At 55.1% G+C, this 230,686-nt stretch carries 216 protein-coding genes, 5 tRNA genes, 1 other RNA gene and 2 pseudogenes (2 of these 224 only partly in view); 137 read left to right on the forward strand and 87 right to left on the reverse strand.

The window, feature by feature from the left end; genetic code table 11:
* The 3 genes from HV157_RS18425 to HV157_RS18435 all read right to left on the reverse strand — a co-directional run.
* Positions 1-347, reverse strand: partial view of a hypothetical protein gene (locus HV157_RS18425; RefSeq protein ID WP_023293471.1) — the 5' portion only. The gene continues 241 nt to the left of window position 1, outside the view; the window shows 347 of its 588 coding nt (coding positions 1-347); the start codon lies at positions 345-347; its stop codon lies beyond the left edge, outside the window.
* A 714-nt stretch (positions 348-1,061) separates the two neighbouring features.
* A tRNA-Phe gene (locus tag HV157_RS18430) sits at positions 1,062-1,137 on the reverse strand.
* A gap of 95 nt (positions 1,138-1,232) precedes the next feature.
* On the reverse strand, positions 1,233-1,946 hold the full coding sequence (locus tag HV157_RS18435) for a DUF554 domain-containing protein (RefSeq protein WP_025203244.1): 714 nt from the start codon (positions 1,944-1,946) through the stop codon (positions 1,233-1,235).
* A 255-nt stretch (positions 1,947-2,201) separates the two neighbouring features.
* Between HV157_RS18435 and HV157_RS18440 the strand changes: the two genes are divergently transcribed.
* Positions 2,202-4,337, forward strand: coding sequence for an ornithine decarboxylase (locus HV157_RS18440; RefSeq protein ID WP_073396398.1), 2,136 nt, complete (start codon positions 2,202-2,204; stop codon positions 4,335-4,337).
* Positions 4,338-4,387: 50 nt separating this feature from the next.
* On the opposite strand, the gene HV157_RS18445 is transcribed toward HV157_RS18440, so the two are convergent.
* Both HV157_RS18445 and HV157_RS18450 read right to left on the reverse strand, forming a co-directional pair.
* On the reverse strand, positions 4,388-5,080 hold the full coding sequence (locus HV157_RS18445; RefSeq protein WP_014171591.1) for a response regulator: 693 nt from the start codon (positions 5,078-5,080) through the stop codon (positions 4,388-4,390).
* Positions 5,070-6,695: a sensor histidine kinase gene (locus HV157_RS18450; RefSeq protein WP_025203246.1), complete on the reverse strand. Its 1,626-nt coding sequence runs from the start codon at positions 6,693-6,695 to the stop codon at positions 5,070-5,072. Before HV157_RS18450 ends, HV157_RS18445 begins: the two co-directional genes overlap by 11 nt.
* A gap of 345 nt (positions 6,696-7,040) precedes the next feature.
* Here HV157_RS18450 and HV157_RS18455 point away from each other — a divergent pair, with 345 nt between their 5' ends.
* From HV157_RS18455 to citG, 8 genes are read left to right on the forward strand one after another with little or no spacing between them, the layout of a single operon-like run.
* Positions 7,041-8,402, forward strand: a complete 1,362-nt coding sequence (locus HV157_RS18455) for a 2-hydroxycarboxylate transporter family protein (RefSeq protein WP_014171589.1) — start codon at positions 7,041-7,043, stop codon at positions 8,400-8,402.
* A gap of 17 nt (positions 8,403-8,419) precedes the next feature.
* The gene (locus tag HV157_RS18460; protein ID WP_014171588.1) at positions 8,420-9,283 is read left to right on the forward strand and encodes a fumarylacetoacetate hydrolase family protein; all 864 of its coding nucleotides are present in this window, start codon (positions 8,420-8,422) and stop codon (positions 9,281-9,283) included.
* A gap of 10 nt (positions 9,284-9,293) precedes the next feature.
* Positions 9,294-10,319, forward strand: a complete 1,026-nt coding sequence (gene citC, locus HV157_RS18465; RefSeq protein ID WP_014171587.1) for a [citrate (pro-3S)-lyase] ligase — start codon at positions 9,294-9,296, stop codon at positions 10,317-10,319.
* 16 nt (positions 10,320-10,335) lie between these two features.
* On the forward strand, positions 10,336-10,629 hold the full coding sequence (gene citD / locus HV157_RS18470) for a citrate lyase acyl carrier protein (protein ID WP_020883681.1): 294 nt from the start codon (positions 10,336-10,338) through the stop codon (positions 10,627-10,629).
* Positions 10,626-11,501, forward strand: coding sequence for a citrate (pro-3S)-lyase subunit beta (citE, locus tag HV157_RS18475; RefSeq protein ID WP_014171585.1), 876 nt, complete (start codon positions 10,626-10,628; stop codon positions 11,499-11,501). Before citD ends, citE begins: the two co-directional genes overlap by 4 nt.
* A gap of 10 nt (positions 11,502-11,511) precedes the next feature.
* Positions 11,512-13,029: a citrate lyase subunit alpha gene (citF, locus tag HV157_RS18480; protein ID WP_047356733.1), complete on the forward strand. Its 1,518-nt coding sequence runs from the start codon at positions 11,512-11,514 to the stop codon at positions 13,027-13,029.
* Between the two features lie 2 nt (positions 13,030-13,031).
* Positions 13,032-13,571 carry a citrate lyase holo-[acyl-carrier protein] synthase gene (gene citX / locus HV157_RS18485; protein WP_182268809.1) on the forward strand — a complete coding sequence of 180 codons (540 nt, stop codon included), beginning with the start codon at positions 13,032-13,034 and terminating at the stop codon, positions 13,569-13,571.
* Positions 13,549-14,358 (forward strand): triphosphoribosyl-dephospho-CoA synthase CitG, encoded by an 810-nt coding sequence (citG, locus tag HV157_RS18490; protein WP_182268810.1) that lies wholly within the window; start codon positions 13,549-13,551, stop codon positions 14,356-14,358. Before citX ends, citG begins: the two co-directional genes overlap by 23 nt.
* A gap of 18 nt (positions 14,359-14,376) precedes the next feature.
* On the opposite strand, the gene HV157_RS18495 is transcribed toward citG, so the two are convergent.
* The 4 genes from HV157_RS18495 to mutY all read right to left on the reverse strand — a co-directional run bounded on the left by HV157_RS18495 (position 14,377) and on the right by mutY (position 18,362).
* The gene (locus HV157_RS18495) at positions 14,377-15,633 is read right to left on the reverse strand and encodes a nucleoside permease (protein WP_020883685.1); all 1,257 of its coding nucleotides are present in this window, start codon (positions 15,631-15,633) and stop codon (positions 14,377-14,379) included.
* A gap of 244 nt (positions 15,634-15,877) precedes the next feature.
* Entirely contained in the window at positions 15,878-16,954 is a 1,077-nt protein-coding gene (gene mltC, locus HV157_RS18500) for a membrane-bound lytic murein transglycosylase MltC (protein WP_025203253.1), read from the reverse strand.
* A gap of 56 nt (positions 16,955-17,010) precedes the next feature.
* Entirely contained in the window at positions 17,011-17,283 is a 273-nt protein-coding gene (locus HV157_RS18505) for an oxidative damage protection protein (protein ID WP_013098674.1), read from the reverse strand.
* Positions 17,284-17,309: 26 nt separating this feature from the next.
* Positions 17,310-18,362: an A/G-specific adenine glycosylase gene (gene mutY, locus HV157_RS18510; protein WP_169809773.1), complete on the reverse strand. Its 1,053-nt coding sequence runs from the start codon at positions 18,360-18,362 to the stop codon at positions 17,310-17,312.
* Positions 18,363-18,506: 144 nt separating this feature from the next.
* On the opposite strand from mutY, the gene trmB reads away from it, so the two are divergent.
* From trmB to HV157_RS18525, 3 genes are read left to right on the forward strand one after another with little or no spacing between them, the layout of a single operon-like run.
* Complete coding sequence (trmB, locus tag HV157_RS18515; protein WP_020883687.1) at positions 18,507-19,226, forward strand: tRNA (guanosine(46)-N7)-methyltransferase TrmB; 720 nt, start codon at positions 18,507-18,509, stop codon at positions 19,224-19,226.
* Positions 19,226-19,552, forward strand: a complete 327-nt coding sequence (locus HV157_RS18520; protein WP_020883688.1) for a YggL family protein — start codon at positions 19,226-19,228, stop codon at positions 19,550-19,552. Before trmB ends, HV157_RS18520 begins: the two co-directional genes overlap by 1 nt.
* Before the next feature lie 56 nt (positions 19,553-19,608).
* Positions 19,609-20,325, forward strand: a complete 717-nt coding sequence (locus tag HV157_RS18525) for a DUF2884 domain-containing protein (protein WP_020883689.1) — start codon at positions 19,609-19,611, stop codon at positions 20,323-20,325.
* Positions 20,326-20,386: 61 nt separating this feature from the next.
* Here HV157_RS18525 and HV157_RS18530 read toward each other — a convergent pair whose 3' ends face one another.
* From HV157_RS18530 to HV157_RS18555, 6 genes are all read right to left on the reverse strand, one after another.
* Positions 20,387-20,749 (reverse strand): DUF559 domain-containing protein, encoded by a 363-nt coding sequence (locus HV157_RS18530; RefSeq protein WP_182268811.1) that lies wholly within the window; start codon positions 20,747-20,749, stop codon positions 20,387-20,389.
* A 63-nt stretch (positions 20,750-20,812) separates the two neighbouring features.
* Positions 20,813-21,955, reverse strand: a complete 1,143-nt coding sequence (hemW, locus tag HV157_RS18535) for a radical SAM family heme chaperone HemW (protein ID WP_014171573.1) — start codon at positions 21,953-21,955, stop codon at positions 20,813-20,815.
* Positions 21,948-22,541, reverse strand: a complete 594-nt coding sequence (locus HV157_RS18540) for an XTP/dITP diphosphatase (protein ID WP_020883692.1) — start codon at positions 22,539-22,541, stop codon at positions 21,948-21,950. The genes hemW and HV157_RS18540 overlap by 8 nt, the downstream gene beginning before the upstream one ends.
* A gap of 3 nt (positions 22,542-22,544) precedes the next feature.
* Positions 22,545-22,841, reverse strand: coding sequence for a DUF167 family protein YggU (gene yggU / locus HV157_RS18545; protein WP_014885193.1), 297 nt, complete (start codon positions 22,839-22,841; stop codon positions 22,545-22,547).
* On the reverse strand, positions 22,838-23,404 hold the full coding sequence (locus HV157_RS18550) for a YggT family protein (RefSeq protein WP_014171570.1): 567 nt from the start codon (positions 23,402-23,404) through the stop codon (positions 22,838-22,840). The genes yggU and HV157_RS18550 overlap by 4 nt, the downstream gene beginning before the upstream one ends.
* A gap of 21 nt (positions 23,405-23,425) precedes the next feature.
* Positions 23,426-24,127, reverse strand: coding sequence for a YggS family pyridoxal phosphate-dependent enzyme (locus HV157_RS18555; RefSeq protein ID WP_020883693.1), 702 nt, complete (start codon positions 24,125-24,127; stop codon positions 23,426-23,428).
* 17 nt (positions 24,128-24,144) lie between these two features.
* Here HV157_RS18555 and HV157_RS18560 point away from each other — a divergent pair, with 17 nt between their 5' ends.
* Positions 24,145-25,170, forward strand: coding sequence for a type IV pilus twitching motility protein PilT (locus tag HV157_RS18560; RefSeq protein WP_182268812.1), 1,026 nt, complete (start codon positions 24,145-24,147; stop codon positions 25,168-25,170).
* On the opposite strand, the gene ruvX is transcribed toward HV157_RS18560, so the two are convergent.
* The 9 genes from ruvX to HV157_RS18605 all read right to left on the reverse strand — a co-directional run bounded on the left by ruvX (position 25,136) and on the right by HV157_RS18605 (position 32,577).
* Positions 25,136-25,552, reverse strand: coding sequence for a Holliday junction resolvase RuvX (gene ruvX, locus HV157_RS18565; RefSeq protein ID WP_014171567.1), 417 nt, complete (start codon positions 25,550-25,552; stop codon positions 25,136-25,138). The genes HV157_RS18560 and ruvX overlap by 35 nt on opposite strands.
* On the reverse strand, positions 25,552-26,112 hold the full coding sequence (locus HV157_RS18570) for a YqgE/AlgH family protein (RefSeq protein WP_182268813.1): 561 nt from the start codon (positions 26,110-26,112) through the stop codon (positions 25,552-25,554). Before HV157_RS18570 ends, ruvX begins: the two co-directional genes overlap by 1 nt.
* Before the next feature lie 86 nt (positions 26,113-26,198).
* Complete coding sequence (gshB, locus tag HV157_RS18575; protein WP_020883696.1) at positions 26,199-27,146, reverse strand: glutathione synthase; 948 nt, start codon at positions 27,144-27,146, stop codon at positions 26,199-26,201.
* A 39-nt stretch (positions 27,147-27,185) separates the two neighbouring features.
* Positions 27,186-27,917, reverse strand: a complete 732-nt coding sequence (gene rsmE, locus HV157_RS18580; protein WP_020883697.1) for a 16S rRNA (uracil(1498)-N(3))-methyltransferase — start codon at positions 27,915-27,917, stop codon at positions 27,186-27,188.
* 52 nt (positions 27,918-27,969) lie between these two features.
* Entirely contained in the window at positions 27,970-28,677 is a 708-nt protein-coding gene (gene endA / locus HV157_RS18585) for a deoxyribonuclease I (protein ID WP_073396422.1), read from the reverse strand.
* Positions 28,678-28,771: 94 nt separating this feature from the next.
* On the reverse strand, positions 28,772-29,269 hold the full coding sequence (locus HV157_RS18590) for a SprT family zinc-dependent metalloprotease (protein ID WP_182268814.1): 498 nt from the start codon (positions 29,267-29,269) through the stop codon (positions 28,772-28,774).
* A gap of 58 nt (positions 29,270-29,327) precedes the next feature.
* Positions 29,328-30,725 (reverse strand): galactose/proton symporter, encoded by a 1,398-nt coding sequence (gene galP / locus HV157_RS18595; RefSeq protein ID WP_014171560.1) that lies wholly within the window; start codon positions 30,723-30,725, stop codon positions 29,328-29,330.
* 367 nt (positions 30,726-31,092) lie between these two features.
* Complete coding sequence (gene metK / locus HV157_RS18600) at positions 31,093-32,247, reverse strand: methionine adenosyltransferase (protein ID WP_014171559.1); 1,155 nt, start codon at positions 32,245-32,247, stop codon at positions 31,093-31,095.
* Positions 32,248-32,394: 147 nt separating this feature from the next.
* Positions 32,395-32,577 carry a hypothetical protein gene (locus HV157_RS18605; protein WP_025203262.1) on the reverse strand — a complete coding sequence of 61 codons (183 nt, stop codon included), beginning with the start codon at positions 32,575-32,577 and terminating at the stop codon, positions 32,395-32,397.
* Between the two features lie 332 nt (positions 32,578-32,909).
* Between HV157_RS18605 and yqgB the strand changes: the two genes are divergently transcribed.
* The 3 genes from yqgB to speB all read left to right on the forward strand — a co-directional run bounded on the left by yqgB (position 32,910) and on the right by speB (position 36,156).
* Positions 32,910-33,041, forward strand: a complete 132-nt coding sequence (gene yqgB, locus HV157_RS18615) for an acid stress response protein YqgB (RefSeq protein WP_071605459.1) — start codon at positions 32,910-32,912, stop codon at positions 33,039-33,041.
* 8 nt (positions 33,042-33,049) lie between these two features.
* The gene (gene speA / locus HV157_RS18620) at positions 33,050-35,026 is read left to right on the forward strand and encodes a biosynthetic arginine decarboxylase (RefSeq protein WP_020883700.1); all 1,977 of its coding nucleotides are present in this window, start codon (positions 33,050-33,052) and stop codon (positions 35,024-35,026) included.
* A 209-nt stretch (positions 35,027-35,235) separates the two neighbouring features.
* Positions 35,236-36,156: an agmatinase gene (gene speB, locus HV157_RS18625; RefSeq protein WP_014071686.1), complete on the forward strand. Its 921-nt coding sequence runs from the start codon at positions 35,236-35,238 to the stop codon at positions 36,154-36,156.
* Between the two features lie 3 nt (positions 36,157-36,159).
* Here speB and HV157_RS18630 read toward each other — a convergent pair whose 3' ends face one another.
* Positions 36,160-37,371, reverse strand: coding sequence for an MFS transporter (locus tag HV157_RS18630; protein ID WP_025203263.1), 1,212 nt, complete (start codon positions 37,369-37,371; stop codon positions 36,160-36,162).
* Positions 37,372-37,788: 417 nt separating this feature from the next.
* Here HV157_RS18630 and HV157_RS18635 point away from each other — a divergent pair, with 417 nt between their 5' ends.
* From HV157_RS18635 to HV157_RS18700, 14 genes are all read left to right on the forward strand, one after another.
* Complete coding sequence (locus tag HV157_RS18635) at positions 37,789-38,112, forward strand: non-heme iron oxygenase ferredoxin subunit (protein ID WP_013098654.1); 324 nt, start codon at positions 37,789-37,791, stop codon at positions 38,110-38,112.
* Positions 38,109-38,417 (forward strand): recombinase-like helix-turn-helix domain-containing protein, encoded by a 309-nt coding sequence (locus HV157_RS18640; protein ID WP_182268815.1) that lies wholly within the window; start codon positions 38,109-38,111, stop codon positions 38,415-38,417. Before HV157_RS18635 ends, HV157_RS18640 begins: the two co-directional genes overlap by 4 nt.
* A 10-nt stretch (positions 38,418-38,427) precedes the next feature.
* Entirely contained in the window at positions 38,428-39,450 is a 1,023-nt protein-coding gene (locus HV157_RS18645) for an aromatic ring-hydroxylating dioxygenase subunit alpha (protein WP_020883703.1), read from the forward strand.
* Positions 39,450-40,199: an SDR family oxidoreductase gene (locus HV157_RS18650; protein ID WP_182268816.1), complete on the forward strand. Its 750-nt coding sequence runs from the start codon at positions 39,450-39,452 to the stop codon at positions 40,197-40,199. Before HV157_RS18645 ends, HV157_RS18650 begins: the two co-directional genes overlap by 1 nt.
* 12 nt (positions 40,200-40,211) lie before the next feature.
* On the forward strand, positions 40,212-41,000 hold the full coding sequence (locus tag HV157_RS18655) for an IclR family transcriptional regulator (protein WP_020883705.1): 789 nt from the start codon (positions 40,212-40,214) through the stop codon (positions 40,998-41,000).
* 78 nt (positions 41,001-41,078) lie between these two features.
* Positions 41,079-42,005 carry a VOC family protein gene (locus tag HV157_RS18660; protein ID WP_040018853.1) on the forward strand — a complete coding sequence of 309 codons (927 nt, stop codon included), beginning with the start codon at positions 41,079-41,081 and terminating at the stop codon, positions 42,003-42,005.
* Positions 42,002-43,189: an FAD-dependent oxidoreductase gene (locus HV157_RS18665; RefSeq protein WP_182268817.1), complete on the forward strand. Its 1,188-nt coding sequence runs from the start codon at positions 42,002-42,004 to the stop codon at positions 43,187-43,189. The genes HV157_RS18660 and HV157_RS18665 overlap by 4 nt, the downstream gene beginning before the upstream one ends.
* 25 nt (positions 43,190-43,214) lie before the next feature.
* Positions 43,215-44,471: an MFS transporter gene (locus HV157_RS18670; protein WP_025203265.1), complete on the forward strand. Its 1,257-nt coding sequence runs from the start codon at positions 43,215-43,217 to the stop codon at positions 44,469-44,471.
* Positions 44,472-44,481: 10 nt separating this feature from the next.
* Positions 44,482-45,012, forward strand: coding sequence for a cupin domain-containing protein (locus HV157_RS18675; RefSeq protein WP_014171547.1), 531 nt, complete (start codon positions 44,482-44,484; stop codon positions 45,010-45,012).
* A 9-nt stretch (positions 45,013-45,021) separates the two neighbouring features.
* A complete protein-coding gene (locus HV157_RS18680; RefSeq protein WP_025203266.1) occupies positions 45,022-45,792 on the forward strand; it encodes an alpha/beta hydrolase in 771 nt (256 codons plus the stop codon).
* Positions 45,776-46,570: an SDR family oxidoreductase gene (locus tag HV157_RS18685; RefSeq protein ID WP_182268819.1), complete on the forward strand. Its 795-nt coding sequence runs from the start codon at positions 45,776-45,778 to the stop codon at positions 46,568-46,570. The genes HV157_RS18680 and HV157_RS18685 overlap by 17 nt, the downstream gene beginning before the upstream one ends.
* Positions 46,571-46,579: 9 nt before the next feature.
* The gene (locus HV157_RS18690; protein ID WP_182268820.1) at positions 46,580-47,350 is read left to right on the forward strand and encodes an aspartate dehydrogenase; all 771 of its coding nucleotides are present in this window, start codon (positions 46,580-46,582) and stop codon (positions 47,348-47,350) included.
* A gap of 9 nt (positions 47,351-47,359) precedes the next feature.
* A complete protein-coding gene (locus HV157_RS18695) occupies positions 47,360-48,829 on the forward strand; it encodes an aldehyde dehydrogenase (RefSeq protein WP_121339810.1) in 1,470 nt (489 codons plus the stop codon).
* A 13-nt stretch (positions 48,830-48,842) separates the two neighbouring features.
* Positions 48,843-50,483, forward strand: coding sequence for a thiamine pyrophosphate-binding protein (locus tag HV157_RS18700; RefSeq protein ID WP_182268821.1), 1,641 nt, complete (start codon positions 48,843-48,845; stop codon positions 50,481-50,483).
* Between the two features lie 59 nt (positions 50,484-50,542).
* Here HV157_RS18700 and HV157_RS18705 read toward each other — a convergent pair whose 3' ends face one another.
* Both HV157_RS18705 and HV157_RS18710 read right to left on the reverse strand, forming a co-directional pair.
* Positions 50,543-51,811: an OprD family outer membrane porin gene (locus HV157_RS18705; protein ID WP_020883713.1), complete on the reverse strand. Its 1,269-nt coding sequence runs from the start codon at positions 51,809-51,811 to the stop codon at positions 50,543-50,545.
* A 220-nt stretch (positions 51,812-52,031) separates the two neighbouring features.
* A complete protein-coding gene (locus HV157_RS18710; protein WP_020883714.1) occupies positions 52,032-52,790 on the reverse strand; it encodes a M48 family metallopeptidase in 759 nt (252 codons plus the stop codon).
* Positions 52,791-53,062: 272 nt separating this feature from the next.
* Between HV157_RS18710 and tkt the strand changes: the two genes are divergently transcribed.
* From tkt to HV157_RS18745, 7 genes are all read left to right on the forward strand, one after another.
* Positions 53,063-55,054: a transketolase gene (tkt, locus tag HV157_RS18715; RefSeq protein WP_020883715.1), complete on the forward strand. Its 1,992-nt coding sequence runs from the start codon at positions 53,063-53,065 to the stop codon at positions 55,052-55,054.
* A gap of 382 nt (positions 55,055-55,436) precedes the next feature.
* A complete protein-coding gene (epd, locus tag HV157_RS18720) occupies positions 55,437-56,456 on the forward strand; it encodes an erythrose-4-phosphate dehydrogenase (protein ID WP_014171537.1) in 1,020 nt (339 codons plus the stop codon).
* Positions 56,457-56,505: 49 nt separating this feature from the next.
* Entirely contained in the window at positions 56,506-57,669 is a 1,164-nt protein-coding gene (pgk, locus tag HV157_RS18725) for a phosphoglycerate kinase (RefSeq protein WP_014171536.1), read from the forward strand.
* Between the two features lie 91 nt (positions 57,670-57,760).
* On the forward strand, positions 57,761-58,840 hold the full coding sequence (gene fbaA, locus HV157_RS18730; RefSeq protein ID WP_014171535.1) for a class II fructose-bisphosphate aldolase: 1,080 nt from the start codon (positions 57,761-57,763) through the stop codon (positions 58,838-58,840).
* Positions 58,841-59,026: 186 nt separating this feature from the next.
* The gene (mscS, locus tag HV157_RS18735) at positions 59,027-59,881 is read left to right on the forward strand and encodes a small-conductance mechanosensitive channel MscS (RefSeq protein WP_014171534.1); all 855 of its coding nucleotides are present in this window, start codon (positions 59,027-59,029) and stop codon (positions 59,879-59,881) included.
* Between the two features lie 146 nt (positions 59,882-60,027).
* Entirely contained in the window at positions 60,028-60,663 is a 636-nt protein-coding gene (argO, locus tag HV157_RS18740; protein WP_014171533.1) for an arginine exporter ArgO, read from the forward strand.
* A gap of 91 nt (positions 60,664-60,754) precedes the next feature.
* Positions 60,755-61,495: an oxidative stress defense protein gene (locus HV157_RS18745; protein WP_182268822.1), complete on the forward strand. Its 741-nt coding sequence runs from the start codon at positions 60,755-60,757 to the stop codon at positions 61,493-61,495.
* 47 nt (positions 61,496-61,542) lie between these two features.
* On the opposite strand, the gene argP is transcribed toward HV157_RS18745, so the two are convergent.
* Positions 61,543-62,436 carry a DNA-binding transcriptional regulator ArgP gene (gene argP / locus HV157_RS18750; protein ID WP_008499727.1) on the reverse strand — a complete coding sequence of 298 codons (894 nt, stop codon included), beginning with the start codon at positions 62,434-62,436 and terminating at the stop codon, positions 61,543-61,545.
* A 127-nt stretch (positions 62,437-62,563) separates the two neighbouring features.
* Here argP and rpiA point away from each other — a divergent pair, with 127 nt between their 5' ends.
* Complete coding sequence (rpiA, locus tag HV157_RS18755; protein WP_014171530.1) at positions 62,564-63,223, forward strand: ribose-5-phosphate isomerase RpiA; 660 nt, start codon at positions 62,564-62,566, stop codon at positions 63,221-63,223.
* A 272-nt stretch (positions 63,224-63,495) separates the two neighbouring features.
* On the forward strand, positions 63,496-64,728 hold the full coding sequence (gene serA / locus HV157_RS18760) for a phosphoglycerate dehydrogenase (RefSeq protein WP_014171529.1): 1,233 nt from the start codon (positions 63,496-63,498) through the stop codon (positions 64,726-64,728).
* A gap of 45 nt (positions 64,729-64,773) precedes the next feature.
* Here serA and HV157_RS18765 read toward each other — a convergent pair whose 3' ends face one another.
* From HV157_RS18765 to zapA, 3 genes are all read right to left on the reverse strand, one after another.
* Positions 64,774-65,370, reverse strand: a complete 597-nt coding sequence (locus tag HV157_RS18765; protein ID WP_182268823.1) for a 5-formyltetrahydrofolate cyclo-ligase — start codon at positions 65,368-65,370, stop codon at positions 64,774-64,776.
* A 25-nt stretch (positions 65,371-65,395) separates the two neighbouring features.
* Positions 65,396-65,579: non-coding RNA, 6S RNA (gene ssrS / locus HV157_RS18770), on the reverse strand.
* Positions 65,580-65,620: 41 nt separating this feature from the next.
* On the reverse strand, positions 65,621-65,950 hold the full coding sequence (gene zapA, locus HV157_RS18775; RefSeq protein WP_006811891.1) for a cell division protein ZapA: 330 nt from the start codon (positions 65,948-65,950) through the stop codon (positions 65,621-65,623).
* 168 nt (positions 65,951-66,118) lie between these two features.
* On the opposite strand from zapA, the gene HV157_RS18780 reads away from it, so the two are divergent.
* From HV157_RS18780 to HV157_RS18815, 8 genes are all read left to right on the forward strand, one after another.
* Positions 66,119-66,697, forward strand: a complete 579-nt coding sequence (locus HV157_RS18780; protein ID WP_025203274.1) for a YecA family protein — start codon at positions 66,119-66,121, stop codon at positions 66,695-66,697.
* 31 nt (positions 66,698-66,728) lie between these two features.
* On the forward strand, positions 66,729-68,042 hold the full coding sequence (gene pepP, locus HV157_RS18785) for a Xaa-Pro aminopeptidase (RefSeq protein WP_182378594.1): 1,314 nt from the start codon (positions 66,729-66,731) through the stop codon (positions 68,040-68,042).
* Complete coding sequence (gene ubiH, locus HV157_RS18790; RefSeq protein WP_049023380.1) at positions 68,039-69,217, forward strand: 2-octaprenyl-6-methoxyphenyl hydroxylase; 1,179 nt, start codon at positions 68,039-68,041, stop codon at positions 69,215-69,217. The genes pepP and ubiH overlap by 4 nt, the downstream gene beginning before the upstream one ends.
* A 12-nt stretch (positions 69,218-69,229) precedes the next feature.
* The gene (gene ubiI / locus HV157_RS18795) at positions 69,230-70,432 is read left to right on the forward strand and encodes an FAD-dependent 2-octaprenylphenol hydroxylase (protein WP_182268824.1); all 1,203 of its coding nucleotides are present in this window, start codon (positions 69,230-69,232) and stop codon (positions 70,430-70,432) included.
* A gap of 430 nt (positions 70,433-70,862) precedes the next feature.
* Entirely contained in the window at positions 70,863-71,957 is a 1,095-nt protein-coding gene (gene gcvT / locus HV157_RS18800) for a glycine cleavage system aminomethyltransferase GcvT (RefSeq protein WP_020883724.1), read from the forward strand.
* 23 nt (positions 71,958-71,980) lie between these two features.
* Positions 71,981-72,370 carry a glycine cleavage system protein GcvH gene (gcvH, locus tag HV157_RS18805; RefSeq protein WP_014171522.1) on the forward strand — a complete coding sequence of 130 codons (390 nt, stop codon included), beginning with the start codon at positions 71,981-71,983 and terminating at the stop codon, positions 72,368-72,370.
* Between the two features lie 125 nt (positions 72,371-72,495).
* On the forward strand, positions 72,496-75,369 hold the full coding sequence (gene gcvP / locus HV157_RS18810; RefSeq protein ID WP_020883726.1) for an aminomethyl-transferring glycine dehydrogenase: 2,874 nt from the start codon (positions 72,496-72,498) through the stop codon (positions 75,367-75,369).
* Positions 75,370-75,443: 74 nt separating this feature from the next.
* Positions 75,444-76,187 carry an SDR family oxidoreductase gene (locus HV157_RS18815; RefSeq protein ID WP_025203278.1) on the forward strand — a complete coding sequence of 248 codons (744 nt, stop codon included), beginning with the start codon at positions 75,444-75,446 and terminating at the stop codon, positions 76,185-76,187.
* 36 nt (positions 76,188-76,223) lie between these two features.
* Here the strand turns inward: HV157_RS18815 and bglA are convergent, their stop codons facing one another.
* Together bglA and HV157_RS18825 are read right to left on the reverse strand one after the other, a co-directional pair.
* A complete protein-coding gene (gene bglA / locus HV157_RS18820; protein WP_025203279.1) occupies positions 76,224-77,657 on the reverse strand; it encodes a 6-phospho-beta-glucosidase BglA in 1,434 nt (477 codons plus the stop codon).
* Between the two features lie 116 nt (positions 77,658-77,773).
* Positions 77,774-78,505 carry a MurR/RpiR family transcriptional regulator gene (locus tag HV157_RS18825; RefSeq protein ID WP_020883729.1) on the reverse strand — a complete coding sequence of 244 codons (732 nt, stop codon included), beginning with the start codon at positions 78,503-78,505 and terminating at the stop codon, positions 77,774-77,776.
* A 266-nt stretch (positions 78,506-78,771) separates the two neighbouring features.
* On the opposite strand from HV157_RS18825, the gene HV157_RS18830 reads away from it, so the two are divergent.
* Entirely contained in the window at positions 78,772-79,431 is a 660-nt protein-coding gene (locus tag HV157_RS18830) for a hemolysin III family protein (protein ID WP_014171517.1), read from the forward strand.
* Positions 79,432-79,539: 108 nt separating this feature from the next.
* Here the strand turns inward: HV157_RS18830 and ygfZ are convergent, their stop codons facing one another.
* Positions 79,540-80,520 carry a tRNA-modifying protein YgfZ gene (gene ygfZ / locus HV157_RS18835; RefSeq protein WP_020883730.1) on the reverse strand — a complete coding sequence of 327 codons (981 nt, stop codon included), beginning with the start codon at positions 80,518-80,520 and terminating at the stop codon, positions 79,540-79,542.
* A 294-nt stretch (positions 80,521-80,814) separates the two neighbouring features.
* Here ygfZ and sdhE point away from each other — a divergent pair, with 294 nt between their 5' ends.
* Both sdhE and HV157_RS18845 read left to right on the forward strand, forming a co-directional pair.
* On the forward strand, positions 80,815-81,081 hold the full coding sequence (gene sdhE, locus HV157_RS18840; RefSeq protein ID WP_003863437.1) for an FAD assembly factor SdhE: 267 nt from the start codon (positions 80,815-80,817) through the stop codon (positions 81,079-81,081).
* A complete protein-coding gene (locus HV157_RS18845; protein WP_014171514.1) occupies positions 81,062-81,472 on the forward strand; it encodes a protein YgfX in 411 nt (136 codons plus the stop codon). Before sdhE ends, HV157_RS18845 begins: the two co-directional genes overlap by 20 nt.
* 6 nt (positions 81,473-81,478) lie before the next feature.
* Here HV157_RS18845 and fldB read toward each other — a convergent pair whose 3' ends face one another.
* Positions 81,479-82,000 carry a flavodoxin FldB gene (gene fldB, locus HV157_RS18850; RefSeq protein WP_014171513.1) on the reverse strand — a complete coding sequence of 174 codons (522 nt, stop codon included), beginning with the start codon at positions 81,998-82,000 and terminating at the stop codon, positions 81,479-81,481.
* Between the two features lie 101 nt (positions 82,001-82,101).
* Between fldB and xerD the strand changes: the two genes are divergently transcribed.
* The 5 genes from xerD (at position 82,102) to lysS (ending at position 88,190) form a co-directional block, all read left to right on the forward strand.
* Positions 82,102-82,998 carry a site-specific tyrosine recombinase XerD gene (gene xerD, locus HV157_RS18855; RefSeq protein ID WP_014171511.1) on the forward strand — a complete coding sequence of 299 codons (897 nt, stop codon included), beginning with the start codon at positions 82,102-82,104 and terminating at the stop codon, positions 82,996-82,998.
* A 23-nt stretch (positions 82,999-83,021) separates the two neighbouring features.
* Positions 83,022-83,735 (forward strand): bifunctional protein-disulfide isomerase/oxidoreductase DsbC, encoded by a 714-nt coding sequence (dsbC, locus tag HV157_RS18860; RefSeq protein ID WP_020883731.1) that lies wholly within the window; start codon positions 83,022-83,024, stop codon positions 83,733-83,735.
* A gap of 5 nt (positions 83,736-83,740) precedes the next feature.
* Positions 83,741-85,474: a single-stranded-DNA-specific exonuclease RecJ gene (recJ, locus tag HV157_RS18865; protein WP_113656427.1), complete on the forward strand. Its 1,734-nt coding sequence runs from the start codon at positions 83,741-83,743 to the stop codon at positions 85,472-85,474.
* 90 nt (positions 85,475-85,564) lie between these two features.
* A protein-coding gene (gene prfB / locus HV157_RS18870) for a peptide chain release factor 2 (protein WP_104440355.1) occupies positions 85,565-86,663 on the forward strand; the annotation gives its coding sequence in 2 pieces (ribosomal slippage) (positions 85,565-85,639 and positions 85,641-86,663; 1,098 coding nt in all).
* A 9-nt stretch (positions 86,664-86,672) separates the two neighbouring features.
* Positions 86,673-88,190 (forward strand): lysine--tRNA ligase, encoded by a 1,518-nt coding sequence (gene lysS, locus HV157_RS18875; protein ID WP_025203283.1) that lies wholly within the window; start codon positions 86,673-86,675, stop codon positions 88,188-88,190.
* 38 nt (positions 88,191-88,228) lie between these two features.
* Here lysS and idi read toward each other — a convergent pair whose 3' ends face one another.
* Positions 88,229-88,771 (reverse strand): isopentenyl-diphosphate Delta-isomerase, encoded by a 543-nt coding sequence (gene idi, locus HV157_RS18880; RefSeq protein WP_020883734.1) that lies wholly within the window; start codon positions 88,769-88,771, stop codon positions 88,229-88,231.
* Positions 88,772-88,796: 25 nt separating this feature from the next.
* Between idi and HV157_RS18885 the strand changes: the two genes are divergently transcribed.
* The 3 genes from HV157_RS18885 (at position 88,797) to HV157_RS18895 (ending at position 89,828) form a co-directional block, all read left to right on the forward strand.
* Positions 88,797-88,952, forward strand: coding sequence for a hypothetical protein (locus HV157_RS18885; protein WP_153852832.1), 156 nt, complete (start codon positions 88,797-88,799; stop codon positions 88,950-88,952).
* Positions 88,934-89,674, forward strand: a complete 741-nt coding sequence (gene actS / locus HV157_RS18890) for an amidase activator ActS (RefSeq protein WP_014171504.1) — start codon at positions 88,934-88,936, stop codon at positions 89,672-89,674. Before HV157_RS18885 ends, actS begins: the two co-directional genes overlap by 19 nt.
* Before the next feature lie 80 nt (positions 89,675-89,754).
* A tRNA-Gly gene (locus tag HV157_RS18895) sits at positions 89,755-89,828 on the forward strand.
* Between the two features lie 769 nt (positions 89,829-90,597).
* On the opposite strand, the gene HV157_RS26450 is transcribed toward HV157_RS18895, so the two are convergent.
* From HV157_RS26450 to HV157_RS18905, 3 genes are read right to left on the reverse strand one after another with little or no spacing between them, the layout of a single operon-like run.
* Entirely contained in the window at positions 90,598-90,861 is a 264-nt protein-coding gene (locus HV157_RS26450) for a hypothetical protein (protein WP_322415234.1), read from the reverse strand.
* Positions 90,858-91,133 (reverse strand): hypothetical protein, encoded by a 276-nt coding sequence (locus tag HV157_RS18900; RefSeq protein WP_182268825.1) that lies wholly within the window; start codon positions 91,131-91,133, stop codon positions 90,858-90,860. Before HV157_RS18900 ends, HV157_RS26450 begins: the two co-directional genes overlap by 4 nt.
* Positions 91,117-92,247 (reverse strand): PAAR domain-containing protein, encoded by a 1,131-nt coding sequence (locus HV157_RS18905; protein ID WP_182268826.1) that lies wholly within the window; start codon positions 92,245-92,247, stop codon positions 91,117-91,119. The genes HV157_RS18900 and HV157_RS18905 overlap by 17 nt, the downstream gene beginning before the upstream one ends.
* A 368-nt stretch (positions 92,248-92,615) precedes the next feature.
* Here HV157_RS18905 and HV157_RS26290 point away from each other — a divergent pair.
* A pseudogene (locus HV157_RS26290) lies at positions 92,616-92,734 on the forward strand (integrase core domain-containing protein); the annotation flags it as partial.
* A gap of 83 nt (positions 92,735-92,817) precedes the next feature.
* Here HV157_RS26290 and HV157_RS18910 read toward each other — a convergent pair.
* From HV157_RS18910 to HV157_RS18935, 6 genes are all read right to left on the reverse strand, one after another.
* Positions 92,818-93,030 carry a hypothetical protein gene (locus HV157_RS18910; protein ID WP_181216166.1) on the reverse strand — a complete coding sequence of 71 codons (213 nt, stop codon included), beginning with the start codon at positions 93,028-93,030 and terminating at the stop codon, positions 92,818-92,820.
* 69 nt (positions 93,031-93,099) lie between these two features.
* The gene (locus HV157_RS18915; RefSeq protein ID WP_025203317.1) at positions 93,100-94,059 is read right to left on the reverse strand and encodes a LacI family DNA-binding transcriptional regulator; all 960 of its coding nucleotides are present in this window, start codon (positions 94,057-94,059) and stop codon (positions 93,100-93,102) included.
* 77 nt (positions 94,060-94,136) lie between these two features.
* Entirely contained in the window at positions 94,137-95,042 is a 906-nt protein-coding gene (locus HV157_RS18920) for an ROK family protein (RefSeq protein ID WP_032678914.1), read from the reverse strand.
* A 41-nt stretch (positions 95,043-95,083) separates the two neighbouring features.
* A complete protein-coding gene (locus HV157_RS18925; protein WP_254915524.1) occupies positions 95,084-95,416 on the reverse strand; it encodes a PTS lactose/cellobiose transporter subunit IIA in 333 nt (110 codons plus the stop codon).
* Positions 95,416-96,738, reverse strand: a complete 1,323-nt coding sequence (locus tag HV157_RS18930; protein ID WP_014171498.1) for a PTS sugar transporter subunit IIC — start codon at positions 96,736-96,738, stop codon at positions 95,416-95,418. Before HV157_RS18930 ends, HV157_RS18925 begins: the two co-directional genes overlap by 1 nt.
* Positions 96,739-96,752: 14 nt before the next feature.
* Positions 96,753-97,064, reverse strand: coding sequence for a PTS sugar transporter subunit IIB (locus HV157_RS18935; RefSeq protein WP_014171497.1), 312 nt, complete (start codon positions 97,062-97,064; stop codon positions 96,753-96,755).
* Positions 97,065-97,233: 169 nt separating this feature from the next.
* Here HV157_RS18935 and HV157_RS18940 point away from each other — a divergent pair, with 169 nt between their 5' ends.
* Together HV157_RS18940 and HV157_RS18945 are read left to right on the forward strand one after the other, a co-directional pair.
* Positions 97,234-98,505, forward strand: a complete 1,272-nt coding sequence (locus tag HV157_RS18940; protein ID WP_182268827.1) for a PTS transporter subunit EIIC — start codon at positions 97,234-97,236, stop codon at positions 98,503-98,505.
* 208 nt (positions 98,506-98,713) lie between these two features.
* The gene (locus HV157_RS18945; protein ID WP_025203318.1) at positions 98,714-100,051 is read left to right on the forward strand and encodes a carbohydrate porin; all 1,338 of its coding nucleotides are present in this window, start codon (positions 98,714-98,716) and stop codon (positions 100,049-100,051) included.
* 153 nt (positions 100,052-100,204) lie between these two features.
* Here the strand turns inward: HV157_RS18945 and HV157_RS18950 are convergent, their stop codons facing one another.
* The gene (locus tag HV157_RS18950) at positions 100,205-101,356 is read right to left on the reverse strand and encodes an IS30-like element IS30 family transposase (protein ID WP_001254932.1); all 1,152 of its coding nucleotides are present in this window, start codon (positions 101,354-101,356) and stop codon (positions 100,205-100,207) included.
* A gap of 55 nt (positions 101,357-101,411) precedes the next feature.
* Here HV157_RS18950 and HV157_RS18955 point away from each other — a divergent pair, with 55 nt between their 5' ends.
* The 3 genes from HV157_RS18955 to manA are packed head-to-tail and all read left to right on the forward strand — an operon-like array spanning position 101,412 to position 106,114.
* Positions 101,412-103,481, forward strand: a complete 2,070-nt coding sequence (locus tag HV157_RS18955) for a CBM35 domain-containing protein (RefSeq protein WP_182269137.1) — start codon at positions 101,412-101,414, stop codon at positions 103,479-103,481.
* A 51-nt stretch (positions 103,482-103,532) separates the two neighbouring features.
* Positions 103,533-104,951 (forward strand): glycoside hydrolase family 1 protein, encoded by a 1,419-nt coding sequence (locus tag HV157_RS18960; RefSeq protein ID WP_032678911.1) that lies wholly within the window; start codon positions 103,533-103,535, stop codon positions 104,949-104,951.
* Entirely contained in the window at positions 104,948-106,114 is a 1,167-nt protein-coding gene (gene manA, locus HV157_RS18965; RefSeq protein WP_182268828.1) for a mannose-6-phosphate isomerase, class I, read from the forward strand. The genes HV157_RS18960 and manA overlap by 4 nt, the downstream gene beginning before the upstream one ends.
* A gap of 77 nt (positions 106,115-106,191) precedes the next feature.
* On the opposite strand, the gene HV157_RS18970 is transcribed toward manA, so the two are convergent.
* The 5 genes from HV157_RS18970 to HV157_RS18990 form a co-directional block, all read right to left on the reverse strand.
* Positions 106,192-107,262, reverse strand: coding sequence for an ABC transporter ATP-binding protein (locus HV157_RS18970; protein WP_020883751.1), 1,071 nt, complete (start codon positions 107,260-107,262; stop codon positions 106,192-106,194).
* Positions 107,255-109,024 (reverse strand): iron ABC transporter permease, encoded by a 1,770-nt coding sequence (locus HV157_RS18975; protein WP_020883752.1) that lies wholly within the window; start codon positions 109,022-109,024, stop codon positions 107,255-107,257. Before HV157_RS18975 ends, HV157_RS18970 begins: the two co-directional genes overlap by 8 nt.
* Positions 109,025-109,102: 78 nt before the next feature.
* Positions 109,103-110,191, reverse strand: a complete 1,089-nt coding sequence (locus tag HV157_RS18980; protein ID WP_020883753.1) for an ABC transporter substrate-binding protein — start codon at positions 110,189-110,191, stop codon at positions 109,103-109,105.
* A gap of 168 nt (positions 110,192-110,359) precedes the next feature.
* The gene (locus tag HV157_RS18985) at positions 110,360-111,061 is read right to left on the reverse strand and encodes a response regulator (RefSeq protein ID WP_014171487.1); all 702 of its coding nucleotides are present in this window, start codon (positions 111,059-111,061) and stop codon (positions 110,360-110,362) included.
* A gap of 3 nt (positions 111,062-111,064) precedes the next feature.
* Positions 111,065-112,702, reverse strand: a complete 1,638-nt coding sequence (locus tag HV157_RS18990) for a sensor histidine kinase (protein ID WP_182268829.1) — start codon at positions 112,700-112,702, stop codon at positions 111,065-111,067.
* A 178-nt stretch (positions 112,703-112,880) separates the two neighbouring features.
* Between HV157_RS18990 and yjdI the strand changes: the two genes are divergently transcribed.
* Positions 112,881-113,111 carry a 4Fe-4S mono-cluster protein YjdI gene (gene yjdI / locus HV157_RS18995; RefSeq protein WP_020883756.1) on the forward strand — a complete coding sequence of 77 codons (231 nt, stop codon included), beginning with the start codon at positions 112,881-112,883 and terminating at the stop codon, positions 113,109-113,111.
* A gap of 10 nt (positions 113,112-113,121) precedes the next feature.
* The gene (locus tag HV157_RS19000) at positions 113,122-113,394 is read left to right on the forward strand and encodes a GNAT family N-acetyltransferase (protein ID WP_014171484.1); all 273 of its coding nucleotides are present in this window, start codon (positions 113,122-113,124) and stop codon (positions 113,392-113,394) included.
* Between the two features lie 28 nt (positions 113,395-113,422).
* On the opposite strand, the gene HV157_RS19005 is transcribed toward HV157_RS19000, so the two are convergent.
* On the reverse strand, positions 113,423-114,034 hold the full coding sequence (locus tag HV157_RS19005; protein ID WP_032680350.1) for a LysE family translocator: 612 nt from the start codon (positions 114,032-114,034) through the stop codon (positions 113,423-113,425).
* A gap of 116 nt (positions 114,035-114,150) precedes the next feature.
* On the opposite strand from HV157_RS19005, the gene HV157_RS19010 reads away from it, so the two are divergent.
* The gene (locus tag HV157_RS19010; RefSeq protein ID WP_032670215.1) at positions 114,151-114,624 is read left to right on the forward strand and encodes an Lrp/AsnC family transcriptional regulator; all 474 of its coding nucleotides are present in this window, start codon (positions 114,151-114,153) and stop codon (positions 114,622-114,624) included.
* Positions 114,625-114,656: 32 nt separating this feature from the next.
* On the opposite strand, the gene HV157_RS19015 is transcribed toward HV157_RS19010, so the two are convergent.
* Together HV157_RS19015 and HV157_RS19020 are read right to left on the reverse strand one after the other, a co-directional pair.
* Complete coding sequence (locus HV157_RS19015) at positions 114,657-115,886, reverse strand: amino acid permease (protein ID WP_020883758.1); 1,230 nt, start codon at positions 115,884-115,886, stop codon at positions 114,657-114,659.
* A gap of 118 nt (positions 115,887-116,004) precedes the next feature.
* The gene (locus HV157_RS19020; protein ID WP_014171480.1) at positions 116,005-116,466 is read right to left on the reverse strand and encodes a multidrug/biocide efflux PACE transporter; all 462 of its coding nucleotides are present in this window, start codon (positions 116,464-116,466) and stop codon (positions 116,005-116,007) included.
* Positions 116,467-116,569: 103 nt separating this feature from the next.
* Here HV157_RS19020 and HV157_RS19025 point away from each other — a divergent pair, with 103 nt between their 5' ends.
* The 3 genes from HV157_RS19025 (at position 116,570) to HV157_RS19035 (ending at position 119,709) form a co-directional block, all read left to right on the forward strand.
* Positions 116,570-117,436 (forward strand): LysR family transcriptional regulator, encoded by an 867-nt coding sequence (locus tag HV157_RS19025; protein ID WP_025203325.1) that lies wholly within the window; start codon positions 116,570-116,572, stop codon positions 117,434-117,436.
* A 93-nt stretch (positions 117,437-117,529) separates the two neighbouring features.
* The gene (locus HV157_RS19030; RefSeq protein WP_032680352.1) at positions 117,530-118,708 is read left to right on the forward strand and encodes an acetyl-CoA C-acetyltransferase; all 1,179 of its coding nucleotides are present in this window, start codon (positions 117,530-117,532) and stop codon (positions 118,706-118,708) included.
* A gap of 317 nt (positions 118,709-119,025) precedes the next feature.
* Positions 119,026-119,709 (forward strand): porin, encoded by a 684-nt coding sequence (locus tag HV157_RS19035; protein WP_032680354.1) that lies wholly within the window; start codon positions 119,026-119,028, stop codon positions 119,707-119,709.
* A gap of 152 nt (positions 119,710-119,861) precedes the next feature.
* Here the strand turns inward: HV157_RS19035 and HV157_RS19040 are convergent, their stop codons facing one another.
* A complete protein-coding gene (locus HV157_RS19040; RefSeq protein WP_020883760.1) occupies positions 119,862-121,037 on the reverse strand; it encodes an oligogalacturonate lyase family protein in 1,176 nt (391 codons plus the stop codon).
* 298 nt (positions 121,038-121,335) lie between these two features.
* Between HV157_RS19040 and kduI the strand changes: the two genes are divergently transcribed.
* From kduI to HV157_RS19055, 3 genes are all read left to right on the forward strand, one after another.
* Entirely contained in the window at positions 121,336-122,172 is an 837-nt protein-coding gene (gene kduI, locus HV157_RS19045) for a 5-dehydro-4-deoxy-D-glucuronate isomerase (RefSeq protein WP_032680355.1), read from the forward strand.
* Positions 122,173-122,235: 63 nt separating this feature from the next.
* Positions 122,236-122,997 (forward strand): 2-dehydro-3-deoxy-D-gluconate 5-dehydrogenase KduD, encoded by a 762-nt coding sequence (gene kduD, locus HV157_RS19050; RefSeq protein WP_032680357.1) that lies wholly within the window; start codon positions 122,236-122,238, stop codon positions 122,995-122,997.
* Between the two features lie 295 nt (positions 122,998-123,292).
* A complete protein-coding gene (locus HV157_RS19055; RefSeq protein WP_223862521.1) occupies positions 123,293-124,726 on the forward strand; it encodes a sugar porter family MFS transporter in 1,434 nt (477 codons plus the stop codon).
* Positions 124,727-124,764: 38 nt separating this feature from the next.
* On the opposite strand, the gene HV157_RS19060 is transcribed toward HV157_RS19055, so the two are convergent.
* The 4 genes from HV157_RS19060 to HV157_RS19075 are packed head-to-tail and all read right to left on the reverse strand — an operon-like array spanning position 124,765 to position 128,991.
* The gene (locus HV157_RS19060; protein WP_032680360.1) at positions 124,765-126,051 is read right to left on the reverse strand and encodes an ABC transporter substrate-binding protein; all 1,287 of its coding nucleotides are present in this window, start codon (positions 126,049-126,051) and stop codon (positions 124,765-124,767) included.
* A gap of 14 nt (positions 126,052-126,065) precedes the next feature.
* Positions 126,066-127,193, reverse strand: coding sequence for an ABC transporter ATP-binding protein (locus HV157_RS19065; RefSeq protein ID WP_032680361.1), 1,128 nt, complete (start codon positions 127,191-127,193; stop codon positions 126,066-126,068).
* A gap of 12 nt (positions 127,194-127,205) precedes the next feature.
* Positions 127,206-128,108: a carbohydrate ABC transporter permease gene (locus HV157_RS19070; protein WP_025203331.1), complete on the reverse strand. Its 903-nt coding sequence runs from the start codon at positions 128,106-128,108 to the stop codon at positions 127,206-127,208.
* On the reverse strand, positions 128,101-128,991 hold the full coding sequence (locus HV157_RS19075) for a sugar ABC transporter permease (RefSeq protein ID WP_014171468.1): 891 nt from the start codon (positions 128,989-128,991) through the stop codon (positions 128,101-128,103). Before HV157_RS19075 ends, HV157_RS19070 begins: the two co-directional genes overlap by 8 nt.
* A 540-nt stretch (positions 128,992-129,531) precedes the next feature.
* On the opposite strand from HV157_RS19075, the gene wzz(fepE) reads away from it, so the two are divergent.
* Complete coding sequence (gene wzz(fepE) / locus HV157_RS19080) at positions 129,532-130,656, forward strand: LPS O-antigen length regulator Wzz(fepE) (RefSeq protein WP_182268830.1); 1,125 nt, start codon at positions 129,532-129,534, stop codon at positions 130,654-130,656.
* 41 nt (positions 130,657-130,697) lie between these two features.
* Here wzz(fepE) and HV157_RS19085 read toward each other — a convergent pair whose 3' ends face one another.
* Positions 130,698-131,021, reverse strand: a complete 324-nt coding sequence (locus HV157_RS19085; RefSeq protein ID WP_059305878.1) for a cupin domain-containing protein — start codon at positions 131,019-131,021, stop codon at positions 130,698-130,700.
* Between the two features lie 136 nt (positions 131,022-131,157).
* On the opposite strand from HV157_RS19085, the gene HV157_RS19090 reads away from it, so the two are divergent.
* On the forward strand, positions 131,158-131,850 hold the full coding sequence (locus HV157_RS19090; protein WP_059305879.1) for an aspartate/glutamate racemase: 693 nt from the start codon (positions 131,158-131,160) through the stop codon (positions 131,848-131,850).
* On the opposite strand, the gene HV157_RS19095 is transcribed toward HV157_RS19090, so the two are convergent.
* On the reverse strand, positions 131,845-132,768 hold the full coding sequence (locus HV157_RS19095) for a LysR family transcriptional regulator (RefSeq protein ID WP_014171464.1): 924 nt from the start codon (positions 132,766-132,768) through the stop codon (positions 131,845-131,847). The two genes, HV157_RS19090 and HV157_RS19095, sit on opposite strands and share 6 nt — an antisense overlap.
* 122 nt (positions 132,769-132,890) lie before the next feature.
* On the opposite strand from HV157_RS19095, the gene lysA reads away from it, so the two are divergent.
* Positions 132,891-134,153, forward strand: coding sequence for a diaminopimelate decarboxylase (gene lysA / locus HV157_RS19100; RefSeq protein ID WP_047356704.1), 1,263 nt, complete (start codon positions 132,891-132,893; stop codon positions 134,151-134,153).
* Here lysA and HV157_RS19105 read toward each other — a convergent pair.
* Positions 134,123-135,160: a LacI family DNA-binding transcriptional regulator gene (locus tag HV157_RS19105; RefSeq protein ID WP_032678896.1), complete on the reverse strand. Its 1,038-nt coding sequence runs from the start codon at positions 135,158-135,160 to the stop codon at positions 134,123-134,125. The genes lysA and HV157_RS19105 overlap by 31 nt on opposite strands.
* A gap of 300 nt (positions 135,161-135,460) precedes the next feature.
* Here HV157_RS19105 and HV157_RS19110 point away from each other — a divergent pair, with 300 nt between their 5' ends.
* From HV157_RS19110 to HV157_RS19125, 4 genes are all read left to right on the forward strand, one after another.
* A complete protein-coding gene (locus HV157_RS19110; RefSeq protein WP_020883770.1) occupies positions 135,461-136,786 on the forward strand; it encodes a PTS transporter subunit EIIC in 1,326 nt (441 codons plus the stop codon).
* Positions 136,787-136,793: 7 nt separating this feature from the next.
* Positions 136,794-138,221, forward strand: coding sequence for a glycoside hydrolase family 1 protein (locus HV157_RS19115; protein ID WP_182268831.1), 1,428 nt, complete (start codon positions 136,794-136,796; stop codon positions 138,219-138,221).
* A gap of 90 nt (positions 138,222-138,311) precedes the next feature.
* The gene (locus HV157_RS19120) at positions 138,312-139,085 is read left to right on the forward strand and encodes a GntR family transcriptional regulator (RefSeq protein ID WP_014171459.1); all 774 of its coding nucleotides are present in this window, start codon (positions 138,312-138,314) and stop codon (positions 139,083-139,085) included.
* On the forward strand, positions 139,082-139,558 hold the full coding sequence (locus tag HV157_RS19125; protein WP_025203338.1) for a GNAT family N-acetyltransferase: 477 nt from the start codon (positions 139,082-139,084) through the stop codon (positions 139,556-139,558). Before HV157_RS19120 ends, HV157_RS19125 begins: the two co-directional genes overlap by 4 nt.
* Here the strand turns inward: HV157_RS19125 and galR are convergent.
* Entirely contained in the window at positions 139,519-140,535 is a 1,017-nt protein-coding gene (gene galR, locus HV157_RS19130; RefSeq protein WP_020883772.1) for an HTH-type transcriptional regulator GalR, read from the reverse strand. The genes HV157_RS19125 and galR overlap by 40 nt on opposite strands.
* Before the next feature lie 424 nt (positions 140,536-140,959).
* Between galR and aas the strand changes: the two genes are divergently transcribed.
* Together aas and lplT are read left to right on the forward strand one after the other, a co-directional pair.
* Positions 140,960-143,119 (forward strand): bifunctional acyl-ACP--phospholipid O-acyltransferase/long-chain-fatty-acid--ACP ligase, encoded by a 2,160-nt coding sequence (aas, locus tag HV157_RS19135; protein WP_020883773.1) that lies wholly within the window; start codon positions 140,960-140,962, stop codon positions 143,117-143,119.
* A complete protein-coding gene (gene lplT / locus HV157_RS19140) occupies positions 143,112-144,305 on the forward strand; it encodes a lysophospholipid transporter LplT (protein ID WP_025203340.1) in 1,194 nt (397 codons plus the stop codon). Before aas ends, lplT begins: the two co-directional genes overlap by 8 nt.
* 77 nt (positions 144,306-144,382) lie before the next feature.
* On the opposite strand, the gene HV157_RS19145 is transcribed toward lplT, so the two are convergent.
* The 4 genes and pseudogenes from HV157_RS19145 to HV157_RS26295 all read right to left on the reverse strand — a co-directional run.
* Positions 144,383-145,423 (reverse strand): NADP(H)-dependent aldo-keto reductase, encoded by a 1,041-nt coding sequence (locus tag HV157_RS19145; RefSeq protein WP_025203341.1) that lies wholly within the window; start codon positions 145,421-145,423, stop codon positions 144,383-144,385.
* Between the two features lie 132 nt (positions 145,424-145,555).
* Positions 145,556-145,774, reverse strand: a complete 219-nt coding sequence (locus HV157_RS19150) for a YgdI/YgdR family lipoprotein (RefSeq protein ID WP_020883776.1) — start codon at positions 145,772-145,774, stop codon at positions 145,556-145,558.
* A gap of 128 nt (positions 145,775-145,902) precedes the next feature.
* On the reverse strand, positions 145,903-146,595 hold the full coding sequence (gene mutH, locus HV157_RS19155; protein ID WP_032678891.1) for a DNA mismatch repair endonuclease MutH: 693 nt from the start codon (positions 146,593-146,595) through the stop codon (positions 145,903-145,905).
* 154 nt (positions 146,596-146,749) lie between these two features.
* Positions 146,750-146,815, reverse strand: a pseudogene (locus HV157_RS26295) (hypothetical protein); the annotation flags it as partial.
* Positions 146,816-147,278: 463 nt separating this feature from the next.
* Here HV157_RS26295 and rppH point away from each other — a divergent pair.
* The 12 genes from rppH to recD all read left to right on the forward strand — a co-directional run bounded on the left by rppH (position 147,279) and on the right by recD (position 165,629).
* A complete protein-coding gene (rppH, locus tag HV157_RS19160; RefSeq protein ID WP_013098553.1) occupies positions 147,279-147,809 on the forward strand; it encodes an RNA pyrophosphohydrolase in 531 nt (176 codons plus the stop codon).
* A 12-nt stretch (positions 147,810-147,821) separates the two neighbouring features.
* Positions 147,822-150,068: a phosphoenolpyruvate--protein phosphotransferase gene (gene ptsP, locus HV157_RS19165; RefSeq protein WP_014171450.1), complete on the forward strand. Its 2,247-nt coding sequence runs from the start codon at positions 147,822-147,824 to the stop codon at positions 150,066-150,068.
* 213 nt (positions 150,069-150,281) lie between these two features.
* The gene (gene lgt, locus HV157_RS19170; RefSeq protein WP_014171449.1) at positions 150,282-151,157 is read left to right on the forward strand and encodes a prolipoprotein diacylglyceryl transferase; all 876 of its coding nucleotides are present in this window, start codon (positions 150,282-150,284) and stop codon (positions 151,155-151,157) included.
* A 6-nt stretch (positions 151,158-151,163) separates the two neighbouring features.
* Positions 151,164-151,958, forward strand: a complete 795-nt coding sequence (gene thyA, locus HV157_RS19175) for a thymidylate synthase (protein ID WP_013098550.1) — start codon at positions 151,164-151,166, stop codon at positions 151,956-151,958.
* 184 nt (positions 151,959-152,142) lie between these two features.
* Complete coding sequence (locus tag HV157_RS19180) at positions 152,143-152,607, forward strand: prepilin peptidase-dependent protein (protein ID WP_032680368.1); 465 nt, start codon at positions 152,143-152,145, stop codon at positions 152,605-152,607.
* Entirely contained in the window at positions 152,598-153,158 is a 561-nt protein-coding gene (locus HV157_RS19185; protein ID WP_025203343.1) for a prepilin peptidase-dependent protein, read from the forward strand. Before HV157_RS19180 ends, HV157_RS19185 begins: the two co-directional genes overlap by 10 nt.
* On the forward strand, positions 153,155-153,556 hold the full coding sequence (locus HV157_RS19190) for a DUF2509 family protein (RefSeq protein WP_182268832.1): 402 nt from the start codon (positions 153,155-153,157) through the stop codon (positions 153,554-153,556). The genes HV157_RS19185 and HV157_RS19190 overlap by 4 nt, the downstream gene beginning before the upstream one ends.
* Positions 153,541-153,864, forward strand: a complete 324-nt coding sequence (locus HV157_RS19195; RefSeq protein WP_014171443.1) for a prepilin-type N-terminal cleavage/methylation domain-containing protein — start codon at positions 153,541-153,543, stop codon at positions 153,862-153,864. The genes HV157_RS19190 and HV157_RS19195 overlap by 16 nt, the downstream gene beginning before the upstream one ends.
* Before the next feature lie 12 nt (positions 153,865-153,876).
* On the forward strand, positions 153,877-157,251 hold the full coding sequence (gene recC, locus HV157_RS19200) for an exodeoxyribonuclease V subunit gamma (protein WP_182268833.1): 3,375 nt from the start codon (positions 153,877-153,879) through the stop codon (positions 157,249-157,251).
* 139 nt (positions 157,252-157,390) lie between these two features.
* Positions 157,391-160,273: a pitrilysin gene (ptrA, locus tag HV157_RS19205; protein ID WP_020883783.1), complete on the forward strand. Its 2,883-nt coding sequence runs from the start codon at positions 157,391-157,393 to the stop codon at positions 160,271-160,273.
* Positions 160,270-163,812, forward strand: coding sequence for an exodeoxyribonuclease V subunit beta (gene recB / locus HV157_RS19210; RefSeq protein ID WP_182268834.1), 3,543 nt, complete (start codon positions 160,270-160,272; stop codon positions 163,810-163,812). The genes ptrA and recB overlap by 4 nt, the downstream gene beginning before the upstream one ends.
* A complete protein-coding gene (gene recD, locus HV157_RS19215; RefSeq protein ID WP_182268835.1) occupies positions 163,809-165,629 on the forward strand; it encodes an exodeoxyribonuclease V subunit alpha in 1,821 nt (606 codons plus the stop codon). Before recB ends, recD begins: the two co-directional genes overlap by 4 nt.
* A 34-nt stretch (positions 165,630-165,663) precedes the next feature.
* Here recD and argA read toward each other — a convergent pair whose 3' ends face one another.
* Positions 165,664-166,995: an amino-acid N-acetyltransferase gene (gene argA / locus HV157_RS19220; protein ID WP_020883786.1), complete on the reverse strand. Its 1,332-nt coding sequence runs from the start codon at positions 166,993-166,995 to the stop codon at positions 165,664-165,666.
* A 227-nt stretch (positions 166,996-167,222) separates the two neighbouring features.
* On the opposite strand from argA, the gene amiC reads away from it, so the two are divergent.
* A complete protein-coding gene (amiC, locus tag HV157_RS19225; protein ID WP_020883787.1) occupies positions 167,223-168,476 on the forward strand; it encodes an N-acetylmuramoyl-L-alanine amidase AmiC in 1,254 nt (417 codons plus the stop codon).
* Between the two features lie 87 nt (positions 168,477-168,563).
* Here amiC and HV157_RS19230 read toward each other — a convergent pair.
* From HV157_RS19230 to HV157_RS19240, 3 genes are all read right to left on the reverse strand, one after another.
* A tRNA-Met gene (locus HV157_RS19230) sits at positions 168,564-168,640 on the reverse strand.
* Positions 168,641-168,684: 44 nt separating this feature from the next.
* A tRNA-Met gene (locus tag HV157_RS19235) sits at positions 168,685-168,761 on the reverse strand.
* 44 nt (positions 168,762-168,805) lie between these two features.
* Positions 168,806-168,882: transfer RNA gene (locus HV157_RS19240), tRNA-Met, on the reverse strand.
* 209 nt (positions 168,883-169,091) lie between these two features.
* Between HV157_RS19240 and mltA the strand changes: the two genes are divergently transcribed.
* A complete protein-coding gene (gene mltA, locus HV157_RS19245) occupies positions 169,092-170,189 on the forward strand; it encodes a murein transglycosylase A (protein ID WP_025203349.1) in 1,098 nt (365 codons plus the stop codon).
* A gap of 76 nt (positions 170,190-170,265) precedes the next feature.
* A complete protein-coding gene (gene tcdA, locus HV157_RS19250) occupies positions 170,266-171,072 on the forward strand; it encodes a tRNA cyclic N6-threonylcarbamoyladenosine(37) synthase TcdA (protein ID WP_182268836.1) in 807 nt (268 codons plus the stop codon).
* On the opposite strand, the gene csdE is transcribed toward tcdA, so the two are convergent.
* Entirely contained in the window at positions 171,063-171,509 is a 447-nt protein-coding gene (gene csdE, locus HV157_RS19255; RefSeq protein ID WP_014171435.1) for a cysteine desulfurase sulfur acceptor subunit CsdE, read from the reverse strand. The genes tcdA and csdE overlap by 10 nt on opposite strands.
* Complete coding sequence (gene csdA / locus HV157_RS19260) at positions 171,509-172,714, reverse strand: cysteine desulfurase CsdA (protein ID WP_063925547.1); 1,206 nt, start codon at positions 172,712-172,714, stop codon at positions 171,509-171,511. Before csdA ends, csdE begins: the two co-directional genes overlap by 1 nt.
* A gap of 202 nt (positions 172,715-172,916) precedes the next feature.
* On the opposite strand from csdA, the gene HV157_RS19265 reads away from it, so the two are divergent.
* The 4 genes from HV157_RS19265 (at position 172,917) to rlmM (ending at position 175,939) form a co-directional block, all read left to right on the forward strand.
* Positions 172,917-173,144 carry a YgdI/YgdR family lipoprotein gene (locus tag HV157_RS19265; protein ID WP_003862759.1) on the forward strand — a complete coding sequence of 76 codons (228 nt, stop codon included), beginning with the start codon at positions 172,917-172,919 and terminating at the stop codon, positions 173,142-173,144.
* A 349-nt stretch (positions 173,145-173,493) separates the two neighbouring features.
* Positions 173,494-174,411, forward strand: coding sequence for a glycine cleavage system transcriptional regulator GcvA (gene gcvA, locus HV157_RS19270; protein WP_014171433.1), 918 nt, complete (start codon positions 173,494-173,496; stop codon positions 174,409-174,411).
* 39 nt (positions 174,412-174,450) lie between these two features.
* Positions 174,451-174,846 carry a DUF423 domain-containing protein gene (locus HV157_RS19275; protein WP_008499646.1) on the forward strand — a complete coding sequence of 132 codons (396 nt, stop codon included), beginning with the start codon at positions 174,451-174,453 and terminating at the stop codon, positions 174,844-174,846.
* On the forward strand, positions 174,839-175,939 hold the full coding sequence (gene rlmM / locus HV157_RS19280) for a 23S rRNA (cytidine(2498)-2'-O)-methyltransferase RlmM (RefSeq protein ID WP_025203351.1): 1,101 nt from the start codon (positions 174,839-174,841) through the stop codon (positions 175,937-175,939). The genes HV157_RS19275 and rlmM overlap by 8 nt, the downstream gene beginning before the upstream one ends.
* A 57-nt stretch (positions 175,940-175,996) precedes the next feature.
* On the opposite strand, the gene xni is transcribed toward rlmM, so the two are convergent.
* The 5 genes from xni to queF all read right to left on the reverse strand — a co-directional run bounded on the left by xni (position 175,997) and on the right by queF (position 182,431).
* Positions 175,997-176,752 (reverse strand): flap endonuclease Xni, encoded by a 756-nt coding sequence (gene xni, locus HV157_RS19285; RefSeq protein WP_014171431.1) that lies wholly within the window; start codon positions 176,750-176,752, stop codon positions 175,997-175,999.
* A 112-nt stretch (positions 176,753-176,864) separates the two neighbouring features.
* On the reverse strand, positions 176,865-178,232 hold the full coding sequence (locus HV157_RS19290) for an L-serine ammonia-lyase (RefSeq protein ID WP_020883793.1): 1,368 nt from the start codon (positions 178,230-178,232) through the stop codon (positions 176,865-176,867).
* 65 nt (positions 178,233-178,297) lie between these two features.
* Complete coding sequence (locus HV157_RS19295; RefSeq protein WP_025203352.1) at positions 178,298-179,593, reverse strand: HAAAP family serine/threonine permease; 1,296 nt, start codon at positions 179,591-179,593, stop codon at positions 178,298-178,300.
* Between the two features lie 514 nt (positions 179,594-180,107).
* Entirely contained in the window at positions 180,108-181,472 is a 1,365-nt protein-coding gene (ppnN, locus tag HV157_RS19300) for a nucleotide 5'-monophosphate nucleosidase PpnN (protein WP_014171428.1), read from the reverse strand.
* A 116-nt stretch (positions 181,473-181,588) separates the two neighbouring features.
* The gene (gene queF / locus HV157_RS19305; RefSeq protein WP_032680380.1) at positions 181,589-182,431 is read right to left on the reverse strand and encodes an NADPH-dependent 7-cyano-7-deazaguanine reductase QueF; all 843 of its coding nucleotides are present in this window, start codon (positions 182,429-182,431) and stop codon (positions 181,589-181,591) included.
* A gap of 69 nt (positions 182,432-182,500) precedes the next feature.
* Between queF and syd the strand changes: the two genes are divergently transcribed.
* From syd to HV157_RS19345, 8 genes are all read left to right on the forward strand, one after another.
* Entirely contained in the window at positions 182,501-183,046 is a 546-nt protein-coding gene (gene syd, locus HV157_RS19310) for a SecY-interacting protein (RefSeq protein ID WP_040018897.1), read from the forward strand.
* Between the two features lie 630 nt (positions 183,047-183,676).
* Positions 183,677-184,006 carry a YqcC family protein gene (locus HV157_RS19315; RefSeq protein WP_182268838.1) on the forward strand — a complete coding sequence of 110 codons (330 nt, stop codon included), beginning with the start codon at positions 183,677-183,679 and terminating at the stop codon, positions 184,004-184,006.
* On the forward strand, positions 184,003-184,788 hold the full coding sequence (truC, locus tag HV157_RS19320; RefSeq protein WP_014171422.1) for a tRNA pseudouridine(65) synthase TruC: 786 nt from the start codon (positions 184,003-184,005) through the stop codon (positions 184,786-184,788). The genes HV157_RS19315 and truC overlap by 4 nt, the downstream gene beginning before the upstream one ends.
* Positions 184,789-184,803: 15 nt before the next feature.
* Complete coding sequence (locus tag HV157_RS19325) at positions 184,804-185,253, forward strand: flavodoxin (protein WP_014171421.1); 450 nt, start codon at positions 184,804-184,806, stop codon at positions 185,251-185,253.
* A gap of 371 nt (positions 185,254-185,624) precedes the next feature.
* Complete coding sequence (locus HV157_RS19330; RefSeq protein ID WP_020883799.1) at positions 185,625-186,980, forward strand: MFS transporter; 1,356 nt, start codon at positions 185,625-185,627, stop codon at positions 186,978-186,980.
* Entirely contained in the window at positions 186,980-188,320 is a 1,341-nt protein-coding gene (locus HV157_RS19335) for an enolase C-terminal domain-like protein (RefSeq protein ID WP_025203355.1), read from the forward strand. Before HV157_RS19330 ends, HV157_RS19335 begins: the two co-directional genes overlap by 1 nt.
* A gap of 15 nt (positions 188,321-188,335) precedes the next feature.
* Positions 188,336-189,673 carry a glucarate dehydratase gene (gudD, locus tag HV157_RS19340; RefSeq protein ID WP_182268839.1) on the forward strand — a complete coding sequence of 446 codons (1,338 nt, stop codon included), beginning with the start codon at positions 188,336-188,338 and terminating at the stop codon, positions 189,671-189,673.
* Positions 189,674-189,750: 77 nt separating this feature from the next.
* Positions 189,751-190,896 (forward strand): glycerate kinase, encoded by a 1,146-nt coding sequence (locus HV157_RS19345; protein ID WP_182268840.1) that lies wholly within the window; start codon positions 189,751-189,753, stop codon positions 190,894-190,896.
* A 46-nt stretch (positions 190,897-190,942) separates the two neighbouring features.
* Here HV157_RS19345 and barA read toward each other — a convergent pair whose 3' ends face one another.
* Positions 190,943-193,702 (reverse strand): two-component sensor histidine kinase BarA, encoded by a 2,760-nt coding sequence (barA, locus tag HV157_RS19350; RefSeq protein ID WP_050737233.1) that lies wholly within the window; start codon positions 193,700-193,702, stop codon positions 190,943-190,945.
* 57 nt (positions 193,703-193,759) lie between these two features.
* Between barA and rlmD the strand changes: the two genes are divergently transcribed.
* The 5 genes from rlmD (at position 193,760) to eno (ending at position 201,444) form a co-directional block, all read left to right on the forward strand.
* A complete protein-coding gene (rlmD, locus tag HV157_RS19355; protein WP_182268841.1) occupies positions 193,760-195,058 on the forward strand; it encodes a 23S rRNA (uracil(1939)-C(5))-methyltransferase RlmD in 1,299 nt (432 codons plus the stop codon).
* A 51-nt stretch (positions 195,059-195,109) separates the two neighbouring features.
* Positions 195,110-197,341 carry a GTP diphosphokinase gene (relA, locus tag HV157_RS19360; RefSeq protein WP_014171414.1) on the forward strand — a complete coding sequence of 744 codons (2,232 nt, stop codon included), beginning with the start codon at positions 195,110-195,112 and terminating at the stop codon, positions 197,339-197,341.
* A 69-nt stretch (positions 197,342-197,410) separates the two neighbouring features.
* Positions 197,411-198,202, forward strand: coding sequence for a nucleoside triphosphate pyrophosphohydrolase (mazG, locus tag HV157_RS19365; RefSeq protein ID WP_032680388.1), 792 nt, complete (start codon positions 197,411-197,413; stop codon positions 198,200-198,202).
* Positions 198,203-198,425: 223 nt separating this feature from the next.
* The gene (gene pyrG / locus HV157_RS19370; protein WP_014171412.1) at positions 198,426-200,063 is read left to right on the forward strand and encodes a CTP synthase (glutamine hydrolyzing); all 1,638 of its coding nucleotides are present in this window, start codon (positions 198,426-198,428) and stop codon (positions 200,061-200,063) included.
* Positions 200,064-200,145: 82 nt separating this feature from the next.
* On the forward strand, positions 200,146-201,444 hold the full coding sequence (eno, locus tag HV157_RS19375) for a phosphopyruvate hydratase (protein WP_014885045.1): 1,299 nt from the start codon (positions 200,146-200,148) through the stop codon (positions 201,442-201,444).
* Positions 201,445-201,496: 52 nt separating this feature from the next.
* Here eno and HV157_RS19380 read toward each other — a convergent pair whose 3' ends face one another.
* Both HV157_RS19380 and HV157_RS19385 read right to left on the reverse strand, forming a co-directional pair.
* Positions 201,497-202,606 (reverse strand): SDR family oxidoreductase, encoded by a 1,110-nt coding sequence (locus HV157_RS19380; protein ID WP_182268842.1) that lies wholly within the window; start codon positions 202,604-202,606, stop codon positions 201,497-201,499.
* 359 nt (positions 202,607-202,965) lie between these two features.
* The gene (locus HV157_RS19385) at positions 202,966-203,790 is read right to left on the reverse strand and encodes a MurR/RpiR family transcriptional regulator (protein ID WP_020883807.1); all 825 of its coding nucleotides are present in this window, start codon (positions 203,788-203,790) and stop codon (positions 202,966-202,968) included.
* 166 nt (positions 203,791-203,956) lie between these two features.
* Here HV157_RS19385 and HV157_RS19390 point away from each other — a divergent pair, with 166 nt between their 5' ends.
* The 3 genes from HV157_RS19390 to queE are packed head-to-tail and all read left to right on the forward strand — an operon-like array spanning position 203,957 to position 206,949.
* Positions 203,957-205,516: a maltose/glucose-specific PTS transporter subunit IIC gene (locus tag HV157_RS19390; RefSeq protein ID WP_182268843.1), complete on the forward strand. Its 1,560-nt coding sequence runs from the start codon at positions 203,957-203,959 to the stop codon at positions 205,514-205,516.
* On the forward strand, positions 205,516-206,223 hold the full coding sequence (locus HV157_RS19395) for an N-acetylmannosamine-6-phosphate 2-epimerase (protein WP_150342937.1): 708 nt from the start codon (positions 205,516-205,518) through the stop codon (positions 206,221-206,223). The genes HV157_RS19390 and HV157_RS19395 overlap by 1 nt, the downstream gene beginning before the upstream one ends.
* 54 nt (positions 206,224-206,277) lie before the next feature.
* Positions 206,278-206,949, forward strand: coding sequence for a 7-carboxy-7-deazaguanine synthase QueE (queE, locus tag HV157_RS19400; protein ID WP_020883810.1), 672 nt, complete (start codon positions 206,278-206,280; stop codon positions 206,947-206,949).
* Between the two features lie 28 nt (positions 206,950-206,977).
* On the opposite strand, the gene queD is transcribed toward queE, so the two are convergent.
* Positions 206,978-207,340 carry a 6-carboxytetrahydropterin synthase QueD gene (queD, locus tag HV157_RS19405; RefSeq protein WP_014171404.1) on the reverse strand — a complete coding sequence of 121 codons (363 nt, stop codon included), beginning with the start codon at positions 207,338-207,340 and terminating at the stop codon, positions 206,978-206,980.
* Positions 207,341-207,646: 306 nt separating this feature from the next.
* Between queD and cysJ the strand changes: the two genes are divergently transcribed.
* Genes cysJ through cysH form a run of 3 tightly spaced genes read left to right on the forward strand, consistent with a single transcriptional unit; the run spans position 207,647 to position 211,914 of the window.
* Entirely contained in the window at positions 207,647-209,452 is a 1,806-nt protein-coding gene (gene cysJ, locus HV157_RS19410) for an NADPH-dependent assimilatory sulfite reductase flavoprotein subunit (protein ID WP_182268844.1), read from the forward strand.
* The gene (cysI, locus tag HV157_RS19415; protein WP_014171402.1) at positions 209,452-211,164 is read left to right on the forward strand and encodes an assimilatory sulfite reductase (NADPH) hemoprotein subunit; all 1,713 of its coding nucleotides are present in this window, start codon (positions 209,452-209,454) and stop codon (positions 211,162-211,164) included. The genes cysJ and cysI overlap by 1 nt, the downstream gene beginning before the upstream one ends.
* A 15-nt stretch (positions 211,165-211,179) precedes the next feature.
* Positions 211,180-211,914, forward strand: a complete 735-nt coding sequence (gene cysH / locus HV157_RS19420; RefSeq protein WP_014171401.1) for a phosphoadenosine phosphosulfate reductase — start codon at positions 211,180-211,182, stop codon at positions 211,912-211,914.
* A 54-nt stretch (positions 211,915-211,968) separates the two neighbouring features.
* Here cysH and HV157_RS19425 read toward each other — a convergent pair whose 3' ends face one another.
* On the reverse strand, positions 211,969-213,012 hold the full coding sequence (locus tag HV157_RS19425; RefSeq protein ID WP_063858419.1) for an aminopeptidase: 1,044 nt from the start codon (positions 213,010-213,012) through the stop codon (positions 211,969-211,971).
* 246 nt (positions 213,013-213,258) lie between these two features.
* On the opposite strand from HV157_RS19425, the gene cysG reads away from it, so the two are divergent.
* From cysG to rpoS, 13 genes are all read left to right on the forward strand, one after another.
* The gene (gene cysG, locus HV157_RS19430) at positions 213,259-214,608 is read left to right on the forward strand and encodes a siroheme synthase CysG (protein ID WP_153852664.1); all 1,350 of its coding nucleotides are present in this window, start codon (positions 213,259-213,261) and stop codon (positions 214,606-214,608) included.
* A 9-nt stretch (positions 214,609-214,617) separates the two neighbouring features.
* Positions 214,618-215,526, forward strand: a complete 909-nt coding sequence (gene cysD / locus HV157_RS19435; protein ID WP_006811770.1) for a sulfate adenylyltransferase subunit CysD — start codon at positions 214,618-214,620, stop codon at positions 215,524-215,526.
* 9 nt (positions 215,527-215,535) lie between these two features.
* Positions 215,536-216,960, forward strand: coding sequence for a sulfate adenylyltransferase subunit CysN (gene cysN / locus HV157_RS19440; protein ID WP_047356681.1), 1,425 nt, complete (start codon positions 215,536-215,538; stop codon positions 216,958-216,960).
* Positions 216,960-217,565 carry an adenylyl-sulfate kinase gene (gene cysC, locus HV157_RS19445; protein ID WP_014171397.1) on the forward strand — a complete coding sequence of 202 codons (606 nt, stop codon included), beginning with the start codon at positions 216,960-216,962 and terminating at the stop codon, positions 217,563-217,565. Before cysN ends, cysC begins: the two co-directional genes overlap by 1 nt.
* 58 nt (positions 217,566-217,623) lie before the next feature.
* Positions 217,624-217,950, forward strand: a complete 327-nt coding sequence (locus HV157_RS19450; protein ID WP_014171396.1) for a DUF3561 family protein — start codon at positions 217,624-217,626, stop codon at positions 217,948-217,950.
* 166 nt (positions 217,951-218,116) lie between these two features.
* Positions 218,117-218,428 carry a cell division protein FtsB gene (ftsB, locus tag HV157_RS19455; protein WP_008499609.1) on the forward strand — a complete coding sequence of 104 codons (312 nt, stop codon included), beginning with the start codon at positions 218,117-218,119 and terminating at the stop codon, positions 218,426-218,428.
* Positions 218,429-218,447: 19 nt separating this feature from the next.
* On the forward strand, positions 218,448-219,158 hold the full coding sequence (gene ispD, locus HV157_RS19460; protein ID WP_182268845.1) for a 2-C-methyl-D-erythritol 4-phosphate cytidylyltransferase: 711 nt from the start codon (positions 218,448-218,450) through the stop codon (positions 219,156-219,158).
* Positions 219,158-219,637 (forward strand): 2-C-methyl-D-erythritol 2,4-cyclodiphosphate synthase, encoded by a 480-nt coding sequence (ispF, locus tag HV157_RS19465; protein ID WP_032678863.1) that lies wholly within the window; start codon positions 219,158-219,160, stop codon positions 219,635-219,637. The genes ispD and ispF overlap by 1 nt, the downstream gene beginning before the upstream one ends.
* Positions 219,634-220,683 carry a tRNA pseudouridine(13) synthase TruD gene (gene truD, locus HV157_RS19470; RefSeq protein ID WP_014171393.1) on the forward strand — a complete coding sequence of 350 codons (1,050 nt, stop codon included), beginning with the start codon at positions 219,634-219,636 and terminating at the stop codon, positions 220,681-220,683. The genes ispF and truD overlap by 4 nt, the downstream gene beginning before the upstream one ends.
* Positions 220,664-221,425, forward strand: a complete 762-nt coding sequence (surE, locus tag HV157_RS19475) for a 5'/3'-nucleotidase SurE (RefSeq protein ID WP_020883819.1) — start codon at positions 220,664-220,666, stop codon at positions 221,423-221,425. The genes truD and surE overlap by 20 nt, the downstream gene beginning before the upstream one ends.
* Complete coding sequence (locus HV157_RS19480) at positions 221,419-222,045, forward strand: protein-L-isoaspartate(D-aspartate) O-methyltransferase (protein WP_020883820.1); 627 nt, start codon at positions 221,419-221,421, stop codon at positions 222,043-222,045. The genes surE and HV157_RS19480 overlap by 7 nt, the downstream gene beginning before the upstream one ends.
* Before the next feature lie 116 nt (positions 222,046-222,161).
* Positions 222,162-223,286: a murein hydrolase activator NlpD gene (gene nlpD / locus HV157_RS19485; protein WP_020883821.1), complete on the forward strand. Its 1,125-nt coding sequence runs from the start codon at positions 222,162-222,164 to the stop codon at positions 223,284-223,286.
* Positions 223,287-223,345: 59 nt separating this feature from the next.
* Complete coding sequence (gene rpoS, locus HV157_RS19490; RefSeq protein ID WP_013098493.1) at positions 223,346-224,338, forward strand: RNA polymerase sigma factor RpoS; 993 nt, start codon at positions 223,346-223,348, stop codon at positions 224,336-224,338.
* A 52-nt stretch (positions 224,339-224,390) separates the two neighbouring features.
* Here rpoS and HV157_RS19495 read toward each other — a convergent pair whose 3' ends face one another.
* Both HV157_RS19495 and HV157_RS19500 read right to left on the reverse strand, forming a co-directional pair.
* Positions 224,391-224,768 carry a DUF4440 domain-containing protein gene (locus HV157_RS19495; protein WP_014171387.1) on the reverse strand — a complete coding sequence of 126 codons (378 nt, stop codon included), beginning with the start codon at positions 224,766-224,768 and terminating at the stop codon, positions 224,391-224,393.
* Positions 224,765-225,973, reverse strand: a complete 1,209-nt coding sequence (locus HV157_RS19500) for an MFS transporter (protein ID WP_182268846.1) — start codon at positions 225,971-225,973, stop codon at positions 224,765-224,767. The genes HV157_RS19495 and HV157_RS19500 overlap by 4 nt, the downstream gene beginning before the upstream one ends.
* A 107-nt stretch (positions 225,974-226,080) precedes the next feature.
* Between HV157_RS19500 and HV157_RS19505 the strand changes: the two genes are divergently transcribed.
* Positions 226,081-226,968 (forward strand): LysR family transcriptional regulator, encoded by an 888-nt coding sequence (locus HV157_RS19505; protein WP_059306823.1) that lies wholly within the window; start codon positions 226,081-226,083, stop codon positions 226,966-226,968.
* On the opposite strand, the gene HV157_RS19510 is transcribed toward HV157_RS19505, so the two are convergent.
* Positions 226,965-227,372 carry a MarR family transcriptional regulator gene (locus HV157_RS19510; protein WP_020883824.1) on the reverse strand — a complete coding sequence of 136 codons (408 nt, stop codon included), beginning with the start codon at positions 227,370-227,372 and terminating at the stop codon, positions 226,965-226,967. The genes HV157_RS19505 and HV157_RS19510 overlap by 4 nt on opposite strands.
* Positions 227,373-227,543: 171 nt before the next feature.
* On the opposite strand from HV157_RS19510, the gene HV157_RS19515 reads away from it, so the two are divergent.
* The 3 genes from HV157_RS19515 to HV157_RS19525 are packed head-to-tail and all read left to right on the forward strand — an operon-like array spanning position 227,544 to position 229,810.
* Entirely contained in the window at positions 227,544-228,146 is a 603-nt protein-coding gene (locus HV157_RS19515) for a non-oxidative hydroxyarylic acid decarboxylases subunit B (protein ID WP_014171383.1), read from the forward strand.
* Complete coding sequence (locus HV157_RS19520) at positions 228,136-229,563, forward strand: non-oxidative hydroxyarylic acid decarboxylases subunit C (RefSeq protein WP_025203369.1); 1,428 nt, start codon at positions 228,136-228,138, stop codon at positions 229,561-229,563. The genes HV157_RS19515 and HV157_RS19520 overlap by 11 nt, the downstream gene beginning before the upstream one ends.
* Before the next feature lie 10 nt (positions 229,564-229,573).
* Entirely contained in the window at positions 229,574-229,810 is a 237-nt protein-coding gene (locus HV157_RS19525; RefSeq protein ID WP_014171381.1) for a non-oxidative hydroxyarylic acid decarboxylases subunit D, read from the forward strand.
* Between the two features lie 98 nt (positions 229,811-229,908).
* On the opposite strand, the gene mutS is transcribed toward HV157_RS19525, so the two are convergent.
* On the reverse strand, positions 229,909-230,686 hold the 3' portion of the coding sequence (gene mutS, locus HV157_RS19530) for a DNA mismatch repair protein MutS (protein ID WP_182378596.1). The gene runs 1,790 nt beyond the window's last position; 778 of the gene's 2,568 nt are visible here — the last part of the coding sequence; its start codon lies off the right edge, out of view — the gene reads right to left on this strand; the stop codon is at positions 229,909-229,911.

Here is a 230,686-nt window from a genome sequence, read left to right on the forward strand (position 1 = left end):
TGGATTTCATTACCGTTCCAGTCGATATTTAGCTCGATTTGTTTGGCAACGAACCGGTGTTTACCTCTGTTAACTGTGGGTTCATAGTCCTTACGTTGATCTTTGATGAGATCAGCCTCATAGAGGAAATCATCGTTTTTGTTGTCGGTATAATCAAAAATTACCTTAATTAAATCAATATCAACGTTTTGTTTTTTGATGAATAAACCCTGTGTTCCGCTTCCGTTCAAGTCCCGGCTAAAGTTAATGTTGAGATGGCGGCGGAGTGAGAAGAAATAGCTGTGGCCGTGCATAGCCAATGCAAGTCTGGCTATGTCATTGCAGTTGTAGGGTGTATGTGTATCCATGATGTTACCTTTAATTCATATTCGGTCGAGAGCGCCAGGAAACTATCCTAATATACCTTTTTTCTACACCAGTATTTGGATCAATTTTCATCCCTTTGGCCTGCTTCTTGTTGATTAACTCTCAGCGATGTTTGAAATAGGCCATCAGTGGTCAGAATCATTTTTTACTTCCACTTTTTGCTCAGATTTGACCCTAAGGTCTAAGTTCCAATACGTTTCGCTCAATTACTATCACCCCTGATAAATTATTCTATGATGACGTGGAGGGCGGGAGATTCAGGCAATGTTAAGAAATGAAAGGTTTAAATGCGAATATTACAGGTGGAGGAGATGGTGGATACCCCCGACTGACAAGGGGAGTTGATGGCGCTGAGTTCACCCCCTTGCCTGAAGAGGAGTCTCCCCGGTCTTCCCCCGGGGGTGATGGCAGGTAATCTGTTGTTAAATAAAGTAAATTATGAAATCCCCCATTTCCCCCGTATTCTCTGCTTCATTATGAATAATCTTAGAGAAAGGAACCGTAAAGGACCGTAGAAAGACCGTAGCTGTGAGGTGAGGGAAGGCACATCAGAGGGTGTTGAGGTGTCTAAAAGTAACGAACATCTGCGAAAATGGCGAGAAATCCAGCAAACAAATAACGTGTTGCAACGACCAGAAATCTACCGTAGCCAGAAAAGGAAAAAGCCCCGCTTTGCAGCGAGGCCCTATGAATATTGGTGCCCGGACTCGGAATCGAACCAAGGACACGGGGATTTTCAATCCCCTGCTCTACCGACTGAGCTATCCGGGCAACGGGGCGCATTAAACCTGATATGCCCTCTGCCGTCAACGAAATTTGTTGTTTTCGTAACGGACTGCACACTCTCTCACCAGTTCGCCGTAAACTTAAGCAAAAAAGTGCGTCCAGAGCGCGGATAGCGGCATTGCAATCAACAACGCGGGCAGCATATTCACCACCGCAAACATCTTTATTCCGCATATCCGCAGCCCTGTCGCCAGCAGCAGCAGGCCACCGACGGCGGTGAAGTCGGCCATCATTGCCGGCGTGGTGAGAGGAAGGATCAGTGTGGCGCAGGTAGCGAGGGCCAGCTGGATAAGCAGCATGGGCACGCAAATCGCGGCGACGGCGATGCCGAGGGTCGTGGCGAAAATGGTGGCCGTGAAGAAATCAAGAAACGCCTTCGCAATCAATATGCTGGGGTCGCCAGTCATGCCTTCCTGCATTGAACCGAAAATGCCTGTGCCGCTGGCGCAAAAAAGAATAATTATCGCGACGTAGTTCTGAATAAACGACTCGTGAGTGCCGTTTTTCGCCTTGCCCGGGTGGGCAATCAGGTTTTTGGCTTTGCTGACCGCATTGTTAATACCCTTTTCCAGATAGCAGAACTCGCCAATGAGCGCGCCGAGCAGGGTAGCAAGCACCATCACCGGCAGGTTGGCGCACTTAATCACCAGCAAAATGCCGATACCTAACGAGGCCAGGCCGAATATTGAGGGCATGGAAGAGCGAATACGCTCCGGCAACCGCTGACTTAATACGGCGCCAAGTACGCCGCCCAGCAATACGGCACCGGCATTGATAAAGGGTCCGATAACCACCGTGAACTCCTGTTAGTTAATCATGGGTATTGCAGGATTATGACACGCCAGGGGCCTGTTAAGCTTAGGTTTAGGCGGGTTAACGCATACTGATTGCTTCTTGCACCTCAAAATAAAAGGTGACATGATTGCGCGAAATTTCTCCTTCCTGTGTACGGAGCCGCCAATGATGATGTTGTCTGTCGCTGCGCGAACGCTCACCCGTATCGATATTATCTACTCCTGTCTCACCGTTCGGTGAGGGTAACTGCACTTATGAAAACCATGAAAATCGCCGTCAGCCGCGAGCTGGTCTCTACTGTGTCTACGCACCGCGAAAAGGTGACGCTGGATAACACTGATTTTACGGATGTGGCGGCAGTCGTCATTACCCCCGCGGAAAGTTGCAGCGGCGTTCTGGCATTGCTTAAACGCACGGGCTTTCAGCTTCCGGTGTTTATTTACTCGCAAGAGCCGTCAGACGTTCCTGATGGCGCAACGGCAGTGATATCAGGTAAAGCTCAGGAGTTTCTGGAACTGGAGACGGCGGCCAGCCGGTATGAAGAGAATCTGTTGCCGCCATTTTTTGACACCCTGAGCCAGTACGTGGCGATGGGCAACAGTACTTTTGCCTGTCCGGGACACCAGCACGGTGCATTTTTTAAAAAACACCCTGCGGGACGGCAGTTCTATGAATTCTTCGGTGAGAACGTATTTCGCGCCGATATGTGCAATGCCGATGTGAAACTGGGCGATCTGCTGATCCACGAAGGCTCCGCCAAGCATGCCCAGAAGTTCGCGGCAAAAGTCTTTAATGCTGATAAAACCTACTTTGTGCTGAACGGCACCTCCGCTGCAAATAAGGTGGTCACCAATGCGCTGCTGACCCGCGGTGACCTGGTGCTGTTCGATCGCAACAACCATAAGTCCAACCACCACGGTGCGCTGATCCAGGCGGGTGCCACGCCGGTTTATCTTGAAGCGGCGCGTAACCCGTTTGGTTTTATTGGCGGGATTGACGCGCAGTGCTTTGACGACGCGTACCTGCGAAATCAGATCCGTGAAGTTGCGCCGGAAAAGGCCATGGAGAAACGCCCGTTTCGTCTGGCGATCATTCAGCTTGGTACCTACGATGGCACGATCTACAACGCCCGTCAGGTGATCGACAAGATCGGCCATCTTTGTGACTACATCCTGTTTGATTCGGCCTGGGTGGGCTACGAGCAGTTTATTCCGATGATGGCGGAAACCTCTCCGCTGTTACTGGATCTGAACGAGAACGATCCGGGCATTTTCGTGACGCAGTCGGTGCATAAACAGCAGGCCGGGTTCTCGCAGACTTCGCAGATCCATAAAAAGGATAATCACATTCGCGGCCAGGCGCGTTTCTGTCCGCACAAGCGCCTCAACAATGCGTTCATGCTCCATGCCTCGACCAGTCCGTTCTATCCGCTGTTCGCGGCTCTTGATGTGAACGCGAAAATCCATGAAGGGGAGAGCGGGCGCCGGCTTTGGGCGGAGTGTGTTGAGCTGGGCATTGAGGCCCGCAAGGCGATCATTGCCAACTGCCATATGATCAAACCGTTTATTCCGCCAATGGTGGCCGGGCGTCCGTGGCAGGATCATCCCACACACGCCATCGCCAGCGAGCGCCGCTTCTTCAGCTTTGAGCCGGGGGCTAAATGGCACGGGTTTGAAGGCTATGCCAGCGAGCAGTATTTCGTCGATCCGTGCAAGCTGCTGCTGACCACGCCGGGTATTGATGCGGAAACCGGGGAATATACCGAGTTTGGCATTCCGGCGACCATTCTTGCGCACTACCTGCGTGAAAACGGCATTGTGCCGGAGAAGTGCGATCTCAACTCGATCCTCTTCCTGCTGACGCCTGCCGAAAGCAGTGAGAAGCTGGCGCAGCTGGTGGCGATGCTGGGTCAGTTTGAACAGCATATTGAAGACGATACGCCGCTTGCTGACGTCCTGCCGACCATCTACCAGAAATACCCGGTACGGTATCGCGATTACACCCTTCGCCAGCTCTGCCAGGAGATGCACGATCTCTACGTGAGCTTTGACGTGAAAGATCTGCAGAAGGCAATGTTCCGTAAAGAGAGTCTGCCAGAACGGGCGATGAATCCGCAGGATGCGAATCAGGCGTATATTCGCGGGAAGGTGGAGCTGGTGCGCATTCGTGATGCCGGCGGACGCATTGCCGCCGAGGGCGCGCTGCCCTATCCCCCTGGCGTACTGTGCGTGGTGCCGGGTGAAATCTGGGGTGGGGCGGTACAGCGTTACTTCCTGGCGCTGGAGGAGGGCATCAACCTGCTGCCAGGCTTCTCGCCGGAACTGCAGGGCGTTTACAGCGAAAAGGATCCCGATGGGATTAAGCGACTGTACGGGTATGTATTGTCATAGTCGCCGTCATCCGTAATACTGGCCCTCTCCCCTAAAGAGAGGGTCAGGGCTCACACCGCACTTCTCTTATACATCCTCCGCGGATGCCCAATCTTCCCGTACAACATCTCTACGCTCAGAAACCCCGCCTCCACGCAGTGCTCCAGATAGCGTCGGGTGGTGGTTTTACTTAATCCTGTCTCCTGCACGACCTCGTCGACGGAAAAACAGTGTGTCGCCTTGTCGTTAAACAACGCCTGCACCCGTGCCAGCGTATTCTCCTCAATGCCTTTGCTGCCGTTATCCAGACGGTAGTTTTTCGCCTGCAGCTGGTAGAGCGAGTCGACGTTCTGCTGGTCGACAATCTTCCAGACCCGCTGTTGTTCGGCAAACTGCACAAAGCGTTCAAGCGACTGGCTGAGGCGTTTCCAGGAGACCGGCTTCAGGATGTAATCAAAGGCGCCATTCCGGATGGCCTGGCTGCAGGTGTCCATGTCGCTGGCAGCAGTAATGAAAATCACCGAACAGTTGGCGCGGGTGAGCATGGGGTCATTGATCAGTGTGATCCCTTTACCGTCCGGCAGATAGTTATCCAGCAGCATAAGCTGCGGCTGTTTGCTTTCAAGCTGGACCTGGGCGGCAGCGAGAGACGAGGCGATCCCTACCAGCCTCAGGCGCGGATGTTTACCGATAAGTTCCGCGTGCAGTTGCGCCAGTTCGTTCTCGTCTTCAACAATCAATACGTCGATAAGTTCATGTTGCATAGTCGGTATCTTCCAGTTGCTGGGCGGGACGCCGGGCGGGAATAAACAGTGAGAAAATGGCGCCGCGCGGGGTGTTATCGGCAATTTCTATCGCGCCGCCAGCCTGCGTAACATAGCTTTCGATCAGATACAGGCCAATCCCGTGATCGCCGCGTGTTTTGGTGGTGATGCCGCGTTCAAATATCCTGTCACGGATCTCCGGTTTGATGCCAACGCCCTGGTCGGCCACTTCGATAATCAGCTCCTGCTCGCTCAGTTTGATCAGCACTTCGACCGGTGCATGGGGGAGCGGTGAGCGCTGCGTTGCTTCGATGGCGTTATCCAGCAGGTTGCCGATGATTGAGATCAGCTCTTCTTCAGCCAGCGACGGGAACGGCCTGTCCAGCCGGCAGGCCGGGTCAAAACTGAGTTCGACCCCTTTCTCCCGCGCGCGGGCGGCTTTACCCAGCAGCAGGCCACACAGGGTCGGGGAGCTGAAGCGGGAAGAGATAAAGTCCAGCAGCTCCTGAGCGTGTTCCGACTGCGCCTGAATATAGCCAATCGCCTCTTCATAGCGGCCCATGTGCAGCAGGCCGGACAGAGTGGTCATGCGGTTCAACTGCTCATGACGCATGATGCGCAGGTTATCGACATAGCGTTTAACCTGGCTGAGCTGGGCGCTAAGCGAGTCAATTTCATTCCGATCGCGGAAAGTGATCACCCAGCCCTGCAGCGAATCCTCAAGCATGATGCGCACCCGGCTGGCAATCACCGTGAGGGTGTTAAAACGGCAAATTTCATCATGGGTATCTTTTGCCAGCATCGTCTGCGTCGAGAAGAACGGGACAGGGTCGATAACCTGGCTAATCAGCTGCCCGCGCAGTTCACGGGCTGGCTGGCTCAGGCCAAGCAGCTTGCGCGCCGCCTGGTTGATCACCTCGATGCGCAGCTCATCATCAATGGCGATCACCCCTTCATAGATAGACTCCATCATCGCCTTTTGCTGGCGCACCAGCAGGCCGATTTCTCGTGGCTCCAGGGAGAAGATTTGCTTCTTAATACTGCGGGTAAAGAACCAGGAGAAGATAAAGAGCGCAATCAACAGCAGCACGGCGGCCAGCAGGATATTGACCACTTTGCTGACGGTAATGGTATCAAGGTAGCTGGTGAGATAACCCACCGAGACAATCCCCACCACTTGCCCCGCATCGTTGAAGATGGGCGCTTTGCTGCGCAGCGAAATACCCAACCCCCCTTTGCGGATGGTGGTGGTGCTTTTTCCCTGCAGGACCTCCTCATTGTCTCCACCGATAAGCGTCTTGCCCACTCTGTCGGCAAAGACCGAATGAAAAAGATGCAGACCTTTATTATCCCCAATCACAATAAAGCTGGCATCACTGTGAGCGGCAATTTTCTGCATAAAATCATGGATGGCTTTGATATCTTTTTGTTCAACCTCATCACGTAATGAGGGAATAAGTGCGATCTCTTCCGCCTGTATTTTGGCACGTGCGCTCATTTCCTGATAAAGCTGCTTGCCGACATCGACGTAATAATATCCGCCCAGTAACGCAAAAAGTACTGAGAAAAAGGCGACCAGCGAAATAAACAGCTTAATCTGAAACGATACTTTCATAACTATCACGCGAGGTAGCAGCAAAGATTGCCAATATATCATCTTTTTTCGCGCGGATACCCGGTTTGCCGAAAACTTGTGATCCCTTGCACAGCAGGCCCTGTAAAAGAATTTTCCGAATAGCCTATGCGCCTGAAGCCGTCTGGAGAAATGTTATTTGATTGTTCGTTTTAGAAAAGAAACCATAAAAACCACGGCAATAAATAAGGCGTAAATCACATTAAATAAAAGAAACCATTAAAACCATAGCTGCCATAAAAACTTCGCTTTTAATATGCCATTCCTCACATAAAGTAAGCCTTTGTGACTCTAAGCTGAACGCACAAAATAACTAAGGGGCTTATTATGAGCACAACTGACGATTCTTTCTCTGTTACCCACGACCCGATTGATATTCAGCGACCATCACTCAAAGAGCGCTGGTGGCATATTATGGATACGTGGAAAATCGGAATTATCCCTCTGCCACTGTTTGTCCTGGCCGGCGCGCTGATTGCCATTGATTGCCTCGGCGGCAAACTGCCCAGCGATATCGTGGTGATGGTCGCCACGCTCGCGTTCTTCGGCTTTGCCTGCGGTGAGTTTGGCAAGCGCCTGCCGATTGTCGGTAAACTCGGCGCGGCGGCGATTTGCGCCACCTTTATTCCTTCGGCACTGGTCTATTACGGCCTGCTGCCGGATGTGGTGGTGGAGTCCACCACGAAGTTCTACAAATCCACCAACATTCTGTATCTCTACATCTGCTGCATCATTGTCGGCAGCATCATGAGCATGAACCGCACCGTGCTGATTCAGGGCTTCCTGCGCATCTTCTTCCCGATGCTGTGCGGCGAAATTGTCGGCATGATTGTTGGCATGGGCGTAGGGATAGCGCTGGGCCTTGAGCCATTCCAGATCTTCTTCTTTATCATTCTGCCGATCATGGCGGGCGGTGTTGGGGAAGGGGCGATCCCGCTCTCCATCGGCTATGCCACCCTGCTGCATATGGACCAGGGCGTGGCGCTCGGTCGCGTTCTGCCTATGGTTATGCTCGGCGGTCTGACGGCAATCATCATCTCCGGCTGCCTCAATCAGCTCGGTAAACGTTACCCGCACCTGACCGGCGAAGGCCAGCTGATGCCTAACCGTGCGAATACCGATGAAACCACCGCACAGCCTGCGTTCTCCGGTAAAGCAGACGTCACCACGATCGCTTCTGGCGCACTGCTGGCCGTTCTGCTCTACATGCTGGGGATGCTCGGCCACAAGCTGATTGGCCTGCCTGCGCCGGTTGGCATGCTGTTTATGGCGGTGCTGGTCAAGCTTTGCAATGGTGCTTCTCCGCGTCTGCTGGAAGGCTCTCAGGTGGTGTATAAATTCTTCCAGACATCAGTAACTTACCCCATTCTCTTCGCCGTGGGCGTGGCCATTACCCCCTGGCATGAACTGGTCGCCGCATTCACGCTGACCAACCTGCTGGTGATTGTCAGCACCGTCTCCGCGCTGGTGGCGACCGGTTTCTTCGTGGGCAAAAAGATTGGCATGCACCCGATTGATGTCGCCATCGTCTCCTGCTGCCAGAGCGGCCAGGGCGGTACCGGTGACGTGGCGATTCTGACCGCAGGCAACCGTATGAGCCTGATGCCCTTCGCCCAGATTGCTACCCGTATCGGCGGCGCGATTAACGTCTCCATCTCTCTGCTGATACTGGGCAACTTCCTCGTTTAAGTTTTCAGGAAAGAACAATGAAACTCGCAAGCTTTTTATACCAGGGAACACGCAGCTACGGCATCGTTCAGGCCGAAGGTGTGATTGATTTAGGTCGCCGTCTCGGCGACCGCTACAGCGACCTCAAAGCGCTGCTGCAGGGCAACGGGCTGGCCGAGGCCACCCGTTATCTCAACGACGCCGTGGATGTCCCTCTGAATGCCATCACCTTCTTACCGGTGATTGAGCAGCCGGAAAAAATCCTCTGCGTGGGCATGAACTACGCCGACAAACGCAAAGAGTTTGACCAGCACAACCCGGCGCCGACGCTGTTTGTCCGCTTCCCGGATTCACAGACCGGCCACAACGAACCGGTGCTGAAGCCGCGTCACTCCAGTGAATTCGACTACGAAGGAGAGCTGGCGGTCATTATCGGCAAAGCCGGAGAGAACATCAGCCGTGATGAGGCGCTGCGCCATGTGGCGGGTTACAGCTGCTACATGGACGGCTCCGCCCGCGACTGGCAGCACACCTGGTTTACGGCGGGCAAGAACTGGCGTCAGACCGGAGCGTTTGGCCCGTGGATGGCGACGGCTGATGAGATCCCGGACCCGCACCAGCTGGCGATCCGCACCTGGCTTAACGGCCGTATGGTGCAGGAAGACAACACCAGCAGCATGATCCACAAGGTCGCGGAGCTTATCGAATACATCAGCACCTTTACCCGCCTCAGCCCGGGCGATGTGATCATCACCGGCTCCCCTGGCGGCGTCGGCAAAAAGCGCAACCCGCCGCTGTTCATGAAAGAGGGCGATCGCATTGAGGTGGAGATCGAGCATATCGGTCATCTGAGCAATGTGATCATGGAAGCGCCCGCCACCGGGCTTGCGGCAGCACACTGAGTAAAACGGCATGAACAGTCAACCCACTATTGATTTTCGCCACACCCTTGTGGCGAAACACCCGGAACGCTTAAGCCAGATCCGTTACCTGCTGGCAGACAGCGGCCTTGGCCTGGACAACGACATCACGCTGTTTGTCGAAGCCTGGTCCGGCACGCAGCTGGTGGGTTGTGCCGGGCTTGCCGCTAACGTCATCAAGTGCGTGGCGGTAAACGAGCAGCTTCGTGGGGAGAACCTCAGCGCACGGTTGCTGGCAGAGGTGGAAAATGCGGCGCTGGAGCGCGGTCATTTTCACCTCTTCCTCTGCACCCGTCCGTGCAACAAGGAGCGCTTTGGCCGCAGCGGCTTCTGGCCGATTGCCCAGAGCGGGAACAACGCGGTGCTGATGGAGAACACCCCGCAGGGGATCCAGCGCTACTGCCGCGCGCTCAAGTGTCAGCGCAAGGCCGGGAAGAAGATTGGCGCGATCGTGATGAATGCGAATCCGTTTACCCTCGGCCACCGGCATCTGGTCGAGCAGGCCGCGGGGCAGTGCGATGCGCTGCATCTGTTTGTGGTGCGCGAGGATGCCTCGTTCTTCCCGTTCAGCGCCCGGCTAGAGATGGTACGGGCGGGCGTGGCGCATCTGCCGAACGTGATTGTGCATGAAGGATCGCAGTACATCATCTCCCGCGCCACGTTTCCGGCCTACTTCCTGAAAGAGACCGGCAAAGTACAGCAGGCGTGGAGCGAAATCGATGTGCTGATCTTTCGGGACTTCATCGCCCCGGCGCTGGGTATTACGCATCGCTTTATCGGTTCGGAGCCGTTTTGCGATATCACCCGTCAATACAACCAGACGCTGCACGACCTGCTGGCCTCGCAGATTGACGTGGTGGAAATGCCGCGCATCAAGGTCACCGGCAACGCTATTTCCGCGTCGGAAGTCCGCCGCTTGCTGAAGACACAGCAGTTTTCCCGGATCCGGGAGATTGTCCCGGACTCCACCTTCGCGCACCTCGAAACGCATTACCGTGCGAGTGCGGAAGTCGCATAACTATCAGGAATTTATCATGAAAATTGTAAGGGAGGCGCTGGCCGGTACGCAGGAGTCCAGCGACCTGATGGTAAAAATTGCCCCCGCTCAGGGTGAGCTGGAAATTATCATCCACAGTGAAGTGATTAAGCAGTTTGGCGAACATATTCGCCAGGTCGTTAACGACACATTGCGCGCCATGAACGTGCACCAGGGATTAATTATTGTTGAAGACAAAGGGGCGCTGGACTGTGTGATCCGCGCCCGCCTGCAAAGCGCGCTCCTGCGCGCAGCCGATGAGCCGACACTCAACTGGGGGGCGCTGAAATGAGCAAACTCCGCCGCAGTATGCTGTTCCTGCCGGGCGCAAACGCCGCCATGCTCTCTACGGCATTTATCTACCGCCCGGACTCCATCATGTTTGACCTTGAAGACGCCGTCGCCCTGCGCGAGAAGGATACCGCGCGCATGCTGGTGTTTCATGCCCTGCAGCACCCGATGTATCAGGATATCGAAACCGTGGTGCGCATTAACCCGCTGAGCACGCCGTTTGGCTTGCTGGATCTGGAAGCCGCCGTGCGGGCAGGGGTGGACGTGATTCGATTGCCGAAAACCGACACCCCAGAGGATATCGATGAGCTGGAAGGGCATCTGGCGCGTATCGAGCGTGAATGCGGGCGCGAGCCGGGCTCGACCCGCGTCATGGCGGCTATTGAATCGGCGATTGGGGTGATTAACGCCGTGGCCATTGCCCGCAGTTCTCCGCGCTTAATCGGGATCGCGCTGGCTGCCTTTGATTATGTGATGGACATGCAGACGGAACGCGGGGATGGCACTGAGCTGTTTTATGCCCGCTGTGCCGTGCTGCACGCCGCCCGCGCCGCGGGTATCGACGCTTTCGACGTGGTGTGGTCGGACGTTAACGATGAAGCCGGCTTCCTGCGCGAGGTCGATTTGATCCGCAAGATGGGCTTTAACGGTAAATCGCTGATTAACCCACGTCAGATTGACCTGTTACATAACGCCTATGCCCCAACCCAGCAGGAAGTGGATCACGCGAAACGGGTGATTGAAGCGGCAGAAGAGGGGGAGCGTAACGGCCTGGGCGTCGTGTCGCTCAACGGCAAAATGGTCGATGCCCCTATTATTAACCACGCGCAGATGGTGCTGGAACGCGCGGCGGCCTCCGGCGTGCGTCGTTAAGGATTACACAATGAATCAGACAGAACTTCTCCATGTGAATTTCCCCCATCTGCGGGACTTAAAACCGTTTGATGCCGCCCACAGCGCAACGCCATGGCTGAACAGCCCTGACGAAAAACACACCCGTAAGCTCTGTGCTTCGGTCGAAGAGGCGGTGTTACGCAGCGGGTTACAGGACGGGATGACCGTCTCCTTCCACCATGCGTTTCGCGAAGGCGACCGGGTGATCAATACCGTCGTGGCGCTGCTTGCGCGTATGGGCTTTAAAAACCTGACGCTGGCTTCCAGCTCGCTGATGACCTGTAACGACGCGCTGATCGAACACATCGAAAGCGGCGTTATCACCCGGATTTACACCTCCGGTATGCGGGGCAAGCTGGCGGACGCTATCTCACACGGGTTGATGGCCGAGCCGGTACAAATTCACTCCCACGGCGGGCGCGTGAAGCTGTTGCAGGACGGCGAGCTGAATATTGACGTGGCGTTTCTTGGCGTGCCGTGCAGCGATGAATTTGGCAACGCCAACGGCACGCACGGGAAATCGTGCTGCGGCTCGCTTGGCTATGCAATGGTGGACGCGCATTTCGCCCGCAAGGTGGTGCTGCTGACCGAAGAACTGGTGCCGTTCCCGAATATGCCCGCCAGCCTGGTGCAGGATCAGGTGGATTACATTGTGCAGGTGGAGAGCGTGGGTGACCCGGCGAAAATCAGCGTCGGTGCAGCTCGCGTGACCAGTAATCCGCGTGAGCTGATGATTGCCCGCTACGCGGCGGATGTGATTGAACATTCAGGCTATTTCAAACCCGGTTTTTCCATGCAGACCGGCTCCGGTGCGGCGGCTACCGCCTGTACCCGCTTTATGGAGGAGAAAATGGAGCGCAGCGGCGTGAAGGCGCGCTTCGCGCTCGGGGGCATTACCGGCAGCCTGGTGGATCTGCACGAGAAAGGCCTGATCGAAAAGCTGCTCGATACCCAATGTTTCGATGGCCAGGCCGCGGCCTCGCTGGCACGAAATCCGAATCATGTGGAGATCTCCACCAACGTTTATGCCAACCCCGGCAGCAAGGCAGCAAGCTGCGACCAGCTTGATGTGGTGATCCTCAGCGCCCTGGAAATTGACGTCGATTTTAACGTCAATGTTATTACCGGCTCTGACGGCGTAATGCGTGGGGCATCCGGCGGACATTGTGATGTGGCCGCGGCGGCGAACCTGACCATCGTGGTCGCCCCCCTGCTGCGTAGCCGTATTCCAACCGTCGTGAAGCGGGTGACCACCCGGCTGACGCCCGGGGAGAGCATCGACGTGCTGGTTACCGATCACGGCATCGCGGTTAACCCGGCACGCCCGGAAATCCGCGAACGACTGCTTGCCGCAGGCCTCAACGTTGTCGATATCAACGCGCTTTTCGAGCGGGCGATATCACTGACCGGCGTACCAAAACCCATTGAGTTTACCGACAAAATCGTCGGTGTGATCCGCTACCGCGACGGCAGCGTTATCGACACCGTTCGACAGGTGAAGGAGTAATGATGACTGTAGCGACACCCGTGCGGGCGGGTGTCAGCCTGGAGGAGCTGCTGGCGGCGAAAGAGCGCCGTGCAGCACGCCAGACTGACTGGCTCACGCACTATCAACAACCGGTGATTTCTCTCACGCTCGTCACCCCCGGGGAGATCAAAGACAGCCTGCGCTATCGCAATACGATGGGCGTGGCATTGCAGATGTGCGACCAGCTGCTGTGGGAAAACCGCTGGCAGGTGCTGGACCGCCAGGTGTTGTGGCTGCCCACCGGGCCAGAAGCAATCTGGTGCGTGGCGCATCCGGCGGCGGAAATCAAAGCGCACTGTGCGGATCTGGAGCAGACTCACCCGCTCGGCAGGCTGTGGGATTTGGATGTGATCTGCCCGGCACAGGGGCATGTGGGGCGCCAGTCTTTAGGGGCACACCTCCGGCGCTGTCTGGTATGTGATGAGCCTGCCCACGCCTGTTCCCGTTCGCGTAAGCATCCTGTAGAGCAGGTGGTGGCTCGCGTGGAGAAGATGATCGATGACTGGTTTGCTCGCGACTAACCCGCAGCCATGCGATGTGCCAGGGCTCGCCGAAGAGGCGTTATGGCAGGAGCTGGCGTTGACGCCCAAGCCGGGTCTGGTGGATAAGCTCAACAACGGTGCACACCGCGATATGGACCATGCGCTGTTTACCCGCAGTATTGCGGCTATCACCCCGTGGTTTGCGCGCTTTGCAGAGCTGGGTCATACCCATGCGGATAAACCCGCGGCGGAACAAATACGGATCATTCGCCCGATGGGCATTGCCTGTGAACAGGCAATGTACGCTGCAACGTGCGGGGTGAATACGCATAAAGGCGGCATTTTTGCCCTCGGTTTGCTGTGCTTTGCCGCCGGACGTGTGGAACACGCCACGGCTGAGAGCCTCTGTAGTGAGGTGAGTCACCTCTGTCGCGGGCTGGTGGCGCGTGAGCTGGCGGCCCGCAGTGGACAGGCGACGGCAGGGGAGCGGCAGTTTCAGCAGTATGGTTTAACCGGCGCGCGGGGCGAAGCGGAAAGCGGTTTTGCTACGGTGCGTGCAGCGCTGGCGCAATGGAACGGGCACGCGCTGCATGACCTGCTGCTGCGCCTGATGGCGATGAATCAGGACAGTAACCTGGTGTCGCGCGGTGGTATGGAAGGGCTGCGCTATGTGCAGGGTTATGCGCGGGCATTACTGACGCGTGGCTGGGATCGTGATGCATTAATACAGATGGACAATGCGCTCATTAAACGGAATTTAAGCCCGGGGGGCAGTGCGGATTTATTGTCGGTAGGATGGGTGTTGGCGAAATTACCCCTCTCCTGAAAGGAGAGGGGATAATCATTAATGCGCGATAGGCTGCGCAGCGTGCGGTTCGCGTACGTGCTTGTACTTGAACAGTGCGATAAACGCGAAGAACAGTACCAACGAGTACGCGGCGAAGATAAGCCACACGGGCTGCCAGTTGGTGATGCCGTTAGTGGTGTACATCTCAACCACTTTACCGCTCACCACCCCGCCCAGAATACAGCCGAAGCCGTTGGTCATCATCAGGAACATACCCTGAGCACTGGCGCGAATTTCAGGTTTCACCTCTTTTTCCACAAACACCGAACCAGAGATGTTGAAGAAGTCGAAGGCGCAGCCGTAAACAATCATCGACAGAACCAGCAGCACGGTACCGAACGGGCTTGGGTCGCCGTAGGCAAACAGACCGAAGCGCAACATCCATGCAGCGATACTGATCAGCATGACGTTCTTGATGCCGTAGCGGCTCAGGAAGAACGGGATGGTCAGGATGAACAGCGTCTCAGAGATCTGAGAGATGGACATCATCACTGACGCATGTTCAACGATAAAGCTGCCAGAGAACAGCGGGTTATTGTCGAAGCTGTGCAGGAAGGTGTTGCCGAACATGTTGGTGATCTGCAGTTCCGCACCCAGCAGCATGGAGAAGATAAAGAAGATCGCCATGCGTTTGTTTTTAAACAGCGCAAAGGCGTCCAGACCGAGCATGGTGCTCCAGCTTTGGTTTTTCTGCTGGTTAGACACCGGAATATGCGGCAGGGTCAGGGTGAACAGCGCCAGCACCACGGAGAGTGCCGCCCCGATGTAGAGCTGCATATGGCTCAGTTCGAAGCCTGCGAAGCTCACGCCCCACATTGCCATGATAAAGCCGATGGTGCCCCAGATACGGATTGGCGGGAAATCGGTGACGATTTCCATACCGGCAGATTTCAGGCGGTAGTAGGAGATGGTGTTGATCAGGCCAAGCGTTGGCATGTAGGCCAGCGAGTTAAACAGGATCACCATGAACATCGCCCCCGGCGTGGTGACCTGGGCTGCCATAAACAGCGTCCCCGCACCCACCAGATGGCAAAGCATGTACAGCCATTTCGCACTTAACCATTTATCCGCCACGATACCCAGCAGCGTTGGCATAAAGACAGCCGCAATACCGAGCGAGCTGTAGACGGCACCGATAGACGCACCATCGAACTTGAGCGTCACAAACATATAGGAGCCGAGTGTAGTCAGCCAGCTACCCCACAGGCAGAACTGCAGAAACGACAATATTTTAAGCTGCAGCTTAAGGTTCATGTTACTTTCCTCACAAGTGAGCGGGAGATATGTTGTTATAGGAACATTCAGGGTTGTTATTTGATGCAATTCTATCAGCAGGCGAGGTTATGTTTTGTTACCTCCCGCAAAAAAATGCAATCCACATTAATTTGCAGTTTGGATTGTGATGCAAATAACATTTTCGTATGGGTGGGAGCGGGGAGGGCGCGGTCTGATGTCCTCACCTGGCCCTCTCCCACAGGAAGAGGGCAGAGTAAAGGGTTTAGCGTCGACGGTAGTTTTTTTGCGCCGTGTTCACTTTATACAGATAACGACGGGATTCCGCAGACGGGTGTCGGGTGGTGAGCGTGGAATAGACATCCCCCGGCGCCATACTGTTGATGATATTTGCCGCCTGCACTTTGTCACTCGAGAAGACGCGCAGGACGCTGCCCGCACCGCCGTTATACGCGGTGATCACCGCATAGCGACGTGATGTCGGGTTATCAATTCCACCCAGGTAGACATTGTTGAGCATCGCCAGGTAGGCGGTACCGGTATCAATGTTGCTTTGCGGATCGAACAGATAACTGCGGCTCGGCGTACCGGATTTACCCTGAGCGCGGAAGACGTCTTTACCTGCGCTGTGCTGCACGACCTGCATCAGCCCCAGCGCGTCGGAACGGCTTACCGCGTACGGGTTAAACGACGATTCGGTCTGCATGATCGCCAGGATCAGCGACTCATCCACGCCGTACTTACGCGAGGCCTGACGCACCATGCCAATGTACTTATGCGCACGTTTGTCGAGGTGGTTCGGCACGAGGTTGATGGTGACGCTGTAGATGATCTTCAGGCCGTTAGAGCGGCTTTTCAGGCGCGTCTGCAGCAGATAATCGGCAAATTTTGTGGCACGCCCTTCCCAGCGGATGGCCTGTCCGGTCTGATCGACAACCTGGCCGTACAGGAACGGTTCTTTGGAGATGGTGATGTCATCGGCGTCGGAGTAGAGATCGATTGAGCCTGGATCATCACCCATCAGCAAGGTTTTCACGATCGCCTGACGTAACCGTGCGGCAGGTTCGGTGCCTGCGATGGTTTCAACCGTGATAGTCCCCTCATCAAAGTTGATGTGGCTACGGGTCTGATAGGCGTCGGTGTACTTAACGTAGTCCTTAGGTCCGGCAATAAGAACTTCGTTAAATCCCCATATATTTTCGATGTTATGGGCAAACTGCCCCATCAAAATGTCAAAACCGTTGGTGTCCTTTATCCAGGCTTCGTTGTAATCATCGCCTTTTTTGGAAGAACAAGAGACAAGCAACGGCGCAACAAGGGCTAGCGCTAAAAATTTTTTCATCATTCCGGGAGTGCGTGTTGTGTTTGCTTGTACGGCGGAGTTGCCCCCGCACGCTGTTATTTTTCCGGCGGCGTATAGCCTTCGATGTGGACGTCTTTGCCTTCGAACAGGAAGTTCACCATCTCCTGCTCAAGCAGTTTGCGGTGCTCCGGGTTCATCATGCTGAGTTTCTTCTCGTTGATCAGCATGGTCTGTTTTTTCTGCCACTGTCCCCAGGCTTCTTTGGAAATTTCGTTATAGATGCGCTTACCCAGTTCGCCCGGATAAAGCTGGAAATCCTGGCCTTCAGCGTCACGCTGCAGGAAAGTACAAAAAATAGTTCTGGCCATACTCATTCCTCTGTTGGTGGCTGATGCTAAACCATTGCACCGGCACGTAATTGCTGTAACAGGCGCTCCACGGGAGCCGCCAGCCCGACTGATGGCGGTTGCGCTAAGTTATACCAGAGAGCCGTTCCTTCATCCATGCAGGCGGTGATTGAGGACACGGGAAGCCACATCGGTACAATATCCAGATGGAAATGGCTAAAGGTATGACGAAACGCGGTCAGCTGCGTCAGGTTATCGGCAGCGATGCCGCGCTGTTTAAGCCATTCCCGTAACAATTCTTCATCTTCAAACTGTGGGAAGCAGTATAGACCACCCCACAGGCCGCTCGGCGGCCGCTGCGCCAGAAAGACGCCATCGCCATGCTGCATCAACAGCATGTAGCCGGTGCGCTCTGGCAGCGTCTGCTTTGGCTTTTTGCCCGGATACTGCGCCCATGCGTGGTTCGCATAAGCCACGCAGAGATTATTGACCGGGCAAAGTTCGCATTTCGGTTTTGATCGCGTGCAGACCATGGCCCCCAGGTCCATCATCGCCTGGTTAAAGCGCTCCACGCCTTTTGCCGGGGTAACCGCTTCGCTGATCTCCCACAGCCGTTTTTCGACCTCTTTTTTTCCCGGCCAGCCGTCAACGGCATAGCATCGTGCGAGGACGCGCTTCACGTTGCCGTCGAGGATCGGGAAATGTTTACCTAAAGACAGGGAGAGGATTGCGCCAGCGGTTGAACGTCCGACGCCGGGCAAATCAGCCACTTCATCGAAGGTTTCCGGAAATGTGCCGTGGTGTCGGGTCGCCACCTGCTGCGCGGCTTTATGCAAATTGCGCGCACGGGCGTAGTAACCGAGACCGGTCCACAAATGCAGCACCTCGTCTAATGGCGCATTGGCCAGGTCGGTCACCGTTGGGAAACGTGCCATAAAGCGCTCGAAGTAAGGAATCACCGTGGCGACCTGCGTTTGTTGCAACATCACTTCGGAGAGCCATACTTTGTAAGGCGTTTTTTCAATTTGCCAGGGCAGGGTTTTACGCCCGTATTTGTCGTACCAGTCCAGCACCTGGGCTGAAAATTGAGAGGCTTGCATGGTCATCGATTCGCATAATCAGGGACGCCGATTGCAGCACAGCGTCAATCTGCTGTAAACCGGATCTTTCCCATGCTTGCATAGAAGCCTTAACTTTGGATAATGCCCGTTTCCCGAACATTCTCACAAGCAGACAACTCTTTTATGAAAAACGACGTCATTTCACCGGAATTTGATGAAAACGGTCGCCCGCTGCGCCGTATTCGCAGCTTTGTCCGCCGTCAGGGTCGCCTGACCAAAGGGCAGCAACATGCGCTGGACAACTACTGGCCGGTGATGGGCGTTGAGTTCAGCGAGCAGCCTCTGGACTTTACCGAGCTGTTTGGTCGCGACGCGCCGGTAACACTGGAGATTGGCTTCGGTATGGGGTCTTCACTGGTTACCATGGCCCACGCGCGCCCGGAGCAAAATTTCCTCGGTATTGAGGTGCACTCGCCAGGCGTAGGCGCATGTCTGGCAACGGCTCATGAAGAGGGCGTTGAGAACCTGCGCGTTATGTGTCACGACGCGGTTGAAGTGCTGCACAAAATGATTCCTGACAATTCTTTGACCATGGTTCAGCTCTTTTTCCCTGACCCGTGGCACAAAGCACGGCATAATAAACGCCGTATCGTTCAGGCGCCGTTTGCTGAGCTGGTAAAAAGTAAGCTGAAACTGGGCGGTGTCTTCCATATGGCGACCGACTGGGAACCTTATGCGGAACATATGCTGGAAGTCATGTCGTCTCTGGACGGGTATAAAAACCAGTCTGCAAGCAACGACTATGTACCGCGTCCGGATTCACGTCCGGTGACAAAATTTGAACAGCGTGGCCATCGTCTTGGTCACGGCGTATGGGACTTAATGTTCGAGAGGGTGAAATAATGGCAAAGAATCGTAGCCGTCGTCTGCGTAAAAAAATGCACATCGAAGAATTCCAGGAAGTGGGCTTCTCCGTTGCGTGGCGTTTCCCGGAAGGCACCAGCGTAGACCAGATCGATCAGGACGTAGATGCGTTCATTAATGAAGTGATCGAGCCAAACAAGCTGGCCTTTGATGGTAGCGGTTACCTGGCATGGGAAGGTCTGATCTGCACCCAGGAAGTCGGTAAATGCACCGAAGAACATCAGGCGCTTGTGCGCAAATGGCTTGAAGACCACAAACTGGAAGATGTCCGCGTCAGCGAACTTTTTGACGTTTGGTGGGACTAATTAAGCAGTAAGGGGCCAGCATTAGCTGGCCCATTTTGTCTGAGGGAGTGTTTAAGATGCGCAAAACGTTGCTGGCTGTTGCCTTAATGGCAACCGGATTCACCGCTCATGCGGAGTATAAATGTAGCGTCACCCCGCGTGATGACGTGGTGTTAAGCCCGCAAACCGTGCAGGTCAAAGGCGAGAACGGTCATCTGGTGATTACGCCGGACGGGAACGTCACATTTAACGGTAAACAGTACAACCTGACCCCCGCTCAGCGTGAGCAGGCGAAAGACTACCAGGCCGATTTGCGTACCGCGCTGCCGTGGATTGATGAAGGTGCCCTGACGCGCGTAGAGAAGAGCCGCGTCGCGCTGGATAAGATCATCACCAAAGAGGTGGGTGAGAGCAGTAACATGCGCACCCGCCTGACGAAGCTCGACAAACAGCTGAAAGAGCAGATGAACCGCATTATTGAGCATCGCTCCGACGGCCTGACGTTCCATTACAAGGCAATCGATCAGGTTCGTGCCGACGGTCAGCAGCTGGTGAACCAGGCAATGGGTGGCATCCTGCAGGACAGCATTAACGAGATGGGGGCTAAAGCGGTGCTGAAAGGCGGCGGTAACCCACTGCAGGGCGTGCTCGGTAGCCTGGGTGGGCTGCAGACCTCGATTCAGAACGAGTGGAAGAACCAGGAAGACGATTTCCAGCAGTTCGGCAAAGACGTCTGTAAACGCGTGGTGTCGCTGGAAGATAGCCGTAAGGCGCTCGTGGGAACGCTGAAGTAATTTCCCCTCACCCTAACCCTCTCCCCAAAGGGGCGAGGGGATGGTTTGCTCCCTTTCCCTTTTAGAGAGAGGGCCGGGGTGAGGGTTGCAGCATTTGCAGTGTTTCAAGGATCTTTTCTAACACCGCTTCTTCGTTATTACAGAGTTCGTTGTTCCAAAATCGAATGACATACCAGCCTTTCTCGTTAAGCCAGCACGTTCTTTGACGATCGTATTCCTGCTTTTCATCAAGTTGCCTGCCATCCAGTTCAATAGCCAGATGAGCCGCACAGCAGGTGAAATGCAGAATGTAGTGATCTACAGGATGTGGTCGACGAAATTTATAATTTTCGAAGCGGCGGCTGCGCAGTAGATACCAAAGCCGTCTTTCTTCTTTTGTCAGCTCCCGTCTGAGCTGTTTTGCATCAGTACGAGTAATATCCATCCCCACACTCTGCCAGCCTTTCCCTCAGCCGGCAGAATGGGGTGCAAAATCCTGAATCAGCCTTCAGGAATCTTCTGCGAGGAACAACTCAAGCAGGGAGTTTAAAAACAGTTTGCCGTGCTCGGTGATCTGCCAGTAATCCTCACACTCGGTGAGATATCCCTGCGCCAGCGCCTCGTCAATCTGCGGACGAATCGTGGCTTCCGGCAATCCAGTATAACGCGCAAACTCCGCACGTGGTGCGGGTTCCAGCAAGCGGAAGCGGTTCATAAAGAACTCAAACGGTTTATCCGCCGCCTCAACATCATGCTGACGTTCAAGGTAGCGGCCTTCCATGTAACCACGCGGATGACGCGTTTTGGCGGTACGCAGGATGCGCCCGTCAGGGAAGGTCACTTTACCGTGTGCGCCACAGCCAATCCCCAGATAATCACCAAAGCGCCAGTAGTTCAGGTTGTGCTGACACTGGTAACCCGGCTTCGCGTATGCGGAGGTTTCGTATTGCTGATACCCTGCCGCGGTCAAAAGCTGATGACCTTGCTCAAAGATATCCCACAGGGCGTCATCATCCGGCAGCACCGGCGGACGGGAACCAAACAGCGTGTTTGGCTCAATAGTCAGCTGATACCATGAGAGATGCGGTGGGTTAAGCGCGATCGCCTGACGCAGATCGTCCAGCGCTTCCTCCAGCGACTGGTCCGGCAGACCGTGCATCAAATCCAGGTTAAAGCTGCGCAGGCCTAAGCCAGTGGCCAGGTTTGCCGCGCGCTTTGCCTCTTCCGGGCCGTGAATGCGTCCCAGACGTTTCAGCTTCGGCTCGCTAAAGCTCTGGACACCGATCGAGATGCGGTTTACGCCTGCACGTTGATAATCGACAAAACGGTCGGCTTCAACGGTGCCGGGGTTGGCTTCCATTGTTATTTCAGCATCCGCGGCCAGGTTCAGGCGCGCACGCACGCCGTCCAGCAGCGTTTGCATCGCCGGGCCAGAAAGCAGGCTCGGCGTACCGCCACCAATGAAAATGGTCTTAACTTCACGTCCCTGTGCGTAAGGTACATCGGCATCCAGGTCGGCCAGCAGATGCGCAACATAGTCATCATGCGGCACTTCACCTTTCAGCGCGTGCGAGTTGAAATCGCAGTACGGGCATTTCTGCACGCACCACGGGATGTGAATATAAAGACTCAGAGGCGGCAAATTAGCCATTACGCAGTGCTTCCAGTAACAGTTTCAGGGCGCGTCCACGGTGGGAAATCGCGCTTTTCTCTTCGCGGGACAGTTCCGCAGCGGTTTTGCCCTCAGACGGGACAAAGAAAACCGGGTCGTAGCCAAAGCCACCACTGCCTGCCGCTTCACGGGTAATCACACCCGGCCAGCTGCCGTGGCAGACGACTGGTGTAGGGTCTTCGGCATGACGCAGATAGACCAGTACGCAGTGGAACTGAGCCTGGCGTTTATCATCTGGCACGTCTTTCAGCGCGACAAGCAGCTTTTCCAGATTCTGCTGGTCGGTGGCATCGATACCTGAATAGCGTGCGGAGTAGATACCCGGCGCACCGCCAAGGGCATCTACCGCCAGACCGGAGTCGTCGGCAATCGCGGGCAAACCGGCAATCTGTGCGGCATGGCGCGCTTTCAGGATCGCGTTTTCGATAAACGTCAGCCCTGTCTCTTCGGCGGAATCCACACCCAGTTCGGTCTGTGCAACGACATCCAGTCCAAAATCATTTAATAGCGAGGCCAGCTCGCGCACTTTACCGGCGTTACCGGTAGCGAGAACAACTTTCTGCATGGTTTAATCCTGCTCTGTCAGCGCCGCGACTTCCGTCGGGATAGATTGCGGGTTGAGAATTTTTACCTGTTTATGCCGCCCAAGTTCACCTTTCTCGATGATCACCTGGCTTTTGGCGACACGAAACTGTTTTGCCAGATATTTGGTCAGATGCGCATTCGCCTGGCCATCAACCGGTGGGGCAGTGATGGCGACTTTTAGCTCGTCGCCATGCAGTCCAACAATACTGTCACGGCTGGCTTTCGGCTGAATATACAGCCGTAAAACCAGCCCGTCAGCGCAGGTGCTCACTGCACTCATAGCGCCATCCACAGCCCCGGCAGCAGCATATCGCCCGTGGACTGTAACAGCTCAGCGATCCCCATATTCACGACGTACAGCAGCAGAACCAGGATCATCGGAGAGAAATCGATGCCGCCCATAGACGGAAGCAGGTTACGGATTGGACGCAGCAGCGGTTCAGCCAGCTGAATTAACGCGTACTCCACCGGGCTACGGCCCTGGCTCACCCAGCTCATGATCGCCATGACCAGCAGTACCCAGAAGATCAGCAGACCGACGGTTTTTATCAGGATCAGAACAGCGGCAATCCAGATTATCGGCTGGAAGGTGATAACCATAAACAGCACAATCGCTTTGATAACGCTCAGAATAAACGCGACCAGCAGAGAAGCACTGTCAATGGGGCCCATCGCCGGAATGACGCGACGCAGCGGTCCTACGATAGGTTGCGTGATTTTCACGACAAACTGCGAGAACGGATTGTAAAAATCACAGCGGGCCCACTGCATCCAGACGCGCAGTAACAGCGCCATCGTATACAGCTCAATGACCGTTGAAAGCAGGAAAGTCAACGTCTTCATGGCGTTCCTCAGGTTTCCTTATTATTGGGTGTAATCGCGCGCACCGAAAATTGCCGTGCCGATGCGTACCATAGTGCTGCCTGCCGCGATGGCGGCTTCCATATCATCCGACATGCCCAGAGAAAGCGTGTCTACCGTTTCATAGCGCGCTTTAAGCGCCTCAAATGCTACAGCCATTTGCTGTGCCACGGCAAACTGCCTTTCATAACTTGACTCCGGTGCCGGGATGGCCATTAACCCGCGCAGGGTTAAGCGCGGCAGTGCCGCGACGTCTGCTGCCAGCGCATCCAGTTCTTCCAGCGCTATACCGGACTTGCTGTTTTCGTCACTGATGTTGACCTGAATCAGCACATTCAGCGGCGGTAACGCTTCAGGGCGCTGGTCGTTCAGACGCGAAGCAATACGCAAACGGTCAATGGTATGGCACCAGTCGAAATGTTCAGCGACCAGACGGCTTTTGTTCGACTGCAAGGGGCCAATAAAGTGCCATTGCAGATCCGTCTTCCCCTGTTCCTGGAAGAAGCGAATTTTATCCACGCCCTCCTGCACGTAGTTTTCACCAAACGCATGCTGACCCGCCGCAATCGCATCTGCGATGGCGCTCGCAGGCTTGGTTTTACTCACTGCAAGTAACGTAATTTCTTCTGAAGCACGACCGCAACGTGTTGCTGCAGCTGAGATTTTGTCCCGGACCTGTGCCAGGTTGTGCGCAATGTCGTTCATTTTCCGAGGAGTATTGTATGGATGTGGAAGAAATTGTGGCCCTTAGTGTAAAGCATAATGTCTCCGATCTACACCTGTGCAGTGATTCACCACCGCGCTGGCGCAGAGCAGGTCGTCTTGAACCCGCGCCGTTTCCGCCTCCCGAAGTCGATACGCTATTAAAGGCGTGGCTCAACGATGAACAGCAGGGAACGTGGTGGGCGAACGGGCAGGTGGATTTTGCCGTTACCCTGGCGGGCAATCAGCGCCTGCGCGGAAGCGTGTTTAAACAGACAAGCGGCGTCTCAATGACGCTGAGGCTGTTACCCGGGGTCTGCCCGCAACTCTCCGCGTTGGGGGTGCCACGGGTTGTTCCTGAGCTGTTATCCAGTGACAACGGGCTAATTCTGGTCACCGGGGCAACCGGCAGCGGTAAGTCCACTACGCTGGCAGCGATGGTGGATTTTCTTAATCACCATACTGACGGGCATATTCTGACGCTCGAAGACCCGGTGGAGTTTCTGTACCAGAGCGAACGGTGCCTGATCCAGCAGCGCGAGATTGGCCAACACAGCCCGTCATTTGCCGACGCGCTGCGCGGGGCGTTACGCCAGGATCCTGATGTCATACTGCTGGGTGAGCTGCGCGACAGTGAAACAATCCGCCTCGCGCTGACGGCGGCGGAAACCGGACATCTGGTGCTCGCGACACTGCATACCCGCGGGGCAGCGCAGGCGATTGAGCGGCTGGTCGATACGTTTCCGGCGCAGGAGAAAGATCCGGTGCGCAATCAGCTGGCTGGCAGCCTGCGGGCAGTGCTGGCGCAAAAGCTCCTCCCCGATGCACAGGGCGGGCGCGTGGCGCTTTATGAGCTGCTGGTGAATACTCCGGCGGCGGCGAATCTCATTCGCGAAGGAAAAACGTGGCAATTGCCCGGTATTATTCAAACCGGCCAGCAGTCGGGGATGCAGAACTTTGACCAGAGCCTGGCTGAAAGACGGGCGCAGGGGCAACTCCAGGCCCCGGCGCTCAATAACCCTGTTCGAAATAGCTTTCGAGAATGATGACAGCAGACGCGGAGTCAACGCTGCCTTTGTTGAGAGCCCTGAAGCCGCCGTGTTCAAAAAGACCTGCGCGTGCTTCAACGGTGCTCAGACGCTCGTCGTGGAGCTTCACGGAGACGCCAAAGCGGCCATGGATTTTATTGGCGAACTTACGCGCTCGGGCGGTAAGCGGTTGTTCAGTGCCATCCATGTTCAGCGGTAACCCAACGATGACGTCATCCGGCTGCCACTCTTTTAGCAGGCGCTCGATGAGGTTCCAGTCCGGTGTGCCGTCACTGGCCTTCAGGGCCGTGAGCGGGCGTGCGGTACCCGTGATTCGCTGACCCACGGCGACGCCTATGCTTTTGGTGCCAAAATCGAAGGCCAGAAGTGTTCCGCTCATCAGGCATGCCCCGCTACGCCAGGCATAGTCAGGATATCAATGCCGATCAGTTTCGCGGCGTCACGCCAGCGATCGGCAATAGGGGTTTTAAACAGAATGTTCATGTCCGCAGGCGCGGTCAGCCAGGCGTTATCGAGGATCTCTTGCTCAAGCTGGCCTTTCTCCCAGGAGGAGTAGCCCAGCGCCACCAGCACTTCCGACGGCTGCTCAGCGGTACCCAGCGTTTCGAGCACGTCGCGAGAGGTCGTAATGACGGTGTTGTCAGAGATGCGAATACTGGAAGAGAAGACCGGCGGCGTATGCAGGATAAAACCGCGATCCTCTGCGAGTGGCCCGCCCAGCATCACCAGTTTATCAAGCCTGATTTCCGGCAGACGCTCTTCAGCCGAAATTTTCAGCTTGTCCAGAATCCCTTCAACCTGCAGGTTTTCCAGCGGTTTGTTGATGATAATGCCCATCGCGCCGTCTTCATTGTATTCACAAATATAAACCACGGCGCGGCGAAAAATCGGATCCTGGAGAGCAGGCATGGCAATAAGAAAGTGATGCTGTAAATTCATTGTCAGAGGTACTGTTTCCTGGTTTAAAAAGCGACAGCCCCAGTATGCGGACAAACCGGGGTGCTGTCACTAATAGTATTGAAAGGTTATTTCTGTAAACGTTTCTCGATGGCGTCCATCAGCATTCCGGTGATCGAAATTGGGAATTCCGCTTCGATTTCACGAATACAGGTTGGGCTGGTCACGTTCACTTCGGTCAGACGATCGCCGATGATATCCAGGCCGACAAAAATCAGGCCCTTGGCTTTCAGTGTCGGGCCAACGCGGCGGGCAATTTCCCAGTCGCTTTCACTTAACGGGCGCGGCTCACCGCGGCCACCGGCCGCCAGGTTACCGCGGGTTTCGCCGCCCTGCGGGATACGCGCGAGGCAATACGGCACCGGTTCACCATCCACCACCAGAACGCGTTTATCGCCATCTTTAATGGCCGGGAGGTAGTTTTGTGCCATGCAGTAACGCGTGCCCAGCTCGGTCAGCGTTTCGGCAATCACCCCAATATTCGGGTCGCTCTCCTTCACGCGGAAAATAGATGCGCCACCCATGCCGTCCAGCGGTTTCATGATGATGTCGCCGTGTTTCTGCCAGAACGCTTTCAGCTGTGCCTTGTTGCGGGTCACCAGCGTTTCAGGCGTCAGGTCAGAGAACCATGCAGTGTAGAGCTTCTCGTTACAGTCGCGCAGGCTCTGCGGTTTGTTGACGATCAGCGTTCCTTTCTCTTCCGCGCGCTCAAGGATATAGGTGCAGTAGATGTATTCGGTGTCGAACGGAGGATCTTTACGCATCAGAATGACATTGAGGTCGGCAAGGGCAATATCCTGCTCGGTGCCGAATTCATACCATTTGTCGTAATTCTGCTCGACGTTAACGATGCGGGTGCGTGCGCGGGCTTCACCGTTGATCAGGTAAAGATCGTTCATCTCCATGTAGTGGAGTTCATAGCCGCGACGCTGCGCTTCCAGCAGCATCGCGAAGCTGGAATCTTTCTTGATGTTAATGTTTGCGATGGGATCCATCACGATGCCGAGCTTGATCATTTTCATCTCCGTTAAAAGCCTGAGGGCTCAGGCTTAGCGTTAACCCAGATCGCCAAAACGCACCTGTAGCGCGGTAATGGCTGTGAGTGCCGTTGTCTCAGTACGCAGAACGCGAGGTCCCAACAGAATATCAGTAAACTGGTAACGCGCCGTCATGGCAATTTCGTCAGCGGACAAGCCGCCTTCCGGACCAATCAGCAGACGAACACGTTCAACGGGTAGCGGCAGCGTATTGATGCTGGCGCTGGCGCGTGGATGGAGATTGAGCTTCAGCCCGCTTTCCTCTTCAGCACACCAGTCCTCCAGATCCATCGCCGGGCGGATCTCCGGAATACGGTTGCGGCCACTCTGTTCACAGGCAGCAATGGCAATTTTCTGCCACTGCTGGATCTTTTTATTCAGACGTTCCGCATCCAGTTTAACGCCACAGCGCTCAGAAAAAAGTGGCGTAATGAGGCTTACACCCAGTTCAATGGATTTCTGGATGGTGAATTCCATCTTTTCTCCGCGCGACATCACCTGTCCCAGGTGTATGTGCAGCGGAGATTCACGGTCATCCACTTCGCCGCGCAATATCGTTACATGCACGCTTTTTTTATCAGCACGCGTAATTTCCGCGTCGAAAACCTGATTAGAACCATCAAACAGCTGAATAGCTTGTCCTGCTCCCATGCGCAGTACGCGACCAACATGGTTGGCGGCATCGTCAGAGAGGGCAATTTCGCGGCCGACGGTAATCAGCTCAGGGTGGTAGATGCGAGGAATGCGCATAGTCAGAAATTCCATATGTCATGCGGTGTAAGCGAATTGCCGCTAGTGTAGGTTAGCTCTTTTGCGCCTGGCAAGCCCGCTGGACGTAAGGGTTGTGATTACCCTGAACTTTCGCGATGCGCGCGTCACGCTGGCATTCCCATTCCGTCACCGGATATTGCTTGTCCCATGCGTTGAACAACTGCGTCTGCTGGCGGGAAAGGTTGAGGTCGTAACGGTCACGCATATAGAAATAGGTGCGGGCGATACTGCCGCGCGCGCGGGCCGGAGGCTCAGCGACTTTCTCTTTAAAATCAACCTTCATGCCGCACTGGCCGTACTGACCCTCTCCGCCGTTCCACTGGCTGTACATAAAGTTGCCGCGATCGCCATTCACCTCGCCAACCGCGGGTTGCAGGTTGTGCATATCGCTTTCCATCTGGCGATAGACCGGATCTTTGGCGCAATTTTTACGACCGCCATCCTGCCAGCACTGACGCTGGTGGCCAAACTGCCATGCCGGCACCACGTGTTCCCACTCGATGCGGCTGGCGCGGTTTTCATTCTTACGCACTTTATAGCCGCAGGATTCGAGATCAACGATCCCTTTTTTACCCTGCCAGTTAATCTTACAGCCGCAATAAAAATCACCGGGAACATCCGCGTTGACCTTTACGCCTGCTGCTTTTGCCTGGGAGAAACTGTTAATACCGTCGGCCAGAGCATGGCCGGAGAGTGCTGTCGCCAGAAAAGCGACCGCGAGAGAAAAATTACGGGACATCTTACACTCCGTGTCAAAACGAGCCCGCAACGTAACGAATGTTGTTCCTGTATGCAATCAGTCAGATCAGGAAAGTTCCTGAAAGTTCAGTTGGTTATTCCGCGATCAGCGGTTCACCACATTTGACGCAACGGTAGGTGGCCTCGCCGCGCACCACGCGATTATGACGGCGAACGGTAAGTTGATGCTGCTGACACTGGCAGCGGTAGGGGAAGGTATTGCGGCGTACCGACTCAAGTTCAAACTGATGGGTTCTGCGTGCCGGAACGCCCAGCACGGCTTCCATCATCCACTTCCACTCTTTGCCGTGGGGTGCCACGCGGCCAAAGTGTTTCCATACCAGCAGGTGCGCCAGCTCGTGCGGCACCACTTCCTCAATAAACGCCTGCTGATTTTCCAGCATCAGCACCGGGTTCAGACGGATCTCATAGGATTCGAGCCACGCCGTGCCCGCCGCCGTGCCACGCTGTTGGTAGACGAGTTTCGGCTCAGGGTAATTCCGGCCGAGTTTCAGGTTGGCCTGGGCGAGTTTTTCCCGCAGGCTGCGCATAACGGCTTGCTGAAGGGCGATGGGGAGACGGGGTGCTTTCATAGGGGCAGAGCATAAAGCGCGAAGCGGGGAGGTGCAAGAGGCACCTCCCGCCAGAGAATTAGTCGTGTGCGCCAATCTCGCGCAGTGGACGACCTTTCATCAGGTTACGTTCAATATGTTCCAGTGACACGTGTTTGGTTTCAGGAACCAGCCACAGCGTCAGAACAATAAAGAAGATGTTCAGGCCGGAGTAGACCCAGAAGGTGTTCGCATTGCCCAGCGTATTGAGCATGGTCAGGAACGTCGCACCGACAATCATGTTGGCAATCCAGTTGGTCGCGGTGGAGCAGGTGATACCGAAATCACGCCCTTTCAGCGGCTGGATTTCAGAGCACAGCACCCAAATCAGCGGACCGGCGCTCATCGCAAACCCGACGATAAACATCAGCAGCATCCCCACAGCGAAATACTGGGCGGTTGGAGAGTGAATCCCCACGTGCATCATCGTGCCGAGAACACCCATACCGGCGGCCATCACCAGGAAGCCCAGCGTCAGGGTCGGCTTACGGCCCCAGCGGTCCACCAGACCGATAGCAATAAAGGTCGCCAGAACGTTGGTCAGCCCAACGATGACGGTCCCCCACATCTGCTCGGTGGTATTGGTATACCCCGCCAGTTCAAAGATTTTTGGTGCGTAGTACATGATGACGTTCATCCCGGTGAACTGCTGCATCACCTGCAGGAGCACGCCCAGGAATACCGCACGACGGAAGTTACTGTTCTCTTTAAACAGCGCCCAGCCTGACTGTTTTACCTTCAGGCTCTCGCGGATCTCTTCCAGTTCGTTTTTCGCTTCCGCGCTGGTATCGCGCAGTCGCAGCAGCACGCGTTCGGCATCGACGAAACGACGCTTCGCTGCAAACCAGCGTGGGCTGTCCGGCAGGAAGAAAACGCCAATCAGCAGCAGAATGGCAGGGATAATGATCACGCCAAGCATCCAGCGCCATGCGCCGCTGTAGCTGAACGCGGTATCGGAAAGGTAAGCTCCGAGGATGCCGATAGTGATCATCAGCTGGTACATCGAAATCATACTGCCACGGATTTTCTCGGGTGCGATTTCAGAGAGATAGAGTGGGGCGGTATACGACGCCACACCCACGGCCAGACCAAGCAGCACGCGAGAAAGCAGCAATACCTCAACGTTTGGAGCCGCTGCTGAGAAGAGCGAACCGGCAACAAACAGGATTGCACCGATCATCAGGCTCTTTTTGCGGCCCAGCCTGAAAGAGAGCCAGCCGCTGCCCACGGCACCCACGGCCGCACCAAACATCATGGAACTTACTACCCACTCCTGGGTGTGAGCGCTTATCTGGAACTCTTCAGTGATAAAGGGTAACGCACCGGCAATCACGCCAATGTCCAGGCCAAAAAGTAATCCTGCCAGGGCGGCGAGGAAGCAGACGAAAAATGTCATCGCCTTATTGGACGTACGCCCCTGTTTTTTATTGTCAGGCATTATGCCCTCCAGTTGGGTTATCAGTTTTATCGATGTTAAGGGTAAGTGAGCAACCCGTATAAATATGTGAGATAAATCACATTGGTGTAATCGGTTACACTGGTGTGCAACCGTAAATAAAATTAAAGCTTTGAAAATATAGAGGTAAATTAGTTGATGTGCATCGCGTTTGAATGAATTTCAGACTTAACTGAAAGGAAATGTAACAGCATAAGACATGCGATCATGCAAAGAGATTATTCTGAAAGCGATGTATATCGGGTGGGGTGTAATCGGTTTCACGCAAAGCGCAATGTCAGGCTATCTGGCTGACAAAAGCAAAAGGCCAGCACGGGGCTGGCCTTTTTTAACATTCGCTGTCAGTTGATTATTTCAGACCGGCAGCTTCACGCAGCAGAGCGGCTTTGTCGGTTTTTTCCCATGGGAAATGTTCACGACCAAAGTGACCGTATGCAGCGGTTTCTTTGTAGATTGGGTGCAGCAGATCCAGCATCTGAATCAGACCGTATGGGCGCAGGTCGAAGAACTCGCGCACCAGCAGTGTCAGTTGCTCGGATGGCACTTTCTCGGTACCAAAGGTTTCAACCATGATGGAGGTCGGTTCAGCCACGCCGATAGCGTAGGAAACCTGAATCTCACAGCGGTCAGCCAGGCCAGCAGCAACGATGTTTTTCGCAACATAACGCGCAGCGTACGCAGCAGAACGGTCAACTTTAGACGGGTCTTTACCGGAGAAGGCACCGCCACCGTGACGCGCCATGCCGCCGTAGGTATCAACGATGATTTTACGGCCGGTCAGACCGCAGTCACCCATTGGGCCGCCGATTACAAAGCGTCCGGTTGGGTTGATGAAGTATTTGGTTGCGGAGCTCAGCCATTCAGTTGGCAGAACCGGCTTGATGATCTCTTCCATCACTGCTTCCTGCAGGGATTTCTGGTCGATCTCTTCGGAATGCTGAGTAGACAGAACGACCGCGTCAATACCGACGATTTTGCCGTCGTCGTACTGGAAGGTCACCTGGCTTTTCGCATCAGGACGCAGCCATGGCAGGGTGCCATTCTTGCGCACTTCAGCCTGACGCTGCACCAGACGGTGTGCGTAGGTCACTGGCGCTGGCATCAGCACGTCAGTTTCGTTGGTTGCATAACCAAACATCAGGCCCTGGTCGCCCGCGCCCTGTTCCAGCGGATCGGCACGGTCAACGCCCTGGTTGATGTCCGGAGACTGTTTGCCAATTGCGCTCAGTACCGCGCAAGAGTTGGCATCAAAGCCCATATCAGAATGGACATAACCGATCTCACGAACCGTGTTACGGGTGATCTCTTCGATATCCACCCATGCGCTGGTGGTGATCTCACCGCCAACCAGAACCATGCCGGTTTTGACGTAGGTTTCACACGCGACGCGCGCTTTTGGATCCTGCGTCAGGATCGCATCAAGCACCGCATCGGAGATTTGGTCAGCAATTTTATCTGGATGTCCTTCTGATACGGACTCGGACGTAAACAGGTGTTTTGCCATGTTTTATTTCACCTAAAAGGAATTTGTTTAGCTCAAGCTGCTGTGTGGAATAGCCAAAGGAGATAATTCTACCAAGGCCTGCAGGTTAATGACACTGGCAGTCTGAGTGTTAATCAGTATGGATGGATTAACATCTGGATGGCTATTTTAGGTCAGTTCTTCGCCCGATTTCCAGTTTTTTTTGACTAACCTCTCACTGAGTTGAATTCGCTGCTGGAAATTTTTCCTGACGGCGCTGGCAACCCGCGCATTTATCTTTTGCAATTTACCCCTGTTCTCGGTATAAAACGCGGCGCGCGGCTCATACCAATAAGCGCTCGATGAACTCATCGTGTCGCCACTTCCAGCCGGGTTAAGCAGTGAACTTTTAGCTTTGGCTTGTGGTCCGTTTCAGCAGGAGCGGCCGTGGAGGTGATACGAGATAATGAACCAGTGTTTTCCGCTAATTCAGCGCAGCCGTTCTGGCGCGTATTTGATTCCCGCAACCCGCATTTCTAATCTGCAAACCTGCCGATGTTATACCCATCTCGGGGCTTCTCAGGATTCCAGGGCCGGTCACGCTTTGTGAAAACTGAACAAGGGCGCTCTTGTTAAGACAAGAGTTTTCTCGTGGTTTCGCCGAACGTTGTCATAATTAAGTTCGGACACGTGTTTACAATGATATGAATATGAAACCGGTCGCACGGTCTGGTTTTCAGCATAGTCTGCTGGGAAATGGATCCGTTTATGGGTTGTTATCGCCGTATAACGCTGCGATAGTAGTCAACTGTTTTACACTTAATACAAAGAGTTGAGGTTCGCTATGTCTGACGACATGTCTTCGCTTTCGCCTTCGTCAGCGGGCGAACAGGGTGTACTACGTTCCATGCAGGAGGTTGCGATGAGCTCCCAGGAAGCCAGCAAGATGCTGCGCACTTACAATATTGCCTGGTGGGGCAATAACTACTACGACGTCAACGAACTGGGCCATATCAGCGTTTGCCCGGATCCTGACGTTCCTGAAGCGCGCGTGGATCTCGCCAAACTGGTGAAAGCACGCGAGGCGCAGGGCCAGCGTTTGCCTGCACTGTTCTGCTTCCCGCAGATCCTGCAACATCGTCTGCGTTCCATTAACGCCGCGTTTAAACGCGCGCGTGAATCTTACGGCTATAAAGGCGATTACTTCCTGGTTTACCCTATCAAGGTGAACCAGCACCGCCGCGTGATTGAATCCCTGATCCACTCCGGTGAACCGCTGGGCCTGGAAGCGGGTTCCAAAGCGGAGCTGATGGCCGTGCTGGCACATGCTGGCATGACCCGTTCGGTGATCGTCTGCAACGGTTATAAAGACCGTGAATACATTCGTCTGGCGCTGATTGGCGAAAAGATGGGCCACAAAGTCTATCTGGTTATCGAGAAGATGACAGAGATCGCTATCGTGCTGGAAGAGGCGGAGCGTCTGAACGTTATCCCGCGTCTGGGCGTGCGTGCGCGTCTGGCGTCGCAGGGTTCCGGTAAATGGCAGTCCTCAGGCGGCGAAAAATCCAAATTTGGTCTCGCGGCGACCCAGGTTCTGCAGCTAGTTGAGATTCTGCGTGAGCGTGGTCGTCTGGACAGCATTCAGCTGTTGCACTTCCACCTCGGCTCGCAGATGGCCAACATTCGCGACATCGCCACCGGCGTACGCGAATCAGCACGTTTTTACGTTGAGCTGCACAAGCTTGGCGTAAACATTCAGTGCTTCGACGTGGGCGGTGGTCTGGGCGTGGATTATGAAGGTACCCGCTCGCAGTCCGACTGTTCCGTGAACTACGGCCTGAACGAATATGCCAATAACATCATCTGGGCGATTGGCGATGCCTGTGAAGAGCACGGCCTGCCGCACCCAACTGTGATCACCGAGTCTGGTCGCGCGGTTACCGCACACCACACCGTGCTGGTATCGAACATTATCGGCGTTGAACGCAGTGAAATTTCCGAGGTAACCCCACCGGCTGAGGACGCGCCTCGTGCACTGCAAAGCATGTGGGAGACCTGGCAGGAGATGCACGAGCCGGGTACCCGCCGTTCGCTGCGCGAGTGGCTGCACGACAGCCAGATGGATCTGCATGATATTCATGTGGGGTATTCATCGGGCACGTTCAGCCTGCAGGAACGCGCATGGGCAGAGCAGCTTTATCTGAACATGTGCCACGACGTACAGCAGCAGCTGGACCCGAGCAACCGTGCTCACCGTCCGATTATTGACGAACTGCAGGAGCGCATGGCGGACAAAATGTACGTCAACTTCTCGCTGTTCCAGTCGATGCCGGATGCCTGGGGTATCGATCAGCTGTTCCCGGTTCTGCCGCTGGAAGGGCTGAACCACGCCCCGGAACGTCGTGCGGTGCTGCTGGACATCACCTGCGACTCCGACGGCGCTATCGATCATTACGTCGACGGCGACGGTATCGCGACCACGATGCCTATGCCAGAGTACGATCCGGAGAACCCGCCGATGCTGGGCTTCTTCATGGTTGGTGCCTATCAGGAGATCCTCGGCAACATGCATAACCTGTTCGGTGATACCGAAGCGGTTGACGTGTTTGTCTTCCCTGACGGCAGCGTGGAAGTTGAGCTGTCCGACGAGGGGGACACCGTGGCGGATATGCTCGAATACGTTCAGCTGGATCCGAAAAAGCTGCTGACCCAGTTCCGTGACCAGGTGAAAAATACCGGTCTGGACGATGCGCTGCAGCAGCAGTTCCTGGAAGAGTTTGAAGCGGGTCTTTACGGATACACCTATCTGGAAGACGAGTAAGTAAACCTGCCTCTCTCTGTTGGAGAGGGGCGGCGTGAGGGCAAGGGGCAGTACCCTCGCCTATACTCACTTGAACCCGTATGAATTAGCGGCGATAATTCGCCCCAATAAGCGATTTACAAATCAATCCCTTCCTCGTCGGGTTTAACGACGCGGAGGGGATTTTTTTTCATCTGTTTTTAATGTATCGACTTTAAAGAGGTCAGGACATGAGCACTTTAGGCCATCAGTACGATAACTCTCTGGTATCTAACGCGTTTGGTTTTTTACGTCTCCCGATGAACTTCCAGCCGTACGACAGTGACGCTGACTGGGTGATCACCGGCGTGCCGTTTGATATGGCCACGTCAGGCCGTGCTGGTGGCCGTCATGGTCCGGCAGCTATTCGTCAGGTCTCCACTAACCTGGCCTGGGAGCACAACCGCTTCCCGTGGAACTTCGACATGCGCGAGCGCCTGAACGTGGTTGACTGCGGTGACCTGGTGTACGCCTTTGGCGACGCGCGCGAGATGAGTGAAAAACTGCAGGCCCATGCCGAAAAACTGCTGGCTGCCGGTAAACGCATGCTCTCCTTCGGGGGTGACCACTTCGTCACGCTGCCGCTGCTGCGTGCTCACGCGAAGCACTTCGGTAAGATGGCGCTGGTGCATTTTGATGCCCATACCGACACCTACGCGAACGGCTGTGAATTCGACCATGGCACCATGTTCTTCACCGCGCCAAACGAAGGTCTGATCGATCCAAACCACTCTGTGCAGATCGGTATCCGTACCGAGTTTGATAAAGACAACGGCTTCACCGTGCTGGATGCCGGCCAGGTGAACGATCGCGGCGTGGATGACATCATCGCTCAGGTAAAACAGATTGTCGGCGATATGCCGGTTTACCTGACCTTCGATATCGACTGTCTGGATCCGGCGTTTGCCCCGGGCACCGGCACGCCGGTGATCGGCGGCCTGACCTCTGACCGCGCCATCAAACTGGTGCGCGGCCTGAAGGATCTGAACATCGTGGGTATGGACGTGGTGGAAGTGGCTCCGGCTTACGACCAGTCAGAGATCACTGCTCTGGCAGCGGCCACCCTCGCGCTGGAAATGCTCTACATCCAGGCCGCGAAAAAAGGCGAATAAGCCTTACGCCCGGATTGCTGCTGCGCGACGCATGCGCAGCAGCAACATGCCTCCTGCCAGCAGGGTGATAACCTGCGAGACGACCAGCACCGAAAAACCGGAGCTGACTGAACCCACCGATTTCATCACCATCCCCATCAGCAGCGGAATAAACGCCGCGCAAATATTCCCAATCCCGTTGATGATCCCGTAGGCACTGCCAACGGCTTCCCGCGCCGCATGATGCTGGATAACCGCCGGAATGGCCGCCCCCTGAAGTCCCCAGAAAATATTGGCAGAGAGCATAAACAGCGCCAGCCAGCCGGGCTGGTGGCTCAGCATCAGCATGACGACGGAACTCGCCGTTAAGATCCCGCCCACCACAAACAGCAGCGGTGCCTGGTCCGGGCGCATTTTGTCGAGCAGCACACCGCCCAGAAACTTTGAGCCAAGACTCAGCAGGAAGGGGATAGCCGCGAGAAAGCCGGTCGCGTGCAGGGAGAAGTGGTGTTCATCGCGCAGCCAGGCCGGAAGCCAGGCGCTGCTGCCCCAGAGATAACTCAGCGTGGCGATTTCAACCAGCAGGATCCAGCCCAGAAGCGGCGTCTGCCAGGCAAGCGTAAAGGTCTGTACAAACCCGGACGTTCGGCGCTTTTCCGAATGTTGAGGGGCCGGCAGGAAACGCCAGATTAACCCCCCACCCAGCGCCAGATTGATCGCCGCGAGGGCATAAAATGAGCCCGCCCAGCCAAGGTGTGCCATCAGCCAGGTGATCAGCGGAAAGCCTACCGCCAGCCCCAGTGAAACGCCCAGCGCGGTAACGGCGTTGGGCTTACCAATTTCCCCGGCGCTAAAGTTATCGCTGATAAAGCGTGTTTTCAGTGAAAAGAGTGGGCCTTCGGCAATGCCCAAAATCAGTCGGGCGATGAGCATGCCCATCAGCGACCCCAGCAGTGGCGAGATGGCGCAGACCACGGCCCATATCGCAATGCTGGTTAACAATCCCTGTCGGTAATGTAATTTGCTTTCGATAACTGGGGTCAATAATAAAGCGGAAAAACCATAACCCAGCAAAAAGCAGGTCATGAGCATTCCTTGTAACATTCTGTTTTCATTTAGCTGAAAATGTTCGGCAAATTCAGGGTTTAAAATCATCACCGAGATATTTACGCGGTCAACGTAGGAAATAATAATGAGCACCAGAAGTGCCACCGTGCCTTGCCATCTTGCCGTCATTTAACCCGCCTTAATCGTGCTGTCTGTTTATATTTTTTATGAACGTTATTGTCACGTAACTAAAATGATTCACCTGTGAAACTCATTGTTTTAATAAGATAAATTAAATTAAAGTTTCACAGGTGAAACGCCAGAGGTATGTGCGCATATAATTTTTAAGGAATAAAAAGAAAAGAAGTCAATCTCTATTTTAAAAAATAAAAGATCATCAAAAAAATGTATTCATTCACGCCTGAATAATGAAAATTTCATATCGCTGCATTTTTTCGTGATCGCTTGCACACTTAGCTAATTAAATCTCGTCCGATTAACAAATTCGTCACATTCGCGCTTGACGAAACATTCATCGCTTTTATATTGACCGTATTAAATAAGAAACAGAGTTTCATATATGAAACAAAAGCCTGGAGGATCGTGATGAGCTGGATAGGCGTATGTGACGCAGAACAAGTACAGGAAGATTTCCCTTTTAGCGGTAACGTCGAGGGCAAAGAGATCGGCGTTTATTTGATTGATGGCGAATATTACGCGCTGGAAGACGTATGCCCGCACGCTTACGCGCTGCTGAGTCAGGGTTTCGTCGAGGACGGTAAAGTGGAATGTCCGCTGCATGAGGCGGTTTTCGATGTCAAAACCGGCCAGTGCCTGCACGGCCCCGGCGGACGTAACCTCAATCGTTACCCGGTTCGGGTATTTGAAAACCAGATCCAGATTACCTTCGTCGAGGAGACAGTGGCATGAGCGAAAGTCTGAACTTCAACCCGGCGCTGCCGGAAAGCCGTCAGTTTACCCCTCCGGCTGAGGGCGGTAACGGCGCCATCCATAAGCCCGGTGATTACCAGAACCTGATCTGGCAGACCCGCAGCCGCGTACCGGAAAACTGGGAAATCACGCTTATCTCCACGCTGGAAGACCTTTTCGAACAGGGCGCTGAAACCGTGCCGGAACTGGTCAGCGGGCTGAACGCGGTACGTATGCACGATCAGCAGGGCGAGCCATGGAGCGATGCCAGCTTCCAGGCTTTCTTACAGGTTAACGGCTACTGAGGGCAATGCGATGACGACTACCGTACAAAACTATCTTGATAAAGGTCTGCGCGGCCTCTGGTACCCGGTGCTGGCCAGCTGGGAAGTTCAGTCTGCGCCCGTGGGGATCACTCGTCTGGGCGAACAGATTGTGGTCTGGCGCAACAAAGATGGCCAGGTGCAGGCGCTGGAAGATCGCTGTCCGCACCGTGGCGCGCGTCTGTCGATGGGCTGGAATCTGGGCGATCGTATCGCCTGCTGGTATCACGGCGTGGAAGTGGCGGGTAACGGCGAAGTGAAGGATGTGCCTGCGGTGGACAAATGTCCGCTGGTCGGCCAGCAGTGTGTGCGCAGCTACAACGTGCAGGAAGTGCACGGGGCCATCTTCCTCTGGTTTGGCGTTACCGCCGATCAGCAACCCGACGAACTGAGCTTCCCGGACGAATTGGCTGACACCGACGCCTACAGCAATTTTCTCTGCACCGCCGCGTGGAAATGCAATTACCAGTACGCACTGGAAAACGTGATGGACCCGATGCACGGCACCTATCTGCACTCTTCGTCGCACTCCATGGCGGAAGGGGATCGCAAAGCGGATATGGTTCTGCAGCCAACGAAAACCGGGTTTATCTTCGAGAAAAAAGGCCAGAGCGGCGTCAACTTCGACTGGGTTGAGCTGGGCAACAGCGGCACCTACTGGATGCGTTTGTCCATTCCTTATAAGAAGCGTTTCGGGCCGGGCGGTCACTTCTTCATTGTTGGCATGGTGGTGCCGGAAGATAACGATAACTGCCGCGTCTTCTTCTGGCGTATCCGCCGCGTGCAGGGCTGGCAGCGCGATATGTGGCGTTTCATGTACCGTAACCGTCTGGAAAAACTGCACTGGGAAGTCCTTGAGCAGGACCGCGTGGTGCTGGAGAGCATGGCCCCAGATGCACGGGAACACGAATACCTTTACCAGCATGATGTGGGCCTCTCGCGCCTGCGCCGCATGATGCAAAAAGCGGCGAAAGAGCAGTTGGCGGCGCGTGAAGCTCAGCAGGGAGCTGCCTGATGAATGGGCTGCTGAACGGGAAACGCATCGTGGTGACCGGTGCCGCGCGTGGGTTGGGCTTTCATTTCGCGAAAGCCTGCGCAGAGCAGGGCGCGGCGGTGGTGATGTGCGACATCCTTCAGGGCGAGCTGGCTGAAAGCGCGCATGGCTTAAGTGAGAAGGGCTATGCGATTGAATCACACGTTATCGATCTGGCCGATCCGCTCTCCATTTCGCGGGTGTTCAGCGCCATTGGCGAACAGGGACCGATCGACGGTCTGGTCAATAACGCGGCGATGGCGACCGGGGTCGGCGGCAAGGACATGCTTGATTACGATCCGGATCTGTGGGACCGGGTGATGAGCGTTAACGTCAAAGGCACCTGGCTGGTTACCCGGGATGCGGTACCGCTGCTGCGCGAAGGGGCAGCCATTGTCAATGTGGCTTCCGATACCGCGCTGTGGGGCGCGCCGCGTCTGATGGCCTACGTGGCCAGCAAGGGCGCCGTGATTGCCATGACCCGTTCAATGTCACGTGAGCTGGGTGAAAAACGCATTCGTATTAACGCCATCGCCCCGGGCTTAACCCGCGTCGAAGCGACGGAATATGTCCCTGCAGAGCGGCATCAGCTTTACGAAAACGGCCGGGCGCTCACCGGGGCGCAGCAGCCGGAAGACGTCACCGGCAGCGTGGTCTGGCTGTTAAGCGATCTGTCGCGGTTTATCACCGGCCAGCTGATTCCGGTCAACGGCGGTTTTGTCTTTAACTGAGGTAAAGCAAATATGGCAAGCGATCACGAAGTGAAGTACCTGGTGCCGGGGCTGGAGCGAGGCTTACAGCTGTTGCTGGCCTTTGGCGAGCAGCACCGTGAACTGACCTTTGCCGAGCTGCACAGGCTGGTCGATATGCCGAAAGCCACCGCCTACCGCGTGGTACAAACGCTGGAATACATGGGTTTTCTGGAGCGCAACACGCGAACCAATACCTTCTCGCTTGGCATGAACGTCCTGCGTCTGGGCTTTGAATACATCGCCTCACTGGATGTGGCGCAGGTCGGTCAGCCGGTCATCGAGCAGCTGCGTGACGTCAGCCAGTGCAGCAGTCATCTGGCGATCCGCGACGGGCGCGACATCATCTATATCGCCCGCGTCAGCGCCGCCGGTTCTCGCATCAATCAGGTGAGCATTGGTACCCGTTTGCCGGTGCACTGCACGTCGCTGGGTCGCATGCTGCTGACCGATATTTCGCGAGCCGATTTCGAACAGCTGTTCCCGCACGAACGTCTGCCGGGCAACACGCCGGGCCAGATCCACGACCGTGAAGCGTTGTGGCAGATGGTGCAGCAGGACAAAGCACGCGGCTATGTGATCGGCGAATCCTTCTTCCGTCATGGCATCTCCTCCATCGTTTATCCGGTGTATGACCGCAGCGGAAGGGTGGCGGCCGTGGTGAGCATTCTGGTGCCTTCGGAGGAGATCCCGCAGACCGATCGCGAGCGCCTGCAAAACGATGTCCGCATGGCGGCGGATAAAATTTCTGGCTTCTTAGGGTATTTGTCGCAGGCCAGTTAAATCAGCAGGTTAACGCCAGGCGCTTCATTGCGTCGGGCATGTTTTACGCCCAATCTGGGCCAGACGAGGCAACGAACGATGTGTATAACCGGAATTGAAAAGCTGGAATTTGGCGTCGAGAACCTGACGCACTGCGCCAAATTTATGCGTGATTTTGGCCTGACGGGCGATGCCAGCGGCCAGCGTTTTACTACCCTGAGCGGCGCGCGCGTGGAGCTTAATCCTGTCGACAGCCCTGACCTGCCGCCAGCGTTTGAAGCAGGAAATACGTTGCGCCGGATGACCTGGGCAGTCGCCACCCGGGACGATCTGGAGGCGCTGCGCCCGAAGCTTGAGAAGCAGCCCGGTTTTCGTGAGGTGGGCGACGCGCTGGAGTGCCGCGATCCGAACGGCATGACCCTGCGCGTACAGGTCAGCCATCAGGTGCCGGTGGAGCTGAACGTCGAGCCGATTAACCAGTGGGGCGATGCCCGCCGTATCGACACGCCAAGCCCGGTCTACGATCGCGCCCAGCCTATTAACGTGGGCCACGTGGTGTTCTTCGTGGAGGAACTGGCGGCGGTGGAGACGTTCTACCGTGAGGTGCTTGGGTTCCAGGTGTCTGACCGCTACATCAACCGTGCGGTGTTCCTGCGCTGTGGCGTGCGCGGCGGGCATCACAACCTGTTCCTTCTTCAGCTGCCTAACCGTAAGCGGGGTCTGAACCACGTGGCCTTTACCGTACGCGACATTCACGAGGTGATCGGCGGTGGGATAGCGATGAACAAAAACGCCTGGAGCACCTTTATTGGCCCGGGGCGTCATCCGGTCTCCTCGGCCTATTTCTGGTACGTCAACAGCCCAACCGGCGGGGCGTTTGAATACTACACCAACGATGATTACCTCACCGAAAACTGGCAGCCGCGCGAGCTGGAACATTCGCTGGTGTCGTTCACCGAGTGGGCGGTTGAGGGTGGGATTGACCACGACACTCGCCGTCAGCAGAAAAAGCCGGAGGCGGTATGACCTCGCGCATTGTCATTATTGGCGGCGGTCAGGCAGGTGGCTGGGCGGCGAAAACCCTGCGTGACGAAGGCTTCGACGGCGAGATTTGCGTCGTGGCGGAAGAGGCGTGGGATTTCTACGAACGCCCGCCGCTGTCCAAGGCTGCGTTACTGGAGCCGGACGCGCCGCTACCGCGTCTCTTTCCTGAAGCGGCGCAACAGGCATTGGACCTGACATGGTGCCGGCCGGTGCGCGCGGAATCTCTCGATCGTCACGCGAAAACGGTGCGCTTAAGCAACGGTGAATACCTTAGTTACAACATTCTTTTAATCGCTACCGGTGGTCGGGCGCGTCTGCCGGGCGATGCATGGGCTGCCCACCCGCAGGTCTATACCCTGCGCCACTGGCAGGACGCACAGCGGCTGAAGGCGCGCCTGGCAGAGAGTCAAAACCTGGCGATTATCGGCGGAGGCTGGATTGGCCTGGAGATTGCGGCCTCCGCGCGTAAATGTGGCGTCGACGTGACGCTGTTTGAGCAGCAGCCCGCGCTGTGCATGCGTTCGGTGAGTGCCGAGGTATCGCAGCAGCTGGAAACACTTCACCGCGAACAGGGCGTGGATATCCGCACCGGCTGCGGAACGCTGGAGCTTGAAGATAACAATGGTCTGCCGGTCATTCACTGTGACGGCAAGCGTGAAACCTTTGATGCCGTGGTCGTCGGGATCGGTGTTGATCTCAATCTGGAGCTGGCGCGCGATGCGGGTCTGCAGACTGAGCGCGGGATCGTGGTGGACGCTCAGGGGCGAACGTCGGATCCGTTTATTTTTGCTGCCGGTGATGTGGCCCAGCACCATCACTATGGGCTGTGCATTCAGTCGTGGGCCTTTGCCCAGAATCAGGCGGTTGCCACGGCAAAGGCGATGCTCAATCCCGATGCCCCCGGCTATGACGACGCGCCGTGGCTGTGGTCGGATCAATACCAGCACAACATTCAGATCCTCGGTATTCCGCAGGCCGGCTGCACAACCATTGCCCGGGATAATGCGCTGTTTTTCTCACTGGATGAAAACGGACGGCTGACCCAGCTGGTGGCGTTCAACGATGCGCGTACCGTCAAGCTGGCGAAGCGCTGGATGGCTGCCGGAAGGGATCTGTCCGATGTGCCGCTGGCTGACCCGACTTTTTCACTGATGTCATTGCGATAGCTAACCCGCACCCGTAGGGGGAGACATGACCACATTTGAGACTAACACCGCGCCGGTTGAGGCAAGCGGTGAGGGCACCCGCACGCCCGAAAAAGCGGTGCGCTGGGCCATCCCGCTGTCATTGCTGGCCTGCGTGCTGCTGGCATTTTTCGACAAAATCAGCATTGCGGCGCTCTTTTCCGACAGCCATTTCCAGCAGGCGATGGGCATTGATTTTGACACCACGCGCCTCGGCATTCTGATGAGCGCCTTTCTGCTGAGCTACGGCTTCTCATCGGTCTTTTTAAGCGGACTGGGGGACAAGATTGCGCCGCTTCGCCTGCTCACCGGCATGATGGTGGTGTGGTGCGTGCTGATGGTGGCTATGGGGTTTACCCATAACTACACGGTCATGATCGTCCTGCGCATTTTGCTGGGCGTGGCAGAAGGGCCGCTGTTTCCACTGGCGTTTGCCATTGTGCGGCATAACTTCCCGCAGCATCTGCAGGCGCGAGCGACCATGTTGTGGCTGCTGGGTACCCCGGTAGGCGCGGCGATTGGCTTCCCTCTTTCTATCTGGCTGCTGAATGCCTTCGGCTGGCAGAGTACCTTCTTTGTGATGGCGATGCTCACCGTGCCGGTGCTGGTGTTCGTGCGCATCGGTCTGCGCGGGATCCGTCTGGGTGCCAAACCGGCTGCGGATCGCGAATCACAGGATGAACGACGTGCCGCGCGGCGCGAGCTGTTTGTCAGCCCGCACTTCTGGATTATCTGCATCTTTAACATCGCGTTTCTCACCTACCTGTGGGGGATCAACGGCTGGCTGCCGGGCTATCTGATTAAAGGGAAAGGCATTCATCTTGAACACGCCGGCTGGCTGTCGTCGATGCCGTTTATTGCCATGCTGGCGGGCGAGGTGATTGGCGCATGGCTTTCTGACCGGGTCGATAAACGCGCGGTGGCCTGCTTTATCTCGATGGCTGGCGCGGGGTTAGGCCTGACGGCGGTCATGCATCTTGATACCCCGCTGGCCGTTATCGCGGCGATGAGCTTTAGCACCTTTATGTGGGGCACCGGTGCGCCGAACATTTTCGCACTGCTGGCGAAGGCTACCCATCCCCGGGTGAGCGCGACGGCGGGCGGTATTTTCAACGGGCTGGGAAACTTTGCAGGCGCGCTGTCGCCGGCGGTGATGGGCGCGTTGATCGCCTTCACCCACAGCATGGATTCCGGGCTGATTTTTCTGGCGGTGATGGCGGCGGTGGGCTGCGTCCTGTTACTGCCGCTGCTGAGACGTTACTGAGGAGAGTGTCATGACTGATTCAACCGTAACTGCAAAACCAGGCATTAAACCTGACCATCTGACCATGGAAGAGTGGGTCGAGTCGCGCATTGCGCGCTTTGAAGGGCGTAAATATGACTGGAACGCGCTGAAGTTCCAGGCCGATTTCGATCCTAAATATCGCCGTGCGCAGATGCGCTACATCGGTACCGGGGCGACGGGCGTGGCAAGCGATACCAATACCGTGCCGGCTGAGCACTTTACCTTCTCTACCATGGTGCTGCCGTCGAAGTGCGAGGGACCATTGCATCTGCATGACGACGTGGAAGAGGTGTTCTTCATGCTTAAAGGGCAGATCACGCTGATGATCCAGGACGGCGATCACTACACTGAAACCGTGCTGCGCGAACGCGATCTGATCTCCGTTCCGCCGGGCATCTATCGCGGTCTGTTCAATCATGGTGAAGAAGAGGCGCTGATGTGCGTGATGCTCGGCACCAACAAGCCGGAAATCCCGACCTATCCGGCCGATCACCCGCTGTCGAAAGTGAAGCGGAACTAAGGGGGCGCGATGACGGGCTTTCGTGAACAGGGAAGCGGCATCCCGCTGATGCTGCTCCACGGCATCAGCTCCGGCGCTGCCTCCTGGCATAAACAGATGGCGCTGAACGGTTTTCGCGTGCTGGCGTGGGACATGCCCGGTTATGGCGAAAGCCCGATGCTGGCAGTTGAGCGCGCCAACGCGGGGGATTACGCCGACGCGCTGGCGGCCATGCTGGATCGCGCGGGCGTCTGGCAGGTCGTTCTGGTCGGGCATTCGCTTGGGGCCCTGGTGGCAAGCGCCTTTGCGGCGAAGTATCCCGAACGCGTGCTGCATCTGGTGCTGGCCGATGCCGCGCAGGGTTACGGCCAGGCCGAGCCGGCGCAGCGCGAGCAGGTCTGGCGTAACCGGGAGCAGCAGATGGCGCTTGGGGGCGAGATCCTGGCGCAAACCCGGGCCGCTAAATTATTACGTCCGGGCGCGCGTGAGGACGATATTGCCACCGTTGCGGCGGGCATGCGCAAATTGCGCCCGGAAGGCTACCTCGCTGCCGCATGGATGCTGGCACATGACGATATTCACGGCTGGCTGAAGCGTTACGCCGGTGACTTTGAAGTCTGGTGCGGCGAGCAGGACGCCATTACCCAGCCTGAGCTGGTTCAGGGGCTGGCGCTACGTTACGGCATGCCGTTTACCGCGATTCCCCTGGCCGGGCACGCCAGCTATCTCGATAACGACGCGTTTTTTAATCAACAGCTTTTACGTATCAACGAAGAGGTGCGCGATGAATGCACAAATTGACGGGCGCGTAGCGGTAGTCACCGGCGGTTCTTCTGGCATTGGTTTTGAAACGCTGCGCTTGCTGCTGGGCGAGGGGGCAAAAGTGGCGTTCTGTGGCCGCGACCCGGACCGGCTTGCCATCGCGCATGCGTCGCTGCAAAACGAATTCCCTGATGGCGAGATTTTCTCTCACCGCTGCGACGTGCTGGACGCAGACCAGGTTCAGACCTTTGCCCAGGCCGTTAAGTCCCGCTTTGGCGGGACAGACTTGCTGATTAATAACGCCGGACAGGGGTATGTGGCGCACTTCAATGACACCCCGCGCGAGGCCTGGCTTCATGAAGCCGAACTGAAACTGTTTGGGGTGATTAACCCCGTGCAGGCTTTTCAGCCGCAGCTGGAGCAATCGGATATTGCCTCCATTACCTGCGTGAACTCGCTGCTGGCGCTGCAGCCAGAGGAACACATGATTGCCACCTCCGCAGCACGTGCCGCGCTGCTCAATATGACGCTCACGCTCTCGAAAGAGCTGGTGAGTAAGGGTATCCGCGTGAATTCCATTTTGCTTGGCATGGTGGAATCCGGTCAGTGGCGGCGTCGCTTTGAGAACCGGGCGGATAAAAGTCAGAGCTGGCCGCAGTGGACGGCGGATATTGCCCGCAAACGCGGCATTCCGATGGCGCGTCTCGGTAAGCCGCAGGAGCCTGCGCAGGCTCTGCTGTTCCTCGCGTCGCCGCTGGCTTCGTTTACCACCGGTGCGGCGCTGGACGTTTCCGGCGGCTTCTGCCGTCATCTGTAAGGACACATCATGAAAAAAATCATGTTAATCGGCTACGGTGCCATGGCGCAGGCGGTCATTGAGCGTCTGCCCGAGCAGGTTGCCATCGGCTGGATCGTGGCGCGCGAGACGCATCATGCTGCTATCCGCCAGCAGTTTGGCGATGCGGTGGTGGCACTGACCTCGCCCGCATTATGTACGGATACTCCCGATCTGGTGCTGGAATGTGCCAGCCAGCAGGCGGTAGCGCAGTACGGGGAAGCGATTTTACGCCGTGGATGGCATCTGGCGGTGATCTCCACCGGCGCGCTGGCAGACAGCGCGCTGGAACAGCGTCTGCTCAACGCAGGCGGAAAGCTGACGCTGCTCTCCGGTGCGGTGGCGGGCATTGATGGCCTGGCGGCAGCAAAAGAGGGCGGGCTTGAGAAGGTGACCTACCAGTCGCGTAAAAGCCCGGCCAGCTGGCGCGGCAGCTATGCCGAACAGCTTATCGATCTTAACGCCGTGTCCGAGGCGCAGATCTTCTTTGAAGGCAGCGCACGTGAAGCGGCACGACTGTTTCCGGCCAACGCCAACGTGGCGGCGACCGTGGCACTTGGCGGCGTGGGGATGGATGATACCCGTGTGCAACTGATGGTGGACCCGGCCACTCAACGCAATACCCACACGCTGCACGTCGAAGGGATGTTTGGCGAGTTCCATCTGGAGCTGAGCGGGCTACCGCTTGCCCGCAACCCCAAAACCTCCACCCTGGCGGCACTCAGCGCGGTTCGCGCCTGCCGTGAACTGACGCAGCGCTGAGGAGCGACGATGGACGATCTTAACATTTTCATTGGCGGCAACTGGCGGCGTGGCGGCGGTAACCTGATGCAGAGCCATTTCCCGGCAGACGGTGCGGTGAACGCCACGCTCCACGCGGCAAGCCTGGACGATCTGCAGGAGGCTATCGACGCCGGAGAGCGCGCGTGGCGCGATCCTGCCTGGCGTAACAGCCTGCCGCATACGCGTGCAAAGATCCTGCATAAGGTGGCGGATCTGATTGAGTCCCGCGTCGATGAACTGGCCCGCATGCAGAGTCGCGACAACGGTAAACCGCTGGCGGAAGCGCGAGGGTTGGTGATGAGCGCGGCAGGCACGGCGCGTTATTTTGCCGCCGCCTGCGAGCTGCTGGAAGGTGAACTGCCGACCCCACGCCAGCCTGATGTGCTTACCCTCAGCCGATATGAACCGCTCGGTGTGGTGGCGGCTATCACGCCCTGGAATTCCCCCATTGCCAGCGAAATGCAGAAAGTGGCGCCGGCCATTGCTGCCGGTAACGCGGTGGTTCTAAAACCAGCCGAAGCCACCCCGCTGATGGCGCTGGAGCTGGCGCGTATTTTTGAGCAGGCAGGCTTACCCGCCGGGCTGCTGAGCGTGCTGCCGGGCAAAGGCTCGGTGATTGGCGATGCGCTGGCGCGTCACCCGAAAGTGCGAAAAATCTCCTTTACCGGTGGCACCACCACGGGCCGTCATCTGGCGCACGTGGCGGCGGAAAAATTGATCCCGGCCTCGCTGGAACTGGGCGGTAAATCCCCGACCATCGTGCTGGAAGATGCCGACGTTGAGCTGGCTGCGCGCGGGATCTGCTACGGCATTTTCAGCTCTGCAGGTCAGGCCTGTATTGCCGGTTCGCGGCTCTTTATCCATGAGCGCCTTTACGCCCCGCTGATGGCGAGGCTGCTGGAATTAACGCGCGGCCTGCGGGTCGGGCATCCCTTTACCGACGGCACCCATGTGGGACCGCTGATTAACGACGCGCACCGCAAGAGCGTGCAGGCTTACGTTGAACTGGCAAAGCGTGAAGGGGGCCGCGTGCTGTGTGGCGGGGAGAGTCCTGCCGATCCACTGCTGGCAAACGGCAGTTACTTCCAGCCCACCATCATTGAAGGCCTGACCAACAGCGCGCGCGCCTGTCAGGAGGAGATCTTCGGCCCGGTGCTGGTGGCGATGCCCTTTAGCGATGAAGCCGCGTTGATCCGTGAGGCGAATGACTCCGTTTATGGCCTTGCCGCCGGGATCTGGACGCGGGATACCGGGCGCGCCCTGCGGCTGAGCGAGCAGCTTGAAGCGGGCACGGTGTGGATAAACACCTACAAAGTGTTTGCGATTTCGACCCCGTTCGGGGGCTTTAAAGAGAGCGGTCTGGGCCGCGAAAAGGGCATTCAGGGGCTGAAAGCCTGGATGCAGCAAAAGAGCATTTATCTGGCGACGGGTAACAGCGTCAACCACTGGTGCGACTGAGAAAGGGTGAGTAATGAGCGAAATGATAACCGTCGGCGACGCCATCGCCAGAACGCTGGAGCAGTATCAGGTTGAGGCCATCTACGGCGTCATCTCCATCCACAATTTACCCATCGCCGATGCGGTAGGGCAGCGCGGGAATATTCGCTTTGTACCCGCACGTGGCGAAGCGGGGTCGGTCACCATGGCCGATGCCCACGGCCGTTTTTCCGGGCTCGGCGTGGCGCTGACCAGTACCGGCGCCGGGGCGGGTAACGCCGTCGGCGCGCTGGTGGAAGCCATGAATGCCTGCACGCCGCTGCTGCATATCACGGGCCAGGTGGAAAAAGCCTGGCTGGATGCCGACACCGGTTTTATCCACGAAACCCGCGACCAGTTGACCTTCCTGAAGGCCAGCTCAAAACGGGCATACCGCATCAGCAACGCGAACCAGGCGATAGCGATCCTTCACAAGGCCATTCAGGAGGCGCAAACTCCGCCGTGCGGGCCGGTCTCCGTGGAGATCCCGATTGATATTCAGGGGGCGAAAATCCCCGTGTCGCTGATCACCGCTCCGGTGAAACCGACGTCGGTTTCCGCGGTTGATACGGCAGTGGTCGACACGCTGTGGGCGCAGCTTAAACAGGCCAGACAGCCGCTGCTGTGGCTGGGTGGCGGAGCGCTCGGTAGCGCTGATGCGGTAAAAAAACTGGCGGATGCGGGAGTGACGGTTATCTCCAGCACCCACGCGCGCGGCGTGCTGCCGGACAGCCATCGCGCCAGCCTGCGGGCGTTTCATAACTCGCCGTCAGTTGAGGCGTTGATCGCCCAGTGCGACTTTACGCTGGTCGCCGGCTCACGCCTGCGCAGCAACGAAACCCGCTCGTGGACGCTTGAATTACCGCATCCCCGCGTCCAGATCGATATCGACCCCGCGGCGGCGAGCCGCAACTATCTGATGGACACAACCCTTGTGGCGGACTGCGCGGCGCTGTTAACCGCGCTGGCGGCTAAAGCGCAGGGGCGGGAATGGGGCGATGCACAGTGGGATACACAGGTGCAGCAGGCGCTGGCGAAAGCCGTTGCGGGACTGCGTGAGCAGTGCGGTGCTTATGCGAAGCTCAACGACGCCATCGAGAACGCGCTGCCGCAAGATGGCCTACTGGTTCGTGATATCACCGTTTCCGGAAGCCTGTGGGGCAGCCGTTTGTTCCGCGCCAACGGACCGCTGATGAACATTCACTCGCTGGCAGGCGCCATCGGCATGGGGCTACCGATGGCGATTGGCACGGCGATTGCCAACCCGCAACGCAAAGTGGTGGGGCTGGTGGGCGATGGTGGCGTAAGCCTGAATCTGGGCGAGATGGCAACGCTGGCGCAGGAGAAGGCCAACGTGACGCTGCTGGTGATGAACGACGGCGGTTACGGCGTCATGCGCGGCATTCAGGACAAGTATTTCGGCGGGCGTCAGTATTATAACGAGCTGCATACCCCGGACTTTACGCAGCTGGCGCATGCGATGGGGTTACAGGCGTGGAGCGTCGAACGGGCGGAGGATTTTGAGGCGGTGATGACCGAAGCGCTTGCCATGCCAGGACCATCGGTAGTGGAAGTGCGGATGGGACAGATTGGCGCGCTGAAGTTTGCCGGGCCGCCGCAGAAGACGTTGTACTAAACGTGTTTACCCTCACTCGCGCCCTCTCCCTTAGGGAAAAGGGCGGGTGAGGGGCTTAATCAGAACACGTTAAACGGGTATTCCACGTACGCGCGGATCTCATCCCCGCCCACGTTATAGTCGCTGGCGTTGCTGGACACGCGCAGGACGGAGTAACGGAGTTTCAGTTTCAGATCTTTAGCCGGGCCGTCCTGCACCTGATACTGGATCTGGTTAAACCACTCATGCTCTTTACCGTTGCTGGTTTCAGAGGTCTTGATGTTGTCGCCACGCACGTAAGCTGTGGTCCAGCTCAGGCCTGGTAAACCCAGACCGCCGAAGTCCAGCGCGTAAGAAGCCTGCCAGGAGCGCTCGTCTTCGCCGTTGAAATCAGACCAGTAAGAGTTCGCCAGCCAGATGGTATTGCCGCCGTCACCTACGCCACCCTGATCGCGATAGCTGCCATAGTGATAGCCGGTGCTGCCGCTGCTCTGCTGATACGCCACCTTGAAGGTATGAATATCCCAGATGTAGCTTGCCGCCAGGCTCCAGATGCTATTGCTGCGTCCGGTATCAAGGCTGTCTGCGTAGCGCTGATCCAGGCGTGAGTTATAGCCGTTGAAATCGAGCACCAGTTGTTGCCCGGTGCTGAACGGCTGTTTGAAGTTCATTCCCAGGTACTGCTTGTTCATCACCTCTTCCACATGAGAGGCATACAGCGCACCGCTGAACTGGTCGTTGAACTGGTAGCTCGCACCGCCGAAGGAGAGGCTCTTCAGGCCGCTGTCGTGGCGGTCGTCACTTTTGCGCTGCTCATCGGTGAAGTAACCGGCGTTCACTTCCAGACCCGCGATCTCTTTTGAGGTCAGCATGGTGCCGGTAAAGCTTTCAAACAGCAGACGGGAATTGTCGGCATTAACAATCGGTAATTCCGGACGCTGGTTACCGTAGCTCAGCACGGTATTGGAAATACGCATTTTTGCTGTGGCGCCAAATTTCGCCAGATCGGATTTAGCCCGGCCATCGTCTTCCTGTTTAAAGAAGTCAATGCCGCCCGCGCCGCTCTTTCCACGACCGCCGTCCAGACGCACGCCATACTGGGCAATGCCGTCCACACCAAAGCCAACCAGCCCTTCGGTATAGCCTGATTCAAACGTGGCAACGATACCCTGACCCCATTCGGCTTTGTCCTGCTGGCCCTGATGATAATCACGGCTGATATACGCATTGCGTAAAAACAGATCTAAATGGCTGTCGTCAACAAAGCCTTTGCTGTCGGATTGCTGGCTTGCAACGGCGGGTAATGCGGCGAATAAACTTAACGCAATTAATGATAATTCTTTTTTCACGGAGGGAACGTCTCTGTCTTAATATTGTAAATTGAATTACTGCGAGCTCGATAATTACCCGAATGGTAAATGATTGCAATAATTATGTGACGAGACGTTTCAGGGCGATAAGCCAGTGTTTGCGCGGCTTAGAAAGGTACTCAAGTACTATTACCGATATGTGCGGTTAAATTAACAATTCATGCGAAATAAAAAGGAGGCAAATATGCCTCCTTTCGAATTATTTAATTCCGTCTGCGGCCATACGGTCGCGAATATGCTGTGCGCGCTCTTCTGACGCCGGGTGGTCATCAAACATAGAGCTCTGGCGACCGGCTTCCAGTTTGGCCAGTTTTTCGAAGCTGGTGGCTAAACCTGATGGATTAATGCCGCGTTTGCGCAACAGATCGTAGGAGTAGTCATCCGCTTCGGATTCCTGACGCTGCGAGAACTGAGAGTTAACCAGTTTTTCACCCACATCGCCAAGCTGCGACTGTGACAGGCTGCCGACGATACCGCCCGTAGACGCCGCCGCGGCGCGGATGGCGTTAGTGCCTAACGCAACCTGCATGCCTTTCTTCACGTGGCCAAGTGCAACGTGGCCCATTTCATGGCCGATAACCGCTTCAACTTCGTTGTCGGTCATCATATCCATCAGCCCGCTGTAAACGCGGATGCAGCCGTTCGCCATCGCGAAGGCGTTTACATCTTTGGCCATGTACACCTTATAGTTCACCGGCTGGCCGTTAATGTTATCACCCAGCGCGGAGGCTATCTTATTCAGACGCTGCGTGTAGGTACTATTGGCCGGGGCAAGCGTGGCTTTTCCGTCCATATCTTTACAGGCCTGGTCGCTCAGCGCTTTAACCTGTGCGTCGCTCAGGGAGTAGGCCTGAAAGGCTTCTGCGCCTGAGGACATCAGGCCGTTAGAATCCATATTCTGACAGCCGCTCAGCAGGAGCGTTGTACCCAGGGCCAGCACTATTGCACGCATTTTCATGATGTCGCTTCCGTACTCGTTAATCTGAATAAAATCTGAAAAGTGCACCGGCAACGAAGCCGGGGTCGGGCTAAGTATAAGGAATATCTACGGGGCCGGGCGAGCAGATTGCGCAACATGCGAGCATGATCCAGAGATTTCTTAAGCTGCAAAAGAATGCTCCATGTACATGACATGCCGCTTGGGTTACATTGTTGGCACTTTTTTCCGGCGTAGCCCAAAACGCGCTGTCGTCAAGGGCATGGCCTTTAACAGTCCGATCTGGAGTTAAAATGTCCTCACGTAAAGAGCTTGCTAATGCTATTCGTGCGCTGAGCATGGACGCAGTACAGAAAGCCAAATCTGGCCACCCGGGCGCCCCAATGGGTATGGCTGATATCGCCGAAGTCCTGTGGCGAGATTTCCTGAACCACAACCCGCAGAACCCTTCCTGGGCTGACCGCGACCGTTTCGTGCTGTCTAATGGCCACGGCTCAATGCTGATCTATAGCCTGCTGCACCTCACTGGCTACGATCTGCCAATTGAAGAGCTGAAAAACTTCCGCCAGCTGCACTCCAAAACGCCAGGTCACCCGGAAGTGGGTTACACCGCAGGTGTAGAAACCACCACCGGCCCGCTGGGTCAGGGTATTGCTAACGCGGTGGGTATGGCGATTGCCGAGAAAACCCTGGCCGCGCAGTTCAACCGTCCAGGTCATGACATTGTTGACCACTTCACCTACGCATTCATGGGCGACGGCTGCATGATGGAAGGCATTTCTCACGAAGTGTGCTCCCTGGCAGGTACCCTGAAGCTGGGCAAACTGGTTGCGTTCTATGACGACAACGGCATCTCCATCGACGGTCACGTTGAAGGCTGGTTCACTGACGACACCGCGAAGCGTTTCGAAGCTTACGGCTGGCACGTTGTGCGTGGCGTTGACGGTCACGATGCTGACTCGATTAAACGTGCAGTAGAAGAAGCGCGCGCTGTGACGGACAAGCCGTCACTGCTGATGTGCAAAACCATCATTGGTTTCGGTTCCCCGAACAAAGCGGGTACCCACGATTCCCACGGTGCGCCACTGGGCGACGCGGAAATCGCACTGACGCGCGAAGCGCTGGGCTGGAAATATCCTGCTTTCGAAATCCCATCTGAAATTTACGCGCAGTGGGATGCTAAAGAAGTGGGTCAGGCGAAAGAATCCGCATGGAACGAGAAGTTCGCTGCCTATGCGAAAGCCTTCCCACAGGAAGCGGCTGAATTTACCCGTCGTATGAAGGGTGACATGCCGTCTGACTTCGACGCCAAAGCGAACGAGTTCATTGCTAAACTGCAGGCGAACCCATCCAAAATCGCCAGCCGTAAAGCCTCTCAGAATGCGATTGAAGCGTTCGGTCCGCTGCTGCCAGAATTCCTGGGCGGCTCCGCTGACCTGGCGCCATCTAACCTGACAATCTGGTCTGGTTCTAAAGCAATCAACGAAGACACTGCCGGTAACTACATCCACTACGGTGTGCGTGAATTCGGTATGACCGCGATTGCGAACGGTATCTCCCTGCACGGTGGTTTCCTGCCGTACACCTCTACCTTCCTGATGTTTGTCGAGTACGCGCGTAACGCCGTGCGTATGGCTGCGCTGATGAAACAGCGTCAGGTGATGGTCTACACCCACGACTCCATCGGTCTGGGCGAAGATGGCCCAACTCACCAGCCGGTAGAGCAGGTGGCTTCCCTGCGCGTGACGCCAAACATGAGCACATGGCGTCCATGCGACCAGGTTGAGTCCGCCGTGGCGTGGAAATACGGTGTTGAGCGTCAGGACGGCCCAACCGCACTGATCCTCTCCCGTCAGAACCTGGCACAGCAGGAGCGTACTCCAGAGCAGCTGGCGAACATCGCCCGTGGTGGTTACGTGCTGAAAGATTGCGCGGGTCAGCCAGAGCTGATCTTCATCGCGACCGGTTCTGAAGTTGAGCTGGCTGTTGCCGCATGGGAAAAACTGTCTGCCGAAGGCGTTAAAGCGCGCGTGGTTTCCATGCCGTCTACCGATGCGTTCGACAAGCAGGATGCCGCCTACCGCGAATCCGTACTGCCTAAAGCCGTTACCGCGCGCGTGGCAGTAGAAGCGGGTATCGCTGACTACTGGTTCAAATATGTGGGCCTGAACGGCGCAATCGTCGGCATGACCACCTTTGGTGAATCTGCTCCGGCAGAGCTGCTGTTCGAAGAGTTCGGCTTCACCGTTGAAAACGTTGTCGCGAAAGCAAAAGAACTGCTGTAATTGTTTGTAGGGGAGGGGCGCGAGCCCCTGTCCGTGCTCTCGCTGAGAAGAGGGCGCAAACACCCTAAACGGTAACCTTTGGGTTACCGTTTAGTTTTTTTCACGCAATCCGCCTTATATGTCCACTATTCCTCAAACATGTAACGTTCCTGTGAATTATTCCATCCAAAATGTGACGCAAGTCATATAGCGCGCTTATTGCTCTGGACAGACATTCCTTTTATTCCCTGATTCGCTTATTCTAGCTGAAGCGTTTCAGTCGATTAAATGTTCGACAATTGACCAATCAATCGCAGTTTGTGACAGCAAGGATTCCCCTTCGGGCGTAGCTGGATTACTCTTTCAGCCACCTCAAACTCAGGGATAGCTTTGCAGGAGATCTATGACCGTACGCGTAGCGATTAATGGCTTCGGTCGCATCGGGCGTAACGTGGTTCGTGCTTTATATGAATCCGGGCGTCGGGCGGAAATAACCGTGGTGGCTATCAACGAACTGGCGGATGCTGCGGGCATGGCGCATTTGTTGAAATATGACACCAGCCACGGACGCTTTGCCTGGGATGTTCGCCAGGAAAGAGATCAGCTGTTTGTCGGCGACGATGCCATCCGCGTGCTGCATGAGAGCAGTATTGCCGGGCTACCGTGGCGTGAACTGGGTGTGGATATCGTACTTGACTGTACTGGCGTATACGGTAACCGCGAGCATGGCGAAGCGCATCTGACAGCAGGTGCGAAAAAAGTCCTGTTTTCCCATCCTGGCAGCAACGACCTCGACGCGACCGTCGTATTTGGCGTGAATCAGCATGAGCTGCAAGCCGAACACCGCATTGTTTCCAACGCCTCCTGCACCACCAACTGCATTATTCCGGTCATCAAACTGTTAGACGATGCGTATGGCATTGAATCCGGCACCGTAACCACGATTCATTCAGCGATGCACGATCAGCAGGTGATTGACGCCTATCATCCGGACTTACGACGCACGCGAGCCGCGAGCCAGTCAATCATTCCGGTGGACACAAAACTGGCGGCAGGTATCACCCGTTTTTTCCCGCAGTTTAATGATCGTTTTGAAGCAATTGCCGTACGTGTACCGACGATTAACGTCACCGCAATTGACCTGAGCGTGACGGTGAAAAAACCGGTAAAAGCCTGTGAAGTCAACCTGTTGCTGCAAAAAGCAGCACAGGGGGCATTTCATGGTATAGTTGACTATACGGAATTACCGTTGGTCTCAGTAGATTTTAACCACGACCCGCACAGCGCCATTGTCGATGGCACTCAAACGCGCGTCAGTGGCGCACACCTTATCAAGACGCTGGTCTGGTGTGATAACGAATGGGGCTTTGCTAACCGAATGCTCGACACCACGTTAGCAATGGCCGCTCAAGGTTTCAGGTAAGACGCATCGTGCGTCTGCAAAACTTTAAGAATCAACGAGAGGATTCACCATGTCTGTAATTAAGATGACCGATCTGGATCTGGCTGGTAAACGCGTTTTCATCCGTGCTGATCTGAACGTACCGGTTAAAGATGGCAAAGTGACCAGCGACGCGCGTATCCGTGCATCTCTGCCAACCATCGAACTGGCTCTGAAGCAGGGCGCTAAAGTGATGGTGACCTCCCACCTGGGTCGTCCAACTGAAGGCGAGTACAATGAAGAGTTCTCTCTGCTGCCAGTTGTTAATTACCTGAAAGACAAACTGTCGAACCCGGTTCGCCTGGTAAAAGATTACCTGGACGGCGTAGACATCGCTGCCGGTGAACTGGTTGTTCTGGAAAACGTTCGCTTCAACAAAGGCGAAAAGAAAGACGACGAAGCGCTGTCCAAAAAATACGCTGCACTGTGTGACGTATTCGTGATGGACGCCTTCGGTACTGCTCACCGTGCGCAGGCTTCAACCCACGGTATCGGTAAATTCGCAGACGTCGCGTGTGCCGGTCCTCTGCTGGCTGCTGAGCTGGACGCACTGGGTAAAGCGCTGAAAGAACCTGCTCGTCCAATGGTTGCAATCGTTGGTGGTTCTAAAGTTTCTACCAAACTGACAGTACTGGATTCCCTGTCTAAAATCGCTGACCAGCTGATCGTTGGCGGTGGTATCGCGAACACCTTCGTGGCGGCACAAGGCCATAACGTCGGTAAATCCCTGTACGAAGCGGATCTGGTTGACGAAGCAAAACGTCTGCTGACCACCTGCGATATCCCGGTTCCAACGGATGTTCGCGTCGCGACTGAGTTCTCTGAAACAGCGACTGCGACCCTGAAATCTGTTAACGACATCAAAGATGATGAGCAGATTCTGGACCTGGGCGACGTTTCTGCACAGAAACTGGCTGAAATCCTGAAAAACGCAAAAACTATCCTGTGGAATGGTCCTGTTGGCGTGTTCGAATTCCCGAACTTCCGCAAAGGTACTGAAATCGTTGCTAACGCTATAGCAGACAGCGAAGCGTTCTCTATCGCAGGCGGCGGTGATACGCTGGCAGCAATCGACCTGTTCGGTATTTCTGACAAGATCTCCTACATCTCCACTGGTGGCGGCGCATTCCTCGAGTTCGTGGAAGGCAAAGTACTGCCAGCAGTAGCAATGCTCGAAGAGCGCGCTAAGAAGTAAGCCATTCAAGGGCAGGGAAACCTGCCCAATTTTCAGCGCGCTTTATGAGCTCGCACCTTTTCTAACGGCCGAAGATACAGGACTAAGCAACATGTCTAAAATTTTTGATTTCGTAAAACCTGGCGTGATCACTGGTGATGACGTTCAGAAAGTGTTCCAGGTAGCTAAAGAAAACAACTTCGCTCTGCCAGCAGTTAACTGCGTTGGTACCGACTCCATTAACGCCGTACTGGAAGCTGCTGCAAAAGTTAAAGCACCGGTTATCGTTCAGTTCTCTAACGGTGGCGCAGCATTCATCGCTGGTAAAGGCGTGAAAACTGACGTTCCTCAGGGCGCGGCAATCCTGGGCGCAATCTCTGGTGCGCACCATGTACACCAGATGGCTGAACACTACGGTGTTCCGGTTATCCTGCACACTGACCACTGCGCGAAGAAACTGCTGCCGTGGATCGACGGTCTGCTGGACGCGGGTGAAAAACACTTCGCAGCGACCGGTAAGCCACTGTTCTCTTCTCACATGATCGACCTGTCTGAAGAGTCCCTGCACGAAAACATCGAAATCTGCTCTAAGTACCTGGCGCGCATGGCCAAAATGGACATGACCCTGGAAATCGAACTGGGTTGCACCGGTGGTGAAGAAGACGGCGTGGACAACAGCCACATGGACGCTTCTGCACTGTATACCCAGCCAGAAGACGTTGATTACGCTTACACCGAGCTGAGCAAAATCAGCCCACGCTTCACCATCGCAGCGTCCTTCGGTAACGTACACGGCGTTTACAAACCAGGTAACGTGGTTCTGACCCCAACCATCCTGCGTGATTCTCAGGAATACGTTTCTAAGAAACACAACCTGCCGCACAACAGCCTGAACTTCGTCTTCCACGGCGGTTCCGGTTCTTCTGCTCAGGAAATCAAAGACTCCGTAAGCTACGGCGTAGTGAAAATGAACATCGATACCGACACCCAGTGGGCAACATGGGACGGTATCCTGCAGTACTACAAAACGAACGAAGCTTACCTGCAGGGCCAGCTGGGCAACCCGAAAGGCGAAGACCAGCCGAACAAGAAATACTACGATCCACGTGTATGGCTGCGTGCTGCGCAGACTTCCATGGTGGCGCGTCTGGAGCAGGCTTTCAAAGAACTGAACGCGGTTGACGTTCTGTAATTTAAGCTCCTCATAGCATCAGAAGGCCCGCGAATGCGGGCCTTTTTTTATGCTTTTTCAATGGTCTGCCCGGCCCGTTTATGTGATCTGTTTGGCAAAACCGGTCCTTTTTGTTTACCCTTTACTGACCTGCCTGTCTCCATGGGGGATGGATTTTGTGTTTTGGGATAACAAAAGGAAGACTAAATGGAACAACTCGATGTTGTAGACAGCATCAATAATGCCGGTAACTGGCTGGTGCGCAACCAGGCGCTGCTGCTGAGCTATGCCGTTAACATCGTCGCGGCGATTGCCATCATCATCGTCGGGATGATCGTGGCGCGTATCGTATCAAACGCCGTAAACCGCGTGATGCTGGCGCGTCACATTGACGCCACTGTGGCTGACTTCCTCTCTGCACTGGTGCGCTACGGTATTATTGCCTTTACGCTGATTGCTGCACTGGGGCGTGTTGGCGTACAGACTGCCTCGGTGATTGCTGTTCTCGGTGCCGCCGGTCTGGCCATTGGTCTGGCGCTGCAGGGGTCGCTCTCGAACCTGGCAGCGGGTGTGTTGCTGGTAACCTTCCGTCCGTTCCGCTCTGGCGAGTACGTTGACCTGGGCGGTATTGCCGGCACCGTACTGCAGGTGCAGATTTTCTCAACCACCCTGCGAACTGTTGATGGCCGTATCGTAGTGGTACCGAACGGGAAAATCATCGCGGGCAACATCATTAACTTTTCCCGCGAGCCGGTACGTCGTAACGAGCTGATTATCAGCGTGGCGTATGATTCTGATATCGATCAGGTGAAATCGCTGATCGCCAATATCATTGCCTCCGACGATCGTATTTTGAAAGATAAAGAGCAGACCGTTCGCCTGAACGAGTTGGGGGCATCCTCCATCAACTTTGTCGTGCGCATCTGGAGCAAAAGCAGCGATCTGCAAAACGTTTACTGGGATGTTCTGGAACGTATCAAACGTGATTTTGATGCCAACGGGATCAGCTTCCCGTATCCACAGATGGACGTGAACCTTAAACGCGAGAAAGAAGCCGAGTAATCCTCTTCCTCAGCAGGCCCGGTGAGCGGCAACGCCACCGGGCCTTTTTATTAGCAATACTAATCACCAATTAATATTATCAATTTCCTCTAATAAGATTCTCGCAGTATAGTCAGCTCCCAGGACAACTTGCTGAGAATTTATTCATGTTATCTTATTATTTTCAAGGTCTTGCATTAGGTGCGGCCATGATCCTTCCCCTTGGCCCGCAGAACGCGTTCGTGATGAACCAGGGCATTCGCCGTCAGTATCATCTCATGATTGCCCTGCTGTGCGCGGTGAGCGATTTGCTGCTGATCTGCGCCGGAATCTTTGGCGGCAGTGCGCTGCTGATGCAGTCTCCCTGGCTTCTGGCGCTGGTGACCTGGGGTGGGGTAGCGTTCCTGCTGTGGTATGGGTTTGGCGCGCTGAAAACGGCAATGAGCAGCAATCTCGAACTGGCGAGCGCCGAGGTCATGAAGCAGGGCCGCTGGAAGATTATCGTCACCATGCTGGCGGTCACCTGGCTCAACCCGCACGTTTATCTGGATACCTTTGTGGTGCTGGGCAGCCTGGGTGGGCAGCTCGACGTTGAGCCAAAACGCTGGTTTGCCCTGGGTACCGTCAGCGCCTCATTCCTGTGGTTCTTCGGTCTCGCGATTCTGGCGGCATGGCTGGCCCCGCGTCTGCGTACCGCTAAAGCCCAGCGGATCATCAACACGCTGGTGGGCGTGGTGATGTGGTTTATTGCCTTTCAGCTGGCAAAAGAGGGGATTCATCATGTTCAGGAATTGCTCAACTAAGCGTTGTCTTATGGACAACTGAGCGAGAGCCGCTAAGCTTGCTGGCATGCGCCCTGTTGTTGGGCACTCTTCGCAACATGGAGGAATGACAGTGAAGTTTAAAGTGATGGCCCTGGCGGCATTAGTGAGTTTAGGTACGGTGTCGGTGCAGGCAAGTGAATTGCCTGATGGCCCGCACATCGTCACTTCAGGCACCGCAAGCGTGGATGCGGTACCCGATGTTGCAACGCTGGCAATTGAAGTGAACGTGGCCGCGAAAGATGCCGCTTCTGCCAAGAAGCAGGCTGACGATCGTGTTGCGCAATATCTCTCTTTCCTGGAGCAGAACGGTGTCGCTAAAAAAGACATCAGCTCTGCCAACCTGCGTACCCAGCCTGATTACGACTACCAGAACGGTAAAAGCATCCTGAAAGGCTACCGTGCCGTGCGCACCGTTGAAGTAACCGTGCGTCAGCTCGATAAACTGAACTCGTTGCTGGATGGCGCGCTGAAAGCGGGTCTGAACGAAATTCGTTCCGTCTCACTGGGCGTTGCGCAACCGGAAAAATACAAAGACCAGGCGCGTAAAGCCGCCATTGATGATGCAATCCATCAGGCGCAACAGCTGGCGTCCGGGTTCAACAGTAAGCTCGGTCCGGTATACAGCGTGCGTTACCACGTCTCAAATTATCAGCCAAGCCCGATGGTACGGATGATGAAGGCCGACGCGGCGCCGGTGTCTGCTCAGGAAACTTATGAGCAGCCGACGATTCAGTTCGACGATCAGGTTGATGTGGTATTCCAGCTGCAGCCGACCCAAAGTCAGCAGACTGAGCCGGCAAAAGCGCAGTAATCTGTCTTCACGATCCCCCTCTCCCGTCAGGAGAGGGGAATTGTTCCTTAATCCTGTCTCAACACCTTATGCCCATACGCCAGCAGCGCGTCGGTGACGTTGCGCATCATGCGGCTTTCTGGCGCAAAACGGTGCCAGTAGAGCATCCGGCGCTGATATAGCCCCGGCGTTAAGTCAATCAGCTCACCGCTTTTCAACTCTTTCTCTATCTGCAGGTGCGGGATCATACAGCAGGTGGTGCCCTGACGTGCGAGCTGCACAAACGCTTCAGACGAGTTCACGATATGACATGGCACGCTGCCCGGCGGCAGATCGAAGTTTTGCTGCAGGAAGGCCTGATGCATATCGTCCAGATGGTCGAACGCCACCGCAGGGGCTTTCAGCAGCGCGGCGCGGGTGACGCCGTTCGGGAAGTAGCGCTCGGCAAACGCTTTTGAGCCGACAAACAGGTAGTCCAGTGCGCCCAGCTGATCGACAAGACAGCTCGGCAGCGCCTGAGGCTGGATACTGACTGCCCCAACCACTTCACCGCGACGCAGGCGCTCCTGCGTACGGGTTTCATCTTCAACCTGCAGATTCAGGCGAATCGGGGAGTCCGCTAACACCGGCGCAAGGGCCGGCAACAGCCAGGTTGCCAGACTGTCGGCGTTCACCGCCAGCGAGAGCAGCAGCGGCGTTGAGCCGGTCTGTTCGTCGCCCAGCCACTCATCTTCGAGCAGTTCAACCTGGCGCAGCAGGGCGAGGAGCTTTTGCCCTTGCTCCGTTGGACGCGGTGGAACGGTACGTACCAGCAGAGGCTGCCCGAACATGTTTTCCAGCTGCTTGATGCGTTGTGATACGGCGGACTGAGTGATACAAAGCTTTTGCGCTGCGCGCTCAAAACCGCGTTCACGAATAACTGCATCAAGTGCCTGTAGTGTTCTGTAGTCCGGACGTTTCATTGCTCTGGCTGACTCCTTAATTTTGCTTAATCTGCACTATGACACAATTTTCCCTTCGTGGCAGACGAAATCCACCCGACGTGTTCTATAATGCGGCCTACGTTTTCACACCACAGGCTAAACGATCATGACGCAGGATGAACTGAAAAAAGCAGTAGGATGGGCCGCTCTCCAGTATGTGCAACCGGGTACCATTGTCGGTGTTGGTACGGGCTCGACGGCGGCACACTTTATCGATGCGCTGGGCACGATGAAAGGGCAGATCGAGGGCGCAGTTTCCAGCTCCGACGCTTCCACGGAAAAGCTGAAAAGCCTTGGCATCACCGTTTTCGATCTGAATGAAGTTGACCGTCTTGGCATCTACGTTGATGGCGCGGATGAAATCAACGGCCATATGCAGATGATCAAAGGCGGCGGTGCGGCGCTGACGCGTGAAAAAATCATCGCCTCCGTGGCGGATAAATTCATCTGTATCGCCGATGCGTCAAAGCAGGTTGATATCCTGGGTAAATTCCCGCTGCCGGTAGAAGTGATCCCAATGGCGCGTAGCGCTGTGGCGCGTGAACTGGTGAGACTGGGTGGACGCCCGGAATATCGTCAGGGCGTCATCACTGATAACGGCAACGTGATCCTCGACGTTCACGGTCTGGAAATTCTCGACGCCATTGCGCTGGAAAATGCCATTAACGGTATTCCAGGCGTAGTGACTGTAGGGTTATTCGCCAACCGTGGCGCGGATGTCGCGCTGATCGGCACGGCAGATGGCGTGCAAACCATCGTAAAATGATCTGATGGGGGGAGACCTCCCCCCGCTAAAAAAATTTTGAAAAGCTAAATTTGGTGACTTGTGTCACGCTTTTTACCTCTCGTTTGCCGATCCTGCCGCATTCGCAAATTTCTACAGCATTTTCCTCTGTCATTTTGCTCTGTATGACTTTTCTTCAGAGTGCCGACGCAAACGTTCATATTGCTGCAATAGTTTTTTTTGATATGTTGGCTACAGCGGATTTAAATCCAGCACAACATCAGTTCAGACAAAAACAGGGTCGGGTAAGGTAAATGGCAAAGGTATCACTGGAGAAAGACAAGATTAAATTCCTGCTGGTTGAAGGCGTGCATCAAAAAGCGCTTGATAGCCTTCGTGCAGCAGGTTACACCAACATCGAATTTCACAAAGGCGCGCTGGACACCGAAGAGCTGAAAGCGTCCATCCGTGATGCCCATTTCATTGGCCTGCGATCCCGTACCCAACTGACTGAAGACGTGATTGCCGCGGCGGAAAAGTTGGTTGCCATCGGCTGTTTCTGCATCGGTACCAACCAGGTTGACCTGAATGCCGCCGCAAAACGCGGTGTGCCTGTCTTTAACGCCCCGTTCTCCAACACCCGTTCCGTGGCGGAGTTAGTGATTGGCGAGCTGCTGCTGTTGCTGCGTGGTATTCCGGAAGCTAACGCCAAAGCGCACCGCGGCGTGTGGAACAAACTGGCTGCGGGTTCATACGAAGCCCGTGGTAAAAAACTCGGTATCATTGGCTATGGCCACATCGGTACTCAGCTGGGGATCCTGGCTGAATCCCTGGGGATGCATGTCTATTTTTATGATATCGAAAGCAAACTGCCGTTGGGCAACGCCACTCAGGTTCAACACCTCTCTGACCTGCTGAACATGAGCGACGTGGTCAGCCTGCATGTGCCGGAAAATGCGTCGACGAAAAACATGATGGGTGCTGAGGAACTGGCGCTGATGAAGCCGGGGTCACTGCTGATCAACGCCGCGCGCGGTACGGTTGTCGATATTCCGGCGCTGTGCGATGCGCTGAAGCGTAAGCATCTGGCGGGGGCGGCAATCGACGTCTTCCCGACTGAGCCTGCTACCAACAGCGATCCGTTCACCTCTCCGCTGTGCGAATTCGACAACGTGATCCTGACGCCGCACATCGGCGGCTCGACGCAGGAAGCGCAGGAAAATATCGGTCTGGAAGTCGCGGGCAAGCTGAGCAAATACTCCGACAACGGTTCTACGCTCTCTGCCGTGAACTTCCCGGAAGTGTCTCTGCCGTTGCACGGTGGCCGTCGTCTGCTGCACATCCATGAAAACCGTCCGGGCGTGCTGACTGCGATCAACCAGATCTTTGCCGAGCAGAGCGTCAACATTGCCGCGCAGTATCTGCAAACGAACTCTCAGATGGGTTACGTGGTAATTGATATTGAAGCGGACGAAGATGTAGCGGAAAAAGCGCTGCAGAGCATGAAGGCCATTCCGGGTACCATTCGCGCCCGTCTGCTGTACTGATTCTGTTTCTGTGAGCATAAAGCCGGGTCGCTACCCGGCTTTATTTTACCAGCGCCAGGTTTTGCCCGGCGTCACTACCGCAGGCAGCGGAATATCCCACTTCTCTACCGGCAAGGCTTCCACGCCCTGACAGTCATGTGCGTACCCCACAGGCTGTAAATGATACTGCTGCCAGTTTTGCAGCGTCCTGTCATAAAAACCGCCACCCATCCCTAAGCGCTGACCCTGCTCATCAAACGCCACCAGCGGCGTGATCAGCACATCCAGTTCTGATAGGGGGAGGACGTCGCGGACGTCGAGTTTTGGTTCGGTGATTTTCAGACGATTCACCACCAGTTCGCTGTGCGGATGGTAATGTAAAAACAGCAAATTTCCCCGGCTAAACGGATGCAGCACCGGCAGGTACACTCTTTTCCCGGCGCGCCACAGCTGTTCTATCAGCGGTTGAGTATTCAACTCGCCATCAAATGAGAGGAACAGGGCGACGGTACGCGCCATCACAACAGGGGGATAGGCCATCATACGGGCTGCGCCTTGCTGGGCAAACTGTGCTTGCTGTTCGGGAGTTAACGCACGACGGCGTTGACGCATGAGCTGACGGATGTCCTGGCGTGAGGAAGAGACTTCAGGGAGTTGGGTCATGGTAGTCGGTAGAAGAAAAAGAGAGGGAATCTCCGAGATGCCGCCGCAGGCTGTAACCCTTGAACCCTTGGTTCAAGGTGAATGTGTCGTCATAGTTTTAAGGCTTCTCGGACGAACCGAGCATGCTCACCAACCATGGAGCGCCACATTCTTGTGGTATGAAATATCGGCTCAGGGGACTGGCCCGCTTGCGAACATCTCAGAGAAATTTTGTCTTCACAGTTACTCTACCATAGTCAACTGAGAAGTGTTATTCAAACTTTGGTCCCGGTCTTTCGGGATTGCGACCTTGATCAAGCAATGCCTGTTCAATGGTCTGCTGGAGCATTTTAATGCGCTGCTCCATGCTTGCCGCGTAATCGCGGGTCTTCGCTTTTTCCTGAGTCAGTTCATAACTGATGTTCAACGCGGCGATGAAAACCAGCTGCTCAGTATTTGTGACTCTAGTGCGTTCTTTGAGATCTTGCAACCGCTGATTCAAATCGTCCGCAGCCTGATTCAAGGCATCCCTTTGTTCAGGCGGACAATTCACTCGCAGTGAACGGCCAAAAATCTGGAGATCGACGGGTTGTGCAGACATGCCACCTTCCTGCTGATTGACTGCGCTGCCTTCGCTTACTGCCCCGGGGGCTGCGAAGGGGCGACACTATAGCTACCCTGATGTGAAGATACAAGCCCTTTTCTGGTATCACCAGGGTCCAAAGTGGTAGCATATCATGAATATTCCTCCCAACGATGACGAATGCGCATGTCTATACAGAACGAAATGCCTGGTTACAAGGATTTAAACCAGTTACTGAACCAGCAGGGAGTCGGTTTAACCTCTGCGGAAATGCACGGTCTGATCAGTGGCATGCTGTGCGGCGGAAACAGCGACAGCTCATGGCAGCCGCTGATCCACGACCTGACGAACGAAGGGCTGGCGTTTGGTCACGAGCTGGCGGAAGCCGTGCGTAAAATGCACTCCGCGATCAGCGATTCGCTGGAAGACGATGGCTTCCTTTTTCAGCTTTATCTGCCTGAAGGCGATGACGTCAGCGTCTTCGATCGTGCCGATGCGCTCGCAGGTTGGGTTAACCACTACCTGTTGGGGCTGGGCGTCACGCAGCCGAAACTCGATAAAGTGACCGGCGAAGCGGGTGAGGCGATCGACGATCTGCGTAACATTGCGCAGTTGGGCTACGATGAAGACGAAGACCAGGAAGAGCTGGAAATGTCTCTCGAAGAGATCATCGAATACGTTCGCGTTGCAGCGTTGCTGTGCCACGACCACTTTACGCGTTCGCAGCCGACCGCACCGGAAGTCCGTAAGCCAACCTTACATTAAGAAAAATAACGCACAGGAGGGTGTCATGGTTATCTCAAATCAAGAGTATTCGCGCCGTCGTCAGGCGCTGCTGGCCAATATGCAGCCGGGCAGCGCCGCGCTGATTTTTGCTGCGCCAGAAGTGACGCGCAGCGCCGACAGCGAATACCCCTATCGCCAGAGCAGCGATTTCTGGTACTTCACCGGCTTCAACGAGCCGGAAGCGGTACTGGTGCTGATTAAGAGTAATGACACCCACAACCACAGCGTGATTTTTAACCGCGTTCGCGTTCTCACAGCCGAAATCTGGTTTGGCCGCCGCTTAGGGCAAGAGGCTGCGCCAGAGAAGCTGGGGGTGGATCGGGCACTGGCATTCAGTGAAATCAACCAGCAGCTCTATCAACTGCTGAATGGCCTGGATGTGCTTTACCACGCGCAGGGCGAGTATGCGTATGCCGATGAGATTGTCTTTACCGCTCTGGATAAGCTGCGCAAAGGTTCGAGGCAGAATCTGTCCGCGCCAGCCACCCTGACGGACTGGCGTCCGGTGGTGCATGAGATGCGTCTGTTCAAATCGCCGGAAGAGCTGGACGTGATGCGCCGCGCGGGTGAAATCAGCGCGCTGGCACACACCCGTGCCATGGAGAAATGCCGCCCGGGAATGTTTGAATACCAGCTGGAAGGGGAGATTCATCACGAATTTAACCACCACGGCGCGCGTTATCCTTCATACAACACCATTGTCGGCGGCGGTGAAAACGGCTGCATTCTGCACTACACCGAAAACGAAAGTGTGCTGCGCGACGGGGATCTGGTGTTGATTGACGCCGGATGCGAATTCCAGGGGTATGCGGGCGATATTACCCGTACGTTCCCGGTGAACGGTAAATTCACCCCCGCACAGCGCGCGGTGTATGACATCGTCCTCGAATCGCTCGAGACGGCGCTCAGGCTGTACCGTCCGGGCACGTCCATTCAGGAAGTGACCGGCGAAGTGGTGCGCATCATGATCACCGGTCTGGTGAAGCTCGGTATCCTGAAAGGTGACGTGGATACCCTGATTACCGAGAACGCGCATCGTCCGTACTTTATGCACGGCCTGAGCCACTGGCTGGGGCTGGATGTGCATGACGTGGGAGCGTACGGTGTCGATCGTTCCCGCGTGCTAGAGCCAGGCATGGTATTAACCGTTGAGCCGGGGCTGTATATCGCGCCGGATGCCGACGTGCCGGAAGCATACCGTGGGATTGGCATTCGTATCGAAGACGACATCGTCATTACCGAAACCGGCAACGAAAACCTGACCGCCAGCGTCGTGAAAAATGCTGACGATATCGAGGCGCTGATGGCAGCGGCACGCGTATGAGCGTGATTATCGTTGGCGGCGGGATGACCGGAGCCACGCTGGCACTGGCCATCTCGCATTTTACGCAGGGAAAACTGCCGGTGCATCTGGTGGAGGCCGTTGCGCCAGAGGCCTCTGATCACCCCGGTTTTGATGCCCGCGCCATTGCACTGGCGCAGGGTACCTGTCAGCAACTCTCACGCATTGGCATCTGGCAGGCGATAGCCGACTGCGCGACGGCGATTAACACCGTTCACGTCAGCGATCGCGGTCATGCCGGTTTCGTTACCCTGGATGCGCATGATTACCGTATAGATGCGCTGGGCCGGGTCGTGGAGCTGCACGACGTCGGGTTACGCCTGTTCCGCCTGCTTAAGGATGCGCCAGGCGTGACCCTGCATTGCCCGGCGCGTGTGGCCAGCTTTAGCCGCAGTGACGCGTCGGTCAACGTGGTGCTGGAAAACGGTACCGTCCTTGAAGGCCAGCTTCTGGTAGCGGCAAACGGTTCGCGCTCTTCGCTCGGCACGCAGTGCGGCGTGGAGTGGCGACAACAGCCCTACGGGCAGGTGGCCGTCATTGCTAACGTTTCGACAGCGGGCGCTCACAACGGCCGCGCTTTTGAGCGTTTCACCCAGCATGGCCCGCTGGCGATGCTGCCCATGTCCCACGATCGCAGTTCGTTGGTGTGGTGCCATCCGCAGGACAACGCGGCTGAGATACAAACCTGGTCTGACGAACGTTTTTGTACCGAGCTGCAAAAAGCCTTTGGCTGGCGGCTGGGACGTATTACCCACGCGGGAAAGCGGAGCGTATACCCGTTGTCGCTGACCACCGCCTCGCAGTCTATCTCCCATCGCATGGCGCTGGTCGGCAATGCCGCGCAGACATTGCATCCCATCGCCGGGCAGGGGTTTAACCTCGGGCTTCGCGACGTGATGAGCCTGGCAGAAACGCTTTCACAGGCGTGGAGCGAGCAAAAAGACTGTGGTGCCTGGTCGGTGCTCAGCCATTACCAGAAGCGACGCCGGGCAGATAAAGAGGCGACGATTGGTGTGACGGATGGTCTGGTGCACCTGTTTGCCAATCGCTGGGCACCCCTGGTTGCAGGCCGCAATCTTGGGCTGATGGCGATGGAATTATTCATTCCGGCACGTGACGTGCTGGCGCAGCGGACTCTTGGTTGGGTCGCGCGTTAAGGAGTTATCACCGTGCAAAATGTTGATGTCGCCATCGTTGGCGGCGGAATGGTAGGACTGACGCTGGCCTGTGGTTTACAGGGCAGCGGCCTGCGCGTTGCGGTACTGGAGCAAAACGTGCCGCAGCCTGTCGCGCAGGACGCGCCGCCGGAACTGCGCGTCTCGGCAATCAATGCGGCCAGTGAAAAGTTGCTGACGCACCTTGGCGTCTGGTCAGAGATCGTGGCGCAGCGTGCCAGCTGTTATCACGGCATGGAAGTGTGGGACAAAGACAGCTTTGGTCATATCGCGTTTGATGATGAAAGCATGGGCTACAGCCATCTGGGACACATCATCGAAAATGCCGTTATCCACCATGCTCTGTGGCAAAAGGCGCAGTCCTGCAGCGATGTCACGCTGCTGGCACCGGCGCAAATCCAGCAGGTCGCCTGGGGAGAAAACGACGCCTTTATCACCCTGCAAAGCGGTGACATGCTGACCGCGCGACTGGTTGTGGGCGCTGACGGTGCCAACTCCTGGCTGCGTAACAAGGCGGATATTCCGCTGACGTTCTGGGACTATCGCCATCATGCTCTGGTGGCAACGATTCGCACTGAAGAGCCGCACGGTGGGGTGGCGCGCCAAATCTTCCACAATGACGGCATTCTGGCATTCCTGCCGTTGAGCGATCCGCACCTGTGTTCGATTGTCTGGTCTCTGGTTCCTGATAAAGCGCAACAGATGCAGGAGGCGACTCCCGAGGCGTTTAACCAGGCGCTGTGCGTCGCGTTTGATAACCGTCTTGGGCTATGCACCCTTGAGAGCGAGCGGCTGGTGTTCCCGTTAACCGGACGCTATGCGCGTCAGTTTGCGGCGCACCGTCTGGCGCTGGTGGGTGACGCGGCGCATACGATCCATCCGCTGGCCGGGCAGGGCGTGAACCTTGGCTTTATGGACGCGGCAGAGCTGGTAGAAGAGTTGCGTCGCCTGCATCGCGAAGGCAAAGATATCGGCCAGCATCTCTATCTGCGTCGCTACGAACGCAGCCGTAAGCACAGTGCAGCGGTGATGCTGGCAGGCATGCAGGGTTTCCGTGAGCTGTTTGCCGGCGCGAATCCAGCGAAAAAACTGCTGCGCGACCTCGGCCTTAAACTTGCCGATACCCTTCCGGGCGTAAAACCTCAACTCCTTCGCCAGGCGATGGGTCTTAACGACCTGCCGGACTGGCTGCGCTAATATAGACCCCCGTCACACTTTGTTTTCCCGGCCTCTGCGCCGGGGAAATTCGCTCGTTTGAAATAATCTAATTTCACCGCATTTTTCGCATTAGAAAATCTAATCTTACTATTTTTATGCTACGGAAATTCCGCCCGTTTTTCCGCATGAAATATCACCATCTGCTAAATCCTGTTAGAGCAATGTTAATTTTATGCGGGTTTAATCGCAGTTTGCCAGTGAATAACTCTGTAAGCTTTTTCGTGTTTTTAGGTCATAAGCTAATGTGATGGCCCGTTTTACCTTATGGTTAATCGCCGGTTTCGGTGGTAAGTTCAGGTAAAAGAGAACGTTTGCGTCGGGGTCCAGAAAGCGATCGCGGCGCCGGGTTTCGTGGCACTGTTCAGGTGTGCGAAACGCAAGACAGCCCTGCTTATTCAACGAGGAAAAGATGGCTCAACAGACTCCTTTGTACGAACAACACGTGTTATGCGGCGCACGCATGGTGGACTTCCATGGCTGGATGATGCCGCTGCACTACGGCTCGCAGATTGATGAGCACCACGCGGTGCGCACCGATGCCGGTATGTTCGACGTGTCACACATGACGATTGTCGACCTGCATGGCAGCCGCACCCGGGAGTTTTTACGTTATCTGCTGGCAAACGACGTCGCCAAACTGAAGACGCCAGGCAAAGCGCTCTACACCGGCATGCTGAATGCCTCCGGCGGCGTAATTGATGACCTCATCGTCTATTACTTCTCTGAAGATTTCTTCCGCCTCGTTGTAAACTCCGCCACCCGCGAAAAAGACCTCTCCTGGATTACCCAACACGCTGAACCTTACGCCATCGATATCACCGTCCGCGATGATCTGTCGCTGATCGCCGTGCAGGGGCCGAACGCGCAGTCTAAAGCCGCCTCTCTGTTCAGCGATGAGCAGCGTAAAGCCACCGACGGCATGAAGCCGTTCTTCGGCGTACAGGCGGGCGATCTGTTTATCGCGACCACCGGCTACACCGGTGAAGCGGGCTATGAAATTGCCATGCCGAATGAGAAAGCCGCCGATTTCTGGCGTGCGCTGGTGGAAGCCGGCGTTAAGCCGGCAGGTCTGGGCGCGCGCGATACGCTGCGTCTGGAAGCCGGTATGAACCTCTACGGGCAAGAGATGGATGAAGGCGTGTCACCGCTGGCGGCCAACATGGGCTGGACCATCGCCTGGGAACCGGCTGACCGTGAGTTTATTGGCCGTGAAGCGCTGGAAATGCAGCGTGAAAAGGGCACTGAACAGCTGGTTGGCCTGGTGATGACCGAGAAAGGCGTGCTGCGCGGCGAGCTGCCGGTGCGTTTTACAGATGCTGACGGCAACCCGCGTGAAGGCGTGATCACCAGCGGTACCTTCTCCCCGACGCTGGGCTACAGTATTGCACTGGCGCGTGTTCCGGCGGGCATTGGCGAAACGGCAGTGGTGCAAATCCGCAACCGTGAAATGCCGGTCAACGTGACCAAACCGATTTTTGTTCGCGCCGGTAAGCCGGTCGCCTAATCATTTTTATCAGGAGAACTTCAATGAGCAATGTGCCAGCAGAACTGAAATACAGCAAAGAACACGAGTGGCTGCGCAAAGAGGCGGACGGCACTTACACCGTAGGGATCACCGAGCATGCGCAGGAGCTGCTGGGCGACATGGTGTTTGTTGACCTGCCTGAAGTCGGCGCATCCGTGGAAGCAGGCGATGACTGCGCCGTGGCCGAGTCCGTTAAAGCGGCTTCTGATATTTACGCCCCGGTAAGCGGTGAAATTGTTGCCGTGAACGACGCCCTGAGCGACTCCCCGGAGCTGGTGAACAGCGAGCCTTATGAAGGCGGCTGGATCTTCAAGATCAAAGCCAGCGACGAATCGCAGGTCGCCGCGCTGCTGGATGCCACCGCGTACGAAGCGCTGTTAGAAAACGAGTAAGCCTTAGCCCTCTCCCCTTTGGGGGGAGGGTAGGGTGAGGGGAACAGACGACACCCTCACCCCAGCCCTTTCCCTCCGGGAGAGGGAGAAAACACATTCACTGCACGTTTCAGGAACCATCGCTCATGACACAGACTTTAAGCCAGCTTGAAAACCGTGGCGCCTTCATTGAACGTCACATTGGGCCGGATGCTCAGCAACAGCAGGAGATGCTGAAGACAGTTGGCGCGGATTCATTAAATGCACTGATCGGCCAGATTGTGCCAAAAGACATCCAGCTTGCCACGCCGCCTCAGGTGGGTGAAGCCACCACTGAATTCGCCGCTCTGGCGGAGCTGAAGGCGATTGCCGGCCTGAACAAGCGCTATAAGTCTTACATTGGCATGGGCTACACCAACGTGCAGTTACCCCCGGTTATTCTGCGTAATATGCTGGAAAACCCGGGCTGGTACACCGCCTACACCCCGTATCAGCCAGAAGTTTCTCAGGGCCGTCTGGAAGCGCTGCTGAACTTCCAGCAGGTTACGCTGGATTTGACCGGCCTGGATATCGCGTCCGCTTCACTGCTGGATGAAGCCACCGCCGCCGCCGAAGCAATGGCAATGGCGAAGCGCGTGAGCAAACTGAAAAATGCCAACCGCTTCTTCGTGGCAGCGGACGTGCATCCGCAAACGCTTGATGTGGTTCGTACCCGTGCCGAAACCTTTGGTTTTGACGTGATTGTCGACGACGCCGACAAAGTCCTCGATCATCAGGATGTGTTTGGCGTGCTGCTGCAACAGGTCGGCACCACCGGTGACGTTCACGACTACAGCGCACTGATTGCTGAGCTGAAAGCCCGCAAAGTGGTTGTCAGCGTCGCGGCTGATTTTATGGCGCTGGTCCTGCTGACGGCTCCAGGTAAACAGGGCGCGGACATTGTTTTCGGTTCTGCACAACGCTTTGGTGTCCCGATGGGCTACGGTGGCCCACATGCGGCGTTCTTTGCCGCAAAAGATGAATTCAAACGCTCCATGCCTGGCCGTATCATCGGCGTTTCAAAAGATGCCGCCGGTAACACCGCGCTGCGCATGGCAATGCAGACTCGCGAGCAGCATATTCGTCGTGAGAAAGCGAACTCCAACATCTGTACCTCGCAGGTCCTGCTGGCCAATATCGCCAGCCTGTACGCTGTCTTCCACGGTCCGGTTGGCCTGAAACGTATTGCCAGCCGTATTCACCGTCTGGCGGATATTCTGGCCTGTGGTCTGCAGCAGAAAGGCCTGAAACTGCGCCACGCCCATTACTTTGACACGCTGTGCGTTGAAGTGGCTGACAAAGCCGCGGTGCTGGCTCGTGCTGACGCGGCAGAGATCAACCTGCGTAGCGACATCCATAACGCGGTAGGCATTACCCTGGATGAAAGCACTACCCGCGAAGATATCGTTAACCTGTTTAACGTCTTGCTGGGCGATGCGCACGGCCTGGATATTGATACGCTCGATAAAGATGTCGCGCTCGACAGCCGCTCTATCCAGGAAAGCATGCTGCGTGATGATGCGATCCTGACTCACCCGGTGTTCAATCGCTACCACAGCGAAACCGAGATGATGCGCTATATGCACTCTCTGGAGCGCAAAGACCTGGCGCTGAACCAGGCGATGATCCCGCTGGGCTCCTGCACCATGAAGCTGAACGCTGCGGCAGAGATGATCCCAATCACCTGGCCTGAATTTTCCGAGCTGCACCCGTTCTGCCCACCAGAGCAGGCGGAAGGTTACCATCTGATGATCAACCAGCTCTCCGACTGGCTGGTGAAGCTGACCGGTTACGATGCACTCTGCATGCAGCCAAACTCCGGAGCGCAGGGGGAATACGCGGGCCTGCTGGCAATTCGTCACTATCACGAAAGCCGCAATGAAGGGCATCGCGATATCTGCCTGATCCCAAGTTCTGCGCACGGCACCAATCCGGCGTCTGCCCAGATGGCGGGTATGGAAGTGGTGGTAGTGGCCTGCGACAAGAACGGCAACATTGACCTGGCCGATCTGCGTGCGAAAGCCGAGCAGGCGGGCGAAAAACTCTCCTGCATCATGGTGACCTACCCGTCCACCCACGGAGTGTACGAAGAGACCATCCGTGAAGTGTGTGAAGTGGTCCATCAGTTCGGCGGTCAGGTTTATCTCGACGGTGCGAACATGAACGCACAGGTTGGCATTACCTCTCCGGGCTTTATCGGCGCGGATGTGTCGCACCTGAACCTGCATAAAACTTTCTGTATTCCACACGGCGGTGGTGGTCCGGGTATGGGCCCAATCGGTGTGAAAGCACACCTGGCGCCGTTTGTCCCAGGCCACAGCGTAGTGCAGATTGAAGGCATGTTGACCCGTCAGGGCGCGGTCTCTGCGGCACCGTTCGGTAGCGCCTCAATCCTGCCCATCAGCTGGATGTATATCCGCATGATGGGCGCGGAAGGGCTGAAGCAGGCAAGCCAGGTGGCTATCCTCAATGCTAACTACATCGCAACGCGTCTGAAAGAAGCGTATCCGGTGCTCTACACGGGCCGTGATGGTCGCGTGGCGCACGAGTGCATCCTCGATATCCGTCCTTTGAAAGAAGAGACAGGTATCAGCGAGCTGGATATTGCTAAGCGTCTGATTGACTACGGATTCCATGCGCCAACCATGTCGTTCCCGGTGGCGGGTACGCTGATGGTTGAACCCACCGAGTCTGAAAGCAAAGTTGAGCTGGACCGCTTTATTGACGCGATGCTGGCTATCCGCACTGAAATCGACCGCGTGAAAGCCGGTGAGTGGACGCTGGCTGATAACCCGCTGGTTAACGCACCGCACACCCAGAATGAGCTGGTCTCCGGGTGGGAGCACGGTTATACCCGTGAGCAGGCGGTGTTCCCGGCTGGCATAGCAAACAAATACTGGCCGACCGTGAAACGTCTCGATGACGTCTACGGTGACCGTAATCTGTTCTGCTCTTGTGTGCCAATGAGCGAATACCAGTAATCGTTTCGCGGTTATAATGTGTACAGGCCGGGTCAGCGTTAACGCTACCCGGCTTTTTTTATAAGGAGACATAGATGGCAATTGCACTGGTCACCGGCGCCAGCCGCGGTATCGGTAAAGCCACCGCGCTGCAGCTGGCGCGCGAAGGCTACACCGTGGCGGTGAACTATCACCACAACATTAAAGCCGCGACGGATGTGATCACGATGATTACCGACGCGGGGGGCACCGCGTTTGCCGTGCGTGCAGATATCAGTGATGAAGCTCAGGTGCTGGCAATGTTCGACAGTATCGATCGTGAAGCCGGACCGCTTACCGCACTGGTGAACAACGCCGGGATCCTGTTTGAACAATCCACGATTGAACACCTCTCCGCTGAACGGATCAACCGCGTGTTAGCCACGAACGTGACCGGTTATTTCCTCTGCTGCCGCGAAGCGGTAAAACGCATGTCGTTCAGACATGGTGGTAAAGGCGGCGCGATCGTGAACGTGTCATCCGCGGCATCGCGCCTCGGTGCTCCGGGTGAATATGTGGATTACGCCGCGTCCAAAGGTGCTGTTGATTCGTTGACGACGGGATTATCGCTGGAAGTGGCAGCGCAAGGGATCCGCGTAAATTGCGTGCGTCCCGGGCTGATTTACACCGAGATCCATGCATCTGGCGGTGAGCCGGGCCGGGTGGATAGGGTCAAATCCATGCTGCCTATGCAGCGTGGCGGTCAGCCGGAAGAGGTGGCGCAGGCGATTGTCTGGCTGCTGAGCGAGAAAGCCTCGTATGTGACGGGAAGTTTTATTGAACTGGCGGGTGGGAAATAAACATCTCCTCTCCCCATCGGGGAGAGGAGAAAAGCGTTAAAGCGTCTCGCCGTTGCTGGCAATCACGTCTTTGTACCAGTTAAAGCTCTTTTTCCGCGAGCGTGACATATCGCCGGTACCGTCGTCGTGCTTGTTCACATAAATAAAGCCGTAGCGCTTGCTGTACTGGCCGGTAGTGAACGACACGCAGTCGATGCAGCCCCACGGGGTATAACCCATCAGATCCACGCCATCATACGTGACGGCTTTCATCATCTCTTCCACGTGCGCACGCAGGTAGTCGATGCGGTAGTCATCGTTGATGCTGCCGTCTTCTTCTACTTTGTCGTAGGCGCCAAAGCCGTTTTCCACGATAAACAGCGGTTTCTGATAACGCTCGTACAATTCGCACAGGGAATAGCGCAGACCCACCGGGTCAATCTGCCAGCCCCAGTCAGAGGCTTTCACATGCGGGTTCGGTACGCTGCCTTCAAAGCCTGAGATAGCATCGCCAGTACCGCCTTCCGCTTTCACGGCGTTGGTCATGTAATAGCTGAAGCCCAGATAGTCACAGGTGCCTTCACGCAGGATCTCCTCGTCACCCGCTTCCATATGGATGGTGAAGCCACGGCGTTCCCATTCATTAAGCACATAGGATGGGTAGTAACCGCGCAGCTGGACATCGGTAAAGACATAGCGTTCACGCATGGATTCCTGTGCAAACATCACGTCCTCTGGTTTACAGGAGAACGGGTAGAGCGCCACCATTGCCAGCATACAGCCGACTTTCATTTCCGGGTTAATGCGACGCGCCGCTTTCACCGCCAGCGCGCTGGCAACGAACTGGTGGTGCAGCACCTGGTACATGGTCTCTTCCGGATTGTCATGCTCGGTATAAACCACGCCTGAGCAGCAGTAGCCAAACAGCGGCGCACGCCAGTTACGCTGGTTGTTGATCTCGTTAAAGGTCATCCAGTATTTGACCTTATTTTTGTAGCGCTCAAACACCACTTCCGCGAAGCGCACAAAGAAATCCACCACGTTACGGTTGGTCCAGCCGCCGTACTCCTGCACCAGGTGGAGCGGCATTTCGAAGTGGGAGAGGGTAATGACCGGTTCAATATTGTATTTCAGCAGCTCATCGAACATGTCGTCGTAGAACTTCAGGCCTTCTTCATTCGGCTGTGTTTCATCCCCTTTCGGGAAGATACGCGTCCAGGCGATAGAGGTGCGGAAACATTTGAAGCCCATCTCAGCAAACAGCTTGATGTCTTCTTTGTAATGGCCATGGAAGTCGATAGCTTCGTGGTTAGGATAGTATTTCCCCGGCACGACTTCCTGCGTGATTTCGCGCGGCACGCCGTGCGCACCGCCCGTTAAGACATCGCAGATGCTCGGCCCTTTACCGCCTTTGTTCCAGCCGCCTTCAACCTGGTGAGCGGCCACTGCACCGCCCCATAAAAAGTCTTTTGGTAGGGTAAGTTTTTTCATCGCTGCTATTCTCAGTAAATGACATATTGCGTTCGAGTCTAGCAAAGCGGAATTAAATGTCACGATATAACAATTCGCTGAAAATGTAATTTGTCACATCGAAAAAACAGGGTGTTTTATTCTGTCAGTTTCTTCGCCAGTTTCCGGCCAAGCGATTCGAGAATATAGATGACGGGTATTTGTGTGGTGATATCGTACACGCCGCCTATCCGCATCTGAGGGACATGCCAGGAGAGGTTAAAGTCCGCGAGCTTTGCCAGGCGCGAGTGCTCGTGGCTGGTAATGGAGAGCACTTTGCAGCGATGCAGGCTAAACTGGCTGGCAAAGCGCAGGATCTCTTCGGTTTCACCGGATACCGACAGCACAATCGCCAGCGCGTTTTTAGCCATATCATTGGTGACCGGGAAATAAGGATCGTCGATGTGGTTGCTGAATTTACCGATATTCGAAAAGAAGCGTGCGCCATATTTTGCCAGCGAGCCAGACGTGCCCGCGCCGACAAATATAATACGTTCGGAAGATAAAATAATATCGACCGCCTCATCTAATAAAGCATCGAACTCTTCGTTATTAACGCCTTTAAAGAAGCTGATAATTTCACTGGCACCAAAATTTGCCTGCTGAGGTTCGTTCTGCTCTAAATAGAGCTTAAAGCGCACGCGGAATTCAGAGTAGCCTTCGCAGTTGAGTTTGCGGCAAAAGCGCAGGATAGTGGTCGTTGAGACGCCAGCCGCATCCGCCAGCTCGCGGATGGTCATGTACATGACTTTGTCACGATTTTTAATGACATAGTTGTAGACCATCATTTCCAGATTATTGAGACTGGCAATGGCGGCGTGGGTGAACATACTCACAATGGCGAAACTCTCATTCAGACATCCTTTATCCATCATAACATGCAGCAAGTCGGCAGGATCCAATTTTATGCCCTTGATTCTTAATGATTAAATTTTAATGTGAACAAATGTTAGGTGAATAGTTTGTTTATGTTCATGATTTATAGATAAAAATTATGTTTGTGAAATTATTTTAGCTAACAGGTGTTCACTGGAATCATTCTCAGTTAGCATAGACAGGTGATGAATATTCATCGTTAGTTTTCCCGGAGTTTTGTATGGTGAGCAGACCATTAATTGCACAGGGATATTCGCTGGCTGAGGAAATAGCCAACAGTATTAGCCACGGTATTGGCCTGGTTTTTGGGATTGTCGGTTTAGTGTTATTGCTGGTGCAGGCGGTGGATACGAATGCCAGCGCAATGGCCATTACCAGCTACAGTCTGTATGGCGGGAGTATGATCCTGCTGTTCCTGGCGTCGACGCTGTACCACGCTATCCCGCATCAACGGGCCAAGATCTGGCTCAAGAAATTCGACCACTGCGCTATCTATCTTCTTATTGCAGGTACCTACACGCCTTTCCTGCTGGTGGGTCTTAACTCGCCGCTGTCGCGTGGCCTGATGATTGTTATCTGGAGCCTGGCGCTGCTGGGGATCCTGTTTAAGCTGACCATTGCCCACCGGTTTAAGGTGCTGTCGCTGGTGACCTATCTCACGATGGGCTGGCTTTCGCTGATTGTGGTTTATCAACTGGCGATCAAGCTGGCGGTAGGGGGCGTGACGCTTCTGGCCGTTGGGGGCATCGTCTACTCGCTGGGCGTCATTTTCTATGTCTGCAAGCGTATCCCGTACAATCATGCTATCTGGCATGGGTTTGTGCTGGGCGGTAGCGTGTGCCACTTTTTAGCGATTTATCTCTATGTGGGGCAGGTTTAATTTCAGAACGTTGATCTTCTTGCCCCCGCCCTCTCTTCGTGAGAGTAAGCAAAAAAAACGGTAACCGTCAGGTTACCGTTTTTTATCTCGTCGCCGGGCAATGACGCCTTACTCTTCCAGCGAATACGGCAGTGGCTCAATGCTCAGCGTATTGGCATCGTCACGCACGCGGAACACGCTGTCGGCTTCCATATCGTTGTTCATGACGGCCTGAACCAGAAGGCGGCCATCATCCAGTTGAACTGCGGCTAACACCGTGCCGGTACGGCGCCAGTTCTCGCCCATCTTCAGCTCTAAATCTTCACCAGCGTCAGGCACGCGGCTGGCGTGGCCCGCCAGGGTCCACAGTGCGCGTTTGTTGGCTCCGCGGAATTTGGCGCGTGCCACCATCTCCTGGCCGGTATAGCACCCTTTCTTAAAGCTAATGCCACCCAGCGCCTGCAGGTTGGTGGCCTGAGGAATGAACTGCCCGCTGTTTGCGGCGTCAATCACCGGCAGACCAGCTTCAATGTTCAGCGCCAGCCACTGTTGGCTGTTATTAAACTGGGCTTCACCACGCAGCGCCTCGGTGACGCGTTCGGCGGTCGCGGTATCCGTGACTAACAGAAAGCGTTCCGCCGGGTGTTCAAACCACAGGATAGACGTTGCGCCTTCGCTGACGACCTGTTTCTGGGCATCCGGGAGCTCACTGAACAGATTTTTCAGCGCCGCACGGGCCTGGAAGCCTGCCACGCCCAGCAGAACGTGTTCATCATCCGCGGCGATAGTGACTTTTGAGAAGACCGCGTATTTTTTCAGCTCGGTGAGCTGCGCGTCCCGCAGGCTGCGGCGCTCAATAAAGGCAAAACCCTCCTGGCGACGGAACAGGCGCAGGTTGCTCCACATCTTCCCTTTTGGATCGCAGTGTGCGACCAGCAGATGCTGGTGTTCGTCCATCTGGCTGACGTCGGCGGTTACCTGGCCCTGCAGGTATTTTTCGCTGTCTGCACCGGTGAGTGTCGCCAGCGCCCAGTCATCAAGAGTAATAAGCGTCAGCGGCAGACGCGCAGAGGCGGCGGGCTGGCGAGGAGAAAATGGTGTAAAGGCCATAACGATATCCTGAATTGCTTAACGCTTTGATAATGCCTAATGGTAAAAGAGCCTGCTGGCATTGCAAGCGCTTTCAACAGGCCATTTGTGCCATAACCCGGTTATGCGTAGCGCCACGCAAAATAGTGTAATCCGCTGTCTTTATAGGGTTTATTGTGGAAGCGCGCTCGTGGTTCGCAATATTCCAGTAAAGAAACGGTCAAAAACACGTTACACTAGCTGGTGTCCCCGCAGAGAAATCAAGAACACTGGACGGGGTGCCGACTGTGCCAAACGTAATGCAGGAAACAGAACATGGATATTAACAACAAGGCCCGTATTCACTGGGCGTGCCGTCGCGGCATGCGTGAACTTGATATTTCCATCATGCCTTTCTTCGAATATGAGTATGACAGCTTAAGCGATGATGATAAGCGTCTGTTTGTTCGCCTGCTTGAGTCTGACGATCCTGATTTATTTAACTGGCTGATGAATCACGGCAAACCCGCCGACACCGAGTTGCAACGGATGGTGCAATTAATTCAAACACGGAATCAGGAACGTGGTCCTGTGGCAATCTGACCTTCGCGTCTCGTGGCGCTCGCAGTGGATGTCGTTGTTGCTCCACGGACTGGTCGCGGCCTTTGTGTTACTGATGCCGTGGCCGCTTAGCTATACGCCTCTGTGGCTGCTGTTGCTGTCGTTTGTGGTGTTTGACAGCGTGCGCAGCCAGCGCCGCATTCATGCCCGTCAGGGGGAGATCAAATTACTGATGGATTCCCGCCTGCGCTGGCAGGGAAAAGAGTGGGAAATTCTCGGTATGCCCTGGATGATCGCTTCCGGCATGATGCTGCGGCTACGTAGCGTGGACAGCGGGCGTCGCCAGCATCTGTGGCTGGCCGCGGACAGTATGGATAGCGCTGAGTGGCGGGACCTGCGTCGGATGTTATTACAGCAGCTGACGCAGGAGTAATTCGCGTTAGCTGAACTGTTCTGCCATTTCGCCCAGAATCTGCTCACACCAGCTTTGCAGGCGCTCATCGCTGAGATCGTACTGGTTGGTTTCATCCAGTGCCAGCCCGACAAACAGCTGCCCATCGGCAATAATCGGTTTCTTACTGGTGAACTCGTACCCTTCGGTTGGCCAGTAACCGATAAACGTGACGCCCTTCGGTGCCAGTTTGTCGTGCAGCATGCCGAGTGCGTCCAGGAACCACTCACCGTAACCCAGCTGGTCTCCCATGCCGTACATGGCAATGATTTTGCCGTCGAGGTTAAGCGTATCAAGCTGGTCCCAGATGGCTTCCCAGTCTTCCTGTATTTCGCCGAAATCCCAGGTCGGGATGCCGAGGATCAGCACGTCGTACTGCTCCATCAGCGTAAGCGCGTCATCTTTCAGGTTATGCAACGTCACCAGTTCCGGGCCAATGATGTCCCGAATTTTCTCTGCCGCCATTTCGGTGTAGCAGGTGCTGGAACCATAGAACAGACCAATATTCATCGCGTGACTATCTCAATTCTTGCTTTGACTTTGCGCGTAGTGTACCAGAAACCGGTAGCAATCAGGCATAATGGCCTGACTGCAGAATCAAAGGGGCTGATGTGGAAAAGGATCTCGCACTCATCGAACAGTTTCTCGATGCACTGTGGCTGGAGAAGAACCTGGCCGAGAATACGCTCAGTGCCTACCGGCGCGATCTCACCATGCTGGTGGAGTGGCTGGCGCACCGCGGGCTGTCGCTGGCGAACGCACAAAGCGACGACCTGCAGGCGCTGCTGGGCGAGCGGATGGAAGGGGGCTACAAGGCCACCAGTTCCGCACGTTTGCTCAGCGCAATGCGTCGGCTGTTCCAGCATCTCAACCGTGAAAAAATTCGCGAAGACGATCCCAGCGCGCTCCTGGCCTCCCCGAAACTCCCGCAGCGGCTGCCGAAAGATCTCAGCGAAGCACAAGTTGAGAGATTATTACAGTCACCCGCAGTTGACCTGCCGCTGGAGTTACGCGATAAAGCCATGCTTGAGCTATTGTATGCTACCGGTTTGCGTGTTTCTGAACTGGTCGGCCTGACGATGAGCGACATTAGCCTTCGTCAGGGCGTAGTTCGCGTAATCGGTAAAGGAAACAAGGAAAGGCTGGTGCCGCTGGGTGAAGAGGCGGTGTACTGGCTGGAAACCTATCTGGAGCACGGTCGTCCATGGTTGCTTAATGGCGCTTCAATCGACGTCTTGTTCCCCAGCCAGCGCGCACAACAGATGACGCGGCAAACGTTCTGGCATCGCATCAAACATTACGCCACACTGGCGGGTATCGACAGTGAAAAGCTTTCGCCACACGTTTTGCGTCATGCCTTTGCGACGCATCTGCTGAACCACGGCGCCGACCTGCGCGTGGTGCAGATGCTGCTGGGACATAGCGATCTTTCCACGACCCAAATTTATACCCATGTCGCGACGGAACGGCTGCGGCAGCTACACCAACAGCACCACCCACGAGCGTGAGTGCCGACGAATTAGGATCTTATATGAAAAAGTCTTTCGCGCTGTTCACCCTGCTGGCAGCCTCATTTACCGGTTTTGCCCATGCGGATGACGCCGCTATCAAACAGTCTCTGGCGAAGCTAGGCGTCACCAGCAGTGATATCCAGTCTGCACCGGTTGCCGGCATGAAAACGGTTCTGACGAACAGCGGCGTGCTGTACGTGACCGAAGACGGAAAACACATTATTCAGGGGCCAATGTACGACGTGAGCGGTGCACAGCCGGTCAACGTAACCAACCAGCTGCTGATGAAAAACCTCAACGCGCTCGAAAAAGAGATGATCGTTTATAAAGCGGCGCAGGAAAAACACGTCATTACCGTCTTCACCGACATCACCTGTGGCTACTGCCATAAGCTGCATGAAGAGATGAAAGATTACAACGCGCTGGGGATCACCGTGCGTTATCTGGCCTTCCCGCGCGCGGGCGTTGAGAGTAAGCCAGAGCAGGATATGAAAGCTATCTGGTGTGCGAAAGACCGCAACAAAGCCTTTGATGACGCGATGAATGGCAAAGGCGTGCAGCCTGCATCCTGCGACATTGATATCGCTAACCACTACGCGCTGGGTGTGCAGTTTGGCGTGAACGGTACGCCAGCGATTGTCCTGAGCAATGGCTATGTTGTTCCGGGTTATCAGGGACCTAAAGAGATGAAAGAGTTCCTCGACGCGCACCAGAAACAGTTTGGTGGTAAATAATTCGCGTGAAAGCCCCAATAAAACTGCGCCGCCGCGAGGCGGTTGAACTTGCTGATTTGCCTGACGACCTCCCGCCGCTGCTAAAGCGGCTTTACGCCAGCCGTGGCGTGCGTACCGCTGCCGACCTTGAGCGCAGCGTTAAAGGGATGTTGCCATGGCAGCAGTTAAACGGCATCGAAAAAGCCACAGAAATACTCTACAACGCGCTGTGTGAAGGTACGCGCATTGTGGTGGTGGGGGATTTTGATGCTGATGGCGCAACCAGTACCGCGCTGAGCGTGCTGAGCCTGCGCGCGCTGGGCTGCGACAACGTGACATATTTGGTGCCGAACCGGTTTGAAGATGGTTACGGCCTCAGCCCGGAAGTGGTCGATCAGGCCCATGCCCGCGGTGCACAGCTGATCCTGACCGTAGACAACGGGATCTCTTCCCATGCGGGCGTCGATCATGCGCATCAGCTGGGGATCCCGGTGCTGGTTACCGATCACCACCTGCCGGGTGAAACGCTGCCTGCCGCGGAAGCGATCATCAACCCGAACCTGCGCGACTGCGATTTCCCGTCGAAATCACTCGCAGGCGTCGGCGTGGCATTTTATCTGATGCTGGCGTTACGCACGCTGCTGCGTGATAAGGGCTGGTTCGACGCCCGCGGTATTGCCGTGCCGAACCTGGCCGAGTATCTCGACCTGGTCGCACTGGGGACCGTCGCAGACGTGGTGCCGCTCGATACCAATAACCGTATTCTGACCTGGCAGGGCTTAAGCCGCATCCGGGCGGGCAAATGCCGTCCCGGTATCAAAGCGCTGCTTGAGATTGCTAACCGCGATCCGCTCAAGCTGGCGGCAAGCGATCTGGGCTTCGCCCTGGGGCCTCGCCTGAACGCGGCCGGCAGACTGGACGACATGTCCGTTGGCGTCGCGTTGCTGCTGTGCGACAACATTGGTGAAGCGCGCGTGCTGGCTAATGAGCTGGACGCCCTGAACCAGACCCGTAAAGAAATTGAACAGGGAATGCAGGTTGAAGCGCTGACCCTGTGCGAAAAACTGGAACGCAGCGGCGATACGCTGCCGGGCGGCCTGGCGATGTATCACCCTGAGTGGCATCAGGGCGTGGTGGGCATTCTGGCTTCGCGTATTAAAGAGCGTTTCCACCGCCCGGTCATTGCGTTTGCACCGGCTGGTGATGGCACCCTCAAAGGCTCCGGGCGTTCGATTCAGGGGCTGCACATGCGCGATGCGCTGGAGCGTCTGGATACCCTCTACCCGGGTCTGATGCTCAAGTTCGGCGGTCATGCCATGGCGGCAGGTTTGTCGCTGGAAGAGGCGAAGTTCGACGAGTTCCAGCGTCTGTTCGGCGAGCTGGTCACCGACTGGATTGACCCGGCCCTGCTGCAGGGCGAAGTGGTTTCCGACGGCGAACTCACGCCGGTTGAGATGACGATGGAAGTGGCACAGATGCTCCGGGATGCAGGGCCGTGGGGGCAGATGTTCCCGGAACCCCTGTTCGATGGCCGCTTCCGTCTGCTGCAACAGCGCATTGTCGGTGAGCGTCATCTGAAAGTGATGGTCGAGCCTGTAGGCGGTGGCCCGCTGCTGGACGGTATTGCCTTTAACGTCGATACCGCTGTCTGGCCGGACAACGGCGTGCGCGAAGTTGAGCTGGCATACAAACTGGATATAAACGAGTTCCGCGGTAACCGCACCCTTCAGATCATCATCGACAATATCTGGCCAATTTAGCGGCAGTAATCTCTATAAAAAAGGGCGTGGATTCGGTACAATCCCGCTCTTATCACCGCATTTTGACAAGTCCATAAAAGAAAACAGACCATGTTTGAAATTAATCCGGTAAAAAACCGTATTCAGGACCTCACGGAGCGCTCTGACGTTCTTAGGGGGTATCTTTGACTACGATGCCAAGAAAGAGCGTCTTGAAGAAGTAAACGCCGAGCTGGAACAGCCGGACGTCTGGAACGAACCTGAACGCGCGCAGGCGCTGGGTAAAGAACGTTCCTCTCTCGAAGCTATCGTAGATACGCTGGATCAAATGGCTCAGGGGCTGGAAGATGTTTCCGGTTTACTGGAGCTGGCCGTCGAAGCTGACGACGAAGAAACCTTTAACGAAGCCGTGGCTGAACTCGACGTGCTCGAAGAGAAGCTGGCACAGCTTGAATTCCGTCGCATGTTCTCCGGTGAATACGATAACGCTGACTGCTATCTCGATATTCAGGCAGGTTCTGGCGGTACCGAAGCCCAGGACTGGGCCAGCATGCTGATGCGCATGTATCTGCGCTGGGCGGAAGCCCGCGGCTTCAAAACCGAAATCATCGAAGAGTCTGAAGGTGAAGTGGCCGGTATTAAATCTGTCACCATCAAGATTATTGGCGATTACGCCTACGGCTGGCTGCGTACCGAGACGGGGGTTCACCGCCTGGTGCGTAAGAGCCCGTTCGACTCCGGCGGCCGTCGTCACACCTCCTTCAGCTCCGCGTTTGTCTATCCGGAAGTTGACGAAGATATCGATATCGACATCAACCCGGCGGATCTGCGTATCGACGTTTACCGCGCATCCGGCGCGGGTGGTCAGCACGTTAACCGTACGGAATCTGCGGTGCGTATCACCCACATTCCAACCGGGCTGGTGACGCAATGCCAGAACGACCGTTCCCAGCATAAGAACAAAGACCAGGCCATGAAGCAGATGAAAGCGAAGCTTTATGAGCTGGAGATGCAGAAGAAAAATGCTGAGAAACAGGCGATGGAAGATAACAAATCTGACATCGGTTGGGGCAGCCAGATCCGTTCTTACGTCCTTGATGACTCCCGCATCAAAGACCTGCGTACCGGGGTTGAAACCCGTAACACGCAGGCGGTGCTGGACGGCAGCCTGGACCAATTTATCGAAGCAAGTTTGAAAGCAGGGTTATGAGGAACCAACATGTCTGAACAACAAGCACAGGGCGCTGACGCGGTAGTCGATCTTAATAACGAACTGAAAACCCGCCGCGAGAAGCTGGCAGCACTGCGCGAGCAGGGCGTGCCGTTCCCGAACGATTTTCGTCGTGACCATACCTCAGACCAACTGCACGCTGACTTCGACGGTAAAGAGAACGAAGAGCTGGAAGCGCTGAACATCGAAGTGGCCGTTGCTGGCCGCATGATGACCCGTCGTATCATGGGTAAAGCCTCCTTCGTGACGCTGCAGGACGTTGGCGGCCGTATTCAGCTGTACGTCTCCCGTGACGACCTGCCGGAAGGCATCTACAACGAGCAGTTCAAGAAGTGGGACCTGGGCGATATCCTGGGGGCGAAAGGTAAGCTGTTCAAAACCAAGACCGGTGAGCTGTCTATCCACTGCACCGAACTGCGTCTGCTGACCAAAGCCCTGCGCCCGTTGCCGGACAAATTCCATGGCCTGCAGGATCAGGAAGCGCGCTACCGTCAGCGTTACCTGGATCTCATCTCCAACGATGAATCCCGTAAGACCTTCAAGATTCGCTCTCAGATCATGGCCGGTATCCGCCAGTTCATGGTTAACCGCGACTTTATGGAAGTGGAAACCCCAATGATGCAGGTGATCCCAGGCGGTGCGTCTGCACGTCCGTTCATCACCCATCACAACGCCCTCGATCTGGACATGTACCTGCGTATCGCGCCGGAACTGTACCTGAAGCGTCTGGTCGTCGGTGGTTTTGACCGCGTGTTCGAAATCAACCGTAACTTCCGTAACGAAGGCATCTCCGTGCGTCATAACCCAGAGTTCACCATGATGGAACTCTATATGGCGTATGCGGATTATAAAGATCTGATCGAGCTGACCGAATCACTGTTCCGTACCCTGGCGCAGGACATTCTGGGCACCACTAAAGTGCCTTACGGTGAAGAAGTCTTCGACTTCGGCAAGCCGTTTGAAAAACTGACCATGCGCGAAGCGATCATGAAATACCGTCCAGAAACCAACATGGCCGATCTGGATAACTTCGACTCTGCGAAAGCGATCGCGGAAAGCATCGGTATCAACGTTGAGAAGAGCTGGGGTCTGGGCCGTATCGTGACCGAGATCTTCGAAGAAGTGGCCGAAGCGCACCTGATTCAGCCGACCTTCATCACCGAATACCCGGCAGAAGTTTCTCCGCTGGCACGTCGTAATGATGTGAACCCGGAAATCACTGACCGCTTTGAGTTCTTCATCGGTGGCCGCGAAATCGGCAACGGCTTTAGCGAGCTGAACGATGCAGAAGATCAGGCTCAGCGCTTCCAGGATCAGGTTAACGCGAAAGCGGCGGGCGATGACGAAGCGATGTTCTTCGACGAAGACTATGTGACTGCGCTGGAGCACGGTCTGCCACCAACTGCAGGTCTGGGGATTGGTATCGACCGTATGGTTATGCTGTTCACTAACAGCCACACCATCCGTGATGTGATCCTGTTCCCGGCGATGCGCCCGGTGAAGTAAGCCGTTAAGACAATAAAAAAGCCCCGAAAGGGGCTTTTTTATTGCGCCGCGAAGGCCCTGAGCGCGTCGCGGGCGACCGTCGCTTCCTGCACCATCCACGGGCTAAAGCTCCAGGGGGCAGCGTCCAGTGCGCGGAACAACGCTTCCAGCTCGACCCATTCATACTCCATCACTTCATCGTGATTAATATGCAGTTCGCTGGTGACGCGTGCTGCGAATACCGGGCAAATCTCGTTCTCCACGATCCCCGAAGGATCGGCTTCACGATAACGGAACTCAGAGGCGATGGGAGTGATATTGGCGATCTCCGCGCCAACCTCAAAGCGGCAACGGCGGATGATAGCCTGTTCCGTCTTTTCACCAGACTGAGGATGTCCGCAAACGGAGTTGGTCCAGACGCCTGGCCAGGCTTTTTTGCTTAAGGCACGTCGGGTAACCAGACACTCACCTCTGGCGTTAAAAAGCCACGATGAGAAAGCCAGGTGCAGCGGGGTGTGGGCGGTGTGCGCGGCGTACTTTTCCTGAGTGCCAATCACCATTCCCTGGTCATTTACCAAAATAACGTGTTCTTGAATACTCATTGATGCTCCAGTGCCAACGATGCGGATGGCTCAGCACCATCAGCAGCTGCATTATACTGCATTCCTCCATGCGCCGTTTGCTCTCAAGAGCGGAAAAGGGCTGACCCATATCAGTCTGGGCTGGTATCATAGTGCGCCATTCACGCTGACCGAGGATCTGTTTTGTTTGCAGGAAGCCTGACGAGAAATCCCATTACCGCCGTTTTTTGTCTGACGCTGACGCTATTACTGGCAGGCTGTTCAGGAAGCAAGTCGTCGGATATGGGCAGCTATTCCGGCGCGGTCTATACCGTTAAGCGCGGGGATACGCTGTATCGGATTTCGCGCGCAACGGGGACCAGCGTGAAGGATCTGGCGCGTCTGAATAACATCTCTCCACCCTACACCATCGAGGTGGGGCAGAAACTGAAGGTTAACGGTGGCGCGTCTTCAACGAAGAAATCCTCTAAAGGCAAAACAGCTAAAGTGACGCCGTCTTACGCGGTGCCGCAGTCCTCATGGCCTCCGGTCGGCCAGCGTTGCTGGGTCTGGCCTGCCAGCGGCAAGGTCGTGTTGCCTTACTCCTTGTCTGAGGGGGGCAATAAAGGCATTGATATCGCTGCTGCGCGCGGCACGCCAGTCTATGCATCAGGGGCAGGGAAGGTGGTCTACGTCGGCAACCAGCTGCGCGGTTACGGTAACCTGATCATGATTAAACATGGGGAAGATTACATCACTGCCTATGCCCACAACGATACGATGCTGGTGAACAACGGGCAGAATGTGAAGGCTGGGCAGAAGATTGCCACCATGGGCAGTACCGGCACGGACTCGGTGAAGTTACACTTCCAGATCCGTTATCGTGCTACAGCCATCGATCCGCAGCGTTATCTTCCGGCGCCAGGCAGTAAGCCAAAGTGCTAAGTGATTATATAATCGCCATTTAGTTGCAAAGAGGCTTGTATGAAGAGGCGTAAGGTCTATAATGCCTTACGCACCTCAAAGCGGGCGTAGTTCAATGGTAGAACGAGAGCTTCCCAAGCTCTATACGAGGGTTCGATTCCCTTCGCCCGCTCCAGAATCTACCCTTGTGGAACCGTTCGAAAAAAATCCGGTACTTTCAGCATGTTACGCAATAGTGCTTACTAACATGCTTAGGCGTTCTACCATAGTTCACTACTTTGAAACTTGTCACGAATGGTTACTCGGTGAATTGAGAGTGTAGCCAATCGTCGGCGGTGGTTTCCGCGATAGTCCAACAATGAACGCAAAGCCTCTCCTGTGGCATAGTAACATCTCATTGGCAGCAGAACGGCAACAACCTTAGCGCGGGATAAACACGCGTAAAGATGGGACTAACCTGATCGGTAAAGAATCAGGTTCTACCACGGCTTCGATCACCGGAACATAACGATCACCTGATTACCGTTGCCACTGCTGAAAACCTAATGATCTGCCTACGGCGCTTTCGTTGATGTACCCATCACGGCGCTTTATGGCTTCTATTGCCTAAAATCGAGGGAAGGGGAAAAGGCTGAAGGCTTCCAGCCTTTGGCGGTCATCTTACTTTTTTGAAGATGATCAGGATCAACACGGTAGAAATGATGTAACCGAAGAGAGAAACATCAATCAGTCTGTCGTAATACTGTTCAAAATCAGCCCCCACAGCATTACAGGCTTCAATAGTGATCGTTTTTTCGTTGAGTATGTCAGTGTATTTTCTCGTTATCCCATAATCTAATACATTGACCAAAATGGATGCTATGTAGAGGAAAGAGATCGTGATTATGCTTCCCCATCGGATGAAACATTTTGTTCTATTCGTCATCGCTACGTGGCTCTCCAAATCATCTCACCTTTTTGAAAATGAGCAGGATCAGCGGTACGCAGATAGCGAAACCAACAATAGAAGCTAACGCTGAGTCAGAGTGATTTTGCGATAGCTCCTTAACAAACCAGGTGCATTGAGAAGGCGTAAACTCCCCGCCCTGGCTCATTGTCTCTGAAAAGTTAAGCGCGAAGACCAGAGCGAAATATAGCACGATAGCGTAATAGGCTACGCAGAGCAGCGCGATACTCACCCACCTGATCCAGAACTTATTATTTATCATCTTACTTTTTTAAAGATGATCAGAATAAGAGGCACGCAGATCATAAAACCAAAAAAGGCGACATTAAAAACATCATCAGTGGCTTGCATGATCGAGTCTATCGAAGCATGGTACTCTTTTAGTGGGATTGGGCCTGAAAGCCGCATACTTTCACTCTCGCTGAATGCGGAAAAAGAGAAGGTAGATAGCACCAGTGCGATAAAGTAGCAAAGCGATACAATGACAATTCCACCCCATCGGAAAACAGTTTTGCTTCTATTCGTCATCGCCATAAGTTCCCCCTAATACACCACCTACAGTGCCGCCGGAATACGGGGACAATGAATTACCAGTGGCAGCACCTTCCGCTGCAACATGCTGAACTACACCACCGCGAGTTTCCTGGAATGGCTGCAAGTTGCCTGAATTAGGGTATTGTTCTTTGAATACTCCCGTCATCTCAACGACAAGCATTGAGGACATGTCTCCACCTTTTGTGATGAGAAATCTTTGCAGCGATACCGGAACGGTGAAATCTTCTTCGGCTTCAATAGGTAGTTGTGTCGTCGTAGATGTATAACCGTGCTCAAATACCCTTGATCCAGCAAACTTGATCCCCGCAACTGAATGTGTGGTACAGTTGCTGCTAGTAACATCATAGTCATCAATGGTACGGCCTCTCCTTCTTGTAGTTTCTGGCATTTTTGATGTTTGTATGGCTGGTTTACTGCTGTTCCATAGGTCTTCGAAGAACGTTCTTGTCTTCACCGGGTCAGCATCGTCTATGCGGAAAACACGAGCACCCATCTCATAGAGTTCAGAACGATAGTAAACCCTTGCGTCTTCATCTTGCAGGAAGTTAAGAATACCATCTCCCGTAAAGCCTCCACGATTGGTTCTGCCGTAGCGACCATAAGTGTAAAGATAGACATTGTTATTCTCGTGCACTGAAACGAAAGCATGACCTGCGTTTTTGGTTTCAGTCCAGATGTAAACGCCGTTCAATAGCGGGTTATCTTCTGGCTTGCAGGTGTCAGCAAAGCTATCAATTTTAGGATCTGCAATCGGGCCAGGGAGAACGGGAAATTCAACAATGTGAGATTGGGTGGTGTCGGCTTTCACTCGCTCTTTAGAAAATTCGTAAGTGTCGAAGATAGAGGGAATGAAACGTGATTTGCAGGGGCAGGAGCTACGGCTGTGCAGTGTTCCTGCAACCCTTTTACCATGTATTTCATCGTTTTCAAGCCCTCCCACTATGCGGAATCTACCCGCATGTTTACCACATGTCACTTTATGCCCTTCACAGGCCATGTCTTTATCGAAAAACTGATGATCGGTACATCCTTCAATAATCCGACCACCGCAAGCAGTCTTATCGCCCCTGAATAAGTAGTGGCCAATAGCCATTTATTTTTGTCCTTGTATTGGTTTGAAATCCTTAAGTGAAGTGTAGGCTTTTGGTGTTGGCGAGTAAATGAGCAGTTGTAACAAAGTGATAGGCGATTAGCAGGTATGAAATTTTGGTTAAGTTGACCTGCTCCCCATTCATTAACACATCACAATGTAAGTTATATCTGTATAAACCACGTGAGGACATCCCCTTAAAAAAGTGTTTTTTACAAACACATCACCTGTATCCTCCGCCAGACCGAACCGGGGTTTTGCATTGAAACGCTGTCTTAAGGATGCTATTTAAGACGCCATCTTCTGGAACTGATGCAAGAAGTCTGGCGGTATGGAAGTACCCGAAGTGAAGCGGGAAGCCGTGGGCGTTATGTCTGAGTGAGCACGGATTCAGCGATATTTTCATGCCCGGAAAATCATAAATGGCTTGCGGCAGGGCTATAACGAGTACAGACTTCATTTATCGCTTAATGACCAGACTCCATCTTAATTTGTCGCAGGACTGATTTTTAATCAAAAAAAATAGGGGGTAAATTCTTACCGCCTGGTAATAACTCCACCCCTTCAAAAAAATCAGGACTGTTTTGCCGCTTTACTCTGTGGGCAATCGTTGCCGCCCTGCATCACAACTTTTTCACTGCGCGAAGCATCGCCATACATGCATAACGTACCTTCATCGGTATGAATTTGCTCTTTCAGCGGCAGGGACGTTTCCTGGGCGATGGCATAGCAGGAGAGCGCCGGGAAAAGGGTGAGGGCACTTATGAACAGAAAGGTTTTCATCATCTCGCTCCAGAACAGGGATAACGTTTATTGTGTTATCACACCCTTAAGCCGGCAATCGCTGCGTACCCGCTAGCTTTTTTCCATCACCGACTGGCGAGGTGTGAGTTTACCAATCACGGGGGAGAGCTCTGACGTGCGAACAGGTCGGCCATCCACCAGGCTTTTAATGCGCTCAACGCACTGAGTGAGCAACTGATCCATTGGCCACGAGATACAGGTCAGCTGTGGATAGAGCTGGGTTGCCAGAGGCGAATCTTCCAGACTCAGCAGCGATACTTCCTGCGGAACGGAAATGCCAAATTCCCGGAACAGACGCATCGCTTCAGCGGCATAGGCATCACGTTTAACCACAATGGCGGAAAACTTGCTCAGGCTGTTGATAAGCGTCAGCAGCGCCTGTTCAACATCTTCATTCGCCGTTAACACCAGCTGGCGATTAAACGGCAAAGAGTAGTTTTGCAGGACGTTGCGATAGCCTTCCACCATCTTTTTACTGTTGTCATCGTGTTCGCTGTCAATCACCAGTGCGATATTGCGATGGCCCTTGCCCGTCATGTAACGACAGGCGCTTTCCGTCGCAAAGGCAAAGTCATATCCCTGAGGTTTCGCATCCACCACGGGACGATCGAAGGAGATAACATTCTCTGCGCTACCGGCCGCAACCGGCCCAAAGACTACGACAGCAACGCACTGGCGCTGAAGATCATCAACGGTGACAGCCTGCTCAACAGGGTCGTTTACGTACTCTACGATGAGCGTTTTATTCAACGCTTTCATGGCGCGGGAGAGCGCAGGCAGCAAACGTGCTCCGCTGCTTTCATCCTTCGCAGAGAGAACCAGACCAACGTAGCTTGATGACTGACTTGCCAGGTTTTGCGCGGCAAAGCTTGGGCGATAATTAAGCTCTTCTACGGCGCGCAGCACGGCTTCACGGCTCTCTTCGCGCACGCCGCGCGTCCCCGTCAACACGCGTGAGACGGTTGCTCGTGAGACATTGGCTAATCGTGATACATCGTCAATCGTTGGCATAGCATTTTCTGCGTGGTGGGTTTTGGTTATCTTAACATAACCCACCTTAAGAATCTTAGCGCCCCCCACAGGCGGTTTCACGTCTGCGCGGCGTGCAAACCCGGTAGCCACGCCGCGCCACGCACGCCACTGGCGTCGCCGTAACGGGCCGGGACGATACGGGTACGGCAGCTTTCCGAGAAGATGTAGGGCCTGATGGCGGCCGGAAGTTCGTCGTACAGCTGGCTGACATTTGATAACCCACCGCCCAACACAATAACCTGCGGATCAAGAATATTGATCACCGAGGCCAGACTGCGGGCAAAGGCGTCGATAAAGTGGCGCCAGTGGGCCCGCGCGGTCAGGTCTCCCTGGGCCGCCGCTTCAATGATGGCCTGCGCGCTCAGTTCGCTGGGATAACGGCGGGCAAAGCCGGTGCCAGAGATAAAGGTTTCGATACAGTTATGTTTCCCGCAATAGCAGGGCTGCGCCGGACCATCCGTCTCGGGGGCATAGCCAGGCAACGGGTTATGTCCCCATTCGCCAGCGATGGCGTTTGGCCCCTGAAGCAGACGCTTATGTACCGCCACGCCACCGCCGCATCCGGTACCGACAATTACGCCAAAGACGGTATCTGCTTCTGCGCCTGCGCCATCAACCGCTTCAGACAGCGTGAAGCAATCCGCGTCATTGGCTATCCACACGGGCTGATTGAGCTGCTGTGCTAAATCATGCTTCAGGTCGTGACCGTTGAGTACCAGGCAGTTGCAGTTTTTAATTAGCCCGCTCTGTGGGTCGATGGCCCCCGGCAGGCCAATACCGATACTGAATGGCACTTCACTTACCGCGCGCGCTTCGCCGATAAACGCTAGCAGATGGTGCATAAAGGCGTCATAACTTTTTTTTTGCGTCGGACGACGCTCACGCCAAAGGCATTCGCCCTGAGGCGAAAGCAGGATGGCTTCCATTTTTGTGCCGCCAATATCGAGTCCAAGATAGTGCATACGTTCCTCGAAAAGGAGAGGCCAGCGCCTCTCCTGAATGGTTATGCCTGACGAGTGCGGTACAGTTCGATCAGCTCCGTCACCAGTTCTTTCGCCAGAATCGAGGTCATCAAATGATCCTGAGCGTGCACCATCACCAGCGTCATTTTGGTTTTGCCTTCCCCTTCGTCAGCTTCGATCAGTTGGGTTTGCACCAGATGCGCTTCACGGGCGAAGTGCGCCGCCTCTTTCATCCGCGCGTCGGCTGAAGCAAAGTCACCTTTTTTTGCGAAGCCAAGCGCTTCGTAGCAGAGACTGCGTGACTGACCGGCATTGATAATAATGCCCATGACCTGTTCTTCTAATTCCATCAGTAACCTCTGTGTTTTTACTATCAGGCGGACTGTGCCGCTTCTTCAGATTGTTCAACCGCATTTTCATGCTCTTGTTCCAGCAGCTGCTTCTCGTACGCTTTGAGGAACGGGAAGTACATGGCCGCTGAGGTCACCATGCACAGCAGGCAGAGGATCACCGGGCTAAAGCTCCAGTTGGCCGCCCAGGATGCGCCGATAGGGGCAGGCGTTGTCCACGGTGTCATCGAGACCACGCGACTGACCAGATCGAAATCAAGGGCAAAGTAGGCGAGGGTGGCATTGACCATCGGAACCAGCACGAACGGCAGGAAAAAGAGCGGATTCATGATGATAGGGGCACCGAATAAAATCGGTTCGTTGATATTAAACATCCCCGGCACCACGCCCATACGCCCAATGGTACGCAGATGTACCGCTTTGCTGCGCAGCAACAGTAACGCCAGCGGCAGCGTAGAGCCGACCCCGCCAATCAGCAGGTAGTGATCCCAGAATCCCTGAACGTAAATGTGTGGGATCGCCTGACCGGCAGCCATTGCTGCCTGGTTAACCGACAAGTTCGCCATCCAGAATGGGTTCATAATTCCGGTGACAATCAGCGCGCCGTGGATGCCCGCAAACCACAGAACCTGGCACACCAGCACCGAGAGCAGAATGGCAGGCAGCGTATCGGAGGCGGCAACCAGCGGTTTCACCAGCGACATAATCGCTTCCGGAATAATCATGCCGAGCTGAGCCTCAATGAAGAGGTTGAGCGGGTGCAGAGTGACAACAATTGCCAGCACCGGGATCAGAATTTCGAACGAACGCGCAACGCCCGTAGGCACTTCTGGCGGCAGGCGGATGGTAATATTGTGACGCTTCAGGAAGGCATACAGCTCGGTAGAGTAGATAGCCACCAGAATGGCCGTGAAGATCCCTTGCCCGGAGAAATAGGCGGTAGAAATCTGCCCGTCTTTTAACGGCGCAGCCACCAGCAGAAATGCCATCAGCGACAGCATGCCGGCGGTAAGGGCATCCAGATCGTGATGTTTGGCCAGGCTCGCGGCGATCCCGACTGAAATGAAGATCGTCATGATCCCCATGCTGAAGTTGAACGGCAGCATCAGGGCTTCACGGTGATCCAACGAGAATTGCAGCCATGCCCGGGCGAAACCCCAGGACGTGTCGGGTGAGAAGGGCGGGAAAATAAACACCAGCATAAAGGAACCGACGATCATGAACGGCAGGGCGGTGATAAAGCCGTCACGAATCGAGGTCACATACTTCTGCTGCCCGACGGCGCCTGCCATCGGGGTAATTTTCTGTTCAATGACCTGGATAAGTTTCGCGTACAGAGAGCTCATGGGTTTTCCCTTCGTTATTTGTTATCTATCAGGGAGAGGGCGAAATCGAGAACGGCGCCCCCTTTTTGCATGCCGTAATCCATCATGTTGATAGGCTCAACACGGATCCCGTATTTATCAGCTTGTTTCTGAAGATCGCTTTGCATGTACTTCACCTGCGGTCCAAGCAGCACCACCTGATAGTGACCGACCTGCTCGGCGAATTCGGCCACGCCAAACGCTTTGATCTCCGCTTCCAGGCCACGCTTTTGCGCTTCGTCGACCATTTTTTTCACCAGCAGGCTGGTGGACATCCCGGCAGAACAACACAACATGATTTTTTTCATAACGTCTCCTTTGAACTTATGGCTGGAATATAGTCATCATGGAACAAAACGGAAAGCGCTTTCCATTGGTGGATAAGGTAATTGTGACCGCGATCACCTGAGGGAATCTTTCACTTTGTCCGGATGTGCGAGATCATCGCGGCTATTCACGAACTATTAAGGTCGAGTTATGAACATTCATTTGATGAATGTTGCTGTGGATTTGATCGAGCAACGTCTCACGCCAGCAGCCAATATAATCACCAGAAATCAACATATTACCGCGATGCGGGACGGCTTTTCCCTCGCCATGCCTTTTGTGATTGTGGGAAGCCTGATGGTGCCGCTGCTGTTTCCACCGTTCGCCATTTCAAGTGCATCGCGCCTCGGACACGTCTATCTGCTGCTGCGTCCGATGCTGTTGCCAACCTTTGAGCTGACGCTCGGACTGGTGGCGCTGATTGTCGGGTTTGGTGCCAGCGCCAGTCTGGCCAAGCAGTATCAACTGCCGGAACGGCTGTGTGGGCTCACCGGCTGCCTCTCCTTTTTGCTGTTCATTGGCTTTCGGGATAACGGTGCAACGAATATTTTTCTGGGTGGGATGGGGCTTTTCACTGCGCTCATTTCAAGCGCTTACTCTATTGAAATAATAAGGTTTTTCTACAAAAGAGGGTGGTGCATTCGTCTGCCGGAGGAGGTGCCGGTGATGACGCGAAATGGTTTCCAGCTGCTGATGCCGCTGCTGGTGATCATGCTCTCCATTAGCGTAATGAATGCCGTGATGCTGCAGACGACCGGACAAATTTTGCCGCAGCTGATTGGCGAGGCGTTACGCCCGCTTATCGTGGCATCCGATACCCTTACGGCGGTGCTTATCTCCTTGTTTCTGTGTAATCTTTTATGGTTCGTCGGTATTCATGGCGCCCTGATCATTACGGGCATCATGAACCCGTTCTGGCTCACCTATCTGTTTGAAAACCAGCGGGCCCTGGCCGCCGGGGAAGCCGTGCTGCCCCATATTTATCTGCAGGGATTCTGGGATTTTTATCTGCTGATTGGCGGTATCGGCTCTACGCTGCCGCTGGTCTTTATGGCGACGCGAAGCCGATCCCGGCAGTTGAAGAGCGTCGGGAAAATTGGCCTTCTGCCGTCGCTGTTCAACATTAACGAGCCGATATTGTTTGGTTTCCCCGTCATCATGAACCCGGTTTTTTTACTGCCCTTTGTGTTTGTACCGCTGATAAATGCCTGTATAGCTTGGTATTTAACCCAGCTGGGCGTGCTTGATAGAGCCGTCGCCATGCTGCCCTGGTCTATGCCTTCACCGCTGGGCGCAGCCTGGTCGGCGAACGGCAGCTGGAAAAATATGTGCATGTGCCTGTTCGCCTTTTTCAATGCATGGATGCTCTATCGCCCCTTCTTTAAGGTTCATGAACGCCAGTTGATGCAGCTGGAAAAATAATCCCCGCCTCCCTGCTTCTGCCCGTTCCTGATGGGCAGAAGATTATTTCGTGACATTCTTCACAAAAATTTTCTCTTTGATCTTAAATTTGTGATTCAATCCGGCAAACATGGAAAGCGCTTTCCGTTTGTGGATGTACATTTCCAGATTTGATCCTTACATTTCCCCTGCACGTTTAACCGTGAAAATAAAAATTCAAAGGGAACCTATGCAAACGTTAATGAAATCAATACCTCTGTCCTTGATTGCTCTTACTGTCATCAGCGGTTATGCCAGCGCCGATGAGAAATATGATTTCGCCCTCCATGGCTATTTACGCTCGGGTATTCTTGCCAATAGCGATGGCAACCGGGTCGATTCGGTGGGTCTGATGCCTGACGGGAAATGGCGTCTGGGTAACGAAGAAGATACCAAAATTGAGCTGATCCCGACGGTAACGCTGAAGTCGGATTCAGGCGCAGTCGCACGTATTCAGGCCAACCTGACGCACCAGACCAAATGTACCGCCGACTGGAACTGTACTGACGATGATGGCAAAGAGACCCAGTTCCGCGAAGGGTTTGCTGAATTAACGAATCTCGATTTTGCCCCGGACATGACCTTCTGGGCCGGTAAACGCTACAGCAGCTCCAACCTTTCCAGCCACCAGTTCGACTGGGAGTACATTCAGTACAACGGAACCGGGGGCGGGTTCGATAACCTGGACTTAGGCTTCGCGCGCTTTGATGCGGGTGTGTATGCCTTCTCGACCACCGACGAAGCCAAAGCTTATCCGGTAGATCTGGGGGATCAGGGCTATCCGGACGACTATTCGCTTAACCTGTGGTTTAAAAAGATCGGCGGCACCGGGCTCGACGTCGAACTTATCGGCCACCACATGAACCGCAATGAAAACCATCCTACCTCGGCTGAGAAGGGGTACGGCGTGACCGCGCTGTACAACTTTGACAGCTTCTACGGCCTGACCAACGGATACTCCCGCATCGCTTTCCAGTATGGCAAAGGCCTGGCCGCCGCGGATTCGCTGGGTAAAAACGGCTGGGGCTGGGCAAACCTTGAGGATACGCAATCCTGGCGCGTCGTGCTGGACAGCATGGCCAACCTGGGTGACGTGGAAGTATCGACCTTTGCGTTTTATCAGAAAGACAAAAACTACCGCTGGTGGACCAACGACGATGACGGCTGGGGACGTTCCATGTGGGTCGCGGGTATCCGTCCGTATCATCAGATAACCAAAAACTTCGCCATGCAATATGAGGTGGGCTACGAATATCTGGATGATAAAAACTACATGGGCGTAAACGGTAAAGGGAAAGGTGGCCTGACCAAGGTGACCATTGCGCCGACCCTGACCTTTGATTCAGGTTTCTGGAGCCGTCCGCAGCTGCGCTTCTTTGCCACCTACGCAAAATGGGATAAAGGCGTCTCGGATGCGATGGACAGAAATTACGACTGGAGCACTGGCACCCTGAGTCCGGGGGGATATTCACGTAGCGGCGATACCGATACGCTGAATTTTGGTGTGCAGGCTGAAGTCTGGTTCTGAGGAGAAAAGAGATGGCTTTCCCGATTCGAAAACTGCTTCTCGTCTCCTTACTCTCCGCGCTGGGAAGCGCGGGGGCTCTGGCGGCCGAGCAATCCCATTTTGAACACTTTATTACTCGCGATGGCGCAGCGTTAAAAGATGGCGATTGTAGATTCAATCTGTCAATGCAACACCCCTTTCAATTATCTCTTTCGGTGTTTTGAACTTCAGTGTCTTTCTCGGTCTGTTGTTTAGCTGAGCAGCAACCAGATCTAGTTCATGTTGAGTATATTGGGCAAGACATGTCTTTTTAGGAAAGTACTGCCGAATTAGCCCATTTGTGTTCTCATTTGTTCCCCGCTGCCAAGGACTCTGAGGATCGCAGAAGTAAACTTTAACGCCGGTGCTGACAGTAAATTCTAGATGTCTGGCCAGTTCCATTCCTCTGTCCCATGTCAGTGATTTTCTGAGTTCTGACGGTAAACTCAGGAATTTGTCGGTAAGAGCCTGATTTACTGAGACAGAATCTTTGCCCCTGAGTCTAAGGATGATCGTATAACGTGATTTTCGGTCTACAAGTGTGGCTATATGAGAGTTTTTTGTACCTGAGACTAAATCGCCCTCCCAATGCCCCAGAGAGCGTCTGTTATCGATATTTCGGGAACGTTCGTGAATTGGTGTTCCGTTCACTATGTTAATCGTACCTCTTTCGCCTTTGCGGGTATGACGCCTGCCATGGCGAAGGCTATGCGACCGTCGCAGATGCTGTATATTCAGGTGGTGTAGCGCTTCACGGCTACGAAAGTACAGCGTTTTATAAATTGTCTCAGGTGATATTCGCAGCGTTTTTTGACGTGGTTTTGTTCGCCTTAACCATCCTGATATTTGCTCTGGAGACCATTTCATCTCCAGCTTTTCCAGAACAAGCTTTCGCAATGGTAAATTTTGATCCAGTAAGCACGGTTTTGGCCTTTTCGCCATTCTGTTGGCTCGGTTATTAGCATCAACAGCTTTGTAATAGCGTCTGCCCCGATTACGCTGAACTTCACGTGAGATCGTCGAAGGACTGCGATTCAGCGCAGTAGCTATCGCACGAATGCTCATTTTGGCTGACAAACCAGCTCGTATCTCCTCGCGCTCAGACAGTGTCAGGTGAGCTACAGCCCGCTTACGCTCATGGGGTTTTATGCCGCCAGTATCCCTTAACATAGTGAAGATCGTTCCGGGTTTTGAACCCAGGATATTCGCTATTTCACTGAAGCCTGTTCCGTTCTTCCATAGTTCAAAAACAGAGGCTTTTTCCTCTGCTGTAAATGTTCGTCTCATTCAAAAAACCTCCGCAACCCCATGTTTTCACATAACTGTTGCGTTGACCAATTGAATCTACAATCGCGTCTTTCGCTTCGCCGGGATCCACGCCCCGGAGCTGCATCGTATAGAAGATGACGCGCGCGGAACCTGTAAGGCGGATCCGCGCGGCTGGGGGCAATACTTTAGATGGCCGACTGCTGAAGAGCAGGAGAACTGGATCAAAGCGCTGGTGCAAACCGGTGCTAAAGCACAGCGCGTATATGTGCTTTCCGTGCAGCAGGAAAATGATGCTGCCTGCGGACGTGAGACACATATTCTGGCACCGGCAACGCCGGACGGCATGCCGCGGCTGAATGAAACGGCCATGAAAGTGTATGACAACATGATTGCCGAGGCGGATAAGCAGGGGCTGCGCCTGATTCTGCCGTTTATTGACCACTGGTGGTGGTGGGGGGGACGCGAACAGCTGGCCGCGTTTTATCATGAAAAGCCGGAAGATTTTTATCGAACCGACAGTAAAACCTACCGTGCTTATCAGGATGTGATCCGTCAGGTGATTACCCGTACCAACACCATTACGGGACGCCATTACTACGATGAAAAGGCGATCATGGCCTGGGAAACGGGTAATGAGCTGGAAAACACCAACGCTGATTTCCTGCAGAAAACGTCGGCCTGGATCCGCAAGTGGGCGCCCCATCAGCTTGTCGTCGATGGTACCTATAAAAAGGTGAATGATTTCGCGCTCAACGATCCGAACGTCGACATCATCAGTAACCACTATTACACCAATGCCGAGAACAACCACCCCGAGCAGGTTCGCAACGATCTGGAGGCGATTGGCGGCAAAAAGGTCTATCTGGTTGGCGAATTTGGTCTGCTCGATCAAAAAGACCTTAACACTATCATGCAGGCCATTGTGCATACCGAGGTCAATGGCGCGCAGGCGGCGGGGGGCTTTATCTGGGGCTTCCGTGGTCATCGCCATGATGGTGGTTTTTACTGGCACAAAGAGTTTACCGGGCACTACAGCTACCATCTGCCTGGCTTCCCGGTCGAGGGCAAAGCAAACCAGGAGATGGAGGTCGTCAATCTGGTGCGAACCGCCTCGGCGCAAATGGCGGGGCTGAGCAAGGCGCCGGCTCTGCCGGTCCCGGAAGCGCCTAAGCTGCGCGAGAGCAACTCACCGTTTGCCATTAACTGGATGGGGTCTCCCGTCGGGCGTTATTACGATGTGGAGAGAGCGACTCAGCCACACGGCCCGTGGACCCGCGTTGGTCAGGATATCTCTGACGGCAAAAATGAGTGGGATCCGGCAAAAATGGATCTCTTCCGTGATGACTATCGCAGCCTGACGCTGGGCCAGACTTACTACTACCGGGTGATCGCAAAGAACGAAAGCGGTCAGTCTGCGCCTTCAAACGTGATTCGCCTTGAGCATACGCAGAAAAACCTGCCGCCGGTCATCACTCTGCAGGAGGCGCTCTCTACCACCGTGGATAAAGGCGTTCAGCTCACCGCGGCCTGGCAGGATGACAATCTGCCGGAGCCGAAGGTCAGCGTGGCATGGCATCACGAAGGCAAGGATAACGTCCACTTTTGTGACAGCACCAAAGCGGAAACCCGTGCCTGGTTCTCGGCTCCCGGTGACTATGCGTTGACCTTTACCGCTGACGATGGACTGCTGAAAAGCAGCAAGACGGTAAACGTTAGCGTGAAGGCCGCGGCGGGACCCGTGCCGGCGGACTACTGTCATTTTGGCGGCGGAACGCTGGACGTCAGCAAGGGGAAACTGAACATCACCAAGAGCGATAAAGATACGTTAGCGATTGGTGAAGACGGTTTCCTTGGTCCTTTTGCCAATGACGGAGACAGCGTGACCTGGCAGGTTAACGCCCCCTGGGACGGTAAGTTTGCCCTGCACGTGAAATTTAACGGCAAATGGGGGAGTAAGAAAAACTCGTTCATTGTGAACGGCGGAACGCCGGTGAGCATTGAATTCCCGCAAACGGATGAGAAAGGCCAGACGATGATCGTACCGGTCACGCTCAGGGCAGGGGACAACACCATTAGCTTTGGCAAGTTCTCTGGCGACTGGGGATATATGTTCATCAAATCAATTGAAGTCACTGCAGAGTAGTTATTTGGCTGCCCTGTTCGGGGCAGCCCTTTTTTTCATTCAGGAGGCGTTATGAACCGGTATCAATTCCCGGAAGGTTTTTTTTGGGGCGCAGCGGCATCAGGTCCGCAGACGGAAGGCATAGCCAATAAGCCGCACCGTTCTGTCTGGGACAGCTGGTTTGCCGAACAACCGGAGCGTTTTTTTCAGCAGATTGGTCCGCAGCACGTTTGTGAAACCTACAGTAAATATAAAGAAGACGTAGCCCTGATGAAGCAAACGGGGTTTAACTCGTTTCGAACCTCTATTCAGTGGTCGCGTCTGATCGATGATTTCAAAACCGGACAGCCAAACCGCGACGCCGTCCGCTTCTATAATGATTACTTCGATGAAATGATTGCCAACGGCATCGAGCCCATCATCAATCTTTACCATTTTGATATGCCCGAGGCGCTGCAAAAAGCATATGGCGGATTTGAGTCATCCTACGTAACCGAGCTTTTTGCCCGCTTCGCCCGCACCGCGTTCGAGCTGTTTGGCCATAAGGTGAAATACTGGATAACCTTTAATGAGCCGATCGTACCGGTGGAAGGCGGTTATTTATATGACTTCCATTATCCGTGTAAAAAAGATGGCAAACTGGCGGCTCAGGTCGCCTTTAATATTATGCTGGCGCACGCCAGGGCGGTGAATGTCTACCGTGAAATGGGCTTGCCGGGTGAGATTGGTGTCGTGCTCAACCTCACGCCTTCTTATACCCGCAGCGACAGCGAGGCCGATAAAAAAGCGGCCTGGTATGCCGACCTGCTGTTTAACCGCAGCTTCCTCGACCCGCTGGTTAAACATGAATTCCCCAAAGAACTGTGCGAAATCTTAACCGCAAACGGCTGCTTACCAGAGGTTTCACGGCAGGATGTGGAGACGATCCTGCAGTCGAGAATTGATTTTCTGGGGGTGAATTATTATGTGCCGAGAAGGGTGAAAGCGCGGGAAAGCGTTTACGCGCTCGATTACTTCACGCCGGAAGTTTATTTCGAAAATTACATCGATCCTCAGGGACGGTTTAACCCTTATCGCGACAATAACGAGATCCACCCGGAAGCTATCTATGACATTGCCTGCAATATTCGCGATAACTACGGCAATATTAAATGGTATCTGGCGGAAATTGGCATCGCGATGGATCTGCAGTCCGAAGGGCCGGTGCAGGCCGATGGCGTGATAGATGACACCTTCCGTATCGCTCTGATGGAGGAACATCTGGCTCAGCTGCATCGTGGTATTGCTGACGGCGCCAACTGTTTTGGTGTTCATCAATGGACCTTCATTGATAACTGGTCCTGGATCAACAGCTTCAAGCGGCGATATGGCTTCTGGCGTCTGGATTTAGCCACCGGGGAGCGACAAATCAAACGTAACGCGTTGTGGTTTGCGCAGCTGGCGGCTGAAAATGGCTTCACCCCTGGCGAATGTGAAAAGGATACGCAATGAGTCAGCCTTTTTACCGGATGCGTAACGGCATCAAAAATTACGCCTGGGGGAGTCGCGTAGCGCTTAATCATCTTTTTGGCCTGCTCAACCCTGACGATCAACCCCAGGCCGAGGTCTGGATGGGAAGCCACCCCGCAGGCTGCTCGGAGATTGAAACCGATACAGGGTTACGCTCTTTACAGGACCTTATTTCACAGAGGCCGGCAGAGATGTTGGGCGCGTGCGCGGGAGAAACTGCGGGGCAGTTGCCTTACCTGCTGAAGTTGCTGTCAGCGGAGCGCGCACTGTCGCTGCAGGTACATCCCAATAAGCGCCAGGCAGAAGAAGGGTTCGCCCGTCAGGGCAACCTGCCCGGAGAGGATTACACCGATGCGAACCATAAGCCCGAGCTGGTTTTTGCCCTGACGCCTTTTATGGCCATGAACGGCTTCCGGCCGTATCAGGAGATTGCCAATCACTTTTTGCGCCTGGATGCCCCGGCCCTGACGTCCGCACTGTCGCTGTTTCGCAACAACCTGCATGCTGAAGGGCTTAAGGCCTTTTTTACGCGTCTGATGGCGCTTGAGCCGGCGGAAAAAGAGGGCGTGCTGACGTGTCTGGAAGCGCGACTTGCATGCGGGGTGTTTGCTCCGGTAGCGCCCTTTATCGAACGGCTACTGCGAGACTACCCGGGGGACATCGGGGCTCTGGCCCCGCTGTATCTGCACTGCATTACGCTTGCGCCGGGTGAGGCGATGTTCCTGCGCGCCGGTACGCTACATGCCTATGTGAACGGTACGGCGGTAGAGGTCATGGCCAGTTCTGACAACGTGCTGCGTGCGGGCTTAACCCCCAAGAACATCAACGTGGCAGAATTGGTGCGCTGTACGGTGTTTGACGAAACCCCAGCCGACCGCCTCAGGATGCATCCGCACCGGGAAGAGGGGATGCAGCAATACCCGATCCCGGTAACGGATTTTCGCTTTAGCGTTATTGAACATTGCGAGCAGCAAAGCATCGGGACAGACCGTGCGCAAATTCTGCTGGTGCTGAAGGGGAGTGCCACGCTCAGCCACGCCGAGGGTGCCACCATGACGCTGAACGCCGGTCAGTCTGCGTTCATCCCGGCGGTCACAACCTTATGGACGTTGACTCAGCGCGGGCAGTCTTGCCTGGTAAGCTGATGACGTAAGGCTTTCACTGCCGAGTGCAGGCAGTATGTCGGGCATAAAAAAGGCTGCTTATCGCAGCCTTTTTACATTTAGTTTTTCGGGAAGATCCACACGTGCTTTTCAGGCAGCGAAAGGTGGCAGTGCAGCGGGTCCCGGGCCTCGTGACCATAGGCGCGAATGACAAAATCATCCCCCGGCGTGCGGAAAAGGTATTCCCAGCGGTCGCCGAGATACATGCTGGTCAGTAACGGTAGCGCCAGCTGGTTTTCCCCCGGCCCTTCGACCACCGCCACGCGCTCGACGCGGATCACCGCGGTGGCATCTTCACCGCTTCGTACCCCTTCACCGGCCTGGCCCCACAGCACCCAGCCTTTGCCTTCGATACGCGCTTTGCCGTCGCGTACTTCCGTTACCTTGCCGTGCAGGCGATTATTGCTGCCCATAAACTCAGCGGTAAATAGCGTTTTCGGCGAGCCGTACATCTCCTGCGGTGTGCCCTGTTGCTCGATTTTACCGTTGTTAAGCAGCAGGATACGGTCGGAAATCGACATCGCCTCATTCTGGTCGTGCGTTACCATCAATGCGGATAAGCCCAGCTTGATAATCAGTTCACGCAGGAATACGCGAGCCTCTTCACGCAGCTTAGCGTCGAGGTTAGAGAGCGGTTCATCCAGTAAAATGACCGGCGGGTTGTAGACCAGCGCCCGGCCAATTGCCACGCGCTGCTGTTGTCCACCGGAGAGCTGGTGCGGGTGGCGTTTGCCCAGATGGCCCAGCCCGAGCTGGTCCAGTACGTCCTGTACGCGCTGCTGGATCTCTTTGGCCGGAACCTTGCGCAGCTTAAGCGGATAGGCCACGTTTTCAAAAACGGTTTTGTGCGGCCACAGCGCATACGACTGAAACACCAGGCCCAGGTTACGCTCTTCCGCCGGGATCTCGCTGCGCGGCGTGCCGTCATAGACTTTGTTTTTGCCAATGATAATCGAGCCCTGAGTCGGTTTTTCCAGGCCCGCCACCGCACGCAGCAGGGTGGTTTTCCCGCTGCCGGAAGGACCCAGCAGGGAGACCACTTCGCCGCGGTTGAGGTTCATGGAGACCCCTTTTAAAACAGGATTGTCACCGTAGGTCAGGTGCAGATCGTTAACCGCTAATTCAATCATGTATTTTGACTCCGAAACGAAGGGCAATGCCCAGACCTACTACCACCAGCAGGATGTTAATAAAAGAGAGCGCCGCCACAATATCAATGGCTCCCGCGGCCCAGAGGGATACCAGCATCGAGCCGATGGTTTCCGTGCCGGGTGAAAGCAGGTACACACCCGTTGAATATTCGCGTTCAAAAATCAGGAACATCAGCAGCCACGAACCGATAAGGCCGTAGCGGGAGAGCGGGATCGTGACATGGCGGGTGATCTGGCCACGCGTAGCCCCCGTACTGCGGGCGGCCTCTTCAAGCTCCGGCGCAACCTGCAGCAGGGTGGACGAGATGAGTCTCAGCCCGTACGCCATCCAGACCACCGTATAGGCCAGCCAGACGCTGAATATGGTGCTGCGCAGCGAACGTAGCCAGACAATCAGGTTTTCACGCATCCAGTCGCTCCAGGCGAACCCGGAAAGCCAGCCCGATTTCAGCGAGTTATCCAGCCACATCGGCAGGAACAGGAACACCCAGAGAAAGGCCAGACCCGCGAGCAGGCCAGGCACGGCGCGCGGCACCAGGACGCTGTAATCCAGGAAACGCGTGGTATTGTCCGGTTTGCGGTGCATGGCGATACCGACAAACAGGTAGCACGCCACGGCCAGCGCGCCGCCAATGACCCCAATGGACATGGAGTTGACGATGGCACGCAGCAGGTTCGGCTGCGCCCATATCGTGCGAAAAGTACTGAGGGAAAGCTCGTCCCACAGCGAAACGCCCACGCCCCAGTTTGAGATAAACGCGCGTAACACCACGCCGAGCAGGGGAACGCCGATCGTGACGGTAAGCCAGAAGGCGACCACCGCGCCCGCCACCCAGCGCCATTTACCCAGAGGTAAAGCCCGGGCCTGAGACGCTTTGCCTTTCATGGTCACGAAACGGTTGGCGGTGCGCATCAGGCGACGCTGCAGCATGACCAGCGGAATGGTGATACAGATAAGCACCACCGCAACCGCCGCCATCAGGTGGTAGGAAGGGGTACCAAGCTTGTTGGTCAGCTGGTACAGGTAGGTTGCCAGCACCATGTTGCCTTCCGGATCGCCGAGGACCAGCATCAGACCAAACACTTCAAGACCGAGGAAGAACAGCAGAACGATGGCGTACAAAATGGACGGTCGCACCATCGGCAGGCTGACCGAGGTCATCACCTGTAACGGCGACGCGCCCGCGGTACGTGCGGCCTCTTCCACATCGGAACCGACGCTTCGCAGCGCGGACGAAATATAGAGATAGGCATGCGGAACATGCGTCAGGCCAGCAATGACCACGATGCTCGACATGTCGTAGATATTCCACGGTACGAAACCAATCAGCGCCTGCGCCCAGAGGGATAAAAAGCCCACCGGACCGGCGGCCACCACGTAGCCGAATCCCAGCACCATTGGCGACACGAAAACCGGCACGAGGATCAGCGGTTCAATCAGGCGGCGGCCGGGCAGATCGGTACGCACCATCAGAAAGGCCAGCACGCCCCCTAACGGAATGGCGATGATGACCAGCCCGAAAGCGAGAATAAAACCGCTTTTCAGCGCCTTATAGAAATCAGGGTCGGTGAAGATAAAACCAAATGATTCAAGACTCCACTCTTTTGCCGGTGAAAAGAACGGGGCGGACAAGAAGCTCTGTATCACGATAAACGACAGCGGCGTGTAGATAACCAGGGCGGTTATCAACACGACAATACCGCGCGGCAGGCTTTGCCACTTTCTGCGTAATGTATTCATGGGGTATCCCTGGTGTTGCAGCCCAGCAAAACGAACTCAGGTAACAGGAGCGCGACGACCCGCGTCGCGCTCAGACGCTTATTTGGCGGCGGCGGTACGCCACTGTTTGATGTACTCCAGGCGTTTTTTCGGCTGCAGATACTCCAGCAGGCTTTCATCAACCGGAATAGGTTTCAGCGCATTGCCGAGCACTTTCGTCAGGCCGTCGATATCATTTTTGCCGTCGATATCGTTACGAATGGACGGGATATCCGCCTGGCTTGCCAGAATACTTTGTCCTTTTTCAGACAGGACGTAGTCCAGCCACAGTTTCGCGGCATTGCTGTTTTGCGCCTGCTGGCTGATGAACGACACGCGTGATAACACCAGGGTGTAATCTTTTGGATAGGCGATCCCCAGCGACGGATCGTTCTTCGCACGCGCTTCCGCGTAGGATCCGAGGATATTAAAACCGATCAGGTTTTCCCCTGATGACACCCTCTCCATCATGGTGCCGGTTGAAGACTGAACGGCTAGGCCCCCTTTGGCGATATCGGCCAGGGTTTTGAAGTAGTTAGGATCGGCCTTGTGATCCTGCACCGAGAGCATAAAGCCCAGACCCGATTTTTCGATGTCGTAGGTAGTGACTTTGCTCTTGAATTTATCCGTCTGGCTGGCAATAAGCTTAGCCAGCGCCGCATGGGAATCAGGCACGTCGCCCGCCGGGATCAGCCGTTTGTTGTAGATAAACACGACGGGCTCATAGGTGGTACCGTAGGCCTTATCTTTCCAGACCGCCCATTTCGGCAGCTGGCTTTGCTCCGGTGATTTGTACTCCATGGCGTAGTCGGTAGCGAGCTTCAGCCCGGTGTCCATGGAGGAGCTCCAGACCACATCGCCGCTTCCGCCACCCGAGGCCTGTTCGCTGATAAAACGGTTGTACAGCTCGGTGCTGTTCATGTCGTTATATTCAACTTTGATGCCCGGATAGGTTTTTTCGAAGCCCTCAATCAGCGGCCCGGCAGCTTTGGTGTCGGTGGTGGAGTAGATCACCACTTTGCCCTCTTTGGTCGCGGCATCGACCATTTTTTGATAGTCAGCAGGGTAGCCCTGCGGCAAAGCAGACAGTGCGGAAGCAGAACACAGTACGGTAGCGGTAATCAGAGAAATTCGGAAAATGTTCGACATTATAGTTAACCTTTTAGTTACATTTGAGGAACTAATTGTCAACATAGCGCATGGCTCCGCGCCGACAATAGGGGGGCGCGGGTTGCGGTTCCGAAGTGTGATTGTCGGCGTCGTTTCAGCAATTAACACCATAAAATCCGCGACGCTTAGCAAACGAACGGTTACGGATTACGTTTTCTCTGCCGCTTTGCGGTAAAGCCTTCTGGGATGTCCGATATTGCCATACAGCATTTCGATGCTGATTAACCCACTTTCCACGCAGTATTCCAGATAACGGCGGCCCGTGGTTTTGCTGATCCCGACGTATTCCACCACCTCTTCCACCGACATTGTTTTTTCGGGGTGTTCCGCAAATAAACGCTTAATACGGTCCAGGGTGTGGGGCTCAATACCCTTTGTGGACGGGGTCTGCGAGGTGTCCGCGGCGGGGAGGTTAAACAGGCGATCCAGCGCATGCTGGTCGACAACCTTCACCTGCTGCACGGTGTGGATGAAACGCATAAAACGCTCCAGCGAGGCGTGCAGACGCTGGAAAAAAACAGGCTTAATCAGGTAGTCAAACGCGCCGCTGCGCATGGCATGGCTACAGGTCTGCATATCGCTGGCTGCGGTGATAAAGATCACCGAGCATTCATAGCTTTTCAGGAGCGGGTTATCGATTAACGCCACGCCTTTACCGTCCGGGAGATAATTATCCAGCAGTATCAGCCTCGGCTGATGCTGGCGTATCAGGTTACACGCCTGCTCAATCGACGCGGCAATGCCCACCACGCGCAAATGGAAATTTTGCTCGATATACTCGCGATGCAGTTCCGCCAGGTGCGGCTCATCCTCAACAATCACAACATCAAGTGCTCGGGTCGTGGTCATGCGTTAGCCCTGTCGAACGGGGAGTGGATTGGGAATAAACACAGAGAATATCGTGCCTTGAGGAGCGTTATCCGTTATCTCAATGCTGCCGCCCGCCTTGTTGATATAGCCTGCCACCAGAAACAGGCCAATACCGTGCTCTGTGCCCACAATGTCGTTCTCGCTTTCCGGCTTACTGCTGAATCCCTGGCGAAAGAGATGCGGTTTCATCGCCTCATCCACCCCGCAACCCCGATCGGCCACCTCTATCAGCAACTCCTGGTTGCGATCGGAAATGTAAAGCTCTACAGGTGCGGGAACCGGGGCTTTCAGGGTAGCGTCAACGGCGTTATCCAGCAGGTTGCCAATCACCGAGACCAGCTCCATTTCCGTGATACAGGTAGGCATGCGGGTGAGCTGGCAGGCGGGATCAAACTGCAGTTCAACGCCCTTTTCCCGGGCGCTGACATATTTCCCTAGCAGCAATCCGCACAGGGCCGGCGAGACAAAATGGGCTGAGACGAAGTCCAGCACGCGCTGCGCCCCTTCTGACTGTGCCTGGATGTAACGGATCGCCTCGTCATAGTGTTTCATCTGCAGCAACCCCACCAGCGTGGCGGTCCAGTTCAGTTGTTCATGACGCATAATGCGCAGGTTATCCGCATAGCGTTTAATCTGGCTTAGCTGGCTGCTGAGAGTGTTGATATCATTCTTGTCGCGAAAGCTATAAACCCAACCGCTTTCAACACCAGGTTCAACCTCAATCGCCACGCGGTTCACAATCACCTCGCGCTGGTTAAGCACCGCAATCTGGTCGTGGTTACCGCGGCTAACCGAGGCGTAGCGCTGAGATAAAAAACCGGGGGACGTTTGCAGAACGTCTTCCAGCGGTTTGCCGATAAGCGCTTTCTCACTTTGATGAATATCCAGCATCTCTCTGGCGGCACGGTTAATTAAAATCAGCTGCTTTTCTTCATTGACGGCAAATACCCCTTCATACATTGCTTCCAGCAGCGCGCGTTGCTGTAAGACCAGTTGCGCAATATCTTTTGGCTCAAGGCGGAACATCTGCTTTTTAAGATTGCGGGTAAACAACCAGGAAAAAATAAACAGTAACAGCAACAGACCCATACCGTATAACCCGGACTGCCAGAGAATACGCGCATTGATATTCGCAATGTACGACGTCAAATAACCGACCGAGACAATCCCAATCACCTGATGCTGCGCATTAAAGATGGGCGCTTTGCTGCGCAGTGAAACCCCAATCCCACCCTTACGCACCGAAATAATTGTTTTGCCTTGTAATACCTCCGCATTATCCCCGCCGATCATCGGTAAATTGATGCGTTCCGGTGATTCTGAATGATAAAGATGCTGTTCCCGGGTATCGCCAATGACAATATAACTGGCATCACTTTCGGCCCGTATAGGCTGAATTAAACGGGCGATGGCGGGGATATTTCTGGCCGCGACGTTTTCCGCCAGCCCCGGCATCAACGCGATTTCGCTGGCCTGAACCCGGGCGCGCTGGCCGAGATCGTGATGCAATTGCCGGTCAATAAAATGAAACAGGATGGTTCCCAGCAGAACTAACAGCAGGCAGGAGAAGCACACCAGCGCTAAAAAAAGTTTTACCTGAAAAGAGAGTCTGCGTTTCATACGACCTGACGCGGGGAGTCTGATTAGAGCGGTCTGCGCAGACTGACATGAGGAAATGGGGGATGCAATCTGGCGAAAACAGAGTTGTGACCTGGCTTTTCGTTTTGGGGGTTATAGCTATCAGGATCGCGTAAGGCTATGCTTCATTCAGCACCCGAATAATTACAGAGGCAATGTCGTGGATAAAGCGCTACTGGATGCAGGCTACCGGGCCTATACCGGAGAGAAAATTGACGTTTACTTCAACACCGCGATCTGCAAACACTCAGGAAATTGCGTGCGCGGGAGCGCTAAGCTCTTCAACCTGAAACGTAAACCGTGGATTATACCGGATGAAGTGGACGTCGAAACGGTTGTACATGTGATTGATACCTGCCCGAGCGGTGCGCTGAAGTATCGCCAAAAATAAGCGAGGAACCATGGATATTCTGGAAGGCCATAACAAGTTTTACGTCAACGATGCTGACGGTAACCAGGTTGCAGAGATTGTCTTCGTACCGACCGGTGAGCATCTGAGCATTATCGAGCACACCGATGTGGATCCGAGCCTGAAAGGGCAAGGTGTGGGTAAACAGCTGGTGGCAAAAGTGGTCGCAAAGATGCGCGGTGAAAATCGAAAAATTATCCCGCTATGCCCGTTTGCCAAACATGAGTTTGATAATACGCGGGAATATGACGATATTCGGGCGTAGAAACACACCGGCAATGGCCGGTGTTTTTTCATCTGATCTGTTCAAACAGCAGCACCACCGCAATCACTACCATCATTCCCCCTGATGCTCTGCTCACCAGACGCGCGGCCTGCGGGCGGGTGGCCAGGATGGCTTTTGAACCGTATCCCACCAGCAGATAGACCAGCGTACAGGTGATGAGGTGTAGCAAGCCCAGCGCGGACATCTGCATCGCAACCGACCAGCTTCCCTTCGGGTCAGTAAATTGTGGAAGCAGGGCAAGGAACAGCAAAAAAACTTTCGGGTTAAGGCCGCTGATACATAATCCCTTCACCGCCCACTGTTTCCAGTTTGCCGCCGAGGTTGTGGCGCTTTCCGGTGCGCCAGGAGCGCGTAACAGTGAGATACCAAGCCACAGCAAGTAAAGTGCGCCCGCTATCGTCAGCCCGGATAATGCCAGCGGATGTTGCGCCATCATGACGCCCACGCCCGCGACCACAATCAGTGTCGCCAGCAGATGCCCGGACATGAGGCCCATCACTGCGGGTACCACGCGCCGCCCGTGGATGCCGGCGCTAATGGCGTAAGCCCAGTCGGCGCCCGGCGTCATGATGAGCAGGAAAGACACCACCCAAAACCCGGCCACAATACTCATTTCCATCGTCTGTAAAACTCCAGAATTTCACCCGTCAACAGAGAGAAAGCATATCGGTATCCGGACGAAATGAGTTTTCAATGTTATGCTCAAAAGACGGTGAAATTGACAAAATCTTCCACATGGACAGCATCGATCGAAAAATTCTTGCGCAGTTGCAGGCTGATGGCCGTTTATCTCTTACGGAGCTGGCTGAACGGGTGAACCTGAGCCTCTCGCCGTGTCACCGGCGCGTGCGGGCACTGGAGCAGAGCGGGGCCATTACGGGATACCGGGCCAGTCTCGATCCCGCCAAAATGGGGTTTAACTTTCTGGCGATCGTGTTTGCGACGCTGAAAGAGGGCGACAGAAAGGCGGTGAGCGCCTTTGAGGAGGCGGTGGAAGAGATCCCGCAAATTGTGCTGGCGCAGCGTTTATTTGGCGATCCTGATTATCTGATGCACGTTGTGACCCGCGACCTGCCGGCTTTTCAGAAACTCTATGATGAGAAGCTCTCTGCGATGCCCGGCGTTCAGCATCTTCGCTCAACGCTGGTCATGAAAACGGTCGTGCAGGACAGGCCGTTTCCGCTCGACATCTCAGGGCGTGACGAATAACGCGCCCGGCAGAACGCCGGGCGCAGGGGCGTTTAGCCTACAAACATCACTGACACGCACAGTACGCCAACGATCAGCGTCAGCAGGTTGCCGACAGATCGGTACGGTTTCAGGGACGGGATCAGGTACGTCGACAGCGTCGGCATGATAAACAGGATCATGGCGATAAGCGGACCGCTGATGGCATAAATCATCGAAATGGCATTCGGATTAATGCAGCACACCGCAAAGGTGATTAACGACACCCCCATGATGGAGATCGCGCGGTTAAAGGCGCGGCTCTTTTTCACGCCCACCTGGTTCAGCGATGACTTCACAATCTCCGTCGCCCCTTCGATCACCCCAAAATAGGTGCCGAGGAACGATTTCGACATGGCGATAATCGCCACAATAATCCCGGAAATCCCCAGCCATGCCGGAGAAGAGGGCATCATCGACAGCGCCGACAGAATGGTTACCCCTTCCTCTTTTGCCGAAACGATATAGGACGGTGGAATAGAGAGCAGGCAGCTGAACACGAAGAACAGCACGCTCAGGCAGATAATCAGGTACGCCACCTTCATGATTTTCTTGCACTTGTCCATGGCGGCGTCGCCAAACTTCTCACGGCGGTCAACGGCAAACGTCGAGATAATCGGCGTATGGCTGAAAGCGAATACCATCACCGGGATCGAAATCCAGACCTGATGCAGCGTATGGCGGTCAAATGCCATCTGGCTTGTGAGCAGCGCGGGTTGCCAGCTTCCGGTCAGATAGAGCGAGACAAACAGGAAGTAGGCGATCAGCGGAAACACCAGGAAGCCCATCACTTTTATGGTGATATGCCGTCCCATCAGGAAGATCAGATTTAACACCAGCACCACGCCAAAACTGACCAGCACGCGAACGGCGGTATCCACCGTCATGTGTTTTGCCAGCTGCTCAGTTAACGAGTTGGTGATGGCCACTGCATAAATCTGCACCACCACGAAGAAGGCGATGAAATAGAGCGTGGTGATCAGGTTGCCTATCTTCCTGCCGTAATAATGGGAGACGGCGCCGGTGATCCCTTCATTGCCTTTTGTTTTCGACGACAGGATGAATTGTGCCAGCGCGCGGTGCGGCCAGTAGGTTAATGGGTAGGCCACAAGGGCAGTGATAAACAGGACGATAGCGCCTGCGGAGCCCAGCTGAATGGGCAAGAACAGCGTTCCTGCGCCCACGGCCGTGCCATAGAGAGCGAAACTCCAGAGAGTCTCATCTTTTGACCAAATTTTCGACATTAGAGCAACGTATCAACTATCAAACCAACAGAATGGAGCGCAATTTACCATAATTATGGGTTGAGAGCGCAGTTGCTTCGAAGGAGTTTGGCCGGAGCGGGCGTCCGGCCAGAGGGAATTAGCCTGCGAGGGCGCGTCGCTGCTGGCGACGTTTAAGGAATTTCTCGCGCAGCGTATCGTAAGCCCAGTTATAGAACATGGTGTACGGCAGGAAGAACAGGAAGAAACCAATTTCCAGTGTGAATGCCTGCAGCAGCGTGACGCCCAGCACCGCGGCGACTATCGACACGCCGATCACAATAAACCCGCACTCGAATCCCAGCGCATGCAGTGCGCGGATTTTTGCCGTGCGTGTGATGCGGTGAACCGGCCAGAAACGGTCGAAGCCGACGTTATAGATAATGTTCCAGAGCATGGCCGTGGTTGCCAGGATAATGGTCAATCCACCCATCTCCACCACGGAACGTTGCATAAGCCACGCCGCCGTCGGGGCGAGGATCGCCGTGGCAATCCCTTCGAAACAGACGGCATGAAAGATCCGCTCCGGCAGTTTACGTTGGAGTGCATCCTGATGTTGCATAGTTTTAGACCTCGTGAATACGCATTTTGGCGTTGATGCGGCCTATTGTTATCGCTAAAGGTGATATATTAAAGATGGTATCCATCGATAAAGTAGATAGTGCATGCGTTATTCTCCTGAAGCCCTTACCGCATTCGTTGAGACCGTCGCGGCGGGCTCTTTTTCTGCCGCCGCGCGTCGGTTACGTAAAAGCCAGTCGACCGTGAGCACATCCATCGCCAATCTTGAAGCCGATCTGGGCTTCGATCTGTTTGACCGTTCGGCCCGTCAGCCGGTGTTAACCGCGCAGGGCGAACAGGTACTGGGTTATGTGCAGGCGATCCTCGCGGCCAGCACGCGGCTTGACGAGCTGGCGGTGTCGTTAACGGCACAAACGGAGGCGCGCCTGACGTTTGTTCTTTCCGATACCCTCAACCCGGACGTGCTGGAAGACCTGATGAACCAGTTCGACCAGCGCTTTCCCCATACCGAATTTGAATGCCTGATTGGCGAGGAAGAGGACGTTATCGATCTGCTGCAGAAGTCGCGTGCGCAGGTTGGTCTCACGGAAGCGCGTGACAGTTATCCGACCGATATTGGTTTTACCCGGTTGCCGATACAGACCCGGATGGCAATCTATGTCGCGACCAACCATCCTCTGGCCGGGCAGCAAGTAATCCAGGCCGATGAGCTGCACGGCTGGCGGGAATTGCGGCTCAGCACCTATCTGGAGCGGGAGGCAACGCTCGCACGCGGACCCGTCTGGTCGGCACCCAACTACCTGTTACTGCTGAGTATGGCGGTGCAGGGATTTGGCTGGTGCGTGCTGCCGTGCGCGCTGGTGGATGAATTTGCCGCCGCGAAATCGCTGGTGCAGCTGAATGTCCCCGGGTGGCCACGGGCGATCGGTATCGATCTGCTCTGGAATAAACGATCCCCGCCCGGCGTTGCCGGAAGCTGGCTGCGGCAGTATCTGCAGGATGCGCGCTAATCCTTGTGATTAAACTCACTATTTTTAAACAATTAAGATAATTGCCAATAACAATCCACTACTATCGTCATGTCATTTAACACAGAGGTTGTGATGAAAGATGTCGTTATAGTGGGTGCGTTGCGTACGGCTATCGGCTGTTTTCAGGGGGCGCTTTCACGCCACTCGGCTGTTGATTTGGGCAGCGTAGTGGTGAAAGCGCTGGTGGAACGCAGCGGGATTGCAGCACATGAAATTGATGAGGTGATCCTGGGACAGGTGCTGACCGCCGGTGCCGGGCAAAACCCTGCCCGTCAGGCGGCGCTCAAGGGTGGCCTGCCCAATACCGTCTCCGCTATCACCATCAACGACGTCTGTGGCTCAGGGTTAAAAGCGCTGCATCTGGCGACGCAGGCCATTCAGTGTGGTGAAGCGGATGTCGTGATTGCCGGCGGACAAGAAAATATGAGCCGGGCACCACACGTGCTGACCGACAGCCGTACCGGCGCGCAGCTGGGCAACAGCCAGTTGCTCGACAGTCTGGTGCATGACGGTCTGTGGGATGCGTTCAATGACTATCATATGGGCGTGACGGCGGAAAATCTGGCACGTGAGTATGGTATCAGCCGTGAGTTGCAGGACGCTTACGCGTTAAGCTCGCAGCAAAAAGCGCGCGCGGCGATTGATGCCGGGCGCTTTCGGGATGAAATCGTCCCGGTCAGCACGCAGCGTCAGAACGGTGAGGTTGCCGTGGTGGATACCGATGAGCAGCCGCGCACCGACGCCAGCGCTGAAGGGCTGGCGAGGCTCAATCCTGCGTTTGAAACTCAGGGCTCAGTGACGGCGGGAAACGCCTCCTCCATTAATGATGGCGCTGCGGCCGTGATGATGATGAGTGAAAGCAAAGCCCTCGAGCTGGATCTGCCCGTTCTGGCCCGCATTAAGGCATTTGCCAGCGTGGGTGTTGATCCTGCGTTAATGGGTATCGCCCCGGTTTATGCCACCCGTCGCTGCCTGGAACGCGCAGGGTGGCAACTCTCTGATGTGGATCTGATTGAAGTCAACGAGGCCTTTGCCGCACAGGCAATCTCGGTTGGCAAAATGCTGGAATGGGATCCCCTGCGGGTAAACGTGAACGGTGGGGCAATCGCACTGGGTCATCCTATCGGCGCGTCCGGTTGTCGAATTCTGGTATCGCTGGTGCATGAGATGAAAAAGCGCAATGCCCGCAAAGGCATTGCGACGCTCTGTATCGGTGGTGGACAAGGTGTCGCCCTCGCCATTGAACGCTAAAATCCCGCCCGCATAAAAGAGCCTCCCTTCAGGAGGTTTTTTTTTACATAACGTATGACGAATTAACCGTTATTAGCACATTCTCACTCTGTTATTGAATAATTACGGCCTTAATTATTATCGTTGTTAATGTCTTAGTGTGATCCCCCTCCGATAATTTCACGCTAATACACCCTGTTTGTTGATGGGTGTCACGTCCATCTTTGCCAAAAAAAATGAAACAAATAATTACGATCTTTGTCACTAAAATAATGTTCTTTAAAAAATAAACTGCAGTTTCATAAATAAGAAACATTATTTCAGTTGAGGGTTTTTTCATGTTTAAGAAATCTCTGGTCCTTACTTCCCTTATCGGTACGTCCTTCATGGCTCAGGCCGTTACCGTCGATCTGCGCCATGAATATATCGACAGTGGTGCCAATGCTGACCGTGTCTCGGTCTCACATCGCTTTGCTAACGGGGTCGGTTTTTCTGTAGAAGCTAAATGGAAATCCGGCGGTGATAAAGCCGACCAGCCGTTTGCGGATGTGGTGGGTAACGGGCATGAAGATCAAATTAGCTGGCGCTGGAAAGCGACTGATAATATTGCACTGACGCCGGCGTTTACCCTTGAAAGTAACGACAGCCGCACAATATATAAACCGAATCTGCATCTGCAATATAGTTTCGACAACGGCTTCTACGTTGCCGCGCGTTATCGTTATGAATATACCCGCTACCCGTCAAGCTCGAATAAAGATGACGACAAAGTTAACCGTGGTGATGCCTGGGTTGGCTGGGTAATGGGTGACTGGCGTACCGAACTCAATTATGTTTATGCGAAGAGTTCTGAAGGTATGGTTCGTAATAATAACAAAGATTATTCCAACGAATATAACGCCAAGCTGGCGTATAAATGGGATAAAAACTGGGCACCGTATGTTGAAGTGGGTAACATCGGCGTGAAAGACACCGATGAACGTCAGACCCGCCTTCGTTTAGGCGTGGCCTATTCTTTCTGATATCACGTTATTCCGCTGAACATTGCCGGGTAGCGCCAGTGCCTACCCGGCTTACCCATGTCTGATAAGCGCCGCCCAACGGGCAAAAGCCCACTGAAAAAAAAGCCCTCCGAAACGGAGGGCAAGGCCAGTTACAGAAACACAAACTCAAATCATGCATGCAACATTTCAGGTTGCTCAGGAAGTTTCGCGATATAGAGGGCGGGTTGACCGTCTTTATCGGAACTGAACAGCACCGCTTTCTCATCCGGAGTAAAGGAGGGATGCGGGTGGGTGACCTGGCGGCTATTTGCCACCGTTGCCCAGGAGGTGTCGTGACGGGCAATGCGGAAGTAGCTTTTTTTTGCCACGTCAAAGGCGTACAGATAAGGATCGTTATCAATGGTGTAACCGTGCGTATCCTTCACATCAACCGGCGTGCCTGAACCGTCGCCCACCAGCAGGGAGCCGTCAACGTTGCTCATCAGATGGGAACAGGCGGGCATTGGCATGACTGCGTCATTGACGCCCGTATCCGGATTGAAGCTGCAGATGGTGCGGCCCTTTTGGCCCTTCAGATAAGAGACATACACAAGGGCAGAACCGTTCGGCACCCAGAATTCATGGGTACAGCTTTCGCCTTCCGCATGCGTTTTCACTTTGCGCACGTGCGTACCATCTTCGTTGACCAGCCACATGCGGGCGTCGACCAGGTCGTGGGGCCCTTCATGGCAAAACGCCACCGTGTTGTCATCGAACGGACGATAGATAGGGTGGCCAAGCCAGTTTTTCTCTTCGTGGATTGTGGTGCTTAAACCGGTTTTCAGATCCACCCGCAGCAGTCGACAGTGCGGCCCCTTATGGAAGAAGTCGTGGAAAATTTTCCAGTCGTTGAGCGGCGTCCAGTCACGTCGGGCGATTTCTATCCCAACCAGTTTGGTGCAGTCGCTGTTGGCGACCCAGGTACCGTAACCGACCCAGTCATCGGGGACACGGTACACCTCGCGTTCTACCAGGGTATGGAGATCCACCTCCAGCAGCGTGCGGTCGTTCTTCACATAGTAGAAGGATTTATCATCCGGAGAGAGGAACCCGCCAAAGGTATTATCCCCCGCGCCTTCCGTCAGCTGTACCGCTTCGGCCTTCTGCAGATCCAGCAGGTAGTAGTTCCAGTGACCGTCAAACGCCCCAGCGAACAGCAGGTGGCTGCCATCATTAAAGAAGCACTTCTGGTAGAAGTAGTTGCGGTGACAGGTCACGTCGGGTGGGGTCAGGCGGGTGACTTCCACGCCTGTATCCGGATCGTGGCTGACCTCGTAGTTCAGCTTGACCCGCATACCTTTAGCCATAATGCACTCCTTTGAACGATAAAAGTAGATTAAAAAGTAAGTATTAAATTATCAAAACAATGTTTCATTATGTGTGACTGATGGCGCACTTTGTCTGTTTAATTGGCGAGATTAATGTCTGGCTCTCTTTATCGTGATCCGAACGCCATTTCTGGTATAAACAAACAGAAAAAATGAAACGTTGTTTTAAATGTAATTGAAAACCCCCTTCTCTGGGGCTAGACTGTGCTCATCATGAAAACGGAACGTCGTTTCGTTAATTTTCTGCCTGCGGGCACGATCATTTCTGGAGGTTACGGTGGACGTCAGACAAAGCATCCACAGTGCGCACGCCAAAACGCTGGATACTCAGGGGCTGCGCAATGAGTTTTTAGTCGAGCAGGTGTTCGAGGCCGATAAGTACACCATGGTCTACAGCCATATCGACCGTATTATCATTGGCGGGATTATGCCGGTGACGCAGACCGTCTCCGTGGGCGGTGAAGTGGGTAAACAGCTTGGTGTGAGCTATTTCCTTGAGCGTCGCGAGCTGGGCGTGATTAACATCGGGGGCCCCGGCACCATTACCGTAGACGGACAGTGCTATGAGATAGGTCATCGCGACGCGTTGTATGTCGGTAAAGGGGCGAAAGAGGTCGTGTTCGCCAGCATCGACAGCGGTAAACCGGCGAAGTTTTACTACAACTGTGCGCCCGCACATACCCCGTATCCCACCAAAAAAGTGACCCCGGCGGATGTCGCCCCGGTGACGCTGGGTGACAACCTCACCAGCAACCGTCGCACCATCAATAAATACTTTGTTCCGGATGTGCTGGAAACCTGCCAGCTCAGCATGGGGCTGACCGAGCTTGCTCCGGGCAACCTGTGGAACACCATGCCGTGCCATACCCACGAGCGCCGTATGGAAGTGTATTTCTACTTCAACATGGACGAGGACGCCTGCGTGTTCCACATGATGGGGCAACCGCAGGAAACGCGCCATATCGTGATGCATAACGAGCAGGCGGTGATTTCGCCGAGCTGGTCTATTCATTCGGGCGTAGGCACGAAAGCGTACACCTTCATCTGGGGTATGGTCGGTGAAAACCAGGTCTTTGATGACATGGACCACGTCGCGGTTAACGATCTGCGCTAGCCGCAGGCAGTTAAGCATAAACCTGCCTGTTGGTGACAGGCGCTGAAAGATTAAGGAACAAACATGATTCTGGATGCATTTTCTCTGCAGGGTAAAGTGGCTGTGGTGTCCGGTTGTGACACCGGACTGGGCCAGGGTATGGCGTTAGGGCTGGCGGAAGCGGGCTGCCATATCGTCGGGATTAACATTGTTGAGCCTACTGAAACCATCGAGCGCGTCACCGCGCTGGGTCGTCGTTTTCTGAGCCTGACCGCCGATCTGCGTAAAATTGACGCCATCCCTGAACTGCTGGATCGCGCGGTGGCGGAATTCGGCCATATCGACATTCTGGTGAACAATGCCGGACTGATTCGCCGTGAAGACGCGATTAATTTCAGCGAGCGCGACTGGGACGACGTGATGAACCTGAACATTAAGAGCGTGTTCTTTATGTCCCAGGCGGCGGCGAAACACTTTATTGCCCAGGGGAAAGGCGGCAAGATCATTAATATCGCCTCTATGCTCTCCTTCCAGGGCGGTATCCGCGTGCCGTCTTATACCGCATCCAAGAGCGCGGTGATGGGCGTTACCCGTCTGCTGGCAAACGAGTGGGCGAAGCACAACATCAACGTCAACGCGATTGCGCCGGGGTACATGGCGACGAATAATACTCAGCAGTTGCGTGCTGACGAACAGCGTAGCGCGGAAATCCTCGACCGTATCCCGGCGGGCCGCTGGGGCCTTCCGGACGATCTTAAGGGGCCGATCGTGTTCCTGGCCTCTCCGGCATCCGATTACATCAACGGCTATACCGTGGCGGTCGATGGCGGCTGGCTGGCGCGTTAATTGCGTATTCCGTCTTAAACCTCTGCCGGTGGGTGGAGGTTTTTTTTGCTCAAAAATTGCCATTATCCATATGGCTCAAGACGAAAAATCCATACTAAAAAATCATAAATGATATGCATCACAGTTTTATTGCTTAAAAATTAAATGATTAATAAAAACTGGCGGTAATTCATCGTTAGTTGAAATTGTAATGTCCATCACAGATCGCTATGCCACAGCGAAATAATCCATATCTTCGCGAATTACGGCCTGACACTTTTCCGCGCTATCTCGTAATTTCAGTTAACGAATTTCGCTGTTCAGGCAGGAAAATATGACATCTATAAATGACTCTACCCTTATGCCCGCCGCGTTGCGTGATACCCGACGCATGAATCAGTTTGTCTCCATCGCGGCTGCAGTGGCCGGTTTACTGTTCGGTCTGGATATTGGCGTGATCGCCGGGGCGCTGCCCTTTATCACCGATCACTTTACGTTGAGTAACCGCCTGCAGGAGTGGGTGGTCAGCAGCATGATGCTGGGTGCGGCCATCGGCGCGCTGTTTAACGGCTGGCTTTCGTTCCGCCTCGGGCGAAAATACAGCCTGATGGTGGGGGCGATTCTGTTTGTCGCCGGCTCTATTGGGTCAGCATTTGCCACGAACGTGGAAATGCTGCTGCTCTCCCGCGTGCTGCTCGGCGTGGCGGTGGGGATTGCCTCTTACACTGCGCCGTTGTACCTCTCCGAAATGGCGAGCGAGAACGTGCGCGGCAAGATGATCAGTATGTACCAGCTGATGGTGACGCTGGGCATCGTGCTGGCGTTTCTGTCTGACACTTATTTCAGCTACAGCGGCAACTGGCGTGCGATGCTGGGCGTGCTGGCGCTCCCGGCGCTGGTGCTGATTGTTCTGGTGGTTTTCCTGCCAAACAGTCCGCGCTGGCTGGCGCAAAAGGGCCGTCATGTGGAAGCGGAAGAGGTGCTGCGGATGCTGCGTGATACCTCAGAAAAAGCACGTGAAGAGCTGAATGAGATCCGCGAAAGCCTGAAGCTGAAGCAGGGGGGCTGGGCGCTGTTTAAGATCAACCGCAACGTACGTCGCGCGGTGTTCCTCGGCATGTTGCTGCAGGCGATGCAGCAGTTCACCGGGATGAACATCATCATGTACTACGCGCCACGTATCTTCAAAATGGCGGGGTTCACCACCACGGAACAACAAATGGTTGCCACGCTGGTGGTGGGGCTGACCTTTATGTTCGCCACCTTTATCGCGGTGTTCACCGTGGATAAAGCCGGACGTAAACCGGCACTCAAGATTGGCTTTAGCGTCATGGCGCTCGGTACGCTGATCCTTGGCTACTGCCTGATGCAGTTTGATAACGGCACGGCCTCAAGCGGTCTTTCCTGGCTCTCTGTTGGCATGACCATGATGTGTATTGCCGGATATGCGATGAGCGCTGCGCCGGTCGTGTGGATCCTGTGTTCCGAAATTCAGCCGCTCAAATGCCGTGACTTTGGCATCACCTGTTCCACGACCACCAACTGGGTGTCGAACATGATCATCGGCGCGACCTTCCTGACGCTGCTGGATTCAATTGGCGCGGCAGGAACCTTCTGGCTCTATACGGTTCTCAACGTCGCGTTTATCGGGGTCACGTTCTGGCTGATCCCTGAAACCAAAGGCGTCACGCTGGAGCATATCGAGCGCAGGCTGATGTCCGGCGAGAAGCTGCGTAATATTGGCGTGTAATCTGTTGCCGGGTGGCGAAGAGGCCACCCGGCTTTTCGTTAGCGCATCGCGCGTTTCAGAATACGTTCAGCCTGACGCTGGAAGTCAGCGGCGGTCTCTTCCACGGATTTCTGTCCATAATCGATGTACTGCAGAGAGGTGCCGAACTGGGCCACAATCTGCGGATCGTCAAAGTAAGGTGACACGGAAAGTTTGGCCGGCAGAGACTGCGCCAGACGCAGCCCCGCAACCGACGGATCGCTCTCTTTGATGGTGCCGTCTTCGGTCAGGAACTGCACCGCGGCTTTACTCAGCGGCACGCCACGCTCCAGACCCAGCGTATCTACTCCCTCTTTGCTGTTCAGCAGGAAGTTAATCAGTTTCGCCGCCGCTTCCGGGTTTTTGGTGGATTTACCAATCGAGAGCATCTGCGCCGGTTTGAAGAAAAGGCCCGCATCGGTTGCGCCCGGCAGCATCGGGTAACTGCCCAGCACCAGTTTTGCCGGTGGCTTCAGGTTGTCGGAATACTTGTTGATGGTGGAGTTCCACATGTAGGTTCCCGCCCATTCCCCCTGGATCCACGGCTTCATCTCATACATGTTGCTCTTACCAAACGACGCATAGTATTTGGTGTCCGGCATGACGTGGCTATCCACCAGCGTTTTGTAGGTCTGGAAGAATTCCACCCACTGCGCTTTGCTGTAGGCGAACTTCTTGGTTTTCTCGTCCACGGCAGGGATGTTGTACTTCTGAATCATGTACGAGTTCAGCAACGCCAGCGTGTCCTGATGCTCCAGCACGACCGGGTAGTACTGCTTGCCGAGTTTACTCTCGAAGGTTTTACCCGCCGCCATCAGCTCGTCCCAGGTTTTCGGGTATGCAATACCGGCTTTTTTCCAGGTCTCGTCGTTGAAGTAGAACACGCGTGCGGTGACGGAGATCGGAATGCCGTTCAGCTTGCCGTTGATGGTGGTGGACTGAAGTTCTTTGGGATCGAACTGGGTCAGGTCGATCACGTCTTTCATTTTGTTCAGGTCGTAGAACCCGTCGCCGGTTTTCGAGAAGATTGGCAGCCAGTTCCAGTTGGTCTGCATCACATCCGGCTCGGTGCCGCCCGCAATTTGGGTGGTCAGGCGGGAGAGGTGCCCATCCCAGCCGGTGTACTCTGCTTTAACGTTGATATCCGGGTTCTGATTATGGAATTCCTCCAGCGCTTTCAACGTCACCTGATGGCGGCCATTACCGCCCCACCAGGACATGCGTAATTCGACATCTTGCGCCATCGATGGCAAAGCGGTAAGGCCCAGCGTCGCGGAGATTGCTGCGCTTAAAAGCACTTTTTTCATTTTTATAAACTCCATCAGAGAGAGAGGTTCTGTTCAGTTTTTGCGTCAAAAATATGACATTTATTCATATCAAATTTGAAATACACCTTGCGATGAAGGCCTTTATCAATCATTGGCTTAGCTTCATCGGATGGAATTCTGGCGGTCAGTTCGTAGTCCGCAACCTTCAGATAGACGAAGAATTCGTGGCCCATGTTTTCCACGCGAACCATTTCGCCACTGCAGCCCCCGTCAACGAATGGTGCGTCGGAGAGGGAAACGAATTCCGGACGTACGCCGTAGTAAATGGCCTGCCCGGCATAAGCGGAGACTTTCTCCTGCATCCCGGCGTTCAGCGGCATGGTTTCATTGCCGATGGCGATGTGCAGTTTCCCGGCGCTTTCCACCAGCAGGCTTTGACGAATGTTCATCTCCGGCGCGCCGATAAAGCCTGCCACGAACATGTTTTTCGGCTTGTGGTAGAGGTTGTCCGGGGTATCAACCTGCATGATGTGGCCGAGCTTCATCACGCAGATGCGGTCGCCCATGGTCATCGCTTCGGTCTGGTCGTGGGTGACGTAGACGGTGGTCGCCGGTTTACCGGATTTCTTCAACTGCTTGTGCAGATCGGAAATACGAATGCGCATTGAGGCGCGTAGTTTGGCGTCGAGGTTTGACAGCGGTTCGTCGAACAGGAATACATCCGGCTTTTTCACAATCGCACGGCCTACCGCCACGCGCTGTGCCTGGCCGCCGGAAAGCTGGCGTGGCAGGCGGTCGAGTAACTCTTCCAGCTCAAGGATTTTGGCCGCTTCGTTGACCTGAGATTCAATCTGATCTTTTGGCAGTTTGCTCAGCTTCAGACCAAAGGCCAGGTTTTCGCGCACCGTCATGTGGGGATAGAGCGCGTAGTTCTGGAACACCATCGCAATCCCGCGCTCTTTTGGCGCGAGGTTGTTCACAATCTTATCGCCGATGCGGACTTCACCCCCGCTGATGGTTTCCAGGCCGGCCAGCATGCGCAGGGTGGTGGATTTGGCGCAGCCGGAGGGGCCGACGATCACCATGAACTCTCCTTCAGCGATTTTCAGGTCAATGGCATGTACCGCTTTAAAGCCGTTGGAGTAGACCTTTTCCAGTTTGTTGAAGATAACTTCAGCCATAATATTTCCCTCTTAACCTTTAATTCCGCTGCTGGTGACGCCCTGGACGAAGTAGCGCTGTGCCAGGAAGAAGACAATGATGGATGGCAGAATGGAGATGCTCGCCATTGCCAGAATTTCGTTCCACGGCGCCCCTTCGGTGACGTCGATGGACATTTTCAGCGCCAGTGCTATCGGGTATTTATCCACGCTGTAGACATAAATCAGCGGCCCGATAAAGTCGTTCATTGACCACATGAACTGGAACAGGGCGACGGAGATAATGGCCGGTTTCAGGATCGGCACCACCACGTACCACAGCACCTGAAGCGAGTTACAGCCGTCAATTTGCGCCGCCTCCTCCATGTCACGCGGCACGCCGCGCAGGAACTGGATAAGCATGAAGACGAAGAACCCCTGGGTGGCGAAGGCCAGCGGCAGGTACAGCGGCATATAGCTATTGAGCATGCCCATTTCACGGAACATCAGGTACTGCGGGATCAGCAGCACGGTGCTGGGGAGCAGCATGGTGGTGATGAGGGTGGCGAACCAGAATTTCTTCCACGGGATTTCAAAGCGCGCAAAGCCGTACGCCACGATGGTGGAGGAGATAATGGTCAGGATCACTTTCGGGATCACATACTTAAAGGTGTTCAGCATGTAATGGCCGAAGTTGTATTCGGTACCGGTTTTCCAGCCATTCACAAAACCGTCCCAGGTCGCATGGGCAGGCCACAGGCTGAGAGTGGTGAAAATCTCGTGGTTCGGTTTGAACGACGCCGAGAACATCCACACCAGCGGATAAAGCATCAGCAGGCCGACAAACAGCAGGATCACGTAGCGCACAGCGGCGTTAATTTTCTCTCTGCGCAGCGTGCGGGCGACTTCACGCTCGGCAATCGTCCTCGCCGTGGAAAGTTGTTGGATATCAGCCATTTTTGCCTCCTTTATCGGCGGAGTAGAACACCCAATATTTCGATGACTTAAAGGCGATACCGGCAAAAATGGCCACCACCAGGAACAGGATCCACGCCAGTGCTGCGCCGTAACCCATGTCAAAGTATTTAAACGCGGTGTCGTAGATGTAGAGTGAGAACAGGTAAGTGGAATACGTTGGCCCGCCGCCGGTAATGACATACGGTCCAGTAAATTCCTGGAACGCTTGGGTGGTCTGCATAATGAAGTTGAAGAAAATCACCGGCGTGATCAGCGGCACGGTCACTTTCGTGAACATCTGCCATTTGGATGCCCCATCGATCATCGCCGCTTCATACTGCGACTGCGGTACGTTTTGCAGCGCGGCCAGGAAGATGACCATCGCGGAACCGAACTGCCAGACGCGCAGCAGGGTGACCGACATCAGGGCCAGCGAGGGCTCACCCAGCCAGTTCACCGGGTCAAAACCAAATACGCCAATAAAGCTGTTCAGCAGACCATCAATGGCAAAGAGCGCGCGCCACAAAACAGCAATGGCCACGGAGCTGCCGAGGATCGACGGAATATAGTAGGCGGTACGGAAGAATCCAATACCGCGTAATTTAAAGTTCAGAACAAACGCAATCCCTAATGCAAAGGCGAGCTTCAGGGGGATAGTCAGAAATACATACGCAAACGTCACTCCCATTGATGTCCAGAAGAGCGTGTCTTCCGTAAACATGTAGCGATAATTTTCAATGCCGTTAAATACCGGCGGGCTCATCAGGTCATAATCCGTAAAACTCAGGAAAAACGATGAGACGAAGGGGAAAGCCGTAAAGAGTATCAACCCAATGATGTAGGGTGATATCCACGCGAGCCCCAGCAGCTTGTTTTCATTCATACTTACCTACCTGGTAATCAATGGTTTAAAACGGAATCTGCATCTGTAACAACCTTTCAGGCTGTCGAAACCGAGCCTGAACGGCGATGTTCTGGGTAATACGTGTCACGGTTACTTCATTTAACTTTGTTTTATAAGACTTTTTTCTATTTCATCGTTGAGCCAAACGCCTGGGTTTCAATACGGTAGAACTCGTGTTCCTGGATAATAAAACGCCGTTTTATTTTATATTATTGCTATTTGTTTCTGCGTCATTCGCTTAATAGCGGAAATGTGATCAAAGTCGAAACGGTGTTTCAATAAGGTGATGAGGATGGCATTTTTGCGCTATTTCAGGCGTTCAAAGAAGAGAGAGGAGGTCGGGCGGAAAGAACCGGATGATTAATAAAGACAATACCGTGGAGAAACTAACTACTAATTCTGATAGCAGGTCTACAGCTGGATCATTCTTTCGTTCAGATAATTCTTACTTTCTTGTATCATCGGACCACTGTAACCAATCAGGCAGAAATGGTCTGCACCCTCAAAAGAAGAATGGCTATGTCAGCAATGGATTTCAAAAAAAATACGGATCTCGACTTCCCCCATTACGCGGCCCCGGCAGTCAGTTCCAAAGAAATTGACCTTCTGGGACTGTTAGAAGTTCTTCTGGCGGCAAAAAAACGTATCGTCGTGATTGCCTTCGCATTCGCACTGGTTGGACTGGCCATCGCGTTCTTACTGCCACAAAAATGGACCAGTAAAGCGGTGATCACACCGGCGGAACAGACGCAGTGGAACCCGCTGCGCCAGATGATGGTGGCCCTGCAGGTGCTCGACGTGGACGTGAAAATTACCCGTCCGGACGTGTTTAACCAGTTTATTAAAAAGTTCCAGTCGCAGTCGTTGCTTGAGGAGTACATGAAATCCTCACCTTACGTGATGGCACAGCTGGAAGGCACTGACGTGGATCCGCTTGAGCTGCATCGTGCGGTGGTCAATATCTCCGAAAAGATGAAAGCGGTAGATAACACCCTGGCAAAAGACGCGGATAAAGCGCCGTACGTCTCGTGGACATTGAGCTTCACCGCGCCGACGGCGGGGGATGCGCAAACGGTTCTTAAAGGTTACGTGGATTACATCTCGCAGATTGTTGAGCAGGAAACCATGGAGAATATCCGTAACCAGATCACCCTGAAAACCAAAGTGGTGGAGCAACAGCTGGAGCTGGATCGGGTACGTCTGACGAATGTGCACAACACCAATCTGCAGCGTCTTAACTATTCTCTGGAAGTGGCCAACGCGGCGGGTATCAAAAAGCCGGTCTACAGCAACGGTCAGGCGGTTAAAGACGATCCGGATTACTCCGTCGCGCTCGGTGCCGACGGTATCGCGCAAAAACTGCAGATTGAAAAAAATCTCAAGGACATCGCTGAGCTGAACGCAGACTTCCAGAACCGGGAATACTACCTGGCGCAGCTGAAAAAGCTGTCTGTCGAAGACGTCAAACTTGAACCGTTCAAGTATCAGCTCTCTCCATCCATGCCGGTGAAAAAAGACGGTCCGGGCAAAGCCCTGATTGTGATCCTGGCGGGACTGCTGGGCGGGCTGTTTGCCTGTGGCAGCGTATTACTGCGTGAGGCCATGCTCAGTCGCAATTCTCTGGTCGAGCCTGTAACGGAATAAAAAACGCAGACGAGAAGGGCGCTGTTATCAGCGCCCTTTTTTTATTTCAAAAAATCCTCACGTACCGGCGTGAAGGTATCCAGCAGCGTGCCGGGTTTAAGACACACGCAGCCGTGCATCACATGTGGCTTTTTGTAGAGGGTATCCCCGGCCGTCACCACATGTTTTTCGTCTCCAATCGTGAACTCAAACTCGCCGGACAGCACATAGGTTAACTGTTCATGAGGATGGTTATGCAGTGGGCCTGTCGCGCCCTGTTCAAAATTCACCTCCACCGCCATCATTTTACCGCCATGGGCAAGAATACGGCGCGTCACACCGTTCCCCAGATCGTCAAGCATGGTCTCGTTGTGGAAAATAAACATATCGTCACCCCAGAATGTATTAAAACAATGTTTCATTTAATTTATATCACCAGAGGTTAAAAAGAAACGACGTGACAAAGAACTGGAAACACGATCACAAGTTTGCTTCACTGGGATAAACACATAAGGAGGGATGATGAAAACGATCGGCCTGTTAGGGGGGATGAGCTGGGAATCGACAATCCCCTATTACCGCCTGATTAATGAAGGGGTGAAGCAACGTCTGGGGGGCCTGCATTCTGCCAGCCTGCTGCTGCACAGCGTAGATTTCCATGAAATCGAAGCCTGCCAGTCGAGCGGTGAATGGGATAAAGCCGGGGAAATACTGGCCGAGGCCGCGCTGGGGCTGGAGCGTGCGGGAGCAGCGGGGATTTTGCTCTGTACCAACACCATGCATAAAGTCGCGCCCCATATCGAAGCGCGCTGTTCGCTGCCCTTCCTGCACATTGCTGATGCAACCGGGCGGGCTATCACCGCAACCGGATTACGTCGTGTGGCGCTGCTGGGAACGCGCTACACCATGGAGCAGGATTTTTACCGCGGTCGGTTGAGCAGCCAGTTTGGCATTGAAAGCCTGATCCCGGATGAGGCAGACCGGGCCCGCATCAACCAGATTATCTTTGATGAACTCTGCCTCGGCACCTTTAGCGAATCATCCCGGGCATATTACGTTAACGTGATTGAAAAACTCGCGCAGCAGGGGGCGGAAGGGGTGATCTTCGGCTGTACGGAAATCGGTTTACTGGTGCCGGTTGAGCAAAGCCCGATTCCGGTCTTCGATACCGCCGCGATTCATGCCGCCGATGCCGTGGAGTTTATGCTGTCATAAACTTTGCCGATCGGATAAACGAAGCGCCACCTGACGGGCATGGGCTATCAGGTGCTCCGTAAACGCCTCCACCAGCGCTGAGACCGGGCGATGGAGGGGGCGGATCAGACTCACGGTGAACGGGACTGACAGGCTAAACGGGCGGATGACAATATCGCGCCCGGCGTAATCCAGCGCCGTCAGTGGATTCACCACCGAAACGCCCACCCCGGCGCGCACCATGGCGCAAATGGAGGCCGCACTGTGGGTCTCGACCACCATCCTGCGCTTCACCTGATGCTCGGCAAACAGTGAATCCAGCAGCTGCCGGTAGCTGTCGGTTTGTGACAGGCTAATGTAGTTTTCACCGTGAAAATCCGCTGGCGTCAGAATCTGCTTGCGGGCAAGCGGGTGCCCGGCTGGCAGCACGCACACCTCATCTAAAGAGAGCAGTTCCGTGCGTTCCGTTCCCGCGGGCGTAGAGAGGGTTTCGGTCAGGCCTAAATCATGGCGCTGTGCGGAGAGCCACTCCTCGAGCAGCGGTGACTCCTGCGGGACAATCGTGAGATTCACCTCCGGATATCGGGCCAGAAAAGGCTGGAGCAGCGTCGGCAAAAAAGACTGTGAAAAGACGGGCAGGCAGACAATCGATAGCTCGCCCTGCCGAAACTCGCGCAGGCTTTCCGCTGCACTGACAATGCGGTCCAGCCCGTACCATGAGCGCTGCACTTCCTCGAACAGGCGCAGCCCCTGTACCGTTGGGTGAAGCCTGCCCCGTGTGCGTTCGAACAGCTTCAGTCCCAGCACTTTCTCGAATCGCGCCAGCTCGCGGCTGACCGTTGGCTGCGAGGTATGGAGCATCTGCGCAGCCTCGGTGAGGTTGCCCGTGGTCATCACGGCGTGAAAAATCTCGATATGGCGTAAATTGACGGCGGGCATAGGTCACCTGAATACAGAGAACTGTCCATATCATTTTTGCATAGACTCGCGATAAAACGATATTTTTTATTCTCTTCCTGCTGTGGCGTAATCATAAAAAAATGTCACCCCGGAGAAAGACCATGCCACGCCCGCTTAACCAGACTGATACCGATTTGAATGCCGAAAACCTGCTACGCCTGCCTGCCGAGTTTGGCTGTCCGGTGTGGGTCTACGACGCGCAGATCGTTCGCGAGAAGATTGCTGCCCTGCATCAGTTTGACGTGGTGCGTTTTGCCCAGAAGGCGTGCTCCAATATCCACATTCTGCGTCTGATGCGTGAGCAGGGTGTGAAGGTCGACTCCGTCTCCCTGGGGGAGATTGAGCGCGCGCTGGCGGCCGGGTTTGATCCGAAAACCGATCCTGACGCGATTGTGTTTACCGCCGATGTGATCGACGACGCCACGCTTGCTCGCGTCCATGAGCTACAGGTGCCGGTAAACGCCGGGTCCGTGGATATGCTGGAACAGCTTGGGCAGGTTTCTCCGGGCCACCGCGTCTGGCTGCGCGTGAACCCTGGCTTTGGTCACGGTCATAGCCAAAAAACCAATACCGGCGGCGAAAACAGCAAGCACGGTATCTGGTATGCCGATATGCCCGCTGCCCTGGACGTACTGCAGCGTTACAATCTGAAGCTGGTGGGGATTCATATGCACATCGGCTCCGGCGTGGATTACGCGCACCTTGAGCAGGTCTGTGGCGCGATGGTACGCCAGGTGGTCGAGTGTGGTCAGGATCTGGAGGCGATCTCCGCCGGGGGCGGTCTTTCCATTCCCTACCGTGAAGGGGAAGAGGCAATCGACACCGATCACTATTACGGCCTGTGGAGCGCCGCGCGTGACCAGGTCGCCGCGCATCTTGGTCATGCCGTGAAGCTGGAAATTGAGCCGGGTCGTTTCCTGGTGGCTGAATCCGGGGTGCTGGTGGCGCAGGTTCGCAGCGTGAAAGAGATGGGCTCGCGCCACTTTGTGCTGATTGACGCCGGCTTTAACGATCTGATGCGCCCGTCAATGTACGGCAGCTATCACCACATTTCGGCTCTGGCTGCCGATGGCCGCGATTTAACTCACGCGCCGCGTATCGAGACGGTTGTCGCGGGCCCGCTGTGTGAGTCTGGTGATGTCTTTACCCAGCAGGAAGGGGGGAAAGTGGAAACCCGCGCGCTGCCGGAAGTTAAACCAGGCGACTATCTGGTGCTGCACGATACCGGTGCGTACGGGGCGTCAATGTCCTCAAACTACAACAGCCGCCCGCTGCTGCCAGAAGTGTTGTTTGATAACGGCAAGGCGCGGCTGATCCGCCGCCGCCAGACCATTCAGGAACTGCTGGCGCTGGAACTCGTCTGAGTGAAGTACGGCCCCGTCGTGACCGAGTCGCGTAATACCAGCGTACCGGTGAACGGCGGGATCGCATCGACCGGTTGGTTTTTTGCCAGCCGGATCGCCTGATCGATAGCCGTAACGATCATATTGTCGATAGGCAGATAAACCGACGAGAGCGCTGGCTCCAGCCATTTCGCGCATGGGGCATCGTCAAAGCCAAACAGGGAAATATCCTGTGGGATCCGCAGCCCCGCCTGGTGTAGCGCCTTGGACGCACCCAGCGCCATATCATCGTTACAGGCAAACAGAGCGCTAAACGCTATACCGTCGGCAATCAGCTCTTTGCAGAGCTCATATCCTCGCGTCATTCCCGCATCGCCATACTTAATCCGCCGCTCGTCCAGACGAATGCCGTGCTTTTCCAGCGCCTTACGGTAGCCCATCAGCCTCGCTTTCCCGGTTGGCGTGTGGATCGGGACGGTGATACAGGCGATCTCCCGGTGGCCCTGGTTGATCAGGTAATCCACGGCCTTAAAGGCGGCATCCTGCTGTTCGAAGAACACGCAGCGATCGGGCGCCTGGCTGACTTCACGGTTGATGACCACCAGCGGGGTTTGCACCGAATGGATCAGCTTCATAATCGCTTTTTCGCTCATGTAGCGGGTGTAAAGCACGATGGCATCGCATTTGCGATCGGCCAGCATTTGTACCGCCTGCTCTTCCTGCTCCGGGGCGTCGTGACCATCCGTGACGATCAGCTGTTTGCCGTGGGTTTCCGTCTGCCGGGAGGCCTGCTGAAGAAGACGACCAAAGTAAAAACCATCAAAGGTAGAGACCACCAGACCAATGCTGTTGCTGGTCTGGTTTGCCAGCGAACGCGCGAGAAAATTTGGGCGGTAGCCCAGCTCTTCCATCGCATTAAACACCTGCTGACGCGTACTCTCTTTAACCTGACCTGTGCCGTTCAGCACGCGCGATACCGTGGCTTTCGACACGCCCGCGCGCAATGAGACATCCAGCATTGTTGCCATTAGACATTCCTGATTCCACGTAACGATCTGCAGTTTAACACAGACCATCCGGTGCATAAGCGATGCGGGAAGGGCAAAACTTCCAGCACGATCACGCTTTTAGGTAACGATCGGTCAGTTCGAAATACAGGGTTTTAAGTGGTATGCCAAAATCGATATAAACCGCATTTTGGAATACCTGTTACGTCGTTGAGAGCTTAATCACAGAACAAAACCCGACATGAAGCTATTTTTGGTATGCCAATAGTATCCGGCTGTACACCTTATCCAATAAAAGCCCTTTTACTGAGGTATTACCCTATGGCATTACAGGAAAAACTGATCGACGCTCTGGGCAGTTTTGCCACAAAATTCAACAGTTATCGCTATATCATGGCGATCAAGTCTGCCTTTATTACCTTAATGCCGGTCATCATCGTTGGGGCATTCTCTGTCTTGATCTCCAATATGGTACTGGATCCGAAAAATGGCCTGGCGAGCTTCCAGTCCCTCTCTTTCCTCGCCACGCTAAAACCCATCACCAGCGCGCTCAATTACGCCACCCTGAATTTCCTTAACATTGGCGCGGTGTTCTTAATCGGTATCGAACTGGGCCGCATCAACGGGATCAAATCGTTATTCCCTGGCCTGCTGGCGGTGATCTGCTTTATCTGCGTGACGCCAACAACCGTCGAGATGCTGGTGGATGGTGAAATGCACGTGGTGAAAGACGTGCTGCTGCGTCAGTTCTCTGATACCCGTAGCCTGTTCCTCGGCATGTTTATCGCGATTCTGTCGGTAGAAATTTACTGCTGGCTGGAAAACCGCAAGGGGCTGAAGATCAGGATGCCGGACACCGTACCGCCAAACGTGGCGGCATCGTTCTCCGCGCTGATCCCGGCGATCATCACCACTACCGCGATTGCCACATTGGGTTTCGTCTTCCATCAACTCACCGGCATGTATCTCTATGACGCGGTCTATCAGGTGGTGCAACAGCCGCTGGAGCGCGTGGTGCAAAGCCTGCCGGGCATTCTGCTGCTGATGTTTGTCGCACAGCTTTTCTGGGTGATTGGTATTCACGGCAACCAGATGATCAAGCCGATCCGCGAGCCGCTGCTGTTAGGCGCCATCACCGTTAATATGAGCGCCTTTGAGCAGGGCAAAGAGGTGCCGAATATCATCACCATGCCGTTCTGGGATGTGTACATGAGCATCGGCGGGTCGGGGCTGACCATCGGCCTGCTGATCGCGGTCATGATTGCCACCAAACGCAAAGAGATGAAAGAGATCGCCAAGCTTTCCATTGGTCCGGGGCTCTTTAACATCAACGAGCCGGTGATCTTCGGCATGCCAATCATGCTTAACCCGATCCTCGCCATTCCTTTCATTATCACGCCGCTGGTGACCGGCTCTATCGGTTACTTTGCCACTGTGACCGGCTTTGCCGGTAAAGCCGTGGTGATGGTGCCGTGGACCACGCCGCCGCTGATCAACGCCTGGCTCTCCACTGCCGGATCGATGGGGGCGGTCATCACTCAGCTTATCTGCATCGTGACTGCCGTCATTATCTACCTGCCGTTTGTGAAGATTGCTTCACGACGTGCCGAACAGGCCGCGCTGCAACAGGCGACCGACAATGCATGAGGATGTGATGACGACAAAACAGATAACCATTCCGCAGGATTTCATTCTGGGCGCGGCCGCGTCAGCCTGGCAAACCGAAGGCTGGTGCGGCAAAAAGGCGGGGCAGGATTCGTGGATCGATCTCTGGTACAAAAACGATCGCCACGTCTGGCACAACGGCTATGGCCCGGCGGTGGCGACCGACTTTATCAACCGCTTTCGCGAGGATGTGGCGCTGATGAAGCAGGCAGGGCTGACGCACTACCGAACCTCGATTAACTGGTCACGTTTTTTAACCGACTATGAAAAAGTGACGGTGGACGAGGAGTACGCCGCCTATTACGACGCGTTGTTCGATGAGATACACCGTCAGGGTATTGAGCCGATGATCTGCCTCAAGCATTACGAGCTGCCGGGCGTGCTGCTTGACACTTACGGCGGCTGGGCTTCAAAGCAGGTTGTTGACCTGTTTGTCCGCTATGCGGAAAAAGTCTTTGAACGCTACCACGGTAAAGTCACCCGCTGGTTTACCTTCAATGAACCGATCGTGGTACAGACCCGCGTTTATCTCGATGCGCTGCGCTGGCCCTACGAGCAGAATACCGGTAAATGGATGCAGTGGAACCACCATAAGGTTCTGGCGACGGCAAAGGTTGTACAGCTGTTTCGCGCCAAAGGGTACCCTGGCTCGGTTGGCTGTATTCTCAACCCCGAAGTCACCTATCCTCGCTCGTGCGCGCCGCACGATGTTAACGCCGCAGAGAAGTACGATCTGTTCTATAACCGCGTATTTCTCGATCCGCTGGTGCACGGGCGCTACCCGCCAGAACTGTTTACGCTGCTGGAACAGCATCAGGTGGCGTGGGACTACACCGCAGAAGAGCTGGAACTGATTGCGCAGAACACCGTCGATGAGCTGGGGATAAACCTCTATTACCCGCATCGGGTGAAAGCGCCATCTCGTGCCTGGCACCCGGAGACACCGTTCCACCCGGCGTACTACTACGAACCGTTCGAACTGCCAGGACGGCGAATGAATAAATCCCGCGGCTGGGAAATCTACCCCCGCATTATCTACGATATGGCGATGCGGATAAAAAATGACTACCGCAATATCGACTGGTTCGTGGCGGAGAGCGGGATGGGCGTGGAGAACGAAACGCAATTTCGCAACAGTGACGGGGTCATTGACGACGAGTACCGCATTGCGTTCATTCGCGAGCACCTCTATTACACGCTGCTGGCGCGGGAGGAGGGGGCAAACTGTCATGGCTATATGCTGTGGGCCTTTACGGACAACGTATCACCGATGAACGCCTTCAAAAACCGCTACGGGCTCATTGAGATCGATCTCGATAACAATCGCGCCAGGCGGGCGAAAAGGTCGGCGAGCTGGTTCCGGCAGCTGCGCGATGCGCGCGTGCTCACGCTCCCGGTCGATGATGAATGGAAGTAAGCGAAAACCATGCTGGTTCTGGTAAAATAGCGCACAAACTGGCCGGGAGGACGCCCGGCCTGCGCATTAACTGAAAAAACAGGTGAAAACGTGGATAAGGCTGTCATCCTGCCGGAAAAAAAACAGTACCAGGAAATTGGCGAGGATTTACGGGCGCAAATTATCCAGGGGCACTATCCCGTAGGTTCCCGTCTGCCGCCCGAGCGTAATATTGCTGAGAAGTACGGCGTAAGTCGTACCATCGTGCGTGAGGCATTGCTGATGCTGGAGCTGCAGGGCACGGTGGATATCCGCCAGGGGTCTGGCGTTTATGTGATGCGTATTCCTGAAGAACACGAAAACGAAGAAGAACGTTTTCTGAACAGCGACGTCGGCCCCTTTGAGATCCTGCAGGCGCGCCAGCTCCTCGAAAGCAACATCGCCGCGTTTGCTGCCAAAATGGCGACACGCGCAGACATCGACAATCTGCGACGTATTATTGAGCAGGAGCAGCGTGCCATTGCCGCCAACGATAACAGTCAGGACAACAATAAAATGTTTCACCTGGTGCTGGCGGGGGCAACGCAAAACCAGATGCTGCTGGCAACGGTAGAGAGTATCTGGCACCACATGGACAGCAGCCCGCTGTGGCAGCAATTCAATGGGCATATCGCCAGCCGTGCATACCGCCTGAAATGGCTGGGCGACAGGCAAACTATCCTCGCGGCGCTTCGTCGTCGTGACGTGATGGGCGCCTGGCAGGCGATGTTCCAGCATCTGGAAAATGTGAAAAAGAGCTTACTTGAACTCTCCGATGAAGATGCGCCGGATTTTGACGGTTATCTTTTTGAATCTGTGCCCGTGTTTCAGGGGAAGCTGGTGTGACTATTCTGCCTCTCTATGCCGCGCCTCAGTATGCGGAACAGGTAACTGACTGGATCTGGCAGGCGTTCGGTGACGGGCTTACGCGGGCGTTTTTCCAGAGCATCGTTGAACACAGCCAGACGCCGGGCGCGTTACCGTTGACCTTTATTGCTCTGGAGGGCGAACAGCTTCTGGGTACGGTCGGGATCTGGCGCTGCGATTTAATCACCCGACAGGATCTTTGTCCGTGGCTGGCTGCGCTGTACGTTGATGAAGCGGCGCGTGGTAAGGGACTGGCGGGAAAACTGCAGCAGCATGTTATCGCCTATGCCGCGCAGGCCGGGTATCACGAACTGCATCTGTGGTCTGCCTGCCGCGACTTCTACGAACGTTACGGCTGGCAGTACATTGGCGATGCGCTCGAATACCCGAACAAAACGGTACATCTGTATCGCTATTCCTCTCCCGCTTCTGCTGGCGAACCTACAGAGTGACGGCGGACTAAGGTGGGGCTGAACAGGTGGGTGATATCCGGTGGCTGGCGTTGTTCGGCCAGCGCCAGTGCCAGCTCCGCAGCCTGCGTTGCCATTGTGATAATCGGGTAACGTACGGTGGTCAGGCGGGGACGCACGTAGCGGGACACCAGCACATCATCAAAGCCAATGAGTGAAATTTCTCCCGGCACCTCGATTCCATTGTCATTTAACACCCCCATTGCCCCGGCGGCCATCGAGTCGTTATAGCTGGCAACCGCCGTGAAATTCCGTCCACGCCCCAGCAGCTCTGTCATTGCCTGTTCGCCGCCACTCTCATCCGGCTCGCCGTAGGCCACCAGCCGGTCATTACACGGCAAACCGTTTTCGCGCAGGGCATCGTAGTAGCCCTGCAGGCGATCTTCGGCATCGGAAATCGGGTGATTGGAGCAGAGATAACCAATGCGGGTATGGCCCTGCTGAATCAAATGGCGGGTAGCAAGCCAGGCGCCGTAGCGGTCGTCGAGTGCCACGCAGCGTTTCTCAAAACCGGGAATAATTCGGTTGATGATCACCATGCCGGGGATCTGCTTCATCAGATGAATGAGTTCAGCATCGGGGATCATTTTGGCGTGAACAACCAGCGCAGCGCAGCGGTGGCGCATCAGCTGTTCGATAGCCTGGCGTTCTTTTTGTTCGTTGTGATAGCCATTGCCGATCAGCAGAAAATTGCCGGTCTGATAAGAAACCTGTTCAACCGCTTTTACCATGGCGCCGAAAAACGGGTCAGACACATCGCCCACCACCAGTCCGATGGTTTCAGTAGACTGTTGGGCAAGGGCGCGGGCGTTGGCATTCGGATGGTAATTCAATGATTCCATGGCGTTTTGCACCGCCTGGCGTGATGCGTCACTGGCTTTAGGGGAGTCGTTAATCACGCGCGAGACGGTCGCCACTGAAACACCAGCCAGACGGGCCACATCCTTTATTGTCGCCATTACATACCTTCTTAGTGGGGGTAAGCGTTTACACACGAAATAGTGTTGCGGAAAAGCGCCGTGCATTCAAGGGGCGCGGGGTTTCGCCCTCCACAAACGTGACGCAGCACAACCCTGGCCGTGTAATCGTTACACGGCCAGTCATGTCTGAATAATGTCAATCTGAACCTTTAGTTACACTTTGCCTCAGGCTGTTGCGATTGTCCGATGGCGAGGATGAGGGGGAGATTGATAGAGTCGAGATCCCAGAGGTATTGATTGGTGAGAATTCTTAGTACGGTTTCGTACTCTTCTCTTGCACCAACCTGCGCGGATGCGCAGGTTTTTTTTCGCCTCAACTTTGCAGTCGCTCCCGTATCACTTCTCGTGTAATCTGCCACCATTTACTATCAACCCTTCACACTGGCTGGCAAAGGGAGTTGAGATGCTTTTTGGGTTCTTCCGTACACTCTTCCGTATTCTCTTTCGCATTCGCGTCACTGGCGATGCTCAGGCGCTTCGCGGCGAACGCGTTCTTATCACACCAAACCATGTTTCCTTTATCGACGGCATTCTGCTGGCGCTATTTCTGCCCGTGCGTCCGGTGTTTGCGGTTTATACCTCCATCAGCCAGCAGTGGTACATGCGCTGGCTCACGCCGCTGATTGATTTTGTGCCGCTCGACCCGACCAAACCGATGATGATTAAACATCTGGTGCGTCTGGTGGAGCAGGGGCGTCCGGTGGTTATTTTCCCGGAAGGTCGCATCTCGGTGACCGGTTCACTGATGAAAATCTACGACGGCGCCGGGTTTGTCGCGGCGAAGTCAAAAGCAACCGTGGTGCCACTGCGTATTGAAGGAGCGGAGCGCTCCTATTTCAGCCGTCTGAAAGGGCTGGTAAAGCAGCGCGTGTTCCCAAAAATTACGTTGCATATCCTGCCGCCAACGTCGTTACCGATGCCTGACGCGCCCCGTGCACGCGATCGCCGTAAAATTGCCGGAGAGATGCTGCACCAGATTATGATGGAAGCGCGTATGGCGGTCCGCCCGCGCGAGACGCTGTATGAATCCCTGCTGTCGGCACAGCACCGTTACGGCGCGAAGAAAAACTGCATCGAAGACATCAACTTTACCCCGGATACCTATCGCAAGCTGCTGACCAAAACATTGTTCGTGGGCCGTATTCTTGAGAAGTACAGTCAGCAGGGCGAAAAGATTGGCCTGATGCTGCCCAACGCAGGCATCAGTGCGGCGGTGATTTTTGGAGCCGTTTCCCGTGGCCGTATTCCGGCGATGATGAACTACACGGCGGGCGTGAAAGGGCTGACCAGCGCCATCACGGCAGCGCAAATCAAAACCGTCTTTACCTCCCGCCAGTTCCTCGACAAAGGCAAACTGTGGCATCTTCCTGAACAGCTTACCCAGGTACGCTGGGTCTTCCTGGAAGATCTTAAAGCGGACGTGACGACGGGCGACAAACTGTGGATTTTTGCTCATCTGCTGATGCCGCGTCTGGCCCAGGTGAAACAGCAGCCGGAAGACGACGCGATTATCCTCTTCACCTCTGGCTCTGAAGGCAACCCGAAAGGCGTCGTCCACAGTCACAAGAGTATTCTGGCGAACGTTGAGCAGATCAAAAGCATTGCCGACTTTACCGCGAAAGACCGGTTTATGTCAGCGCTGCCGCTGTTCCACTCTTTTGGTCTGACGGTGGGGCTTTTCACGCCGCTGCTGACCGGTGCCGAAGTCTTCCTTTATCCAAGCCCGTTGCATTACCGTATTGTGCCGGAGCTGGTGTATGACCGTAACTGTACCGTGTTGTTTGGAACCTCAACCTTCCTCGGAAACTACGCGCGTTTCGCCAACCCGTATGACTTCTTCCGCGTGCGCTACGTGGTTGCGGGCGCGGAAAAACTGCAGGAGAGCACGCGACAGATCTGGCAGGACAAATTTGGTCTGCGCATCCTCGAGGGGTATGGCGTGACAGAGTGTGCGCCGGTGGTCTCTATCAACGTGCCAATGGCGGCGAAACCGGGGACAGTAGGCCGAATTCTGCCTGGGCTGGATGCTCGTCTGCTGGCGGTGCCTGGTATTGAAGACGGCGGCCGTCTGCAGCTGAAAGGGCCAAACGTGATGAACGGCTATCTGCGCGTGGAAAACCCCGGCGTGCTGGAAGCACCGACCGCAGAAAACGTTAATGGCGAGATTGAAACGGGCTGGTACGACACCGGCGATATTGTACGTTTCGATGAGCAAGGCTTTGTGCAGATCCAGGGGCGTGCAAAACGCTTTGCCAAGATTGCGGGTGAAATGGTCTCGCTTGAGATGGTTGAACAGCTGGCATCGGGCGTCTCCGCCGACAAGATGCATGCCACGGTTGTGAAGAGTGATGCAAGTAAAGGCGAGGCGCTGGTGCTGTTCACCACCGACAGCGAGCTTAAGCGCGACCAGTTACTGAGCTATGCCCGCGAGCACGGCATCCCAGAGCTGGCGGTACCTCGTGATATTCGCTACCTGAAACAGCTTCCGGTGCTCGGCAGCGGTAAGCCCGACTTCGTGACCCTCAAGGGCATGGTTGAACAGGCGGAACAACATAATGCGTGAGTCAGTACACACTAACACCTCTCTGCGCTCAAAAGGCATGATGGCGGTGATTGCCGCCCAGTTCCTTTCCGCCTTTGGCGATAACGCGCTGCTGTTTGCCACGCTGGCACTGCTCAAGGCTGAGTTTTACCCCGACTGGAGTCAGCCGGTTCTGCAGATGGTGTTTGTGGGCGCTTACATTATCTTTGCACCGTTTGTCGGACAGGTTGCGGACAGCTTCCCGAAAGGCCGGGTAATGATGTTTGCCAACGGCCTGAAACTGCTGGGAGCCGCCAGCATTTGTTTTGGTTTCAATCCGTTTATTGGCTATACGCTGGTCGGCATTGGTGCCGCAGCCTACTCCCCGGCGAAGTATGGCATCCTCGGGGAGCTGACCACCGGTGATAAGCTGGTGAAAGCCAATGGGCTGATGGAGTCCTCCACCATTGCGGCAATCCTGCTTGGCTCCGTCGCAGGCGGTGTCCTCGCTGACTGGCACGTGCTGGCGGCCCTCGGCGTGTGTGCCGTGGTGTACGGTGGCGCGGTAGTCGCTAACCTGTTTATTCCGAAACTGCCGGTGGCGCGTCCGGGGCAATCCTGGCGCTTTAAGCCGATGACCGGCAGCTTCTTCAATGCCTGCCGCGTACTGTGGCGTAACGGTGAAACGCGATTCTCTCTGATGGGCACCAGCATGTTCTGGGGCGCTGGCGTTACGCTGCGCTTCCTGCTGGTGCTGTGGGTGCCGGTGGCGCTGGGGATCACGGACAACGCGACGCCAACCTACCTTAATGCGATGGTGGCGATCGGGATTGTGGTGGGCGCGGGGGCAGCGGCAAAACTCGTGACGCTCGACACCGTTGCTCGCTGCATGCCGGCAGGGATCCTGATTGGCGTTGCGGTGCTTTTTTTCGCGCTGCAACACGCGTTATTGCCAGCCTACGTACTGCTGATCCTGATTGGTATTCTGGGGGGCTTCTTCGTGGTGCCGCTGAATGCGCTTTTGCAGGAGCGTGGCAAGCAGACGGTCGGGGCGGGCAATGCTATTGCGGTGCAAAACCTCGGTGAAAACCTGGCGATGCTGCTGATGCTGGGCCTGTATTCGCTGGCGGTTAAAGCCGGCGCGCCTGTGGTGGGGATTGGCGTCGGGTTCGGTGGACTGTTCGCGCTGGCGATTGCCGGCTTGTGGGTCTGGCAGCGCCGCCGCTGATTCGGGTCGTCTTCAGCGCCTTTTCACAAGCGGGTGCAAACATTAAAAACGGCAACAGAGGTTGCCGTTTTGTTTTTTTACGGTGCCGGATAGGTATAAACCTGATGCACCGCGTCAATCTCCGCCAGCACGTCCTCGCTCAGGTCCAGATGGAAACTCTCAATGTTGGTTTTCAACTGTTCCATCGTCGTTGCGCCCAGCAGGGTGCTGGCCACAAACGGCTGACGGCGTACGAAGGCCAGTGCCATCTGGGCAGGATCGAGCCCGTGACGCTTCGCAATATCAACGTAGGCCGCGACGGCTTTCTGCGTCTGCTCGCCGCTATAGCGGGTAAAGCGGCTGAAGAGCGTATTACGCGCGCCGGCTGGCTTCGCACCGTTCAGGTATTTACCCGTCAGCGTACCAAAGCCCAGGCAGGAATAGGCGAGCAGCTCAACCTCTTCATATTGCGTCACTTCGGCCAGACCCACTTCGTAACTGCGGTTGAGCAGGCTGTAGGGGTTCTGGATAGTGACAATGCGCGGCAGATCGTGTTTATCAGCCAGGTGCAGGTAGCGCATAACGCCAAAAGCCGTTTCGTTAGACACGCCGATGTAGCGGATTTTGCCCGCTCGCTGGCATTCGGTCAGCGCTTCCAGCGTTTCAAGCAGCGTAACGGCGGGAGCGCTTTCGTTCCAGCTGTAGCCGAGCTTACCAAAGCAGTTGGTTGGACGCTGCGGCCAGTGTACCTGGTAGAGATCAAGATAATCGGTTTGCAGGCGCTTCAGGCTGGCATCCAGCGCGGCACGGATATTCTTGCGATCGAGGATCTGGTTTGGGCGGATCCCGGCATCGCTGTTACGCGCAGGGCCGCTGACTTTCGAGGCGATAACCAGTTTTTCTCGGTTGCCGCGTTTTGCCAGCCAGTTGCCGACGTAGGTTTCGGTAAGCCCCTGCGTTTCCGGGCGTGGAGGAACAGGGTACATCTCTGCGACATCAATCAGGTTAATGCCCTGGCTGACGGCATAATCGAGTTGTGCATGGGCATCGGCTTCGCTGTTTTGTTCACCAAATGTCATCGTGCCCAACCCCAGTTGGCTTATCTCCAGAGAGCTGTGGGGGATACGGTGATAATGCATAGCCGGCTTCCTTCAATAGACATGTAGACCGCGTCAGGAACCTCCCGACAAAGGAATATAAACATGGCAGAGGGGAAGCAAAAGGGGAAGAAAAAAATCAAAAAGGCCAGCAAGGTACTGACCTCTCTCTGTTTATCGCTCGATAATTTGCGAGACTTCGTCGCGATTGATCTGCATTTTATTCCCGGACTGATCGCGGTAGCTGACCAGACCGGTGTCATCATCGACTTCCGGCTTGCCGTCTGTCAGGATCATCCGGCCATCTTTTGTCGCCATCACGTAATCGCTGCTACAGCCCGATACTGCAAACGCTAATCCGACTGCTGAAATTAACACTGCCCATTTTTTCATCGTTATCGTCCTCACCTGGCTCGTATCAAATCATAGTGTAGTAATAACCCGTTATTTCGACAGGAGGAAGCGGTAAAATCTTAAAAACCAGGTGATTATGTTTGAGAGCTCTCAAAATAAGTAAAAAACTACGTTTTGAGTAAGAAATGGCGAGCAAGGAGCGCCCCGGTAAAGTTCTTTTTGAGATAAAAACCGCGTGGCAATGTCAGTATCGGCTCGCCCCGGGCACCGATTGCCTCCGTGAGCGCTTTACTGTTCGCCGCCTTTGGCCGCAGCTGTAACACCTCTCCGTGTCGGGCGGTGATGCGCTCAACCTGACCGAGGACAATCATATCCATCAGCTCTTCCCAGTCCAGACGCAGCTGATGCTCTTCATCTTCATCCGGACTCCACAACAGCGGTGCGCCAACCCGGCGTTCAGCCAGCGGGATCTGACGTTCTCCTTCTACGGGGACCCAAAGCACGCGCTTCAGTTTATGGCGAACGTGACTGGTTTCCCACGTCACACCGGTATTCCCGGTTAACGGTGCAACGCAGACAAATGTCGTTTCCAGGGGCTTCCCAAGGCTATCGATGGGAATGGTTTTTAACTCTACGCCCAGGGCGGCGAAATCCTGCTCCGGTTTACTCCCTGCGCTTGCACCCAGCCACAGCTCCAGCAGCATGCCGATCCAGCCTTTATCCCGCTTCAGATCCTGAGGGATCGGCAGGCCAGCCATTGCCGCCAGCTCGCCAAGCGAAAAGCCAGCCAGACGCTGCGCCTGCTGTAGCAACTGGGTTTCGCTGGACGGCGGTGAAAGCAAGGGTAAAAGCGAATGCATGAAGGTAACCTTTTGATTAAAAAATACACTAAGAAATTGTCCCCTGTGGATAGAGTTTAACTTTTTCTGTACGAATATGCCATGTGCATGATTTATAGGTTTTTTTAGTACACTAAAAATGGATGGCGAGGGACAAAAATTCGGTTGTTCAATTCTGGTCACTGACAATGAACAGGATCTTACACCATGTTATCCACAGAAAAGTGGGATAACTGGGCATAACCCTGACTACTGTTTCAATTTACAGCCTTGACGTGCGACGAAAATCCAATTTTCAAACAAATTGTGCCTAACTTATTGGCACAATCTGTGGATAAAACCGACGCTGTTCGATCTTTCATCAGCACAACGATCCCTGATGTGACGATCGTCACGATTAAGCGGTGTGGGTTGGTTTTATGACGATTAACTTTATGAAAATAATGATTTTATTTTTTATTGGTAATGGAGGGAGATTGACGGCGGCTGAGGTTGTTCATCGGTAATCAGACACTTCTTCACAACTATATCCACAGAAAAGGTGAATAAAATTCCCCTCAGAGCCACTCATCTGTTTATAACTCTGCCTGTATTTGTGAGTTATTCAAATGTTATTAGGTTGCAGCCCTGTAAGAGAGTGGTTTACCGCCTCCCTGTAGTGTGAAACAATCATTCATATATAAGGTTTAGTTTGGGGTAGTCCGGTGATTGATGACGATGGCTACCGCCCGAACGTAGGAATAGTAATTTGTAATCGTCAGGGCCAGGTGATGTGGGCCCGTCGATATGGTCAGCACTCCTGGCAGTTCCCGCAAGGCGGGATCAACCCGGGAGAGTCCCCAGAACAAGCGATGTACCGGGAGCTGTTTGAAGAGGTTGGTTTAAGCCGAAAAGATGTTCGCATCCTGGCTTCGACCCGCAACTGGTTGCGTTACAAGTTACCGAAACGTTTGGTGCGTTGGGACACAAAGCCGGTTTGTATCGGCCAGAAACAAAAATGGTTTCTACTGCAGTTGGTGGGCAACGATTCAGATATCAATATGCAAACCAGCAGTACGCCGGAGTTTGATGGCTGGCGTTGGGTGAGCTATTGGTATCCTGTTCGTCAGGTCGTGTCATTTAAACGCGATGTTTACCGTAGGGTGATGAAAGAGTTCGCAAGTGTTGTCATGCAGCTTCAGGAGATCCCGCCTAAGCCGCAGAGCGCACCTGCCTGGCGACGTAAAAGAGGTTAAGCTACGCAAATCATGCTCACCCGCTTGCGAGAAATAGTCGAGAAGGTGGCCAGTGCGCCGCGTCTGAATGAGGCGCTGAACATTCTGGTTACCGACATCTGTCTTGCGATGGAGACCGAAGTCTGTTCGGTGTATCTGGCCGACCACGATCGGCGTTGCTATTACCTGATGGCGACCCGTGGTTTGAAAAAGCCACGTGGACGCACCGTAACGCTCGCGTTTGATGAAGGTATCGTTGGTCTGGTTGGGCGACTCGCCGAACCTATCAACCTTGCCGACGCGCAAAAACACCCCAGCTTTAAATATATCCCCTCCGTAAAAGAAGATCGTTTCCGCGCCTTCCTGGGTGTGCCGATTATTCAGCGCCGTCAGCTGCTTGGTGTGCTGGTGGTACAGCAGCGTGAGTTGCGTCAGTACGATGAAAGCGAAGAGTCTTTCCTCGTCACGCTGGCCACGCAGATGGCCGCGATCCTCTCCCAGTCCCAGTTGACGGCACTGTTTGGTCAGTATCGTCATACGCGTATTCGCGCGCTTCCGGCGTCGCCGGGCGTTGCTATCGCCGAAGGGTGGATGGACGCCACTCTGCCGTTGATGGAGCAGGTGTACGAAGCCTCAACGCTTGATGAAGCGCTTGAGCGTGAGCGTCTCACCGCCGCGCTGGAAGAGGCGTCGAATGAGTTTCGTCGCTACAGCAAGCGCTTTGCCGCTGGGGCGCAAAAAGAGACAGCGGCCATTTTTGACCTCTACTCGCACCTTCTCTCCGATGCACGTCTGCGCCGCGAGCTTTTTGACGAAGTCGACAAAGGTGCGGTTGCGGAGTGGGCGGTTAAAAAGGTCATCGAAAAATTTGCCGAACAGTTTGCGGCACTGACCGACGGTTACCTGAAAGAGCGGGCCGGTGATTTACGCGCCCTGGGGCAGCGTTTACTGTTCCATCTTGATGACACTATTCAGGGCGCGAATGCCTGGCCAAAACGTTTTGTGCTGGTTGCCGATGAACTCTCCGCGACAACGCTCGCTGAACTGCCTCATGACCGCCTGGCGGGCGTAGTGGTACGCGATGGCGCGGCGAACTCGCACGCGGCCATTATGGTGCGTGCGCTGGGAATTCCCACCGTTATGGGGGCGGATATCCAGCCATCGGTGCTGCACCGACGTACCCTGGTGGTCGACGGTTATCGCGGTGAGCTGTTGGTTGATCCTGAGCCGGTTCTGCTTCAGGAATACCAGCGCCTTATCAGCGAAGAGAATGAATTAAGCAAGCTGGCAGAGGATGACGTTAATCTGCCCGCGCAGCTCAAAAGCGGCGAGCGAATCAAAGTCATGCTCAACGCAGGTTTAAGCCCCGAGCATGAAGAGAAGCTCGGCAGCCGCATCGACGGTATCGGCTTATACCGCACCGAAATCCCGTTCATGCTGCAAAGTGGCTTTCCCTCTGAAGAGGAGCAGGTCGCGCAGTATCAGGGCATGCTGCAGATGTTTAACGACAAACCGGTCACCCTGCGCACCCTTGATGTCGGGGCAGATAAACAGCTGCCGTACATGCCGATCAGTGAGGAAAACCCGTGCCTGGGCTGGCGTGGGATACGCATTACGCTCGATCAGCCTGAGATCTTCCTGATCCAGGTGCGTGCCATGCTGCGCGCGAATGCGGCGACGGGTAACCTCAGCATTTTACTGCCGATGGTCACCAGCATTGATGAGATTGACGAGGCGCGGCGTCTGATTGAGCGTGCCGGCCGTGAAGTCGAAGAGATGATTGGCTATGCGATCCCCAAACCACGAATTGGGGTGATGCTTGAAGTGCCGTCAATGGTCTTTATGCTGCCGCAGCTGGCTAACCGTGTCGACTTTATCTCGGTCGGTACCAATGACCTGACGCAGTATATTCTGGCCGTCGACCGTAACAACACGCGTGTTGCCAGCATCTATGACAGCCTGCACCCTGCGATGATCCGGGCGTTAGCGATGATCGCGCGAGAAGCCGAACAGCACGATATTGATTTGCGCCTGTGTGGTGAAATGGCCGGGGATTCGATGTGCGTTGCAATCCTGATTGGGCTGGGGTACCGCCACCTCTCCATGAACGGCCGTGCGGTTGCCCGCGTGAAGTACCTGCTGCGGCATATCGATATTGAGGATGCCCGCGAGCTGGCTGAACGCAGTCTTGAAGCGCAGCTGGCCGCCGAAGTGCGTCATCAGGTGGCTGCTTTCATGGAACGACGCGGTATGGGCGGCCTGATTCGCGGCGGTCGCTAATACGTACTTTTCACCTCACTCCGTCCTCGTCCTTTGTGACAGGGCGGAGGTGAGGATATAACACACTCCTCTATACACATCTTTTACATCTCTGGCGCATCCTCCGCGTCCGCCTTATGCTATGATTCGCAACTTTGGAGCCTCTGCTAACAGCAGAATCGCATTTCTACCGCTGTCCACTTTCAGCGGAATAACAACATCTTGTGGTGACAGATGAACAGTGGTTATCTGCATTTTCCGGAATTTGATCCGGTCATTTTCTCAATAGGACCTGTTTCGCTTCACTGGTACGGTCTGATGTACCTGGTCGGCTTCATTTTTGCCATGTGGCTTGCTGGCCGTCGCGCCAGTCGTCCCGGCAGTGGCTGGACCAAAAACGAAGTCGAGAACCTGCTGTATGCAGGCTTCCTTGGCGTGTTCCTGGGCGGCCGTATTGGGTATGTTCTGTTCTATAACCTCCCGGTATTCCTGAACGATCCACTCTACCTGTTCCGCGTCTGGGATGGCGGCATGTCCTTCCACGGCGGGCTGATTGGTGTGATCCTGGTGATGGTGATTTTTGCCAAACGCACCAAGCGCAACTTCTTCCAGGTGTCAGATTTTATCGCGCCACTGATCCCGTTTGGTCTGGGAGCAGGACGTCTGGGCAACTTTATCAATGGTGAGCTCTGGGGGCGTGTCGACCCGAGTGTCTCCTTTACCATGCTGTTCCCGGGCTCGCGTGCAGAGGACATGGCGCTGCTGCCGTCTCATCCTGAGTGGCAATCCCTGTTCGATACTTACGGTGTTCTGCCGCGCCATATGTCTCAGCTTTACGAGCTGGCGCTGGAAGGCGTGGTGCTGTTTATCATCCTGAATCTCTTTATCCGTAAACCGCGTCCGATGGGGTCTGTCTCCGGTCTGTTCCTGATTGGCTACGGTGCATTCCGTATCATCGTCGAGTTCTTCCGCCAGCCGGATGCACAGTTCACCGGCGAATGGGTACAGTACATCAGCATGGGGCAGATCCTCTCCATTCCGATGATTGTCGCGGGTGTCATTATGATGATTTGGGCGTATCGTCGTCGTCCACAGCAACAACTTTCCTGAGGAACCATGAAACAGTATCTTGAACTGATGAAAAAAGTGCTCGATGAGGGCACGCCGAAAAATGACCGTACCGGTACCGGCACGCTCTCCATTTTTGGCCACCAGATGCGCTTCAATCTGCAGGAAGGTTTTCCGCTGGTGACGACAAAGCGCTGCCACCTGCGCTCGATCATTCATGAACTGCTCTGGTTCCTGCAAGGCGATACCAACGTTGCGTATCTGCATGAAAACAACGTCTCTATCTGGGATGAATGGGCAGATGAAAACGGCAACCTGGGCCCGGTGTACGGTAAGCAGTGGCGCGCATGGCCTACGCCGGATGGCCGCCATATTGACCAGATCACCACCGTGATGAACCAGTTGAAAAACGATCCGGACTCGCGCCGTATTATTGTTTCCGCCTGGAACGTCGGCGAGCTGGACAAAATGGCACTGGCACCGTGCCATGCGTTCTTCCAGTTCTATGTGGCAGACGGTAAGCTCTCCTGCCAGCTCTATCAGCGCTCCTGCGACGTGTTCCTCGGCCTGCCGTTCAACATTGCCAGCTATGCGCTGTTAGTGCATATGATGGCGCAGCAGTGCGATCTGGAAGTGGGCGATTTCGTCTGGACCGGTGGGGATACCCATCTCTACAGCAACCATATGGAACAGACGCATCTCCAGTTGACCCGCGAACCGCGCGCCTTGCCTAAGCTGATTATCAAACGCAAACCGGAATCCATTTTTGATTACCGCTTTGACGATTTTGAGATTGAGGGTTATGACCCTCATCCAGGCATCAAAGCGCCCGTCGCTATCTGAGGCCGTCAATCGTGACATAACCGGTGCTGTTTAGCGCCGGTTTTTTTTCGCCTTCTTCCCGCTTTCCGACGCGTTATCCAGAACGTATGCAACGCACTGCAACCGCTTAACTTTCCTTGATAAGGGCTCGTAAAACGGTCATCCGTAGCTCGTCAATTCCAGGCCATTTCGCCACACTCCCGGCATGAAAAAAGAGAACGGTTTTACGCTTATCGAAACCCTGGTGGCTATCTCGCTGGTGGTCATTCTCAGCGCCTCCGGGCTATATGGCTGGGACAACTGGCAACGGCAGCAACGGCTCTGGCAAACCGCCGGGCAGGTGCGTGATTACCTGGTCTTTCTGCGTAATGACGCAAACCGGCACAACCGTGACCACCAGGTCACACTGCGACGCGACAGGGGCGTCACCTGTCTGATGAGCGCATTCGTGCAGGGCTGTGATAAGGGCAGTCCGTTTGTATTTATTCCCCTGTGGCCGGAGGTCACGGTAAGTGAAATAACGCCGTTATTTGGCTTCTATGGACTCAGGGATACGGCATGGGCAGGGCGAATACGCCTGCAAAGTCGTGCAGGAGAATGGCTCGTCATTGTCTCGAATGGAGGGCGAATCAGGATGTGCAATGTCACAGGAGAAGGTTCATGTCCCTAAACCAGCAGGGTTTCTCACTGATGGAAGTTCTGATTGCCACGGCGATCAGCAGTCTGTTACTGATAAGCGCCTCGCGCTTTTTACCGGGCTTGCAGCGGGCTGTTTTACAGCAGTCCGGTCAGCGGGAGCTTGAGGAGGAGGTGTGGCAACGCCTTTTTTCCCTCGGCAAACAGCTTCAGCGTGCGGGGTATTGCGCCGGAAACTGTGCGGGGCAGGGACTGACGATCGGCAGGCAAGGTCGCTGTGTCATTGTACGGTGGGATGCAAACAGTAACGGTAACTGGGATAGCTCGTCTTCGGAAAACGACAGCACAGGTTTTCGTCTGGAATCAGGTGCACTGGAGACCCTGCATGGGGCGACCTCGTGTGAGGGTAAGGGATGGGAGAAACTCACTGACCCCAACAGGCTTCTCATCCAGCACTTTGTGGTGAGTCAAGTTGAGCATGCGGGGTTTGCCCCCCAGTTGAATATTGAAATGACCGCCCTTCGTCAGGGCGAGCAGGGGGCGCCCTGTCAGGCTTTTTATGGCGTCACGGGGTACAACCTGTGAACCGGCAGCGCGGAATGTCCTCGCTGGCGCTGGTATTACTTTTACTGGTGTTGGGCACGCTGATCCTCACCGGCCTCAATCAGCAGCTGACCACGTTTAGCGCACTGGTGGGCGGTGAGAGCCGCTCGGTTCAACAGCAGGCATCCGTGCAGTCAGCGCTTGAATGGGGACGCGTTCAGAGCTGGTTATCTGAGCCTGAGATCCAGTGCAAAAAGGTATCGGCGTGGCGAGTTTGTCTGCGGCTACTGAATGAAGCGCGTGTGCTGCTTATCGCCGGGAGTGATGACCTGCTGCTATGGCGCAGAGGCGAAATCATCGACGGCAAGATCCATTTCTCGCCACACGGCTGGAGTGATTTTTGTCCGCTTAAGGAGAGTGTGTTATGCCAGCTGCCGTGAGCAGAGAAAAAGGCTTTAGCATGGTTGAGGTGTTACTGGCGATGATGCTGCTGGTGATGATTGTCACGGCACTGTCGGGTTATCAGCGGGCACTGGCGACGCGGTTCTCCATGTTTAATCAGTATCGTCAGCTCTGGCACCATGCCTGGAATCAGTCTCAGCTTTCAACAATTGCTCTCCCGGCAGGCTGGCAGGTCAGTCGGGGGCAGACAACACTCTCTGGATGTGTCAGCATCACGGTTACACTTATTTCTCCTCTGGGGCGGCGCGGCGAGATGACGCGTCTGCATTGCCCGGTTAGCCAGTAGTCGGGAGCGTCTATGTTAAGGGTCTACCACTCAAATCGTCTGGATGTGCTGGAAGCGCTGATGGAATTTATCGTTGAGCGCGAGCGGCTTGACGATCCTTTTGAGCCAGAAATGGTGCTGGTGCAGAGCACCGGTATGGCGCAGTGGCTGCAGATGTCGCTTTCGCGTAAATTCGGCATTGCCGCAAATATCGATTTCCCGCTGCCCGCAAGTTTTATCTGGGAGATGTTTGTCCGCGTGTTGCCGGATATCCCGGAGCAGAGTGCCTTCAACAAGCAAAGCATGAGCTGGAAGCTGATGGCATTGTTGCCGGACATGCTGCAGCATGATGAATTCGTCATGCTACGCCACTACCTCAATGACGACACCGATAAACGCAAGCTGTTCCAGCTGGCATCGCGCACCGCCGATCTCTATGACCAGTATCTGGTGTATCGCCCGGAATGGCTGACTCGCTGGGAAGCGGGCGAGCGGGTCGACGGGTTACCGGAGGCGCAAGTCTGGCAGGCACCGCTCTGGAAAGCGCTGGTGGAACACACTGAGAAACTCGGCCAGCCGAAGTGGCACCGTGCAAACCTCTACCAGCGGTTTATCTCCATACTGGAAAACAGCGCTGAGCGACCAGCCCGGCTGCCCTCTCGCGTGTTTATCTGCGGCATCTCGGCGCTGCCACCGGTGTATTTGCAGGCGCTGAGTGCGCTGGGTAAACACATCGACATACATATCCTCTTTACCAATCCGTGTCGCCAGTACTGGGGCGACATTCAGGATGAACGCTGGCTTTCGCGGCTGGTGTCTCGCCAGAGACGACGCCTGTTTGAAGAGCGTACCGTGCCACTGTTTAAAGACAGCGCGTCTGCCGCACAGCTATTTGATGAGCACGGCATTCAAAACCTGCCGAACCCGCTGCTTGCCTCTTGGGGAAAGCTGGGCCGTGACTACATTCACATGCTCTCAGACATCACGTCGTCAGGCGAAGGGGATGTGGATGCCTTCGTCGAGATCGCTCCGGATAGCCTGCTGCATAATATCCAGCTCGACATTCTGGATCTCGAAAACCGCGCCGTCATGGGCGTTACGGCAAAAGAATTTGAACGCAGCGACAGTAAGCGCAAGCTGGACGGCGACGATCGCAGCGTCACGATCCACGTTTGCCACAGCCCGCAGCGCGAGGTTGAAGTCCTTCACGATCAACTGCTGGCGATGTTGCAGGACGATCCTGAGCTGACGCCACGTGACATTGTGGTGATGGTGGCGGATATCGACAGTTACAGTCCCTTTATTCAGGCTGTTTTTGGGAGTGCGACGGGTGAACGCTACCTGCCGTACGCCATTTCTGACCGACGGGCCCGCCAGTCTCATCCGGCCTTGCAGGCCTTTATTACTTTGCTTTCATTACCGGATAGCCGGTTTATCTCCGAAGATGTCCTGGCATTACTGGATGTCCCAGTCCTGGCCGCACGTTTCAATATCAATGAAGAGGGGCTGCGTTACCTTCGTCAGTGGGTTAACGAGTCCGGGGTACGCTGGGGCATTGATGATGACAACGTTCAGGCGTTCGAGCTTCCTCCCACCGGCCAGCACACCTGGCGGTTTGGCCTGACGCGTATGCTGCTGGGCTATGCGATGGAAAGCAGCCAGGGCGAGTGGAATGAAGTCCTGCCCTACGATGAGTCCAGCGGGTTGATCGCTGAGCTGGTCGGTCATTTAGCTTCTCTGCTGATGCAACTTAACCGCTGGCGGCTTGAGTTGATGCAGCCGCGTCCGCTGGATGCGTGGCTCCCGGTTTGCAGGGCATTGCTCAATGATTTCTTCCTGCCGGACAGTGATACCGAAGCCGCTATGGCGCTCATTGAAACGCAGTGGCAGGCAATCGTCGAAGAGGGCGTGAGTTCCCACTATAACGAGGCTATCCCGTTGTCATTGCTGCGCGATGAGCTGACGCAACGGCTCGATCAGGAGCGAATTAGCCAGCGTTTCCTGGCAGGCCCAATCAATATTTGCACCCTGATGCCAATGCGTTCTATCCCGTTCAAAGTGGTGTGCCTGCTCGGAATGAATGACGGTATATACCCACGCGCCCTGGCACCACTGGGTTTTGATCTGATGAGTGCGAATCCAAAGCGGGGCGATCGTAGCCGTCGCGACGATGACCGCTATCTCTTCCTTGAGGCGCTCATTTCGGCTCAACGTCAGCTGTATATCAGCTATATCGGCCGTTCTATCCAGGACAACAGCGAGCGCTTTCCTTCTGTTCTGGTGCAGGAACTGGTGGATTATATCGGGCAGAGCCACTATCTGGCGGGGGATGAAGCCCGTAACTGTGATGAAAGTGCGCAGCGAGTGAAAGCGCATATCACCCGCTTCCATAGCCGCATGCCGTTTGACCCGGTGAACTACATGGTCAGCGATCATCAGAGCTATGCCCACGAATGGCTGCCTGCGGCGAAAAAAGAGGGGAGGGCGCATACCGATTTCATTCAGGAGCTTGATCCTCGCCCGATAGACACCCTGACCTTTGAACAGCTTCAGCGGTTTTGGGGGCATCCGGTACGCGCTTTCTTCCAGCAACGGTTGCAGGTCAATTTCCGTTCTGAAGAGAGTGAAATTCCTGATGCAGAGCCGTTTACGCTGGAAGGGCTGGAGCGGTATCAGTTAAACCTGCAGTTGCTGAACGCGCTGGTTGAAGAGGAAGATGCCGACAAGCTTTACCGCCGCTACCGTGCTGCGGGGCAGTTACCCTACGGGGCGTTCGGAGAAATTGTCTGGGAGGCGCAGCGCCAGGAGATGGAAGCTCTGGCAGAACGCGTGAGGGAATGCCGGCAACCCGGAACCAGTATTGAAATCGATCTCAACTGCCAGGGTGTGCAGCTCACGGGCTGGCTAACTCAGGTACAGCCGGATGGGCTCCTGCGCTGGCGTCCTTCCATGCTTAGCGTTTCACAAGGTTTGCAACTCTGGCTCGAACATCTTGTCTACAGTGCTGGCGGCCATAAAGGCGAAAGCCGTATTTTTGTCCGCAAAGAGGGCGAATGGCGCTTTCCGCCGATGGACGCAGAGCAGGCGTTACGTTATTTATCCTTGTACGTTGAAGGCTACCTGCGGGGAATGAATAAACCGCTCCTGCTACTGCCCGAGAGCGGTGGCGCCTGGATAAAAGCTTGTTATGACGCACAGAATGATGCCATGTTAACGGATGACGCTTCACTGCAGAAAGCACGGAGTAAATTCATGCTGGCGTATGAAGGTAACATGATGGTGCGCGGCGAAGGTGAGGATGTCTGGTATCAACGTTTATGGCGAACGCTTGAGCCTGAATACTTCGAGGCTATCACGGAAGAAGCACAACGCTACCTGTTACCGTTGTTCAAATTTAATCAGTCCTGAGTGCTGTATAAAAATTGCGCAGCATGGGGTGTTCATTTATGATGCACTTCTTATCACGGACTGATGTACCCAAAGAAAGAGATGTTGGTGAGTCCAGCACGCAGTTTGTTAATGATGTAGCCGTGATAAAGAGGTCGTAATGCCAGGCAGCACCTTGTTCAAAGCGTTTGTTTTGTTTGTCGCCCTTTGGGCACCTTTCACTCAGGCAGGCTCCGGTTGGCAACCCATTCAGGAAACTATCCGTAAGAGCGAAAAAGATACCCGTCAGTATCAGGCTATTCGCCTTGATAACGGGATGACTGTGCTGCTGGTTTCCGATCCGCAGGCGGTGAAATCCCTGTCGGCACTGGTGGTGCCGGTTGGGTCGCTGGAAGATCCGGAAGCCCACCCTGGGCTTGCACACTATCTGGAACATATGACGCTTATGGGTTCCAAAAAATACCCACAGCCAGATAGCCTGTCCGAATTTCTCAAAATGCATGGCGGCAGCCACAACGCCAGCACGGCGCCGTACCGTACAGCCTTCTATCTCGAAGTTGAGAATGATGCGCTGGGAGGTGCAGTGGATCGTCTGGCGGATTCTATCGCGGCTCCCCTGCTGGATAAAAAATACGCTGACCGCGAACGCAATGCCGTTAATGCTGAACTGACCCTTGCCCGTACGCGAGACGGGATGCGCATGGCGCAGGTGAGTGCAGAAACCATTAACCCGGCGCACCCGGGATCGCGTTTTTCCGGTGGTAACCTGGAGACGCTGAGCGATAAACCGAACAGCCCGGTGCTGGATGCCCTGCATGCCTTTCGCGATAAATACTACTCCGCCAATCTGATGAAAGCGGTCATCTACAGCAACAAACCGTTGCCTGAGCTGGCAAGCATGGCGGCACAGACGTTTGGCCGGGTACCGAATAAAAATATCGACCTGCCGCAGATAAACGTTCCTGTGGTCACGGACGCGCAAAAAGGGATCGTTATCCACTACGTTCCTGCACTGCCGCGTAAAGTGTTACGCGTTGAGTTCCGCATTGATAACAATACGGCGCAGTTTCGCAGCAAAACCGATGAACTGGTCACCTACCTGATTGGCAACCGTAGCCCGGGTACACTTTCTGACTGGCTGCAAAAACAAGGGCTGGTGGAAGGTATTCGTGCCGACTCCGATCCGGTTGTGAACGGCAACAGCGGCGTGCTGGCGATCTCCGCCACCCTGACTGACAAAGGTCTGGCTCACCGTGATGACGTCGTGGCGGCTATTTTCAGCTACCTCTCTTTGCTGCGCGATAAAGGCGTCGATAAACGCTACTTTGATGAACTGGCGCACGTGCTGGATCTCGATTTCCGTTATCCGTCCATTACCCGCGACATGGATTACGTTGAGTGGCTGGCGGATACCATGATCCGTGTGCCGGTGGAACATACCCTCGACGCGGTCAATATTGCCGACCAGTATGACGCCGACGCGGTAAAAGCCCGCCTGGCGATGATGACGCCGCAGAATGCCCGCGTCTGGTATATCAGCCCGAACGAACCGCATAACAAAATGGCCTATTTTGTCGATGCCCCTTACCAGGTGGATAAAATCAGTGACCAGACCTTCGCCGACTGGCAGAAAAAGGCCGGTGAGATCGCGCTTAAATTGCCGGAGCTGAACCCCTACATTCCGGATGATTTCTCGCTGATTAAAACCACGAAAGCCTATCCGCACCCGGAACTTATCGTTGATGAGCCGACGCTGCGTGTGGTGTATACGCCAAGCCGCTATTTCGCGAGTGAACCGAAAGCCGATGTGAGCGTGGTTCTGCGTAACCCAAAAGCAATGAACAGCGCTAAAAATCAGGTGATGTTTGCGCTCAATGACTATCTTGCCGGTATCGCACTCGATCAGCTTAGCAATCAGGCGGCCGTCGGCGGGATAAGCTTCTCGACCAACGCCAATAACGGTCTGATGGTCAATGCTAACGGCTACACCCAGCGTCTGCCGCAGCTGTTCCAGGCGTTACTGGAAGGTTATTTCAGCTATACCCCGACGGAAGAGCAACTTGAGCAGGCCAAATCCTGGTATGCGCAGATGATGGATTCTGCCGAGAAGGGTAAAGCGTATGACCTGGCGCTCATGCCGACGCAAATGCTTTCGCAAATTCCCTATTTCCAGCGCGAAGATCGCCGGGCGCTACTGCCCTCTATCACCTTAAAAGATGTGCTGGCGTATCGTGATGCGCTGAAAACGAACACGCGTCCGGAGTTCCTTATCGTCGGAAACATGAGTGACGTACAGGCCAAAACACTGGCAGAAAATGTCCGTACGCAGCTTGGTTCGAAAGGTGACGAGTGGTGCCGCAACCAGGACGTACTGGTTGAGAAAAAACAGAATGTGATTTTTGAAAAGGCGGGTAACAGCACGGATTCAGCCCTGGCTGCTGTGTTTGTACCCACGGGTTATGATGAATTCACCAGTACCGCGCAGAGTGCGGTGCTGGGGCAGATTATTCAGCCGTGGTTCTACAACCAACTGCGTACAGAAGAGCAGCTTGGTTACGCGGTCTTTGCCTTCTCCATGAACGTGGGTCGCCAGTGGGGGCTGGGCTTCCTGCTGCAAAGCAGTGATAAACAGCCTGCTTATCTCTGGCAACGTTATCAGGCATTCTTCCCACAGGCGGAAGCGAAGCTGCGGGCGATGAAGCCGGAGGAGTTTGCTCAGATTCAGCAGGCCGTCATCGCGCAGGTGATGCAGCCGCCGCAGACGCTGGGTGAAGAAGCATCACAACTGAGCAAAGATTTTGATCGCGGTAATCTGAAATTTGATTCGCGTGATAAAGTAGTGGCCGAGATAAAACAGCTGACGCCGCAGAAGGTTGCTGATTTCTTCCACCAGGCGGTGGTTAAACCGCAGGGAATGGCGATTCTGTCGCAGGTTTCCGGTAGTCAGAACGGGAAAACGGACTACGTTAACCCGAAAGGCTGGACGATCTGGAAGAGCGTCAGCGCGCTGCAGCAATCTATGCCCTGGAGTAAGAAAGAATGACCGATACCGCTGAGCCCCTTAATCCCTTACGTTTACCTCTACAGGGTGAACGATTGATTGAAGCCTCAGCGGGAACGGGAAAAACCTTCACCATTGCCGCGCTCTATCTGCGTCTTCTGTTAGGGCTTGGTGGTAACGCCGCTTTTCCACGTCCGTTAAGCGTGGAAGAGCTGCTGGTGGTCACCTTCACCGAGGCCGCTACCGCTGAGCTGCGCGGTCGTATTCGTGCCAATATTCATGAGCTGCGCATCGCCTGCCTGCGCCAGACCACGGACAACCCTCTCTACGCCAGCCTTCTTGAAGAGATTTCAGATAAGCAACAGGCCGCCCAGTGGCTGCTGTTGGCGGAACGGCAGATGGACGAAGCGTCCGTTTTCACCATTCATGGTTTTTGTCAGCGCATGCTGAGCCTGAATGCTTTTGAATCCGGAATGCTGTTCGAACAGCAGCTCATTGAAGATGAATCTGTGCTTCGCTATCAGGCCTGTGCGGATTTCTGGCGTCGCCACTGTTACCCTTTATCGCGCGATATCGCTGAAGCGGTCCATGCGTTGTGGAAAGGTCCCGAAGAGCTTCTTCGCGCTATCGACCGTTATCTTCAGGGCGAAGCGCCGGTTATCAAATCCCCGCCACCTGCAGACGAAACGCTGGCTTCACGGCATGAAAAGATCGTCGGAAAAATTGCTGCGCTCAAGCAAAAATGGAATGAGTCCGTCGGTGAGATTGAGGCGATCATCGAAAACTCCGGGATCGACAGACGTAAATTTAACCGCGGCAACCAGGGTAAATGGATCGAGAAGATCAGCGCCTGGGCGCAGGAAGAGACGCGCGGTTATCACCTTCCGGACGCACTGGAGAAATTCTCGCAGCGTTTTTTGATTGAGCGGACTAAAGCCGACGGCATTGTGCCTGAGCATCCCCTGTTTGTTGCGATTGAATCGCTGCTCGCTGAGCCACTCACGCTCAATGACCTGATGATCACCCGCGCCATGACGGAAATTCGCGAAGCCGTATCACGTGAGAAACGTCGCCGTGGCGAACTGGGTTTTGACGATATGCTGAGCCGCCTTGATGCGGCGCTGTGCAGTGAAAACGGCGAAGCCCTTGCCTGCGCGATCCGCACCCGCTTCCCGGTAGCCATGATTGACGAATTTCAGGATACGGATCCTCAGCAGTACCGTATTTTCCGCCGCATCTGGCGACAACAGCCCGACACAGCGCTGTTGTTAATCGGCGATCCGAAACAGGCCATTTACGCCTTCCGCGGTGCGGATATTTTCACCTACATGAAGGCCCGCAGTGAGGTAGAGGCGCATTATACGCTGGATACCAACTGGCGCTCTTCCCCGGGCATGGTGCAAAGCGTCAATGCGCTGTTTAGCCGCATGGATACGGCGTTTATGTTCCGTGAGATCCCCTTTCAGCCGGTAAAGTTTGCCGCAAAAAACAGCTCGTTGCGTTTCGAATTCAACGGGGTGACGCAGCCCGCCATGAACTTCTGGCTGCTGGACGGTGAAGGCTGTGGCGTCGCGGACTATCAAAACGCCATGGCTCAGCATTGTGCCGCGCAGATCCGTGACTGGCTCAGCGCTGGTGCGCGTGGCGAGGCGCTGTTGTGGAAGGAAAATGAGTCAGCCCCCGTGAAGGCGTCTGATATCACGGTGCTGGTGCGCAGTCGTCAGGAGGCGTCGCTGATCCGCGATGCGCTTACCCTGCTGAACATCCCGTCCGTGTACCTCTCAAACCGTGACAGCGTTTTTGAAACCCTGGAAGCACAGGAGATGCTGTGGCTGCTTCAGGCCGTGCTGTCCCCGGAGCGCGAAAGTACGCTTCGCAGCGCACTAGCCAGCGCAATGCTCGGTCTGAACGCCCGTGACATTGATGCACTCAATAATGACGAAGCCGCATGGGATGCGGTCGTCGAAGAGTTTGTTCACTACCGTGAACGATGGCAGAAGCGCGGTGTGATGGCGATGGTGCGCGAGCTCATGGCGAAGCGACACCTTGCGGAGAATATGCTCGCGACAGCAGGCGGTGAACGCCGTCTGACCGACATTTTACATATCAGTGAGCTGTTGCAGGAGGCGGGCACGCAGCTTGAAAGCGAACATGCTCTGGTGCGCTGGCTGGCGCAACAGATTGCCGACCCAAACAGCAACGCCTCCAGCCAGCAGATGCGTCTTGAGAGTGATAAACATCTGGTACAGATCGTCACGATTCACAAGTCGAAAGGCCTGGAATATCCGCTGGTCTGGCTGCCGTTTATCGCCAATTACCGCGTGCAGGATCAGGCCTTTTACCACGATCGCGAATCGTTCGACGCGGTGCTCGATCTCAGTAAAGCGGAGTCCAGCGTTGAGCTGGCCGAGGCCGAACGTCTGGCGGAAGATTTACGCCTGCTCTACGTGGCATTGACCCGTTCGGTCTGGCACTGCAGCCTGGGCGTGGCGCCGCTGTTCCGCCGTCGTGGCGACAAGTCTGGGGAGAGCGATTTCCACCTGAGCGCGCTGGGGCGACTCATTCAGCTCGGCGAGCCCAAAGATGCTGCCGGGCTGCGCCAGTGCATCGAGTCGCTGTGCGGCGAGCATGTTGCCCTGCACATTCCGTCGCCACCCGATAACAGCCGCTGGCAGATGCCGGACTGGCGGGAATCTAAACTGGAAGCCCGGCAGATTCTGCGCACCATTGCCGACGACTGGCGCGTTACCAGCTACTCCGGGTTACAGCAGCACGGGCAGAGCATTGCGCAGGATCTGATGCCAAAGCTGGATATTGATGCCGCCGGAGCCGGTAGCGTACCGGTTGAGCCTGCGCTTACGCCGCATCAATTTCCACGCGGCGCGTCACCGGGAACCTTTTTGCATAGCCTGTTTGAAGAGCTGGATTTTACCCAGCCTGTCTCTGACGAATGGGTCCTGAAGATGTTACAGAGTGGGGGCTATGATGCACAATGGCAGCCGGTCCTCACCGAGTGGATCCGCGCTATTCTGCACGCCCCGCTCACGGCAGAGGGCCTCTCTCTCAGCCAGTTGACCGCCAAAGATAAACAGGTGGAGATGGAGTTTTATCTTCCCATCGCCAGCCCGCTGCGGGCTGACGCGCTTGATGCGGTGATCCGCGAGTATGACCCGTTGTCCGCCGGTTGCCCGCCGCTGAACTTCCGCCAGGTGCAGGGGATGTTAAAAGGCTTTATCGACCTGGTTTTCCGTCACGAAGGGCGCTACTACCTGCTGGATTACAAATCAAACTGGCTGGGTGAGAACAGCGAAGCCTACACCCAGCAGGCGATGGCATCCGCCATGCAAATGCATCGCTACGATCTGCAGTACCAGCTCTATACTCTGGCGCTGCATCGTTATCTGCGCCATCGCATTGCTGACTACCGTTACGAAGAGCACTTTGGTGGGGTGATTTACCTTTTCCTGCGCGGTGTGGATGCGGCTGACCCGCGTTCAGGCATCTTTAGCACACGCCCGCATGCGGCACTGATTGAGAAAATGGATAACTTATTTGCAGCAAACACGGAGGAAGTGGCATGACGATGCAGGAATTGTTGCTGGAAGCGGTAGAACAGCGACTACTGCGCCACCTGGACGTACAGTTCGCCATGATGGTGTCAGGTGATGAGCCTGCCGTGATGCTCGCCGCTGCCATCCTGAGTAAAGACGCAGGGGAAGGGCACGTTTGCCTGCCGCTTTCGCGTCTGGCGATGGATGAGAAAATGCCCGCGGCCCTGCAGTCCTGCTTTGCTCTGCTGGGAGAATCCGTGGACTGGCCGACGGTATTGTACCGTTCGCCTGCCGTCAGCGCAGCCGATAGCCAGACCCCCATGATCCTGACGGGCGATCGTTTGTATCTCAACCGACTGTGGCGTAATGAACTGGCGGTCGCGCGTTTTTTCAGCGAGACCAATGCGCCTCTTCCCTGCGATGAAGCCCAACTGCGGCAAACGCTGGATACCTTGTTTACCTCTGTTGAGGCGACAGACTGGCAGAAAGTGGCGGCGGCCGTGGCCTTAACACGGCGGATCTCCGTCATCTCTGGCGGCCCGGGAACCGGTAAAACCACCACCGTGGCCAAACTGCTTGCCGCCCTGATTCAGTTATCGGGTGAGCAAAAGTGCCGTATTCGTCTGGCGGCCCCTACCGGCAAAGCGGCTGCGCGCCTGACCGAGTCGTTAGGTGGTGCGCTGCAGAAGTTGCCACTCACCGGGGAGCAGCTTGCCCTTTTCCCAAACGAAGCCAGCACGCTGCACCGGCTGCTGGGCGCTCAGCCGGGAAGCCAGCGTCTGCGTTATCACGCCGGTAACCCGTTGCACCTGGATGTGCTGGTGGTGGATGAGGCGTCAATGATCGACCTGACGATGATGTCGCGGTTGATTGATGCTCTGCCAGCGCACGCCCGCGTCATTTTCCTTGGCGATCGCGACCAGCTTGCCTCGGTGGAAGCTGGGGCGGTGCTGGGAGATATCTGCACTTATGCAAGCCTGGGATATACCGCTGAACGCGCTGAGGAGCTGTCCCGTCTGACCGGCTGTTCGCTCGCCAGTGAAAACCATTCCCTGGCGGGGGCGCTGCGCGACAGCCTGTGCCTGCTGCAAAAAAGCTACCGTTTCGGCAGCGACTCGGGCATCGGTCAGCTGGCTTCGGCTGTGAACAGAGGCGACCGGCACACGACCTGTGCGGTATTTGACGGTCAATTCACCGATATCGAGAAAAAATCGCTGCAAACCGGGGAAGAGTATCAGGCGATGCTTGATGACGCCCTGCAGGGGTATCAGCATTTTCTGACGGGTGTACAACAGCAATGCACGCCGGCACAGGCGCTCGCCGCCTTTGGCGAGTATCAGCTACTGTGTGCACTGAGGGAAGGGCCATTTGGCGTGAGCGGTCTGAACGACAGGTTCGAACAGCTGCTGGGCCAGAAACGCAAAATCCACCGCACCCCACACTCGCGCTGGTATGAGGGACGCCCGGTGATGATCGCCCGTAACGATAGCGCGCTGGGGTTGTTTAACGGGGATATCGGGATTGCCCTCTATCGTGGACTGGGGCTGCGCGTCTGGTTCCAGATGCCGGATGGAAGCGTGAAGTCCGTTCAGCCCAGTCGTCTGCCTGAACATGAAACGGCCTGGGCAATGACGGTGCATAAGTCTCAGGGCTCCGAGTTCAACCATGCGGCGCTGATCCTGCCGACACAGCTTTCGCCCGTCATTACCCGCGAGCTGATTTATACCGCCATTACGCGCGCGCGTCAGCGCCTGTCGCTGTATGCTGATGAACGTGTGCTGCTACAGGCGATTGCCACCCGCACGGAACGTCGAAGCGGCCTGAGCGCGATATTTGAAGCCCTTTAAGCGATAGCCCCCACCGGGTGGTGAGGGCTTCGTATTATCCCAGATCGGCCATCAGCACTTTTGACCGGCGCTGATAGTTGTACATCTCTTTCTTACTCTCCGGCAGTGATTCAATGTCCACCGGTGTAAATCCGCGCTCCTGGAACCAGTGAATGCTGCGCGTAGTCAGCACGAACAGCTTGTTCAGCCCCATCTGACGCGCCTGAGCCGCCACGCGCTCAAGCAGCATTTCACCCCGTGAAGAGCTCCGGTAGTCAGGATGCACCGCCACGCAGGCCATTTCTCCGATCTGCTCTTCCGGGAACGGGTAGAGAGCGGCGCAGGCAATGGTCAGGTTATCGCGCTGAATAATGGTGAATTTGTCGATCTCCATCTCCAGCTGTTCGCGGGAGCGCCGAACCAGAATGCCCTGCTGTTCCAGTGGGCGAATCAGCTCCAGAATTCCGCCGATATCATTGATGGTGGCGCGACGGATCTGCTCCGCGCTCTCCATCACAATCTGGGTGCCGATACCATCGCGGGAGAACAGTTCCTGCAGCAGGGCACCGTCTTCCTGATAGCTGATCAGGTGGCTACGACGCACGCCGCTGCGGCAGGCCTTCACGGCACCGCGCAAAAAACGCACGGTACCCGAGTGGTAATCCCCTTCGGCTTCCAGCGCTTCCACGCGAGCCTGGGCCTCATTCGGGAAGAGCTCTGGCACAATCACCCCTTCATCATTCACGACGCCCTGGGAAGAGCAAAACCCAATCATTTTCTCCGCCTTCAGCTTGATGGCCAACTGAGTGGCAATCTCTTCTGAGGTGAGGTTAAAGCTTTCACCGGTCACGGACACTGCTACAGGCCCCATCAGCACGATGGCACCGCTGTCCAACTGGCGGTGAATGGCCTCTTCATCGATACGACGAATACGTCCGCTATGGCAATAGTCCACGCCATCGTCCACGCCGAGAGGCTGAGCGATGATAAAATTGCCGCTCACAACGTTGATGTGCGCGCCCTGCAGCGGTGTGTTGTTAAGGCTCATCGACAGGCGAGCGGTGATATCCAGCTGCAGCAGACCCGCCGCCTGTTTCACCAGCTCAAGGGTTTTCGCATCCGTGACGCGGGTATGTTTATGGTAAATCGGCTCGTGGTGATGCGCGGCCAGGTTGGCATCAATCTGCGGGCGCGCGCCATACACCACAACCAGGCGGATCCCGAGGCTGTGCAGCAGGCCAATGTCATTGACGATGCTGGAAAAGTTTTCATGCTCAATGGCTTCGCCGCCGAGCATGATGACAAACGTTTTTCCCCGATGGGCGTTGATATAGGGAACAGAATGGCGGAATCCCTGGACCAGTTCGGTTCTACGTTCCTTCACCATGACACAACCCTTAATGAATGTTTATTCGTAATTTCTGTATTTTTATTCGATTGTGGCCGTGTGTGCAAGCCTAAATTTTCTGCGACCCACAGAAATTGATAAGTAATCCGTGCGTTAGCGTATGAATGTTTACCCTTTTATAGATGACAGTTTATGCGTCATTCGTTAAAGTTTTCGGTCAATTTAGCGATTTTGTAAATCAGTCACTTTTCTTGCTCGGGAGAAGCATGTCGGGATCCAATTCAGCAATAAGCCGCCGCCGGTTGTTAAAAGGGGCAGGGGCGATGTGGTTGCTTAGCGTCAGCCAGGTGGGTCTTGCCGCCACCAGTCAGGTGGTGGCGGTGCGCGTCTGGCCGTCGTCGACCTATACACGTGTCACGGTAGAATCCAATCGGGTGCTGAAATATAAGCAATTTGCCCTCAGCAATCCTGAGCGTGTGGTGGTGGATCTCGAAGGTGTTAACCTCAACTCTGTGCTTAAGGGAATGGCGGCGCAGATCCGCGGCGACGATCCGTTTATCAAATCGGCGCGCGTGGGTCAGTTTGATCCGCAAACCGTGCGCATGGTGTTTGAGCTGAAGCAAAACGTTAAACCGCAGCTGTTTGCCCTGGCACCTGTTGCGACGTTTAAAGAGCGTCTGGTCATGGATCTCTACCCGGCGAATGCGACGGATATTCAGGATCCGCTGCTGGCATTACTGGAAGACTACAACCAGGGCAACCTGGAGAAGCAGGTGCCACCGGCCCAGAGCGGTCCGCAGCCCGGAAAAGCAGGGCGCGATCGCCCGATTGTGATCATGCTGGATCCTGGCCATGGCGGCGAAGACTCGGGCGCAGTGGGGAAATATCGTACCCGGGAAAAAGATGTGGTGCTGCAAATCGCCCGCCGGCTGAAGGCGCTGATCGATAAAGAAGGCAATATGCGCGCCTATATGACGCGAAACGAAGATGTCTTTATTCCACTGAAAGTCCGCGTGGCAAAAGCCCAGAAGCAGCGTGCAGACTTGTTCGTCTCAATTCATGCCGATGCGTTTACCAGCCGCCAGCCGAGCGGTTCGTCGGTGTTTGCGCTCTCGACTAAAGGGGCAACCAGCACCGCCGCAAGATTCCTGGCTGACTCTCAGAACGCCTCGGACCTGATTGGCGGCGTGAGCAAAAGTGGCGACCGCTATGTCGACCACACCATGTTTGATATGGTGCAGTCGCTGACCATCACCGACAGCCTGAAATTTGGTAAAGCGGTGCTGGGCAAGCTAGGCAATGTTAATAAGCTGCACAAAAACAGCGTTGAACAGGCCGGGTTCGCGGTGCTGAAGGCCCCGGATATTCCGTCGATTCTGGTCGAGACCGCGTTTATCAGTAACGTGGAAGAGGAGCGTAAGCTCAGGACGGCAAAATTCCAGCAGGAAGTGGCAGAGTCGATTCTGGCAGGGATCCGGGCGTATTTCTCAGATGGGGCGACGCTGGCAAGGCTTGGGTAGTTGAGTGCGCCGGGTAAACGCCCGGCAGTTTCACACACCGCAGATACAAAAAAACACCCTAAAGGGTGTTTATTGTTTTAGAAGTGTTGGTTGCGGGGGCCGGATTTGAACCGACGACCTTCGGGTTATGAGCCCGACGAGCTACCAGGCTGCTCCACCCCGCGTCCGTCTTTCTACTCTTGTAGAAACTTACTTCTTCAAATTTGATTGGTTGCGGGGGCCGGATTTGAACCGACGACCTTCGGGTTATGAGCCCGACGAGCTACCAGGCTGCTCCACCCCGCGTCCGTCTTCCTACTGTCGTAGAAGATACTTCATCAAATTTTAATTGGTTGCGGGGGCCGGATTTGAACCGACGACCTTCGGGTTATGAGCCCGACGAGCTACCAGGCTGCTCCACCCCGCGTCCGTGGAAGCGCACTATACTCGGTTAGGTTTGTGATGCAACCCCTTTTTCACATAAATCATTAACTTTGTATGTAAATTGAACGGCGTTGCGATATTTGGACTATTTTTTGCTCAGAATTTGCCAAAGGGCATGTGATTCCGTTTCTTTAGAACAGTGGGTTTGTTATCTTCATCACGCGGTAATGGGCAACTTTAAGACGAGATATAATGAAAGGACGTTGGGCGAAGTATCTAATGACAGGGGCAATGGTAGCCATTCTTGCGGCCTGCTCTTCTAAACCGACCGATCGCGGTCAACAGTATAAAGACGGGAAGCTATCCCAGCCTTTCTCTTTAGTTAATCAACCTGATGCCGTTGGCGCACCGATCAACGCCGGAGACTTTTCCGAGCAGGTTTACCAGATCCGCAACGCGTCGCCACGTCTGTATGGCTCACAGAGTAGCGTTTATAACGCGGTACAGGACTGGCTACGCGCGGGCGGTGATACGCGCAATATGCGCCAGTTTGGTATCGACGCCTGGCAGATGGAAGGGGCGGATAACTATGGCAACGTCCAGTTTACCGGTTACTACACCCCGGTTATCCAGGCGCGACACACGCGTCAGGGCGAGTTCCAGTATCCCATTTACCGAATGCCGCCTAAACGCGGTCGTCTGCCGTCCCGCGCTGAGATCTACTCCGGTGCGCTGAGCGAAAACTACGTTCTGGCCTACAGCAACTCGCTGATGGACAACTTCATCATGGATGTTCAGGGCAGCGGCTATATCGACTTTGGCGATGGCTCCCCCCTGAACTTCTTCAGTTACTCCGGTAAAAACGGTCATGCCTATCGCAGCATTGGTAAAGTGCTGATCGACAGAGGCGAAGTGAAAAAAGAAGACATGTCGATGCAGGCGATCCGCGAGTGGGGTGAAAAACACAGCGAAGCCGAAGTGCGTGAGCTGCTGGAACAGAACCCGTCGTTTGTCTTCTTTAAACCGCAAAACTTTGCGCCAGTGAAAGGGGCAAGTGCCGTTCCACTGATTGGCCGCGCCTCGGTAGCTTCGGATCGTTCTATTATTCCTGCGGGTACCACGCTGCTGGCGGAAGTGCCTCTGCTGGATAACAACGGCAAATTTAACGGTCAGTACGAGCTACGTCTAATGGTCGCGCTGGATGTCGGCGGTGCGATTAAAGGTCAGCACTTCGATATTTATCAGGGCATTGGACCGGATGCGGGGCACCGTGCAGGCTGGTATAACCACTATGGGCGCGTATGGGTGCTCAAGGCAGCCCCTGGCAGCGGTAACGTATTCAGCGGCTGATTGTGGTATTCTGAGTCGTACTGAATTAACAGAGAAGGGTGAGGAATAACCTCACCCTTTTGACATCTGAGGTTTTATGTCTGTAGTAATCAGCGATGCCTGGCGTCAGCGTTTTGGCGGCACGGCACGTCTATATGGTGAAAAAGCCCTGCAGCTGTTTGCGGATGCGCATGTCTGCGTCGTGGGGATTGGCGGTGTTGGCTCCTGGGCGGCGGAAGCGCTGGCGAGAACCGGCATTGGCGCGATCACGCTGATTGATATGGATGACGTTTGCGTCACCAACACCAACCGTCAAATCCATGCCCTGCGCGATAACGTCGGGCTGGCGAAATCTGAGGTGATGGCGGAGCGTATTTGCCTGATTAACCCGGAATGCCGCGTGACGGTGATCGATGACTTTGTGACGGCAGATAACGTCGCCGAATACATGAGTAAAGGCTACAGCTATGTCATCGACGCGATTGACAGCGTGCGTCCAAAAGCGGCGTTGATTGCCTACTGTCGGCGTTACAAGGTTCCTCTGGTTACCACCGGGGGGGCTGGCGGGCAAATCGATCCCACGCAGATTCAGGTGGCCGATTTGGCAAAGACGATTCAGGACCCGCTGGCGGCCAAGCTGCGCGAGCGCTTAAAAAGCGATTTTAACGTCGTGAAAAACAGCAAAGGCAAGCTGGGCGTTGACTGTGTCTTTTCGACTGAAGCCCTGGTCTACCCGCAGGCTGACGGTTCGGTGTGTGCGATGAAAAGCACGGCGGAAGGGCCAAAAAGGATGGATTGCGCCTCAGGCTTTGGCGCGGCCACCATGGTGACCGCCTCTTTCGGCTTTGTAGCCGTCTCTCACGCCCTGAAGAAAATGATGGCGAAGGCGGAACGTCAGGCCTGAGCCTGACGCGCGGCATCCTGTACCGCCTCACTGAGTGCGACCAGGCCCTGACCGCGCGAGGCGCTGAGCTGCGCCCGTAGCCCCAGTTCATCGAACAATGCCAGCGGCGAGTGCGTCAGCAGCTCCGCCGCGCTTTTCCCTTCCACGGCGGTTAACAGTACCGCCAGCAGCCCGCGAACGATACGTCCTTCGCTGTCGCCAAAGAAATGCAGTTTTTCACCGGATACCGTGCATCCCAGCCAGACGCGGTTCTCGCAGCCGGAAATCTCTTTCGCCTGCGCTTTGCGTTCGTCTGACAGCGCCGGCAACTGCTTGCCGAGCAGGATCAGCTGGCGATATTTGTCTTCCCATTGCAATAGCGGGGCAAAAGTCTGTTTTAAGGTCTCTTCTGTGATAACCGTGCCAAACGGATGTTCGGCTAAGGCTGAACTCGTCATTAATCCACCAGTATTTCAAGGGCGCGGTCAACGGCATCAACCAACGCATCCACATCGCTTTGCGTATTATACGGCGCAAACGATGCACGCAGCGTACCGCTAACACCCAATGCGGCCAGTAATGGTTGCGCGCAGTGCTGGCCGGCACGCAGGGCAATGCCATACCCGGCAAGCAGCGTAACCATATCGCTATGATGAACGCCGGCAAAATCAAAGGCCAGCAGGCTTGAGTCCTGCACGCGGAACGATCGAAAACCCGGACGTTTCTGCAGCGCTTCTTCTGCAAGCGTCGCCAGACCCCGGCTCCAGCGTTCTGCCTGAGCGATATCTGTTTCAGCCAGCCATTCAAGCGCGGCGCTGAGGCCGATGACGCCTGCGACGTTCGGCGTTCCGGCTTCCAGACGGTAAGGAACATCCTGAGTTTTAAAGCCCTCAAAGGACACCTCGGTGATCATTTTGCCTCCCCCAAGCCACGGCGTCATTTGCGCCAGCAGGGCCGGTTTTCCGTACAGCACCCCGATCCCGGTTGGGCCGTACAGCTTATGTCCTGAGAAGGCATAAAAATCAATATCCAGCTTTTGTACATCAGCGGGGAAATGCACCACGCCCTGGGCACCGTCGACCATCACCACCATGTCGTTAGCGTGGGCCACGTCGATGGCCAGAGCCAGATCCGGGCAACCCCCTGTGACGTTCGACATTTGTCCAAGAGCCAGAATGCGGCTGCGGGGGGTAATGAGCTCAGATAAGCGCGCTACGTCTGGCAGAAGATCTGCACCCAGCGGCAGTTTCACAATGCGCGCGCCCGTTTGCTCAGCCACCATCAGCCACGGAACCAGGTTGGCGTGGTGTTCTGCCTCGCTGACAATAATTTCATCGCCGGGCTTTAGCCGCGGGCGCGCATAGCACTGGGCCACCATGTTAATGGCTTCAGTTGTGCCTCGCGTCCAGACGATGTTTTTCCCGCTTTCGGCGTTGATCAGGCGTGCGACCTGATCGCGCGCGGCTTCATAGCGCGCGGTTAATCGCTGTGCTTCGGCAAACTGGCTACGGTGCACGTTCCCGGCGCTCAGGCTGTAGAACTGCTGCGTCGCCTCAATGACTGCCTGAGGCTTAAGGGCGGTGGCAGCGCTATCAAGATAAATACCGGCATCGGCCAGCGCCGGGAACTGTGCGCGAAACTGCGCGGGACTGAAAGCGTTCATGGAATTCCTCATCTCAATAGTGAGATCGTCGCGCAATTTCATCGGCAGGGCAAGAAGGTTGATATCTATCAGATTTGTCTGCTAATCCTCACTTATCCTGGCGACTCTGAAAAAGCAGGTTATGCTAAATAAGGTTAGGTGAATGTTTAAGCCTGTTATAAATCGATGTTTGAATAGCATTAATTGCTAAAGGAGAATAAGCATGAAAAAGACAGCCGCCATTATTTCTGCCTGTGCGTTGACCTTTGCCCTGAGCGCCTGTTCCGGTAACAACTACGTAATGCATACTAACGATGGCCGTTCTATCGTCTCTGAAGGGAAACCGACAACCGATAACGACACCGGTATGATTTCGTATAAAGATGCGAACGGGAACAAGCAGCAGATTAATCGCACTGACGTGAAGGAAATGAAAGAAATCGAGCATTAATCGATCGCAGGCGAAAAAAAAGCACCGCAAATTGGCGGTGCTACATTAATCACTATGGACAGACAGGGTAAATGTACAGGAAGTGAAAAATTGGTAGCGTTGCTACCGTGGTCTGAATCGCAGACCAATTGCAAACACAACAACACAACATCACAACCGTAAGCCAAAAGCCCTTCAGAACACGCATTCCGAAAAAAGCTCTTCGTTCCGGCTCAGGAAGTGCCGCCACTATAGGTATTTGCTGGTAGTTCCTCAACGGACAAATTATAATGGCTCAGATAAAAAAAACTAATAGGTTAAACATTGTTTCCTGTTTGTTAAATCTCGTTAACATCTAAGCCAGATAACCATGTCGAAGCGATTGCCACCCCTAAATGCATTACGTGTTTTTGATGCAGCAGCACGTCACCTGAGTTTCACGCGCGCAGCCGATGAGCTTTTTGTGACACAGGCCGCAGTAAGTCACCAAATCAAGTCTCTGGAGGATTTCCTGGGCCTTAAGCTGTTCCGTCGGCGCAACCGTTCATTACTGTTGACCGAAGAGGGGCAGAGCTATTTTCAGGATATTAAAGAGATTTTTTCCCAGCTCACGGAAGCCACGCGCAAGCTGCAGGCCCGCAGTGCAAAAGGCGCGCTGACGGTAAGTTTATTACCCAGTTTTGCCATTCAGTGGCTGGTGCCAAGACTCACAAGCTTTAACTCAGCTTATCCGGGAATCGACGTTCGAATCCAGGCGGTGGACCGTCAGGAAGACAAGCTGGCCGATGATGTGGACGTCGCCATTTTTTATGGCCGCGGTAACTGGCCAGGCTTGCGTGTGGAAAAATTATACGCAGAATATCTGCTGCCGGTCTGTTCACCGCTGCTCTTAACGGGCGAAAAGGCGCTGAAGACCCCCGCTGACCTGGCACGACATACGCTTTTACATGATGCTTCTCGCCGTGACTGGCAAACTTATACCCGTCAATTAGGTCTTAATCATATAAACGTGCAGCAGGGCCCCATTTTTAGCCACAGCGCAATGGTGTTACAGGCTGCCATTCACGGGCAAGGCGTGGCGTTGGCGAATAACGTCATGGCGCAGTCCGAAATTGAGGCAGGCCGTCTGGTTTGTCCATTTAATGATGTGCTGGTCAGCAAGAACGCGTTTTATCTGGTTTGTCATGACAGTCAGGCAGAACTGGGTAAAATAGCCGCTTTCCGACAGTGGATTCTGGCGAAAGCGGCGAGTGAGCAAGAAAAATTCCGCTTCAGGTATGAACAGTAACTTTTGTGTGCCGGGCACGCATCACTTTAGGATTTAAACATGACCAGCCGATTCATGCTGATTTTTGCCGCGGTGAGTGGCTTTATTTTTGTTGCACTGGGCGCCTTTGGCGCACATGTATTAAGCAAGTCGTTGGGGGCGGTAGAAATGGGCTGGATCCAGACCGGCCTTGAATACCAGGCATTCCACACGCTGGCGATTTTTGGGCTGGCGGTGGCAATGCAGCGCCGCATCAGCATCTGGTTTTACTGGAGCAGCGTATTCCTGGCGTTAGGCACCGTGTTGTTCAGCGGTAGTCTGTACTGCCTGGCGCTTTCGCATTTACGCCTGTGGGCGTTTGTTACACCTGTCGGCGGCGTCAGCTTCCTGGCAGGTTGGGTATTAATGTTTATCGGAGCCATCCGTCTGAAACGCAAGGGCGTTGTTCATGAATAAGGTTGTTTTATATTGTCGCCCGGGGTTTGAGAAAGAGTGCGCCGCGGAAATTACTGATAAAGCGGCGAAGCGCGAAGTCTTTGGCTTTGCACGCGTTAAAGATAATGCCGGCTACGTCGTATTCGAGTGCTATCAGCCTGAGGATGCGGATAAACTCGCGCGTGAGCTGCCGTTCAGCTCACTGATTTTCGCTCGCCAGATGTTTGTTGCCGGTGAACTGCTAAAAGATCTTCCGCCGGAAGACCGCATCACGCCGGTTGTGGGTATGCTGCAGGGGGTCGTGGAAAAGGGTGGCGAGCTGCGTGTTGAAGTCGCGGATACCAACGAAAGCAAAGAGCTGATGAAGTTCTGCCGTAAGTTCACCGTACCGCTGCGCGCTGCACTGCGTGACGCAGGCGTGCTGACAAACTACGAAACGCCAAAACGTCCGGTGGTGCATATATTCTTTATCGCCCCTGGCTGCTGCTACACGGGTTACTCCTACACCAATAACAACTCTCCCTTCTTCATGGGCATTCCGCGTCTGAAATTCCCTTCAGATGCGCCAAGCCGTTCTACCCTGAAGCTGGAAGAGGCGTTCCACGTGTTTATCCCGGCTGATGAGTGGGATGAGCGTCTGGCGAACGGCATGTACGCGGTCGATCTCGGCGCGTGTCCGGGCGGCTGGACCTATCAACTGGTGAAACGCAACATGTGGGTCTCTTCGGTTGATAACGGCCCGATGGCCCAGAGCCTGATGGATACCGGACAGGTCACCTGGCTGCGTGAAGATGGTTTCCGCTATCGTCCCACCCGCAACAACATCTCCTGGATGGTGTGCGATATGGTTGAGAAGCCGGCAAAAGTGGCCGCGCTGATGGCCTCCTGGCTGGTGAACGGCTGGTGCCGTGAGACTATCTTTAACCTCAAGCTGCCGATGAAAAAGCGCTATGAGGAAGTCTCGCAAAACCTGGCCTATATCCAGGCGCAAATGGATGAGCACGGCATTAACGTGGAGATTCAGGCGCGCCAGCTGTATCACGACCGCGAAGAAGTGACGGTGCATATTCGTCGCTGGTGGGCTGCTGTCGGCGGACGTCGCGACGAGCGATAATACGCGTTACATTGCCCGGTGGCGTTTTGCTTGCCGGGCGATTCATCTGAAAACGATTTAACGTTCTAAGCGCAACTGCTGCAAGTTCCCGTCCAGCTGTAAATCCGTCTGTAACGTCGCCACATCCCGGCAGATAAAGGCCATCTCTTTATGCGCCTCCAGCTTTTTGCGCCATTTTTCCGGGACCTCGTCCAGCCTGGCGTAAATCCCTTCCAGACTCTGAAAATCCGTCAGCAGTTGGGCGGCACTCTTCGGCCCGATGCCTGCCACTCCCGGAACCTTCGAGCTACTTATTCCGGCCAGCCCCCAGTAGTCAGGAAGTTGTTCCGGCGAGACGCCAAACTCACTGGCGATAAAGGGGGCATCAAGCCAGCGCTTCTGGAAGTAATCGCGAATGCGGACGGTGGGCGAAAGCAGCTGGCAGTAGCCTTTATCGGTTGAGACGATGGTGGCCTGATGTCCGGCGCTCGCGACCTTGACGGCTAACGTGGCAGCCAGATCATCGGCTTCATTGCCATGGGCTCCCCAGCAGGGAACGCCGCGCTGTTCAAAGGCGGCGCGAATGGCCGGCATTTCGGCATGCAAATCGTCAGGCATTGGTGCGCGCCCGGCCTTGTAGTCGGGAAGGCGCTGGTGTCGCCAGCCGCTGTTACGCGCTTCGTCATCAAAAACGGCAACCACATGGGTCGGTTCGCTATGGCGGATAAGTTGCTCCAGCGCGTGCAGACACGTGTCCTTACAGGGCGTACCTTGCACCGCATGGATCCGGCGAATGAGGTTGAGCGCATCGACGATAAGCAAATGAACAGCCACAGATAATCTCCCTTCTGTTTAATGGGGGAAGGGTAACATTGTCAGCGGTGGGAAACTATGTGCGGTGGGGAAAACAGGAAGAAGCCTCGCAAAACGAGGCTTCCTGAAAGGCTTAATCGCAGGTCACGATCTTCATCGCCAGGCCGCCGCGAGATGTTTCGCGGTATTTGGCGTTCATATCTTTACCTGTTTCGTACATGGTTTCGATAACTTTATCGAGGCAAACGCGCGGTTCACTGGTCCGACGCAGCGCCATACGTGCGGCGTTGACCGCCTTCACGGAGGCGATGGCGTTACGCTCGATGCAAGGCACCTGTACCTGTCCGGCAACCGGGTCGCAGGTCAGTCCCAGGTTATGTTCCATGCCGATTTCAGCCGCAATACAGACCTGTGTCGGGCTTGCGCCCAGCAGTTCTGCCAGACCCGCCGCAGCCATGGAGCAGGCGACGCCAACTTCACCCTGACAGCCTACTTCTGCACCGGAAATAGAGGCGTTCATCTTGTACAGTGAACCAATCGCACTGGCGACCAGCAGGTAGCGTGCCAGCGAGTTGGCGTTCACTTCGCGGATAAACTTGTCGTAGTACGCCAGTACTGCCGGAACGATACCGCAGGCGCCGTTAGTCGGTGCTGTCACCACGCGGCCACCCGCAGCGTTCTCTTCGTTTACCGCCAGCGCGAACATATTGATCCAGTCAACGACCGCCATAGGGTCCGTGGTCGTTTTGTCGGTGCTCACGAGCATCCGACGCAGCGCTGCCGCACGGCGTGGTACGCGAAGCTTACCGGGCAGAACGCCTTCGGTAGTGATCCCGCGTTCGATACCGCCGCGCATGACTTCCCAGACGCTGGTGAAGTGCTGCTCCAGTTCCGCTTTGCTGTGCAGGGCCAGCTCGTTTTTCATCATCAGGCCGGAAAGGGAGAGCCCCGTTTCCTGGCAGTGACGCTGAAGATCCGCCGCGGTTTTGTACGGATAAGGCACGTCAACGGAAGATGTGCTGGTTTCACCAAAGTGGTCTTCGTCGACGATAAACCCGCCGCCGATAGAGTAGTAAGTCTGGCTGTATACCGCTTTGTCACCTGCCAGAGCGGTAATACGCATTCCGTTTTCGTGCAGTGACAGGTTGTCTGCATGGAAATTCATGCAATGATCAACCGGGAATTCCACTTCATGTTCGCCATTTGCCAGCAGCAGGCGACCGTGGGTATTGACGTCCTGGATGAAACCAGGGATCGCATCAATATCAACGGTATCCGGCAGGTTTCCTGCCAGGCCCATGATAATGGCGATATCGGTATGGTGGCCCTTACCTGTCAGGGAGAGAGAGCCGTACACATCGACAACCACGCGGGTTACGTCGTGCAAAATGCCGCGCGCAATCAAGTCATCCGTGAACTGCTTACCGGCTTTCATTGGTCCGACGGTGTGAGAGCTGGAAGGACCAATACCGATTTTGAAAATATCGAATACGCTAATCATGATGCGTCCATTGCTTTCAGTCAGAGGGGGAGGAGTGCGCCGTCCTGAGACGGCGCGGGTGATAATCAGAACATGGTGTACAGGGAGTAGAAGATTGCGGAGATAGCGATAAGCCCCATGATAACCACGAAGATATTGCTCATCTGACCGCTGTACTTGCGCATGGCAGGTACTTTCTGAATCGCGTACATCGGCATCAGGAACAGAATCATCGCGATAACCGGGCCGCCCAGGGTTTCAATCATGCCCAGGATGCTTGGGTTCAGCGTGGCAACTGCCCAGGTGGTGACCAGCATGAACAGCGCGGTCATCTTGTTCAGTTTGTTGACTTCAATGCTCTTACCTTTACCGCGCAGAGATTTAATCACCATACCGTTGAAGCCTTCACGTGCGCCCAGGTAGTGGCCGAGGAAGGATTTGGTAATGGCGATGATCGCGATGATAGGTGCCATCCACGCGATGACCGGTGCGTTAAAGTGGTTCGCCAGGTAAGACAGAATGGTGATGTTCTGCTCTTTCGCTGCCGCCAGATCCGCCGGGGAGAGGCTCAGTACACAGCTGAAGACGAAGAACATAACGGTCAGCACCATCATGATGTGCGCACGCGCCAGGATGCTGGAGCACTTCTTCTCTGCACCGTCGCCGTACTCTTCACGCTTCGCCACGGCGAAGGAGGAGATGATCGGTGAGTGGTTAAAGGAGAATACCATCACCGGGATCGCCAGCCACAGGGTCATCAGCAGGCCGTTACCGGTTGCAGATGCGCTGCTCAGGGAGAGCGTTTCCAGCGCGGCACCGTGCCACTGTGGAATCAGATACAGCGCCAGTACCATCAGTGCAGCCACAAACGGGAACACCAGGATGCTCATCGCTTTCACGATCATCTGCTCACCGAAACGGACAATGGTCATCATGCCCACAATCAGGATCAGAGACAGAATGGCACGCGGTGGTGGCGTCATGTGCAGCTGGTGCAGCATGAAGCTTTCAACGGTGTTAGTGATTGCAACGCTGTAAACCAGCAAAATGGGGTAAATCGCGAAGAAGTAGAGCAGGGTAATCAGTTTACCTGCGCCCACGCCAAAATGTTCTTCAACGACTTCAGTAATGTCTTCGCCAGGATTTTTACCGGACAGCACGAAGCGGGTCAGGCCGCGGTGCGCAAAGTAGGTCATCGGGAAGGCAATGATAGCCATGATGATCAGCGGAATCAGACCGCCGACGCCTGCGTTAATAGGAAGGAACAATACACCAGCGCCGATAGCTGTGCCGTAAAGGCCAAGCATCCACATGGTATCTGATTTGCGCCAACCACTTCGGGATTCAATCGAAGCAACGGTGCTGGTTTGAGTGGTTTCCATCTGTATCTCCTGGAGGAAGCAAATTGTCAGGTTTGTAGTCAAATCCGATGAAAAAGTGCCTGACGGTAATATGAAATTCGTTCAGTGACGGTTTTTTAATAATTTTCGCCCGTAACTATTGGCGGGCGGAAAGATACATTCTCGTTATGAATCTATCAGTGATCCCGATCCCAATTGCAATAATCCACTTTTGATGTGGGCATCTTTAGACCATTTATCTATTAAAAAAACATCGAATAGGATTTACGGGCGCGAAGGCTACCATCAACAACATGTGAGCTAAAAGAGCACCCGCGAAGATAGGTGTCTTACGCTGTAAAGAAATGGGTTTTTAGGATTTTCTGGCAGGTAATTTAGTTTAAGGCTGATAATTTACGGTTGTAAAAACGAGGTAATCGTTTGCGTGGCATCGGAGTTTGTAAAAGGTATAAGCAATATCTATGAGTTGTTTCGGTAATAAAAAAGCCGGGCCCCACAGCATCGTGGCCCGGCTTTTATCAGGAGAGTGAAAATGTTACGTGCAGATTTCGTAGCAAGGAATGTACGCCGACCCGGGTAGCTTCATGCGGTGCTGGGCAACAAAGCCCTGCAGCATGTCATCCATGCGGCGCATCATTTCGCGATCGCCATGGATCTTATACGGACCATACTTCTCGATAGCACGGATACCCATCTCTTTCACGTTACCCGCCACGATGCCGGAGAAGGCGCGTCGCAGGTCGGCTGCCAGGACTTCTACCGGCTGGTCCGGGTACAGTTTCAGGTTGGCCATGTTTTCGTGCGAGGGTTCGAACGGGATCTGCAGGTCCGGCGCGATGCGGATTGACCAGTTAAAGCTGTAGGCATCTCCGGTGTCGCGACGGTTCTCTTTTACCAGCGGCATCGCTTTTTTCATCTGACGCGCCACTTCTGCCGCATCGTCAATGATGATGCGATAGTGACGACGCGCGGTTTCCCCCAGCGTATGCACGATAAACTCGTCCAGTACGCGGAAGTAGTCAGCGCTCTCTTTCGGCCCGGTCAGGATCAACGGCAGAACCTGATCTTTGTTAGCCGGGTTCATCAGAATACCCAGCAGGTAGAGCAGCTCTTCTGCGGTTCCCACGCCGCCCGGGAAGATGATTATCCCGTGGGCGATACGGACAAACGCCTCAAGGCGTTTCTCGATATCCGGCATAATAATCAGTTCGTTAACCAGCGGGTTAGGTGGCTCAGCGGCGATGATCGACGGCTCGGTCATGCCGATAAAGCGCCCTTCTTTGTAACGCTGCTGAGCGTGTCCCACTGCCGCGCCTTTCATTGGCGCTTCCATCGCCCCGGGACCACAGCCGGTACAGATATTCAGCTCACGCAGGCCGAGCTGGTTTCCCACCCGACGGGCATAGAGATATTCGGTTTCGTTAATCGAGTGACCACCCCAGCAGACGACCATATTAGGGGCTTCGCCCACGTGCAGGGCGCGGGCGTTACGTAAAATGGAGAACACCAGATTGGTGATATGTACCGAGCTTTCCAGGTCGAGATGCTGGAAGCGGCCTGCGTTGTGGATCTGCCCGTTAACAAACAGGATGTCACGCAGCACGGCAAACAGGTTGGCCTGAAGGGAGCGAATGATGCGCCCGTCCACAAAGGCCTCTTCCGGCGGGTTGATCACTTCAAGTTTCACGCCACGCTCGCGGCGCAGCACGTTGATATCAAAGCTTTCGAAGCGGGACAGCAGCTCTTTACTGTTGTCGGTCAGGCTTCCGGAGTTCAGTACGGCAAGTGAACAGTTACGAAACAATTGATAAAGATCGCTGCTGGCCGTGCGTTTAAGCATGTCCACTTCCAGCTGCGACAACATATCCATTGAGCCAAGAGGGCTAATATGTGTAATCAAGTGAGCTCCTTACGGGACGATTATCGTCTTTCCCTGTTGATTACAATAGCCCTGGCTTACGACGTTTCACAACCTAAAGCGCGGAATAGACCGCGCATATTGCGAAAATATTTAGGTTACTGGCGTACAAGACGGCCGGTGGCAGGCACAAAGTCCGTGTTGGTGCGCCATGGATTGATATCCAGACCACCACGGCGGGTGTAGCGCGCATAAACGCTTAACGTTTCGGGATGACAGAAACGCTGAATATCATTAAAGATGCGCTCCACGCACTGCTCGTGGAATTCGTTGTGATGTCGGAACGACACCAGGTAGCGCAGCAGTTTTTCCCGGTCAATCTTCGGACCGCGATACTGGATCTGCACGGATCCCCAGTCCGGCTGATGGGTGATCAGGCAGTTGGATTTCAGTAAATGACTGACCAGCGTCTCTTCAACGATCTTTCCGCTCGCCGCATTTTCGAGGTAATCGGTACTGAATTCGTAATTATCCACTGCGATATCCTGATCGTCGATGCAGGTGCCGTTGAAGTGGGCAACAGGCTGCCCTTCCAGCTCATTCAGACGATAGAGTGACACGCTCACCTTGCCCTGTGCGCAGGCGCTTAAATCCCGCTCCAGGGTATGCTGAACCTCTTCCTGACTGTCGAATTTGGTCTGGTTAAAGCTGTTGAGATAGAGCTTAAAGCTTTTGGATTCCACCAGGTTCTGGCTGGCATAATCCAGTTCAACATGGCCCACTGCGACCTGCGGCAGACCGCGGGCGTTGAGCCAGGAAAGCTCGTAGAGCGTCCAGATATCACCGCCAACAAACGGCAGCGCGTCAGCGCGCAGGCCCAGAGGATCGCGATTCAGACTGCGCGGTACGCCCTGCAGCAGGCTTGCATCGTAGGTGTCGCGGTAATCGGTCGATTTACCCAGCGTTAAGCCCGTTAACGCCTGATGATTTTCGTAAGACATGTTTCATAGCCACTTTACAGGTACACTTATGGGCTGAGTTTATCCTGTCTTACAAGAAGAGAGAAATCGGTGGACATCGAAACTGCAAATGCCCTCACTGCCTTCACGACCCGCTATTGCGATGCATGGCATGAAACGCACGGCACTTGGCCGCAAAGCACTGACTTATATGGTGTACCTTCGCCATGTATTATCTCTTCTCCGGATGATTACGTTATCTGGCAACCGCAATCCCCGACGGGTGAGCAAAATGTAAATGCGGTTGAACGGGCAATGGACATTGTGGTACAACCAGCGGTTCACGCGTTTTATACCACGCAATTTGCAGGGGATATGCCTGCGCGATTTGCTGATATCACGCTGACGCTGTTGCAGACCTGGAGTGAAGACGATCTGCAGCGTGTTCAGGAAAACCTGATTGGTCATCTGGTCACGCAAAAACGCCTTAAGCTTTCTCCGACGCTCTTTATTGCCACGCTGGACAGTGAACTGGACGTTATCTCAGTCTGCAACCTGTCTGGTGAAGTGGTTAAAGAGACCATCGGTACCCGCAATCGCGAGACTCTCGCCCCCTCACTTGCGGAATTCCTCACCCGACTTGAGCCACTTCTGTAATCCACGATGCTATCGCACGTGTGAGAGATCTCTTACAGAGTTGTGAGAGATCGCTGGATCATTCAGTATTGCCTTATTTAATTAAGATTAACATTACTCTATTTTTCAATATGTTAATGAGGTGTCGCCGCGTCCAGGGGGGCACGGGACGGCTTACAGCGCTGCCAGCATGGGTTGTAAGACGAAGCAGAATAGCGGATTCTAGTTGTGTCGACAGGATGCCGACACGAGAAACGAACATCAGGATGATGGCGTTTCTCACCAGGAACACGTCAGGATGACGCTGCAGGAAGGCTTCAGGATGAAGCAAAAGGATCGCGCAGGATGCGTAAGGGACACCTCCAGGAAGGGAGAATGAGAGCCGGTCATGATGGTCGGTGGGTCAGGATGGCCAGGACGTTTCAGGATGAAACAAACACATCAGGACGATGTGAGCAGGATGCACAAGGTGAAGGATGACCAGGCCTTCGGGCTTCAGGAAAAGTTGTCACGGATGAGCAGGGAGCACGAATTGTAGCTGGATTGCTGCGGAACGAACCGGGAGCACTGTTTTTACAGTGCTCCCTTTTTTTATTTCTGTCTCCTGCAATGCTATGCTGCGCGCCGTTCACTTTTTCAGTTGAGGTTACTATGACGCAACACGATAGCGTTCGTGCCCGGTTGCACGCCATCGAGGCATTATTGCGCCAACATCAGCTGTGGCAGGAGACCGCGCCGCAGCCAGAAGCCTTCGCAAGCTCTCAGCCGTTCTGTCTGGATACGCTGGCACCGTTCGAATGGCTCCAGTGGGTATTAATTCCGCGCATGCACGCGCTGCTCGACGGCGGCCACCTGCTGCCGCAGGCGTTCGCTGTTGCGCCTTATTATGAAATGGCGCTGGACGCGACCCACCCTGCGCGCGATGTCATGCTGATTGAGCTGGAAAAGCTGGATGCTGTGTTTGCCGGTGAAGATGCATGACGCTTGAGATCCTCTATCAGGATGAGTGGCTGGTCGCGGTAAACAAACCGTCTGGCTGGCTGGTGCACCGAAGCTGGCTGGACCGCGATGAAAAAGTGGTGGTGATGCAAACCGTGCGCGACCAGATTGGTCAGCACGTCTTTACGGCTCATCGTCTCGACAGGCCAACCTCCGGTGTGTTGCTGATGGGGCTTTCCAGCGAAGCGGGCCGCCTGCTGTCGCAGCAGTTTGAACAGCACCAGATCCAGAAACGCTACCACGCGATCGTTCGTGGCTGGCTGACGGAGAGCGCCACGCTCGATTATCCGCTGGTGGAAGAGCTGGACAAGATTGCCGATAAATTTGCCCGCGATGACAAAGGCCCGCAGCCTGCCGTGACGGATTACCGCGGCATGGCGACCACGGAAATGCCGGTGGCAACCAGCAAGTTTCCGACCACCCGCTACAGTCTGGTTGAGCTGTTGCCCAAAACCGGGCGCAAACACCAGCTCCGCCGTCACCTGAAACACCTGCGTCATCCGATTATCGGTGACAGCAAGCACGGCGATTTGCGCCAGAACCGCAGTGCTGCCGAACATTTTGGCTGCGACCGCCTGATGCTGCATGCCAGTGAACTGAGCCTGACGCACCCGTTTACCGGCGAACCGCTTACTCTCCATGCGGGGCTGGACAACGTCTGGATGCAGGCGCTGTCACAGTTTGGCTGGCTGGGGCAACTCCCCGAAAATGAAAGGGTTGAGTTTGTATCGGGCAACGTTCAGGATGAACAGCAAGCGCAATAATCAAGGAAATACATCATGGCTGAAGTGGGCATTTTTGTCGGCACAATGTACGGCAACTCGCTGCTGGTAGCAGAAGAGGCTGAGGCGATACTCGCAGGTCAGGGCCATAAAGCCACGGTCTATGAAGACCCGGAACTGGCAGACTGGGAAAAGTACAAAGATAAATACATTCTGGTGGTTACCTCCACTACCGGGCAGGGCGATCTGCCGGACAGCATCGTGCCGCTTTTCCAGGCAATCAAGGATCAGCTTGGCTATCAGCCGGATGTTCACTACGGCATCATTGCTCTGGGCGACAGTTCTTACGCCAATTTCTGCGGCGGTGGTAAGCAGTTCGATGCGCTTTTGCAGGAACAGAGCGCGCAACGCGTCGGTGAGATGCTGCTGATTGATGCAGGTGAACACCCTGAGCCAGAGAGTGAATCGAACCCGTGGGTTGAACACTGGGCAACGCTGCTTAAATAACCCTCTGGCCGGGCAGCCCTTCGCATACCCGGGCCCCGCGCCCACGTGGCGCGAGCGCAAACACAAAACGGTAACGTCGGTTACCGTTTTGCTTTTCTCCCGCCTTCCGGCGAATTCCGTGAACTACCTTCCACTGCTTTGGGCTTATGCCCCAAACAACTTCTCATTGACCCCTCAATGTTGTGTTCATGCACGGTGAGGGACAGAGGCACTTCTCCCTATACTTTTCCGGTCAGTCATCAAAAAGGCAGTGCGCACTATAAAACGGCATCAAGCCGTACCAAAACTGCCAAATACTAACCCTCATTCTGGTTACCCTACCGGTGCTGTACAGAATGAACTGGCGAGAGCCTGGATTCAGGAGTGCAACAATGAGTACATTAAGCCACGCGGCGAGCAGCGCTGAGAAGCGCACAAATGCGCGCTACTGGATAGTGGTGATGCTGTTTATCGTCACATCCTTTAACTATGGTGACCGTGCCACGCTGTCGATTGCCGGTTCTGAAATGGCAAAAGACATCGGTCTTGATCCGGTTGGCATGGGCTACGTTTTCTCCGCATTTTCATGGGCCTACGTTATCGGCCAAATTCCTGGCGGCTGGCTGCTTGATCGTTTTGGCTCCAAACGCGTCTATTTCTGGTCCATCTTCATCTGGTCGGCATTTACCCTGTTGCAGGGCTTCGTCGATGTGTTCAACGGATTTGGCATCATCGTTGCGCTCTTCACCCTGCGCTTCCTGGTGGGCTTAGCCGAAGCACCTTCCTTCCCCGGTAACAGCCGTATTGTGGCGGCGTGGTTCCCGGCGCAGGAGAGGGGAACGGCGGTGGCAATTTTTAACTCTGCGCAATACTTTGCGACAGTGATCTTTGCACCCATTATGGGCTGGCTGACGCATGAAGTGGGCTGGTCACATGTCTTCTTCTTTATGGGTGGGCTTGGGATCATCATTAGCTTCGTCTGGCTGAAAGTGATCCATGAACCGAACCAGCATCCCGGCGTGAATAAAAAAGAGCTGGAGTACATTGCTGAAGGCGGGGCGCTGATCAACATGGATCAGAAATCGGCAAAAGCAAAAGTGCCGTTCAGCCAGAAATGGGCGCAGATCAAACAGCTCGTCGGCTCGCGCATGATGATCGGCATCTATCTGGGCCAGTATTGCATTAACGCCTTAACTTACTTCTTCATCACCTGGTTCCCGGTTTACCTGGTGCAGGCGCGCGGGATGTCGATCCTGAAAGCGGGCTTTGTGGCGTCAGTCCCGGCTATCTGCGGTTTTGTAGGGGGGGTGCTGGGGGGTGTGATTTCCGACTGGCTGATGCGTCGTACAGGCTCTTTGAATATCGCGCGTAAAACGCCGATTGTGCTCGGCATGCTGCTCTCCATGACCATGGTGTTCTGTAACTACGTCAGCGCTGAGTGGATGATTATTGGCTTTATGGCGATGGCCTTCTTCGGTAAAGGGATTGGTGCCCTCGGCTGGGCGGTCATGGCGGATACCGCACCGAAAGAGATCAGCGGCCTGAGCGGTGGACTGTTCAATATGTTTGGCAACATCTCCGGGATTGTGACCCCCATTGCCATCGGCTACATCGTGGGAACCACCGGCTCCTTCAACGGCGCGCTGATTTACGTTGGCGTACACGCGCTGGTGGCGGTCCTGAGCTACCTGGTTCTGGTGGGTGATATCAAGCGCGTGGAACTTAAACCTGTAGTGGAGCGCGGCTGATGACGACTCAATCAAGCCCGGTGATTACCGACATGAAGGTCATACCGGTAGCCGGACAGGACAGTATGCTGCTCAACATCGGCGGCGCACATAACGCCTGGTTTACCCGTAATATCGTGGTGCTGACGGATTCCGCGGGCCACACCGGCGTTGGGGAAGCGCCGGGTGGCGAGGTTATCCACCAGACGCTGGTAGACGCCATTCCGCTGGTCGTCGGGAAGGAGGTAGCTCGCCTCAATAACGTGGTGCAGCGGGTGCACAAGGGCAACCAGTCGGCAGACTTTGACACGTTCGGCAAAGGCGCCTGGACGTTCGAACTGCGCGTCAACGCTGTCGCCGCGCTGGAGGCTGCGCTGCTTGATTTACTGGGTAAGGCGCTGAAGGTCCCGGTCTGCGAACTGCTGGGGCCAGGAAAACAGCGCGACGCGGTGACGGTGCTCGGTTATCTGTTTTATGTTGGCGATCGCAACAAAACCGACCTGCCTTATCTGGCGCATTCCCCTGGCGACCACGAGTGGTATCACCTGCGTCACCAGGAGGCGCTTTCCGGTGAGGCGGTGGTTCGGCTGGCGGAAGCCGCGCAGGATCGCTACGGATTTAAAGATTTCAAGCTGAAAGGCGGCGTATTGCCCGGCGAGCAGGAGATTGAAACTGCCCGCGCGCTCAAAAAACGCTTCCCGGATGCGCGCATCACGGTGGATCCGAACGGTGCATGGCTGCTGGATGAGGCCATTGCCTTATGCAAAGGGCTGGATGACGTGTTGACCTACGCGGAGGACCCGTGCGGGGCTGAGCAGGGCTTCTCTGGCCGTGAAGTAATGGCGGAATTCCGGCGTGCCACCGGTCTGCCGGTGGCCACCAATATGATCGCCACCAACTGGCGTGAAATGGGCCACGCGGTGATGCTGAACGCGGTCGATATTCCACTGGCGGACCCGCATTTCTGGACACTCTCAGGTGCCGTTCGCGTCGCACAGCTCTGCGACGACTGGGGACTGACCTGGGGTTGTCACTCCAACAACCATTTCGACATTTCGCTGGCGATGTTTACGCACGTTGGCGCGGCGGCTCCGGGCAACCCGACCGCCATTGATACCCACTGGATTTGGCAGGAGGGAGAAGCCCGCCTGACGAAAGAACCGCTGGTAATCAAAAATGGCAAGATTGCCGTACCAGATGCACCGGGGCTGGGCGTTGAGCTTGACTGGGATCAGGTTCATCACGCGCATGAGGCGTATAAAAAACTGCCAGGCGGCGCGCGTAACGACGCGGGGCCGATGCAGTACCTGATCCCCGGCTGGACATTTGATCGTAAGCGCCCTGTTTTTGGACGTCACTGATAAAAGGATTGAACGATGAGTACTTTTACTACCCCTGTAGTCACTGCCATGCAGATCATTCCGGTCGCCGGCCATGACAGCATGTTGATGAACCTGAGCGGAGCGCATGCGCCGTTTTTCACCCGCAATATTGTCATTATCAACGATAACTCCGGGCATACCGGCGTGGGTGAAATCCCCGGTGGTGAGAAGATCCGCAAAACGCTGGAAGAGGCCGCTCCGCTGGTGGTGGGAAAAACGCTGGGCGAATATAAAAATATCCTCAATACCGTGCGGAGCACCTTCGCTGACCGTGATGCCGGCGGTCGTGGTCTGCAAACCTTCGACCTGCGAACCACCATTCACGTGGTCACCGGTATCGAAGCCGCGATGCTGGATCTGCTGGGCCAACACCTGGGCGTTAACGTTGCGTCGCTGCTGGGCGAAGGCCAGCAGCGCAGTGAAGTGGAAATGCTGGGCTATCTGTTCTTCGTTGGCGACCGCACGCTGACGCCGCTGCCGTACCAGAACCAGGCGGATGAACAATGTGACTGGTACCGACTCCGCCACGAAGACGCGATGACCCCGGATGCGGTGGTGCGCCTGGCGGAAGCCGCGTACGAAAAATATGGCTTCAACGATTTCAAACTTAAGGGCGGCGTGCTTGCGGGTGAACAGGAGGCGGAAGCCATTACCGCACTGGCAAAACGTTTCCCGCAGGCGCGCGTCACGCTCGACCCGAACGGTGCCTGGTCTCTGGATGAAGCTATCCGCATTGGTAAACAACTGAAAGGCGTGCTGGCGTACGCGGAAGATCCGTGCGGGGCTGAGCAGGGCTTCTCGGGCCGTGAAGTGATGGCGGAATTCCGTCGCGCCACCGGTTTACCCACCGCGACCAATATGATTGCCACTGACTGGCGTCAGATGGGGCACACCCTGTCGTTACAGTCTGTCGATATTCCGCTGGCAGACCCCCACTTCTGGACGATGCAGGGGTCGGTGCGTGTGCCACAGATGTGTCATGAATTTGGCCTGACCTGGGGCTCGCACTCCAATAACCACTTTGATGTCTCGCTGGCGATGTTCACCCACGTGGCCGCTGCTGCACCGGGCACGATCACCGCTATCGATACTCACTGGATCTGGCAGGAAGGTAATCAGCGTCTGACCAGAGAGCCGTTTGAGATCAAAGAAGGCATGGTGCAGGTGCCAACCACGCCGGGTCTGGGCATTGAGCTGGATATGGATCAGGTGATGAAAGCCCACGAGCTGTATCAAAAACATGGTCTTGGGGCACGCGATGATGCGATGGCCATGCAATATTTGATACCTGACTGGAAATTCGACAATAAACGCCCGTGCATGGTACGATAAACGCATTGGGACCGTTCCCATGAGCGGTCGTTTACGTGGTGTATGCTTAACGTAATGACTATGCGTAAGGATGGCTTATGAAGATTGTTATCGCACCGGATTCGTATAAGGAAAGCCTGAGTGCCCTTGAGGTAGCCACCGCGATTGAGCAGGGTTTTCGCGAGATTTTCCCCGCGGCTGACTTTGTGAAATTGCCGGTCGCCGATGGTGGAGAAGGTACCGTAGAAGCTATGGTGGCGGCGACGCAGGGGCGCATTGTCCATGCCTCTGTCTCAGGCCCGCTGGGTGAGCCTGTGGACGGGTTCTATGGCATCTCCGGTGACGAACAGAGCGCGTTTATTGAAATGGCGGCGGCAAGCGGTCTGGAGCTCGTCGCGCCTTCGCAACGCAATCCCCTTCTTACCACCTCCTGGGGGACCGGCGAGCTTATCCGGCACGCGCTGGATGCGGGCGTTAAGCATATTATTATTGGTATTGGCGGCAGTGCCACCAATGACGGCGGTGCCGGCATGGTGCAGGCACTGGGGGTAAAGCTGCTGGATACCAACGAGCAGCCCCTTGGACAGGGGGGCGGCGAGCTGGCAAAACTGGCCCGTATAGACCTGAGCGGGCTGGATAAACGTCTGGCGGAGTGCCGGATTGACGTCGCCTGTGACGTCACTAATCCGCTCACCGGAGACGAAGGGGCATCCGCGGTCTTTGGCCCGCAAAAAGGCGCCACGCCGGAGATGATTGTGACCCTGGATAACGCCCTGGCGCATTACGCGCAGGTCATTGCCCGGGATCTGGATATCGACGTCATCAACCTTGCCGGCGGCGGTGCGGCGGGTGGGATGGGGGCGGCACTCTACGCTTTCTGCGGTGCGCAGCTTCGTCAGGGGATTGAGATTGTCACCGATGCGCTGCATCTGGCAGAGCAGGTGGCTAACGCCGATCTGGTGATTACGGGAGAAGGGCGCATCGACAGTCAGACGATCCACGGCAAAGTGCCGGTGGGCGTCGCGAAGGTGGCTAAACGCTTTAATAAACCGGTCATCGGTATTGCGGGTAGCCTGACGGCGGATGTCGGGGTGGTACATAATCACGGCATCGACGCGGTATTCAGCGTGATTTATACCATCTGTTCGCTGGAGGACGCGCTGGAAAATGCCAGCGACAATGTGCGGATGGCCGCACGCAATATCGCTGCAGTGCTGAAAGTGGGGCAGGCGTTCAGGCTCTGAACGGCGGGCAATCCTGTTTGCCCTCTCCCGGCGGGAGAGGGCAACGCTAGTTACCTAACACCTTCATGGCTTCCCGCGTCACATTATCCATCTCGTCCAGCAGCTCCAGAAATTCCGGTTCAAGCTCTGTTTCCGGCGTGCCCGCGCGAAGCTGTTGCTCCAGCAACTGGCAGAGATTCTTCAGCCGCGGCACACCGCTGTAGCCGCAGCTACCGTGCAGCTTATGAATGGCTTCCAGCAGATCTTCCGGGTTTTCACCCACCAGCTGCTCTTCGACCTTATTACGAATTTCCGGCAGAAACGCGACCAGCATTTGCAGCATGTCGCGGGCCAAATCAGGCTTACCCGCCGCCTGGCGCAGCGCAAGCTGCCAGTCAAAGGTGGCGTTTTGATTGACGCTGATTTCCACCGGTTCGGACGATACCGTGTACGTTCCGCCGATATGCCCCGGCTTATAGCGTAACAGCAGGCTATGCAGCTTCTCTTCGTCGATAGGTTTGGCCAGATAATCATTCATTCCGGCACTCAGCAGCTTCTCTTTCTGACCGGCCATCGCGTGGGCGGTGACCGCAATCACTGGCGTTTGCTGCTGATGCGGGAGCTGACGGATCAGCTCGCAGGCACGAATGCCATCCATGCCGGGCATCTGAATATCCATCAGAATTAAATCGAACTGCATCTGTTTCGCATGCTCAACCGCCTGCGCACCGCTGGCACACAGCTCTACGTGCTGAACCTGATCTTCAAGCAACACGCCAATCAGCTTCAGGTTGGCCGGATTATCATCCACCGCCATTACGCTCATCGGCAATTTTTGCTCATCGTCAATCAGCGGCAGAGCGTGCTGGCTCAGACGACAGTATTCCGTCAGTGCTGGCAGCAGGCGGGTCGCGGTAAGTGGCTTAAGCAGGCAGGCGGCGGCCCCGTCATTTTTTAACTCTTCTGCATTGATCTGGGCATGACACGGCAGGGCCAGCAGCAGGTAGTCGGTCATCGATGCGGCTTTCGCCAGCCGTTCCTGTTGCATGGTGAGCTCGCCGGTAAAGGTGACCGGGACCCCCAACAGCAGGATGTCGTAATGCTCCACGGCAAGCGCTGAGAAGGTAGGGCTGTAGATCACCTCCAGCGGCGTGGTGCTTAAGATATCAAGCGTACACTGCGCCGCTGCGGCGTTCGGCTCAACGTAGGCAAGGCGCATTCCTTTCAGGCAATTGGTTACCGGACCGTCGGTGAGCACGTTCGGGTTAAGGTCCAGATTGATATGGAACCAGAACGTGGAGCCCCGGTTTGGCTGGCTGTGGAAAGAGATATCTCCCCCCATCTCCTTAACCAGTTTCTGTGTGATAACCAGACCCAGCCCCGTGCCGCCATGACGTCTGGAAATACTTGCATCGGCCTGACGAAACGCCTGGAACAGACGGGACTGATCCCGCTCCGGAATACCGATGCCGGTATCGCGGATCTGAACTTCAATCTGAACCTTGTTATTACTGATGGAGCGCTTTTCCACCAGAATATCAATGTTGCCGCTTTCGGTGAATTTGATGGCGTTACCGACAAGGTTTGTAATCACCTGCTGCAGGCGCAGCGGGTCGCCAATGACGTTATCCGGCACGTCATTTTTAATGTTGAGCGTCAGCTCCAGGCCTTTATCGTGCGACGAGTGTGCGAGCAGCGTCACCACTTCATCGAGCGTGCTGCGCAGCGGGAACGGGATGCTCTCCAGGATCAGCTTGCCGGCTTCCAGCTTGGAGAAGTCCAGCACGTCGTTAATGATCGCCAGCAGGTTGTTGGCCGAGCGTTCAATGGTATGCAGATGATCGCGCTGGGTTGGGTTCAGCTCGCTTTTTAGCGTCAGACGGGTAAAGCCAATCACGCCATTGAGCGGCGTACGCAGCTCGTGGGACATATTCGCGAGGAACTCGGATTTGATACGTGCGGCTTCTTGCGCGCGTTTTTTCGCCAGATCCAGCTCAACGTTCTGAATCTCCATCTGCTCCAGGGTTTCGCGCAGGTCAGAGGTCGCCTGGTCGACGTTGTGCTGCATCTCTTCGTGATACGCTGCCAGCGACATCGCCATCGAGTTAATGCCGTTTTTGAGCATATCGAGCTCGCCCAGCATAAACCCTTCCACCCGGCTGTCGAGCTGGCCCCGGCGAATGCGGTCGACGGTGTTAACCATGTTGCGAATGGGCCCCGTCACGTCACGCATCAGGCGCCAGCCGAAGATAAGTGCTATCCCGATACAGAACAGCATCATAACGCCGGAGATGAAAATTTCTTTGTACTGCTGCAGACGCACCGACTTGAGATCCAGCTCCAGCGCCACATATCCGAGCATATTGTCGCTGGATTTGGCGTCAGACTGGGCGGATTCATCGGGTGAATAGCTTTCCGAAATAATCGGGGTGCGCAGGATCATGATATCGCCGCGGCGCAGCACGGTGAGGTGGCGCGGGAAGGGCGTACCGTCAGGAATTTTCAGGGCCGCTGGATCCAGATGAAAATTCGAGGTGACAAAGAGGCGGTTATGCTCGTCGTAAACGGAGATGGCACGCACGATATCCGAATGACGGCGGTGCAGCACGCTGATTAACTGACCTATCGATTCGCGGTTTTGCAGGTTCATCCCATACTCACTGGAGACGGCCAGCGGTTCGATAATGCTGGCACCGGCATCTTCCAGTTGCCGCTGCAAATCGTTATAGCGGTGCACCACAAAAAAGATACTCAGCAGCAAACCGATGAGAACGGTGGGGGCGAGGATCAAAATCATCATGCGCGCGCGCAGGCTGTAGTTGGTCATGGCGTTCCGTTATGGGACAATTAGGATAATTATGTTTATGTGAGAAAAATCTCGGCGATGGCGCAATTCTACTCTGCAAAGCGACGCGTGACGACGCGTCAGATCATAACTGTTGAAGCCACTGACCTCGATCCCTTTGGCCAGGGGGTTGCGCGTCATAATGGTAAGACACTGTTTATAACAGGTTTACTGCCAACAGAACGAGCAGAAATTACGCTGACGGAAGATAAACGCCAGTTTGCACGCGGGCAGGTTAAGCAGCGTCATAACGATAGCCCGGACCGCGTGAAGCCTCGCTGCCCGCATTTTGGCGTCTGCGGTGGCTGCCAGCAACAGCATGTCAGCACAGAATTACAGCAAAAAAGTAAAAGCAGCGCCCTGGCCCGCCTGCTTAAGCACGACGTCAACGAGATCATCGCCGACCAGCCCTGGGGCTATCGTCGTCGCGCGCGTTTGAGCCTGAGCTATCAGCCAAAAACTGAGCGGCTGGAGATGGGGTTTCGCAAAGCCAGCTCCAGCGATATCGTCGATATCAGGCAGTGCCCCATTTTGGTGCCCCGTCTTGAGGCATTGCTTCCTGACGTGCATGCCTGCCTCTGCGGACTGGACGGCGTTCGCCACCTCGGGCACGTCGAACTGGTCATGGCCAACAATGGCCCGCTGATGGTGCTGCGCCACACCGCGCCGCTGTCGAAAAAAGATCGCGAAAAACTGGAACGCTTTTCGCATTCCCACGAGCTGGCGCTTTTCCTTGCCCCCCAAAGCGAGATACTTGAGCAACTGACAGGTGAAGCGCCCTGGTATGCGTCAAACGGGCTACGCTTAACGTTCAGTCCGCGAGATTTCATTCAGGTAAATGATGGCGTCAATCAGCAAATGATTGAGAAAGCGCTGATGTGGCTCGATGTGCAGAAGAGCGATCGGGTACTTGACCTGTTTTGCGGAATGGGCAATTTCACGCTGCCTTTGGCCCGGCAGGCGGCAAGCGTTGTGGGTGTCGAAGGCGTTGAGGCGCTGGTGGCTAAAGGGCAGGAGAACGCACGACAGAACGGCTTGCAAAATGTGACATTCTTTCACCAAAATCTTGAGGAAGATGTGACACAGCAGCCGTGGGCGACGCAGGGGTTTGACAAAATTCTTCTCGACCCGGCGCGCGCAGGTGCACCGGGTGTAATGCAACATATAATTAAACTCGCGCCCAGGCGCGTGGTCTATGTTTCCTGTAACCCGGCAACGCTTGCCCGAGACAGTGAGGCATTAATCCGTGCGGGTTACCAGATTCAGCGTCTGGCAATGCTGGACATGTTCCCGCACACTGGGCATCTGGAATCGATGGTGTTGTTTGAGCACATCTAATTAGTTTGGCTTGTCGACTTCGACAGGCCCTGGTCCCTAAAGGAGAGGACAATGGTTGCGGTAAGAAGTGCACATCTTAATAAAGCTGGGGAGTTTGACCCACAAAAATGGATAGCAAGTCTGGGGATTTCCAGCCAGCAGTCGTGTGAACGCTTAACCGAAACCTGGGCCTACTGTCAGCGCACCACTCTGGGGCATCCTGACGCCGAACTGTTATTGTGGCGCGGCGTGGAGATGGTTGAAATCTTATCCATGCTCAACATGGATATCGAAACGCTGCAGGCCGCGCTTTTGTTCCCTCTTGCCGATGCGGATGTCGTCACTGAAGACGTGCTGCGCGACAGCGTCGGGCAATCCGTCGTGGCGTTGATCCACGGCGTACGGGATATGGCGGCAATCCGCCAGCTCAAAGCCGCACATACCGATTCCGTCTCCTCTGAGCAAGTTGATAACGTTCGCCGGATGCTGCTGGCCATGGTGGACGATTTCCGCTGCGTGGTCATCAAGCTCGCTGAACGCGTTGCCCACCTGCGCGAAGTAAAAGATGCGCCGGAAGACGAGCGCGTACTGGCCGCGAAAGAGTGTACGAACATCTATGCACCGCTGGCGAACCGCTTAGGGATTGGTCAACTGAAATGGGAGCTGGAGGATTACTGCTTCCGTTACCTTCACCCGGCAGAATATAAGCGGATTGCAAAACTCCTGCACGAGCGCCGCATTGACCGCGAGCACTATATTGAGGAGTTCGTCAGCGGATTGCGCCAGTCGATGAAAGAAGAGAATGTGCGGGCCGAAGTCTATGGTCGACCCAAGCACATCTACAGCATCTGGCGCAAAATGCAGAAGAAACATCTCGCCTTTGATGAGCTGTTTGACGTGCGCGCCGTGCGCATCGTTGCGGAGCGTCTGCAGGATTGCTACGCCGCGTTAGGGATAGTACATACTCACTTCCGCCATCTTCCGGATGAATTCGATGACTATGTCGCGAACCCGAAACCTAACGGCTATCAGTCTATTCATACCGTGGTGCTGGGGCCTGGCGGCAAAACGGTCGAGATTCAAATTCGTACCAAACAGATGCACGAGGACGCTGAGCTTGGCGTCGCGGCGCACTGGAAATACAAAGAGGGGACGTCAGGTGGCGTGCGCTCTGGTCATGAAGACCGCATTGCCTGGCTGCGTAAGCTGATTGCGTGGCAGGAAGAGATGGCGGATTCCGGCGAAATGCTGGATGAAGTGCGAAGCCAGGTCTTTGACGACCGGGTCTACGTCTTTACGCCGAAAGGTGACGTGGTCGACCTGCCAGCAGGCTCCACGCCGCTGGACTTTGCCTATCACATCCACAGTGATGTGGGGCACCGCTGTATCGGGGCGAAAATCGGCGGGCGTATCGTACCGTTTACCTATCAGCTGCAGATGGGCGACCAGATTGAAATCATCACGCAGAAGCAGCCTAACCCGAGCCGTGACTGGCTTAACCCGAACCTGGGTTATGTCACCACCAGCCGCGGGCGCTCAAAAATTCACGCCTGGTTCCGTAAGCAGGATCGTGACAAGAACATTCTTGCCGGTCGCCAGATCCTCGACGACGAGCTGGAACATATCGGCATAAGCCTGAAAGAGGCCGAGAAATTCCTGCTGCCGCGCTACAACTTCAACGAGCTGGATGAACTGCTGGCAGCGATTGGCGGCGGTGATATCCGTCTTAATCAGATGGTGAACTTCCTGCAGGCGCAGTTCAACAAGCCAAGCGCGGCGGAGCAGGATGCGGCGGCGCTAAAGCAGCTGCAGCAGAAAACCTATGCGCCACAGCAGCGCAGCAAAGACAATGGCCGCGTTGTGGTGGAAGGGGTGGGTAATCTGATGCATCACATTGCCCGCTGCTGCCAGCCAATCCCGGGTGATGATATCGTTGGCTTTATCACTCAGGGACGCGGGATTTCCATTCACCGTTCAGACTGCGACCAGCTTGCCGAGCTGCAGTCGCATGCACCGGAACGTATTGTGGAAGCAGTCTGGGGCGAGAGCTACTCGGCGGGGTACTCGCTGGTGGTTCGCGTCACTGCAAACGACCGCAGCGGCCTGCTGCGCGATATTACGACCATTCTCGCGAACGAGAAGGTCAACGTGCTGGGCGTGGCCAGCCGCAGCGATACGCGCGAGCAGCTTGCCACCATCGATATGACCATCGAAATCTACAACCTGCAGGTGCTGGGCCGCGTGCTTGGCAAACTGAACCAGGTCCCGGATGTGATTGACGCACGTCGTCTGCACGGCGGGTAAGCCCACCTTTCTGTAAGCCGGGTAAGGCGTAGCCTTTACCCGGCCTTTATTTTTAATCAGGACAGAATTATGACCCAAATCGACCGCCTGCTTGGCATCATGAAACGCCTGCGCGATCCGGAAAACGGCTGCCCGTGGGACAAAGAGCAGACTTTCGCCACCATCGCCCCGTACACCCTCGAAGAGACCTATGAAGTGCTGGACGCCATTTCACGCGAGGATTTTGACGACCTGCGTGGTGAGCTGGGTGACCTGCTGTTCCAGGTGGTGTTCTATGCGCAAATGGCGCAGGAAGAGGGGCGTTTTAACTTCGACGACATCTGCGCAGCCATCAGCGACAAACTGGAACGCCGTCATCCGCATATCTTTAGCGATGCCACCGCAGGCGATAGCGCGGAAGTACTGGCGCGCTGGGAACAGATTAAAAGCGCCGAGCGCGCGGAGAAATCCCAGCACTCGGCACTGGATGACATTCCCCTGAACCTGCCTGCGCTGATGCGGGCGCATAAAATTCAGAAACGCTGCTCCGCGGTTGGCTTTGACTGGACGTCTCTTGGCCCGGTGCTGGAAAAAGTGCATGAAGAGATCGACGAAGTGATGCACGAAGCGCAACAGGCCGTGGTAGATGAAGCAAAGCTTGAAGAAGAGATGGGCGATTTGCTGTTCGCGACCGTCAACCTTTCTCGCCATCTGGGTGTAAAAGCCGAAACCGCCCTGCAAAAAGCCAACATTAAGTTCGAACGACGCTTTCGCGAAGTTGAGCGGATTGTGGCCTCGCGCGGCCTGGAAATGAGCGGAATTGACCTCGATGCGATGGAAGAAGTCTGGCAAGAAGTAAAACGCCAGGAAACTGATCTCTAACGAAATTTTGCGATCAAGCGCAATTTGTGTGATTTTTTAAATGACAAGCGCTTGATTTGCGTCAAAAACATTTACCCAAAAGGGGCTATTTTCTCACTCCTTATGTTTGTCATTGGCTGGACAGGAGACGGAGAATGAAAGTTTGTGGCGCTCGCCGTGTTCGGGTATACTACTTTCCCGTCCTGGTTATTCCATCGTTTCACCCTAACTTCTCAGGTTCAGCATGACAACGAACTATATTTTTGTGACCGGCGGGGTCGTATCCTCTCTGGGTAAAGGCATTGCCGCAGCCTCCCTCGCAGCCATTCTTGAAGCCCGTGGCCTCAATGTGACCATGATGAAACTGGATCCGTACATCAACGTCGATCCGGGTACCATGAGTCCAATCCAACACGGGGAAGTGTTCGTTACTGAAGACGGCGCTGAAACCGATCTGGATCTTGGCCACTACGAGCGTTTCATCCGCACTAAAATGACCCGTCGTAACAACTTCACGACAGGCCGCATCTACTCCGACGTTCTGCGTAAAGAGCGCCGTGGTGATTATCTTGGTGCTACCGTTCAGGTTATCCCACACATCACTAACGCTATCAAAGAACGCATTATTGCGGGCGGCGAAGGCCACGACGTGGTGCTGGTTGAAATCGGCGGTACCGTGGGTGATATCGAATCCCTGCCATTCCTGGAAGCGATTCGTCAGCTGGCGGTTGATATTGGCCGTGAAAACGCGCTGTTCATGCACCTGACGCTGGTGCCTTACATGGCAGCCGCAGGTGAAGTGAAAACCAAACCTACTCAGCACTCTGTTAAAGAGTTGCTCTCCATCGGTATTCAGCCAGACATCCTGGTTTGCCGTTCCGATCGCGCGGTTCCGGCGAACGAACGCGCGAAAATTGCATTGTTCTGTAACGTGCCGGAAAAAGCCGTTATTTCAATGAAAGATGTCGATTCCATTTATAAAATCCCGGGCCTGTTGAAATCACAGGGCCTGGACGATTATATTTGTAAACGATTCAGCTTGAACTGTCCGGAAGCTAACCTGTCTGAATGGGAACAGGTTATTTACGAAGAAGCGAATCCGGCTGGCGAAGTGACTATCGGCATGGTTGGCAAGTACATTGAACTGCCGGATGCCTATAAGTCAGTTATCGAAGCGCTGAAACACGGTGGTCTGAAGAACCGCGTCTCCGTTAACATCAAGCTGATTGATTCGCAGGATGTTGAAACGCGTGGCGTTGAAATTCTGAAAGATCTGGATGCGATCCTTATCCCTGGCGGCTTCGGCTACCGTGGTGTAGAAGGCAAGATCGCCACCGCACGCTATGCGCGTGAAAACAATATTCCATACCTCGGTATCTGCCTGGGTATGCAGGTTGCGCTGATCGAATTTGCGCGCAACGTAGCGGGAATGGAAAACGCGAACTCTACGGAATTTGTGCCAGACTGTAAGTACCCTGTCGTGGCGCTTATCACTGAATGGCGCGACGAAGAAGGTAACGTCGAAGTCCGTACCGAGAAGAGCGACCTGGGTGGCACGATGCGTCTTGGCGCACAGGCCTGCCAGCTGTCCGACGATAGCGTCGTTCGCAAGCTGTATGGCGAGCCGGTTATCACCGAACGTCATCGTCACCGCTATGAAGTCAACAACATGTTGTTGAAACAAATTGAAGCTGCGGGTCTGCGTGTTGCGGGCCGCTCCGGGGATGATCAGTTAGTCGAGATCATCGAAGTGCCAAACCATCCGTGGTTTGTCGCCTGCCAGTTCCACCCGGAATTTACTTCAACGCCACGTGACGGGCATCCGCTGTTTGCAGGCTTTGTGAAAGCCGCCAGCGATTACCAGAAGCGTCAGGCGAAGTAAAAAAAGTTAGAACGGCAACGCGTACCCCTGGTACGCGTTGTTTGTCTGGAGTTTTAGTTTAACTTGTACTGAGGAAAATCTAATGTCCAAAATCGTTAAAGTCATCGGTCGTGAAATCATCGACTCCCGTGGTAACCCGACCGTTGAAGCCGAAGTTCACCTGGAAGGTGGTTTCGTCGGTATGGCAGCTGCTCCGTCAGGTGCTTCTACTGGTTCCCGCGAAGCGCTGGAACTGCGCGATGGCGACAAATCCCGTTTCATGGGCAAAGGCGTACTGAAAGCTGTTGGCGCCGTAAACGGCCCTATTGCTCAGGCAATCATTGGCAAAGACGCTAAAGACCAGGCTGGCATCGACAAGATCATGATCGATCTGGACGGTACTGAAAACAAATCTAACTTCGGTGCTAACGCAATCCTGGCCGTTTCCCTGGCGAACGCCAAAGCTGCAGCGGCTGCTAAAGGTATGCCACTGTTCGAACACATCGCTGAACTGAACGGCACTCCAGGCAAATACTCCATGCCTGTACCGATGATGAACATCATCAACGGTGGTGAGCACGCAGACAACAACGTTGATATTCAGGAATTTATGATTCAGCCAGTTGGCGCGAAATCCCTGAAAGAAGCAGTACGTATGGGTTCTGAAGTGTTCCACAACCTGGCTAAAGTTCTGAAAGCTAAAGGTATGAACACGGCTGTTGGTGACGAAGGTGGCTATGCGCCAAACCTGGGTTCTAACGCAGAAGCACTGGCTGTTATCGCTGAAGCGGTTAAAGCAGCAGGCTACGAGCTGGGCAAAGACATCACTCTGGCGATGGACTGTGCAGCGTCTGAATTCTACAAAGACGGTAAATACGTTCTGGCTGGCGAAGGCAACAAAGCGTTCACCTCTGAAGAGTTCACTCACTTCCTGGAAGACCTGACCAAACAGTACCCAATCGTTTCTATCGAAGACGGTCTGGACGAGTCTGACTGGGATGGCTTCGCATACCAGACTAAAGTACTGGGCGACAAAATCCAGCTGGTGGGTGACGACCTGTTCGTAACCAACACCAAGATCCTGAAAGAAGGCATCGAGAAAGGCATCGTTAACTCCATCCTGATCAAATTCAACCAGATCGGTTCTCTGACCGAAACGCTGGCTGCGATCAAAATGGCGAAAGACGCTGGCTACACCGCTGTTATCTCTCACCGTTCTGGCGAAACTGAAGACGCTACCATCGCTGACCTGGCTGTTGGTACCGCGGCTGGCCAGATCAAGACCGGTTCTATGAGCCGTTCTGACCGTGTTGCTAAATACAACCAGCTGATTCGTATCGAAGAAGCTCTGGGCGAAAAAGCACCATACAACGGTCGTAAAGAGATCAAAGGTCAGGCATAATCGCTAAGCCTTAAAAGGAAAATGCCAGTCGCAAGACTGGCATTTTTTTTGGCTATTTAAAATCGACCGCCATTTGTTCCGGAATGGTCAGCCCCTGAGTGGTTTGCACGCAGCGGGCAATATAGTCCGTAAAGCGGGGTGGCTTAGGCATGCCCATGCTAAGCAGCTTATCATTGCTGAAGCGCACGTTGAGTGTGGCAAAAGCACCGTATAAACGCATTGCTTTCAGCATCAGGCGCTCGTTGCACGGCCCAAAAATATCCTTCAGTTCGCGGCGCATTCTGACCAGCGTTTCGTAACTTACCTGAGCGTATCGATCTCCGACAGGGGCTTTCTCCAGCGCCTGCGCCATTGCCTTATCAATATCAGCAAAGCGAACGCTGTTCTCTTCCCCGGCAGAAATATGTACCACCTCCCCTGAACATGCATCACTGGTAAGCAGCATTAACAGCGCGTCGGCACAATAATCCACCGGAACGACATCGATTTTGTCTTCCATCGAACACATGAATTTTTGCAGCATTAACCCCATGCTAAAGACCCAGAAAATACTGCTTGAAGGTGTGCAGCCGTGACGGGTATGGCCGACGACGATAGACGGGCGGGCGATGAGCAGCGGCAGGTCAGGACAGTGCTGGCGCATCAGCTGTTCAATGGTGGATTTCGAATAGGTATATTCCACCAGATGCTCGGCGTTCTCTCTGAATTCTGCACTTTCGGCGACCAGCGAATCCTGCTCCGGCGTGCAGGACATCGCCGTGCCAACGTGCAGGAAGCGCTGTAGGGTCGACACCCGTTTCATGCGGCGCGCCAGCGCCAGGGTTCCCTCGACGTTCACCTTCCAGATAAGCGGATTGTTTCCAAATGACGCGACGGCCGCGCAGTTAACGACATGCGTCACCTGTTCAAGGCGCGGATCGTTCAGGAAGACTTCCGGCTGGCTGAGATCGCCAATGAGGATATTCTCCACGCTCAGCGAGGCCAGTGCATGCTCAGGCACGTTGAACTTACGCATATTCTCCTGCACTCGCGCCAGCCCACCTTGCGGGTCGCTGGCGCGCGCAAGCAGAAGTAAATTTACGGCGCTCTCGCCGGTCAGGATTTTTTCAAGTACTGCACCACCCAGAAATCCGGTCACGCCTGTAATCAGTAAGGTTTTCATTGATACCGTCTCATTATGATTGATGAGGCGGATTGTAGGCGGGCGAAAGTAAACGGCGTTTAAATAAAAAAATGGCCAGCCTTACCGTTTCTTAAGCTTATTTTAAGGTAAGGAATTCAGGGGATGAGATTGGACATTGCAGGAGGGAAGAAAATTCAATTTATCAAGATATTTATTTTAACTTACTGATTTATATATTATAAATGTGCTTACTGTATCGTGATGATATTAAGTCAAAATGTAATTATAAAAATACTTTGTAACATCATTCATTGATGCGGTAAATAATTTAACGGATGCTTAAGAACACTTAAAATAACGAACTCGCAGGCTATTGATATATAGCCTGCGAAGGTTTTTTACAGCAACAGCGGAAGCGTTGCGCTGGCGGTTTGTTGGCTGACCTCGCCGTAATGACCGTCTATTGCAATAAGGGAGTGGGTAAGCAACTCGACCAGCAGCATAACGCCCACTTTGGCATTGAGTGCGCCTGCGCTAAGCGGCCCCTCGGGTTTGGCTGCAACCAGTAGCATATCGCTAAGGGACGCCAGCGGGCTACGCGGCGTATTGCTGAGCGCCAGCACGGGGACGCCACGTTTGCGCGCAAGTTTTACGACGTGAAGTAAATCCCGCGTTGAGCCTGAACTGGAGATGGCTACCACCAGCGACGCTTTAGAGAGGGTGGTCGCATTCATGGCTGCACGGTGCATATCGCTGAAGAGCTGCACAGGTTTGCCCAGGCGCAACAGCTTATAATGCAGATACTCACCGAGGATCGCACTGGCAGCGACCCCATAAATCTGGACTGACTGCGCCTGATGCAGCGCCTGCGCCGCCTTTTCCAGCAGCGCTCTGTCGAGCAGTCTGGCGGTATCCTGCAGAGCCTGTACAGACTCTTCCACTACGCTATCAATTTCATCCCCGGCCTGACGCTCTGGCTGACCCTGCTGAATGTCCAGCGCAAGTGCCATTTTGAATTCCGTGTACCCCTTACAGCCCAGCGTGCGGCAAAGACGCGTCACGCTGGCTTCGCTGGTATGACTTTCGCGCGCCAGCTCAGTGATCGTCAGGTAAAGCACCCGGGCAGGATCGTTGAGGACAAACTCACCCAGTTTTCGTTGCGTTGGGCTGTATCCGGAAGCCTCCTGGCGTAGCTTCAGCAGCAGGTTTTCATGGTCTGACATGCGAGATCCTTAATGCATTCTTCTGTCGACTAGTGTGGCGGAAAGCGGGGGAAAGATGCCAGTCATTTCGAAAAAGTATGATCGTCCTCCTGGTTATTGATGATAATTTTCACTATTAATAATTAATATGGTAAAAATTTTCATCCATACACGAGGGGATGAAAAAATGATGCAAATGTTCAGTGGGGCTTCTTCTGGCGGATGGTTTGAGAAAGCGCAGCGCTTTGGCAAATCATTTATGTTGCCCATCGCCGTCTTGCCCGCGGCGGGTTTGTTGCTGGGGATTGGAGGCGCGTTATCAAACCCCAATACCCTCACGGCCTACCCGTTTTTAGATGTTGCGTGGCTGCAGGCCATCTTTACCATTATGAGCAGTGCCGGTTCGATTGTGTTCGCCAACCTCTCGGTGCTGTTTGCTATCGGGGTCGCCGTCGGGCTGGCAAAAAATGATAAAGGAACCGCGGGGCTGGCGGCATTGCTCGCTTTTCTGGTGATGAATGCCACCATCAATGCGCTGCTGATCCTGACCGGAAAACTGGCGCTTGAGAACCCGGGTGCCGTAGGGCAGGGAATGACGCTGGGGATCCAGACGCTGGAAACCGGCGTATTTGGTGGCGTCGTCATCGGGCTTGTGACCTGCGCGTTACATCATCGGTTCAATAAGATCGCGCTTCCGCAGTTCCTGGGTTTCTTTGGCGGTTCACGTTTTGTACCGATCGTCAGCTCGCTGGCGGCAATACTTGTCGGGGCATTAATGACCGTCATCTGGCCGCATTTCCAGAAGCTGATCTTCGGTCTGGGCGGGCTTGTGGATGCCACCGGTTATCTGGGGACGATGCTGTACGGTTTCATTTTGCGCATGCTCGGGCCGTTTGGTTTACACCACATCTTCTATCTTCCCTTCTGGACGACCGCGCTTGGCGGCAGTGAGATCGTTAACGGTCAGCTGGTAGAAGGTACGCAGCGGATCTTCTTCGCCCAGCTTGCCGACCCGACAACACGCCAGTTTTATGAAGGCACGTCGCGTTTCATGTCCGGACGCTTCATCACGATGATGTTTGGTCTGCTGGGGGCCTGCCTCGCGATGTACCACACGGCAAAACCGGAGAACAAAAAACGCGTCGCGGGGCTGTTACTTTCGGCGGCATTGACCTCGTTCCTGACGGGGATTACTGAACCTATTGAGTTCTCATTCCTTTTTGTTGCACCGGTGCTGTACGTCATTCACGCCCTGTTTGACGGGCTGGCGTTTATGCTCGCCCATATTTTACATATCACTATCGGGCAAACCTTCTCAGGCGGTTTTATCGACTTCGTGCTGTTCGGCATTCTCCAGGGCGAGGCCAAAACCCACTGGATGTTCGTACCGCTGGTAGGGGTGCCGTGGTTCTTCCTTTATTACTTTACGTTCCGTTATCTGATTAATCGCTTTGATTTTGCCACGCCGGGGCGTGAGAAAGAGGCGATGGCGGATGAAGTGACCTTTTCGCAGAGCGAGCGTGCCGTTGCGGTGATCGCCGGGTTAGGTGGCAAAGACAATCTCGAAGAGGTGGACTGCTGCGCGACGCGTCTTCGCGTCACGGTGAAGGATGGCAACAAAGTGAATGAATCGGCGCTGAAAGCGACCGGCGCGCGCGGCGTTATCGTCCGCGGCAACGGTGTTCAGGTCATTTATGGGCCGCATGTCACGATTATTAAAAACGAAGTGGAAGAGATCTTATCGTAATGAAAACTGTACTGGATAACCTGAAGGGAAAATTGGTCGTCTCCTGCCAGGCGCTGGAGAATGAACCTCTGCATAGCGCGTTTATTATGTCACGAATGGCGCTGGCCGCCGCGCAGGGTGGGGCGGCAGCGATCCGTGCCAATAGCGTGGTGGATATCGAAGCCATCAGGCAGCAGGTAGCTCTGCCGGTTATCGGCATCATCAAACGCGATTATCCGGATAGTGAGGTGTTTATCACCGCCACGATGAAAGAAGTGAATGAGCTGATGACGGTTTCTCCGGAAATCATTGCCCTGGATGCGACTGCGCGACAGCGCCCTGGCGGCGAAGACCTGGCGACGCTGGTCGCGCATATCCGCACGCGGTACCCGTCGGTACGCCTGATGGCGGATATTTCCACAACAGAAGAGGCCGTGACGGCGCAGGCGCTGGGTTTTGATTGTGTGGGGACCACGCTTTACGGTTATACGACAGAAACCGCAGGCCATGCGCTACCGGACAATGACTGCGCGTTTCTGAAAGAGGTGCTGGCTGCCGTCGACATTCCCGTGGTGGCCGAAGGCAACGTTGACACACCTGAACGGGCGGCGAGGTGCCTGGAACTTGGTGCCTTTATGGTCGTTGTCGGCGGGGCCATCACCCGTCCACAGCAAATTACTGCGCGGTTTATGGCAGCGATTGGCGCTCAAAGCACCGATGGAGCATGACCATCTGACGGGGATCTGCGATACTTATCGTTTATCCCCTTAACTGAGATGACTATGCAGTACCCGATTAACGAGATGTTCCAGACCCTGCAAGGCGAGGGTTACTTTACCGGCGTTCCCGCCATCTTTATTCGATTACAGGGATGCCCGGTTGGCTGTGCCTGGTGTGATACCAAACATACGTGGGATAAACTCGCAGATCGGGAAGTGTCGCTGTTTAGCATTCTGGCTAAAACCAAAGAGAGCGATAAGTGGGGCGCGGGAAGTGCAGAAGATCTGCTGGCGATCATTGGCCGTCAGGGCTGGACGGCGCGCCACGTGGTGATTACCGGGGGTGAACCCTGCATCCACGACCTGACGCCACTGACCGAGCTGCTCGAAAAGAACGGCTACAGCTGTCAGATTGAAACCAGCGGCACGCATGAAGTGCGCTGTTCTCACACCACCTGGGTGACGGTTTCGCCGAAAGTTAACATGCGCGGCGGCTACGATGTACTCTCTCAGGCGCTGGAGCGTGCTGATGAGATTAAACACCCGGTTGGCCGCGTGCGTGATATCGAAGCGCTGGATGAACTGCTCGCCACGCTGACGGATGAAAAGCAGCGGATCATCGCGCTGCAGCCTATCAGCCAGAAAGAGGATGCCACGCGCCTGTGTATTGAAACCTGTATTGCCCGCAACTGGCGGCTGTCGATGCAGACGCACAAGTACCTGAACATCGCCTAAAAAAAAGCCCGGATATTCCGGGCTTTTTTTACTCACCGCGATAGATACAGCCTGCGGTGCAGGTCTCTTTGATCATCACCGCGCTCAGCAGAGGCACCTGCGGTTTCATCTGATCCCAAATCCATTTAGCCAGCACTTCACTGGTCGGGTTTTCAAGGCCCGGGATATCATTCAGATAGTAGTGATCCAGACGATCGTAGGTCGGTTTGAATGCCGCCTTCAGCTCGGCAAAGTCCATGATCCAACCGGTATGCGGATCGACGTCACCGGTTATCTCAAGACGCACCATAAACGAGTGCCCGTGCAGACGGCCACATTTATGCCCTTCAGGAACATGCGGAAGGTGGTGGGCGGCTTCGAAGGTGAAATCTTTAAACAGTGTGGTGGACATTATTGCTCTCAGTAATGCGGAAAAAACCGCCGCATAGTACCGGAAAGCACAATTTTTATCATTAACTAAAACGGCTCTGTTGCCGCAACGTGGTGCATACGAGAAAGGACTACTGTTTTGTGATTAAATTTCAATGGGTTAGTTAATCGTTTTTATCGTTAAGAACGATAACTAAAACAGGTTAGTCCATTTGGTTATTTATTATTTCCATCCCTTCTTTAATTGTTATTATCCTCGCCGTTAACCTTATCTTCAGTTTGGATTTATTCGCTTAAAGTCCGCTTGGCTACTGGAACATAACGACGCATGACAACACAGGCCCCACCTTCAAATTTGCTTCCCCTGAACCCGGAGCAACTGGCGCGCCTTCAGGCTGCCACTTCTGATTTTTCTCCCACCCAGCTTGCCTGGGTCTCCGGCTATTTCTGGGGAATGCTTAACCAGCAACCGGGCGCTGTGGCTGCTGTACCGGCAACTGCGGTAGAAATTCCGGCGATTACGCTGATTTCTGCCTCGCAGACGGGCAATGCTCGCCGTGTGGCCGAAGCGCTGCGCGACGACCTGCTGGCCGCCAAACTGAACGTGAACCTGGTGAACGCCGGGGACTATAAATTCAAACAGATCGCGTCCGAAAAACTGCTGGTGGTGGTGGCTTCAACCCAGGGTGAGGGTGAGCCGGCTGAAGAAGCGGTGGCCCTGCATAAGTTCCTGTTCTCGAAAAAAGCCCCAAAACTGAACGGGACGGCGTTCGCCGTGTTTGGCCTGGGTGACACCTCCTACGAATTTTTCTGCCAGTCCGGTAAAGATTTCGACAGCAAACTGGCGGAACTGGGCGCTGAGCGCCTGCTGGACCGCGTTGATGCGGATGTGGAATACCAGACTGCAGCCGCTGAATGGCGTGCGCGCATCGTTGACGTGCTGAAAGCACGCGTGCCAAAAGAAACGCCAGCGCAGGCTGCCGTCACCGCGGCGGGTGCAGTCAATGATATTCACACCAGCCCGTATACCAAAGAGGCACCGCTGGCAGCGAGCCTGGCGGTTAATCAGAAAATTACCGGTCGCGCCTCTGAGAAAGACGTGCGGCATATTGAAATCGATCTCGGTGATTCCGGTCTGCGTTACCAGCCGGGCGATGCACTTGGGATCTGGTACCAGAACGATCCGGCGCTGGTTAAAGAACTGGTCGAACTGCTGTGGCTGAAAGGCGATGAGCCTGTCACCGTCGACGGTAACACGCAGCCGCTCTCTGAGGCGCTGCAGTGGCATTTCGAGCTGACGGTCAACACGCCAAACATCGTTGAAAATTACGCCACCTTAACGCGCAGTGAATCGCTGCTGCCTCTGGTGGGGGATAAGGCGAAGCTGCAGCATTACGCCGCGACGACGCCGATTGTCGATATGGTGCGTTTCTCTCCGGCACAGCTGGATGCGGATGCGCTAATTGGCCTGCTGCGTCCGCTGACGCCGCGCCTCTACTCCATTGCCTCTTCGCAGGCCGAAGTGGAGAGCGAAGTGCATATCACCGTGGGCGTGGTGCGTTATGACATCGAAGGCCGTGCCCGTGCGGGCGGGGCATCAAGCTTCCTGGCCGATCGCGTGGAGGAAGACGGTGAAGTGCGCGTGTTTATCGAGCACAACGACAACTTCCGTCTGCCTGCGAACCCGGAAACACCGGTCATCATGATTGGGCCGGGTACCGGTATTGCACCATTCCGCGCCTTTATGCAGCAGCGCGCTGCAGATGAGGCGCCGGGTAAAAACTGGTTGTTCTTCGGTAACCCGCACTTTACGGAAGATTTCCTCTACCAGGTTGAGTGGCAGCGTTACGTCAAAGAAGGTGTCCTGACGCGCATCGACCTGGCCTGGTCCCGCGATCAGCAAGAAAAAGTATACGTACAAGACAAACTGCGCGAACAGGGCGCAGAGCTGTGGCGCTGGATCAATGACGGTGCCCACATTTATGTCTGCGGCGACGCCAATCGCATGGCGAAAGACGTTGAGCAGGCATTGCTGGAAGTGATTGCCGAATTCGGCGGTATGGATGCCGAAACGGCGGATGAATTTTTAAGTGAGCTGCGCGTTGAGCGCCGTTATCAGCGAGATGTCTACTAATGAGCGAAAAACATCCAGGGCCACTGGTGGTCGAAGGTAAACTGACAGACGCCGAGCGCATGAAGCTGGAAAGCAACTATCTGCGCGGCACCATTGCTGAAGATCTGAATGACGGTCTCACCGGCGGCTTTAAAGGCGACAACTTTCTGCTGATCCGTTTCCACGGTATGTATCAGCAGGATGACCGTGATATCCGCGCCGAACGTGCAGAACAGAAGCTGGAGCCGCGTCATGCGATGCTGCTGCGCTGCCGTCTGCCGGGCGGGGTGATCACCACGAAACAGTGGCAGGCGATCGATAAGTTTGCGGGTGAAAATACCCTTTATGGCAGCATCCGTCTGACCAACCGTCAGACCTTCCAGTTCCACGGCATTCTGAAGAAGAACGTGAAGCCGGTACACCAGATGCTGCACTCTGTCGGGCTGGACGCGCTGGCCACGGCCAACGACATGAACCGTAACGTGCTCTGCACCTCGAACCCGTACGAGTCCGAGCTGCACGCCGAAGCCTATGAGTGGGCGAAGAAGATCTCTGAGCACCTGCTGCCACGCACCCGCGCCTATGCGGAGATCTGGCTCGATCAGGAAAAAGTGGCCACCACCGACGAAGAACCGATCCTCGGCCAGACCTATCTGCCGCGTAAGTTCAAAACCACCGTGGTGATCCCGCCGCAGAACGATATCGATCTGCACGCCAACGACATGAACTTCGTGGCGATTGCCGAAAATGGCAAGCTGGTGGGCTTTAACCTGCTGGTGGGCGGCGGTCTCTCCATCGAACACGGTAACAAGAAAACCTATGCCCGCACCGCAAGCGAGTTTGGTTTCCTGCCGCTGGAGCACACACTGGCCGTGGCTGAAGCGGTAGTCACCACGCAGCGCGACTGGGGTAACCGTACGGATCGTAAAAACGCGAAAACCAAATACACCCTGGAGCGCGTGGGCGTAGAGACGTTCAAAGCGGAAGTGGAGCGTCGCGCGGGGATTAAGTTTGAGCCGATCCGTCCGTATGAATTTACGGGACGTGGCGATCGTATTGGCTGGGTTAAAGGCATCGACAACAAATGGCACCTGACGCTGTTTATTGAAAACGGCCGTATTCTTGATTATCCGGGCCGCCCGCTGAAAACCGGTCTGCTGGAAATTGCGAAGATCCATAAAGGTGAATTCCGTATCACCGCTAACCAGAACCTGATCGTTGCCGGCGTGCCGGAAAGCCAGAAAGCGAAGATTGAGAAACTGGCGCGCGACCATGGGTTGATGGACGCGGTGAAGCCGCAGCGTGAAAACTCAATGGCCTGCGTGTCGTTCCCGACCTGCCCACTGGCGATGGCGGAAGCAGAACGTTTCCTGCCGTCATTCACCGATAAGGTGGAAGCGATTCTGGAAAAACACGGTATTCCGGACGAGCATATTGTTATGCGTGTCACCGGCTGCCCGAACGGCTGTGGCCGTGCGATGCTGGCCGAGCTGGGTCTGGTGGGTAAAGCGCCGGGTCGCTATAACCTGCACCTTGGCGGCAACCGTATCGGAACGCGTATTCCGCGCATGTTCCGTGAGAACATCACCGAGCCGGAAATTCTTGATTCTATCGACGAGCTTGTCGGGCGCTGGGCGAAAGAGCGCGAAGCGGGTGAAGGCTTCGGCGACTTTACGGTGCGTGCGGGCATTATTCGCCCGGTGCTCGATCCCGCAAGGGATTTCTGGGAGTAAACACGAGAGGTAATTATGTCCGTACTCGATCTAAACGCCCTAAATGAACTGCCAAAAGTCGATCGCATTCTGGCGCTGGCAGAAACCAATGCGCAGCTTGAAAAGCTCGACGCCGAAGGCCGCGTGGCATGGGCCCTGGAAAACCTGCCGGGTGATTATGTGCTCTCGTCGAGTTTTGGTATTCAGGCAGCGGTGAGTTTGCATCTGGTGAACCAGATTCGTCCGGACATTCCGGTGATCCTGACCGATACCGGCTACCTGTTCCCGGAAACCTACCAGTTTATCGATGAGCTGACGGACAAGCTCGGGCTGAACCTGAAAGTCTACCGCGCGGAGCAAAGCGCGGCCTGGCAGGAGGCGCGGTATGGCAAACTGTGGGAACAGGGCGTTGAGGGCATTGAGAAATACAATGAGATCAACAAGGTCGAGCCGATGAACCGGGCGCTGAAAGAGCTTAACGCGCAGACCTGGTTTGCGGGGTTACGCCGCGAGCAGTCCGGAAGTCGCGCCACGCTCCCGGTGCTGGCGGTTCAGCGCGGGGTGTTTAAAGTGCTGCCGATCATCGACTGGGATAACCGTACGGTTTACCAGTACCTGCAAAAACACGGACTGAAATACCACCCGCTCTGGGACCAGGGTTATCTGTCCGTGGGCGATACCCATACCACGCGTAAATGGGAACCGGGCATGGCGGAAGAAGAGACGCGATTCTTTGGACTCAAGCGCGAGTGCGGATTGCACGAAGGGTAAATTCTGTTCCCTTTTCCCTCACCCTCTAACAAAGGGTGAGGGAAATGTTCTGTTCTACGCTTTCCCTGCTTTTGCCAGCTCTTTCACCAGCGGCAGCATCACTTTAACCACATCCCGACTGCGGTGTTCAACTCGCTGCGGCAGTGCGCTATCAATATGCTGCTGATTATCCAGTAGCACGTTATGCCAGCTCGTCCCGTCCGGGAAAGCCTTCGATTTCACCCGCTGCTGATAACCGTCTTTCTTACCCAGCATCCAGTTAGTGGCTTCCACGTACAGAACAGGAATGCCCGCTTTATCGAACACTTCACCATCATTACAGCAGCCGGTTCCGCGAGGATAACCGGGATTCCCGCCCGGGTTGCTGGTGGCATACACCCCATGGCTGCGGGCAATCGCCAGCGCGCGGTCGCGCGTCAGTTTACGCACGGTACCTGGCGTACTCTGTCCGCTGTTGAAATAGAGCTTATCGCCGACGATCAGATTATCGAGGTTAATCACCAGCAGCGTATTTTTCCTCTCCTCGGCACTCATGCGTTTCAGGAGATTCTCCGCGCCAAGTTTTCCCTCTTCTTCACCGCTGGTGGCAACGAAACGGATCCCGTATTGGGTTGGAATGTCTTTCATTCGCTCTGCCAGTTCGAGCATCACGCCCAGACCCGCCGCGTTATCGTCCAGTCCCTGTAACGTCAGCCCGCCGAGATTATTGTCGGTATCGGCGTCGCTCATTGGCGCGTAGGTGTCCAGGTGCGCCATGATAATGATCTGTTCCGCCGCGCTACCTTCATGCGCCGCAATGACCGTACTGCCGGTCACGTTATGCCAGTTTTTTGTTTTATTGCGCGAGGTATAGACGTAGCGGCTGTGAAACGATCGGATATCGCTCTGGTAACCCATGTCAGCAAATTGCTGGCGAATATAATCGGCGGAAAGCATTTCCGCTGGCGTGCCGGTCATACGACCCGGAAAGACGGTCGCAATATGCCGCGCCTGCATATTCGCGATTTCACCATAGGGCTGATTTTTTGCCTGGGCCGGAAGGATAAAGCAAACGCCGAGCGCCAGGGCAGCGATACGGTGGCGCGTTGCGGAAAACATAGTGAGTCCTTAAAAACAGAGCAAAATTTTAACCCGCCTAGTATGAAACTGTGATCGACCATACACAATTTGAATTGCTCTTAAATGCCCGAAAATTCGCGTGTTAAGCACTTTTTGATCTTTGCTTTTCCACGGCGTTATTCCATTGAGTAACTACTCATTCCAATTCGTAATTTCATTCGATCTAAGCCGCCCCCTATAGTCCCACTATTCCTTGTTGTTAGTGAGTTGTAGCTTGTGGACTATCTGCCCCTTTTTGCCGCGATAAAAGACAGACCTGTGCTGGTAGTCGGCACCGGTGAGGTTGCCGATCGCAAAATCGCGTTTCTGCAGCGAGCGGGGGCGCAGGTACGGGTAGTCGACGAGGCGGATTTCGACGAGTCGCAAATCGACACCGTGGTGCTGGTGATTGCGGCAACCGATAACCGTGAGCTCAACCGCCGTATTTCAGAGGCGGCTCAGGCCCGTCACCGTCTGGTGAACGTGGTGGACGATCGGCCGCTGTGTTCGTTTATCTTCCCGTCGATTGTTGACCGTTCGCCATTGCTGGTGGCCATCTCCTCCGGCGGGACCGCGCCGGTGCTGGCACGCGTGCTGCGGGAAAAAATCGAAGCGCTTTTGCCTACCAGCCTTGGGCGGATGGCGGAGAAAGCGAGCTTCTGGCGTAACCATCTGAAAACGCGCCTGACCAGCGTGACGGAACGCCGTCGCTTCTGGGAGCGCGTGTTCCGCGGCCGATTTGCCAGCCTGATGCATGCCGGAAATGAAACGGCGGCGCAGCAGATCCTCGAAGATGAGCTGGATAACCCTGGCAGTAGCGGCGGCGAGATCATTCTGGTCGGTGCGGGGCCGGGTGATGCCGGGCTGCTGACCCTGCGCGGCCTGCAGGTGCTTCAGGATGCCGATGTGGTGTTCTACGACCATCTGGTCACCGACGGGGTGCGCGAATTGATTCGCCGTGACGCAGAACAAATCTGCGTTGGCAAACGGGCGGGCGAGCACTCTGTACCGCAGCATGACACCAACCAGATGCTGGTGGCGGCGGCAAAAGCGGGCAAAACGGTGGTGCGGCTTAAAGGTGGCGACCCGTTTATCTTTGGTCGCGGCGGGGAAGAGCTGCAGGCGGCGGCTGAAGCGGGCGTGCCGTTCCAGGTCGTCCCGGGTATCACGGCGGCTTCCGCAGTGACGGCCTACGCCGGTATACCGCTTACTCACCGCGATTATGCCCAGAGCGTGACCTTTGTCACGGGCCATTACAAGGCGGACAGCACCCCGTTTGACTGGTCGCATCTGGCCCAGAGTCGTCAGACGCTGGCTATCTATATGGGCACGATGAAGGCGGCGGACATCAGTGAACAACTTATTCAACACGGTCGAGAGGCAACCACGCCGGTCGCCGTAATTTCTCGCGGCACGCGCGTCGATCAGCATGTGGCTATCGGTACGCTACAGGATCTTGCCACCCTGGCGAAAGAGGCCCCTATGCCCGCGCTTATCGTGGTAGGGGAAGTGGTGCACCTGCACAGCACACTCGCCTGGTTTCAACATACAACAGACTCAGAGGGGTTTGGCTCCTCTGTGGTGAATCTGGCTTAAGGAACGGTTATGGACCAAAAACGACTTACTCACCTGCGGCAGCTCGAAGCGGAAAGTATCCATATTATCCGCGAAGTGGCAGCCGAATTCTCCAACCCGGTGATGATGTATTCCATCGGTAAAGATTCCAGCGTGATGCTACACCTGGCGCGTAAAGCGTTTTACCCGGGTACGCTGCCGTTCCCGCTGCTGCACGTTGATACCGGCTGGAAGTTCCGTGAAATGTATGAATTCCGCGACCGTACGGCAAAAGCCTACGGCTGCGAACTGCTGGTGCATAAAAATCCGGAAGGGGTGGCGATGGGCATTAACCCGTTCGTGCACGGTAGTGCCAAACACACTGACATCATGAAAACCGAAGGGCTGAAGCAGGCGCTGAACAAATACGGTTTTGACGCGGCCTTCGGCGGCGCACGTCGTGACGAAGAAAAATCCCGTGCGAAAGAGCGTATCTACTCTTTCCGCGACCGCTTCCACCGCTGGGATCCAAAAAACCAGCGTCCGGAGCTGTGGCATAACTACAACGGCCAGATCAACAAGGGCGAAAGCATTCGCGTGTTCCCGCTCTCCAACTGGACCGAGCTGGATATCTGGCAGTACATCTATCTGGAAAATATCGAGATCGTGCCGCTGTACCTGGCCGCTGAACGTCCGGTGCTGGAGCGTGACGGCATGCTGATGATGATCGATGACGATCGCATCGACCTGCAGCCAGGCGAAGTGATCAAAAAACAGATGGTGCGTTTCCGTACCCTCGGCTGCTGGCCATTGACCGGTGCCGTGGAGTCCAGTGCGCAGACGCTGCCGGAGATCATTGAAGAGATGCTGGTGTCGACCACCAGTGAGCGACAGGGCCGCGTGATTGACCGCGACCAGGCAGGCTCCATGGAGCTGAAGAAACGTCAGGGTTATTTCTAAGGAGCCGCCATGAACACGACCATTGCTCAACAAATTGCCAATGAAGGCGGCGTAGAAGCTTATCTGCACGCGCAACAACACAAAAGCTTGCTGCGCTTTCTGACCTGCGGCAGCGTCGATGACGGGAAAAGCACGCTGATCGGCCGTCTGCTGCACGATACGCGTCAGATTTACGAAGATCAGCTCTCTTCCCTGCACAACGACAGTAAACGTCATGGTACCCAGGGCGAAAAACTCGACCTGGCGCTGCTGGTGGACGGCCTGCAGGCCGAGCGCGAGCAGGGCATCACCATTGATGTGGCGTATCGCTATTTCTCCACCGAGAAGCGTAAATTTATTATTGCCGACACCCCGGGGCACGAGCAGTACACCCGTAACATGGCGACCGGTGCGTCTACCTGTGAACTGGCGATCCTGCTGATTGACGCCCGTAAAGGGGTACTGGATCAGACTCGTCGCCACAGCTTTATCTCCACGTTGCTGGGGATCAAACACCTGGTGGTGGCGGTCAACAAAATGGATCTGGTGAACTTCAGCGAAGAGAAGTTTGATGAGATCCGCCAGAGTTACCTGACGTTTGCTGAACAGCTGCCGGGTAACCTGGATATTCGCTTTGTGCCGCTCTCTGCGCTGGAAGGCGACAACGTGGCTTCCCAGAGCGCGAACATGCCGTGGTATAGCGGCCCGACGCTGCTCGAAGTGCTGGAAACCGTGGAGATCCAGCGCGTGGTCGACACCCAGCCGATGCGCTTCCCGGTTCAGTACGTTAACCGTCCTAACCTTGATTTCCGCGGTTTCTCCGGCACTATCGCGTCGGGCACCGTGGCGGTCGGTCAGCGCGTTAAAGTTCTGCCGTCTGGTGTGGAATCCACCATCAGCCGTATCGTCACCTTTGATGGCGATCTGCCGCAAGCCGGCGCGGGTGAAGCGGTCACGCTGGTATTGAAAGATGAAATTGATATCAGCCGCGGCGATCTGCTGGTGGACGCTCAGGAGACGCTGGCAGCGGTGCAGGGGGCTTCCGTTGATGTGGTGTGGATGGCTGAACAACCGCTGACCGCCGGTCAGAGCTACGACATTAAAATCGCGGGTAAGAAAACCCGTGCCCGCGTGGACGGTATCCAGTTCCAGGTGGACATCAATAACCTGACCCAGCGCGACGTCACCGAGCTGCCGCTGAATGGCATTGGTCTGGTCGACGTGACCTTTGACGAGCCGCTGGTGCTGGATCCCTACCAGCAGAACCCGGTAACGGGTGGGCTGATCTTTATCGATCGCCTCTCCAACGTGACCGTGGGTGCCGGTATGGTGCGTGAGCCAAATGAACAGGCTACGGTGGCCTCTGAGTTCAGCGCTTTTGAGCTGGAGCTGAATGCGCTGGTGCGTAAGCACTTCCCGCACTGGGGTGCGCGCGATCTGCTGGGAGGCCAGTAATGGCCGCCCATGATGAGAACGTCGTCTGGCATCCTCATCCGGTCACCGTCGCGCAGCGCGAGAAACTTCACGGTCATCGTGGCGTGGTACTGTGGTTTACCGGGCTATCCGGCTCTGGTAAATCCACGGTAGCGGGCGCGCTGGAAGAGGCGCTACACCAGCAGGGGGTCAGTACCTACCTGCTGGATGGCGACAATGTGCGCCACGGCCTGTGCAGCGATTTGGGCTTCAGCGACGACGATCGTAAAGAGAATATTCGCAGGGTGGGGGAAGTGGCCAGCCTGATGGCGGATGCCGGGTTAGTGGTACTGACCGCGTTTATCTCACCGCATCGTGCCGAACGCCAGATGGTGCGCGAGCGCGTCGGGCAGGATCGCTTTATCGAAGTGTTTGTCGATACGCCGCTGGAAATTTGCGAAGCACGCGATCCCAAAGGGCTGTATAAGAAAGCGCGCGCGGGAGAGCTGCGAAACTTCACCGGGATTGACTCGGTGTACGAAGCGCCTGAATCGCCTGAAATTCACCTGGAAGGTCAACAATTGGTAACAAATTTAGTAAGCCAATTATTAGACCTGCTCAGACGGGACGATATTATCAGATCCTGAGACGGTATCGTTCGGGAGCTGTCTTCCCGAACGATGAGTCACGGTCACAGGATCAGCTATGCGCAACAGTGAGAACTACATTATTACCACCGGGTCGGAGCCGTTAGCGACCGACGACGAGACGACCTGGTCCTTTCCTGGGGCCATAGTCGGCTTCGTCTCGTGGTTGCTGGCCCTGGGCATCCCTTTTCTTATCTACGGCGGTAATACGCTGTTCTTCTTTCTCTATACCTGGCCTTTCTTCCTGGCGCTGATGCCTGTGGCGGTTGTCGTCGGTATTGCGCTGCACTCGCTGCTTAATGGCAAACTCCTTTACAGTACCGTGGTCACGATTGTGACGGTGGTTCTGATGTTTGGTCTGTTATTTTTGTGGCTCATGGGCTAACTTCAGCCATAATTCAAACCGTAAACAACTGTGTGACGATATTGAGCAAGGCGATTCTGCGGAAAAAATGTGGTACATTTGCCCGCGATGTTGCGGCATCTCTGTTACCCCGGCAAAGAGATCTGGGGGCGTTTTGGGATGATGATGCCGTTTTTCAGGGGGCAGGATGGGTAAACTAACGCTGCTGTTGCTGGCTTTGCTGATCTGGCTGCAATATTCGCTGTGGTTCGGTAAAAACGGACTGCACGACTATAGCCGGGTAAGCGATGACGTCGCGGCTCAGCAGGCAACAAACGCCAAACTTAAGGCGCGAAACGATCAACTCTTTGCTGAAATTGATGACCTCAATGGCGGGCAAGAGGCGATTGAGGAACGCGCACGCAATGAACTCAGTATGACTAAGCCGGGCGAAACTTTTTATCGTCTGGTTCCGGATGCGTCTAAACGCAATCAGGGCTCAGCACAAAACAATCGATAATCAGGCCCAGGATTACGACATGGCAGTAACTTTTTCGGACGTATGCGCCGTGGTGCCGGCTGCGGGTTTTGGCCGGCGCATGCAGACAGAATGTCCCAAGCAATACCTCTCTATTGGCGATAAAACGATCCTCGAACACTCCGTGGCGGCGCTGCTGGCGCATCCGCGGGTGAAGCGCGTGATTATCGCTATCAGCCCGGGTGATGCGCGTTTCGCGCAGTTACCGCTGGCAAATCATCCGCAGATTACCGTTGTTGACGGCGGCGCCGAGCGTGCCGATTCCGTGCTGGCGGGCATTCAGGCTGCCGGTGAGGCACCATGGGTTCTGGTCCATGACGCTGCCCGTCCGTGCCTGCATCAGGATGACCTTGCGCGCCTGCTGGCGCTTAGCGAAACCAGCCGGGTAGGCGGTATTCTTGCCGCCCCGGTACGCGACACCATGAAGCGCGCTGAGCCGGGCAAGCAGGCTATCGCACACACCGTTGAGCGCGTCGATTTATGGCACGCGCTGACCCCCCAATTTTTCCCCCGCGAATTACTCCACAACTGCTTAACGCGTGCGCTTAAAGAAGGTGCGACCATCACGGACGAAGCCTCGGCGCTGGAGTATTGCGGTTTCCATCCTGAGCTGGTTGAAGGACGCGCTGATAATATAAAAGTGACGCGTCCGGAAGATTTACAGCTCGCGGAATTTTATCTTACCCGTTCGACCCATCAGGAGAAGGCATAATGCGAATTGGACACGGTTTTGATGTACACGCCTTTGGCGGAGAAGGCCCAATTATCATTGGCGGCGTACGCATTCCTTATGAAAAAGGGCTGCTTGCGCATTCTGATGGCGACGTAGCATTACATGCCCTGACCGATGCATTGCTGGGTGCTGCGGCACTGGGCGATATCGGTAAGCTGTTCCCGGACACTGACCCGTCCTTCAAAGGCGCGGACAGCCGTGCGCTGCTGCGTGAAGCCTGGCGTCGTATTCAGGCGAAAGGCTACACCCTCGGCAACGTGGATGTGACGATCATCGCTCAGGCCCCCAAAATGCTGCCGCATATCCCGCAAATGCGCGTGTTCATTGCAGAAGATCTCGGTTGCCACATGGATGATGTTAACGTCAAAGCGACGACGACAGAGAAACTGGGCTTTACCGGTCGTGGTGAAGGGATTGCCTGTGAGGCCGTGGCGCTGCTGGTGAAGGCAAGCCAATGACGGACTTCGACAACCTGACCTGGCTACACGGTAAACCGCAGGGGAACGGGCTGCTGAAAGCCAGCCCTGAAGATTTTGTTGTGGTGGAAGACCTGGGATTCGCACCGGATGGCGAAGGCGAACATATCCTGGTACGCATTCTGAAAAATGGCTGCAATACCCGTTTTGTGGCCGATGCGCTGGCAAAATTCCTCAAAATTCATGCCCGCGAAGTGAGCTTTGCCGGGCAGAAAGATAAACACGCCGTCACCGAACAGTGGCTCTGCGCGCGCGTGCCGGGTAATACGATGCCTGATTTAAGCAAATTTGAGCTTGAGGGCTGTAAGGTACTGGAATACGCACGCCATAAGCGCAAACTGCGTCTGGGCGCGTTGAAGGGCAACCATTTTACGCTGGTACTGCGTGAGATTTCGGACCGTGACGATGTGGAAAAACGCCTGAACGCTATCAACGCGTGCGGCGTACCAAACTATTTTGGCGCACAGCGCTTTGGTATCGGCGGCAGCAACCTGCTCGGCGCACTGCGCTGGGCGCAAAGCGATGCCCCGGTCCGCGACAGGAATAAACGCAGTTTTTGGTTGTCGGCGGCCCGCAGTGCGTTGTTTAATCAGATTGTGAGCGAACGGCTGAAAAAACCGGACGCGAATCAAGTTGTTGTCGGCGATGCGCTACAATTAGCGGGACGCGGGAGCTGGTTTGTGGCGACGGCTGAAGAAATGGCCGATGTGCAGTCGCGCGTGGATACTCAAACGCTGATGATTACCGCAGCCTTGCCCGGCACGGGCGACTGGGGTACGCAGGGCGATGCGCTGGCTGCTGAGCAGTCTGCCGTCGCTGATATGCAGGCATTACAAACACTGCTGGTGCGGGAAAAAGTCGAGGCGGCACGCCGTGCGATGCTGCTCTATCCGCAACAGTTGAGCTGGAACTGGTGGGACGACGTAACCGTCGAGTTACGCTTCTGGCTGCCGGCAGGTAGCTTTGCCACCAGTGTTGTCAGGGAACTTATCAACACGTCGGGTGATTATGCGAATATTGCTGAGTAACGATGACGGGATCCATGCGCCGGGTATACAGACCCTGGCGAAACACCTTCGCGAATTTGCGGAAGTGCAGGTCGTGGCACCCGATCGTAACCGCAGTGGAGCGTCTAACTCTCTGACGCTGGAGTCGTCGCTTCGCACCTTTACCTTTGAAAATGGTGATATCGCCGTCCAGATGGGCACGCCGACCGACTGCGTTTTTCTGGGCGTGAACGCGCTGATGCGCCCGCGCCCGGACATCGTCGTCTCCGGTATTAACGCCGGGCCCAATCTTGGCGACGATGTGATTTACTCCGGAACCGTGGCCGCCGCCATGGAAGGGCGCCATCTGGGGTTCCCTGCACTGGCCGTTTCGTTAAACGGCCACACGCACTACGACACGGCGGCAGCGGTGACCTGTTCTCTCCTGCGGGCGCTCAATCGCGAGCCGCTGCGTACCGGGCGCATCCTCAATATTAACGTGCCGGATCTGCCGCTGAGTGAAATCAAAGGCATTCGCGTAACGCGTTGCGGAAGCCGACACCCGGCTGACCAGGTGATCCCGCAGCAGGATCCGCGTGGCAATACGCTTTACTGGATTGGTCCTCCTGGCGACAAGTGTGACGCCGGACCGGATACCGACTTTGCCGCTGTTGATGAAGGATATGTCTCGGTTACGCCGCTGCATGTAGATTTAACCGCGTATAGTGCGCATGATGTGGTGTCGGGTTGGCTGGATCGCGCAGGAGTGAACGCGCAATGGTAAGCAAACGTGTACAAACTCTTCTGGAACAGCTACGCGCTCAGGGGATCCGCGACGAGCATGTGCTCGACGCGCTCGCCCAGGTGCCGCGTGAGAAATTTGTAGACGAGGCGTTTGAACACAAAGCGTGGGAAAACGTGGCGCTGCCTATCGGGCAGGGTCAGACGATTTCACAGCCTTACATGGTGGCGCGTATGACGGAGCTGCTGGAGCTCACGCCCCATTCGCGCGTGCTGGAAATTGGCACCGGGTCGGGGTACCAAACCGCGATCCTGGCGCATCTGGTGCACCATGTTTGCTCCGTTGAGCGTATTAAAGGTTTGCAGTGGCAGGCGCGTCGTCGCCTGAAACAACTTGATTTACATAACGTTTCGACACGACACGGTGATGGATGGCAGGGTTGGCAGGCACGCGCCCCGTTTGACGCGATCATCGTGACGGCTGCTCCACCTGAAATTCCCGCTGCTCTGTTATCGCAGCTGGATGAAGGCGGCATTCTTGTTCTGCCTGTCGGGGACGAGCAACAGCTCCTGAAGCGCGTTCGTCGGCGTGGCGGCGAGTTTATTATCGATACCGTGGAAGCCGTGCGCTTTGTTCCTCTGGTAAAGGGGGAGTTGGCCTGAGACTCAGAATTATCCAGGGTTATTAAGGCAAATTCAGCGTATGGTGTGGCGCGAAAGATTCGTGTCATCACGGTAAATTTTAAGTCACTGGTAGTTAACACATTCCTGGGGGATAAATGAGCGCGGGAAGCCCTAAATTCACCATCAGCCGTGTTGCGGCATTATCACTGGTTTCGCTCTGGCTGGCAGGCTGTACAAGTTCTAATAATGCACCTGCGCCCGTCAGTTCCGTGGGGGGATCCAGCAGCTCGGGTAACACGTCCAGCGGAATGTTGATCACGCCTCCGCCTAAAATGGGCACTGCTGCGGCACAACAAAATCCGCCCATTCAGCCAATGCAGCCTCCTGTTACGCAGCCAACACAGGTTCAGCCAGTGGAACACCCTGTGCAGACTCAAAATGGCCGCATAGTGTATAACCGCCAGTATGGGAACATTCCGAAAGGTAGCTATACCGGTGGGAGCACCTATACCGTAAAACGCGGCGACACGCTGTTCTATATTGCGTGGATCACCGGGAACGATTTCCGTGACCTGGCGCAGCGTAATAACGTCCAGGCCCCGTATGGTCTGGAAGTCGGCCAGACACTCCAGGTGGGCAATGCGACGGGTACGCCGCTCACGCCTGGCAACACCGTTTCAGCGGCCGATGTCACTGCGCAAAATAACAGCGTTAAGCCTGCACAAAAATCCACCACGGTGGTTGCTTCACAACCGGTAATTACGTATTCTGAGGATTCAGGTGATCAGACTGCTAACAAAATGTTGCCGAATAATAAAGGGACTGCGACTGTTGTCACAGCACCGACTACGGCACCTGTGGTTAGCTCTACTGAACCGACTGCCAGCAGTATGACCTCCAGTTCGCCAATTTCTGCATGGCGCTGGCCAACTGACGGCAAGGTTATCGAAAACTTCTCTTCCTCCGAGGGAGGAAATAAAGGGATCGATATCGCAGGGAATAAGGGACAGGCTATTATCGCGACCGCAGACGGTCGTGTGGTATATGCCGGTAACGCTCTGCGCGGTTACGGTAATCTTATTATCATCAAACATAACGATGATTACCTGAGTGCCTACGCCCATAACGACACAATGCTGGTCCGGGAACAACAAGAAGTTAAGGCGGGGCAAAAAATCGCTACCATGGGTAGCACCGGCACCAGTTCTACACGCTTGCATTTTGAAATTCGTTACAAGGGGAAATCCGTAAACCCGCTGCAGTATTTGCCGCAGCGATAAGTTGACGGGGCATGCCAGCCAGGGTGTCTCGTTCAGGGATCACGGGTAGGAGCCACCTTATGAGTCAGAATACGCTGAAAGTTCATGATTTAAATGAAGATGCGGAATTTGATGAGAACGGAGCAGAGGCTTTTGATGAAAAAGCCTTAGTAGAAGAGGAACCCAGTGATAACGATTTGGCTGAAGAAGAGCTGTTATCGCAGGGCGCCACACAGCGTGTACTGGACGCGACTCAGCTTTACCTTGGGGAGATTGGTTACTCCCCACTGTTAACGGCCGAAGAAGAAGTCTATTTCGCACGTCGTGCTTTGCGTGGTGATGTTGCCTCGCGCCGTCGCATGATTGAAAGTAACTTGCGTCTGGTCGTGAAAATTGCCCGTCGTTACGGCAATCGAGGTCTGGCTCTGCTGGACCTGATTGAAGAGGGCAACTTAGGTCTCATCCGCGCAGTTGAGAAGTTTGACCCGGAACGCGGGTTCCGTTTCTCAACCTACGCGACCTGGTGGATTCGTCAGACCATCGAACGGGCGATTATGAACCAAACCCGTACGATTCGCCTGCCGATTCACATCGTCAAAGAGTTGAACGTCTATCTGCGTACTGCGCGCGAGTTGTCCCATAAACTGGACCACGAGCCAAGCGCGGAAGAGATCGCCGAACAACTTGATAAACCGGTTGATGACGTAAGCCGTATGCTGCGTCTCAACGAGCGCATTACCTCCGTTGACACCCCGTTGGGTGGCGACTCCGAAAAAGCGCTGCTGGACATCCTGGCCGATGAAAAAGACAACGGTCCGGAAGACACCACGCAGGACGATGACATGAAACAGAGCATCGTCAAATGGCTGTTCGAACTGAACGCCAAACAGCGTGAAGTGCTGGCACGTCGTTTCGGTTTACTGGGGTATGAAGCTGCAACACTGGAAGACGTCGGCCGCGAAATTGGCCTGACCCGTGAACGTGTTCGTCAGATTCAGGTTGAAGGTCTGCGTCGCCTGCGTGAAATCCTGCAGGGACAAGGTCTGAATATCGAAGCGCTGTTCCGCGAATAAGCAATCTTTCATCAAAAAAGGCCCGTCGTGAGACGGGCCTTTTTCTTTTGCGTTACGGTTGTGCCGTTTCGTGCAGCAAACGCCACGTTATCTTGCCATCCTTCTGATTGAGCACGGCGGTTGACCAGCGCACATTGACGGGCTGATCCGGGCGAGTTTGCGTTTCCCGGTAGTGAAGCACTGCGCCGTTGGCCCACGTCTGTAGCGTCGTTATCTCATCAAGAACAATTTCCAGACCAGGACGGCTGCCGCGCTGAAGGTCCAGGAAACCGACAAGCGCGTTATAGTCAAAATGGACGCCACCTGGGGTGAGCATCATAAAATCCGGCTGAAAGTGGGCAAGCAGGGCGTCAACATCCCCTTCGCCCTTACCCAACCAGTTCTCCAGCATAACGTGAACGTCGATAATGTCCTGTTCGAAATGGGTCATGGTTTCTCCTGTTGCACCTCTGAAAGCACCTGCGTGTTGTTAAGACGAAAGACGTACACGACGGGAAGTAATGTGATGGCCGCAGCAACACTAAACATCCAGTGCCATGCGGCGAGCGGCGTGAAAAACGCCAGTGTCAGGTTCAGCACCTGCGAGAGCAGGAATGCCCCGGCAAAAAAACTGATCTGACGATTAAGATTCCATAGCGCGCTGGCGTCAGGCATATCGTCGCGCGCCGTCGTTAAAAATGCGCTGCTTTGCGCCGTACTGCTGCAAAGACTGCCGCCCGCGCCCATTAACGTAAACGCGACGCCAGGTAACAACACTGTGGTAGTCGGGCTGACGTTAAGCAGCAGTAAAACGCCCAGCGCCTGTAACAGGCAACCCACGACAATGAGAGGCCGGGGACCCACGCGGTTAAAATAACGTCCGGTCGCGGTGATCGCCATAAACGAGGCCAGAGACCATGGCAGCATCAGCATCCCCGTTGCGGCAGGTGTCATGTGCGCCTCGCTCTGAAGATAATACATCCCCGTGACGTTCACCCCAATAAACATGCCGGGTACGCACAAATAGACAAGCATGGAGAAACGCAGCAGCGGGTCGGCCAGCAGGGGCAGGTTTAACAGCCTGCTCGCTTTCACGGGGGACCTCTCATTCTTAAGCCACACGCAGGCCAGGAAAAACGTCACGGCGGCGACAGGCGTTGTGGCAAAGAATATCCATCGCCAGCTGAGTGCCTGAACCAGCACTCCCCCCACGGTGGGTGAGCATGCAGGCGCAAGCAATGCAACCAGCATGACCGCTGAGGAGAGCCTGGCACGCTCATGGGGTTTAAACTGTTGCCAGGTCAGCGCTTGTCCGACCGGGATCAGTAACCCCCCTCCCATGCCCTGCAGCACTCGCCAGGCAATCAGGCTCTCAAGTGAGGACGACAAACCTGCCGCAACGGAGGCGGCGCTAAAGAGAAAAAGCGAAAGCAGAATGACATGCTTCGGCCCGAGCCTGCGCGTCAGCAGGGTGCTGAAGGGGATGACGAGCGTCAGACCGGCAATATAGCCGTTACTGACCCAGGCAAGCGATGAGGGCGTGGCGTTGAACGCCTGAGCCATTGCCGGGAAAGCGACGCTGGCGATAAACATATTAATTAAATCAAGAAAAAAGCCCAGCAGATAGACAACGGCGACTTTGCTGCGATACGACATGGCGGCACCTCCAGTGAGGGGCGTATCGTATCGGGCAGGGAGGTACGGATAAACGTTATAAAGCGCGATATACTGTCAAAAAATTTTTGACAGTAATAGGGCTGACAATGATTAATTTGCAGCGTACCGCGATGTTTGTCGCCGTCGCAGATACCGGGAGTTTCACCGCCGCAGCAGAGGCAATGGGGCTGACAAAAGCGGTGGTCAGCTTCAATATCCGCCAGCTGGAAGATGAACTGGGTGTCACCCTGTTGCTGCGTTCCACCCGTCGACTGACGTTAACCGAGGCAGGGAGGCTTTTCCATCAACGGAGCGTCGCGCTTTTAAAGGACGCGGAACGCCTGAAGGACGACGTCCGTGCAAACCATGCAGGTCTTACGGGGGAGTTGCGGATCACCACCACACCGGAGTACGGCTCGCAGGTTGTGGTCCCGTTACTGGCTGAGTTTAGCCAGCAACACCCGGACCTTCGCGTGCGTCACGTTTCGTCTTCACTGCATGCCGATCTGATTTCAGAGCGCTTTGATGTCGCCATCCGGCTGGGAACCCTTGCCGATTCACGCTACCACGCGGCATTGATAACGCAGTTCACTATTTTCCCCGTAGCGACGCCCGGCTGGCTGCGTAACCATCCTGTAGAATCGCTTGAACAGCTGGCGAAAGCTGACTGGATTATTCATGAGCGCTTAGCCTCGCCGCTGCGCTGGCAGGTGAACGATGCCAGCGGTGAGCCCGCCACGCTGGAAATTAAAAAAGCACCGCGTTTGTTTGCGGACAGTGCTCAGGCGCTGATGGCTTTTGCGCTCGCGGGATGTGGCGTGGCGCTGTTGCCGGCGTGGCTGGTGCGCCATGCGCTTGATGACGGCAAGCTGGTGTCGGTTTTACCGGAATATACCTTTGCGCGGCAGGGCATCTATGCGGTTTATCCCGATGCCACGCATGTGCCTGCGAAAGTGCGCACCTTTATCGACTTTATGCGCACCCGGGTTAACTAGTCGCGCATCATTTTTTTGACGAGTGCGGAGAATTGCGCCCGCTCGTCGTTGCTCAGCCGCCCTAAAAACGCCTCGTCCACGTCATTGCCGAGCGGTTTACAGCTGGCAAGCAGCGCTTCACCTTCCGGCGTCAGGAAGACGAAACGACGGCGCTTGTCCGCCGGATCGTGCTCGCGTTTTACCAGTCCACGCGCCTCCATGCGGCTCAGCATCTCCGCGAGCGTCGCCTTTGTGCTGACCGCCACTTCTGTCAGAGCAACTTGCTCAATCCCCGGATTTTCGGCAATAGACCGCAATACCGCGTACTGCGGTTTGGTCAGTTCCGGCAATGCATGTTGCCAACGGGCAGTATGCTGTTGAAAAAGCTGGCGTAACAGGTGAAACGCCTCTTGTCTCAGTTCCATGAACACTCCGACGAAAAATTCTCTCCCTATGATAGCCGCTCTTGCCCAGGATTTTAACGCGGCAATTTTTAGCAATTAATGTGATCGTGTACGAACAATATTGTCAGAAACAGGATCCGGGAGTAACGTATTTAATATGTTCGTATGCGAACGAATTAATTGAGGTGCTGAATGAGATTGATAGTTGGAATGACGGGCGCAACGGGAGCGCCGCTGGGCGTAGCGTTGCTGCAGGCATTACGTGACATGCCGGAGGTGGAGACCCATCTGGTCATGTCGAAATGGGCAAAAACCACCATTGAGCTGGAGACACCCTACACCGCACAGGATGTGGCTGCGCTGGCCGATGTTGTCCACAGCCCAGCCGATCAGGCTGCCACTATCTCATCCGGCTCGTTTCGCACCGACGGCATGATCGTCATTCCCTGCAGTATGAAAACCCTGGCAGGCATTCGTGCAGGCTATGCCGAAGGGCTGGTGGGCCGTGCGGCAGATGTGGTGCTGAAAGAGGGGCGCAAACTGGTGCTGGTTCCTCGTGAAACCCCACTCAGCACCATTCATCTCGAGAATATGCTCGCACTGTCCCGTATGGGCGTGGCAATGGTGCCGCCGATGCCCGCGTATTACAACCACCCGCAGACCGCCGACGATATCACCCATCACATTGTGACCCGCGTGCTCGACCAGTTTGGTCTGGAGCACAAAAAAGCGCGCCGCTGGAACGGGTTGCGGGAAGCAAAACATTTTTCACAGGAGAATAAAGATGGCATTTGATGATTTGAGAAGCTTCCTGCAGGCGCTCGATGAGCAAGGGCAACTGCTGAAAATTGAAGAAGAGGTGAATGCAGAACCGGACCTGGCCGCGGCAGCCAATGCCACAGGCCGTATTGGTGACGGCGCACCGGCGCTGTGGTTCGATAATATTCGCGGGTTTACCGATGCCCGGGTGGTAATGAACACCATTGGTTCCTGGCAGAATCACGCTATTTCTATGGGACTGCCCGCGAACACCCCCGTCAAAAAACAGATTGATGAGTTTATTCGCCGCTGGGATAAATTCCCCGTCACGCCAGAGCGCCGTGCAGATCCCGCCTGGGCTCAAAATACGGTGGAGGGTGAAGACATTAACCTTTTCGACATCCTGCCGCTGTTCCGTCTGAACGACGGTGACGGCGGTTTTTATCTCGACAAAGCGTGCGTCGTTTCGCGCGACCCGCTTGATGCGGATAACTTCGGCAAGCAGAACGTCGGTATCTATCGCATGGAAGTGAAGGGAAAACGCAAGCTGGGTCTGCAACCGGTTCCGATGCACGATATCGCCCTGCATCTGCATAAAGCGGAAGAGCGCGGTGAAGATCTGCCGGTCGCGATTACGCTTGGCAATGATCCGATTATTACACTTATGGGCGCGACGCCGCTGAAATACGATCAATCTGAGTATGAGATGGCCGGTGCGCTGCGCGAAAGCCCCTATCCCATTGCGACGGCACCGCTGACCGGCTTTGATGTACCGTGGGGATCTGAAGTCATTCTGGAAGGGGTGATTGAAGGCCGCAAGCGCGAAATCGAAGGACCCTTTGGTGAGTTTACCGGGCACTACTCTGGTGGCCGTAACATGACGGTGGTGCGTATTGATAAAGTGTCTTACCGCACAAAACCCATTTTTGAATCCCTCTACCTCGGCATGCCGTGGACCGAAATTGACTACCTGATGGGCCCGGCTACCTGTGTACCGCTCTACCAGCAGCTGAAAGCAGAATTTCCGGAAGTGCAGGCGGTCAATGCCATGTATACCCACGGTTTGCTGGCGATTATCTCCACCAAAAAACGCTACGGTGGCTTTGCCCGTGCAGTCGGCTTACGTGCTATGACCACGCCGCACGGCCTGGGCTATGTGAAGATGGTGATTATGGTGGATGAAGACGTTGACCCGTTCAACCTGCCGCAGGTGATGTGGGCGCTGTCCTCGAAGGTGAACCCGGCGGGCGATCTGGTGCAGTTGTCGAATATGTCGGTGCTTGAACTGGACCCGGGCTCCAGCCCGGCAGGCATTACCGACAAACTGATTATTGATGCCACCACGCCTGTTGCACCCGACAACCGGGGCCACTTCAGCCAGCCGGTACAGGATTTACCTGAAACCAAGGCCTGGGCCGAAAAACTGACTGCGATGCTGGCTGCACGCCAATAAGGAGGAAAAGATGATATGTCCACGTTGTGCTGATGAGCATATTGAGGTGATGGCAACATCACCGGTGAAAGGGGTCTGGACTGTCTATCAGTGCCAGCATTGTCTGTATACCTGGCGTGACACGGAGCCGCTACGCCGGACCCACCGCGATCATTATCCGCAAGCGTTTCGCATGACGCAGAAGGATATCGATGACGCACCACAGGTGCCGACGATCCCGCCGTTACTGGCCGACGATAAGCGCTAAAAAAAAGCCGGGAGGCGGTTTCGCCTTACCCGGCCTGTTTGTTTCAGATACCGCTACTTCCCGGCAGGCCCGGTAAGCATTGCGCCACCGGGTGCAGACTACACCAGGCTTTTCAGGCGATAAATCCACTCCAGCGCCTGACGCGGCGTGAGCGAGTCCGGATCGAGATTTTCCAGTGCCTCAACGGCCGGTGACGTCTCTTCTGCCGGGGCTAGCAATGACATTTGCGTGCCATCAATCTGCGTGGCCGCGGCATTCGGTGACAGGCTCTCCAGCTCACGCAATTTCTGGCGCGCACGTTTGATCACCTCTTTGGGAACCCCCGCCAGCGCGGCCACGGCCAGGCCATAGCTCTTGCTCGCGGCACCATCCTGTACGGTGTGCATAAAGGCGATGGTATCGCCGTGTTCCAGCGCATCGAGGTGGACGTTTGCCACGCCTTCCATCTTTTCTGGCAACTGTGTCAGCTCGAAATAGTGGGTTGCGAACAGCGTCATTGCCTTGATCTTATTGGCAAGGTTTTCAGCGCAGGCCCATGCCAGTGACAGACCATCATAGGTTGATGTTCCGCGCCCGACTTCATCCATCAACACCAGGCTGTATTCGGTCGCGTTATGCAGAATATTGGCGGTTTCGGTCATCTCCACCATAAAGGTTGAGCGGCCGCTGGCCAGATCGTCCGCTGCCCCGACACGGGTAAATATACGGTCGATAGGGCCAATCTCCACTTTTTGCGCAGGAACGTAGCTGCCGATATAGGCGAGCAGGGCGATAAGCGCCGTCTGGCGCATATAGGTACTTTTACCGCCCATGTTTGGACCGGTAATGATCAGCATTCTTCTCTGTGGCGACAGGCTTAGCGGGTTGGCGATGAAC

Source organism: Enterobacter sp. RHBSTW-00318 (assembly GCF_014101375.1).
GTDB classification, from domain to species: domain Bacteria; phylum Pseudomonadota; class Gammaproteobacteria; order Enterobacterales; family Enterobacteriaceae; genus Enterobacter; species Enterobacter ludwigii.

Coding starts and splice junctions, on each gene's coding strand:
- HV157_RS19065 (WP_032680361.1), bottom strand. CDS start 127,193: ATGGCTGAAGTTATCTTCAACAAACTGGAAAAGGTCTACTCCAACGGC.
- HV157_RS19295 (WP_025203352.1), bottom strand. CDS start 179,593: ATGGAAACCACTCAAACCAGCACCGTTGCTTCGATTGAATCCCGAAGT.
- HV157_RS19035 (WP_032680354.1), top strand. CDS start 119,026: ATGTTTAAGAAATCTCTGGTCCTTACTTCCCTTATCGGTACGTCCTTC.
- HV157_RS19020 (WP_014171480.1), bottom strand. CDS start 116,466: ATGCAACATCAGGATGCACTCCAACGTAAACTGCCGGAGCGGATCTTT.
- HV157_RS18960 (WP_032678911.1), top strand. CDS start 103,533: ATGAACCGGTATCAATTCCCGGAAGGTTTTTTTTGGGGCGCAGCGGCA.
- yqgB (WP_071605459.1), top strand. CDS start 32,910: ATGAATATGAAACCGGTCGCACGGTCTGGTTTTCAGCATAGTCTGCTG.
- epd (WP_014171537.1), top strand. CDS start 55,437: ATGACCGTACGCGTAGCGATTAATGGCTTCGGTCGCATCGGGCGTAAC.
- HV157_RS18690 (WP_182268820.1), top strand. CDS start 46,580: ATGAAAAAAATCATGTTAATCGGCTACGGTGCCATGGCGCAGGCGGTC.
- galP (WP_014171560.1), bottom strand. CDS start 30,725: ATGCCTGACAATAAAAAACAGGGGCGTACGTCCAATAAGGCGATGACA.
- aas (WP_020883773.1), top strand. CDS start 140,960: ATGCTTTTTGGGTTCTTCCGTACACTCTTCCGTATTCTCTTTCGCATT.
- mscS (WP_014171534.1), top strand. CDS start 59,027: ATGGAACAACTCGATGTTGTAGACAGCATCAATAATGCCGGTAACTGG.
- manA (WP_182268828.1), top strand. CDS start 104,948: ATGAGTCAGCCTTTTTACCGGATGCGTAACGGCATCAAAAATTACGCC.
- HV157_RS18560 (WP_182268812.1), top strand. CDS start 24,145: ATGGATGTGGAAGAAATTGTGGCCCTTAGTGTAAAGCATAATGTCTCC.
- ftsB (WP_008499609.1), top strand. CDS start 218,117: ATGGGTAAACTAACGCTGCTGTTGCTGGCTTTGCTGATCTGGCTGCAA.
- HV157_RS18605 (WP_025203262.1), bottom strand. CDS start 32,577: ATGAGTTCATCGAGCGCTTATTGGTATGAGCCGCGCGCCGCGTTTTAT.
- hemW (WP_014171573.1), bottom strand. CDS start 21,955: ATGGCTAATTTGCCGCCTCTGAGTCTTTATATTCACATCCCGTGGTGC.
- citD (WP_020883681.1), top strand. CDS start 10,336: ATGAAAATTGTAAGGGAGGCGCTGGCCGGTACGCAGGAGTCCAGCGAC.
- HV157_RS18450 (WP_025203246.1), bottom strand. CDS start 6,695: ATGAAAGTATCGTTTCAGATTAAGCTGTTTATTTCGCTGGTCGCCTTT.
- HV157_RS18700 (WP_182268821.1), top strand. CDS start 48,843: ATGAGCGAAATGATAACCGTCGGCGACGCCATCGCCAGAACGCTGGAG.
- HV157_RS19480 (WP_020883820.1), top strand. CDS start 221,419: ATGGTAAGCAAACGTGTACAAACTCTTCTGGAACAGCTACGCGCTCAG.
- HV157_RS18940 (WP_182268827.1), top strand. CDS start 97,234: ATGAACATTCATTTGATGAATGTTGCTGTGGATTTGATCGAGCAACGT.
- rpiA (WP_014171530.1), top strand. CDS start 62,564: ATGACGCAGGATGAACTGAAAAAAGCAGTAGGATGGGCCGCTCTCCAG.
- HV157_RS18655 (WP_020883705.1), top strand. CDS start 40,212: ATGGCAAGCGATCACGAAGTGAAGTACCTGGTGCCGGGGCTGGAGCGA.
- HV157_RS19115 (WP_182268831.1), top strand. CDS start 136,794: ATGACGACAAAACAGATAACCATTCCGCAGGATTTCATTCTGGGCGCG.
- HV157_RS18985 (WP_014171487.1), bottom strand. CDS start 111,061: ATGACCACGACCCGAGCACTTGATGTTGTGATTGTTGAGGATGAGCCG.
- HV157_RS19005 (WP_032680350.1), bottom strand. CDS start 114,034: ATGGAAATGAGTATTGTGGCCGGGTTTTGGGTGGTGTCTTTCCTGCTC.
- HV157_RS18905 (WP_182268826.1), bottom strand. CDS start 92,247: ATGGCTATTGGCCACTACTTATTCAGGGGCGATAAGACTGCTTGCGGT.
- ispD (WP_182268845.1), top strand. CDS start 218,448: ATGGCAGTAACTTTTTCGGACGTATGCGCCGTGGTGCCGGCTGCGGGT.
- citG (WP_182268810.1), top strand. CDS start 13,549: ATGACTGGTTTGCTCGCGACTAACCCGCAGCCATGCGATGTGCCAGGG.
- HV157_RS18550 (WP_014171570.1), bottom strand. CDS start 23,404: ATGAAGACGTTGACTTTCCTGCTTTCAACGGTCATTGAGCTGTATACG.
- mltC (WP_025203253.1), bottom strand. CDS start 16,954: ATGAAAAAATTTTTAGCGCTAGCCCTTGTTGCGCCGTTGCTTGTCTCT.
- HV157_RS18815 (WP_025203278.1), top strand. CDS start 75,444: ATGGCAATTGCACTGGTCACCGGCGCCAGCCGCGGTATCGGTAAAGCC.
- citX (WP_182268809.1), top strand. CDS start 13,032: ATGACTGTAGCGACACCCGTGCGGGCGGGTGTCAGCCTGGAGGAGCTG.
- HV157_RS18525 (WP_020883689.1), top strand. CDS start 19,609: ATGCGCAAAACGTTGCTGGCTGTTGCCTTAATGGCAACCGGATTCACC.
- rsmE (WP_020883697.1), bottom strand. CDS start 27,917: ATGCGCATTCCTCGCATCTACCACCCTGAGCTGATTACCGTCGGCCGC.
- tkt (WP_020883715.1), top strand. CDS start 53,063: ATGTCCTCACGTAAAGAGCTTGCTAATGCTATTCGTGCGCTGAGCATG.
- HV157_RS19265 (WP_003862759.1), top strand. CDS start 172,917: ATGAAAAAGACAGCCGCCATTATTTCTGCCTGTGCGTTGACCTTTGCC.
- HV157_RS19335 (WP_025203355.1), top strand. CDS start 186,980: ATGACGACTCAATCAAGCCCGGTGATTACCGACATGAAGGTCATACCG.
- HV157_RS18685 (WP_182268819.1), top strand. CDS start 45,776: ATGAATGCACAAATTGACGGGCGCGTAGCGGTAGTCACCGGCGGTTCT.
- nlpD (WP_020883821.1), top strand. CDS start 222,162: ATGAGCGCGGGAAGCCCTAAATTCACCATCAGCCGTGTTGCGGCATTA.
- HV157_RS19040 (WP_020883760.1), bottom strand. CDS start 121,037: ATGGCTAAAGGTATGCGGGTCAAGCTGAACTACGAGGTCAGCCACGAT.
- HV157_RS18660 (WP_040018853.1), top strand. CDS start 41,079: ATGTGTATAACCGGAATTGAAAAGCTGGAATTTGGCGTCGAGAACCTG.
- argP (WP_008499727.1), bottom strand. CDS start 62,436: ATGAAACGTCCGGACTACAGAACACTACAGGCACTTGATGCAGTTATT.
- HV157_RS18780 (WP_025203274.1), top strand. CDS start 66,119: ATGTCTATACAGAACGAAATGCCTGGTTACAAGGATTTAAACCAGTTA.
- ptrA (WP_020883783.1), top strand. CDS start 157,391: ATGCCAGGCAGCACCTTGTTCAAAGCGTTTGTTTTGTTTGTCGCCCTT.
- amiC (WP_020883787.1), top strand. CDS start 167,223: ATGTCGGGATCCAATTCAGCAATAAGCCGCCGCCGGTTGTTAAAAGGG.
- recB (WP_182268834.1), top strand. CDS start 160,270: ATGACCGATACCGCTGAGCCCCTTAATCCCTTACGTTTACCTCTACAG.
- rlmM (WP_025203351.1), top strand. CDS start 174,839: ATGAATAAGGTTGTTTTATATTGTCGCCCGGGGTTTGAGAAAGAGTGC.
- HV157_RS18680 (WP_025203266.1), top strand. CDS start 45,022: ATGACGGGCTTTCGTGAACAGGGAAGCGGCATCCCGCTGATGCTGCTC.
- HV157_RS18990 (WP_182268829.1), bottom strand. CDS start 112,702: ATGAAACGCAGACTCTCTTTTCAGGTAAAACTTTTTTTAGCGCTGGTG.
- lysA (WP_047356704.1), top strand. CDS start 132,891: ATGCCACGCCCGCTTAACCAGACTGATACCGATTTGAATGCCGAAAAC.
- HV157_RS19505 (WP_059306823.1), top strand. CDS start 226,081: ATGATTAATTTGCAGCGTACCGCGATGTTTGTCGCCGTCGCAGATACC.
- HV157_RS19105 (WP_032678896.1), bottom strand. CDS start 135,160: ATGGCAACAATGCTGGATGTCTCATTGCGCGCGGGCGTGTCGAAAGCC.
- HV157_RS19515 (WP_014171383.1), top strand. CDS start 227,544: ATGAGATTGATAGTTGGAATGACGGGCGCAACGGGAGCGCCGCTGGGC.
- argA (WP_020883786.1), bottom strand. CDS start 166,995: ATGGTGAAGGAACGTAGAACCGAACTGGTCCAGGGATTCCGCCATTCT.
- HV157_RS18495 (WP_020883685.1), bottom strand. CDS start 15,633: ATGAACCTTAAGCTGCAGCTTAAAATATTGTCGTTTCTGCAGTTCTGC.
- cysI (WP_014171402.1), top strand. CDS start 209,452: ATGAGCGAAAAACATCCAGGGCCACTGGTGGTCGAAGGTAAACTGACA.
- HV157_RS18935 (WP_014171497.1), bottom strand. CDS start 97,064: ATGAAAAAAATCATGTTGTGTTGTTCTGCCGGGATGTCCACCAGCCTG.
- HV157_RS18445 (WP_014171591.1), bottom strand. CDS start 5,080: ATGCAACATGAACTTATCGACGTATTGATTGTTGAAGACGAGAACGAA.
- HV157_RS18455 (WP_014171589.1), top strand. CDS start 7,041: ATGAGCACAACTGACGATTCTTTCTCTGTTACCCACGACCCGATTGAT.
- HV157_RS18900 (WP_182268825.1), bottom strand. CDS start 91,133: ATGGCGATGACGAATAGAAGCAAAACTGTTTTCCGATGGGGTGGAATT.
- eno (WP_014885045.1), top strand. CDS start 200,146: ATGTCCAAAATCGTTAAAGTCATCGGTCGTGAAATCATCGACTCCCGT.
- HV157_RS18885 (WP_153852832.1), top strand. CDS start 88,797: ATGGCTCAGCACCATCAGCAGCTGCATTATACTGCATTCCTCCATGCG.
- fbaA (WP_014171535.1), top strand. CDS start 57,761: ATGTCTAAAATTTTTGATTTCGTAAAACCTGGCGTGATCACTGGTGAT.
- barA (WP_050737233.1), bottom strand. CDS start 193,702: ATGACCAACTACAGCCTGCGCGCGCGCATGATGATTTTGATCCTCGCC.
- lplT (WP_025203340.1), top strand. CDS start 143,112: ATGCGTGAGTCAGTACACACTAACACCTCTCTGCGCTCAAAAGGCATG.
- citC (WP_014171587.1), top strand. CDS start 9,294: ATGAACAGTCAACCCACTATTGATTTTCGCCACACCCTTGTGGCGAAA.
- rpoS (WP_013098493.1), top strand. CDS start 223,346: ATGAGTCAGAATACGCTGAAAGTTCATGATTTAAATGAAGATGCGGAA.
- HV157_RS18530 (WP_182268811.1), bottom strand. CDS start 20,749: ATGGATATTACTCGTACTGATGCAAAACAGCTCAGACGGGAGCTGACA.
- HV157_RS19110 (WP_020883770.1), top strand. CDS start 135,461: ATGGCATTACAGGAAAAACTGATCGACGCTCTGGGCAGTTTTGCCACA.
- cysN (WP_047356681.1), top strand. CDS start 215,536: ATGAACACGACCATTGCTCAACAAATTGCCAATGAAGGCGGCGTAGAA.
- cysD (WP_006811770.1), top strand. CDS start 214,618: ATGGACCAAAAACGACTTACTCACCTGCGGCAGCTCGAAGCGGAAAGT.
- HV157_RS18505 (WP_013098674.1), bottom strand. CDS start 17,283: ATGGCCAGAACTATTTTTTGTACTTTCCTGCAGCGTGACGCTGAAGGC.
- dsbC (WP_020883731.1), top strand. CDS start 83,022: ATGAAAAAGTCTTTCGCGCTGTTCACCCTGCTGGCAGCCTCATTTACC.
- HV157_RS19185 (WP_025203343.1), top strand. CDS start 152,598: ATGTCCCTAAACCAGCAGGGTTTCTCACTGATGGAAGTTCTGATTGCC.
- thyA (WP_013098550.1), top strand. CDS start 151,164: ATGAAACAGTATCTTGAACTGATGAAAAAAGTGCTCGATGAGGGCACG.
- lgt (WP_014171449.1), top strand. CDS start 150,282: ATGAACAGTGGTTATCTGCATTTTCCGGAATTTGATCCGGTCATTTTC.
- sdhE (WP_003863437.1), top strand. CDS start 80,815: ATGGATATTAACAACAAGGCCCGTATTCACTGGGCGTGCCGTCGCGGC.
- truC (WP_014171422.1), top strand. CDS start 184,003: ATGACGCTTGAGATCCTCTATCAGGATGAGTGGCTGGTCGCGGTAAAC.
- HV157_RS18945 (WP_025203318.1), top strand. CDS start 98,714: ATGCAAACGTTAATGAAATCAATACCTCTGTCCTTGATTGCTCTTACT.
- HV157_RS19180 (WP_032680368.1), top strand. CDS start 152,143: ATGAAAAAAGAGAACGGTTTTACGCTTATCGAAACCCTGGTGGCTATC.
- metK (WP_014171559.1), bottom strand. CDS start 32,247: ATGGCAAAACACCTGTTTACGTCCGAGTCCGTATCAGAAGGACATCCA.
- gcvA (WP_014171433.1), top strand. CDS start 173,494: ATGTCGAAGCGATTGCCACCCCTAAATGCATTACGTGTTTTTGATGCA.
- HV157_RS19085 (WP_059305878.1), bottom strand. CDS start 131,021: ATGTTTATTTTCCACAACGAGACCATGCTTGACGATCTGGGGAACGGT.
- rlmD (WP_182268841.1), top strand. CDS start 193,760: ATGGCGCAATTCTACTCTGCAAAGCGACGCGTGACGACGCGTCAGATC.
- HV157_RS19390 (WP_182268843.1), top strand. CDS start 203,957: ATGATGCAAATGTTCAGTGGGGCTTCTTCTGGCGGATGGTTTGAGAAA.
- ygfZ (WP_020883730.1), bottom strand. CDS start 80,520: ATGGCCTTTACACCATTTTCTCCTCGCCAGCCCGCCGCCTCTGCGCGT.
- HV157_RS19060 (WP_032680360.1), bottom strand. CDS start 126,051: ATGAAAAAAGTGCTTTTAAGCGCAGCAATCTCCGCGACGCTGGGCCTT.
- HV157_RS19145 (WP_025203341.1), bottom strand. CDS start 145,423: ATGCATTATCACCGTATCCCCCACAGCTCTCTGGAGATAAGCCAACTG.
- surE (WP_020883819.1), top strand. CDS start 220,664: ATGCGAATATTGCTGAGTAACGATGACGGGATCCATGCGCCGGGTATA.
- recD (WP_182268835.1), top strand. CDS start 163,809: ATGACGATGCAGGAATTGTTGCTGGAAGCGGTAGAACAGCGACTACTG.
- HV157_RS19090 (WP_059305879.1), top strand. CDS start 131,158: ATGAAAACGATCGGCCTGTTAGGGGGGATGAGCTGGGAATCGACAATC.
- HV157_RS18830 (WP_014171517.1), top strand. CDS start 78,772: ATGGTGAGCAGACCATTAATTGCACAGGGATATTCGCTGGCTGAGGAA.
- HV157_RS19520 (WP_025203369.1), top strand. CDS start 228,136: ATGGCATTTGATGATTTGAGAAGCTTCCTGCAGGCGCTCGATGAGCAA.
- HV157_RS18695 (WP_121339810.1), top strand. CDS start 47,360: ATGGACGATCTTAACATTTTCATTGGCGGCAACTGGCGGCGTGGCGGC.
- HV157_RS19315 (WP_182268838.1), top strand. CDS start 183,677: ATGACGCAACACGATAGCGTTCGTGCCCGGTTGCACGCCATCGAGGCA.
- csdA (WP_063925547.1), bottom strand. CDS start 172,714: ATGAACGCTTTCAGTCCCGCGCAGTTTCGCGCACAGTTCCCGGCGCTG.
- argO (WP_014171533.1), top strand. CDS start 60,028: ATGTTATCTTATTATTTTCAAGGTCTTGCATTAGGTGCGGCCATGATC.
- fldB (WP_014171513.1), bottom strand. CDS start 82,000: ATGAATATTGGTCTGTTCTATGGTTCCAGCACCTGCTACACCGAAATG.
- pgk (WP_014171536.1), top strand. CDS start 56,506: ATGTCTGTAATTAAGATGACCGATCTGGATCTGGCTGGTAAACGCGTT.
- citF (WP_047356733.1), top strand. CDS start 11,512: ATGAATCAGACAGAACTTCTCCATGTGAATTTCCCCCATCTGCGGGAC.
- HV157_RS19150 (WP_020883776.1), bottom strand. CDS start 145,774: ATGAAAAAATGGGCAGTGTTAATTTCAGCAGTCGGATTAGCGTTTGCA.
- HV157_RS18675 (WP_014171547.1), top strand. CDS start 44,482: ATGACTGATTCAACCGTAACTGCAAAACCAGGCATTAAACCTGACCAT.
- yggU (WP_014885193.1), bottom strand. CDS start 22,841: ATGAGTGCAGTGAGCACCTGCGCTGACGGGCTGGTTTTACGGCTGTAT.
- kduD (WP_032680357.1), top strand. CDS start 122,236: ATGATTCTGGATGCATTTTCTCTGCAGGGTAAAGTGGCTGTGGTGTCC.
- HV157_RS18915 (WP_025203317.1), bottom strand. CDS start 94,059: ATGCCAACGATTGACGATGTATCACGATTAGCCAATGTCTCACGAGCA.
- HV157_RS19290 (WP_020883793.1), bottom strand. CDS start 178,232: ATGATTAGCGTATTCGATATTTTCAAAATCGGTATTGGTCCTTCCAGC.
- mazG (WP_032680388.1), top strand. CDS start 197,411: ATGACCCAAATCGACCGCCTGCTTGGCATCATGAAACGCCTGCGCGAT.
- HV157_RS18570 (WP_182268813.1), bottom strand. CDS start 26,112: ATGAATTTACAGCATCACTTTCTTATTGCCATGCCTGCTCTCCAGGAT.
- gcvP (WP_020883726.1), top strand. CDS start 72,496: ATGACACAGACTTTAAGCCAGCTTGAAAACCGTGGCGCCTTCATTGAA.
- HV157_RS19495 (WP_014171387.1), bottom strand. CDS start 224,768: ATGACCCATTTCGAACAGGACATTATCGACGTTCACGTTATGCTGGAG.
- endA (WP_073396422.1), bottom strand. CDS start 28,677: ATGTCCCGTAATTTTTCTCTCGCGGTCGCTTTTCTGGCGACAGCACTC.
- gcvH (WP_014171522.1), top strand. CDS start 71,981: ATGAGCAATGTGCCAGCAGAACTGAAATACAGCAAAGAACACGAGTGG.
- trmB (WP_020883687.1), top strand. CDS start 18,507: ATGAAAAACGACGTCATTTCACCGGAATTTGATGAAAACGGTCGCCCG.
- gshB (WP_020883696.1), bottom strand. CDS start 27,146: ATGATCAAGCTCGGCATCGTGATGGATCCCATCGCAAACATTAACATC.
- speA (WP_020883700.1), top strand. CDS start 33,050: ATGTCTGACGACATGTCTTCGCTTTCGCCTTCGTCAGCGGGCGAACAG.
- HV157_RS19000 (WP_014171484.1), top strand. CDS start 113,122: ATGGATATTCTGGAAGGCCATAACAAGTTTTACGTCAACGATGCTGAC.
- HV157_RS18950 (WP_001254932.1), bottom strand. CDS start 101,356: ATGAGACGAACATTTACAGCAGAGGAAAAAGCCTCTGTTTTTGAACTA.
- HV157_RS18640 (WP_182268815.1), top strand. CDS start 38,109: ATGAGCGAAAGTCTGAACTTCAACCCGGCGCTGCCGGAAAGCCGTCAG.
- HV157_RS19425 (WP_063858419.1), bottom strand. CDS start 213,012: ATGTTTTCCGCAACGCGCCACCGTATCGCTGCCCTGGCGCTCGGCGTT.
- idi (WP_020883734.1), bottom strand. CDS start 88,771: ATGAGTATTCAAGAACACGTTATTTTGGTAAATGACCAGGGAATGGTG.
- HV157_RS19325 (WP_014171421.1), top strand. CDS start 184,804: ATGGCTGAAGTGGGCATTTTTGTCGGCACAATGTACGGCAACTCGCTG.
- serA (WP_014171529.1), top strand. CDS start 63,496: ATGGCAAAGGTATCACTGGAGAAAGACAAGATTAAATTCCTGCTGGTT.
- bglA (WP_025203279.1), bottom strand. CDS start 77,657: ATGAAAAAACTTACCCTACCAAAAGACTTTTTATGGGGCGGTGCAGTG.
- HV157_RS19510 (WP_020883824.1), bottom strand. CDS start 227,372: ATGGAACTGAGACAAGAGGCGTTTCACCTGTTACGCCAGCTTTTTCAA.
- HV157_RS18920 (WP_032678914.1), bottom strand. CDS start 95,042: ATGCACTATCTTGGACTCGATATTGGCGGCACAAAAATGGAAGCCATC.
- pyrG (WP_014171412.1), top strand. CDS start 198,426: ATGACAACGAACTATATTTTTGTGACCGGCGGGGTCGTATCCTCTCTG.
- HV157_RS18630 (WP_025203263.1), bottom strand. CDS start 37,371: ATGACGGCAAGATGGCAAGGCACGGTGGCACTTCTGGTGCTCATTATT.
- HV157_RS18520 (WP_020883688.1), top strand. CDS start 19,226: ATGGCAAAGAATCGTAGCCGTCGTCTGCGTAAAAAAATGCACATCGAA.
- HV157_RS18460 (WP_014171588.1), top strand. CDS start 8,420: ATGAAACTCGCAAGCTTTTTATACCAGGGAACACGCAGCTACGGCATC.
- mltA (WP_025203349.1), top strand. CDS start 169,092: ATGAAAGGACGTTGGGCGAAGTATCTAATGACAGGGGCAATGGTAGCC.
- HV157_RS19025 (WP_025203325.1), top strand. CDS start 116,570: ATGCGTTATTCTCCTGAAGCCCTTACCGCATTCGTTGAGACCGTCGCG.
- lysS (WP_025203283.1), top strand. CDS start 86,673: ATGTCTGAACAACAAGCACAGGGCGCTGACGCGGTAGTCGATCTTAAT.
- HV157_RS18765 (WP_182268823.1), bottom strand. CDS start 65,370: ATGACCCAACTCCCTGAAGTCTCTTCCTCACGCCAGGACATCCGTCAG.
- HV157_RS19275 (WP_008499646.1), top strand. CDS start 174,451: ATGACCAGCCGATTCATGCTGATTTTTGCCGCGGTGAGTGGCTTTATT.
- HV157_RS18665 (WP_182268817.1), top strand. CDS start 42,002: ATGACCTCGCGCATTGTCATTATTGGCGGCGGTCAGGCAGGTGGCTGG.
- HV157_RS19345 (WP_182268840.1), top strand. CDS start 189,751: ATGAAGATTGTTATCGCACCGGATTCGTATAAGGAAAGCCTGAGTGCC.
- speB (WP_014071686.1), top strand. CDS start 35,236: ATGAGCACTTTAGGCCATCAGTACGATAACTCTCTGGTATCTAACGCG.
- HV157_RS18710 (WP_020883714.1), bottom strand. CDS start 52,790: ATGAAAATGCGTGCAATAGTGCTGGCCCTGGGTACAACGCTCCTGCTG.
- queF (WP_032680380.1), bottom strand. CDS start 182,431: ATGTCTTACGAAAATCATCAGGCGTTAACGGGCTTAACGCTGGGTAAA.
- HV157_RS26450 (WP_322415234.1), bottom strand. CDS start 90,861: ATGATAAATAATAAGTTCTGGATCAGGTGGGTGAGTATCGCGCTGCTC.
- HV157_RS18930 (WP_014171498.1), bottom strand. CDS start 96,738: ATGAGCTCTCTGTACGCGAAACTTATCCAGGTCATTGAACAGAAAATT.
- HV157_RS18980 (WP_020883753.1), bottom strand. CDS start 110,191: ATGTCGAACATTTTCCGAATTTCTCTGATTACCGCTACCGTACTGTGT.
- HV157_RS19075 (WP_014171468.1), bottom strand. CDS start 128,991: ATGAATGAAAACAAGCTGCTGGGGCTCGCGTGGATATCACCCTACATC.
- HV157_RS19450 (WP_014171396.1), top strand. CDS start 217,624: ATGCGCAACAGTGAGAACTACATTATTACCACCGGGTCGGAGCCGTTA.
- ubiH (WP_049023380.1), top strand. CDS start 68,039: ATGAGCGTGATTATCGTTGGCGGCGGGATGACCGGAGCCACGCTGGCA.
- HV157_RS19030 (WP_032680352.1), top strand. CDS start 117,530: ATGAAAGATGTCGTTATAGTGGGTGCGTTGCGTACGGCTATCGGCTGT.
- mutY (WP_169809773.1), bottom strand. CDS start 18,362: ATGCAAGCCTCTCAATTTTCAGCCCAGGTGCTGGACTGGTACGACAAA.
- citE (WP_014171585.1), top strand. CDS start 10,626: ATGAGCAAACTCCGCCGCAGTATGCTGTTCCTGCCGGGCGCAAACGCC.
- HV157_RS18440 (WP_073396398.1), top strand. CDS start 2,202: ATGAAAACCATGAAAATCGCCGTCAGCCGCGAGCTGGTCTCTACTGTG.
- HV157_RS19500 (WP_182268846.1), bottom strand. CDS start 225,973: ATGTCGTATCGCAGCAAAGTCGCCGTTGTCTATCTGCTGGGCTTTTTT.
- cysH (WP_014171401.1), top strand. CDS start 211,180: ATGTCCGTACTCGATCTAAACGCCCTAAATGAACTGCCAAAAGTCGAT.
- HV157_RS19195 (WP_014171443.1), top strand. CDS start 153,541: ATGCCAGCTGCCGTGAGCAGAGAAAAAGGCTTTAGCATGGTTGAGGTG.
- csdE (WP_014171435.1), bottom strand. CDS start 171,509: ATGACGAGTTCAGCCTTAGCCGAACATCCGTTTGGCACGGTTATCACA.
- HV157_RS18555 (WP_020883693.1), bottom strand. CDS start 24,127: ATGAACGACATTGCGCACAACCTGGCACAGGTCCGGGACAAAATCTCA.
- HV157_RS18825 (WP_020883729.1), bottom strand. CDS start 78,505: ATGTTCACCCACGCCGCCATTGCCAGTCTCAATAATCTGGAAATGATG.
- relA (WP_014171414.1), top strand. CDS start 195,110: ATGGTTGCGGTAAGAAGTGCACATCTTAATAAAGCTGGGGAGTTTGAC.
- HV157_RS19070 (WP_025203331.1), bottom strand. CDS start 128,108: ATGGCTGATATCCAACAACTTTCCACGGCGAGGACGATTGCCGAGCGT.
- truD (WP_014171393.1), top strand. CDS start 219,634: ATGACGGACTTCGACAACCTGACCTGGCTACACGGTAAACCGCAGGGG.
- ptsP (WP_014171450.1), top strand. CDS start 147,822: ATGCTCACCCGCTTGCGAGAAATAGTCGAGAAGGTGGCCAGTGCGCCG.
- HV157_RS18635 (WP_013098654.1), top strand. CDS start 37,789: ATGAGCTGGATAGGCGTATGTGACGCAGAACAAGTACAGGAAGATTTC.
- HV157_RS18975 (WP_020883752.1), bottom strand. CDS start 109,024: ATGAATACATTACGCAGAAAGTGGCAAAGCCTGCCGCGCGGTATTGTC.
- HV157_RS18645 (WP_020883703.1), top strand. CDS start 38,428: ATGACGACTACCGTACAAAACTATCTTGATAAAGGTCTGCGCGGCCTC.
- zapA (WP_006811891.1), bottom strand. CDS start 65,950: ATGTCTGCACAACCCGTCGATCTCCAGATTTTTGGCCGTTCACTGCGA.
- HV157_RS18650 (WP_182268816.1), top strand. CDS start 39,450: ATGAATGGGCTGCTGAACGGGAAACGCATCGTGGTGACCGGTGCCGCG.
- HV157_RS19330 (WP_020883799.1), top strand. CDS start 185,625: ATGAGTACATTAAGCCACGCGGCGAGCAGCGCTGAGAAGCGCACAAAT.
- HV157_RS19385 (WP_020883807.1), bottom strand. CDS start 203,790: ATGTCAGACCATGAAAACCTGCTGCTGAAGCTACGCCAGGAGGCTTCC.
- HV157_RS18590 (WP_182268814.1), bottom strand. CDS start 29,269: ATGAAAGCACCCCGTCTCCCCATCGCCCTTCAGCAAGCCGTTATGCGC.
- ruvX (WP_014171567.1), bottom strand. CDS start 25,552: ATGAGCGGAACACTTCTGGCCTTCGATTTTGGCACCAAAAGCATAGGC.
- ispF (WP_032678863.1), top strand. CDS start 219,158: ATGCGAATTGGACACGGTTTTGATGTACACGCCTTTGGCGGAGAAGGC.
- HV157_RS18540 (WP_020883692.1), bottom strand. CDS start 22,541: ATGCAGAAAGTTGTTCTCGCTACCGGTAACGCCGGTAAAGTGCGCGAG.
- gudD (WP_182268839.1), top strand. CDS start 188,336: ATGAGTACTTTTACTACCCCTGTAGTCACTGCCATGCAGATCATTCCG.
- cysC (WP_014171397.1), top strand. CDS start 216,960: ATGGCCGCCCATGATGAGAACGTCGTCTGGCATCCTCATCCGGTCACC.
- mutH (WP_032678891.1), bottom strand. CDS start 146,595: ATGCATTCGCTTTTACCCTTGCTTTCACCGCCGTCCAGCGAAACCCAG.
- HV157_RS19525 (WP_014171381.1), top strand. CDS start 229,574: ATGATATGTCCACGTTGTGCTGATGAGCATATTGAGGTGATGGCAACA.
- cysJ (WP_182268844.1), top strand. CDS start 207,647: ATGACAACACAGGCCCCACCTTCAAATTTGCTTCCCCTGAACCCGGAG.
- queD (WP_014171404.1), bottom strand. CDS start 207,340: ATGTCCACCACACTGTTTAAAGATTTCACCTTCGAAGCCGCCCACCAC.
- HV157_RS18910 (WP_181216166.1), bottom strand. CDS start 93,030: ATGATGAAAACCTTTCTGTTCATAAGTGCCCTCACCCTTTTCCCGGCG.
- HV157_RS19380 (WP_182268842.1), bottom strand. CDS start 202,606: ATGAAAACCTTACTGATTACAGGCGTGACCGGATTTCTGGGTGGTGCA.
- gcvT (WP_020883724.1), top strand. CDS start 70,863: ATGGCTCAACAGACTCCTTTGTACGAACAACACGTGTTATGCGGCGCA.
- recC (WP_182268833.1), top strand. CDS start 153,877: ATGTTAAGGGTCTACCACTCAAATCGTCTGGATGTGCTGGAAGCGCTG.
- queE (WP_020883810.1), top strand. CDS start 206,278: ATGCAGTACCCGATTAACGAGATGTTCCAGACCCTGCAAGGCGAGGGT.
- HV157_RS19010 (WP_032670215.1), top strand. CDS start 114,151: ATGGACAGCATCGATCGAAAAATTCTTGCGCAGTTGCAGGCTGATGGC.
- HV157_RS18670 (WP_025203265.1), top strand. CDS start 43,215: ATGACCACATTTGAGACTAACACCGCGCCGGTTGAGGCAAGCGGTGAG.
- tcdA (WP_182268836.1), top strand. CDS start 170,266: ATGTCTGTAGTAATCAGCGATGCCTGGCGTCAGCGTTTTGGCGGCACG.
- HV157_RS19395 (WP_150342937.1), top strand. CDS start 205,516: ATGAAAACTGTACTGGATAACCTGAAGGGAAAATTGGTCGTCTCCTGC.
- HV157_RS18970 (WP_020883751.1), bottom strand. CDS start 107,262: ATGATTGAATTAGCGGTTAACGATCTGCACCTGACCTACGGTGACAAT.
- galR (WP_020883772.1), bottom strand. CDS start 140,535: ATGGCGACAATAAAGGATGTGGCCCGTCTGGCTGGTGTTTCAGTGGCG.
- HV157_RS19095 (WP_014171464.1), bottom strand. CDS start 132,768: ATGCCCGCCGTCAATTTACGCCATATCGAGATTTTTCACGCCGTGATG.
- HV157_RS19015 (WP_020883758.1), bottom strand. CDS start 115,886: ATGTCGAAAATTTGGTCAAAAGATGAGACTCTCTGGAGTTTCGCTCTC.